Source organism: Caulobacter sp. UC70_42, from assembly GCF_044056025.1.
In the GTDB taxonomy this organism is placed as follows: domain Bacteria; phylum Pseudomonadota; class Alphaproteobacteria; order Caulobacterales; family Caulobacteraceae; genus Caulobacter.
Genome location: NZ_CP171994.1, coordinates 1,738,114 through 1,968,799, shown reverse-complemented (window position 1 = coordinate 1,968,799; position 230,686 = coordinate 1,738,114). Strand labels below are relative to the sequence as shown.

Sequence of the window (230,686 nt, the reverse complement as noted above, 5' to 3'; positions counted from 1 at the left end):
GGTGACCGAGCTCTTGCTGCTCTTGACCGTGGCGTCGCCGTCGTACTCGCCCAGCTGGAAACCTGGCCGGAACAGGCTGGGCCCCTTCTTGCCCGACAGCTTGACCTTCTCGGTCCCAGCCGGCGGCGCGGCCTGGGCCGGGGCGGTCGCGACCAGGGCCACGGCGAACGAAAGGGCGATAGCGAAAGACTTCATGGCAAGCTCCCCGAGCGTCGGCTAGGCGCCACGGCGGAGCCTGCCACAGATCGGCGTTATCTCAATCTCTGGGCGCGGTGGGAATCGGCGCGGGCGGCTTCGCGCCCGGCCGGGCGACGGCGTACATCTCCCAGGCGATCTGCTTCATCAGGGCCTGGCGGTCGTCGCCGACCTGATAGAGGTCGCCGTGCGTCTTGTCCTTCAGGTAGCGGAAGTCGGTCTTGGCCCCGAGGCTCTTCATCACCGCCTCCAGCTTCCGGGCCGAACCGTCCAGATAGAAGGTGTCGGCCGTGCCGACGATCAGGCGGACCTTGCCGTCCAGGTCGGGCTTCAGCGCCGGCCAGTTCGCCTTCAGCCGCGCGGCGATGTCGTAGTGCTGGCTCCAATAGGCGACGACGGCGGGATCGACCGCGCCGGTGGCCCGATCGAACATCGGCACGGGCCGGCCGGCCGGACCGCGCGGCGAGAACACCCAGTCGAACGAGCCGAACTGGCCGCCGTACTCGCCCAGCACTTCCTCCAGCGCGACCATGTCCTTCAGGGTCGCCAGCACCTTGTCGTGGTCGCGGGCGATCGGACGCAAGGAGCCGTCCGGCTTGTAATAGACGTTGGCGTTGGGAGCGTAGAGGTCAACGCCCGTGAAGTCGTGGAAGTCGCTGGGGTCGGGCGAGGTCGACCAGGTTCCGCCGAACACCTTCGGATAGCGGGTCTGCAGCCACAGGGTCGCCCAGCCGCCCGAGGAGTGGCCGTTCAGGAAGCGACCGCCGACCTTGGCGTCCATGCGCCAGCGCTTTTCCAGGTCCGGGATCAGTTCCTCGGTCAGGGCCTTGCCCCACGGGCCGTTGTTGAGGCTGTCGGCGAACTCGTGCGTGCCGGTGGCGCTGCTTTCGTCCAGATAGACCCAGATCATCGGCGGGGCCTCGCCCTTGGCCATCAGGTCGTACATCCGGGTCGCCTGACTGACCAGGTAGTCGTTCGAGCCGCCAAAGCCGTGGGTGTAGTAGGCCGTCGGATAGCGATCCTTGCCGGTCTCGTAGCCGGGCGGGGTCAGGACCCAGCCCTTCATGGCGATCGGCCGGCCAAAGAAGCCGCTGAGCGCGGGGCTGACGAAGTTCACCGGCGCGATATGCGGCTTGGCCGCCGCCAGGCGATCGACGGCCGCCTTGGGCGCCTCGGCCGGCAGCTTGAAGGGGTCGTAGGCCGGCTCGACCTTGTCCAGGACGAGCTTGGTCCCGGCGGCCAGCGGCAGGGTCACCGTCGTCACCGGACTGACCAGGTCGCCGCCGCCCCGGCCGCCGTAGTTGTAGCTGTGGTTCTGATCGAGCACGGCCTGGACCGCGTACTCGCCCGGCGGCAACTTGGAGAACACCTGGGGGGCGGCGACGCCGTCCAGGTCGATCTCGACCGTGGCGCCGGCGCCGACCGTACCGACCTCGCGCGCGGCGACCTGGCCCTGGCCCTCGAACGGATTGGCCTCGACGCTCTCGATCACCCCGTCCTTGGCGCCGGCCTTGGCCGCGGCCAGGGGTTGGGCGAAGACCAGCAGTCGGCCCGACACCGGCCCCGCGATCTGCGAACCCACCTGGACCTGCAGGATCGGATGGCCGTCGGCCGCCCAGGCCGAAGGTCCGCCTACCGCCAGCAGCATGGCCGCCGTGATCATCGCCCGCATGGTCGCTCCCCCGAAAAAACTTGGCCGGGAATTGGCCATGCCGACGCGAGGCTGGCAAGCGGTTCAGGCGGTCATCAGCCGCCCTTGCCGACCAAGGCCGAGCCGCGCCGCTCCAGCTTGCCCCAGCCGACCCGACCGCCGCGAACGGCCATGACTACCGACTTGACCACGACATAGTACATCAGTTGGCGATAGCCGAACCGCTGCACCGGCAGGAACGGTAGGTCGGCCCAAGGCGCGCGCTTCTCCAGGGCCATGCCCAGGGCGCCGGCCGAAAGGTCGACGGCGATGAACACCGCCCAGTAGGCCAGGCCCAGCAGCATGTCGTCGGGCCGCCACTCCACCGGGTGGGCCACCGCCCCGTAGAGACCGGCGATCAGGCTCCAGACCACCGCCAGGTCGACCAGCGGCGCGGCCACCGCCAGGATGATCTGGAACAGCCAGATCTGCGGCAGGGCCACGAAGCCCAGCACCGGTGTCTTGGTGTTGAACATCGCCCTGCGGTGCTTCCACACGCATTGCAGCGTGCCGAACGACCAGCGGAAGCGCTGCTTCAGCAGGCCGCCGACCGTGTCCGGGGCCTCGGTATAGGCCCGCGCCTCGGGGTCGAAGGCGACCTTCCAGCCGGCGCGCTGGCAGGCGATGGTCAGGTCCTGGTCCTCGGCCAGGGTGTCCGACGGATAGCCGCCCAGCGCGTCGAGCACGCTCTTGCGCCACGCCCCGACGGCGCCCGGCACCACGGTGACCGCGCCCAGGGCCGACAGCGCCCGGCGCTCGAGGTTCTGGGCGGTGACATATTCCAGCGCCTGCCAGCGGGTGACGATATTGACCCGGTTGCCGACGATGGCGTTGCCCGCCACCGCGCCGATGTCCGGATCCTGGAACCAGCGGGCCAGGCGGCCGATGGTCTCGGGCGGGAACAGGGTGTCGGCGTCCAGGGCCACGACATATTCGCCCTTGGCCACGGCCAGACCGCGATTGACCGCCCGCGCCTTGCCGCCGTTCTCGAACGACAGCAGCGTCACGCGCGGATCATCGGCGAAATGGTCGCGCACCTCCTGAGCCGTGCGGTCCTTGGAGCCGTCGTCGAGAACCAGCACTTCGAGGTTCTTCCAGTCGCTCTCCAAGATCCGCGCCACCGAGGCGGCGATCACCTTCTCCTCGTTGAAGCAGGGGATCAGCACCGAGACCAGCGGGCCGTTCTCGCTATCGAGATCGGCGGGCTCCTCATGCGTCCAGAAGCGGTGGACCAGGGCGAGGCTGGCCAGGAACACCAGCCGCGCGACGCCCAGGAAGATCGCCGTGATGAACAGCCAGGTCATCGTGGCTTGGGCCCAGCGGAAGAAGTCGAAGCCCAGGCGGTCCAGGAACAGATCGGCCGCCGTGCGCGAGGTTGGCGGCATCACCTGTTGCGCGTTCATGCCGGCCAGTTCGCCGATGGTGACCAGGCGGTAGCCGCGGGCCCGGATCTGGTCGATCAGCCCCGGCAGGGCCGCCACGGTGCGGCTGCGGTCGCCGCCGGCGTCGTGCAGCAGCACCACCTGGCCCGGACGATCGCCCGGGTTGTCGAGGCGCTCCAGCGTGCGGTCGATGATCGTCTGCGGGCTGGGCTTCTGCCAGTCGTCCGGGTCGATGCGCAGGCCCACGGTCATGTAGCCCAGGGTCTGGGCGATCACGAGCGGGGCCACTTCGTGCGGGGTCGAGGGCTCGGCGTCGCCGAAGAACGGCGGGCGGAAGAGACGCATCGAGCGGCCGGTCAGCACCTCGAACAGGCGCTGGGTGGCGTTCAGCTCGACCTGCACCTGCGGCAGCGGCGTCTCGGCGATGTTGGGGTGGGTCCAGCTGTGGCCGCCGACATTGTGTCCCTCGGCCACCTCGCGCTCCACCAGGTCGGGACGGCGCTGCATGTTCTGGCCGATCACGAAGAAGGTCGCGGGCGCGTTCTTCTGCTTGAGGATGTCCAGGATCTTCGGCGTCCAGCGGCCATCGGGGCCGTCGTCGAAGGTCAGGGCCACCAGACCCTTCTTCTGGCCATAGCGCTCGATCACATAGCTGCTGGGAATGACGTCGTAGCTCTCGCCCGAAACCAGGCCGGTGTCGGGATCGAACTCCAGGCTGCGCTTGCCGGGCGTGGGCAGCTGGGCCACGCGCAGCACCTCGCCGCCGCCGTCGAAGTCGACGCCCTGGCCGTTGGCCAGGGTGGTGAGGCCGCTGGTCGAGGCCTGGCCGTAGGGCTTGCCCAGCAGCGACCAGACGCCCGGATCCTCCATGCCCATCCGCCACAGGCCGTAGCCGCGCGGCTTCCAGGCGTCGGAGACCTTGATCTGGTTGAACAGGGTGACCGCGTCCAGGAACCAGACGACGTGCTCGTCGCCGTTGTCGTCTGTGTACTGATAGGTCGGATTCAGGGCGTTGTCGTCCATGCGGATCGTCGCCCCGGCGTCCTGGGCGTTGCGCATGGCCTCGTGGAAGGTGGCCGGCGCGCCGGACGCGCGCGAGCCGTCCTTGTTCAGCGTCCAGTCGTAGCCGTAGGCGCCCAAGGCCAGGACCACGCGGTTCGGATCGAGATGGCCGAAGCGTTTCTCCAGCTCGGTCTCGTACCAGTCCTGGCCTGCGTTGGGGCCGGGATCGCCCAGGGCGTAGTGCTCGTCATAGGCCATCAGCACCAGGGTGTCGGAGGCTTGCTCCAGGCGCTTGAGCGGCCAGCCTTCCCCGTCGAACGGGGCGGTGACCCAGACCTCGCGGCCGGTCGCCGCCAGGGCGGCGCGGGCCTCGTTCAGGAACAGCGGATAGGCGGCCAGGCCCTTGGCCGAAAGGGCCTCGAAGTCGAAGACATAGCCGCCGTAACCGTGCTGGTCGGCCAGAACCTTCAGGTTGTCGATCAGCTTGGCGCGGGCGGCAGGGTTGGTCAGCAGCGCGTCGGCCAGCGGTCCGTTGAAGGCAGCGTTGGCCGAGTTGTGGACCAGCGGCAGGACGGCCGGCTTGTTCGGGGCGTTGGCGATGCGGGCCACGCCCTCGGCGTCATCGACCAGGCTGATGTCGCCCTTGGCGCCGTTGATCGCCACCCACTGCGGCGAGACCACGTCCAGCTTGTCGATGTTGCGGCGCAGAGACTCGCGGCTGTCCTCGTCCCAGGCGACGTAGAAGCCGACCGATAGCGGATGGGCGGCGGCGTTGGGCGCGGCCTGGCCTTTCGCGGTGGGGGGCCGGGGCACGCGGCGCCACGACTTCACGATCTTGGTCTTGCGCGGCGTCTCCTGGTGCAGCGAGGTCAGGACGTGAGGGTCCTTCAGCGGCGCGTCGGGCAGGCGCGGGGCGAAGGCCAGGGTGGCGACGAAGCCCGCCACGATCGCCGCGATCAGCGAGATGATCACGCCGAGCACCAGCTTGGCCCGGCGCTCGCGCTTGCCGGTGGGGTCGTGAAAGATGTGGCGGTCTTCGGGGGTCATTCTGGCGCTCTGGTTTAGCGCCCTTTGATACCCGAAATTGACCGAACAGTGGCGCTATGCCTGCGTGTGTTTGGGGGATGCGGCTAGTCGCCGCGCCCTACTCCACCCAATCCTGGTCGAGACGGCGCGAGGCCAGGAAGAACAGCAGGGCCGCCAGCAAATAGAAGCCCATGCCGGTATAGATCGCCCAGCGCAGAGATTCCGCCCCGAAGGTCGGCTTCAGGAGGTCGGACATCGCGCCGAAATAATAGACTCCGACGGCGATGCCCAAGAGGTTGTTGATCAGCAGGAACAGGGCCGAGGCCGTGGTCCGCATGGGCGCGGGCGCCAGGTGCTGCACGGCGGCGGTGACCGGGCCCAGCCAGGCCAGGTTCAGGCCCGTGGGGACCAGGAAGATCACGAAGGCCAGGGCCAGGGACGCGGTCCCGCCCAGGCCGCCCACCAGCGATCCGCTGTTCATGGCCAGCAGGAAGCAGGGCACCGAGATCAGGAAGGCCACGGCCGGGGTCAGCGGATAGCCGGCCTTGGACTTGGCGCCCAGGCGGTCGGCCATCACGCCGCCCATCCAGATGCCGACTACCCCGCCCAGGAAGGCGATGCCCGAATAGTACCAGGCGGTCTGGGCCAGGGTCAGGCCCAGGCTGCGCATGAAGAACGACGGCAGCCAGGCCGCGACGCCATAGCCGCAGACCGACGAAGAGGCCGCGCCCAGGGCGAGCAGCCAGAAGCTGGGCTTGGCCGCCAGCAGGCGGGCCACCTCGCCCAGCGGCGCGGCCGGAGCCGGCGCGACCGGCGGCGCGTTCGGCGCACGATCGGCGCCGCCGCGCGGCGGGTCGCGGACGACGAGGCGGAAGATCGGGGCCAGGACCACGCCCAGAGCGCCGACGACGATGAAGGCCGTCCGCCAGCCGTAGTGAACGGCCAGCAGCCCCCCCACCAAGGTGCCGGCCGCCGTGCCCAGCGGGATGCCGAACGCGTAGGCCGCCAGGGCCCGGGCGCGCTGATGCTTGGGGAAATAGTCCGAGATCAGCGAATAGGCCGGGGCCACGCCGCCCGCCTCGCCGATGCCCACGCCCATGCGGGCCAGGAACAGATGCGAGAAGCTGCCGACCACGCCGCACAGGGCGGTGAACCCGCTCCACAGGGTCAGGGCCGCCGTCATGATCCAGACGCGGCTGAAGCGATCGGCCAGCCAGGCGATCGGGATGGCCAGGGTCGTGTAGAGCAGGGCGAAGGCCAGGCCGCCCATCAGGCCGAACTGGGCGTCGGTCAGGCCGAACTCGTCCTTGATCGGCTTGGCCAGGATGCCGAGAATCTGCCGGTCCAGGAAGTTGAAGGTGTAGGCGAGGATCAGCATCGCCAGGACCAGGTAGCGATAACCCGACCCTTGCGTCTTCGCTTCCGCCTGCTGCTGCTCGCTCATGCTCGCCCCCTACGCCACTGCCTCTGTCTACATAAAGAAAGGGCGGGACTTGTTGCAGCAAGTCCCGCCCGAGCTAGGTCGCCTAGATAATTAGAACGCCACCTCGATCGAGCCGGCTAAGGTGCGCGGCGGACCGTAGAAGCCGATCACCGAGTTGTTGTAGGTCGGCGCCCCGAAGTTGTAGCCGCCCGTGCGGTACTTCTCGTTGGTCAGGTTCTTGCCGGTGAAGGCCAGCTTGTACTTGCCGCCCGGAGCGGTCCAGATCGCCGTCAGGTCGACCAGGGTGAAGGCCTTCTGGTCGAGGGCCGGCAGCGGCTGTTCGAACTGCTGGTACTTGTCGCGGTAGCTGACCATCGGGGTGATGGCGATGTCGCCGCCGGCCAGATCCGCGCGCCAGGTCAGGCTGACATTGCCCGTCCATTGCGGCGTGTTCTGGAAGCCGTAGAGGTCGGCGACGTTGACCACCTGGCCGGTGGCCAGGGTCGTCGACGGGTTCAGCGGGTTCGGCGCGCCAGCCGGCACGAAGCGGCTGAAGGTGTCGTACTTGGCGTGGATATAGCCGAGCGCGACATTGCCGGTCAGGTGCTGGCTAAACTTGGCGGTGGCTTCGAACTCGGCCCCGTACAGGGTCGAGGCGCCGGCGTTGTCGACCGAGCTGGCGATGCCCGAGGGCACCACGACCTGGGTCGTGACCTGCTGATTGGTATATTTCGACAGGAAGATCGCCGACGAGAACGACACGTGGCGGTCCAGGGCGTAGCCCTTCAGGCCGGCCTCGTAGGTCTTCACGATTTCCGGCAGGTAGCCCTGGGTCGTCTGCGGGGTGATGAACGCGTCGCCGCGCATGTCCCAGCCGCCCGACTTGTAGCCCTTCGAGAACGAGGCGTAGGTGTTCAGGTCGTCGCTGAGCTCGTACGAGACCGAGATGCGCGGCGTGAACTGCTCGAAGGTGCGAGCCGCGTCATAGTTGGTCCGCACCTGCAGGATCGGACGGTTGGCGCCGCCCTGATACGGCGACGGCGTGGCGCCGAGATAGAAGAAGCGGAACACGTTGGCGCGCTTGTGGTCGCGGGTGGCGCGGGCGCCCAGCGAGACCTTCAGGCGATCGGTCAGATTGGCGCTGAAGTCGAAGAACGCCGCGAAGCTCTGGGTGTTGACCTTGCCGCCGTCGGCGATCGAGACGCCCAGGTTGCCGGCGATGGTGTCGAACTCGCCCGAGGCCTGGCTGTTCATGTAGTACAGGCCGAAGACGCCCTGGACGTTCTCGTCCGAATAGACCGCCTGCAGCTCCTGCGAGAACGAGCGGTCGTCATAGGTGGCCGGCACGTCCAGCGTCGGCAGCGGGGTGCCGTCGAAGTCGATCAGGGTCTGGGTGTGACCCTTGCGGTTGGCGGTGATCGACTTGAAGGTCAGGTTCTGGGTGGCGTCCCACTGGCCGGTCAGCGACAGGCCTTCGGTCTGGACACGGTTCTTGTCGCCCAGGCCGGCTTGCGTGTCGTAGATGTCGAGGATCGGATAATTGCCGACGGTCGGCAGGGTCTCGCGGTGACCGTGACGCGGGTTCGACTTGTCCACGACCTTGTCATAGGCCAGGCGGAAGAACAGATCCTGCGTGGGCTTGTACTCGGCGCTCAGGCGATAGGCCTGGACGTCCTTATCGTACTGGTCGGCGCCCGTGGTCAGGTTCTTGCCATAGCCGTCGCGCTTGTAGAGGGCGTAGGCGCCGCCGACCGACAGGCCGCCGCCGACCGGCGTCTGGCCGGAGACCATCAGGTCGGTCTGGTTGTAGCTGCCATAGGTCGCGCGGACCTTGGCGCCGGCCTCGTCGCCCAGGCGCCTGGTCACGTACTTGATGGCGCCGCCGATGGTGTTGCGGCCATACAGCGTGCCCTGCGGGCCGCGCAGCACTTCGATGCGCTCGATGTCGAAGATGTCCAGCACCGCGCCCTGCGGACGGTAGATGTAGACGTCGTCGACATAGAGGCCGACGCCGGGCTCGTAGCCCCACAGCGGATCCTGCTGGCCGACGCCGCGGATGTAGCTGATCAGGGTCGAGTTCGAGCCACGGGCGGTCTGCACCGTGATGTTCGGGGTCGTCTGCGAGAGCACGGTGATGTCCGTGCCGCCCGAGCGTTCCAGCTTCTCGGCCGAGAAGGCCGAGACGGCCACCGGCACGTCCTTGAGATTTTCCTCGCGACGACGGGCGGTGACGACCACCTCGTCGACCGAGACATCATTGCTCGCCGCCGGAGCCTCTTGCGCCGACGCGACGCCCGCGATCGTGCTCCACGCCGCGCCAGCCAACAGCGCAGCCTTCCACATCGAAGTCATGGGGTTCCCTCCCTTGCGTTCCGCCCGTCCGAGCCGGATCCGTCTTGTGCGGACGCGTGCTCGGGGTTCGCCATTTCATCGAACAGCGAATTGAAGGCACCATCACCCGAACCGGCGCTGGACGCCAGCACTTTTTCATCAGGTGATGAAAAAGGATCGGGGACGGATGACGCCTCCCGCACGCGGGGGAGGATCTTGCTATAGGGCCTTGGCGATCACTGCTTCGAAGCCAGCCGCGCAGTATGAGAACAGGCGCCGGCGCACCGCCTCCAGGTCGCTGGAGCGGCACTCGCCTTCCGACAGCGAGTCGATCCGCCCGGTCTCGGACAGCGACAGCATCATCGACCCGGTCAGGAACTGGTAGCACCAGTAGAGGTCGCGATACTCGGCCTGGGGACGGACGATCTTCAGGGTCTCGACCAGCTGATGGACCACCGGATCGAAGAACCGGGCCATGGTCTCGCCGCCCCAGGCCGGGGTGTTGTTCACCTGGGCGACCAGAGCGAAGTAGCTCTTCCAGCCGGGCCCGCCGTCCTGGGAGATGCGCAGCAGCGGATCGATGAAGGCCTCGATCACGCCCTCGACGGTCATGGTGGACGCGTCATGCGCCGCCACGTAGGCGTTCATCGACGCCTCGCGCACCTGGTTCAGGATCTGCGCCCTACGCACGAACACCGCGTCGAACAGCTCCCGCTTGGCGCCGAAATAGTAGTGGATCAGCGCCGTGTCGACGCCGGCCTCGGCCGCCACCTGCCGCGTCGTCACGCCATGGAAACCGTGACGAGCGAACAGCCCCTCCGCGGCGTCGAGGATGGTTTCCTTCAGGTCCAGGCCCTTGGCCTTCGACGGTCGGCCCCGCCCGCTGGCGCGGACCCCGTTACGGGATGGGGGCTTGGCTGCGGTCATGGAGTGGGAGGTCCGCCGTGGTTGCGCTCCGTCCTCGGATAGGCGCATCCCGGCGGACCTGGCAAGGGACCGGCGTTATCTAGGCCTGGGCGAACACGCCGTGGAAGGTCACCGGCAGTGCCACGGGCGCCCGCCAGGAGACCACCGGGCCTTGCCGCACGAGGCGCGCGTCGAAGACGTGCAGCTCTGTGGCCTTGGCGTCGAGATTGACCGTCGTGCCGACCAGCCAGCCGTCCAGTTCCTCGGAAGATCTTGGGCGCGGAACGAACACCATCTCCTCGACGAGGTGGCGCGGACCGAAGTCGAACACCTGGTCGCTGTCCTTCTTCCAGTCGCGGACGGCCACGCTCTGGAACAGCGGACGGTCGGGCCGCTCGTTGGTGACGTGAACGGAGTAGCGACGCGCCAGGCCGGCGAAGCGCGGGTCCGAACGGGGGAATTCGGCGCTCACCGTCTCGCGGGCCAGCTCGGCCCGGCCGTCGGCGCGCAGGGTGATCAGGGCCCGGCTCGGCGGCGCAGCGCGGATGGCCTTGCCCCTCAGAAGCGCCCCGGCGTTGGCGGCCGTGCCGAAGGGGTTCTCGTCCAGGCAGGCGTCGAAGCGGAGGGTCCCGTCGGCGTCTTCCCAGGCGTCGCCCAGGTGGAAGAAGAAGAACGGCGGCAGCTCGAACACCCGGCGCCGGCTCAGGTCGTCCTTGTCCAGCACCAGCACCTGGGTCCCGAGCTCCGGCTTCCAGGCCATGGACGCGTTGAACGGCATGGCGAACCGCTCCCGCACCCAGGGCTGCAGCACCAGGATCAGGTGGCGCGCGGTGGCGGTGAAGTCGTGCATGTAGCTGGCGCGCGGCAAGGCGATCATCTCGGCCTTCTGGAGCGCGCCGTCCGGCGCGAGCTTCCAGACCACCGCGTCCTTGCCGCCCAGGCCGATGTTCCAGATCGTCCCGTCCAGCTGGACGCGCGGATGCGCCAGGAACGGCATTCCCTTCAGATCCGGCCGCAGCGTCTTGACGCCCCGGGTCTCCAGGGTCGCCGGGTCCAGGGCGATCGGCGAGCCGCCTTCCCACAGGGCCCACAGCTCGCCGCCAGCCATCAGCACCGAGGTGTTGGCGGCGTTGGCGTCGTCGGGTCCGGTGATCACCGAACCCTTGCCGGGTGCGGTGCCGTAGCCGGGCGTGATCACGGCGTTCGCGGCCGTGTCGTTGCGGCGCTTCACCGTGTCGACGAAGCGGGCGCTCATCCGCGCCTGGCCGCCGCCGATCTGGAACTTGCGGACCATACCGTCGCCGTCGAACCAGTGCCCGACATCGCCGCCCGGGCGGTGGAACTTGGCCGGCCCGTTGCGGAACAGGGTTCCGGAGAGCTCGGCCGGCGCCTTGCCGTGCAGGCGGGTCAGGCCGGTCGGCGCGACGTCGGCTTCGACATCGGCCAGGCCCAGGATCCAGTCCCCGGCCTTGGCGTTGGCCGCCGCCGCCCAGACAGCTTCTGGGCTCAGCAGGGATGCGCCGCCCAGGGCCGCGCCGCGCAGGATGTCGCGTCGGTTCATCGCTTCGGCTCCCTAGCGCAGATGGAGGACTTGGGTGGTCGCGCCGGCCTTCACCGCGAAGGCGGCGGCGTCGAAGCTGGGCGGGCCCATGTTCGGCTTGGCGTCATTGGAGAAGCCGTAGGGCTCGACCGGCATGCCGAAGGGGTTGGTCCCCATCTTGCCATCGCCGTCGACGTCCTGGAACGCGCGGACGGCATAGGTCCCCGGCGGCAGGGCGACGATCTTGGCGGCGGGCTCGGCGTCCGAAGCCGAGGCCTGGGCGACGCGGGCCGGCTTGCCGGAGCTCCAGCCCTGGGCGCTGTCATAGACGGCGATCATCACCTTGCCGGACTTCGAGGCCAGGGCGGGGAAGGTCAGGGTCAGGTCAGCAAAGCCCGCTTGGGGGGTGGCGTCCTGGGCGTGGGCGGCCGGAGCGATCAGCGCCGCGGCGGCGAGAGCGATAGTCAGGGTCTTGAACATGGCGAGGTCCTTTTTCGATGAAGTGTGAGCGGGTCAGCCCAGGAACACGGTCCAGAGCAGGCGGCCGGGGATGAGGGCGAAGAGGCCGGCGATCAGCAGGCCGCCGACGAACATGGCGGTCATGGCCCTGCGGTGGCCGCGGACATTGCCGCGCTTGATCGCGTAAACGGCGCCGGGCAGACCGACGATCGCCCAGCCCGACAGCAGGTGGATGAAGCTGAAGTGGCCGTGGTTCAGCTGGCGGATGAACAGCGAGCTGACGGCCGTGATCCCCATGGCGATCACCCAGGTCCAGCCCAGGACCTTGTGCAGGTTCGTGCCCTTGACCCGCGCCATCAGCGCAATCCCGATGATCAGGGACGTGACGGCGGCCGTCAGGTGGATCCGCACGGCCGGCGGCGCAGCGGCGATCAGGGCCAGGTTCGGCGCATGGGGGTGGACGCCGCGCTCCGCCAGAAAACCGGCCATGCCGGCGAACATGCCAGGAGCCGCGACGCCGACCACGCCGACCGCCAGCGCGACGCCCACGGCGGCGTTTCTCAGGGTGTCGTTGCGAAGCGCCGCCAGCGCGATTGACTTGCCGTTCGCATCCATCTTCCTTCACTCCCGGTTCGGTCCGGCGGGTTCGTCTCGCCGTCGAAAGCCTTGTTGGAGTGGGCCTTCTCTTGTCTCAATCGCCGTTGCGCCAATCGCCGCCGTCCCTTCGTGAGCGGCTGGAGGACGCCGTTCACGCTTCGCGAATGGCGCTGACCTCGCGCGAGGCGGTGCGCGGTTATCTGGTGTCCGGCGGAGCCGGCGTGTTCCTGGCGCTGATCGGCGCCCTGGGCTCGGGCCAGGCGCCGCTGCTCACGCGGTTGGCCTACTGGGTCGGACTGAGCGTGGCTGGCGCGGTCGTGGGCACGGGCGTCACCCAGGTGATCGGGCGGGACGGCCGCGCCGACGGCCGCCCCTGGCTGTACGGCGCCCTGACGGTCATCGCCATCACCCTGCCGTTCACGGCCTTCGTGTGGTTCGTCAGCGAGAGCGTGTTCCAGCGCGGGATCCGGATGGAGACCCTGCCCCGCTACCTGGCGCCGGTGTTCGTCGTCACGGTGGGCATGACGGCCCTGAACTTCCTGGTCCAGCGCGAACCCGCCCAGACCCATTCGGCCCCGACCGGCGCCCGACCCCGCGCTTCCTGGATCGCCTGCCGGCCAAGCTGCGCGGCGCCGAGCTCTTCGCCGTCGAGGCCGAGGACCATTATCTGCGCCTGCACACCTCGCGCGGCCAGGACCTGATCCTGATGCGCCTGTCCGACGCCGTGGCCGAACTGGAGGGCATCGAGGGCGCCCAGACCCATCGCTCGTGGTGGGTGGCCAAGGCGGCGGTCGAGGGCGCCCGGCGCGGCGACGGCCGGGCGACCCTGCGGCTGAAGGGCGATGTCGAGGCGCCCGTCAGCCGCGCCTACGCCAAGGCGTTGCGCGAGAGCGGCTGGTTCTGATCAGCCGCCATTCGCTCAGCCGAAGTGGATGTCGGCGCTGGCCGCGCCAGTCCCGACGGTCAGGCCGACGACGCCGACCAGCTTGATCAGACCGTCGCCGACATTGACCCCCACCGTGGCGTCCTGGTGGTAGATGTAGGTGTCGCCGTTCCACTCGAAGACCGCCGTGGCGTTGGCCGACACCTGGCTGGAGGCGTTGATCAGCGCCTGTTCCAGCGTGGTGGCGGAGCCGGCGCTGACGCCCGTCGTCACCGCCGAGATCTCGACGCCCAGGTCGACGTGGTCGACGCCCTTGGCGAAGTCGGTGATGGTCGAATAGGTCGTCACCTTGTTGTTCTCGATGCCAAGGTTCGAGAAGCGCGGCGCGGAGACGCCGTTCTCGTACAGCTTGAAGACGTCCGAGCCCGCGCCCAGGGTGAAGGTCGACACGGACGCCCCAAGCAGGTCGGCGGCCACGCTGTCATTGTAGGCCGACAGCACGACGGTGTTTGGGACGCCGCCCGAGCCGCCGATCCCGAGGACGTCGATCCCCGCCGAGCTGGAGGCGTCCAGGTTGTGGGTCGTGAGGTTGTAGCCGCCCTCGCTGCCGATGAAGTTGGCGGTCAGGTGGCCGGTCCCGACAACGACGACCTTGCCGTTGGAGTAAGGCCCGTTGACGGTCTGCGAGTTGATGAGGGCCAGCGTGCTGTCGCTCTGGACGTGCACGACCAGCGCCCCGTCATTGCCGGTGACCACCAGCTGGGTCGGCGCGGCGTTGCTGCTGGTGACGTTGTTCAGATAGGCGTTCACGACAGGGGCCCCGACCTGCGTCGAGGACATGCCGGTGATCACCAGGTCGACGTGGTAATTGACCTTCAGCGTGCCGCCGGTGACCCCGTCCATCTTCAGCGCCACGTTCTGGGCGAGGTTGTCGATCCGCGTCGAGATCGACGACTTCAGGGTGACGTCCTGCAGGCCAGTGTAGTTCGTGGCCACCAGCGGCATGACCGTGGTCGTGCCTAGGGTCGGCGAGGTGAATGACAGCTTGAAGTTCTCGAGCACCAGGTGCTCGACATTGGTGATCTGGGTCTTGTCGAACAGGTCGGTGTCGGCGCCCATCACCAGGGTGTCGTCGCCGGCGCCGCCGTCGACGATGGCGCCGTTGATCATCTTGCCGACCGTGATCAGGTCGTTGCCGGCGCCGCCGCTGATCTTGCCGTTCGGCGCGCCGCCCAGCACGTCCACCGCTGCGTTCAGCTGACCGACGGTGATCGTGTCGTTGCCGTCGCCGCCGTCGATATAGCCGCCGACCGCGCCCGAGAAGGTGACGGAGTCGTGGCCGCCGCTGACGAGGATCGCGCCGCTGTTGGTCGTTCCCGTGACCGTGTCGTTGTTGGTCGTCGAACGCAGGGCCGCGTTGGTCGCGTCGGGCGAGACGCTCTGGGTGTCGGTCACCGCGATGGTCGCGCCGGCGGCGAAGGTCGGCTGTTCGCCATAGGTCCCGACCAGGCTGGTGTTGAAGCTCGCCTGGCCATCGTTGGCGAGGTCGGCGAGGAAGGCGTCATTGGCCTTGGCGTAGACGCCGATGTGCTCGTTCGCGGCCACGGCCAGCAGGAAGCCGACCATGGCGCCCTTGGTCCCCAGGCCGTTCGCGCCGTCGCCGCCGTAATAGGCGAAGTACTCGGCGCGGGTGAAGGTCCCGCCCAGGCCGTTGGGCACCTGGGCGGTCAGGATGGTGTCGATCAGGCCCGCCGCCGGCGCGAAGCCGAAGATCTCGCCATAGGCCTTGGTCGCCGCGGCGGCCAGGTCCAGCGACCCGTAAGCGGCGGTGAAAGCGTCCTTGCCCGCGCCGTTCTTGCCCAGATTGACCGCGAAATTGATGAAGCGGTTCTCGGCCGAGAACGACTGGTAATAGGCCGAGTTCAGGTTGTTGGGGTTCCCGCCGTTCGGCGAGATCAGATAGTCCAGGCCGAACGCCGTCGGTGTCGCCCCGGTGAAGAAGTTGTACGAGAGGTTGGCCACCGTGGTGGACGCGGTCACCAGCTTGGCGATCTCGATGCGCGCGTCGGTCAGACTCAGGGTCGCGGCGTCGACGCGCCCGGCCAGGGTCTGCAGCGCGGTCAGATCCGCCGCCGGGATGTTGGCGAACGGGAGACGCGAGACGTCGCTATAGGCGGATTGCAGAACTTGAAGCGTAGCCATAACTCAACCTCCGGCACATGTTGCGTCGTTGGTATTGAGTTTGCTGTACGGATGCAAGCGGAGCCGTGAAAATAGTTCTCCCCGGCCGTCGAACGACCGGGGAGAACCTTTGGTTTCAGGCTTTCCAGCCGCCGCCGAGCGCCTTGTAGATGGCCACGACGTCGGTGTTGACGCCGGTCTCGGCGACGCTGAGGGCGTCTTCCGCGGCCAGCAGGGTGCGTTCGGCGTCGAGCAGCACCAGGAAGTCGATGCCGCCCTCCTTGTACTGGATGCGGGCCAGTTCGGCCGCGCGGCGCGAGGCCGCCGCCTGGGCGGTCAGGCTGGTCAGCTGAGCCTGCTGTTGGCGATAGGAGACCAGGGCGTTCTCCAGGTCCTCCAGAGCCCGCAGCACGGTCTGATCGTAGTTGGCCAGGGCCGCGTCGTCGCGGGCTCGGGCCGCGCGCAGGCGGGCATGGGCGCTGCCCAGGTCGAGCGCCGGCCAGCTGACGCTGGGGGCCACCGACCAGGCCTTGCTTGCGCCGTTGCCGAAGCCGGCCGAGGTTCCCGACAGGAAGCCGATGAAGCCCGTCACCGAGACGCGCGGGAAGAGGTCGGCCGTGGCCACCCCCACCTGCGCGGTCTGAGCGGCCAGGCGACGCTCGGCCGCCTGCACATCCGGACGACGGCGCAGCAGGTCGCCGGCGTCGCCGATCGGCAGGGCGGTGACCAGCGGCCGCGTGTCGACATCGCGCGGGACCAGCAGGGCGTCCAGCGCGCCGGGGCGCTGCCCCGTCAGGACCGCCAGGCGGTAGTTGGCGCGCTTCTCGGCCGTGATCAGGCCCGGGATCGCCGCCTCCGTGGCGTTCAGGCGCGCCTGGGCCGAGGCCACGTCGATCGGGCTGCCGGCTCCGGCGTCGAACCGCACCTTGGTCAGGCGCAGGGTCTCGCGCTGGGTCTCCAGATTGCGATTGGCGACCTTCAGGCGAGCCTGAGCGCCGCGCAGTTCGAGATAGTTCCGAGCCACCTCGGCCGCGACCGTGACCTGGGCGTCGCGCAGGTCGGCCTGGGCCGCGCCGGCCTCCGCCCCCGCCGCCTCGACGCCGCGACGCACGCGGCCGAAGAGATCGATCTCCCAGCCGGCGTCGAAGCCGGCCTGATAGGTCTGGCTCTCGACGCGCTGGCCGTTCGAGCCGGGCTGCTGCTGGTCGCTCTTCACATAGGTCCCGTCCGCCGTGACGTGCGGCAGCAGGTCGAGCTTCTGTTCGGTGAACAGGGCCCGGGCCTCGGCCACGCGGGCGAGCGCGATCTTCAGGTCGAGATTGGCCGAGAACGCCTGGCCGACCAGCTGGTCCAGCACCGGATCGCCGAACGCCTTCCACCATTCGGCTTCCGGATTGGCGGCGGTGAAGACGGCCGGGTCGGCGTTCTGGAAGGCCGCCGGCGGGGTGGCCGGCGCCTTGTAGTTCGGGCCCACCGCGCAGGCGGCGGCCGTCAGGGAGACGCCGGCGATCAGCGCGGCGCGCAGGGTGTTGGCGAAAACGGACATCAGTGAGCCTCCACGGCCGGGGCCGTCGGATTCACCGCCTTGCTTGCGGCCCGGCGGGCCGTGTTGCGGCGGATGACGTAGTAGAAGATCGGCGTCAGGATCAGACCGAAGACGGTCACGCCCAGCATGCCGGAGAACACCGCCACGCCCATGGCGCGGCGCATCTCCGCCCCGGCCCCGTGCGACACCACCAGGGGGTAGACCCCCATGATGAAGGCGATCGAGGTCATCAGGATCGGACGCAGGCGCAGGCGGCAGGCCTCCAGGACCGCCTGGAGCGGGCTGTCGCCGTGCTCCTCGCGTTCCTTGGCGAACTCCACGATCAGGATGGCGTTCTTGCAGGCCAGCCCCACCAGCACGATCAGGCCGATCTGGGTGAAGATGTTGTTGTCGCCCTTGCTGATCCACACGCCGGCCAGGGCCGACAGCAGGGTCATCGGAACGATCAGGATGACGACCAGCGGCAGGCTCCAGCTTTCGTACTGGGCGACCAGCACCAGGAAGGCCAGCAGCACGCAGAGCGGGAAGATGAAGATCGCCGTGTTGCCCGCCAGGATCTGCTGGTAGGTCAGCTCGGTCCACTCATAGCCCATGCCGTTGGGCAGCTCCTTCTTGGCGAGGTCCTCCAGCGCCTTCTGAGCCTGGCCGGTCGAGAAGCCCGGGGCCGGGCCGCCGTTGATCTCGGCGGTCAGCATGCCGTTGTAGTGGCTCTCGCGGTCGGGACCGGTGGTCTCGTGGAAGTTCACGAAGGCGCCCAGCGGGATCATCTGGCCCTGAGCGTTGCGGGTCTGCAGGCGCAGCATCTGCTCGGGCTGCAGGCGGAAGCGCTGGTCGGCCTGCACGTTGACCTCGTAGGTCCGCCCGAAGCGGTTGAAGTCGTTGACGTACAGCGAGCCCAGATAGACCTGCATCGTCTCGAACAGGTCGGTCAGGGACACGCCCTGGGCCCGGGCCTTCTCACGGTCGATGTCGGCCTGGATCTTCGGAACGCTGACCTGATAGCTGGAGAAGATGCCGGCCAGGGCGGGGTCCTGCCGCGCCTTGTCCATCAGGTTCTGGGTGGCCTTGTTAAGCTCGTCGGGGCCAAGGCCGGCCTTGTCGACGATCTGCATACGGAAGCCGCCGATGGTGCCCAGGCCCTGGACGGACGGGGGCGGGAAGACGGCGATCTGGGCGTCGGGGATGGCGCCGAACTTCTGGTTCAGAGCCGCCACGATGGCGCCGGCCTGCTTGTCCTTGTCGCGACGGTCCTTGAAGTCGGTGAGGGTGTAGAACACCGCGCCGGAGTTGGGGCTGTTGATCAGGCCGTTCACCGACAGGCCGGGGAAGGCCACCGAGCTCTTGACGCCAGGCACGCCCTTGGAAATCTCGCCCATCTGGCGGATCACCGCCTCCGTGCGGTCCAGCGAGGCGGCGTCGGGCAGCTGCACGACGGCGACCACATAGGCCTTGTCCTGCTGCGGCACGAAGCCGGTCGGGGTCTTGGAGAAGGCGAACACCGTCAGGACCAGCAGGACGCCGTAGACGACCAGGCCCGCGGCCGAGCGGCCCAGGGTCCTGGCCACGGTGGCGACATAGCCGTTCGAGGCCTTGGCGAAGAAGCGGTTGAAGGGGTTGAACAGCCAGCCCAGGGCCGCGTCGATCAGCTTCTGGAAGCGGTCCTTCGGCGCGTCGTGGCTGCGCAGCAGGACGGCGGCCAGGGCCGGCGACAGGGTCAGGGAGTTGATCGCCGAGATCACCGTCGAGATGGCGATGGTCAGGGCGAACTGCCGGTAGAACTGGCCCGACAGGCCGCTGATGAAGGCGGTGGGGATGAACACCGCGCACAGCACCAGGGCCGTGGAGATGATCGGTCCGGTCACTTCGCTCATGGCCTTGCGGGTAGCGTCGGCCGGGGCGAGGCCCAGGGATATGTTCCGCTCGACGTTCTCGACCACGACGATGGCGTCGTCGACGACGATGCCGATGGCCAGCACCAGGCCGAACAGGGTCAGGGCGTTGAGGCCGAAGCCCAGCATCAGCATCACGGCGAAGGTGCCGATCAGACTGACGGGCACGGCGATCAGCGGAATCACCGAGGCGCGCCAGCCCTGCAGGAAGACCACCACCACGATGACGACCAGGATGATGGCCTCGATCAGGGTGTGGACCACCGAGTCGATGCTTTCCTGAACGAACGCCGTGGTGTCGTAGATGATCTCGTAGTCGACCCCTTCGGGGAACTCCTTCTTGAGCTCCTTCATGGTCTTCTTGACGTTGGCGGCCATCTCCAGGGCGTTCGAACCCGGACGCTGGAAGATCGGCATGGCCACGGCGGACTTGTTGTCCAGCAAGGAGCGCAGGGCGTAGTTGTTGGCGCCCAGCTCCACGCGGGCCACGTCGCCCAGGCGGGTGATCTGGCCGTCGTCGCCCGAACGGATGATCACGTCGCGGAATTGCTCCTCGTCGGTCAGACGGCCGGGAGCGTTGATCGACAGCTGGAAGTCGGCGCCCGAACCGGCGTTGGGCGGCGCGCCCAGCTGACCGGCGGCCACTTGGACGTTCTGTTCGCGCAGGGCGCGGACGACGTCGCCGGCGGTCATCGACAGGGCCGCCAGCTTCTCGGGATCCAGCCAGACGCGCATCGAGTAAGACCCGGCGCCGAAGATCTGCACGTCGCCGACGCCGTCGATGCGCTTCAGCCGATCACGCACGTTCAGCTGCGCGTAGTTGCTGAGGTACAGCATGTCGTAGCGGTTGTTCGGCGAGATCATGTGCACGACCAGGGTCAGGTCGGGCGAGGCCTTGTCCGTCGTCACGCCGATGCGCTGCACCTCCTGGGGCAGCTTGGGCAGGGCCTGGGCGACGCGGTTCTGGACCTGCACCTGAGCCTTATCCAGGTCGGTGCCGAGCGCGAAGGTGACGGTCAGCACCATCGCCCCGTCGGCGGCCGACTGCGACGACTGGTAGATCATGCCCTCGACGCCGTTGATCGCCTGCTCCAGCGGAGCGGCGACGGTCTGGCCGATGACGGACGGGTTGGCGCCCGGATAGGCGGCGCGCACGACCACGGTCGGCGGCACCACTTCGGGATATTCGCTGATCGGCAGCTGGGGCAGGGACACCAGGCCGGCGATGAAGATGATGATCGAGAGCACCGCCGCGAAACGCGGTCGGTTCACGAAGAACTTTGAGAAGGACATGGTTGTCGTTCCAGAGGGCGTTCCGGGGAGGAGCCGTTGGGGTAAGCGTCGGGCATGCAGGGCCCCTCCCCGCCATCCGGCGGGCGAAAGAAGCCGCGAAAACCCTCGAAAAAGACGCCCGGCTCAGTCACGCGAGCCGGGCGTTACGCTTCAGGTACGAACCTAGTTCTGGCCGGCGGAGCGACCGACCGCGATCTGGCGGCCGCCGACTTCCAGCTGCGAGAGGTCGGCCAGGTCGGTCTTGACCTTGACCGGCGCCACGGTGTCGCCCGGCTTGACCTTCTGCAGGCCGCCGACGATCACCCGGTCGCCGGGCTTCAGGCCCGAGCGGATGATGCGCAGGTTGCCGGCCAGTGGGCCGATCTCGACCGGGCGGTACTCGGCCTTGTTGTTCCCGTTGACCACCACGACGAAGCGCTTGCCCAGGTCCGTGCCGATGGCGCGGTCGGGCGCCAGGGCCACGGTCTGGCTCTCGGCGCTGACCAGGCGGATGCGGGCGAACAGACCGGGGGTGAAGCGGCCATCGGCGTTGGCGAAGATCGCCCGGCCGTTGATGGTGCCGCTCTTGGCGTCCAGGGCGTTGTCGATGAACGACAGCTTGCCCTCGTGCGGATAACCGTCCTCGGTGATCAGACCCATATAGACCGGGCTGCCCTTGCCGCGTTCGGCCGAGGCGTATTTGAGGAAGGTCTGCTCGTCGGCGTTGAACTCGGCGTAGATCGGGGTGTCGGACACCACGGTCGTCATCAGCGAGGACTGGGTGACCAGGTTGCCGCGGGTGATGATGGTCTTGGAGATCCGGCCATCGATCGGCGAGGTCACCTTGGTCCATTCCAGGTTCAGGCGGGCGGTCTGGTAGGCCGCCTGGGCCGCCGAGACATTGGCCTGGGCCGCGCGCTCTTCCGAGGCGAGGCGGTCGAATTCGCTCTGGGCCAGGGCGTTCTGCTCGATCAGGCGACGGCCGCGTTCGCGGTTGATGGTCGCCAGGTCCAACTGGGCCTTGGCGCGCGACACCTCGGCGGCGGCGCGGTCAGCCTCGGCCTTGTAGGGGCGCGGGTCGATCTGGAAGAGCACCTGGCCCTTGCGGACGCGAGCGCCTTCGGAGAACTGCGCGCCGTCGACATAGCCGCTGACGCGCGGACGGATCTCGACGGTGTCGATCGGCTCGAGACGGCCGGTGAAGTCGTCCCACTGGCGGAGCGACTTGAAGGCGACGTCGGCGACGGTGACCTGCACCGGCGGCGGAGCGGCGGCCTCCTGCTTGGCCTGGGCCGAGCAGGCGGCCAGCACGGCCACGGCGGCGAGGCCGGCGAAGGACGTGATGACGGGTTGAATACGCATGGGGGAGGACCCTGTCGGGAGGTGAAGCGGGAAGGCGGAAGGGGGGGTTCTTGTTGTCATTCCCAGACGGGCCGCCGTGCGGAGCGTCGGGTGTTCGAGGACCAGGTGTCACCCAGGGCGCGCACCGTGGATTGTCCGATCCATCGGCGGTTGGGACCGGCCTGAGATTTAAATAGACCCAGCAAACCCTTAGCCGGCTTGGCCTGGGGAGCGTCGGCGTAAACGTTTGTTTGCGAGGGCATTGGCGCGCGCTCCTTTTTTGGGGTTTAAGGGAGGAAATGTCGCAAGGGCTGTTACTTGACCCGGGCGACCGGAAGAACGATTTAGGATGTGACGAGACCGTTCGGTATCATCTACAAGCCGAGAGATACTGACCGGTAACTCGCACGTCAAGGAGAGGTCTGCCAAAATGGCGACGAGAAATTCTGGGGACGTTGTCGGGGGCGACGCGGAAACCGCTGGGGGAGCATCCCCAAGCGTAGCCGCGTCCAAACGCCCCGCGCGGGACCGGATCTTCGAGACCGCCCGCGAGCTGTTCTATCAGCACGGCATCCGCGCTGTCGGGGTCGAGACCATCGCGTCCGAGGCCGACGCCACCAAGATGACGCTCTATCGCAACTTCCCGTCCAAGGACGAACTGGTCGCCGAGGTGCTGCGCGAGCAGGAGCGCGACTATTGGGCCTGGTGGGAAGAGGTGACGTCGTGCTGCTGCACCGAACCCCGCGCCCAGCTGGAGGCGATCTTCGACGCCTTCGAGACCAAGGCCTGCAACGCCGATATCCATGGCTGCCCGCTGTCGAACGCCGCCATCGAACTGCACGAGGAGAACCACCCCGCCCAGGTGGTCTCGGTCAACTACAAGAAAGAGCTGTACCGCCGGATCAACGCCCTGACCCGGGCCGCGGGAGCCAAGGACGACGACCTCGCGGACTCTCTGATGCTGCTGATGGAAGGCGCCTCGGGGGCGCGCGTGACGCTCGGCGCCGGCGGTCCGGTAAAGGCCGTGGCGCGCTCGGCCAAGGCGCTGATCAAGTTCCATCTCGACGGTCGCTGAGCGCAAGGCGCGTCCGATTTCGGTCGCCTGGAGCGCGGCGGCCAAGCCGCGCGCCGTCTATGATCGCGCGCGCAGCAGGATCTTCGAGCGTGCTTCCAGCCCCAGCAGGGTGAACAGCACCAGGAAGGCGAAGGCCAGCAGCATCAGCGACAGCTGGTGCGCCCTCCCCCACTCCATGCCCTCGACCAGGCGATAGATCTCGGTCGAGAGCACCGCGGTCTCACCCGGGATATTGCCGCCCAGCATCATCACCACGCCGAACTCACCCACCGTATGGGCGAAGACCAGGATGGCGGCGGCGACATAGCCGGGGATCGACAGCGGCAAGGCCACTCGCCAGAAGCGCTGCCAAGGCGAGGCGCCGAGGGTGGCGGCGGCCTCCAGCGGCTCGTCGCCGATCGCCAGGAACGCGTTGCGCAGCGGCTGCACCGCGAACGGCAGCGAATAGATCAGCGAGCCGATCACCAGCCCTTCGAAGGTGAAGGCCAGGGTGCGGACTCCGAACGGCTGGAACAGCGCCATCAACGGGCTTTTCGGGCCCAGGGCGATCAGCAGATAGAAACCCAGCACGGTCGGCGGCAGCACGATCGGCAGGGCGACCAGCGCCGTCACGGGCGCGCGCAGGGCCGAGCGGCCGCGCGCCAGCCACCAGGACAGGGGCGTGGCCAAGGCCAGCAGCAGGACCGTGGTGATCCCCGCCAGCTTGCCCGTCAGCCACAGGACCTCGGTCACGATCAGCGGACCTCGTAGCCGTAGCGCTTGATGATCGCCCTGGCCTCGCCGCCCTTCAGGAACTTCAGGAAGGCCTTGGCCGCCTCGCTGTTCGCGCCGGTCTTCAGCAGCACGGCCTGCTGGTCGATCGGCGCATGGTCGGCGGCCGGCACGACCCAGCGCGAGCCGCCCGGCTCGGCGATCACCTGTGAGAGGGCCACGAAGCCCAGCTCGGCCGCGCCGGTCTGGACGTACTGGAAGGCCTGGGTGATCGAGGCCCCCTGCACGATCCTCGGCTTCAGCGCGTCGTAGAGCTTCAGCCTAGTCAGGGTCTCGACCGCCGCCTGACCGTAGGGCGCGGCCTTGGGATCGGCGATCGACAGCTTCTCGAACTTGCCGGTCTTGAGCACGGCCCCGCCCTTGGCATTTGGGCCGTCCACCAGGCCGGGCGTCTTGCTGTAGAGCACCAGACGGCCGGTGGCGTAGGTGAAGCGCGATCCCGGAACGGCGAGCCCCTCGGCCTCGGCCTTCCCCGGCCGCTCGGCGTCGGCCGACAGGAACACCTCGTACGGCGCGCCATTGGCGATCTGGGTGTAGAACTGGCCCGAGGAGCCGAAGCTCAAGATCGCGTCATGGCCGGTCCTGGCCTTGAACCTGGCGGCGATCTCTCGGGCGGCCTCGGTGAAGTTGGCGGCCACGGCGACCTTGGTCTCGCCCGCGAAGGCCGCCCCGCCCAGAACCAGCGACAGAGCCCCGGACAGGGCGGCGATCAGCATCGGACGGCGCGCGATCATCTGTTAGTCCTACCCTCTCAACGGTATCGGGCTGCGGTTATGTAGCTCCTGTACATAACGGTGAAACAGTGGCTCGCGAAGACGATTTCAGCGCCTCCCTGATCCTGAAGCGCGGCGGCCTGACCCGCGTGGGGCTGGAACGCATCGCTCTGCTGGAGGCCGTCGCCGGTCTGGGTTCGATCAGCGCCGCCGCCAAGCACGTGGGGCTCTCCTACAAGGGCGCCTGGGACGGAATCCAGGCGCTGAACAACCTCTTCGACGCGCCCCTGGTCAGCGCGGCGCCCGGCGGCAGAAGCGGCGGGACGACCGAGGTCACGCCGCGCGGGCAAGCGGTGATCCGCGCCTTCCGCGCCGCCGAGCGCGAGGTCGGCGCGGCCTTCGCGCGGCTGGAGGCGGATCTGTCGGGCGACGCCGAACCGCTGTGGAGCCTGGGTCTGCGCACCAGCGCCCGCAACGCGCTGCGCGGCGTGGTGACGGCGATCGAGGGCGACGGCGTCACGGCGGTCGTGACCCTGGCGCTGACCGACAGCCTGTCGCTGCGCGCCTCGATCACCCAGCGCAGCGTTCGAGGACCTGAGCCTCGCGCCCGGCCGGGCGGCCATCGCCCTGATCAAGTCCAGCTTCGTACGGATCGGCGCCGATCCCCTCGGGGGGCGACGGCGACAACCGCCTGCCCGGCGAGATCGTCGACCGCGAGGCCGGCGACGCGTCGGCCGAGGTGACGATCGCGCTCTCGGCGGGGAAGAGCCTGACGGCGACCTTGAAGCCAGGCGACACGGCCTGGGGCCTGGCGGTCGGCGCCAAGGTCCAGGCGCACATCGCGGCGTCGGACGTGATCCTGGCGGTGGATTAGGTCGGCCCGTGGGCGTCATGCTGGCGATGCGGAGCGCGCCGACCGCGCTTCTCGACCAGAACGGCTAGCGGCTACGCATCCGCCACTGATTGACCGTCTGCCCCCAGAGCTCGACCTTGCTGGCGTCGTGCGGCGGCGGCAACCTGCCCGGCCCGCGATTGACCGCGCCAAGGCGCCGGGCGACGTTCTGGGACGGGATGTTCTCCGGATCGATGCAGTGGATGATGTCGGTCCAGCCCAGGTGATCGAAGGCCCAGTCCATCGTCGCCGTCGCCGCTTCGACCGCATAGCCCCGCCCTTGCGCCGACGGCAGCAGGCCCCAGCCAACCTCATCGCCGGGCCAGCCGTCCGGCCGCCAGGGACCGATGCGGCCGATCCAGGCCCCGCTGGCCTTCTCGATCACCGAAAACATGCCAAAGCCGTGCAAGGCCCAGGATCCGGCCATCGCGGCCATACCGCGCCAGACCAAGGCGCGCGGCTGGACGCCGCCGATGAAGCGGGCGGCCTGCGGGTCCGCCATCAGCGTCGCCCAACCGTCGAGATCGGCATCGGCCGGCGGCCGTAGAATCAGGCGTTCGGTCTCGAGCGTGGGTCCAGGCGCGACGGGCATCTTTCCTCCTAGCCCAAGCAGTCAGCCAGGCCGTCGCGGCGCACCGCGCCCGAGGCCTTGCCGATCTTCTGGGTGCGCTTGGCCACGTACTTGCCCGGCTTGATCACCCGCCACTTCAGCGGGCTGGGCAGGATGGCCGCCAGCCGCGAGGCCTGGGCCTGAGTCAGCTTGTCGGCGTCGACGCCGAAATAGCGCTGCGAGGCGGCCTGGGCGCCGTAGATGCCCGAGCCGAACTCGATGGAGTTCAGATAGACCTCCATGATCCGCTCCTTGCCCCACAGCAGCTCGATCAGCACCGTGAACCAGGCCTCCAGGCCCTTGCGGACATAGGAGCGCCCCGGCCACAGGAAGACGTTCTTGGCCGTCTGCTGGCTGATGGTCGAACCGCCGCGGATCTTCTTGCCGGCCTCGTTGTTGGCGTAGGCCTTCTGCAGGGCGTCGAAGTCGAAGCCGTGGTGCTCGCAGAACCGGGCGTCCTCGGCGGCGATCAGGGCGCGCGGCAGCGCCGGCGCGACCTTGTCCAGGGGCCTCCAGCGATGGTCCAGCCCCCGGCCCTCGACGGCGCGGATGACCATCAGCGGCGTCACCGGCGGCGGGATGAAGCGATAGAGAATCACCGTCACCACCGGTCCGGCCACCAGCACGATGAACAGAGCCAGCGCGATATTCCGCAACAGCCGCCGCACGAAACGCCCCCAAGAAACGTAACCGAGAAGTCCACTTGTCTTGACCTTGCGGACGGATGCTAACCAGACGCATCGCCGCTGTCGCGCGACATAGATACACGGGTTTCAGGGAGCCTTCGATGGACGTGATCGACGCCGTCAACCGCCGCATGTCGGTGCGCGCCTTCAAGCCCGATCCCGTGGATGGGGCCCTGGTCCGCGAACTGCTGGAAGCGGCCGCCCGCGCGCCATCCGGCGGCAATCTTCAGCCCTGGCGCGTTCAGGCCATCGCCGGCGAGCCGCTGGAGAGGCTGAAGGCGACCATGCTGGCCCGCGTGGCCGCGCCCGACCCTACCGAATACGACGTCTATCCGGCCAATCTGTGGGAGCCGCTGCGTACGCGCCGCTTCCAGGTCGGCGAGGACATGTACGGCGCGCTGGGCATCCCGCGCGAGGACAAGATCCAGCGCCTGCAATGGTTCTCGACCAACGGCCAGGGGTTCGGCGCGCCGGTGCAGCTGTTCTTCTCGATCGACCGCCGCTGCGGCCCGCCGCAATGGAGCGACGTCGGCATGCTGATGCAGACCTTCATGCTGCTGGCGGTCGAGCGGGGCCTGGACACCTGCCCGCAGGAGTTCTGGTCGCACTACAACAGGATCGTCGACGACCATGTCGGCCTGCCGGAAGGCCACATGCTGTTCTCCGGCATGGCCCTGGGCTATCGCGACGAGGCCGCGCCGGTGAACAACTTCCGCTCGCGGCGCGCGCCGTTCGAGGAGTGGGCGGAGCTGAAGGGGTTCTAACCCGCGAACTCTACCCCGCGAACTGGCGCGGCCCGCTCAGGTCCGGGATCTCCAGCACGCCGGCCTCGCCGCTCTCGTCGCCCCAGGCGAAGAAACGGCCGTCGGCGCTGGTCGAGAGGGCGCTGATCGAAGCGCCCTTCTCGGCCTTCAGGGTCTCGATGCGGCCGTTGCGCATGTGGGCGGCCCAGATCTTGCCGTTGTCCTGGGCGGCCAGGCAGACCGGCTGGGCGTCGATCCCCGCCACCCGGACGACCATCGAATCGCGGGAGAAGCCGATCTCGGCGGCCTCCTTGCCCATGGGGCCGTTGGCGCCGGCGAACGGCCAGATGACCGCGCCCGAGGCGCCGGCCGTGGCCAGCAGGTTGCCCTTGTCGAAGAAGGCCACGCTCTTGATCTTCGAGGGGTAGCCGCCCATCCGCATGTCCTTGCCGTCGGACAGGCGCCAGCCGTGCAGCTGGTTCTCCTGCATCGACGAGATCAGGAACTTGCCGTCCGGGCTGAATTCCACGGCGATATGGCTGCCGGCCCACTTCAAGACGGTCGGCTTCTGGTCGGCGATGCGGGCGTACCACAGCTGGGCCCCGCCGTAGGTGGCGCTGGCCAGGCGGCGGCCTTTTGGCTCGAAGGCCAGCCCCGACACCGTCTTCTCGTGCATGAAGGTCCGGGCGAAGGCCGGGTCGGCGGCGTCGCGGACATGGACCTCCTTGCCGGCCGTGAAGGCGATCAGGCCCGAGGCGGCGCTGGTCGCCACGTGCTCGATCCACTTGTTCTTCACCTCGGCGATCAAGGTGGCGACCACCTCGCCCCCCTCGATTCGGCTCCAGACCACCTTGCCGTCGTCGCCGCCGGTGACGACGCCGACGCCGCTGGGATGGACGGCCGCGGCCAGGACGGCCCCGCCCATCGGACCGCCATGGGCCTCGACCGTGACGAATCCGTCCTCGGTCTGAAGGCGGACGGTGCCGTCGCCCAGGGCGAACACGGCGCGGCCGGAGCGATCGAACAGGGCGTCGGTGACGAAGGCGTCAAAAGAAAAGATCATGCGCGCGAGATAAGACACGGGAGCCTCGACGACCAGACTCTTTCAGAAAGCCCGCCCGCGAGGCGCAATTCGCGCCTCGGGCGAAGCCGTACCCACGAAGCTGCACGTTCGAACGGCGTTCGGTCAAAAAGAGTCGAAAAGGGGGTTGCCATTGCGATGCGTCGTCGGGCTTTACTTCCGCGCCCGTCTACGCCAGACGTGGCGAGGTAACGACATTTCAGGCGCGCCCGTGTCGGCGCGGCCTTCTGGGAGACAGTCAGGCTATGGCGGCTAAACTTGCTGGCGGCGGCGGTGGCCGTTATTCGCTGGGCCAGAATTCCGAAATCAACGTCACGCCCTTCGTGGACATCCTGCTGGTGCTGCTGATCATCTTCATGGTCGCCGTGCCGATGGCCGTGACCTCGATCAAGATCGACCTGCCCCCGGCGGTTCCGCCGCCCCCGAACGCTCCGAAGCCGAAGGAACCGGTCTTCATCTCGATCCAGAAGTCGGGCGCGATCTTCATCGCCGAGAAGCAGACCAGCCTCGACAACCTGGAAAGCGATCTGAACGCCAAGTTCGCCTCGACCGGCCAAACCGGCCCGAAGGACGAGCAACGCGTCATGATCCGCGCCGACGCTGACGTGCTGTACGCCGACTTCATGGGCGTCCTGAACCAACTCCAGACCTCGGGCTGGTTCAAGGTCGGCCTGATCAACGAAGACCTGCACTAAGCAGCTTCGGCGATCGCCAAGAACACGAAAGCCCCGGAGCTCAGGCTCCGGGGCTTTTTTGTTGGCTGTTTTCACGTTGAGTGTGGGCGGGCTGGTTAACCGCTAACTCGACTTGGGTGGTGCTAACCGATTGCGTTCCGTTTCAAGTTGGACGCGAAGCTCCCCGAGAGCCTTATCGGCCTCTTCCAGAGCTTTGATGGTGACTTCCTCGATGGAGTCCGCCACCGCATGAACATCGAAGACATAATCGCGGGGTCTGGTAGTAGTCACCGTGACGGTGAGAACGCCATACCATTTCCGAGAGTGGCTGAATTGGAGGTTGTCTCTGCCAGTGATGGTTACAGACAATATCGCCCTCCGCTCAAATATATCATCGAGCGTGGTTATGTCCGAAGATAAATAGATTTATGGAAACGAGACCTTGCGGCTACACGCCACACGAAATCATTGAAGATACATATTTTCCGGCTAAAGAATCCGGCTCAGCAAATCTCGAAGCTGAGCGGCGACTCGATCTCTCTCGACAGGATCAGAAGTAGTAACTGTGACGACGACTTCGGAATTTCCATCGTCATCGCGCTGTATCACCTCGGCTGCATGGACATTGATACCGTTCCGCTCTCCGGTGCTCGTCTGAACGCTAAATCCTTTAGCCATCACTACCCCACAACGATCTAAACGGCCGCCAAAATCTCACCCAACAGGTCGTTGCCGAACGGCTTGTGCTGGGTAATTCGACGCGCCCAACCAAAGTAGTTCATCAGGTAGCGAGTGCCTACACCCATACACCGCCGGTTGACCAAGTTCTCAACGTCCCTGTGATATGCGTCGATGCGGCCGATGCTCAGATTGCGCGTATTGCCGCCGCCGCTCCCCTTCTTGACGACCATGTGTTCGCAGCCAGTTTGACCAGCAACGCGGGCATAGGTGCCGTTGCCGTCCGAGCAGATCATCGACTCCGCTTCCAACCACGGCTTCATAGCACCGCCAATCGAATCCCATTTCGTGTCGGGAAGCTGCGTCTGGAAAATCGCCCCTGAACGATCCAGAGCCGTCAGGACCGGAACTTGCTGATCGCCAAGGCCACGCTGATCCGCGCCGCCACGGCGACGCACCTTGCGATCCTGCGGACGCGCACCGCGCTTCCAGCCGCGCGAGCCCTTGAACGACGTGCGGAAGAATTTCTCGTCAGCCTCGATGAGGCCAGCCAGTTTCCCGGCCGGATTGGCGACCAGAGCCGTCAGGAAGCGATGCCGCCAGCGATGCAGCGTCGGCAAGCTCAGGTCGATGCCGTGCTGTTCGCGCAGCTTCACCAGCGGAATGTGCGTGGTCATGAGGCCAAGGTATTTCGACCAGAGGTGGCGATTGCGTAGCCGATAGAGCGGCGTGCCCGTCGTCGCGCCGAAAGTTGCCTTGCAGTTCCGGCACTTAAACCGCTGAGTGCCGCTGTTGGCGCGTCCCCATTGGACAAGGCAGGCGAATCCGCAATGGATGCAGTCGGACTTGAGAACGGCTTGGCTGCGCTTGGTCAGAGCGACTTGAACAGCTTGATTCTGGACGTGATTGGCGATGAAGCTGCTGATGTCCAGAATATCGGACACCGGAAGCTTCGCGATCACACCCTTTATCGCACTGATCTTTGACATATCACCTCATCCGTTCGCTACAGATGGGCAATATACATTGCGGTTACGTCAATACTGGACGTATCTATTGGCGAATACGGTTAGCTGGCGATTAACCAGACCACCCACACGCAACGTGAAAACAGCCTTTTTGTTTGTCTAGGAGCGGCGAAGCCCCCTCCGGCCCTTCGCCCCCCCCCGAAGGGGGAGGACGCCTCGTATCCTGCTCCCCCTTCATGGGGGAGCTGTCGGCCGAGCCGACTGAGGGGGCGGTCTGGCCGCCTAGGCCGCCGTCGCCTCGAAGCCCTTGCGCAGTTCGGCCTCGTCCAGGTCGCGGCCGATGAACACCATGCGGCTGTAGCGCTTGTCCTTGTCGGTCCATTCGCGCTGGAAGTCGCCTTCCAGGATCATGTGGACGGCCTGGAACACGAGACGCTTGTTCTCGCCCTTCACGTCGATGATGCCCTTGGCGCGCAGGATGTCCGGGCCGCGCTTGGCCAGCAGGTCGTTGAGCCAGGCGGTGATCTTCTGGCCGTCGACGGGCTTGTCCAGGGTCAGGGAGACGCCCTTGACGCCATCGTCGTGGATGGCGCTGGCGTGCCCATGGCCATGAGCGTGATCATGGCCATGATGGTCGTGACCGCAGTGTTCGTCGTGAACATGGTCGTGGTCATGATGGTGATGGTCATGGCCGCAATGCTCGTCGTGGACGTGGCCGGCCTCGCCGTGGGCCGGGTTCAGGAACGACGGCTCCAGCTCGGTGATCCGCTCCAGGTCGAAGCTGTGCTTGCCCAGGATAGCCTCTAGAGGAACGTTCGAGCGTTGGGCGCGGTGGATCGGGGCCAGCGGGTTGATACGGCGGATGCGGGCCTCGAACGTGACGCAGGTCGTCTTCCGACACCAGGTCGGTCTTGTTCAGCACGATCTGGTCGGCGAAGGCGATCTGCTCGACGGCCTCCTTGCTGTCGCCCAGGCGCAGCATGATGTGCTTGGCGTCGACCACGGCGGTGACCGAATCGAGCGCCGTGCGGGCCTTGACGTCGTCGTCGACGAAGAAGGTCTGGGCCACCGGCCCCGGATCGGCCAGGCCGGTCGTCTCGACGATGATGGCGTCGAAGCCGCCCTTCCTCTTCATCAGGCCCTGGAGGACGCGGATCAGGTCGCCGCGCACCGTGCAGCAGACGCAACCGTTGTTCATCTCGAACACTTCCTCGTCGGCTCCGACCACCAGGTCGTTGTCGATGCCGACCTCGCCGAACTCGTTGACGATCACGGCGTAGCGCTTGCCGTGCTCCTCGGTGAGGATGCGGTTGAGCAGCGTGGTCTTGCCGGCGCCGAGATAGCCGGTCAGCACGGTGACGGGGATCTTGCCACTTCCAGCAAGAGGAGGGGGAGCGGGAGCTTGGGTCATGGCCGCTATTTAGGGGCCTCGAGGCTCCAGCGAAAGCGGCTTGCGGCTTGAAGCCCGTTTAGGTCTTGAAGAATGCGACCGCGAAGCCGACCAGCACCAGGGCCACCCCCAGGATGGTTTCCTCGTAGCGCTCGACCCATTGCAGGCCCAGGCGCTTGAAGCCGGCCAGCGACAGGCTGGTGAAGATCAGCATCCCGGCCGAGGTGGCGGCCAGCAGCACCGCGCTCAGCACCAGGAAGGCCTGCCAACCATGCTGCATCCCGGCCAGATAATAGGGCAGGAACGCCTCGCAGGGCGACAGGGTCAGCAGGGTGACCAGGGCGATGATCGCGGCGCGGTCGGAGGCGTAGCTGCGCCGGCTCGCCTCGGGCAGGGCGTGGTTGTGGCGCCCTCGCGCTATATAGAAGAGGCCCACGGCGACCATCAGCCCGCCGACCACCCAGTGGAACAGGCCGCCCAGCCTGGGTTCAAGCGCCAGGCCCGCGACCACCAGGCCCAGGCCGAGCGCGATCGTCAGGCCCACATGGCCGAGGCCCGCCAGCAGCGTCACGCCCAGGGTGCGGCCGGTGGACCACTTCTGGGCGCGGCCGACCAAGACGAACGGCAGCCAGTGCGTGGGCAGCGCCGCGTGCAGGAAAGCCACGGCGAAACCGGTCACGGCGATGGAGGTAAAGAAGGTCGAGTTCACGTCACGGCATATAGCGCGTTATAAAATAACATCCCAGGGGTCGCATCCGCCTAATCGAACTTAAGCGCCGTGGTCGTCGGATTCCGGCCCAACGGCGTTGACTCCCGGCCTTCTGGCTGTATAAGTCGCGCCCTCTTCGCCCGCCGGGTTTCCGAGCGGGCGTTCCCTATTTTGCGAACGCACGTTTTTAAGGCGCTAACCTATGTACGCGGTGATCAAAACCGGCGGCAAGCAGTACCGGGTTCAAGCCGGCGACCTGCTGGTTGTCGAAAAGCTCGAAGGTGAACCCGGCGCTGCCGTGGCCTTCGGTGAAGTCCTGATGCTTGGCGAAGGCGAGGCCGTGACGGTCGGCGCCCCCACCGTGGACGGCGCTGTCGTCTCCGGCACCCTGCTCGAAACCCGCAAGGGCGAGAAGGTGAAGATCTTCAAGAAGATCCGTCGCCAGGGCTACCGCCGCACCCGCGGCCACCGCCAACTCGAGTCCGTCGTGCGCGTCACGTCGGTCGTCGGCGCTGGCCTGGAAGCCAAGTGGGACGGCGCGATCGACCTGACCCCGAAGGTCATCCTGAACGCCCGCGCCCGCGGCCTCGGCGACGCCGCCGTTCCGGCGACGATCCCGACCGCTTCGGAAGCCGCTCCGGCCGCCCCTAAGAAGGCCGCCAAGGCTCCGAAGGCTGCTGACGCCGCCGTCGAGCCGGCCGCCGAAGCCGCCCCGAAGAAGAAGGCCGCCCCTAAGAAGGCCGCCGCCACCACGGAGGAAGGCGAAGCCTAAGGGCGACGCCTTCTAAAGGTAGGAGAGCAAGATGGCTCACAAGAAATCAGGCGGCTCGTCCAGCAACGGTCGCGACTCAGAGTCGAAGCGCCTTGGCGTGAAGAAGTTCGGCGGCGAGAAGGTTCTCGCCGGCAACATCCTCGTGCGTCAACGCGGCACGAAGTTCTATCCGGGCACGAATGTCGGCATCGGCAAGGACCACACCCTGTTTGCGCTCGTGCAAGGCGCCGTGGGCTTCGTGACCAAGAAGCATAACCGTACGTACGTGACGGTGACTCCGGCCGCTCAACCGGCCGAGTAAGCACGAACCAGAGTTTCTTCGGATCGTGCTTCTCACTCAGAAGACGATCCGGACAGACGATCTCTAGCGGGGAGTCCGGAACGCCGGGCTCCCCGCTTTTGTTTTGTCTTGCCGCCATGAAAATCGAAAGCTTCGCCATGGCGGCGTCACGGTTCCCAAGCAAGAGGAGCCGGAAACTCTGGGAGGCGCCGATGTGCGTCATCGAAGAAAGACCCGTCATCGAGACCCAGCGGCTGACGCTGCGCGCGCCGGCCAAGGCCGATGTCGACCGCGTGGCGGCCTTCTGCGTCGATCATGACGTCGCGCGCATGACCACCCGCATGCCGGCGCCCTATACCCTCGGCCACGCCGAGGACTTCGTGGCCCGTTGCGGAACCCAGGATCGCGCACGCGACAACACCTTCGCCATCGAACTGGCCGACGAGGGCCTGATCGGCGTCATCGGCCTGTTCACCACGCCGGAGGACCGGGTCGAGCTGGGTTATTGGATCGGCCGGCCCTATTGGGGTCGCGGCTACGCCACCGAGGCGACCCGGAGCGCGCTGGAGTGGGCCCGCTCGGCCTGGCGGAAGCGCTATGTCGTGGCCGGCCACTTCGCCGACAACGAGGCCTCGGGCCGCGTGCTGGTCAAGGCCGGCTTCCTCTATACCGGCGTCGTCGAGCACAAGCCCTCGATCGCGCGCGGCGAGCCGGCGGCGACGCGGATGATGGTGTGGCTAGCCTAGACTCCTAAGCCGCCCGGTGCGTGTGGATCACCTTCTGCGGACCTTCGCGGAAACGCTTTTCGGCGGTGGTGATCCGCTCGCACAAGGCGTCCAGGTCCGACAGCAGCGAGTAGGTCGCGTAGATGGGGATCTCCATCAGCGCCACCTGCGCGCGCGGCATGAACTCGGTGTACTTCTTCCACGAGACATGGGCGTCGCGCGCGCTCGTCGCGCGCTGGCCCAGCGGATTCCACAGGTCCAGGTCCATCAGCTCGTCGCGGCACTGCTTCATGACCGGCAGGGCGATGTAGAGGAACAGGAAGGTCGGGGTGGCGGCGCGGCCGAACTGCGGCTGCACCTGCAGGTGCCAGATGCGGTAGGCCTCGAAGAAGCCGGCCTTGCGGACCGGATCCGGCGGCAGCCAGGTGGCCTGCTCGTTGATCAGCTCGTTGGCGGTGCTGGACCGCTTGACCAGCTCGTCGGCGGACGTGCCGGCCGGCATGGCTTTGGACAGGGCCGAGACCGGGATGGCCAGCTTGCGGGCCACATCGGTGAAGGCCACCGGCCTGCCGCCCAGGGGCGTGAATTGGCCGAAGGACGGCGCGCCGGGCATGCTGGCGCGCTTGGTGGCGGCGGTCTTGTGCATCAGCAGCTGTTCTTCACGCTGCTGTTCCGCCCGCAGGCGGTCGAATTCGATCTCGTGGGCGGCCTGCTCCTCGGCGGTCATCCACTTGGCGCGGCCGGGACCATAGGTGCGCTCGTAGCGATTCAGCAGAACGAGGCTGTGCTCCGGCGACGGCCTGAGGCCCACCTCGGACAGGAACGTCTTGAACTCGCGCCACTGCGGCGCGACGCCGGTGCCGCGGGCGATCAAGATGTTGCGGTGGACCGACGCTTCGGCGCTATACTTGCGGTGAAGATCCTGCGTCGACAAATCGCGCAGATCCCCCGCCAGTATGCCGTTGCTGTCTTCTGCCGTAGCCAAGGTCAGCCTCCCACTCCGTCGAGAGAAACGACGGTTACGCTGCCAAGACACTTTGTCGCATTCTGTGGTTTAACATTTCGTCACGATAAGGGCCAGCAGTCACGCTTTTCCGCGCGGCCGAGCGTCACAGTTCGAAGAGCCGGTGCGGCGGACCGGCGTGGAGGCCGTGGGGCCATTTTGGCTCGACGCGCGGGACGCCTTGGGACTAAAGAGCGCCATGAAATTCTTGGACCAATGCAAGATCTACATCCGCTCGGGTAACGGCGGCGGCGGATCGGTGTCGTTCCGCCGCGAGAAGTACATCGAGTACGGCGGCCCGGACGGCGGCGACGGCGGTCGCGGCGGCGACGTGTGGATCGAGGCCGTCGAAGGCCTCAACACCCTGATCGACTATCGTTACCAGCAGCACTTCAAGGCCGGCACGGGCGTGCACGGCATGGGCCGCGCGCGCCACGGCGCCGCCGGGGACGACGTGCTGCTGAAGGTTCCGGTGGGCACCGAGATCCTCGAAGAAGACAAGGAAACCCTGATCGCCGACCTGGACCACGCGGGCGCGCGCCTGCTGCTGGCCAAGGGCGGCAACGGCGGCTGGGGCAACCTGCACTTCAAGGGTCCGGTCAACCAGGCGCCGAAATACGCCAATCCCGGCCAGGAGGGCGAGGAGCGCTGGATCTGGCTGCGGCTGAAGCTGATCGCCGACGTCGGCCTGGTCGGCCTGCCCAACGCCGGCAAGTCGACCTTCCTGGCCGCCGCCAGCGCCGCCAAGCCGAAGATCGCCGACTATCCGTTCACCACCCTGACCCCGAACCTGGGCGTCGTCGACCTGTCGAGCAGCGAGCGCTTCGTGCTGGCCGACATTCCCGGCCTGATCGAGGGGGCGTCGGAAGGCGCGGGCCTGGGCACCCGCTTCCTGGGCCACGTGGAACGCTCGGCGGTGCTGATCCACCTGATCGACGCCACTCAGGACGACATCGCCGGCGCCTGGACCACGATCCGAGGCGAACTGGAAGCCTATGGCGACGAGCTGGCCGACAAGTCCGAGATCCTGGCGCTGAACAAGATCGACGCCCTCGACGAGGAGACCCTCGCCGAGAAGATCGCCGAGCTGGAAGCCGTCGCGGGCGTCAAGCCGCGCCTGGTGTCGGGCGTCTCTGGCCAGGGCGTCACCGAACTGCTGCGCGCCGCCTATCGACAGGTCCGCATCCGTCGCGGCGATCTCGAGGAAGAGATCGACGAGGATGAAGACCACATCGAGGAGACCCCCGGGGGCTGGACTCCGTGAGCCAAGCCGCCGGGGCGTTCGCGAAGGCCCGCAGAATCGTCTTCAAGGTCGGCTCGGCCCTGCTGGTCGAGGCCGAGACGGGCGCGGCCAACCGGGCCTGGCTGGAGGCGTTCTGCGCCGACGCCGCCGCCCTGCGCGACGCCGGCAAGCAGGTGCTGGTGGTCTCGTCGGGCGCGGTCGCCCTGGGTCGCCGTCGCCTGGGCCTGACCGGCCGAAAGACCACCCTGCCCGAGAAGCAGGCCGCCGCCGCCGCCGGCCAGTCCCTGCTGATGCGCGCCTGGGAAGAAGCCTTCGAACCCCACGGCGTCGGCGTCGCCCAGATCCTGCTGACCCGCGACGACACCGAGATGCGCCGACGCTGGCTGAACGCCCGCGCCACCACCGAGACCCTGATGGGCCTGGGCGTCGTGCCGGTGGTCAACGAGAACGACACGGTCGTCACCGAGGAGATCCGCTACGGCGACAACGACCGCCTGGCCGCCCGCGTCGCCCAGATGGCCGGCGCCGACCTGCTGGTGCTGCTGTCGGACATCGACGGCCTCTACACCGCCGACCCGCGCAAGAACCCCGCCGCCGCGCACATCCCACTGGTCAGCGAGATCACGCCCGAGATCGCCGGCATGGCCGAGGGCGCCAACGCCGACGCCGGCGTGGGCACCGGCGGCATGGCCACCAAGATCGCCGCCGCCCGCATCGCCCGCGCCGCTGGCTGCGCCACGCTCATCACGCTGGGCTCGCGCCCGCATCCGCTGGCCGCCATCGCCGACGGCGAGAAGGCCACGCTGATCGAGGCCAACGCCTCGCCCGCCGCCGCCTACAAGGCCTGGATCGCGGGTTCGCTGGCCCCGCAGGGCTGGGTCACGGTCGACGCCGGCGCCGCCAGGGCCCTCGCCTCGGGCAAAAGCCTGCTGTCGGCCGGGGTTCGCGCCATCGAGGGGCCGTTCGAGAAGGGCGACGCCGTCCGCGTCCGCGACGAGACCGGCCGCGAGGTCGCCCGCGGCCTGGTCCGCTACGACAGCGCCGACGCCCACCGCATCGCCGGCCTGCGCTCCGACGCCATCGAGGCCGAACTCGGCTTCACCGAGGGCCCGATGATCCACGCCGACGATCTGGCCGTAGCCAACTAGACCGCACGCACGAGTATCCCCATGGCCTACCGATCCCTCCGCGAATTCATCGACGTCCTGGAGGCCAGGGGCGAGCTGGTGCGCGTCTCCGAACCGGTCTCCAGCGTACTGGAGATGACCGAGATTCAGACCCGGCTGCTGGCGACCGGCGGCCCCGCGGTGCTGTTCGAGAACGTGCTGCTGCCCGACGGCTCGCGCTCGTCCATGCCGGCCCTGGCCAACCTGTTCGGCACGGTCAAGCGCGTGGCCATGGGCGTGACCCTGGGCGGCGAGCCTCGTGAAACGGCGGACGAACTGCGCGAGGTCGGCGAACTGCTGGCCTTCCTGCGCCAGCCCGCGCCGCCCAAGGGGCTGAAGGACGCCCTGGACATGCTGCCCCTGGCCAAGACCGTGATGGCCATGCGCCCCGGCACGGTGAAGAAGGCCCCGGTGCAGGAGGTCGTCCTGACCGGCGACCAGATCGACCTGACCCGGCTGCCGGTCCAGACCTGCTGGCCGGGCGAGCCGGCGCCGCTGATCACCTGGCCGCTGGTCGTCACCAAGGGTCCGGGCAAGGATCGCGAGGATGACTTCAACCTCGGCATCTATCGCATGCAGGTGCTGGGCAAGGACCGCTGCATCATGCGCTGGCTGGCCCATCGCGGCGGGGCGCAGCACTACGCCCGCCACAAGAAGGCGGGCAACAAGGAGCCCCTGCCCGCCTGCGCCGTCCTGGGCGCGGACCCTGGCACCATCCTGGCGGCCGTGACCCCGGTGCCCGACACCCTGTCGGAGTATCAGTTCGCGGGCCTGCTGCGCGGGGCCAAGGTCGACCTCGTCCCCGCCAAGACCGTGCCGCTGATGGTTCCGGCCCACGCCGAGATCGTCATCGAGGGCCACGTCCTGCTCGACGACTACGAGGATGAAGGCCCCTACGGCGACCACACCGGCTACTACAACAGCGTCGAGAAGTTCCCGGTCTTCCAGGTGACGGCGATCACCATGAGGAAGGACCCGATCTACCTGACCACCTTCACCGGCCGGCCGCCGGACGAGCCCTCGGTGCTGGGCGAGGCGCTGAACGAGGTGTTCATCCCGCTGATCCGCCAGCAGTTTCCCGAGATCGTCGACTTCTGGCTGCCGCCCGAGGGCTGCAGCTACCGCATCGCCGTGGTGTCGATGAAGAAGGCCTATCCCGGCCACGCCAAGCGCGTGATGCTGGGCGTCTGGAGCTATCTGCGCCAGTTCATGTACACCAAGTGGGTGATCGTCGTGGACCACGACATCAACGCCCGCGACTGGAAGGACGTGATGTGGGCGATCAGCACCAAGATGGACCCGGCGCGGGACATCACGGTGATCGAGCACACCCCGATCGACTATCTGGACTTCGCGTCGCCCGAGAGCGGCCTGGGCTCCAAGATCGGCCTCGACGCCACCGACAAGTGGCCGCCCGAGACCAAGCGCGAATGGGGCCAGGAAATCCGCATGGATCAGAGCGTGGTCGACGCGGTCACCGAGAAATGGTCGCGGTTGGGCCTACCGGGCGGCGGCGCGCCGATCTGGAAGAAGCCCTGAGCATCAAAAGCCTCCCCCCGGCGGCGCCGGTCGTCGCCCTGACAGCGAGTACGAGCATGGCCCAAGAACGTAAGGCGACGGCGAAAGCCCCGTGGGACGAAGCCTTCCTGCCGCCGGCCCCGCATTGGCAGGGCGCCAGCCAGGCGCTGATCCGCGACAAGTCCGATCCTTGGGTGACGGCGTTCGAGGCCGACGCCGAGCATGACTTCTCGCCCAACTATGTCGACACCCGCGCCTGGTTCGATCGCCTGGACGAGGCCAGCAAGCTGATCCGGGTCGAGGACTTCGGCGTCTCGCCGCAGGGCCGCGATATCTTCGCCGTGATCGCCAGCAAGGACGGAGACACACTGGACCCCAGGAAGCCGCTGCTGCTGGTCCAGTGCGGCATCCACCCCGGCGAGATCGACGGCAAGGACGCCGGCATGATGCTGCTCCGGGACATGGCCTTTCACGGCAAGGACGCGCTTCTGGACAAGGTCAACCTCGTCCTGATCCCGATCCTCTCGGTTGACGGCCATGAGCGGGCCAGCGCCTATTCGCGCCCCAACCAGCGCGGTCCGCGCATCCAGGGCTGGCGCAACACCGCGACCAACCAGAACCTGAACCGCGACTTCATGAAGCTGGACCAGCCGGAGATGCGGGCGCTGAAGCGTCTGCAGGCCAAGTACAAGGCCGATCTCTATGTCGACGTCCACGTCACCGACGGCCTGGACTACCAGTACGACGTCACCTACGGCTTCAACGGCGAGAACGGCGTCTGGAGCCGCTCGCCGGCCATCGCCAAGTGGCTGGACGACGTGCTCAAGCCGACCATGAACGCCAGCCTGGAGGCCGAGGGCCACATCCCGGGCGAGCTGGTGTTCGGCATAGACGACCAGAACCCCAAGGCCGGCTTCAACGACGGCGGCCTGGGCGAGCGGTTCTCGAACGGCTGGGGCGCGGCGGCCCACGTCCCGACCATCCTGATCGAGAACCACAGCCTCAAGCCCCACGCCCAGCGCGTGCTCGGAACCTATGTCTTCATCGAGACGGCTCTGAAGCTGCTGGCCGAAAAGGGGGGCGAGTTGCGCGCAGCCATCGCCGCCGACAGCGCCCTGCGCCCGGCCGAGATCCCGGCCAACTTCGCGTCGGACGACAAGCCGAGCTACACGCGCCACTTCAAGGGCATCAAGTACGAGACCTATGACAGCCCCGCCTCGGGCCGCAAGGAGATCCGCTGGCTGGGCGAGCCCGATCCGGAGATCTGGCCGGCGCCTTTCTACGGCTCGCACCCGACCCTGAGCCTGAAGCGTCCGCTCGCCTACTACGTGCCCAGTTACCGCGCTGATATCATCGAGCGGCTGGAGCTGCATGGCGTGACACTGGAGACCCTGCCGGCCGACAAGGTCGTGACCGTCGAGATGATCCGCCTCGTCGACCCCAAGCTCGCCGACCGCGCCGATGAGGGTCACGTCCAGATCAGCGTCGACACGGTGACGACCGAGACCCGCGACTGGACCTTCCCCAAGGGCTCGGTCCGCGTCCCCACCGACCAGCCGCTGGGCGATCTGGTCGTGCTGCTGCTGGAACCGCAGTCCAGCGAAAGCGTCTTCGCCTGGGGCATGGTCCCCGAGGTGCTGAGCCGGGTCGAGTACATCGAGTCCTACGCCATCGCGCCCCTGGCCGAGAAGATGATGGCCGCCGATCCGGCGCTGAAGGCCGCGTTCGAAGCCAAGCTGGCCGCAGAGCCCGAGTTCGCCGCCGATCCGGACGCGCGCCTGGCCTGGTTCTACAAACGCACGCCCTTCTACGACGATCACTACCTGCTCTATCCGATCGCCCGCGAAATCGCGCGATAGGGAGGTCTGCTTGCCGAGCCCGGGCGGAAGGCCTCATATGGCCCGCCGCTCGGGGGAGCGTAAATACTAGGGTTCGACGTTATGGACACTCTCGCTTCCGGCCACGCCGCCGCGCTTTGGGCCGGCCTGCACCTTTTCCTGCTGCTGATCCTGTCGCTGCTGGTCGTGCGCCTGCGCCAGAAGCACAAGGTAGCCCTGGGCGACGAGGGCATCCCGGAATTGGCCCGCGCCATCCGCGCCTTCGGCAACGCCGCCGAATACGTGCCGACCGGCGTCGCGGCCCTGGCCGTGCTGGCCGTGGCCGGCGCCTCGCCGCTGGCCATCCACGTGGTCGGCGTCATCCTGTTCGCCGGACGCGTGATCCATGCGGTCGGCCTGTCCAACAGCGGCGGCGCCTCGGTCCCGCGCGCCATCGGCATGGTGGCGACCTGGCTGGCCTACATCTTCGCGGGCGTAGCCCTGCTGCTGTCGGCGATCGGGTAGCGCACCGACCCGCCTCCCCCGTTGCACGGGGGCGGCGATAAAGTCCATAAGACCGCATGGACGATAATCTGCTGTATGACGTGGTCGCCGCCGCGCGCAAGGCCGGGGCGGACGCCGCCGAAGCCGTCTTCGCCGAGCGCCAGTCGCTCTCCGTATCGGTGCGCCTGGGCGAGCTGGAAGAGGTCGAGCGCGAAGAGGCCCGCGACCTGGGCCTGCGCGTCTTCATCGGCAGCCGCAGCGCCACCGTATCCGGCTCAGACATCTCGGCCGAGGCCCGCGCCAAACTGGTCGAGCGCGCCGTCGCCATGGCCCGACTGGCTCCGGAAGATCCCTATGCCAGCCTGGCGCCGCACGATCGCCTGGCCAAGGGTCCGTTCCCCGAGCTTGACCTGATCGACCCCTACGAGCCCACCGCCGAGACCCTGGAGACCCAGGCGCGTATCGCCGAGGCGCACGCCCGCGAGGTCAAGGGCGTGACCAATTCCGACGGCGGCTCCGCCACCTGGTCGTCGTCCCGCTGGGGGCTGGTCACCACCGCCGGCTTCCACGGGACCCACGCGGCCACCGGCCACTCGATCTCGGCCTCGGCCATCGCCGGCGAGGGCGCGGGCATGGAGCGCGGCGGCGAGGGCCGATCGACCCGCCACTTCGGCGATCTGCCGCCCGCCGGGGACATCGGCATGGAGGCGGGCCGCCAGGCCGTGGCGCGCCTCAACCCGCGCAAGATCGCCTCGACGGTCGCGCCGGTGATCTTCGAAAACCGACTGGCGATGAGCCTGATCGGCCCGCTGCTGGGCGCGATCTCCGGCCCCTCGGTCGCGCGGGGCGCCTCGTTCCTGAAGGACAAGCTGGGCCAGCGGATCTTCGCCCAGGGCGTCAACCTGCTGGAAGACCCGCACCGCGTGCGCGGCCTGGGCTCGGCCCCGTTCGACGACGAGGGCGTGGCCACGCAGGCCCGCGCCCTGATCGACGACGGCGTGCTGACCACCTGGCTGCTCAACACCAGCTCGGCCAAGCAACTGGGCCTCGTCACCACCGGCCACGCCTCGCGCGGCCTCGCGGGCCCCTCCAGCGTCTCGACCCACAACCTGACGCTCCAGCCCGGCGCGCGGGATCTGGAGGGTCTGATGAAGGACGCCGGGACGGGCCTCCTGGTCACCTCGATGTTCGGCCCCTCGCTGAACGGCAACACCGGCGACTGGTCGGTGGGCTGCTCGGGCGTCTGGTTCGAGAACGGCGAGAGCACCGGCCCGGTCACCGAAATCACCGTGGCCGGCAACCTGATCGACATCTACGGCCGCCTCGTGCCTGGCTCGGACCTGCAGTTCCGCGGCGCCAGCAACAGTCCGTCGCTCCTGGTCGACGCGCTGGCGATCGCGGGCAAATGAACGACCTGGACCTGATCCTCCAGGCCGCCAGGGAGGCCGGCGAGCTGGCGCTCGCCGCGCGCGAGGGCGGCCTGAAGATCTGGTCCAAGGAGGGCGGCTCGCCGGTCACCGACGCCGACCTCGCCGTCGACACCCTTCTGAAGACCGAGCTTGGCGCCGAGCGGCCAGGCTACGGCTGGCTGTCGGAGGAGACGGTCGACGATCCGGCCCGCCTGACCACGGCTCGCCAGTTCGTCGTCGACCCGATCGACGGCACGGCCGCCTTCATGAAGGGCAAGCCGTGGTTCGCGGTGTCGATCGCCGTGGTCGAGAACGGCCAGCCCGTCGCCGGCGTCGTCCACGCGCCGGCCCTGAACGAGACCTACGCCGCCACGGTCGACGGTCCCGCGACCCTGAACGGCGTGATCATCGAGCCCAGCGCCACCCAAAGCCTGGAAGGCTCGGCCATGCTCGGCGACGCCAAGATGTTCGCCCACCCGGCCTGGCGCGAGCCGTGGCCGGACATGCGGATCGAGAGCCGCAATTCGATCGCCTACCGCATGTGCCTGGTCGCGGCCGGGACCTTCGACGCGGCCATAGCCCTGTCGCCCAAGAGCGAATGGGACGTCGCCGCCGCCGACCTGATCTGCCGCCGCGCCGGTGCGTGGCTCAGCGACCACAAGGGTCGGGATTTCGCCTATAATCGGCCCGTTCCGTTGGTTCCGAGCCTGGTTTGCGCCAATCGTGCGCTTGCGCCATTGATCCTGTCACGCGTCGGGCATATCGAGCTGCCATAAAACCAATTCCTCGCAGGAACTTGCTCCAAATGGCTGACAAGCAGCTTCTTCATATCGTCGTCGGTGGTGAACTGAAGGATGTCGCCGGCATCGAATTCCGCGACCTGTCCAAGGTCGAGTTCGTCGGCGCCTATCCCAGCTACGAAGACGCCCACAAGGCCTGGAAGGCCAAGGCCCAGGCGACCGTGGACAACGCCCACGCCCGCTACTTCATCATCCACGCCCACAAGCTGCTGGATCCGAGCAGCGAAGGCTGAGGTGTGCAGGGGGCCGGGTCACTGGCCCCCACCTGACCGCTTCGCGGTCGTCCGCCCCCATAGGGGGCGGAAGGCGCGCGCGCCTCCTTCTTCCCCCCTCGGCGGAGGAGGGCCGAAGGCCTGGAGGGGGCAAGTCGCCGCCCCCCTACTCTCTCCGCAAAATCCTATCCGTCAGCACCTTGCCCAGCATCCCGGCCCGGAAGGTCTTCTTCATCGCGACGGGATCGTAGTCGTCGCTCTCGACCCATTCGCTGAACGTCAGCCCCTTGGGTTCGCCCCGCTCGAGATACTGCTCGAACACGTAATCCAGCACGCCGGTGTTGCCGTGCTTGATGTGCAGGTAGCGCGGCCCAAGCTGCTTCATCGCCTCGCGGATCGGCAGGCCCAGGCGGTAGTGGGCGTAGAACACGCTCATGATCCCCGCCCGGTCCGCGCCCGACTTGCAGTGCATCAGGGCCGGATATTCGATGCTCTCGAACAGTTCCTTGGCGCCGCGCACCCGCTCGCGGATCGGAACCTCGCGCGAGGTGATGGTGAAGTCGACGAAGTTCAGGCCCAGGCGCTCGCAGGCGTCCTTCTCCAGCGCGTAGAAGCTGCCGTCGAAGCCGCCGCGCAGATTGACGATCGTCTTGATCCCCCTGCTTCTTCCACCAGGCCAGCTGGAAGGGCCACGGCTGGTTGGCGCGGACCAGCTCGGGGCTGATCCAGTGGGCGTTCGAGAAGCCCAGACGCAGATAGGCGTGGTCGTTCCATAGATAGTGGAGATAGGTCTTGAACCGGCCCCAGGGCGTGGCGAGGTCGAACTTGGCCAAGGCGGCGCGATCCTTCGGAAATTCCGAGCCTAGGTAAGGGTATCGGCCCCGAAAGGCAAAAGCCGCCCTCATGGCGTCGCTTTTCATGGTCAGTGCGTCCGCCACGTCCTTGACAGCCCCGCCCACAAATCCGACCCCTCCGCCATGACCTCACCGGATGCTCAGCCCTCGAACCGCGCCCTGATGGGCCGGATGTGGCGCGAGTTCCTGAAACCCCGATGGAAGGGCCTGGCGGCTTCGATCGTCAGCGCCGCGATCGTGGCGGCCCTGTCGGTGAAGCTGGCCAAGATCATCGAGCCGGCGATCGACCAGCTGATCACCCATCCGCGCGCCGGCGCGATCTGGACCATTCCGCTGACCATCGCCGGCCTGGCCCTGGCGCGCGGCGTGTTCCAGGTGATCCAGGCCAATGTCATCAACCGCATCGGCAACGGCGTCGTCGGCGACATGCAGGTGCGCCTGTTCGGCCGCCTGATCCGCTCGGACCTGCAGCGCCTGCGCGGGGCCCATTCCGGCTCCTATGTCGCCTCGGTGCTCTATGACGCCGGCCTGATCCGCGAGGCGGCGACCACCGGCGTGGTCAACTATGTGCGCGAAGCCCTGACCGTGGTCGGCGCCCTGCTGGCGATGTTCAGCCTGGAGCCGATCCTGGCCGCCGGCGTCCTCGTCGTCGCGCCGCTGGCCAGCCTGATCATCCGGAGCTTCTCCAAGCGCACCACCAAGGCCGCCAAGGGCGCCATGGGCGAGACCTCCAACCTCTCGACCGCGATCATGGAGAGCCTGGACGGGGTCAAGATCGTCAAGATGGAGAACCGCGAGGCCTATGAGGAGGCGCGCGTCGCCGCCGTGGTCGCGCGTCGCCAGCGCCACCTGATGAAGGGAAGCAACGCCCGCGCCATGGCCGCGCCGGCGACCGAGACCTTCACCACCTTCATCGTGGCCGTGGTCTTCGCCTATGCGGGCTGGCGCGCGACGACCGGCGCGCTGACCCTCGGCCCCTTCGCCCTGGCGCCGCTGACGGCCGGGGTGTTCTTCGCCTTCATGACCAGCCTCTTGATGGCCGCCCAGTCATTGCGCCAGGTCGCCAACCTGCAGACCGTGTTCGCCGAGGGCCTGACCGCCGGCCGCCGCCTTTTCGCCGCTCTCGACGTCGCGCCGGCCATCGTCGATCCCGCCGACGCCAGGGCCTTGCCGGCCGGCGACAGCGCCATCGCCTTCGACCATGTCAGCTTCGCCTATGGCGAGGACGCCCCGGCCCTGTCGGACGTCTCGCTGACCGTGCGGAAGGGCGAGACCGTGGCCCTGGTCGGCCCCTCGGGCGGGGGCAAGAGCTCGATCCTCAACCTGATCCCGCGCTTCCACGACGTGACGGAGGGCGCGGTGACCATAGGCGGCCACGACGTCCGGTCGGTCACCCTGGCCTCCCTGCGCGATCGCATCGCCCTGGTCACCCAGGAGCCGTTCCTGTTCGACGACAGCATCCGCGCCAACATCGCCTATGCCCGCCCCGGCGCCAGCCAGCTGGAGATCGAGGCCGCCGCGCGGCAGGCCGCCGCCCACGACTTCATCCTGGAGCTGCCCGAAGGCTACGACACCGTCGTCGGCGAGGCCGGCGCGCGGCTGTCGGGCGGTCAGCGCCAGCGCATCGCCATCGCCCGCGCCTTCCTGAAGGACGCCCCGATCCTGCTGCTGGACGAGGCCACCAGCGCGCTGGACACCGAGAGCGAGGCCCAGGTCCAGGCGGCGCTGGAGCGGCTGATGGCCGGCCGCGCCACGATCCTGATCGCCCACCGGCTGTCGACCGTGAAGAACGCCGACCGGATCTACGTCATCGACAAGGGCCGTGTCGTCGAGACCGGCGCCCACGCCGAGCTGGTCCGCGCCGGCGGCCTCTACGCCCGCCTCGCCAAGGCCCAGGACCTCGATCATCTTCCGGAGACCCCCGCCGCCCTGGAGAAGGACGCTTGAGGCCCCTGCGCTCGCCGTTCGTGATCTGGCTGCTATCCTCGCTGTTCGCCGGATATTCCAAGCTGGTTTTCGCCACCCTGCGGATGACCGAGGAGGGCCGCGAGCAGGCCGAGGCCGTCTGGGCCCAGGGCCGCGAGACCGGCGTCGGCGCGATCCTGTGCTTCTGGCACTCGCGCATCCCGATGTCGCCGCTCAGCTGGCCGCAGGCGCCCGGTCGGCGCCAGGACATGCGCGCGCTGATCTCGCGCTCCAACGACGGCGAGTTCATCGCCCGTACGGTCGAAAAGCTGGGCTTTCCGTCCATTCGCGGTTCGTCGGCCAAGAAGACCGACCTGGCCAAGAACAAGAACGGCGAGCAGGCCTTCCGCGACATGGTCCAATGGGTGAGAGGGGGAGGCGGCGTTGCCATCACCCCCGACGGCCCGCGCGGCCCGGCCGAGCACATGGAGAAGGGCACGCCCTCCCTGGCCCGGATCACCGGCGCGCCGGTGATCTTCGTCGGCCTGGCCGCCAGGCCCTGCGTCCGCCTGGGCTCGTGGGACCAGACCATGATCCCCCTGCCCTTCGCCAAGGCCGCCATGGTCTGGGACGGGCCGACCGGCGCCGCGCGGGGCGACGACGTCGACCAGCTGGTCGAAAGCTGGGCCGATCGTCTGTCGGCCGTCACCCGCCGCGCCGAACAGCTGGTGCAAGATTGATCCGGCCCGCCCTTGGTGGGATGTAGGACCCATGCCGCACGATCACTCCGGACACGCCCACGACCACGCTCATGATCACCACGATCATGCACACGAGCACGGCCACGGGCATGGGCACGCGCATCACGGCCATAGCCACGCGCCCAAGGACTTCGGCCGGGCCTTCGCGATCGGCACGGCGCTGAATCTCGGCTTCGTGCTGGTCGAGGCCGGGGCGGGCCTAATCACCCACTCGCTGGCCCTGCTGGCCGACGCCGGCCACAACCTGTCGGACGTTCTGGGCCTGCTGCTGGCCTGGGGCGCGGCGGTGCTGGCCAAGCGCGCGCCCAGCGCCCGCCGCACCTACGGCCTGCGCAAGGGCACCATCCTGGCCTCGCTGGGCAACGCCGCCCTGCTGCTGCTGGCTGTCGGCGCCATCGCCTGGGAGGCCGTCCGCCGCTTCGCCTCGCCCGAGCCGATCGAGACCGGCCCGGTGATGATCGTCGCCGCCATCGGCATCGTCATCAACACCGCCACGGCCCTGATGTTCATGAAGGGCGGCAAGGACGATCTGAACGTCCGCGGCGCCTTCCTGCACATGGCCGCCGACGCCGCCGTCTCGGCCGGCGTGGTGGTCGCCGCCCTGGCCATGACCTTGACCGGCTGGCTGTGGCTGGACCCCGTGGTCAGCCTGGCCATCGTCGTGGTCATCGTGCTGGGCACCTGGGGTCTGCTGCGCGACTCGCTGGACATGGCCCTGGACGCCACGCCGCGCGGGATCGACACCGGCAAGGTCCGCGCCTGGCTGGCCTCGCGTCCCGGCGTCAGCGAGGTTCACGATCTGCACATCTGGGCGATGAGCACGACCGAGACGGCCCTCACGGCCCATGTCGTCCGTCCGCTGGACGGGGACCACGACCAGTTCCTGCACGACGCCTGCGCGGAACTGGCCAGCCAGTTCAAGATCGGCCACGTGACCATCCAGGTCGAGTCCAGCGCCGGCGCCCACGGCTGCGCCCTGGCGCCTGAAGGCGTGGTGTGATCCGGCCGTCCGCCCTGGCGCTCTACCGGGCCGCCACGGGCCTTCTCGAACCGCTCGCGCCCTCGCTGCTGGCCAGTCGGGCGCGCAAGGGAAAGGAAGATCCGGCCCGGATCGCCGAGCGCCTGGCCAAGGCCCCGACCCCGCGCCCCGACGGACCGCTGGTCTGGCTGCACGGCGCCAGCGTCGGCGAGAGCCTGTCGATCCTGCCGCTGGTCGAGCGCCTTCGGACCGAGCGGCCCGAGGTCGCTGTGCTCGTCACCTCCGGCACCACCACCTCGGCGGCGCTGCTGGCCAAGCGCCTGCCGCCCGGCGCGATCCACCAGTACGTCCCGGTCGACGCCCCCGGCGCAGCGCGGCGGTTCATCGCCCGCTGGAAGCCCAGCCTCGCCGTGTTCGTCGAGAGCGAGCTGTGGCCCAACCTGCTGCTGGAGGCCAAGGCCGCCGGAACCCGTCTGGCCCTGGTCTCGGCCAAGCTGTCCGACCGCAGTTTCGCGAGCTGGCAAAGACGTCCCGACGCGGCCCGCCTGTTGCTGTCGAACTTCGACCTGATCCTGGCCCAGGACGCCCGCGCCCACGAACGCTTCGAGGCCCTGGGCGGCAAGGTGACCGGCGAGGCCGACCTGAAATTCGGCGCCGCGCCGCTGCCAGCGGACGAGACTACCCTGGTCGCCGAACGCGCCCGCTTCACGCGTCCGCCCCTGCTGATCGCCAGCACCCATCCGGGCGAGGACGAGATCGTGCTGGACGCCATCGCCGGTCTTCCCGACCGGCCGTCCGTCGTCCTGGCGCCGCGCCATGTTGAGCGGGGTCCGGCCATCGTCGCCCTGGCCAAGGCCCGAGGCCTCACCGCCAGCCTGCGCAGCCAGTCGCGGGAGCCCGCCGACATCCTCGTGGCCGACACCCTGGGCGAAATGGGCCTGTGGTTCCGCCTGGCCGGAACCTCGGTCATCGCCGGCAGCCTGGTTCCCGACATCGGCGGCCACAACCCGCTGGAGGCCGCGCGGCTGGACTGTCCGGCCATCAGCGGTCCGTTCGTCGACAACTGGGTCTCGGCCTTCGCCGGCCTGGAAGCCGCCGACGGCGTGGTCATGACCTCGCCCAAAGGTCTGCGCGACGCGATCGCCGCCGACCTCGCCGATCCCGGCGCCGCCAAGGCCCGCGCCGCCCGCGCTCGTAGCTTCGTCGACGCCCGCGACGCCGAGGCCCGCGCCGGCCTCTCCCGCATTCTCGAGCTGGTCCCCAAGATAGCCTCATGAAACTCGGCACGCCTCGCTGGTGGTACGTCAGGAGCGGCGGTCCCGCCCCGCTGACCCGCGCCCTGCTGACCCCGCTGTCGTGGATCTGGGCCGACGCCACGCGGCGCAGGATAGCCCGCACCACGCCCGCCATCGTCGGCGCGCCGGTGATCTGCGTCGGCAACGTCACCATGGGCGGGGCGGGCAAGACGCCGATCGTGCGCGAACTGCTGCTGATCCTGACCCGTCGGGGCGTCGCCGCCCACGGCCTGTCGCGCGGCTATGGCGGCAGGCTAAAGGGGCCGGTCCAGGTGGACACCGCCCGCCACACCGCCAGGGACGTCGGCGACGAACCGCTGATGCTGGCCCAGGACTTCCCGATGTGGGTGGCGGTCGACCGCGTCGCCGGGGCCCGCGCCGCCGCCCGGGCCGGCGCCCAGGCCGTGGTCATGGACGACGGACACCAGAACCCGACGGTGCGCAAGACCCTGTCCCTGGTCGTGGTCGACGGCGAGACGCGCGGCGGCGAGTGGCCGTTCGGCGACGGCCGCGTCTTCCCCGCAGGCCCGATGCGCGAGCCGCTGAAGGTGGGCCTGTCGCGCGCCGACGCGGTGATCGTGCTGCTGCCGCTCGATGTCGCCCAGCCAGACTTCGACCTGCTGGTCCAGTTCGGCGACATGCCGGTGCTGGTCGCCCGCCTGGAGGCCGCCGCCCCCGCGCCCAAGGGCCCGCAGGTCGGCTTCGCCGGGATCGGCAAGCCCTGGAAGGTCGAGAAGGCCCTGACCGCCGCCGGCTGCCAGCTGGTCGACTTCGCCCCGTTCCCAGATCATGGCGAATATGACGAAGCGACCCTGAAAATGCTGGAGAGCCGCGCCCAGGCCTATGGCGCGGGGCTGGTCACCACCGAGAAGGACTGGGTGCGCCTGCCGGCCAAGTGGCGCGAGAAGGTCACGCCCTGGCCGGTCCGCGCCCGCTTCGATGACGAGGCGGCGCTAGAGGACCTGCTGGCGAAGGCGGGGTTGTAGACCCGCTCCCTTCTTGACCCTTTGGGGGAGGAGCGCGAAGCGCGGAGGGGGCAAGTCGGAGCGTCCTCACAAACCTGCCCCCACCTGACCGCGCGACGCGCGGTCGTCCGCCCCCCAGAGGGGGCAGACGGTCTTACCCTACCTGTAGACCACCCCGCCCTTGATCACCGACGTCACGTGCTGCAGCGCCGTCACGTCGCTCAAGGGATCGCCCTTCACCGCGATCAGGTCAGCGGCCTTGCCGGGGGCCAGGCTGCCGATTTCGCTGCTCAGCGAGAAGTGGTCGGCCGCGTTGACCGTCGCCGTCTGGATGGCTTCCAGCGGGGTCAGGCCCGCCTTGACCAGCAGGGCGAACTCGCCGGCGTTGTCGCCGTGGGCGCTGACGCCGGTGTCGGTGCCGAACGCGATCTTGACCCCGCCCTCGTGGGCCCGCTTGGCCATGGCCAGCATCTTCGGGCCGGCCTCAAGCGCCTTGGCCGTCTGGTTGGGGGTCAGGAAGTTGTTCGGGCCCGAGGCGATCCGGTAGACGAAGTCGCCAGCCATCAGGGTGGGGATCAGATAGGCGCCGTTCTTCTTGAACAGGGCGATGCTGTCGTTGTCGAGATAGGTGCCGTGCTCGATCGAGTCGCCGCCGGCCCGCAGGAAGCTGTTGATCCCGTTCGAGGCCATGGGCGTGGGCGGTGACCTTGCGGCCCATGCGGTGGGCGGCGTCGACGATCGCCTTCAGTTCGTCGTCGGAGAACTGCTGGGAAAGACCCGCGGCGGTGTTGGACAGCACGCCGCCGGTGGCGGTGATCTTGATGATGTCGGCGCCCAGCCAGACCTGCTCGCGGGTGGCACGGCGGCAGTCGTCGGCGCCCGAGCACACCGAGGTCGGCCGCAGCACGTGCATGACCTCCTCGCTGTAGCCGTTGACGTCGGCGTGGCCGCCATGGATCGACACGGCCGAGCCGGCCGCGATGATCCGTGGACCGGGCACGTCGCCGCGCTTGATCCCGTCGCGCAGGGCGAAGATCGCCTTGTTGTCGGCCCCGAGGTCCGCGACCGTCGTGAAGCCGGCCATCAGGGTCTTGCGCGCGAAGCCGGCCCCGACCATGGCCTCGTCGGCGGGGCCGCGGGTGACGGCGTTGAGCCGTGAATTGGGGCTCTGCTCATGGGTCAGGTGGACGTGGCTGTCGATCAGGCCCGGCAGGACGAAGCTGTCCTTCAGGTCGACGACCCGTCCGCCCGGTTCGGCGACATAGCCGTCGACGATCTTCGTGACCTTGCCGTTCTCCAGCACCAGGGTCTTGGCGGTCTCGACCTTGCCGGTGGCCGGGTCGGCCAGCAGCTTGCCGGCCTGCACGAACAGCGTCTCGGCGCAGGCGACGCCGGACAGCGCCCCGGCCAACGCCAGGGCGCAGACGCCCGTCAGCAGCTTCTTCATGTAACCCCTAGGCCCCCGCCTTTTGCGCGAACGACCAGGCCCCCTTGGCCAGGATCGGCACGCGCGCCTCCATCAGCTGCGCATGGGCGCTGGCGGCGGTGCCGTCACGGACCCGGCCGACGATGCCCTGGCAGATGCCGGCCAGTCTGAAGAGGTTGTAGCTGAAATACCAGTCCAGCTCGGGCAGGCCGTCGCGACCGGTGGCCTTGCAGTAGCGTTCGACCGCCTCGGGGATGGTCGGGACGCCATAGGCGGTCAGGTCGTCGATGCCGGAGAGGCCGCCGCGCTGGTCGGACGGCATCACCCAGTTCATCAGGAAATAGCTGAAGTCGGCCAGCGGATTGCCCAGGGTCGACAGCTCCCAGTCCAGCACGGCGATGACGCGCGGCTCGGTCGGGTGCAGGATCATGTTGTCGAGGCGGTAGTCGCCGTGGACGATCGAGGTCTTGTCATCGACCGGGCAGCTCTTCGGGCAGCCAGTCGATCAGCTGGTCCATCTCGTCGATCTTGGTCGTCTCGCTGGCCCGGTACTGCTTGGTCCAGCGATCGATCTGGCGGGCGAAATAGTTGCCCGGCTTGCCGTAGTCGCCCAGGCCCACGGCCTCGTAGTCGACATTGTGCAGGGCCGCCAGGGTGTCGATCTGGGCCTCGTAGATCGCGCGGCGCTCGGCGGGCTCATAGTCCGGCAGGGTCCCGTCCCACAGGATCCGGCCCTCGAACGTTCTCCATCACGTAGAAGATCGTGCCGATGACGTCCTCGTCCATGCACAGGGCATAGGCCTTGGCGACCGGGAAATGGGCCTTGTTCAGGCCCGAGATCACCTTGTATTCGCGGTCGACGGCGTGGGCGCTGGGCAGCAGCTTGCCCGGCGGCTTGCGGCGCAGGACGTATTTCTTGCCCGGCGTGACCAGCTGATAGGTCGGGTTCGACTGGCCGCCCTTGAACTGGCGGACCTCCAGCGGACCGGCATAGCCCTCGACATTCGACTCCAGCCAGGCGGCCAGCTTGGCTTCGTCGATCGCATGGCGCGGGTCGACCGGCTTGGTGCCCGAGTTCAGGTCCTGGGCGGACTGTTCGGCGGCTTCGGCCATGGCGGCTCTCCCCAACGCTTGTTTGAACGGGGAGTTTAGAGCGCCATGCCGTCGACGCAACCCACCACTAGCGTGTCTTCAGCGCCCGCCAGCCGATGTCGCGGCGATAGAAGCCGCCCTCCAGGCTGATGGTCCCCAGTGCCGCATAGGCCACGTCGCGGGCCTCGCTCAGGGTCACGCCCAGGGCGCAGACGTTCAGCACCCGACCGCCCGAGGCGCGGAGACTCCCCTCGGCGTCGCGGGTCGTGCCGGCCTGGAAGACGACCGCCTCATCGCCGAAATTCGCCTCGGCGCCCTGGATCAGGCCGCCGGTCTTGGGGGCGTCGGGATAGCCCTCCGCGGCCAGCACCACGCAGATCGCCGCCTCGTCGCGCCACTTCGGCGGCGCGGCGCCAGCCAGCTCGCCCTTGGCCGCCGCCAGCAGGATCGGGACGATGTCGCTGTCCAGGCGCAGCATCAGGGTCTGGCACTCGGGGTCGCCGAAGCGGGCGTTGTATTCCACGAGCTTCGGCCCCGTGGGCGTCAGCATCAGGCCGGCATAGAGCACGCCGACATACGGATTGCCCTCGGCGGCCATGCCCTCGACCGTGGGGACGATCAGTTCGCGCCACGCCTGGTCGATCAGGGCGTCGGTCAGGACGGGCGGCGGCGAATAGGTGCCCATGCCGCCGGTGTTGGGCCCCTCGTCGCCGTCATAGGCGCGCTTGTGGTCCTGGGCCGCGCCGAAGAAGACCGAAGTCTCGCCATCGCAGATCGCGAACAGCGAGGCCTCCTCGCCGTGCATGAACTCCTCGATCACCACCCGTGCGCCGGCCGAGCCGAAGCGGCCGCCCAGCATGTCGACCACGGCGGCGTCCGCCTCGGCCCGCGTCGCGGCGATGACCACGCCCTTGCCGGCCGCCAGGCCATCGGCCTTGATCACGAACGGCGCTTCCAAGGTGTCGAGGAAGGCGCCGGCCGAGGCCGCATCCTCGAACACGCCATAGGCCGCCGTCGGCAGGCCGTGGCGCTGGCAGAAGTCCTTGGTGAAGGCCTTGGAGGTCTCCAGCTGGGCCGCGCGCTGGCTGCCGCCGAAACAGGGAATGCCGACCCCGGCGAGCTTGTCGGCCAGGCCGACCTCCAGCGCCGATTCCGGACCGACCACCACCAGGTCCGCGCTGATCTCCCGGGCTAGGGCCACCAGACCGTCGGCGTCCGTCACCTTTACCGCGCGCAGCTCGGCGACGGCTTCGATGCCGGGGTTGCCCGGGGCGGCGACGAGCCGGCCGCACAGCGGCGACTGGGCGATCTTCCAGGCCAGGGCGTGCTCGCGCCCGCCGGACCCGACGAGGAGGATGGTCAGCTTTTCCATGAGCGCGGGGTGTGGCGTGGGCGAGGGCCTGGGTCAAGCGGTTCGCCCCTCCGCGCCGTCATTCGCCCCTCGCCGATGGCGCGGTCGCCATCGACGCGTCTCCCATGGCCGCCATGGACACGCTTTTCTCCCCCGCCCTCGCCCTGCATGTCGGCTGCGGCTTCGCCCTGGTCGCCATCGGTCTGGTCCCGATCCTGACGCGCAAGGGCTCACGCCTGCACCGCTGGTCGGGCCGGACCTTCGTCGTGCTGATGAGCCTGCTGCTGGCCGCCGCGTGGATCATGACGGCGTTGCGCTTCAACGCCTATTTCGCGGCCCTGTCGGCGACGGCGACGATCACGCTCTTCTCGGGGATCCGGGTGCTGGGACGCAAGCGGCCCGACCTCGATCCTCGCCAGCGCGCCGGGCCGCTGGACTGGGCCGTCACCTTGGGGCTGGTCGGGATCGGCGTCTGGGTGCTGGCGCTGGTCGTCACCGGCCGGACGGGAAACAAGGCGGCCGTCAGCGCGGCCCTGGTCTATGCGGCCTTCACCTATGGCGGCTGGGACCTTTGGCGGTTCGCCCGCCCGACAGCCTGGCCTTTTTCCGCCCATCTCTGGACCTATGAGCATCTGGTGAAGATGCTGAGCGCCTATGGCGCGGTGATCAGCGCCTTTTCGGGTAACTTTCTGACCTTCCTGCCCACGCCCTGGAGTCAGCTCTGGCCGACCTTGCTGTTTCAACCGATGGCCGCGATCTGGATCACGGTCCTGGTCCTGCGCCGACGCCGCCCCCGCCGCGCGCGCGCCTGAGCCGTATCTCGACGGCGGCCTGGATGTGGGCGTTCACCGCCTATGCCTGGGCGATGACCACGCTCTGCGCGGCCTGGTTCGCCCGGCGGTTCGCGTCGGACCGGGGGCATGCGGTCAGCGTGATCGACTCCCTCGTCTGGCAGGGCGGGATCTACGCCGCCTGGCTGCCAGCGGCGGGGGATCGTCTGGTTGCTGATGCGTCGCTATGGCGTCGGCGCGATCGGCCTGCTGGTGCTGTACCAGGCCGGCGTGCTGGTCGTGCCGCTGGAGGCCCTGGTCTCCAGCCTGATCGACGGCGCGTTCTCGCCCGCCACCAACCTGCCCGCGCGCGTCCTGGCGCGGATGCCGATCTGCCTGCTGCTCTACACCGCCATCATCGCCATCGGCCTGGCCGCCGCCAACCACCAGCGGGTCCGCGACGAACAGGCCCGCGCCCGCGCCCTGGAAACCGCGCTGTCGGAAGCCCGGGAAGCCCTGGCCCAGGCCGCCCAGGCCGCGCCCGAGCGCCCGGGCCGGCGGCTGATGGTCATGGCCGGGTCGCGCCGGGTGCCGGTGGCCCTGGACGAAATCGAATGGTTCGGCGCGGCCGACAACTATGTCGTCGTCCACTGGGCCGGCCGCGAGGGTCTGCTGCGCGCCACCCTGCAGAGCCTGGAAGGCTGGCTGGACCCGCGCGTCTTCGCCCGCTGTCACCGCTCGACCCTGGTCAATCTGGCTCGGGTGCGCGAGACGCAGCCGCTGTCTGACGGCTCCTGGCGCCTGACCCTGGACAGCGGCGCCGAGGTGGTGACCAGCCGCACCTACCGCGACGATCTCCTGGCGCGCCTTGGACGCTGAACGCAACGCTTCCGCCCGCGACGTTCGCGGACGGAAACGGGGCGTGGCGCGCGCGGCCCGGCCGGTCAGGGTCGAACGGCGCGCGCCGCTTTAGGCGTACTCGCGAAAGTCGGCGTCGTCGGCGTCCGCCCCGCCCTGGGTCAGATCCAGGGCGAACCCGTTGGCGCGGGCCTGTTGGGCGGCTACCGAACGACCGGGGGCCTTGCGGACGGGCGCGGCCGGGCGCTTGGCGGCGGCGCGGCTCCGCGGCCGGCGCACGCGCTCTTCGTCGCCGGTGCGGAAGAAGGCGATGGAGGTCTGCAGTTCCTCGGCCTGGGCCGCCAATTCTTCCGACGTGGCCGACATCTCCTCGGAAGCCGAGGCGTTCTGCTGGGTGACCCTGTCCAGCTGCTGGATGGCCTCGTTGATCTGGCTGGCGCCGATGTCCTGCTCGCGGCAGGCGGCGCTGATCTCCGAGACCAGTTCGGCGGTGCGACGGATGTTGGGCACCAGGGAGGTCAGCAGATCGCCGGCCGACTGGGCGGCCTTGACCGTTTCCGAAGACACCTCGCCGATCTCGGTGGCGGCGGTCTGAGAGCGCTCGGCCAGCTTGCGCACTTCCGAGGCGACGACGGCGAAGCCGCGACCGTGCTCGCCGGCCCGGGCGGCCTCGACGGCGGCATTGAGCGCCAGCAGGTCGGTCTGACGGGCGATCTCCTGCACGATGGTGATCTTCTCGGCGATCGTCTGCATGGCGCCGACCGCCTTGGCCACGGCCTGACCCGAGATTTCCGCGTCCTGGGCCGACTGGCGCGCGATCTTCTCGGTCTGGGCGGCGTTGTCGGCGTTCTGCTTGATGTTGGCGGCCATCTGTTCCATCGAGGCCGAAGCCTCTTCGGCGGAGGAGGCCTGTTCGGTCGCGCCCTGCGACACCTGCTCCGAGGCGGCCGAGAGCTCCTGGCTTCCGCTTGAAACGTTGTCCGAGGCCGAGATGGCGTCGGAGACCACGCCGCGCAGACGCTCGATCATGCGCTCCAGCGCCAGGCCCATGACGTCCTTGTCCGACAGTGGCTTGACCTGGACGGTGAGATCGCCATCGGCGACCTGGTCGGCGACGCTGGCGCTCTCGCGCAAGTTGGCGACCATGCCGCGCAGGGAATGACCCAGAATGTCCTTGTCCGATAGCGGCTTGACCTCGACCGACAGGTCGCCGGACGCCACCTGATCGGCGAGCGCGGCCGTGGCCCGCAGATTCTCGGTCATGCGGTTGATGGTCTCGACGAGGTCCTTGATCTCGTCATTGGTCTTGACCGTCACGGTCTGGTTGAGATCGCCGAGGGCCACCGCCTTGGCCAGGCCATCGATCTTCCAGAAGCCTTGAGCGATGGTGCGGCCGATCCAGATGGCCGCCGCCGCGCCCAGAAGGGTCGATGCGAGCACCACCGCGATCAAGGTGTTGCGCGAGACCGCATAGGCCTTGTCACTGGCGGCTTCCGCCGCGACCAGACGCGCCGCCTGCGTCTCGACCAGCTCATCGACGGTCCGGGTGATGCTGTTGGTGATCTTGCGTTGAGAGGTGTGCATCTGCTCGATGGCGCGATCACGACGTCCAGCCAGGATCTCGCCGCGCATGCCATCGTCGCTTTCGGCGAACAGCGCCCAGTCCCGCGCCAAGGCCTCCCACTTGGCTTTTCCCTCGATGGTGGCATGGCCAAGCCCCGCTTCCAGAAGGGTCCGGACCTTCTCCTTGTTGGCGTCAGCCTTGGCGTTCTGACTCCGCAGTTCGTCGGCGTCGTCCGTGAGGACCATGTTCTTCTGAGCGCGGACGAGTTGCAGCAGCGCGATGCTTATCGACTGGCTCCGCTGCAGCTGAGCGACTGGCCCTTCGACCATGGCCTTCTGGCCCGCGTTCAGGACCCACAGTTCGCGCATGCCGAACAGGGTCGCGCCCGCCATCATCAGAATGAGCGCCCCGATGGTCAGGGCAAGTTTGAGCTTGATCGTCATGCGCATGGAGAACTCCGGCCCGCGTTCAGGCTTGGGGGACGATTGGACAAATGACGACAAGAGGTCCGCGCACGCCTGAAATCAGACACGATGAAAACCTCCCGAATACTGAAATCGCCCTCTCAAGACACCGAAATTCACGAGACATTTACCCGAAAACATCAGTGAAACTTCAAACCACGAAGGAGCGAAATACGCATTCTCACGTTAATCGCCGCCACAGGGTTTGAAATATCGGCCAACTTTCGGTCAGAGACGGCGATAAATACTTTCGCTAACCTCTTCCGGGCACGCTTAACGAACGGTGAATTCAACAACCCCCAGGATAGCGACATTCCGCCTCACCACCTTCAAGGGAAGGCGCGCACGAGAAACAGACGCGGCAAGGCGCGCGCCGACGAACGGCGCGCGCCCTGGCCCAAAGGCGATGCGATAGGGCAGACCGATCCGCCGGAGCACAGCGGCTCGCGCGCGGAAACGCGATAAGATCGGGGCTTCAGCAGCCCAGACCGCGCACGGACGAAATCAGGCCGCGTCGAGATCCAGCGAGTAGCCGGCTGAACGCACCGTTCTGATCGGGTCGCCGTCCGACGAGCCGTTCAGCGCCTTGCGCAGGCGGCCGATGTGGACGTCGACCGTTCGCGCCTCGACATAGACGTCCGAGCCCCAGACGGCGTCCAGCAGCTGCTCGCGGCTGAACACCCGGCCCGGGTGCTGCATCAGATAGTCCAGCAGGCGGAACTCGGTCGGGCCGAGATGGATCTCCTTGCCGTTCCGCTTCACGCGGTGGGCGACCCGATCGATGATGATGTCGCCGACCGTGATGCGATCGTCGGCCAGACCCGGGCGGATGCGACGCAGCACCGCACGGACGCGGGCGGTCAGCTCGACCATCGAGAACGGCTTGACGACATAGTCGTCGGCGCCGGTGTCGAGGCCGCGGATCCGGTCGCTCTCCTCGCCGCGCGCCGTCAGCATGATGATCGGCACGTTGCGGGTTTCCGACCGGCCGCGCAGGCGGCGGCAGACCTCGATGCCCGAGACCTTCGGCAGCATCCAGTCGAGGATGACCAGGTCCGGAGCCCGCTCGTTGGCCATGATCAGGGCTTCCTCGCCGTCTCCGGCCACGCCGACGCGATAGCCTTCCTTGTCGAGGTTGTAGTGCAGCAGGGTGGCCAGGGCGTCTTCGTCCTCGACCACCAGAACGTACGGAGTCACTTCAGGCCGCCTTTAGGAGTTATTGCGAGAGCACGTCCAGCTTCGGGCGCTGCGAGATCAGCTCGTCGCCCGTCAGCTCGAAGTGGATGATTTCGGCGATGTTGGTGGCGTGGTCGCCGATGCGCTCGAGGTTCTTGGCCACGAACAGCAGGTGGGCGCAGGCGTTGATCGTGCGCGGATCGCCCATCATGTAGGTGAGCAGTTCACGGAAGATCGAATTGTAGTGCTCGTCGACCTCTTCGTCGCGGCTCCACACGCCGATGGCGCGCTGCAGATCCGAGCTCGTATAGGCGTCCAGAACGTCCTTGAGGCGGCTCTGCACCAGACGGCCCATGCGCTCGATCGAGCGGGTCAGGGCTGTCATCGGGTCGGCTTCGGTCAGGATCAGCGCGCGCTTGGCGATGTTCTTGGCCATGTCGCCGCAGCGCTCGAGGCTCATCGAGATCTTGAGGGCGGCGACGGCGTGACGCAGGTCCACGGCCATCGGCTGGCGCAGGGCGATCAGCTTGAAGGCCTTGCGCTCGATCTCGGCCTGGAGGACGTCCAGGCGCTCGTCGCCGGCGACCACGGCCTGGGCCAGGGGCCCGTCGCGGCGAGCGATGGCGGCGATGCAGTCGGCCACCTGGGCCTCGACCAGGCCGCCCATGCGGGTGACCTCGGCCGTGAGGTGGGCCAGCTCTTCGCCGTACGACTTGACGGTATGTTCGGTCATCTGTGTGTCGCTCCCGCGCGCCTGGTCAGCCGAAGCGGCCGGTGATGTAGTCCTGGGTGCGGCTGTCGCGAGGATTGGTGAACATCTCCTCGGTCGGGCCGCTCTCCACCAGCTTGCCGAGGTGGAAGAAGGCCGTGCGCTGCGAGACGCGGGCCGCCTGGGCCATCGAGTGGGTGACGATGACGATGCAGAACTGGCTGCGCAGCTCGTCGATCAGCTCCTCGATCTTGGCGGTGGCGATCGGATCGAGGGCCGAGCAGGGCTCGTCCATCAGGATCACTTCCGGCGACACCGCGATGGCGCGGGCGATGACCAGGCGCTGCTGCTGGCCGCCCGACAGACCCGTGCCCGGTTGATGCAGGCGGTCGGCGACCTCGTTCCAGAGGCCGGCCTTCTTCAGGCTGCTCTCGACAATGGCTTCCAGCTCGGCCTTGCCGGTGGCCAGGCCATGGATCTTCGGGCCGTAGGCGACATTCTCGAAGATGGTTTTCGGGAAAGGGTTCGGCTTCTGGAACACCATGCCGACGCGCGAGCGCAGGACCACCGGGTCGACGCTCTTGGCGTTGACGTCCGAACCATCGATCTCGATCACGCCTTCGACGCGGGCCGAGGGAATGGTGTCGTTCATGCGGTTGATGCAGCGCAGGAAGGTCGACTTGCCGCAGCCCGACGGGCCGATGAAGGCGGTGACCGACTTGGCCGGGATGTCGATGTTGACATCGAACAGGGCCTGCTTCTCGCCGTAGAAGACCCTGACGTCGCGCGCCTTGATCTTGGCCTCGCCGACCGAGGCGGCGGCCTGGGCGTGCGGGACGGTGGTGTGGATCACCGGCGTGTGGGCGTTGTCGTCGGGGCTTTGGACGGTCATGGCGTGTCCGCGGAGAAGGGGCGAGGCGTTGGGGTTCAGGATCTGGGTCATGTGAAACCTACCAGCGGCGTTCGAAGCGGCGGCGCAGGATGACGGCCGCGGCGTTCATGACGATCATGAAGACGAGCAGGACGATGATGGCGGCGGCCGTGCGTTCGTGGAAGGCCCGCTCGGACGCGTTCTCCCAGATGAACACCTGGACCGGCAGCACGGTGGCCGCGCCGGTGAAGCCTTCCGGTACGCCAGGCACGAACGAGACCATGCCGATCATCAGCAGCGGGGCGGTCTCGCCCAGGGCGTGGGCCAGCGACAGGATGGCGCCGGTCATCACGCCGGGCATGGCCAGCGGCAGCACGTGGTGGAAGACCGTCTGGGTCTTCGACGCGCCGACGCCGAGCGCGGCTTCGCGGATCGAGGGCGGCACGGCCTTCAGCGCCGATCGGGTGGCGATGATCACGGTGGGCAGGGCCATCAGGGCCAGCACCAGGCCGCCAACCAGCGGCGAGGAGCGCGGCACGTTCAGCCAGTTGATGAACAGAGCCAGGCCCAGCAGGCCGTAGACGATCGACGGAACGGCGGCCAGGTTGTTGATGTTGACCTCGATGATGTCCGTCCAGCGGTTCTTCGGGGCGAACTCTTCCAGGTAGGTGGCGGCCATCACGCCGACGGGCACGGCGATCAGGGCGGTGATGATCAGCATCATGGCCGAACCAACCACCGCGCCCAGCACGCCAGCCTGCTCGGGCTCGGTCGAGTCGGAGTTGGTGAAGAAGGCGAAGTTGAAGCCCGATTTGACCGAACCGTCCTTCTCGAGCTTGTCCAGCCAGTCCAACTGCTGGTTGTCGAGCTTGCGGTCGCCCTCGGCGGTCGAACGCTTGACCTGGCCCTTGAAGTAGAGGTCGGCGTCGGCCTTCAGCGGGCCCGTGACGGTGATCGTCTTGCCGATCAGCGACTGGTCGGCCTTCAGCTTGTTCAGGAGCTGGAAGCCGAAGTCGCGCGACAGCAGGTCCTGGACCTTGGTCGAGGTGGTGCCCAGGTCGTCGTCCTGCACGCCCAGCTTCTTCATCATCGCCTCGGCGACGATGTAGTCGTAGTTGACGCCCGAGAGGTCCGAGCGGTCGATGCGCTCGGGGTTCAGGTAGACCGGCACGCTCAGCGTATGGGTCTCGAAGGTCGTGTAGCCCTGGGCCACGATACGGCCGACCAGCACCACCAGGAAGACCAGCGCGACGATGATCGCGGCCAGACCCTGGGCCTTGAAGGTGCGTTCGGCGGCATGGCGCTTCTTCAGCCGGGCTTGCATGGCTGTCGAGGCGGCGGAGCGCGAGGCGGTCGCGCCGAGGGTCGCGTCAGTCATATTGTTCCCGGTACTTCTGGACGATGCGCAGGGCGATGATGTTCAGGCAGAGCGTCACCACGAAGAGGGTGAGGCCCAGGCCGAAGGCCGATAGCGTCTTGGGGCTGTCGAATTCCTGGTCGCCGGTGAGCAGGGTGACGATCTGGACGGTGACCGTGGTCACGGTGTCGAGCGGGTTGACCGTCATCTTGGCCTGCAGGCCCGCGGCCATGGTCACGATCATGGTCTCGCCGACGGCGCGGGACACGGCCAGCAGCATGGCGGCCATGATGCCCGGCAGGGCGGCCGGCAGGACGACCTTCTTGACCGTCTCCGACTTGGTGGCGCCCATGGCGTAGCTGCCGTCACGCAGCGACTGCGGCACGGCGTTGATGATGTCGTCCGACAGCGAGGAGACGAACGGGATCAGCATGATCCCCATCACCACCCCGGCCACGAGGGCCATCTGGTTCTGGACTTCCATCAGGTAGGTGGCCAGCGGGCCGGCCGGCAGGGCCGCGCCGATGGCGTTGAAGCCGGCGCGGAACAGAGGGCCCACCGTCAGGGCGGCGAAGAAGCCGTAGACCACGGTCGGGACGCCGGCCAGGATCTCGAGCAGCGGCTTGACCGCGCCGCGGACGGTCCGGCTGGCGTATTCCGAGAGGTAGATCGCCGAGTAGAGGCCGACCGGAGCCGCCACCAGCATGGCGATGAACATGATCAGGAAGGTGCCCGCGAACAGCGGCACGGCCCCGAAGGCGCCCGCCGAGGCGACCTGGTCGGCGCGCATGGCGATCTGCGGGCTCCACTCCGTGCCGAACAGGAACGACAGCGGATTGACGCTCTGGAAGAAGCGCCAGCTTTCCCAGACCAGCGAGAGCACGATGCCCAGGGTGGTGAGGACGGCCGCGACCGAGCAGCCGATCAGCAGGATGCTGGTCCAGCCCTCGACCCGGTTGCGGGCCCGGAAGTCGGGGTTGATGCGCGGGAAGGCTAGCAGGAAACCGGCCAGGGCCAGCACGCCGGCGCCGGCCAGCATGCCGAAGTTCAACATCGTCCCGATGCGCTTGGCTTCGGCGACCTTGGCGTCCAGCGCCACCTTCAAGTCGCCTTCGTAGGCCACTTCCGACGGGGCCTGCTTGGCCGCGATCGCGTGGGCGTCGCTGAAGAAGACGTTCTGGCGGTCCGGGTCCAGGGCGGAGACCGCCGCCGGCCGGGTGGTCTGCAGCATCGCGTCCTCAACGCGGCCGCCGAAGGCGGTCCCCAGCAGCAGCAGGAGCGCGGCGGGAACGCCGGCCCACAGGGCCGCGTAGGTCCCGTAGTAGTCCGGCAAGGAGTGGAGGACGCGGGCGCGGCCTCCGGCGGCGGCCACGGCGCGACGACGCCCGGCGGCGAAAGCCAGGCCGGAGAACAGCGTCAGGACGATGAGCGAGAGCCAGGTCAGCATGCGTGAGGCTAATCTTGCGCGAAGTGTGTCGAAGGCCCCGCAGGATCGCGCGCCTTCCCCCGCCCCGATCTATGCCGGGCGGGCGCTGAGCTTATGCGACGAATATATGACAGTTTGACGACAGTGCGCGAGCCGTCACCGTCCTGGCCGCTAAACAACGGTCTGCGAACTTGGTTGGACGATATGCCGCAGAGCTCCCCGCTCGGCCAGAGCCCAGAATTTCTCCTTCTTATTCAAACCATTACCCCAAGTCATAATGGGCCGGGGCCGACGAGGCTCAAAGTGGGGCTTGGCGGGGTCGCCCATTCAGGAGTTGTTGACCGCGTGATCGTCAGTTGCCCCTCTTCGCAACCAAAAGGAAGCGTGACGGCGTCATGTTCAAGCGTTCGCATGTCCTCGCCCAGGAAACTCTGGCCGCGCTCGACAAGTCACTGGCGACGATCGAATTCGATCCGAACGGTACGATCCTCTCCGCCAACGCCAATTTCTGCGCGGCCATGGGCTATCGGCTCGACGAGATCGTCGGGCGCCATCACAGCCTGTTCGTCGACCCGGCCCAAGTGGCCAGCGAAGACTACGCCGCCTTCTGGCGCAAGCTCGGCCGCGGCGAGTTCGAGTCCCGGGAATATCTGCGCGTGGGCAAGGGCGGGGTCGAGGTCTGGATCCAGGCCACCTACAATCCCATCTGCGACGGCCGCGGCAAGGTCGTGCGCATCCTCAAGGTCGCCTCGGTGATCACCGATCAGAAGCGCAAGGCCGCCGAGGAGCACGGCAAGATGGAAGCCATCAGCCGCGCCCAGGCGGTCATCGAGTTCACGCCAGACGGCGAGATCCTGACCGCCAACGAGAACTTCCTGGCCGCCGTCGGCTATACGCTGAACGAGATCCAGGGCCGTCACCACCGGATATTCGTCGAACCGACCTATGCCGCCTCGCCCGACTACGTCGCGTTCTGGAAGCGCCTGAACAGCGGCGAATTCCTGGCCGACGAGTTCAAACGCATCGGCAAGGGCGGCCGCGAGGTGTGGATCCAGGCTTCGTACAACCCGATCTTCGACCACAAGGGCGGCATCGCCAAGGTCGTGAAATTCGCCACGGTGGTCACCGGCCGCGTCCACGCCGTGCGCGAGATCGCCGCCGGCCTGGAGCATCTGGCCAACAACGACCTGACCTATCGCATCGACGCCCCGGTCGCGCCGCAGTTCGACAAGGTGCGCGGCGACTTCAACAGCGCCATAGCCTCGCTGGACGAGGCCATGGGCGTGGTCGCCCAGGTCACCCAGGGCGTCGGGGCCGGGGCCCGCGAGATCTCTTTGGCCTCCGATGACCTGGCGCGCCGCACCGAGCAGCAGGCCGCCAGCCTGGAAGAGACCGCCGCGGCGCTCGATCAGATCACCGCCACGGTGAAGCGCGCCGCCGAAGGGGCCAGGCAGGCCTCCGGCGCGGCGACCGCGGCCCGCGCCGACGCCGCCCGCTCGGGCGAGATCGTCGGCGACGCCGTGGCCGCCATGGGCGAGATCGAGGCCAGCTCAAGCAGGATCACCAGCATCATCGGGGTGATCGACGAGATCGCCTTCCAGACCAACCTGCTGGCGCTCAACGCCGGGGTCGAGGCCGCGCGCGCGGGCGACGCCGGCAGGGGTTTCGCCGTGGTGGCGTCGGAAGTGCGGGCCCTGGCCCAGCGCTCGGCCGGGGCGGCCAAGGAGATCAAGGCCCTGATCGCCAGCAGCACCGCCCAGGTGGCGCGTGGCGTGCGCCTGGTGGGCGACACCGGCGAGGCCCTGTCGACCATCGTTGGCAAGGTCGGCCAGATCGACAACCTGATCTCGGAGATCGCCCAGTCGGCCCGCGAGCAGGCCGTTGGACTGTCCGAGGTAAACACGGCCGTCAATCAGATGGACCAGGTCACCCAGCAGAACGCGGCCATGGTCGAAGAGGCCAACGCCGCGTCGGCCAATCTGCGGACCGAAGCGGCCGAATTGGCCCGGCTGATCTCGCGGTTCTCGACGAGCGCCGGCGACGCCCGCTCTGAGGCGCGCTCGGAAGCGGTTCGGCGAGCGGGTTAGGCCTCGGCGATCATGGACGGGGGCGGCGCGATCTCGGCCCCGGCCTTGGCCATCGGCAGGTAGACTTCCGAACGTGGCCCCCTCGCCCTGGACGCTCTCGACGGTCAGCCCGCCCCGGTGGCGGTTCATGATGTGCTTGACGATCGCCAGGCCCAGGCCCGTGCCCGAACGATCGCCGCTCTTCTGGCCCTCGACCCTGTAGAAGCGCTCGGTCAGGCGCGGCAGATGCTCGCGCGCCAGGCCCGGGCCCCGGTCGGTGACGCGCAGCGCGGCGTAACGCTCGGTCGTGTCGTGGTCCGGTGTCAGCAGCGACATCCGCGCCGCGGCCGGGTCGCGGGGGGCGGCGGCGGCCTCGGCGGACAGGCCGGGGAAGATCTCGACCCGCACCGTCCCGCCCTTGGGCGTGTACTTGATGGCGTTGTCGACCAGGTTCTGGATCACCTGGATGATCTGGTCGCGATCGCCGTCGACCACCGCGCCGCCGCGCGGCGGAAGGACTGGATCGAACGCGACCTGCTTGTCGCGGGCCTGCGGGGCCAGGGCGTCGATCACGTCGACCGCCGCCATGGCCAGGTCCACCCGGCCCAGCGGCGCGATGTGCTCGTTCAGCTCGATCCGCGACAGGCTCATCAGGTCGTCGATCAGGCGCGACATGCGCTCGGCCTGGGCCAGCATGATCCCCAGGAACTTGTCGCGGGCGCCGGGGTCGTCCTTGGCGTGGCCACGCAGGGTCTCGATGAAGCCCGACAGCGACGCCAGCGGCGTGCGCAGCTCGTGGCTGGCGTTGGCCAGGAAGTCGGCGCGCGTGCGTTCGCTGCGGCGGGCGTCCGTCTCGTCGCGCAGGGCCAGAACGGCCAGGCGCGAGCGGCCGCCGGTCTCGCGCAAGGGCCGGGCGTGGGCCAGCCAGGACCGCCCCTGGGTCCCGCCGGTCTCGAACTCGGCCACGCCCTCGACGCCGCCGAACAGCGCCTCGTCCACGGCCTCCAGCACGCGCGGATTGCGCACGGCCGTGACCAGCAGCCCGCCCTGGGGCTGAATTCTTGAAAAGCTCGCGCGCGGCGGCGTTGGCGAACAGGAAGCGGCGGCCCGTCAGGTCGTCGGCCTCTTCAGCGGCGATGACCATCAAGGGGTCCGGCAGGCGGTCGAGGATGGCGGCGAACGGCGGCGCATCCTCGGCGGCGGCGAGCGACTGCGCCGCGCCGGAGGCCGGCGATTCCAGGGCCCTGCCCAGCCTTCGCAACATCATGAAGCCCGCCACGGCCGTGACCGCCGACGCCAGCACCGCCGGCCCTGGCTCGGCGACGCCGGTGAAGGCCAGGCTCAGTATGGCTAGCGGACCGACAATTACGGGCCAGAAGACGCGTAACGAGCCGCTAGGGTGTCCGTCCGGGGGCGTCTGCGCCAGCGGCATGAGGAAAACTCTTCGAATTCAAGCGAGAGGCGATTCGTCGATCCAGATATGGCGCCCCGCCATGCCATGCGATAGACGGTTGGCGCCTTAGTACGTGTCGCGAGCGGAACTCACCGCAATTTCGCCGCATCATGACATGAATTAGTGGCGCCGGTTTCCATGGGGTGTCGTTCGTAATGCAGCGCAAGGTCCTGGTCGCGACGGTCGCGGCCGCTCCTCTCTTGGCCATGGGTTTCGCCGCGTCGGCCGAGACCACGGTCACCACCGCGCGGACGACGCCGATCGCCACCAGCACGGCTGCGGGCGCTACGACCGCCGACGACGTCCGGATCACCGCCGACGGCTCGATCAAGCCGACCACCGCGGGCGCGATCGTCACCCTGGACAGCAATAACAAGGTGACCAACGCCGGCACCCTGCAGACCACGGGCGTCAACGACAGCGTCGGCGTGCTGATCATCGGCGGCAAGACCGGTTCGCTGACCAACTCGCTGGCGATCACCCTGGACGAGGACTACACGCCGACCGACAGCGATTCGGACGGCGACCTGGACGGGGCCTTCGCCCAGGGGAACAATCGCTTCGGCATCCGGCTGACCAACGCCGGGACCTTCACCGGCGACATCATCAACGACGCCACCGGCACGATCACGATCGAGGGCAACAACTCGGCCGGCATCCTGCTGGAAGGCCCGGTGGTCGGCAACGTCACCCATCTGGGCGCCTTGGGCGTGGTCGGCGACAACAGCTACGGCGTGAGGATCGCCGCGCCGGTCACCGGCAAGGTGACCATCGGCGGCACGTCCAACGTCCAGGGCGCCAATTCCGTCGGCGTGGCGCTGGACTCGAACATCACCGGCGCGGTGAGCCTGCAGGGCAGCGTCTCGGCCACCGGCTATCGCTACACCTCGCGCCCGACGACGACGGACGCGCTGGGCAAGCTGGACGCCGACGACCTGCTGCAGGGCGGCCCGGCCGTCCGGATCGCCGGCGACGTGACCGGCGGCGTGCTGCTGCAAGGCGCCAACTACTCGTCCAAGGTCGGCGCGGACGGCAACACCGTCACGACAACGATCACCTCCAGCAACACCGGCTCTTCCAGCATCAGCGTCTTCGGCGCGGCTCCGGCCCTGCAGATCGGCTCGGCCACGCAGGACGTCACCCTGGGCGCGGTCGGCGCCGGCGACCTGGCCTACGGCCTAGTGGCCAAGGGGGCGATCGCCGCGGGGGGCGTCTATGACAAGGTCACCGCCACCGGCGTTTCGATCGGCGCGGGCGGCGGCAAGACCACCACCCTGACCAACGGCCTGCGCAACGACGGCACCGTCACGGCCACGACCTACGAAGCCGACGCCACCGGCCTGATCCTGAACTCGGGCGCCAGCGTCGGGGAAATCCGGAACCGCGGCTCGATCACGGCCACGGCGGGCTCGTACGCCGGCTCGGGCGTCACCGCCACGGCGCGGGCCGTGGTGCTGGGCGCGGGATCGAACACCACCGCCATCAACAACAGCGGCGCGCTGATCGCCACGCGCACCGGCGAGACCGGGGACGCGGTCGTCATCCTCGACCAGGCCGGCACGCTGAAGACCGTCACCAACACCGGCTCGCTGCGCGCGACCCTGTCGGCCCCGGCCTACAAGGCCGACGGCACGGCCGTGACCGTCACCGCCGGCGGCCAGGCGATCGCCCTGGACCTGCGCGCCAACAATTCGGGCGTGACCTTCACCCAGAAGGGTCCCACCGATTACACTTCGACCTCGACCTTCCCCAGCACCGACACCGTCACCAGCACCGACGCCACCAACACCACCCAGGCGCCGGTGACCATCGGCGACGTGCTGTTCGGCGGCGGCAATGACACCCTGAACCTGTGGAGCGGCACCCTGGTGGGCGCCATGTCGTTCGGGGCTGGCCAGGACCGCCTTTCGATCGACGGCGGCGGCGTGGCCCTCGGCAAGCTGACGGACAGCGACGGCAAGCTCGACATCGCCGTGGCCAACGGCAGCCTGGGCATCGTCAACACCGACACGATCAACGTCAGCAGCCTGACGGTCGGCGACAAGGGCAAGATCCTGTTCTCGGCCGATCCGGCTGCCGGCCTGAACACCAAGCTGGTGGTTTCGGGCGCGACCAACATCGCCACCGGCGCCGAGCTGGGCATCCGCCTGGCCAATCTGGTCAAGCAGCCCACCACCTTCACGGTGATCGAGGGCAGCAACGTCAATGTCGGCACGATCGGCAACGGCCTGCTGGCCCAGTCGCCGTTCATGTACGTGGCCACCAGCCGCGCCGACACCAACAACGTCTATATCGACGTTCGCCAGAAGACGGCCGCCGAGATCGGCCTGAATCGGGCCGAGACCGCGGCCTATGACGCCGTCTACCAGGCGCTGGGCAAGGATTCGGCCCTGGCCGGCACGTTCCTGAACCAGACGACGCGAGACGCCTACCGCGACCTCTACGACCAGATGCTGCCCGACCAGGGCGAGGGCCTGTTCTCGGCCCTGCAGTCGGTCAACCAGCAGATCTCGCAGGCCACCATGTTCCGCCCCGATCCGGGCGACCGCTATGGCCCCGACAGTGTCTGGGTGCAGGAAATCACCTCGCTGACCCGGCGCGACACCAGCCAGACCTTGGGTTCGGACACCCAGGCGTTCGGCTTCGTGGCCGGCTATGAGGCCATGGGCGACGCCGGCGGCGCGCTGGGCCTGACCCTGGCCTATACCAGCGTCGAGGAACACGACACGGTCGCCAAGGTCGGCGAGCAGACCACCGCCTCGTTCGTCCAGACGGGGGCCTACTGGCGTCGTTCGGTCGGCGGCTGGCGCATGAACGCCGGCGGCGGCCTGGGCTACGGCTTCTTCAAGGGCGACCGCCGTTTCATCGCGCCGGACGGCAACGCCGACGGGGTCGCCGACCTGATCCTGAAAAACACCGCCGACTGGAAGGGCCTGACGGCCAACGCGTTCGCTGGCGTCGCCTACGAGCAGAAGTTCGGCCGCTTCTTCGCCCGCCCCGAAGGCCGCCTGGACTATGTCTGGCTGCGCGAGGGCAAACGCGCCGAGGCCGGCGGCGGCGACGGATTCGACCTGACCGTCAACAAGCGCACCTCCAGCAACCTCAGCGGCGAGCTGGGCGTGGTGGTCGGCGCCGACTTCGGCAAGAATGTCTGGTGGCGTCCGGAATTGCGGGTCGGCTACCGCCAGACCCTGGCCGGTTCGGTCGGCGACACGGTCGCGGCCTTCAAGGGCGGCAACCCCTTCACCCTGGCCGCGCTGAACGACAAGGACGGCGCGGTGACCGCCGGCTTCGCCCTGCGGGCCGGCACGCCGATGTCGTACCTGGGCATCGAAGGCGGCGTCGAGGCCACCAAGAAGCAGAAGCGCTACAATCTGCGTCTGGCCGGCCGGGCGATGTTCTAGGGTCCAGCGGCCCCTCGCCATTCTCCGAGAAATGCCGAAAAGCCGTCACGGGAAACCGTGGCGGCTTTTTCCGTGAACGGAACTTTTACGGTTTAAGCGTCTGATAAGGCTGAAGATTCGCAGCGTATTTCGCGACACTTTGCCGCGCCTGCAGAAAAACTCATGGCCGGTTTTCCTAAATCTCTATTCCAGAGCTAGGGATAATAATCTTCCCTGGCTCGGCAGGTCGGCCCGCCCCGCGGCGCCGAGAGGGGACAGACACGATGACCAAGACCTGTATCGCATTTCGCGTGGCGCTGATCGCCGGCGCGTCTCTGCTGGCCACGGCCGGCGCCGCATCCGCTCAGGACGCCGCGCCGCGCTCGCCCGCCGAGGCCGAGGCGCGCATCGCCGCGCTGGAAGCCCAGCTGGCGACCCTGGCGCAGCAAGTCGCCGACCTGAAGGCCGCGACCGCCGCCAGCCTCAAGGACGTTCGCGCCGCCCAGAGCGCCACCACCGTCAGCATCGCCGCCGGCAAGCCGACCATCGCCTCCGGCGACGGCGCCTTCAGCGCCACGATCCACGCGGTGATGCAGCTCGACGCCGCCCAGTACTATCAGGACAAGGGCCTGCCCGCCGTGCTGGGCAACGCCCGCGACCTCAACAGCGGGACCAACTTCCGCCGCGCCCGCATCGGCGTCGACGGCAAGTTCTACAAGAACTTCGAATACAACGCCCTGCTCGACTTCGGCGGCGCCGGCACGGATGGCCAGGGCGCGCTGCAGGAGCTGTGGGTCCAGTACAACTACGCCCCGTTCAAGGTCCGCGTCGGCGCCTTCGCCCCGAACCTTGGCCTCGAGGACGCGGCCTCGACCAACGGCTCGCTGTTCCCCGAACGCCCGTCGGGCTCGGAACTGGCCCGCGGCCTGGCCGGCGCCGACAGGCGCATCGCCCTGCAGGGTCAGGCCCTGGGCGAGCGCTGGCTGCTGTCGGGCGCGATCACCGGCGCCAAGGCCGGCGACGGCCAGACTTTCGACGAGCAGTTGGGCTATCTGGGCCGCGTCGCCTTCGTGCCGTTCAAGGGTCCCGACTGGCTGGTCCATGTCGGCGCCAACGCCAGCAAGGTCGTGACCCCGGCCCAGACCGCCGTCGGCGGCGCCTATAACGTCGCCGTCAGCGACCGTCCGGAACTGCGCGTCGATGGGACGCAGCTGATCACGACCGGCGCGATCGACTCAACCGGCGCCCGCCACTACGGATTCGAGGCCGCCGCCCAGAAGAAGAACCTTCTGATCCAGGGCGAATATTTCGATATCGCCATCGACCGCCGCAACCCGGCGAGCGGGGCCACCGATCCGAAGTTCAAGGCCTGGTACGTCGAAGGCTCGTGGGTGCTGACCGGCGAGGCCCGCCGGTACAACGCCAACAACTTCGCATTCGACGCCCCGGCCATCGCCCACCCGTTCGACCCGAAGAAGCGCCAGTGGGGCGCCTGGGAACTGGCGGCGCGCTACTCGGTCGCCGACCTGAACTATCACGAGCGGGCCACCCTGGCCGCCGACCGCGTCCGCGGCGGCGAGCAGAAGATCACCACCATCGGGATCAACTGGTTCCCCAACCCGGTGACCAAGTTCTCGCTGGGCTACTATGACGTCTCGATCGATCGCCTCGACCCTGCCGGCGGCGCCGTTCCGCTGAGCCAGGACTACCAGGTCGTCAACCTCCGAAGCCAGTACGCGTTCTAACCCGGTCGGCGCGGCCTCTTCGGGGCCGCGCCGGCTCCTCCTATACTTGGAAGACCTCCAGAAAGGATCGTCTCGATGAGCGACTTCACCCAGGCTCCGACTCGCAGAGGTCTTCTGGCCGGCGCCGGCGCGAGCGCCGCCGCGCTGGCGATGGGTGGTGGTTCGGCCTTCGCCCAGGCCAAGCCCGTCACCCTGCTGAACGTCAGCTACGATCCGACGCGCGAGCTCTACAAGGACGTCAACGCGGCCTACGCCAAATACTGGAAAGAGAGAGTCGGCCAGACCCTGGTGATCAACCAGAGCCACGGCGGTTCGGGCAAGCAGGCCCGCTCGGTGATCGACGGCCTGCAGGCCGACGTCGTCACGCTGGCGCTGGCCTACGACATCGACGAGATCGCCGCGAGGGCCAGGCTGCTGCCCGCCAACTGGCAGTCGCGCCTGCCGCAGAACTCCACGCCCTACACCTCGACCATCGTGTTCCTGGTACGCAAGGGCAATCCCTGGAAGATCAAGGACTGGGGCGACCTGGTGAAGCCGGGCATCGACGTGATCACCCCCAACCCGAAGACCTCGGGCGGCGCGCGCTGGAACTACCTCGCCGCCTGGGCCTGGGCCCTGAAGCAGCCGGGCGGCAATCCCGCCAAGGCCGAGGCCTTCGTAAAGACCCTGTTCGAGCACGTGCCCGTCCTGGACACCGGCGCTCGCGGCGCCACCACCAGCTTCACCCAGCGCGGCCTGGGCGACGTGCTGCTGGCCTGGGAAAACGAGGCCTACCTCGCCCAGGACGAACTGCCCGGCAAGTTCGACATCGTCTATCCCAGCCTGTCGATCCTGGCCGAACCCCCGGTCGCCCTGGTCGACAAGAACGTCGATCGCCACAAGACCCGCACTGTCGCCGAAGGCTATCTGAACTTCCTGTACAGCCCGCTGGCGCAGGAGCTGATCGCCAAGAACTACTACCGTCCGCGCAACGCCGACGTGGCGGCCAAGTACGCGGCCCGCTTCAGGAAGATCCCGCTGGTCACGATCGACGACACCTTCGGCGGCTGGAAGAAGGCCCAGGCCACGCATTTCGCCGACGGCGGCGTGTTCGACCGCATCTATCAGCCGAAGTAACGCGCTTCCGACGGCCCCGCCGCTCCGGGAAGCGCGAAGGGGGCGTCGGATCGCGCGGCGACTATCCTCCCCAGCTCGCCGCGCTCGACGGCGGAGATCCAGCCATCGGATCTCCGCCGTTCACGTTTCCGGCCCGACCTATGTTGGGAACTCGACACGATCGGGTACGTTCAGCGTCCACGGGGCGGTGGGAGCTTGGCCTTAGGCATGAACGACATTTCGGAACCGGCGCGCGACACAGGCCAGGGCGCGGCCCGCAGTCCCGAGGACCTCGAAGCGATCATCGAGGCCCGCACCCGCGCGCTGACCGAGGCGCTGGAACAGAAGACCGCCCTGCTCCACGAGGTGGACCATCGGGTCAAGAACAACCTCCAGCTCATCTCCAGCCTGCTGCTTTTGCAGAACCGCCGGGTGACCGACCCCGCGCTGAAGGCTTCGCTGCGCGGCATGCTGGGTCGGGTCAACGCCATAGCCACCGTCCATCGGCGCCTGTTCCAGAGCGAGGATGTCGAGCGGTTCGACGTCTCGGCCTTCATCCGCGACATGGTCGCCGACCTGATGGGTTCGGCCGGCCGCGACGACATCCGCATCGAACTGGATCTGGAGCGCGTCGAGATCCCCGCCGCCAAGGCCGCGCCGTTCGCCCTGGTGGTCAACGAGTTGCTGACAAACGCGCTGCGGCACGGCTTCCCCGAGGGCCGCGGCGGCCGAATCTTCGTCGGCGTTCGCCGCCAGGAGGGCGAATTCCGGATCGAAATCGCCGACGACGGCGTTGGGCTCGATAAGGACACCACGCCATCCGGCTTCGGCCTCACCATCGTCCAGCTGCTTTGCCAGCAGCTCAAGGCCAAGAGTGAGACCACCGACGCCGAACCCGGCGCCCGCATAATCGTTTCGCTGCCGGTTAACGGCGCGCACTAGAAGGACAGTTTCAGTATGACCGGGCGTGCGCTCGACGTGTTGATCGTGGAGGACGAGATGCTCCTCGCGATCGAGCTCGAACATCTTGTCGAGGAGGTGGGTTGCCACTCGCTCGGCTGCGCCATGAGCTCCGAGGAAGCCGTCGATCTCGCCAAGAAACTGAACCCCGACCTCGCCCTCGTCGACGTCCACCTCAGCGACGGCCCGACCGGGGTCGAGGTGGCCCGCAAAATCTCGAGCGACTGCGGCGGCGTGGCTTTGTTCATGACCGCCAACGTCAAGCGCCTGCCCGAAGACTACGCCGGCGCCTGCGGCGTGATCGGCAAGCCCTATTCCGAGCATGGCGTGAGGACGGCGCTGTCTTACCTCACCTACTGCCTGACCGAGGGCCACGCGCCCGGCCCCGTGCCCGTGGGCCTCACCCTGGCCCCGGCCTATGCCGAACTCTGGGGCCTGACCGACCTGACGCCGAAAAGCGCCTGATGGCCGCGCCGCCCGTCGCCGCCGTCGTCGGCACGGCGGCCGCCCTGTTGTCGATCACCAGCTTCGCCCCGCAGATCATCAAGATCTGGAGGGAGAAGGACGCCTCGTCCGTTTCGCTGCGCACCTACGTCGTCACCGTGACCGGCTTCGCCTGCTGGATCGCGTACGGACTCCTGCTCAAGGCCTGGCCGGTGATCGCCTCCAACACCGCCTGCCTGCTGATGTCCGGCGCGGTGCTGGCCATGAAGTGGCGGTTCGACCACAAGACCTGAGGCCCCCCTTTTTGGTGACAGGGGGGGCGGGGTCCGCTATCGAGGCGCGCCTATTTCCGCATCCCAACTTGCTTGAGGGACAGTCGCCTTGACCGAAGCCGCCGAGGAAGCCGGCTGGGCCACCGCCAAGACCCTGGCCGAGGCCCTGCCCTATATCCAGATCTACGACCGCGAGACGGTGGTGATCAAATATGGCGGTCACGCCATGGGCCAAGAAGAGGTGGCCAAGGTCTTCGCCGCCGACGCCGTGCTGCTGAAGCTGCTGGGCGTCCATCCCGTGGTCGTCCACGGCGGCGGCCCGCAGATCAGCCGCATGCTGGACAAGGCCGGCGTCAAGTCGACCTTCGTGGACGGCCTGCGCGTCACTGACGAAGCCACCATGGAAGTGGCCGAGATGGTCCTGTCGGGCGCGATCAACAAGGAAATCGCCAACTGGATCACCCTGGCCGGCGCCGAGGCCGACGTGCGCGGCGTGGGCCTGTCGGGCAAGGACGCCCGGATGATCACCGCCGAGAAGGTGACCCGCACCAAGCGCGATCCCGACAGCAACATCGAGCAGGTCGTCGACCTGGGCTTCGTGGGCGAGCCGACCAAGATCGATCCGCACATCATCCAGGCGCTGCTGACCTCGGAAACGGACTACATCCCGGTCATCGCTCCGATCGGCGTCTCGACCGACGGCCAGACCTACAACATCAACGCCGACACCGTCGCGGGCGCCCTGGCCGGGGCGCTGAAGGCCAAGCGGATGCTGATGCTGACCGACATCGCCGGCGTACTGGACGGTGACGGCCAGCTGATCCGCCAGATGACCATCGACGAGGCGCGCGGCCTGATCGCCAGCGGCGTGGCCAGCGGCGGCATGATCCCCAAGCTGGAGAACGCCATCCACGCCGTGGAATCGGGCGTCGAAGCCGTCGTCATCCTGGACGGTCGCCGGCCGCACGCCATGCTGGTCGAACTGTTCAGCGAACACGGCGCGGGAACGCTGATCTCGCGCTGATGTCGGCTGACCTCTCCCACGTCGACACCTGGCTGTTCGACCTCGACAACACCCTGTACCCGCTGGAAAGCGAGTTCATGGGCCTGATCGAGGCCAGGATGACCGACTTCGTCGCGCGTATGACCGGCCTTCCGCGCGAGGAGGCCCGGGCGCTGCAGAAGCGGTACTTCACCGAACACGGCACCACCCTGTCCGGACTGATGATCAATCACGGCATGGAGCCCAAGGCGTTCCTGGACGAGGTGCACGACGTCTCGATGGATCGCCTGGTCCCGGACGCCGCCCTGCGCCAGGCGATCGCCCGGTTGCCGGGGCGGCGACTGATCTTCACCAACGGCTCGCTGGGCCACGCCGAGCGCGTGCTGCGTCATTTGAACCTGCACGACCTGTTCGACGACCTGTTCGCGATCGAGACCGCCGACTACCTGCCCAAGCCAGCCCTGGCGACGTTCGACAAGATCACCAAGCTGCACGCCGTGCGCCCGCCCCAGGCGGCCTTCTTCGAGGACAGCGAGAAGAATTTGGTCCCGGCCGCCCGGCTGGGCATGTCGACCATCCTGGTCGGGCCGCACGCCAAGGACTCCACCTCCGAACACGTCCATTTCCGCACCAACGACCTCGCCGGGTTCCTGAGCTCGGCGCGCCTGCAAGGAATCCCGCAATGACCGCCGTGAGCCCCCCTTCCATTTCTTTGGCCGACCTCCAGACCGAGATCGAAGCCGCCTGGGAAGCCCGCGCCGACGTCTCGCCCGCCACCACCGGCCCGGTCCGCACCGCCGTCGACGAAGCCCTGCTGCTGCTCGACAGCGGCAAGGCCCGCGTCTCGGAAAAGGTCGACGGCGAGTGGGTGACCCACCAGTGGCTGAAGAAGGCCGTGCTGCTGTCGTTCCGCCTGAACCCCAACACCGTCATGCGCGCCGGCACGCTGGGCGGCGCCGTCGGTCCGTGGTGGGACAAGGTGGCCAACAAGTTCGACGGCTGGGACGCCCCGCAGTTCGAGGCCGGCGGCTTCCGCGCGGTGCCCGGCGCCATCGTCCGCCGCGGCGCCCACATCGGCAAGAACGTCATCCTGATGCCGTCGTTCGTGAACATCGGCGGCTATGTCGACGAGGGCACGATGGTTGACACCTGGGTCACGGTCGGCTCCTGCGCCCAGATCGGCAAGAACGTCCACCTGTCGGGCGGCGTCGGCATCGGCGGCGTGCTGGAGCCCCTGCAGGCCAACCCCACCATCATCGAGGACAACTGCTTCATCGGCGCCCGCTCGGAAGTCGTCGAAGGCGTGGTCGTCGGCGAAGGCTCGGTCCTGTCGATGGGCGTGTTCATCAGCGCCTCGACCAAGATCGTCGATCGCAAGACCGGCCAGATCCACATCGGCAAGGTCCCGCCCTACAGCGTCGTGGTCCCGGGCAACCTGCCCGACCCGAACGGCGGCCCGGGTCTCTACTGCGCGGTGATCGTCAAGACGGTCGACGCCCAGACGCGCTCGAAGACCTCGATCAACGATCTCCTGCGGGATTAAGCGTCCTTGGATCCTCCCCCGGATCGCGGGGGAGGATCCATACAACCCTACTTCGTCGCCTCGTGGACCTCACGCTTGGTGTCCGCGGCGCCTTCCTTGACGTCCTTCTTCAGGTCCGAGCCGGCTTCCTTGGCCTTATCACCGGCCTTTTCGCCCAGTTCCTGGGCCTTGTCGGTGGCCTCGCCGGCGGCTTCCTTGAGCTCCGCGCCGGTCTCCTTGGCGCTTTCCTTGATCGCCGTGCCGGCTTCCTTGACGTCCGGGTCGTTGGCGATGTTGTGAGCGGCGTCCTTGATGTCGGAGGCGGCGGCTTTCGCGCCTTCCTTCACCTCTTGGGCGTGCTGGTCCGAGCAGGCGGAAAGGGCCAGGGCGGCGCCGGCGGCCGCGATCAGCAGCAGTTTCGAACGCATGATCTTGCTCCTCTTGAGTCGGCTGCATAACGAAGGCCCAAGGCCAAGGTTCCGACTCGGCTTTGCGCGAAGCCGCTTAGACCGCTAAACCCCCCGCCATGCGCATCGCCTTCCTCGGCACCCCAGACTTCGCCGTCACGTGCCTCGCCGAACTCGTCGCCGCGGGCCACGAGATCGCCTGTGTCTATTCCCAGCCGCCGGCCCCGCGCGGGCGCGGCCATGAGCTGAAGCCCTCGCCGGTCCACGCCTTCGCCGAGGGCCTGGGCCTGCCGGTCCGCACGCCGGTCTCGATGAAGACCGCCGAGGAGATCGAGGCCTTCCAGGCCCTGGGCCTGGACGCCGCCGTCGTGGTCGCCTTCGGCCAGATCCTGGTCAAGGCCGTGCTCGACGCGCCGACGCATGGCTGCTTCAACCTGCACGCCAGCCTGTTGCCCCGCTGGCGCGGCGCCGCCCCGATCCAGCGGGCGATCATGGCCGGCGATCAGGTCACCGGCGTCCAGGTCATGCGGATGAGCGAGGGCCTCGACGAGGGTCCGATCCTGATGTCCGAGCAGGTGCGGATCGACAAGCTGGAGACCGCCGGCTCGCTGCACGACAAGCTGGCCGCCGTCGGCGCCCGCCTGCTGCCGGTGGCCCTGGCCGCCGTCGAGCGCGGCGGGGAGATCGAGACCCCGCAGGCCGAAGAGGGCGTGACCTACGCCAAGAAGATCAAGTCGGCCGAGGCCCGCATCGACTGGACCCGCCCCGCCGCCGAGGTCGACGCCCACATCCGCGGCCTGTCGCCGTTCCCCGGCGCCTGGTTCGAGGCGCCGTCGGACAAGGGGCCGGTACGCGTCAAGGCTCTGCTGTCGCGCCAGGAAGACCAGGATGGCGCCCGGGCGTGGCCCTGGACGACAGCCTGCTCATCGCCTGCGGCGAAGGGGCCGTCCGCCTGCTCAAGGCCCAGCGCGAGGGCAAGGGCGTCCAGGACGCCGAGACCTTCACGCGCGGTTTCCCGATTCCGGCCGGGACGACGCTGGCCTGATGCCCCGCTATCGCCTCCTCGTCGAGTATGACGGCCGACCCTATAACGGCTTCCAGGCCCAGGCCGTGTTGCCGTCGGTGCAGGGCGCGATCGAGGCGGCGGTGACGGCCTTCAGCGGCGAGACGGTGCGCATCGCCGCCGCCGGCCGCACCGACACGGGCGTCCACGCCACTGGCCAGGTCGTGCATGTCGACCTCGAGAAGGACTGGCCGGCCCAGACCGTGTTCAACGCGCTCAACGCCCACCTGACCCGGGAAGCGGTGTCGATCCTCTCCGCCGAGCTCGCCGAGGAAGGCTGGCACGCCCGCTTCTCGGCCAACGAACGGCGCTACCTCTACCGGATCCTCAACCGCCGCGCGCCGCCGGCGCTCGACAAGGGCAAGGTCTGGCACGTGAAGAAGGACCTGGACGCCGACGCCATGCACGCGGCCGCCCAGCATCTGGTCGGCCTGCACGACTTCACGACCTTCCGCGACATGCACTGCCAGGCCAAGAGCCCGGTGAAGACGCTCGACGTCGCTCGCGTGCGCCAGGTCGGCGAGGAGATCCATCTCGACTTCGAGGCCCGCAGCTTCCTGCATCGACAGGTGCGCTCGATGACCGGGACGCTGGTCGAGGTCGGCGCCGGGCGCTGGACGCCGGACGACGTCAAGGCAGCGCTGGAGGCCAGGGATCGGCGCGAATGCGGGCCCGTGGCCCCGGCGGATGGCCTGTATCTGGTGGGCGTGGGGTACGGCGCCTAGGCAGCCTTCGCGCCCAGCGCCCGCATCCTGGCCAGCCATCGCGCCCGACCGGCCGGTCCGATCGACTCGACCCCGCCGATGATCGAGCTGCGGATGGGGCGCACGCCGGCCAGCATCAGGATGCCTTTCTCGATCGCCTTCACGCCATGGGCGCCGAAGACCAGGCGGAACACCGGGCCAGGCATGCCCATGGTGACGACCAGGCGCGCCGAACGGCCCTTGAGCTTGGAGATCCAGCCTCGCTCGCCGATGGAAAAGCCGAAGCCGCCGCGAAACACCTGCTCGAGGAGCGCCTTCAGCTTGGCCGGAACGCCGCCCAGCCATAGGGGAAACAACAGCACGATGTGCTCGGCCCACTCGATATTCTGTTGCAGCGCGCGAATTTCGGCCGGCGGCTGTCCCTGTTCGAATTCCGACTGGCGCAGCAGGTAGGGGACATCCATCGCCCCCAGGTCGACGCGCTTCACAGTGTGGCCGGCCTTCACCGCGGCGTCGGCATAGGCGCTCGCCAAGGCGCCGCCGAAACGATCGGGGCTGGGGTCGGGGTGCCCGACCAGGATGAGAATACGCCGGCTCATGACGATCAGGGTGGCCCAGGCGCGGCCCGGCGCCCTTGAGCCGCGTCAAAGTCGCTACAGTACCGAGCAGTTGGTGATCTGGCTGAACGCTTCCAACGCCGCCGTGCCGACGACCGAGGTGCCGAACCGATCCAGCTCCGGCGACCACACCGCCACCGTCGCCTTGCCCGGGATCACCGCGACGATGCCGCCGCCCACCCCGCTCTTGGCCGGCAGGCCGACGCGGTAGGCGAAGCTGCCGACGCTGTCATAGATCCCGCAGGTCAGCAGCAGAGCGTTCAGCCGCCGGGTCAGGCGCTCGGGAAACACCGTCTCCTGGGCGATCGGCGAAAACCCGTCGGCCGCCAGTGGCAGGAAGGCCCGGGCCAGCTGGCGGCAGCTCATGGTCAGGGCGCACTGGCGGCAATAGGCGGCGACCACCGCCTCGGGATCGTGGATGATCGTGCCCTTGGCCCGCATCAAGCTGGCGATGGCCCGGTTCTGCCAGGCGTTGGCGAGCTCCGACGCGGCCACGGTCGGATCGATCTCGATCCTTTCGTCGGCCAGAAAGCCGGCGAAGTCGCGGACCAGGGCCGCGGGATCGCGGGTGACCTTCATCAGGACGTCGGTGACCGCCAGGGCGCCGGCGTTGATGAACGGGTTGCGCGGCACGCCCTGCTCGGCCTCCAGCAGCGACAGGTGGTTGAACGGCGTGCCCGAGGGCTCCTTGCCGACGCGCGTCCAGATCTCGTCGCCCAGGCGGTTCAAGGCCAAGCCCAGGGCGAAGACCTTGGTGATGCTCTGGACCGAAAAGCCCTCGTCGGCGTCGCCGATCACATGCTCGCCGCCGTCGACCGTGCGCACGGCCATGCCGAACTTGCCGCCCGGCACGGTGGCCAGCTCCGGGATGTAGTCGGCCGTCCGCCCCCTGCCGAAGTGCGGCTTCACCAGCACCGCGACCTCGGCCAGCACGTCGGGGATCGAGAGCGCCTTCATGGTCGACGCTCCGTCTCTTAAGCGAAGGCCGCGAAGTAGCGGTTGATCAGCGCCTCGTAGGCGCCCGCCAGCTGGCGGATCTCCTCGACAGGGACCCGCTCGTCGACCTGGTGCATGGTCGAGCCGACCAGGCCGAACTCGACCACCGGGCACAGGGCGCGGATGAAGCGGGCGTCGCTGGTGCCGCCGGTGGTCGACAGCTCCGGTACGCGGCCGGTGGCGTCGCCGACGGCGGCCACGATCACGTCGGTGAAGGCGCCCGGCTCGGTCAGGAAGGCCTCGCCGCTGATCTTGCAAAGCGCCTCGACCCGTCCCGAGAATCCCTCGGCGGCCTCGCGGCACTCGGCCTCGATCCACGCCGCCAGGTCCTTGCCCTGGTGGGCCGGGTTGAAGCGGATGTTGATCCGGGCCTTGGCCGAGGCCGGAATGACGTTGGTGGCGGTGTTGCCGACGTCGACCGTGGTCACTTCCAGGTTCGACGGCTGGAAGCCCGTATAGCCCTCGTCCAGCACCCGGCTCTGCAGGCGCGAGAGGATGTCGACCATCACCGGGATCGGGTTGGCGGCCCGGTGCGGATAGGCCACGTGGCCCTGCACGCCGTCCACGGCGATCCAGGCGTTGATGCTGCCGCGCCGGCCGATCTTGACCATGTCGCCCAGCAGGTTCGCCGAGGTCGGCTCCCCGACGATGCAATGGTCGATGACCTCGCCCTCGGCGGCCAGGGCCTCGACGACCTTGACGGTGCCGTCCTCTGCCACGCCCTCCTCGTCGCCGGTGATCAGGAAACTGATCGAGCCGGCGTGCTCGGGGACCTTGCCCACGGCGGCGACGAAGGCGGCGATGGCGGACTTCATGTCGACCGCGCCGCGACCGTACAGCACCCCGTCCTTGATCTCGGCCTCGAACGGTCCCGCTGTCCAGGCCGCGTCGTCGCCGACCGGCACCACGTCGGTGTGGCCGGCGAAGCAGAGGTTCGGCCGCGCCGTTCCGCGCCGGGCGTAGAGGTTCTCGATCTCGCCGAACGTCATCCGCCGGCAGGTAAAGCCCAGCGCCTCCAGCTGACGCTGCAGCGTGTCCATCGCGCCCGCGTCGGCCGGGGTCACCGACGGGCGACGGATCAGGGCCTGGGCGAGTTCGACGGGGTCGATGCTGACGGAAACGGGCGCGGGGCTGGTCATGATCCTGGCTTTAGGCTTCCCTCCGACGGGACGCAAACCCGACAAGCTTCTTCCAAGGTCCTCGATGCCCAAGATCGATATCGCCTCGGCCCCGACCCGCGTCGGCACGGCCTATCCCGCGCCGTTCAACGCGCCCTGCCTTGAGCGCCATCGCACCAAGCTGGGCGACGCGGTCGGGCTCGACCAGTTCGGCGTCAACCTCCTGCGCCTGCCGCCCGGCGCCTGGTCCAGCCAGCGCCACTGGCACACGGCCGAGGACGAGTTCACCTGGGTGGTCGAGGGCGAGGTCGTGCTGGTCGACAACGACGGCGAGACGGTGCTGCGGGCCGGCGACTGCGCGGGCTTCAAGGCCGGAGTCGCGAACGGCCACCACTTCCAGAACCGCTCGGACAGGGACGTGCTGCTGCTGGAGATCGGTTCGCGCAAGCCGGATACGGATGGCTGCGACTACCCTGACATCGACCTGATTTTGCGGGAGGGGGAGGATGTCTACCGCCATCGTGACGGGACACCTTATGAGACGGATCAGGGGCGGAAGCGATGAGCCTGACCCGCGTCACCCCGATCCTGTTCGTCCGCGACGTCGAGGCCGCCGCGCGGTTCTATGCCGGGGTGCTCGGCTTCAAGATCGACTTCCTGCACGGCGATCCGCCGTTCTACGGCGCGGTCAGCCGCGACGGCGTGGTCTTGCACCTGCGCCACGTCGACCAGCCCAACTTCGCCGAACTGGCGGCGCGCGAGCCCTCGCTGATCCTGGCGACCATCGAGGTCACGGACGTCCGGATGCTGTTCGCGCAATTCGAAGCGGCCGGCGCGAATCTGGTCCAGTCGCTGGTCCAGCAGCCGTGGGGCGGTCTCGACTTCCAGATCAGCGATCCCGACGGAAACCGGATTTCGTTCGTGCAGTTCGATGCGAGCGTTTAAGCCGCTCGGCGGGCCTTCTTCACCTTGGTGATGGCGCGGTCGCGGCGCAGGCGCGACAGGTGGTCGATGAACAACACGCCTTCCAGGTGGTCCATCTCGTGCTGGATGCAGACGGCGAACAGGCCCTCGGCCTCCTCGACGACGGTCTCGCCCTGGTAGTTCATATAGCGGATGGTGACCTTGGCCGGACGCTCGACCTCGTCGAAATATTCCGGCACCGACAGGCAGCCTTCCTCGTAGCCGAGGGTCTCCTCCGAGCTCGACAGGATCTCGGGATTGACGAAGTAGCGCGGGGCCGGCTCCTCGCCCTCGCGGGCCAGGTCCATGGTGATGACGCGCACGGGCTCGCCCACCTGCACGGCGGCCAGGCCGATGCCGGGGGCGTCGTACATGGTCTCCAGCATGTCATCCATCAGCGCGCGCAGCTCGTCGGTGACGGCCTCCACCGGGGCGGAGATCTTCTTCAGCGTCGCCAGATCGGCGGCGTTATCGACGGTGAGGATGCGACGGATAGCCATGATGCCACTCAGGTAGTGGGGTCATTTCCGAGCGTCAAGGTGGGAGATTGCCCCACCCCGGCCTGAGCGGCCAGCTTGGTCAGGGGTCGGACGCTCTGCTCCACCAGCGCCGGTTCGGCGATATCCTTGCCCTCGTGGTCGACGGACAGCTCCTCGAAGCGGCGGGCCTGGGTCAGGACCTGGCTCTCCAGCGAGCCCACGAACTGGTTGTACTTGCCGACCGCGCTTTCCAGCGCCTTGCCCACCGCCCCGGCGTGGGCGCCCATGACCGAGACGCGCTTGTACAGCTCGCGGCCGACCTCGACGATGCGGGCGGCGTTCTTCGCCTGGTCCTCGGCGCGCCAGCCATAGGCCACGGCCTTGCAGAGCGCGAACAGGGTCGTCGGGGTGACCAGCACCACCCGGCGGTCCATGGCCTCGGTCATCAACTCGGGCAGACGGTCGAGCGCGGCGGCCAGGAAGCCGTCGCCGGGTACGAACATGGCCACGAAGTCGGGCGAGCCTTCGCCAGCGAACTGGTCCCAATAGGCCTTCGCCGACAGCCCCTGCATGTGGGCGCGGACGCTGGCGGCGTGGCGGGCCAGGGCGCTTTCCGCAGATGCTCCTCGGTCGCCTCCTGGGCCTCGAGGAAGGCGTTCAGCGAGCATTTGGCGTCGATGACGAACACCCCGCCGCCCGGCATCTTGACCTTGACGTCGGGCCGGCGTCGGCCTTCGTCGCTGTCGACGCTGAACTGCTCCTCGAAGTCGAAGCGGTTGGTTAGACCCGCGGCCTCGAGAACGTTGCGGAGAGTCTGCTCGCCCCAGCGGCCCTGGACCCCGGCGCCGCGGCGCAGGGCGGCCGACAGCTTGCGCGCCTCGAACTGAGTGGCGGTCGAGGCCTCCAGCAGCGCGGCGATCTGGGCCTTCAGGCCGCCGGTCTCTTCCGCCCGCGCCTTCTCGACGGCGGTGACCTGGGCCTCGAACTTGGCCAGGGTCTCGGCCACCGGCTTCAGCTGGGCCTCCAGGCGCTGCTGGCTCAGCAGCTCGCAACTCTTGAAATTCTCCTCGGTGCGCTTGATCAGCGCCTCGGCCACCGAGTTGGCGGTCATGGTCGCCTGCTTGTCGGCCTGGGCGCGGATCAGCTCGGCCTGGGTGGCGGCCTGGTCCTCGAGGAGGCGCGCACGCTCGCCGGCCTGGACGAGCTGTTCGTTCAACTGCCAGGCCTTCGCCTCGGCCTTCGCCGCGCGGGTCATGGCCCAGACGGCCACTACGCTGGCGACAACGGCCACGACCAACAAGACGATGGCCAGGATCAGGAACGGGTCTGAAAAGTTCATGCTCCGTTCTTAGCCGGAGTCGACCCGGAACGGAAGGCGGCCGGGCTCTTCGCCCGGCCGCCGCCTGGATCAGTCGTCGCCGTCGGCGAGATCGGCGATCATGCCGCTGATCGGTTCGCCGGCGAAGCCGGTGACGTTGTGGCCGCGGTCCACCACGCCGACCTTGGCCGGGTGCGGCGCTTCGGCTTCGGTTTCCGGAGCCTTGTCCTCGGGCGTGCTCATTTAATCAGTCCCTCCACTGGCGCGCGCCGGCGACCGGCCGAACGCGGCTTGGCGGAGATTGGCGCGGGAAGGTCAAGCTGTCAGCCGGATTCCAGGGCGATCCCCAGGATTTCGCTCAAGCCGGGCGCCGAGCGCGCAGGGCTTGGGCGATGGTGCCGTCATCCAGCCAGTCGAGGTCGCCGCCGACCGGCACGCCGCGCGCCAGCATGGTCACCGGCACGTTCGTCCGAGCCAGGCGGTCGGCGATGTAGTGGGCGGTCGTCTGGCCGTCGACCGTGGCCGGCAGGGCCAGGATCACCTCGGCCACCTCGCCATCCGCGACCCGGGCCGCCAGTTCGCCGATCCGCAGGGCTTCCGGACCGATCCCATCCAGAGCCGACAGCAGGCCGCCCAGCACGTGATAGCGCCCCTTGAACGAGCCGCCGCGCTCCATGGCCCAGACCGAACCGACCTCCTCGAACGACGCACAGCAGGCGCCCGTCGCGGGTGGCGTCGGCGCAGATCGCGCACGGATCGGTGACGTCCAGCGAGCCGCAAACCGAGCAGGCGCGGACCTTGGCCTGGGCCTCGGCCATGGCCTGCGCCAGGGCGCCAGCAGCGTGTCGCGCTTCTTCAGCAAGGCCAACGCCGCGCGCCGGCCCGAGCGCGGACCCAGCCCCGGCAGCTTGGACAGCAGGGCGATCAGGCGCTCGATCTCAGGTCCGGCGGAAGCGGCCAAGTTCCTAGAACTTCATCCCGGGCATGCCGCCCATCAGGCCCGCCATCGGGCCGGCGGCCTCCTGCATCATCTGGGCCTGCTTGGCGTCGAGCTTCTTCTTGGCGTCGGCGTGGGCGGCGACGATCAGGTCGGCGATGACCTCGCCCTCGCCCGGCTCGATCAGGCTCTCGTCCAGCACCACCTTGGCCAGTTCGCCGGTGCCCTTGAGGGTGACGGTGACCATGCCGCCGCCCGAGGTCCCCTCGACGGTGCTCTCGGCCAGACGCGCCTGGGCGTCCGCCAGTTTCTGCTGCATGGCCTGAGCCTGCTTCATCAGGCCGCCAAGGTCTTTCATCTCAGAACTCCAAATTCAAAACAACGGGCCGCTCAGCCCTCTTCCTCGTCCGGCTCCAGAGGCGGGGCCTCGGGGGTGAGGAGCTTGCGGATCTCGACGATCTCGGCGCCGGGGAAGGCCGACAGCACCGAGGCGACGAACGGATCCTTCTTGATCTCCGCCAGCGCCTCGCGCTCCTCGCGCTTCTGGCGCTCCATCAGGCTCTCGGCCCCGCCGCCGCCCTCGGCGGCCACCAGCCAGGGCTGGCCGGTCGCTTCCTTCAGGAAACGGACCAGGCGGCCGGCCAGGTTGCCGGGCGCGCCGGGCGCGGCCTCGAAGGTGATCGCGCCGGGTCGGAAATTGATCGGGCGGACATATTGCTCGACGTCCAGCCGCAGGCCGATGTCGCGCCGCGCGGCGATCAGGGCCATGACGTCGTCGAACGAGGCCACCACAGGCATGGCCAGGGCCCCGGGCGCGGCCATGGTCATGGGCGCATGGGCGGCCGAGGTCGCGCCGCCGGCCGAGCCGCCGCCCATCGAGCCCCCTCCGCTCGGACCGCCGCCAATTCCACCGGGCGGCGCGCCATCGCGCAGGGCCTTCAGCGCTTCCTCCGGACCGGGCAGGTCGGCGGCGTAGCACAGGCGGATCAGCGCCATCTCGGCCGCGGCCATGGCGTCGGGCGCGCGGCGCACCTCCTCGTGGGCCTTCAGCAGCATCTGCCACAGGCGCGACAGCGTGCCGGCCGAGGTATGGGCCCCGATGGCGGCCAGGCGCGCGGCCTGCTCCTTGGGCATCGACAGGGCGTCCGGCCCGAGCGCCTTGGCCACCGCCGCGCCGTGGCAGTGGTCCAGCACATCCAGCATCACCACCGTCGGATCGGCCCCGAAGCCCCAGAGGGCGCGGAAGCCCTCCAGCGCGTCCTTGGTCTTGCCGGCCATGACGTTTTCGAACAGGCGATGGTCTGGCCGCGATCGGCCAGACCCAGCATGTCGCGGACCACCGTGGCGGTGACCGTGGCCCCGCGATCGCTCTGCACGATGGCCTGGTCCAGCAGCGACAGGCCGTCGCGCACCGAGCCCTCGGCCGCGCGGGCGATCAGGGCCAGGGCGTCCATCTCGATCCGCGCGCCTTCCTTGGCCGAGATCTTGTCGAAGTGCTTGACCAGTACGTCCGGCTCGACCCGGCGCAGGTCGAAGCGCTGGGTCCGCGACAGGATCGTCACCGGCACCTTGCGGATCTCGGTGGTGGCGAAGATGAACTTGGCGTGCGGCGGCGGCTCTTCCAGCGTCTTCAGCAGGGCGTTGAACGCCGCCGTCGACAGCATGTGCACTTCGTCGATGATGTAGACCTTGTAGCGCGCCTCGACCGGGGCGTAGCGCACCCCGTCCAGCAGCTCGCGCATCTCGTCGACCTTGGTGCGGCTGGCGGCGTCGAGTTCCAGCACGTCCATGTGCCGGCCCTCGATGATGGCGCGGCAGTGATAGCCCTCGGTGGTCAGGTCGACCGAGGGTCCCTTGACGGTGTCGGTCTCGTAGTTGAGCGCGCGGGCCAGCAGGCGCGCGGTCGTGGTCTTGCCGACGCCCCGCACGCCGGTGAGCATGAAGGCGTGGGCGATGCGGCCCGTGGAGAAGGCGTTGGCCAGGGTGCGGACCATGGCCTCCTGGCCGATCAGGTCCTCGAAGGTGCGCGGGCGGTACTTCCGCGCCAGCACGGTATAGGCATCGCCCTTCTCGTTTTCCGGCGGGGACTCGACGACGGGGCGCGCCTCCGCGAGGGGCGCGGGCGTCGGCGCTTCGCCGAAGATGTCGGCGGTGTTCTCGTCGCGCTCGGCGGGCGCTTCGTCCCACGGCGCGGAATCAGGCGAGAGATCGTCCAGGTCGGCCATGGGCTGAGTGTAGTGGGGCGAAGGGCGCGGCAAAAGGCCCGGCCCGGGCGGACCAGCCATCTGCTGACAGATTTCGCCGATTTGGGGGAAGGTGGAGACCGGACAGCGACCCAGAGGTGATCTCGTTGTGGCTGCTGCCTCTCGGCCCTGACCAGGTTGGCGAGGCTTCCGTCCGCGCCGATCTCCGAGGCCTATATCGCGACTGATCGCGACGGATGCAAGCCACATGACGCATTCGCGACGTCGTGACGAGCGTTCATACTCGCGCTAGAGACGACGCATGGCCCTGTCGATCATCACCAACACCTTCGCCGGCAACCCCCTGAACCGCGACAGCGAGCGGCGGGGAGACGAAGCGTGGCTGGCCGAAAGGCTGGCCGACCCCGAGTCGCTCGCCGTGGCCCTGTGGAACGGCAAGCCGCTGGTCGAGGACGTGCTCGGCGAGGACGGCAAGCCGACCGGGGTTCAGATCGCCTATCTGCGCGCCGACATGGCCCAGGACCTGGCCGGCGGAAACGAGAGACTGCTGTATCTGGGCCTGTGGAAGGACATCGCCGTCTTCGCGGTCGATATCGACACCACCGCCGACCCCGCCGAGGGCCCGCTGCAGGGCCTGGGCCGGTTCGAGGAGCTGCGCGGCGCGGCCGCGACCCTGCCGCCGGCCGACGCCGGCATCCTGGCCACCGCCAAGTCGATGTTCGAATGGCGTCGCCGCCACCGCTGGTGCAGCAACTGCGGCCAGAAGAGCGAGGTCGCCGATGGCGGCTGGAAGCGCGTCTGCCCCGCCTGCGACGCCGAGCACTTCCCCCGCACCGACCCGGTGGCGATCATGCTGGCGGTCCATGACGGCAAGTGCCTTCTGGGCCGCCAGGCGGCCTGGCCCAAGGGCATGTTCTCGGCTCTGGCCGGTTTCCTGGAGCCGGGCGAGACCATCGAGGAGGCCTGCGCCCGCGAGCTGAAGGAGGAGGCCGGCCTGACCGCCACCGCCGTCCGCTACCATTCCAGCCAGCCCTGGCCGTGGCCGGGCTCGCTGATGATCGGCCTGATCGCCGAGGTCGACAGCGCCGAAGCCGCGCCCGACCAGACCGAGCTGGAGGAAGTCCGCTGGTTCAGCAAGGACGAGGCTGTCCGGCTGATCAAGGGCGAGATCGAAGGCGTGTTCTGCCCGCCGTCGCTGGCGATCGCCCATCAACTGATCAAGGCGTGGAGCGAGGCGTGACGCTCCAGATGCTCCCCGGACGACGGGGGAGCATCGTCCAAGATCGCCCCTATCGGAACGGCGGCTCGTCGAAGGCCCGCAGCTTGCGCGAATGCAGGTTGGGGCCTTCGGCGTGCAGCAGCTTGCAGGCCAGGATCCCGATCTGCAGGTGCTGGCTGATCGCCCGCTCGTAGAAGGCGTTGGCCTGGCCGGGCAGCTTGATCTCGCCGTGCAGCGGCTTGTCCGACACGCACAGCAGCGTCCCGTACGGCACCCGGAAGCGATAGCCCTGGGCCGAGATGGTGGCGCTTTCCATGTCGATGGCCACGGCGCGGCTCTGGTTGAAGCGCAGGGCCGAGAGGCTGTGGCGCAGCTCCCAGTTGCGGTCGTCGGTGGTGACGACGGTGCCGGTGCGCAGGCGCTTCTTCAGCTGGTCGCCGCTGTCGCCGCTGATCGCCTTGGCCGCGTCGTAGAGGGCGCGCTGCACCTCGGCGATCGACGGCACCGGGATTTCCGGCGGCAACACCGCGTCCAGCACGTGGTCGTCGCGCAGATAGGCGTGGGCCAGGACGTAGTCGCCGATGGTCTGGGTGTCGCGCAGGCCGCCGCAGTGGCCGATCATCAGCCAGGCCTGCGGGCGCAGCACCGCCAGGTGGTCGCAGATCGTCTTGGCGTTGGACGGACCGACGCCGATATTGACCAGGGTCACGCCCGAACCGCCCGGGGCCATCAGGTGGTAGGCCGGCATCTGGTGCTTGCGCCAGGTCAACTCCGCCACCGCCAGCTCCGGATTGACCGTGTTGGCGGTGATGGTCAGGCCGCCCGAGCACGACAGGCCCGTATAGGGGCTGTCAGGCTGCTGCAGCTGCTCGATGCCCCAGCGGACGAACTCGTCGACATAGCGATGATAGTTCGTGAACAGGATGAACTGCTGCACGTCCTCGGCCGGGCGCCGGTGTAGTGCTTCAGGCGGGCCAGCGAGAAGTCCGTGCGCAGGCCGTCGAACAGCGACAGCGGGTGGGTCTCCTCCAGCGCCGGGTTCCACACGCCGTCGGCGATCTCGTCGCCGATGAAGGCCAGATCCGTGGTCGGGAAGAAACGGGCGATGTCCTCGCTGCGCACGTCGGCCTGGTTCAGGTCGATGGTGGCGTCCAGCACATAGGGATAGGGGATTTCCTGGCTGGAGCGGTCGACCTCGATCTCGACGTCGAAGTCGTCCATCAGCAGGCTGAGCTGTTCGACCAGATAGTCCTTGAACTGGGCCGGCTTGGTGATGGTCGTCGAATAGACGCCGGGGCGGCTGACGCGGGCGTACGAGCGGGCCAGCTTGGGCGGCAGGGCCTCAGGGTCGTAGGTCAGGCGCAGCTCGGGATAGGCGAAAGTGCCGTCGAACCGCGTCTGCGGGTCCGGACGGGTTCCGTTTTCGAGATAGGCGCGCAGGGCGGTCCGCAGGGCGTCGACGGCGCGTTCGTATTCGTCATTCAGCCGTTCGACGACGGCGATTGCTTTTTCTTGGTTTGACATGGGTCCTTATAGCGACGTTTTGCGACGTTGGCGAGACGCCGGCCCGACCAAATGGGAATGATTTATTACTTATCCGGGATGAGGAAGTCGGGCGGACGTCCGTCTTTAGGATGAGCCTGTTTCTTCAGCTTGGCTCGCCGGAAGCCGGGCCCCGCCGTCGCAAGGGCATGGACGAACCGGCGCCGGTCGGCCACAAGGGCTGAAATGCTCAAGGAAGGGGCGAATGGCGGCGCGGGCCTTCTCGCGCGTCGTTTCTTCCGAACACCAGAACAAGGCCGTCGACGTCGATACGGACGCCAGGGGGATTCATGAACAAACGCTTCGCCTATCTGATCATCGCGTCCATGATCCTGGGGGTCACGGTCGGCTGGGCCTGTAATCAGTTCCTCGATCCGGCGCAGACCGAGGAAGCGGTCAAGTGGTTCAAGATGGGAACCGACCTCTTCCTGCGGCTGATCAAGATGATCATCGCCCCTCTGGTGCTGACGACGCTCGTCGCGGGCATCGCCCACATGGAGGACGCCGCCGCCGTCGGCCGGATCGGCGCCAAGACCATGGCCTGGTTCGTCAGCGCCTCGGCCGTATCGCTGCTGCTGGGCCTGCTGATGGTGCACCTGCTGCACCCGGGCTCGGGCCTGAACCTGACCGAGGTCGCCAGCGCGGCCAACGCCCCGGCGGCCTCGACCGAGACCTTCACCCTGCAGGGCTTCCTGACCCATCTGGTGCCGGCCTCGATCTTCGACGCCATGGCCAAGAACGAGATCCTGCAGATCGTGGTCTTCAGCCTGTTCGTCGGCACCGCCGTCGCCTCGCTGGACAACAAGGCCCCGCACATCCTGGAAATGGCCGAGCAAGGCGCCCAGGTGATGCTGAAGGTCACCGGCTTCGTCATGAAGCTGGCCCCGCTGGCGATCTTCTGCGCCCTGGCCTCGACCATCGCCACCCAGGGCCTGTCGATGCTGGCCGTCTATGGCAAGTTCGTGCTGGGCTTCTACGCCACCATGGGCACGCTGTGGCTGCTGCTGTTCGTCGCCGGCTTCCTGGTGCTGGGCAAGCGGGTGATCCCGCTGTTCGGCGTGATCCGCGAGCCGGCCCTGCTGGCCTTCTCGACCGCCTCGTCGGAAGCCGCCTATCCGCGCATCCTCGACAGCCTGCCCAAGATCGGCGTGCGCCGCCGCATCGTCTCGTTCGTGCTGCCGCTGGGCTATTCGTTCAACCTCGACGGCTCGATGCTGTACTGCACCTTCGCCACCATGTTCATCATGCAGGCGCACGGCGTGCACCTGTCGGTCCAGCAGCAGATCTTCATGCTGCTGCTGCTGATGGTGACGTCGAAGGGCATCGCCGGCGTGCCGCGCGCCTCGCTGGTCGTGATCATGGCCACCCTGACCTATTTCGGCCTGCCCGAGGCCTGGATCGCTCTCGTTCTGGGCGTCGACCACCTGCTGGACATGGGCCGCTCGGCCACCAATGTCGTCGGCAACAGCGTCGCCGCCGCCGTGGTCGCCAAGTGGGAAGGCGAGCTGGACGAGATCCAGCCCGACACCGAACCCGCCAAGGCTTAACCCCTCGGCCAGCAAGGCTTCGATCAGAGCCCCGAGCCAGTCAGGTTTCCAGCCTGACTGGCTCTTTCTTTTGGGCCAAGCGCCCTCCCCGGCGCGCTGGGGAGGGGGGCGTTTTCGTGTACAGTTTCAAATGTACAGTAAAAACTTGACAAGCCCCGGACGAGGCCCAATCTCTTGAGACGAGGGGCTTTTGAGGACGACGTCATGAGCAGCATCACCCACATCGCGCGCTCGGCGCTGATCGGGCTCGCTCTGGCCGGCATGGGCGCCTCGGCCGCTTCGGCGGCGCAGGGCGACGCTCCGGTCAAGGCGGCCAAGCCCGCCCGCCAGTGCTTCTATCTCTCGGACTGGCGCGGCTGGACCGCCCCGGACAAGAACACCCTGTACATGAAGGTCCGCGGTCGCGACGTCTATCGCGTCGACCTGGCGTGGGGCTCCAACCAGCTGACCTGGCCGGGCACGCACCTCGTCTCGGTCGTACGCGGCCCCGACAGCGTCTGCGGCCCGCTGGATCTGGACCTGCGCGTCGGCGACGGCCTGGGCATGGCCATCCCGATCCGGGCCAAGACCATCACCAAGCTGACCCCGGAAGAGATCAAGGCGATCCCGAAGAAGTACCAGCCGTAAGGCCGCCGGGCGCGCCTTTCGCCGGCGGTGACCCGGGGTGACAAAACGATCCCTGGGGACAAACGACAAAGGGCGGAGCCTCGCGGCCCCGCCCTCTGCTCACGCCCCTCGTGAAGCGATCACTGCGTCGGCGACAGGTCCGTGCGCTTCTTCATCATCTCATCGAAGCTGGTCCAGACGCCCTCGGCGCCATGCCACTGGCCCTTGGTCGCGGCCTTGGAATATTCCGTGGCGCGGGCCTCGAAGAAGTTGGCGTGCTCGACGCCCGACAGCAGCGACTGCAGCCAGGGCAGCGGATTTTCCTTCACGCCGTAAACTTCCGGCAGCTGCAGCTGGCGCAGGCGCCAGTCGGCGATGAAGCGGATGTACGACTTGATGTCGTCCGGGGTCATGCCCTGGACGTCGCCGGCCTCGAAGGCCAGGTCGATGAACTTGTCTTCCAAGCCGACCACGTGCTTGCAGCAGTCGACGATGTCGTCGGCCACGGCCTTGGTCACCGCGTTCGTTTCCTTGTTGAACGCGTGGTACAGCTTGATGATGCCGTCGCAGTGCAGGCTCTCGTCGCGGATCGACCACGAGACGATCTGGCCCATGCCCTTCATCTTGTTGAAGCGCGGGAAGTTCATCAGCATCGCGAACGAGGCGAACAGCTGCAGGCCTTCGGTGAAGCCGCCGAACATGGCCAGCGTGCGGCAGATGTCGGCGTTGGAGTCGACGCCGAAGGTCTGCATGTAGTCGTGCTTGGCCTTCATGGCCTCGTATTCCATGAACGCCGAGAACTCGGTCTCAGGCATGCCGATGGTCTCGAGCAGCAGGGCGTAGGCCGCGATATGGATCGTCTCCATGTTCGCGAACGAGGCCAGCATCATCTTCACTTCGGTCGGCTTAAAGACCCGACCGTAGCGCTCCATGTAGTTGTCCTGCACCTCGACGTCGGACTGGGTGAAGAAGCGGAAGATCTGGGTCAGCAGATTCCGTTCCTTGTCGTTCAGCTTGACGGCCCAGTCCTTGAGGTCCTCGCCCAGCGGCACCTCTTCGGGCATCCAGTGGACCTGCTGCTGCTTCTTCCAGAAGTCGTAGGCCCACGGATAGCGGAACGGCTTGTAGCCGCCCGAAGGGGTCATCAGGCCGGGCAGGATAAGCGATGACGGAGCGGACATGGCGGGCCTCGGAAGCGAGAATCGAGCGGACGGGGTAGGCTTAGGCTACGGCAGGCCGACGCCCGACGCACCCTGATAGTGACCCACTACATCTAGTGTGACAATGGGTCACGCCCACAACATAGGGGATGATTTGTGGAGAAACCGTTCACGATTTTCAGCGCCCTCGGCTCCGGCGGCGTGCCCGTCGAGGCGGCCATGACCTTGATCGGCTTGCCTTTTGAGGTGATCGAGGCCCCGACCTGGGAGGGCGAGGCGCAAGCCGCCAAGGTCGCCGCGATCAATCCCCTTAAGCAGATTCCGGCCCTCGTCACCCCGGCGGGCGAAACGATCACCGAAAGCGCCGCCATCCTGATCTGGCTGGCCGACCGCTATCCGGAGGCGCGGCTCGCGCCCAAGGTCGACGATCCCGCCCGCGCCCAGTTCCTGCGCTGGATGACGTTCATCCCGGCGTCGATCTATTCGCTGTTCTGGGTGCGGGATGATCCGTCACGCCTGGGCGGACCTGACCCGGAAATCCAGGCGCGGATCAAGGCCGCGACGGCCGAGCGGATCCTGGACTGCTGGCGGATGATGGAGAGCCAGATCACGCCACGGACCTACCTGCTGGGCGACGCGCTGAGCGTGCTCGACCTCTACGTCACGGTGGTCAGCCGCTGGGGCCCGCGCCGCGTGCGCTTCTCCGAGGCCGCGCCGCGCATGAGCGAGGTGGTCAGGCGGGTCGACGCGGATCCGAGGCTGGCGGGGTTCTGGGAGCGGCGGTTCCCGTTCTTCGACGGGTGGGAGCGGTTGGGGCAGCAGGCTGGGTGAGGGGAAACACAGATGAGTTAGAAGGCGGGCCTCAGGAATCCGATCGTCACATCTCGGACTTGCGCTGAGCCATCCCCGTAATGACAGCACGTGTTTCGGCCATGCAGATTTTCGACACCTGCTTCAGCCACGCGGTTCCTCCATCGGCGTAGAGCGCTCGATATGGCTTGAGCCCTCCCACCTTCGCCGGGTGATATAGGCTCGCTTCGTAAGTCAACCGGCCCATCAACCAGATGAGCCGAATCCGAAACGCCGATGCTGGATCGAACACCACATCCAACTCTGGAAAGTCTTTGGCGCGTTCGGCTAACATTAGCTCAACGGCGGCTAACTCCGACACTCTTCCGGTGAGATAAAAATCCTCGATCTTGGACAAGTCCCAATCGTGGGAGATGCGGTTTCGCGCCGATCTAACCCGATCAACAGCGTCCATCAGGTCGCTCGAAAGCAAGTCGAAGGCGTAAGCAAGTCGGATTCGTTTAGAGAGGTCCGAGAGCGGCCCATACCCGCTCAACATCTCGGACCTCCCACCTGGAACGTCGGGTGGGATCACATCCAAAAACACCTGCTTTAGAACGTCATCCGCATAGCCACAGGCGATGACGGGCAGAAATCTGATGTCCTCTGTCGCCAGTAGCCGCGCCAGTTTTTCGAAATTGGCATATTCGCCCGGAGCACTGACAAGAGCCTGCCGAAAGCGCTTGATTCCCTCGTCCTCAAAGGCTCGCGTATAGTTCCGGTAGATTTGCAGCCCGGCCTTCTCGCCGTAGCCGAGTGCCATGGACTGGATATCAGGATCGAACCAATCTTCGTCCGCAGGACGCATGCCCTCTCCAATCGCCCGCTGCGTCTAGCGCATTCCCAGGTTCACAAGTTCGCTGAGTACGTGATCGGGGCGGTTACCCTACCTGATGCATGTATACCGACAAGTCGACGCTGGGTCAGTTCACTAAGGGCTCAAACCCGACACCCCGGTCGGGTGCGATCCTTAAATCTCTTGGAGGCTGCAGCGTGCAGGGCTGATCAGGTCAGTCAAGGACGACGCTCCGCGTCGCCGCGCGGCGGCCGCCCGCAGGGCGGTCCTTGAGTGACCTGATCAGCCCTGCGATCGTCTCGCCGTGAGATTTAGGGAGGCCTCCTTCTCCGGGGGGGAGAAGGACGCTCACGCGCGAACTCCCCAAAGGCCGGGGTATCTGCGGCGCGTCCCTGGCGGAGCGCCACCGGAAAGCTCTAAAAAACCTCTCACCCTCCCGCCGCTTCGCGGCGGGCCCCTCCTCTCTCACGGAGAGAGGGACTTCACGCTTCGGAGCCCCATGGACCTCAGCCAGCTGGACGTGATCACGCGAGTCGCGGGCGCGACCCTGCTGCTGGCGCTGGGCGCTCTGCTGGCGCGGGAGCCGCGCACGCGGCGGCTGGCCGTCTATTTCGCGCCGATGGCCCTGTGCCTGGCGGGCTTCCTGGCCGGCAACACGCCGGACCCGGCGCTGCGCCTCTCCGGGCCGCTAAGCCACGCCGGGGTGCTGGTCGCCGGCTACGCCGCCGTCTTCATGTGGTGGTTCTGCCTGGCCAGTTTCGACGAGACCTTCCGGCCGCGCGGCGCGGTGCTGGCGGCGGGCCTGGCCTGGATCGCGATCGCCAGCGCCGATCGCGGCCTGCTGGGTCCGGCGATCGAGGGCAAGGGCCTGTCCTGGCTGCTGATTGCGCTGGGCCTGTCGATGATCGCCTATCTGGCTTGGCGGCTGGTCCGCGACCGCGAGGGCGATCTGGTCGAGGAGAGCCGCCGCGCCCGGGTGCTGGTCGTCGCGCTGCTGGCCGGACAGCTGCTGGCCGACTTTCTGGTGGATCTGGTCATGGGTCTGGACTGGGGACCGCCGGCCTTCACCATCGCCCAGAACACGGCCTTGCTGGCCTTCAGCGCCTGGCTGGGCCTGCGCCTGCTGCCGGTCTCGCCGCCCCTCGCCGCGCCCAACCCCGTCCTCGTCCCCGCCGCCCCGCCCGCTGCCGGGGAAGAAGCGCGGCTGGCTGAGCGGCTGCGGGTTATGGTCGAGGTCGAGCGGGTCCATCTGGAACCCGACCTGACCTTCGCCGCCTTCGCCCGCCGCATGGGCGCGCCGGAGAAGACGGCGCGGGCCTTCATCAACCACCGCCTGGGCCACGACCACTTCCGCGCCTTCCTCAACGCCTGCCGCGTCGCCGAGGCCCGCCGGCGCCTGGCCGATCCCGCCCACGCCGGCGACAAGCTGATCACCATCGCGCTCGACAGCGGCTTTGCATCCCTGGCCTCGTTCAACCGCGCCTTCCAGGCCGTCGAGGGCCGGCCGCCCAGCGCTTTCCGCGCATCTGGCCGTCTTCCGAGGAACGATCCGCCGCCTTCCGAGAAGCCGGCCTGAGCCGCCGCCGCTAGAGCCCCCTCATCATCTTTGGAGGGGTTTCATGGACGGACTGTTGGGGATCGGCCTGGTGCTGGCGCTGCTGCTGGGCGCCGGCGGCGTGATCGGGCTCTTGAGCGGGCGCGAGGCGTTCTCGCCGCGCTGGCTGCTGGCGGCGGCGGGGCTTGTCCTGCTGAACGACGCGCTGCTGACGCGGCTGTATGGCCGCCTGCCCGATCTGATCCCCGGCCACTGGAACTGGGAAGGCAAGATCCTGGCCCTGCTGGCCACCCTGGCCGTCGCCGCCCTGCCCGCCCTCGGCTGGACCCGCAGCGGCCTGACTCTTCGCCAAGCCGACCTCAAGGCCCCGCTGATCGTCGCCAGCCTGTACGGCCTGCTGTTCGTCGGCCTGGCCCTGGCCTTCCCCAACGAACCCAATACCGCCGAGACCCTGGCCTTCCAGCTGACCATGCCGGGCCTGGAGGAAGAGGCCTTCTATCGCGGCGTCCTGCTGCTGGTCCTGGGCGAGGCCTTCACCGGCCGTGTCCGCTTCCTGGGCGTCGACTGGGGCTGGGGCGCGCTGCTGTCCTGCGCCCTGTTCGGCCTGGCCCACGCGCTGGGCGTCTCGCACGGCAAGGCCTCGTTCGAGCCGATGGTCTTCGCCCTGACCGCCGGGCCGTCGCTGATCGGCGTCTGGGTGAGGCTGCGCACAGGAAGCATTTTATTGCCGGTCCTAATGCACAATGTCGGTAACGCGGCATCATTGTTCCTCTAAAGCCGCTTTACGCGGCGGCGCTTCCTCTCTAGAAGCGCCGCCGATGCAAGTCCGCGCGACCAAAATTATCACCCCGAAAACGACCCGCCGCGGCGGGGCGTGGTCGGGCGTGCGCGCGAACTAGCGAGCATCCCACCAGCCCCGCCGATGCGCGGGGCGGCTCTCATCCAACGAGACCCTAAGCTCCCCGCGCCTCCGCACTTTCAGGAGACGTAGACCCGTGAGCTTCAAGTTTTCCCGAGCCAACCCGCCCCGCGTCGGCGTCGTGGGCGCCACCGGCCTGGTCGGCGGCATGATGCGCGAGCTGCTGGCCCAGCGCGACTTCCCGCTGGCGTCCTTACGCCTGTTCGCCTCGGCCCGCTCGGCCGGGACCAAGGTCGACTTCAAGGGCCAGGAGATCGTGGTCGAGGACGCCGCGACCGCCGACTTCGCCGGCCTGGACATCGTGTTCTTCTCGGCCGGCGGCTCGACCTCGCGCGAACTGGCGCCGAAGGCCGCCGCGGCCGGGGCCGTGGTGATCGACAACAGCTCGGCCTGGCGCTCGGACCCGGACGTGCCTCTGGTGGTGGCCGAAGTCAATCCGCACGCCCTGGCCAATATCCCCAAGGGCATTGTCGCCAATCCCAACTGCACCACCATGGCCGCCATGCCGGCGCTGAAGCCCCTGCATGACAAGGCGGGCTTGAAGCGCCTGACCGTCAGCACCTACCAGGCCGCCTCGGGCGGCGGCATGGAGGGCATCGAGGTGCTGTCCGAGCAGCTGCGCGCCGGCGCGGCCGGGAACCTGGACGGCCTGGCCCAGTCGCCGGACGCCGCCCCCCTGCCCGCCCCGCGCAAGTGGGCGGTTCCGCTGGCCTATAACGTCGTGCCGCTGAACTACGTGCTGAGCGAGGACGGCTACACCGAGGAAGAGCTGAAGCTGCGCGACGAGAGCCGCAAGATCCTCGAGATCCCCGGCCTGCCGGTCAGCGGCACCTGCGTGCGCGTGCCGGTGTTCACCGGCCACTCGCTGTCGATCAACGCCGAGTTCGAGCGTCCGCTGTCGGTGGCCGAGGCCACGGCCCTGCTGGCCGCCGCGCCGGGCGTGGTGCTGGACGACGTGCCGAACCCGCTGGCGGCGACCGGCCAGGATCCGGTGTTCGTCGGCCGCATCCGGCCGGACCCGACCGTCGAGCATGGCCTGGCGCTGTTCGTGGTCGGCGACAACCTCCGCAAGGGCGCGGCCCTGAACGCGGTGCAGATCGCCGAGGTGATGCTGGGGGCGTAGAACGCGCTGAGGGGCGGGCGCTAAATCGCTCGCCCCATCGGCCAGTCCACATCGACCTCCGTCGCCAGGAAGTCGATGAACGCCCGCACGCGGGCCGGCAGCGGACCCGCGTGGCCGACATAGACGGCGCTGACCGTCTCCAGCTCGCCGGAATTGAAGTCGTCCAGCACCGGGACCAGCCGGCCGGCCCGGATCTGGTCGACGATATGGAAGATGCCCAGCTTGGTGATCCCCTGCCCGGCCAGGGCCAGGTGGGTGGCGCTCTCGCCGTCTCCGACCATGGCCCGGCCGTGCGCCGGATAGCACACCCGCTCGCCCGCGATCCGAAACGGCCACTCGTCGCACTGGCGCGAGAAGTTGAAGGTGATCAGGTCGTGATCGGCCAGGTCGTCGGGATGCCGCGGCGTCCCGCGTCGCGCCAGATAGTCGGGCGAGGCGACCAGGACGGTGCGGCTGTCGCCCAGCTTCCTGGCCACCAGCTGCGAGGGCCGCATCGGCCCCACCCGGATCGCCAGCTCGGTCCGCTCGTCCAGCAGGTCGATGATCTGGTCGGTCAGGGTCACATCGACCTGCACCTCGGGGTTCAGGGCCATGAACTTCGGAACCAGGGGCAGCAGGTGGTGCAGGCCGAACGGCACGTTGGCGTTGATCCGCAGCCGGCCCTTGGGGACGGCGCAGGCGGCGACCGAACGCTCGGCCTCGTCCAGGTCGGCCAGCACCCGCAGGGTGCGCTCGTGGAAGGTCAGGCCCTCGGCGGTCAGCTGCAGCTTGCGGGTCGAGCGGTTGATCAGCCGCGAGCCGAGCCGCGCCTCCAGCCGCGCCACCAGCTTGCTGACCGCCGACGGGGTCATCGACATCGCCTTGGCGGCCGCCGTGAAGCCGCCCTCCTCGACGACGCGGGCGAAGACCTCCATCTCCCCCGAGCGATTGATCTCCGAGCGCGCCATTGTGCCCTCATTTCACAAGTAAAGTTCCTTCATCCAATCTAATTCATCGAACATGCCGGCGCTATCTGGGGTCCGAACCCAATACGAGAGCCGTCATGCCCCTCGCCCTCTATGCCCTGACCGTCGGCGCCTTCGGCATCGGCGTCACCGAATTCATCATCATGGGCCTGCTGATGCAGGTCTCCGCCGATCTCGGCGTCTCGATCCCCACCGCCGGCCTCTTGATGACCGGCTACGCCCTGGGCGTCTTCGTCGGCGCGCCGATCCTGACCATCGCCACGCGCCGCCTGCCGAAGAAGACGACGCTGCTGGTGCTGATGGCGATCTTCACCCTGGGCAATATCCTGGCCGCCATCGCCCCGACCTACGGGATCCTGATGGGCGCGCGGCTGGTCACGGCCCTGGCCCATGGCACGTTCTTCGGCGTCGGCGCCCTGGTCGCCGTCTCCCTGGTGGCGCCCGAGCGCAAGGCCTCAGCGATCTCGATCATGTTCACCGGCCTGACCCTCGCCACCCTGCTGGGCGTGCCGTTCGGCGCGTGGCTGGGCCTGGCCTTCGGCTGGCGGATGGCCTTCTGGGCCGTGGCCGGCGTCGGCGCCCTGGCGTTCGTGGTCCTCGCCGCCCTGGTGCCGAGCGCCCAGGAGACGGCCGAGCCCGCGCCGCTGCGCGAGGAGTTCGCCGTGCTGGCCCGACCGCAGGTGCAGCTGGGCCTGGCCATGACCGTGCTGGGCTTTGGCGGGGTGTTCGCGGTCTTCACCTACATCCAGCCGATCCTGACCCAGCTGGCCGGCTTCTCGCAGGCCGCCGTCTCGCCGATCCTGCTGGTGTTCGGCGCGGGCCTGGTGGCCGGCAACCTCGCCGGCGGCCGCTGGGCCGACAAGAGCCTGAACGCGGCCCTGGCCGGCACGCTGATCCTGCTGACGCTCGTGATGAGCGCCTCGGCCTTCGCCTTCCACAGCCAGGTCGGCGCGGTGATCGCCGCCTTCCTGCTGGGCGCGGCCGCCTTCGCCACCGTCGCGCCGTTGCAGATGCGGGTGCTGAGCCAGGCCGGCGGCGCGGGCCAGGGCCTGGCCTCCAGCCTGAACATCGCCGCCTTCAACCTGGGCAACGCCTTCGGGGCCTGGCTGGGCGGAGCGGTGATCGACCATGGCCCGGGCCTCTCGGCCGTCCCCCTGGTCGCCGCTGTGGTGCCGCTGTCGGCCCTGGCCCTGGCCGCCTTCAGCCTCCGCCTGGAGCACCGGACGGGACTGGCCGCAGCCTGAATAGGCACGGGCCGGGCTTGCTGCTAAGCACCGGCCCATGCTGACCGATCCGTTCTTCTACGCGGTGGCGATTCCCGCCGTGATCCTGCTGGGCCTGGCCAAGGGCGGGTTCGCCGGGATCGGCGTGGTGGCGGTGCCGCTGATGGCGCTGGCGGTGTCGCCGGTCATGGCCGCCTCGATCACCCTGCCCATCCTGCTGGTCCAGGACGTGGTCAGCGTCTGGGCCTTCCGGAAGAGCTGGGACAAGGGCCTGCTGATCCTGATGCTGCCCGCCGCGGCCGTGGGGATCTTCCTGGGCTGGGCCCTGGCCGCCTTCGTCAAGGAGGCCGCCGTCGAGCTGGCCGTGGGCCTGATCTCGGTGGCCTTCGCCCTGCAGCGCCTGTGGGCCGAGCGCGCCGTCAAGGCCGCCGCCCAGGTCGAGGCGACCCCAGGCCGGCCATGGCTGGGCGCGATCTGCGGCGCGGCGGCCGGCTTCACCAGCCAGATCGCCCACGCCGGCGGCCCGCCATTCCAGATCTACGTCCTGCCCCGCCGCCTGCCCCGTGACGCCTTCATCGGCACCAGCGCCATCTTCTTCGCGGTCGTGAACTGGATGAAGGTGCCGGCCTACATCGCCCTGGGCCAGTTCACGCCCAAGGTGCTGGCCACCGCCGGGGTGCTGCTGCCCCTGGCCATCGCCTCGACCTGGGGCGGGGTCTGGGTGGTGCGCCGCGTGCCGGCCGAGGGCTTCTACAAGGTCATCTACGTGCTGCTCGTCGCGGTCGGCGGCAAGCTGGTGTTCGACGGCGCCAGAGGCCTGTTCTTTTAGGGGACGGGCGGCCCAGAAGCCGCCTTTTCTTTCCAGCGTGTCGCCCACGCCCTTTCGCCGCCACGATGATCGACGCTTATATGTCACGGAACGAACCTAGCGTTCGGACGTACTGCATTTCGCATCGAGCGGGGCCATGACGACCACCACGACCGACATCGTCGCTTCCGAGGTCGCGACGCACTATCCCACGGCTGGCGCCAAGTGCGCCGACCTTGTGGTGCACCTGGCGGGCCTGGCCTGCGCCCTGCTGGGCGGCGGAATCCTGCTGGGCCTGGCCTTCGGGATCGGCGACCTGCGGCAGGTGGCCGCCGTCAGCGTCTACACCGTCGGACTGATCCTGATGCTGTCGCTGTCGACCGCCTACAACTTCGCCAAGGCCCGCTGGCGGCCGCTGCTGCGCCGCTTCGACCACGCCGGCATCTTCGTGATGATCGCCGCCTCGTACACGCCCTTCACCACCCAGAACCTGCACGGCTGGTGGGCCATCGGCATGACCACGGCGGTGTGGACCGTCGCCGGCGCGGGCGTGCTGGCCAAGCTGTTCCTGCCGGGCCTGGACAAGCGCTTCTGGGTCGGCCTCTACCTCGCCCTTGGCTGGCTGGTGCTGGTCGCCATCAAGCCGATGATCGACGGCCTGTCCTGGGTGGCCCTGCTGCTGCTCGCCATCGGCGGCCTGGTCTATTCCACCGGAACCATCTTCTACCTGATGCGTCGCCTGAAGTTCCGCCGCGCCATCTGGCACGGCCACGTGATCGGCGGCGCCGGCCTGCACTACGCGGCCGTCCTGGTGGGCGTGGTGCTGGCCAGCGCGCGCTAGACACCCCTGGAGAACTTCCTTGGATAAGGATCCCGCCGGCAAGATCAGCCTCCAGGGCTTCTTCAAGGACAGGAAGGCCACCGATCCGCTTCGCGGCAAGCGCCTGTCGGCGCCCACCTCGGAGCGGCATGTGGAAGCCCTGGGCTTCCCGGGCGTGCGCCTCTCGGTCGACCAGGCCGACGACGCCCTGAGAAGCGCGGCCGACCGCCTGGCGCCGGCGCGCTCGCTGATCGGCCGCGACGAGTTCAACATCCTGGCCCTGTCCGGCGGCGCGTCCGGCGGCGCCTATGGCGCGGGCGTGCTGACGGGCCTGACCAAGGCCGGCCGCCGTCCGGACTTCGCCATCGTCACCGGGGTCAGCACCGGGGCCCTGATCGCGCCCCTCGCCTTCCTCGGCCCGGCCTGGGACGAGCGCCTGACCGACGCCTATGTCGGCGGCCACGCGGCCGAGCTGCTCAGCTTCCGCCGCCTGGGGACGGCGCTGGGCCCCAGCATCTTCAAGGGCGAGAGCCTGGACGCCCTGGTCGAGACCTTCGTCGACCAGGAGATGGTCGACGCGGTCGCCGTCGAGCACCTGAAGGGCCGTCGCCTGCTGATCGCCACCACCAATCTCGACAGCCAGAGGGCCGTCGTCTGGGACATGGGCGAGATCGCCAACCATGGCGGCGACGCGGCGCTGAAGCTGTTCCGCACCCTGCTGGTCGCCTCGTCCTCGGTGCCGGGGATCTTTCCGCCCAAGCTGATCGACGTCGAGGTCGACGGCCAGCATTATCAGGAAATGCACGTCGACGGCGGGGTGGCCGCGCCGCTGTTCCTGATGCCCGACGCCCTGCTGCACTGGCGCAACCTGGGGCCCCGCTTCCGACGCGGCCGGGTGCATGTGATCGTCAACACCGTGCTGGATCCGTCGACCCAGTCGACCCCGCCGGGCGTAGCCTCGATCATGGCCCGCAGCTTCGACACCATGCTGCGGTTCTCCTACCGGCAGGCGCTGAGCCTGGCCGCCGGCTTCTGCTCGCGCCATAACCTGCCGCTCAGCGTCGCCTCGATCCCGAGCAGCTTCGAGGGCTTCAACCTGCTGAAGTTCGAGACCGACCTGATGCGCCGCATCTATGACGCCGGCGTCGAGCAGGCGATGCAGGGCACGGTCTGGACCAGCGCGGTCGAGGAACAGAGCCTCTGGCGCGGTCTCTTCAAGAAGCAGGTTCCGTCCCACGCGGCCGGCACGGGCGTCATCATCCGCGACGAACCCGGGCCGGTCGGCATCGAGGCGCCGCTGGAGCCTTGAGGCTCCCTCGCCCTTCCGGAACGCCGGGCGAAAAGCTTCAAGCCGGGCCTAGGCCCTCGCGCGCTCAGCCCGTCGACGGCTCGCCCTCGGTGGGGGTCGGGGCCTCCCCCGCCGTCTCGTCCTCCGGCCCCAGGCTGGGCAACGGCGTCGGATTCTCGATGCGGGCCCGGATCTCGGGATCCTTCAGCAGGGCCACGCGCATCACCTCGCGGGCCCGGGGCGCGGCGGCGCTGGAGCCAAACAGGCCGCCATGCTCGACCAGCACCGACATCGCGTAGCGCGGATTGTCGTAGGGCGCGAAGGCGATGAACAGATTGTGGTCCTTCAGCCGCCAGGGGACGCCCTGGTTGCTGCGCGATCCCGTCTGGGAATACTGGCGCACCTGGGCCGTGCCGGTCTTGCCCGCCATCAGCACGTCGCCAAGACCCAGCTGGCTCTGCTTGTAGGCGCCGCCGGTCGGATCGTTGGCGACCGCCGCCATGCCGTCGCGGACGATGGCCAGGTGCTCGGGCGGAATAGGCAGGTCCGCCACGGCGTCGCCATGCGGCTGGTCGACCCCGCCGATCGACTTGACGAGGCGCGGGTTCAGCGCCCGCTTGCCGTTGGCGAGACGCGCGCACATCACCGCCAGCTGCAGGGCGTTGACGTTGATATAGCCCTGGCCGATCCCGTACGGCACGGAGTCGCCGGGGTGCCAGACCGGGTCCTTCTTGAAGGCTTTCTTCTTCCACTCGCGCGAGCCGACCAGGCCCTTGCGCTGACCGGGTATGCCGAGGTCGAAGGTCTGGCCGAAGCCCATGGCGGTCGCCGTCGTGTGGATCGGATCCGGCCCGATGCGCAGCGCCATCTGATAGAAATAGACGTCGCAGGAGTTCTTGATGGCGTCATGCATGTTCTGCGAACCATGCCCGCCCTTCTTGTGGCAGTGCCAGGTGCGGCCGCCGAAGTACCAGCCGCCGGTGCACACAACCCGCTCGGTCGGATCGATCCCCGCGCTCAACGCCGCCAGCGCCACGGTCGGCTTGAAGGTCGAGCCCGGCGGGTAGACCCCGGTCATGGTCTTGTCGAGCAGCGGCTTGCGCTCGTATTCGGCCAGGGCCCGATACTCGGAGCCTGACAGACCCTTGACCAGCTGGTTGGCGTCGAAACTGGGCGTGGAGGCCATGCACAGCAGGTCGCCGTTGCGGCAATCGACCATCACGATCGCGCCGCTTTCCTCGCCCATCACCTCCAGGGCGCGGTTCTGGATGTCGGCGTCCAGGGTGAGGCGGATCTCCTTGCCGGCCGTCGCGGCGATGTCGCCGGTCGGATCCAGGCGCACGACGCGACCTTGGGCGTCCACCTCGGTCTTGGTGGCGCCGGCGCGGCCGCGCAGGTCCTTGTCGAAGGCCTTCTCCACGCCCTGCTTGCCGATCCGGAAGCCGGGATTGTGCAGCAGCACCTGATCCTGCGTGCTGTCGCCTTCGGCGGCCTTGAGATCCCGGTCCGACGCCTTGGCGACGTAGCCGATCACGTGGGCGAAGGCGCCGCCGAACGGATAGACCCGCACCTCGCCCATGTCGGCGGTGACGCTGGGCAGCTCCGGCTCGCGGATATTGATCCGCGAGAACTCCTCCCACGAGAGGTCTTCCATCACCACGACGGGCGCCTTGCGCGGGGCGCGGGCCAGCTCCTTCAGAACCCGCGCGCGGCGGGCCTCGTCGATCGGCACCAGCTTCTGGAGGTCGGTCATCACCGCCTCGGCGTCCAGGTCCTTGTCCTTGTTGACGATCAGCCGGAAGTTCGGCCGGTTGGACGCCAGCGACACGCCGTTGCGGTCGAGGATCAGGCCGCGCGGCGGCGGCGCCAGACGGTAGTTGAACTGGTTGCCCGCGGAGAGCTTCTGATAGCGCTTGGCCTCGACCAGCTGCAGCTGCGCCAGCCGGCCGCCCAGCGCCAGCAAACCCATGCCCGTCAGGCCGCCCAGCAGGAACGCGCGCCGGTGGAACATCCCCTGGCGTTCGTTGACCTCGAAGAAGAAGATGGAAGGTTCGCTCATTCCCGACTCAACCGTTCCTTGTCGAGACACCATCACGCCGCCAAACGGCGTCGAGGATTTTCCGGCGAGCGGGTCCTAGGCCTTCTTGAGCCAGCGTGCGCGCAGCTTGGCCACGTTCGGCGGGTCGGCGCGGAAGTCCGCGGCAAGGCCCAGACGGGCGTTGCACGACGGGCAGCGGACCGAGTCTTCGTCGGGAATGTCGGTCGGCGGGTCGAAGCGCGTGCCGCACGGCTTGCACTTCCAGTCCCCCGTCGGCGCGGGGGCCGGCGGCGGCGGCGGGGCGGCGTGGGATGTGAACACGGTGGCGCGGGCCGACGGCTTGACCATGCGCTCGAGCGGCGGCGGCCCTCCGGGGGCGGCGACCGGGCTCTTGAGGCTCAGGGTCTTGCGGCGCGGGGGCTCGCTATCGCTCATGATCTCGCTGGACGGCTGGTGGACGGAACGGCGCTAGCTGCATGAAAGCGGCCCGGAACACAAGCTTAATAGGCCTTTGGCCTGCCCGCCAGCGCCTGGCGCCGGCCTACCACTGGGGCTTGAGGCTGAACGACAGGGCCACCACGTCGTCCTTCTGGGTGGCCAGGCCCATGATGCCTTCCTTGGCCCTGATCTCGCGGTGGATATAGCCCAGCGAGGCCTGCATCGGGCCGCGACGCCAGGCGACGCCGGCCTGGCTGTCGCCGATCAGCTTGCTGGTGGCGTCCTGGGTCAGGCCCGCGCGGCTCCAGTCGCCGTTCTGGCCGCGCAGCATGTTCAGGCCCACGGCCCGGCCGCTGGCGGCGGCGAAGATGTACCAGCGCCCGCGTGTCCCGAAGGTCGCGTTGCCGTCCTGGACGCCCAGAGCGTCATTCACCCGCGAGCCCATGTTCTTCTTCTTGCCCATGCGCAGGGTGGCCCCGGCCTCGGCCGAACCGCCGGCCGCGCCATAGCCCAGCCCGGCGTGCGGGGTGACGTCGAGGGTGAATCTGCGGCCGTTCAGCGCCAAGGCCGAGGGCCAGCCGCGCGTCACGGTCACGTCGACCTCGCGCAGGGCGTAGCTGTCCGCGTTTTCGGGACGGGCCAAGGTCAGCGGCGCATAGGCGGCGGTCGGGGCCATGCCGGCCATCGAGACGCGGACCGAGTTGATCGGACCGCCGGCCTGGGCCTGGTGGCTGAAGGCGTTGGAGCGCCAGGTCACGGGACCCGCGCCGCCGTAGAATCGGTCGACGTCGAGAATGCGAGCGTCGCCGGCCAGGGCGGCGGCGGGCGACAGGGCGAACCCGCCCTCGACCTTGCCCTGGGGGGCGTCGAGGTCACGGGCCGCAAAGCCCGTGGCGCTTTCGGGATCGAGCGGACGCAGGCTCTCGGGCTTTACCTGGAAGGAAATCGGCGTCGTGGGCTCGGGCTTGGCCTCGCCAGCCTGAGGGGCCTTGCCGGCCTTCGCGGCCGCGCAGGCGACGCCGGCATGGCCAGTCGCCACGGCGGCGATCATCGCCATCAGGCAGAAAACGGTACGCTCCCCAGCGACCCGCATCACGGATTCCCCAATCCAGTCGGACACCCAGCCTACGCTCGTTTCACAGCGTGTCCATCGCGGCGAAAACGCACAGGGTCTGAACCCGTTGTGACAGATTAGGGTTCCGGGAACGTGAAACGGCGGCGCGATTTCCCGCGCCGCCGTCACTTTTTCGGATCGTCGCCGTCAGAGGCGCGGCAAGCCTTACTGGCAGGCCAGGCACTCGTCGTAGTCGGTCTTGTCCGGCACGTCGAAGCCCGGAGCCGCCGCGACCTTGTCCTCGGCGCCGGCATAGGCCGCGCGCTGCACCGACTTGGAGCGCAGGTAGTACAGCGACTTCACGCCGCGCTCCCAGGCCATCCAGTGCAGCATGTGCAGGTCCCACTTGTCGACGTCGCCCGGCAGGAAGACGTTGACCGACTGGCTCTGGCAGATTTCCGGCGTCCGGTCGGCGGCCAGTTCGATCACCCAGCGCTGGTCCAGCTCGAAGGCGGTCTTGTAGACGTCCTTCTCGTCCTGGCTCAGGAAGTCCAGGTGCTGGACCGAGCCTTCCTCTTCCAGGATCGAACCCCACACCGCGTCGGTGTTCTGGCCCTTTTCCTCGAGCAGCTTCTCCAGATAGGGGTTCTTCACCGCGAACGAACCCGACAGGGTCTTGTGGGTGTAGATATTGGCCGGGATCGGCTCGATGCCCGCCGAGGTGCCGCCGCAGATGATCGAGATCGAGGCGGTCGGGGCGATGGCCAGCTTGTGCGAGAAGCGCTCCTTGGAGCCGCGGTCGGCGGCGTCGGGGCACGGGCCCTTCTCTTCGCCCAGCGCGATCGAGGCCTTGTCGGCCTCGCGGCGCAGGTGCTTGAACATCCGCATGTTCCAGCTCTTGGCCAGGGCGCTTTCGAACGGCACGTTCTGGCTCTGCAGGAAGCTGTGGAAGCCCATCAGGCCCAGGCCCACCGAACGCTCGCGCATGGCGGCGTAGGCGGCGGTCGAGGCCGCGTCCGGGGCGCGGTCGATGAAGTCCTGCAGGACGTTGTCGAGGAAGCGCATGACGTCCTCGATGAACGTCGGGTGATCGCGCCACTCCAGATAGGTCTCGGCGTTGACCGACGACAGGCAGCAGACGGCGGTGCGTTCCTGGCCCAGGTGGTCGGTGCCGGTGTGCAGCATGATCTCGCTGCACAGGTTCGACTGGCGCACCTTCAGGCCCAGCTCGCGCTGGAACGAGGGCATGGCGCGGTTCACCGTGTCGGAGAAGATCAGGTAGGGCTCGCCGGTCTGCAGGCGCAGCTCCAGAACCTTCTGCCACAGGGCGCGGGCGTCGACCTCACGCAGGACTTCGTTGGTCTTGGGCGAGCGCAGGCCGAACTTGGTCCCGTCGCGCACGGCGTGCATGAACTCGTCGGTGATCGACAGGCCGTGGTGCAGGTTCAGCGACTTGCGGTTGAAGTCGCCCGAGGGCTTACGGATCTCAAGGAACTCCTCGATCTCCGGGTGGTGGATGTCGAGATAGACGGCGGCCGAGCCGCGACGCAGCGAGCCTTGGCTGATCGCGAGGGTCAGCGAGTCCATGACGCGGATGAAGGGGATGATGCCCGAGGTCTGGCCCTGGCCCTTGACCTTCTCGCCGATCGAGCGGACGCCGCCCCAGTAGGTGCCGATGCCCCCGCCGTTGGCCGCCAGCCAGACGTTCTCGTTCCAGACGCCCAGGATGCCGTCCAGGCTGTCGTTGACGGCGTTGAGGAAGCAGCTGATCGGCAGGCCGCGATCGGCGCCGCCGTTCGACAGCACCGGGGTGGCCGGCATGAACCACAGGCGGCTCATATAGTCGTAGACGCGCTGGGCGTGGTCGGCGTCGTCGGCGAAGGCCGTCGACACGCGCGCGAACATGTCCTGGTAGGACTCGCCCGGCAGCAGGTAGCGGTCTTCCAGCGTGGTCTTGCCGAAGTCGGTCAGCAGGGCGTCGCGCGAGCGATCGACCTGCACCTTCTGCACCAGCGCCAGCTGCGGGCGCTTGGCGGGCTTGATCGCGGCCAGACGGGCCTCGTTCCGGATGTTCGTCTTCGCCGCTTCACTGCCGTTCATGACCAAATCCATTGCTCAATCAGCGTGTTCCGGAGAAGGGACATGCCCCGGTCAGCCGCTATATCTTGTGGCTGAGGAGCCCCCTCAACCCACATATGGGGCCACAGTGGTGAATGACTCGTCAACGGCTCGGGCCCCAGTTTTTCGTTAACAACCTGTGAACGGCGCGAACTTGCGTAGGCGGGACAAGGGGTTGCCTGGCCGAACTTTTTTCACCCGCGACAGGACGCCGCAAGGCGCCCCAGGACATCCGCCCCCGGACAACGTCGCTCGTTAACAGGAGGGCCACAAGGGATGGTGGTCGGCGGTGGACGGCGCCCTCGGACGAGGGGGCGGAGGGGTCCAGGCGAAAGGCCCGGAAACCGGGGACTTTGGGCCTCCAAGCGTCGGAAGCCCTCCGCCCAAAGAGAAAGGGCCCGGCGTTTCCGCCGGGCCCTCCCGATAGTCAGTTCGATTCGATCTTAGAAGTTGATCGAGATCGTGGAACGGCGGTTCAGCGGTTCCTTCACACCGTCGCCGGTGGCGACGGCCGGAGCGCTTTCGCCCTTCCAGTCGACGCCGAGCACGGCGGCCGGGACGCCTTGCGAGACCAGGGCGTCAGCGACGGCCTTGGCGCGGCGTTCCGAGAGCTTCACGTTGTACTTCGGCGAACCCGACGTGTCGGTGTGGCCGACGACGACGATCTTCGTCGCGTGACCGTCGTTCGAGTACTTCGCGGCTTCCGTGACCACCGATTGCGCTTCCGGCGTCAGGACCGATTGGTCGAACGGGAAGTACACGATGAACTCGCGGGCCTCATACTGCGGCGGCGGCGGAGGCGGCGGCGGCGGGGGAGGCGGCGGAGGCGGGGGCGGAGGGGGCGGCGGCGGCGGGGGCGGCGGCGGCGGGGGCGGCGACGCGAACGAGTAGCGGAGACCCACGGTCACCGACTGGTCCTTGTACTGGCCCTTGAAGGCGCCCGGCTGGATGAAGTTCGAGCCGGTCGACGACCAGGTGTGATCCGCGCCGGTGATGTAGCGGTAGGTGAAGTCGATCTTCAGCTTGTCGGTCGCCTTGATCGAGGCGCCAGCCAGAGCTTGATAGGCGAAGGCGACATCGTCGTCGTCGACCGTCAGGTTCTGGATCGACGGGTTGGTCACGCCGTTGATGGGCGTCAGACCCGGAACGACCGGAACGTCCGAGAATTGGCCCAGGGCCTTGACGTCCAGACGGTTGATGCCGACGCCGAGACCGACGAAGGGGTTCAGCCAGGCGTCCGGAGCGAAGTCATAAATGACGTTCGCCATCAGGGTCCACGAGTCGATCGAGCCGCTCGGGCTGCCGCAGGTCGGGGCGGCCGGGGTGCGGGTCACGCCGGGGGTGCAGAGACCGATCGGGTGACGCACGGCCGGGCCGCGGGCGCTCAGCAGGTCGCCGGGGCGATAGCCGCCTTCGACTTCAGCGCGGACGTGCGGGTTGAATTGGTAGCCAAGGCGCACGAAGCCGGTCCAGTCCTTCTCGGACTTCCACGACCAGTGAGCGAATTCGCCGTCCGGCAGGGTCTGGTTCGATTGCGTCTTGATGGCTTGCGGCCAGTGATAGCCGAGGTCGACCGCGCCGTACCAGCCGGTCTCTTGGGCCGAAACGCCCGACGCGGCGAACACCGCGACCAGAGCAGCTCCTGCCAGGAGGTTGAGTTTCATCGTTGAAGAGCCCTCTATTGCCCTGCCCAGGCCGGAGACCGACCGAGCACTGTTATACCAAGGCGAACGCCACGGGAAAGTGTCAGCAAAGACACACTCGTCAGGTTTCGCCCCCCTGCCCTTTGCTCAGGAAAGCCAAACAAGACCGCCCCTCAGAAATCAACTTCCGAGCGTGCCCGCCGACATCCACTGCAGATAAGCGTCAGCTTCGTTGGGTTCGCACGTGAACCGTCCGCGCGCAAGAGCTTGAAGGCAGGAAACAGTCAAGCATTCGCGGATCGTCGCCTAAAAACCGCACATTCTAACCGCTTCAGTCAGGTCCTCGACGAACCTGCGCCTAGTCCAGAGTGGTCCGGTAACGCGCCATGGCCAGACCGGAGATCGCGACGACAAACAATCCGAGTGCGAAGAGACTTGGCCACAGCTCGGCGGCGTCCAGCCCCTTGAGCAAGGCGCCGCGCACGACTCTGAGAAAGTGCGTCACCGGGATCACGCCGCCCAGGGCCTGGGCCCATTGCGGCATTCCCCGAAAGGGGAACATGAAGCCCGACAGCAGGATCGAGGGCATGATGTAGAAGAACGACATCTGCATCGCCTGCAGCTGGGTCCGGGCCACGGTCGAGATCAGGAACCCCAGGGCCAGCGATCCGATGATGAACAGCAGGACGCCGAGGCTCAGCGCCAGCCAGCCCCCCGCCATCGGCACGGCGAACAAGGCCCTGGCCAGAACCAGGATCACCACCGTCTGGATCACGCCGACGGCGACATAGGGCGTCAGCTTGCCGATCATCACCTCGATCGGCCGGGCCGGCGTGGCCAGCAGGCTCTCCATGGTGCCGCGCTCATATTCCCGCGTGACGCCCAGCGCCGTCATCATCACCAGCGTCATCGACAGGATCACGCCCAGCAGGCCCGGCACGATGTTGTAGGCGGTGATGGCTTCCGGATTGTAGCGGCGGTGGATCACCACCTCGAACGGGTCGCCGCCGGGTTTCGCGGTCGCCCCCACGAGATCGCGCGTCAGGGCCGTCCGGGGCAGGCTGGACAGGGCCGCGATCGCCCCCGCCGGTGGCGGCCGGATCCGAGGCGTCGGCCTCGACCAGGATCTGGGCGCCGTCGCCGCGCACCACGCGACGGGTGAAGTCGGCCGGGATGGTCAGGGCGAACTGCACCTCGCCGCGCGCCACGGCTTGGTCCAGCTCCTGGGGAGACGTCGCCGTGCGGACGATCTCGAAATAGCCGCTGTTGACCAGGGCCGAGAGGGTCGAGCGCGCCATCGGCCCCTGGTCCTGCGTCAGCACCGCGGTCGGCAGGTTCCGCGGGTCGTTGTTGATGGCGTAGCCGAACAGCAGCAACTGCACGATCGGCATGACCAGGATCATGGCGTAGGTGAGCCGGTCCCGCGTGAGCTGGATGAACTCCTTGATCAGCACCGCCAGGATGCGGGCGCCGGACAGGCCTGTCGCGCTCATTGAAAATTGTCCGACGACTGGTCCATCAGCCGGATGAACACGTCCTCCAGGGTCGGCTTCACTTCGGTCCAGACCAGCGGCGGCGCGCGGTGGGGCGCGATGGCGGCCTCCAGCGCCGCGCGGTCCGTCCCGCTGACATGCAGGGCCGCCCCGAACGGGGCGGCCATCAGGACGCCGGGCTGGCCGGCCAGGACGGGCGCCAGGCGGTCAGCCTCCATGCCTTCGGCGGTTTGACCCTCGGCCAGGAAGGTCACCAGACCGCTCTCGGCGATCACCTCATCGGCCGCGCCGCGCGCCATCAGCTTGCCATAGGCGATATAGGCGATGTCGTGGCAGCGCTCGGCCTCGTCCATGTAGTGGGTCGAGACCATGACGGTCAGCCCGCCGGCCGACAGGGCGTGGATCTCGTCCCAGAACTCCCGCCGCGCCTTGGGATCGACGCCGGCGGTCGGCTCGTCGAGCAGCAGCAGCTTGGGCTCGTGCATGACGCTGGCCGCCAGGGCCAGGCGCTGCTTCCAGCCGCCGGACAGACTGCCGGCCAGCTGCTTCCTGCGCGCCGTCAGGCCCAGGCGGTCGAGGCTGTCCTTCACCCGCTCGCGGCGGCGGTCCAGCTCGTGGACGCGCGCCACGAAGTCGAGATTCTCCTCGATCGACAGGTCTTCGTAGAGCGAGAACTTCTGGGTCATGTAGCCGGTCTGGCGCTTGACCGCCTCGGCGTCCTTGCGGAAGTCGAGACCCAGCACCTCCCCCTCGCCGCTGTCGGGGGTCAGCAGGCCGCACAGCATCCGCAGGGTCGTGGTCTTTCCCGAGCCGTTGGGGCCGAGGAAGCCGGTGATCTTGCCCGTTCCAACCTGGATCGCCAGGTCCCGCACCACGTGGCGCGGGCCGAAGCTCTTGTTCAGTCCCCGGACATCGACGGCCAGGCCGCTCACGGCTTCGCGTCCAGGGGAACGATGTCGACCGGCTGACCCGGCGCCAGGGCCGGACCCGGATCGGGCCTGGCCTCGACCAGGAACACCAGCCGCTGCCGGGCCTCGCGGCTGTAGATCACCGGCGGGGTGAACTCCGACCGGGGGCTGACATAGTTGATCCGCGCCGAGCGCTCGGCCCCGCAGCCGTCGCACGAGAAGCGGATGGTCGTTCCCGGCCGATAGCGCGCCACCTCGGCCTCGGGGACGAAGAAGCGCAGCCGCACGCGGTCGTCGGACAGCAGGGCCACGACCGGCTGGTTGGCGGCGGCCCACTCGCCGGGCTGGTAGAAGACGTCCTGCACCCGCGCCGCCGCCGGGGCCTTGGGGCTGATCTGATCCAGCCGCGACTGGGCGGCGGCCAGGGCCTCGCGGGCCGAGGCGACGGCGGACCGCGCCGCGCTCACCGCGTCGGGGCGCGCGCCCAGGGTTCCGACGTCCTTGCGCCGGGCCACGGCGGCGGCGTTGGCGCGGGCGGAGTCCAGGGCGGCCTTCACCTGGTCCAGCTTGGCCGGGGCGTAGATCCCCTTGGCCACCAGCGGCGCGACGCGGTCATAGTCCGACCGGGCCTGCCGGACCTGGGCCTCGGCGGCCGCGCGTTCGGCGTCATAGACGGCCAGCTCCTGCGGGCGCTGGCCCTTTTCGGCGTCGCGCAGCTGGGCCTCCGCGATGGCCGTCTGGGCGGCGGCCTGGTCGCGGGCGGCGGTCAGCTGGGCCGCGTCCAGGGCGAACAGCGGCTGGCCGGCCTCGACCCGATCGCCGCGCTGGACGGCCACCGTGCTGACCAGCCCTGCGTTCGCGGCCCCGACATAGAGCGTCTCGCCCTCGACATAGCCCGACAGCCGGTGCGGCCGATGGGCGTCCGGCCCCAGCAGCCGCCAGCCGAGGAAGCCGGCCAGGCCGACCCCGGCCACGACGGCGGCGATGCGGACGGCGGGCTTCAAGACCTGTCCTCCGGCCGCGGCGCGAGGCCCAGCAGCACCGTGTCGGCGTGCTGCGCGATCAGCGCCTCGAGATCGACGGCCGGCGCGCCGACGGGGGTGAAGGTCTCGCGCCAGATCACGCCCGTCAGGAGAGGACCGACAATGCTGAAGGCGTGCAGGCGCGGGTCGCCCGGCCTGACCTCCCCGCGCTCCTGGCCCCGCCGGATCGCGGCGCTGACCGCCGTCAGGGCGCGGCTGACCACCTCATCATGCCAGACGCGAGCCAGCTCCGGAAAGTTTCGCGACTCGCCGATGACCAGCTTGGCCACCGATCCCAGACGGGAGGTCGTGATCACCTGGCAAATCCGGGCGAACAGCAGGCGCAGCAGGTCGGGGAACGGAAGCGTGGCCTGGGCCAGCGCCGCCTCGACCATGTCCAGGTTTGGCGCCACCGCCTCGCGGACCACCGCGCCGAAGAGGTCCTGCTTGGTCTCGAAATAGAGATAGAGCGCCCCCTTCGAGACGCCCGCCCGGGCGGCGATCTCGTCCAGCTTGGCGGCGGCGAAGCCCTTCTCGGCGAACACCTCGAACGCCGCCTGGACGATCTCGCCCGGCCGCGCCTCGGCGCGTCGACGCCATTTGGGATGTCCGGCCTGCATGACTGTTCGCCTTTAATGACCCGGAAGTCATTAAAGGCGAACAGGCCGAAACTCAAGCCTTCGCGGTCACCCGCCAGCAGGCCGAGTTCATCTCGGCGACGCCATTCGTCACGTAGGGCTCCAGCGCCTTCGTCACCGCTTCGCGAACCTTCTCGCGCACGGTTTCGTCCTGGCCCGCGAGGATGGGGTTCAGCGGGCCGACGCGCAGGCTCATGGTCAGCAGCTCCTCGGCGCTGACCGGCGTCGGATCGTCCAGGGGATCAATGACCACGTCGCGCCAGCCGCTCGCCGCCAGAATGGCGCGCACGCGGTCGGGGTCGGCGAAGCCGAAGCGGCCCGGCGCGTCCTTCTCGAACTTCGGCAGGCTGGGCAGGAACGGGGCGGCGGCGGCCAGCGGAACCGTCGCGATGGCGTTGTCCTCGGGCCCGCGCCAGCAGGCGAAGGCCAGGCGGCCGCCGGGCTTCGCGGCCGTGCGCAGGTTGGCGAAGGCCGCGACGGGATCGGGGAAGAACATCACCCCGAACCGCGAGACGATGGCGTCGAATTCAGCCCTGAAGACGTGAGTCTCGGGCGTCGGCCTGCAGAACTCGACGCCTTCCAGACCCGCCTCGCCCACCCGGCGACGCGCCAGTTCCAGCAGCGCCGGCGAGATGTCGACGCCGACCGCCCGACCTTCCGGCCCAACCCGCCACGCCGCCTCGAAGGTGGTCGCGCCCGCGCCGCAACCGACGTCCAGCACCGCCTCGCCGGCGCGCGGGTCGGCCGCGTCCGCCACCGCCCGGGCGATCGGCTGGTACATCCGGTCCAGCAGCCCCTGCTGCTCGACCCAGACCCTCCCGGCCCGGTCCCAATAGGCCGCCATGTCCTGGTCGCTCACGCGCGTCTCCTTCGTTGCGATGGTCATCGTCCCCGCGCATCCTGCGAGTTGAAGCGCACTTGAGGTCAAGCCGTGTTCGACATTGATATTTCTGAATTGGCCAAACGGACCGGCGTGCGCGCCTCGGCCCTGCGGTTCTACGAGGAAAAGGGTCTGATCGCCTCGACCGGCCGGCGCGGCCTCAAGCGGCTTTTCGCCCCGTCCGAGATCGAGCGGCTGTCGCTGATCGCCCTGGGTCGCGCCTGCGGTTTCTCGCTGGACGAGATCGGCGCGATGCTGGACGACTCGAAGCGAACCGGCCGGGACATCGACCGCGGAGCCCTGCGCGCCAAGGTCGCCGACCTGGACCGCCGCATCGAACAACTGACCCGCCTGCGCGAGGGTCTGGCCCACGCCGCCGACTGCGAGGTCCCGCGACTGATGGACTGCCCGCGCTTCCTGCGCCTCGTAAAGGCGGCGGGCCATCACCGCCGACGGTATCGGGCCGAAGCGGTCTAGCGCCCCGTCACAGCGCGGCGTCGCGCAGTCGGCGGCGGCGTCCGCCCAGGGCGTCGGGGCGGTTCAGCTTCTTGCGGTACTCGTCGCGGCGCTCGTGGATCGAGGCGATGACCAGGCCCATCGGCACGCCGATATCGACCAGCACGGCTTCGGACAGCTGCAGGCTGGCCTCGATCGTCTCGGGCACCGCGTCGGTGGCGCCCAGCTCATAGAGCCGCGCGGCATGGTGGGCGTCGCGGGCGCGGACCACGATCGGCACGTCCGGCCGGGCCCCGCGCGCGGCGGCGACCACGGCCTCGGCCACCTCGAAAGCGTCCATGGTCACCACCACCGCCTTGGCCGTGGCCAGGCCGCAGCGCTCCAGAAGCTCGATCCGCGAGGCGTCGCCATAGTAGATGCGGTCGCCGTTGCGCCGTCCCTGCTCGACCAGACGCGCGTCGCGCTCGACGGCGATCCACGTCAGGGCGTGGCGACCCAGCATGTCGCCGACCAGCTTGCCGACCCGGCCATAGCCGATGACCAGCACCTGGCCGGCCGGCTCGGGACCCACGCGGTCCGGCTCGCGCGGCGTGGACGGCGGGGCCTCGCTGATCGGCAGCGGCGCGCTCTTACGGCCCAGATACCCGCCCAGCGCCGCCAGGGCCGGAATCAGGAACATGGTCAGGGTGGCCGACACCAGCACCGCCTGGCCCAGCGGCCGCGACACCACCTCGGCGTCGATGGCCTTGTCCAGCAGCACGAAGGCGAACTCGCCCCCGGCCGCCAGGATCAGGCCGGCCTCGATCGCGGCGCGCCGGTTCAGGCCCATGGCCAGGCCGCCGACGAACACCACGGCCGTCTTCAGCAGCATCAGGCCGACCGCCGTGGCCAGGATCGCCACGGGCTGGGCGGCCAGCAGGGACAGATCCAGGCGGATGCCCAGCGAGACGAAGAACAGGCTCAGCAACAGGCCCTTGAACGGCTCGATCTTGACCTCGACCTCGTGGCGATACTCGGTCTCGGCCAGCAGTATGCCGGCGACGAAGGCGCCCAGCGCCATCGAGAGGCCCGAGAGCGCGCTGACCAGACCCGCGCCGATGATCACCAGCAGGCAGGCGGCCATGAACATCTCTTCGCTCTTGGCCTTGGCGACGGACTTCAGCATCGGCCGCAGCGCCAGACGCCCGACCAGCACGATCGCGCCCAGGCCCAGGGCCGCGGGCGCCAGGGCCAGCAGGTCCTTGACCTGGAACGATCCATGGCCGCGGCCGAGAATGGCCAGGGTGATCAGGATCGGGGCCACGGCCAGGTCCTGGAACAGCAGCACCGAGAAGGTGGCGCGGCCGGCTTCGGAATGCAGGCGGCGGCGCTCGGCCAGGACGGGCACGGCGATGGCGGTCGACGACAGGGTCAGGGCCGCGCCGATGGTCAGGGCCGCCACCGGCTCCTGCCCGAGCAGCATGGCCCCGCCGCCCAAGGCCAGGGAGCAGCCGATCACCTGCACCGCGCCGAGGCCGAACACCCACTTGCGCATCAGCCTCAGGCGCTCCCACGAGAGCTCCAGCCCGATCATGAACAGCAGGAACACGACCCCGAACTCGGCCAGCTGGGCGATTTCGTCGGGATTGTCGACGGTGACGTAGTCCAGCCACGGGGCGTAAGGGATGAACCGCCCCAGGCCGAACGGCCCCAGAATGACTCCGGCCAGCAGATAGCCCAGGATCGGATTGATTTTCAGGCGCTTGAAGAGCGGCGCGACGATACCGGCGGTCGCCAGGAACAGGACCAGGTCCTTGTAGCTCTCTGGTGAAACCTCGTGCTGCACGCGCCCTCCTCGTTGATCCTAGTCAGCTCTCTTCAGACGCACGCCCGCCCCAGCTTCATCCGCCGCGATCAGCGACACCCCGCCGGCCTCGATCGCGTCGATCAGGAGGCGCTCGGTGCTATGGTGCAACGCATGGCGCTCGGTCTCGAAGTCCTTGACCGTGCTCCGTGACACGCCCGCCTTGTCGGCAAGCTCGCCCTGGGACCAATTAATCAGCCCGCGAGCGGCCCGGCATTGCGCCGGAAGGAGAATTTTTGCGTGCGGCATCTGGCGTACCTGGGTTTTATCACCCATATTGGTTGAGTACGCCCGAAAAAGCTGATCGTCAAGGAGAGCCTTTGCACCACACCTCGCTGATCGCCACCATCGTCGCGGGTCTCGGTCTCGCTTTCATCTTCGGCGCCATCGCCAACCGGCTGAAACTGCCGGTGCTGGTCGGCTACCTGCTGGCCGGCGTGCTGGTCGGCCCGTTCACGCCCGGCTATGTCGCCGACCAGGAGCTGGCTCCGCAGTTGGCCGAGATCGGCGTGATCCTGCTGATGTTCGGCGTCGGCCTGCACTTCTCGCTGAAGGACCTGATGGCGGTGAAGAACATCGCCATCCCCGGCGCGGTCGTGCAGATCGGCGCGGCGACGGCGATGGGCCTTGGCCTGGCGGTCGTTCTGGGCTGGAGCATCGGGGCGGGGATCGTCTTCGGCCTGGCCCTGTCGGTCGCCTCGACCGTCGTGCTGCTGCGCGCGCTGCAGGAGCGACGGCTGATCGAGACCGGACGCGGCAAGATCGCGGTCGGCTGGCTGATCGTCGAGGACCTGGCCATGGTGCTGGCGCTGGTCCTGTTGCCCGCCCTGTCCGGCATGCTGGGCGGCGAGGCCTCGGCCAACCAGGCCGCTTCCGGGTTCCTGGGCGGCGGCGTCCTGGGCGCCTTCGCCATCACCATCGGCAAGGTCGTGGCCTTCGTGGCCCTGATGCTGATCGTCGGTCGCCGCGTGATCCCGTGGATCCTGCACCGCGTCGCCCACACCGGCTCGCGCGAGCTGTTCCGCCTGGGCGTGCTGGCCATCGCCCTGGGCGTCGCCTTCGGCTCGGCCGCGCTGTTCGGCGTGTCGTTCGCCCTGGGGGCCTTCTTCGCCGGCATGATCATGGCCGAGAGCGAGCTCTCCCAGCAGGCCGCCAACGAGACCCTGCCGCTGCGCGACGCCTTCGCCGTGCTGTTCTTCGTCTCGATCGGCATGCTGTTCAACTATCAGGTCCTGCTGGAGCAGCCGCTGGCCGTGCTGGCCACCGTGGCGATCATCATCATCGGCAAGTCGATCTTCGCGCTGGGCATCGTCCTGGCCTTCCGCCGCCCGATGAGCACGGCCCTGACCATCTCGGCCAGCCTGGCCCAGATCGGCGAGTTCTCGTTCATCCTGGCGGGCCTGGGCGTGTCGCTGAAGCTGCTGCCGCCCGAGGGGCGCGACCTGATCCTGGCCGGGGCCATCCTGTCGATCCTGCTCAACCCGCTGCTGTTCGCCATCCTCGATCGCGTGCTGCCCAAGATGATCGCCAAGGAACGCAAGGCCGCCGGCGAACCCCCGATCCTGGCCGCCGCCAAGCCGCACGCCCTGCTGGTCGGCTACGGCCGCGTCGGCAAGCTGGTGGCCGAGGGCCTGAAGGCCAAGACCCCGCTGGTCGTCATCGAGGACGATCCCGAGCGCGCCGAGGAGCTGCGCAAGGCCGGCTACGAGACGATCGGCGGCAACGCGGTCAAGCCCGAGGTGCTGCTGAAGGCCGGTCTCGACAAGGCCACCCACCTGTTCGTCGCCGTGCCCAGCCCGTTCGAGGCCAGCCGCATCATCGAACAGGCCCGCGCCGCCAACCCCAGCTGCGAGATCGTCGCGCGGGCCTATACCGACGCCGACGTCACACTTCTCAAGCAGATGGGCGCCACCCACGCCCTGATCGGCGAGGAAGAGATCGCGCGCGGCATGCTGGCGCGCGCGCCGAAGAAGAAGCCGGCGGTCCAGGCGGGGGGTCATTAGCCCCCTTAAGTAGCGACGGGCGATCATGGCGAGACGCGGTCGCGTTGACCGCGTGACAGCCAGCTTCTAGGTCTGCCCGCATCATGACCACCCGTCCGGGACAGTTCCGAGTCTTGCTCGCCGCGCTCGCGGCGATGCTGGCCGTGTTCGTCCAGGCGCTGACGCCGGCCGCGGCCATGGCCCACGACCTGCGCGAAAGCGGCTCGGTCATGGTCATCTGCTCGGCCGAGGGCTCCAAGGTCGTCATCCTCGAGAAGGACGGCAAGGTCAGCACGGCCCCGGCCAAGGGCTTCATGGGGCTGAAATGCTCCAACTGCGTGGGCCCGACCCTGGCGGTCACCGTCGATGCGCCGGTCCCGGCCATCGCCCCCGTCCAGTACGCGGACTATCTCGAGACGCCGGTCCAGTGCGTCCTCGGCGTTCGCGGTCACGCCCGCGCCCCGCCACGTCCGCCCAGCCAGGGCCCGCCCGCCAACCTGAACGCCTGACCCTTTTGCCGCCGCGCCGCGCTTGAAGACGCCGCGCGCCTCGTCACGCCTTCAGGATACCTCTTGTCATGTCGACCTTCCGTCGCGCCCTGCTGGGCGCCCCGCGCCCGCCTGTCTTTCGCTCGCCTGTCTCTCGCTCGCCGTCCTCGCGCCGGCCGCCGCCCAAGCCCACGGATGGGGCGGCGAAGGCCCCAACGAAGACCTGACCGACGTCTCCTCGGTCATCGTCACCGCCCGCCCCAATCCCGAGGATCCGCCCGTCGTCGCCAACGCCCGCAAGCGGCTGTCGGAGACCCCCGGCGCGGTGTCGGTGATCTCCCAGGAAAGCTATATCAACCGCCAGACCCTGGCCCTGGACGACATGCTGCGCGACGCCCCCGGCGTCTACGCCCAGCGCAAGTGGGGCGGCGACATCCGCATCTCGATCCGGGGCTCGGGCATCGGCAACGCCAATCACAACCGCGGCCTGCTGATCGCCCAGGACGGCGTGCCGCTGAACGAGGCCGACGGCTATGGCGACAGCCAGGTGGCCGATCCGCTGAACACCCGCTATGCCGAGGTCTATCGCGGCGGTAACGCCCTGCGGTTCGGCGGCGCCCTGCTGGGCGGGGCGATCAACATGGTCACGCCGACGGGCGAGGACGCCGGCTTCGCCAATCAGGTCCGCGTCGACGGCGGTTCCTACGGCCTGCTCCGCGAACACGTCGCCATCGCCCGCCAGTCGGGCGACTGGGATGTCTATGCGGCCGCGACCAACCAGACGGGCCAGGGCTGGCGCTCGCAGAGCCAGCAGAACATCCAGTTCGGCAGCCTGAATATCGGCCGGTCGTTCGGCCAGGACCGCGAGGTCCGCTTCATCGTCAACGGCTCGAACATCAACCAGGAGATCCCCGGCTCGCTGACCCTGGCGCAGTTCAACGCCAATCCGCGCCAGTCGGCGGCGGGCAACCTGTCCGGCGATCAGGGCCGCAACCAGCGCGGCGCGCGCGGTTCGCTGCGGACGACCTGGCGGCTGAACGACCAGCTGGTCTTCGAAGGCGCCGTCTATGGCGTATGGAAGGAGCTGGATCACCCGATCTTCCAGGTCATCGACCAGGAAAGCCGCAACTACGGCGCCTTCGGCCGCTTCGACTGGGACGGGCGGATCGGCGGCAAGCGGGCCGACGCCTTCTTCGGCGCGTGGTACCGCCAGGGCGACCTCGACTCGCACTTCTACCTCGACAACCGGGGCGCCCACGGGGCGCTGCAGTCGGTCTCGTACCAGAACGCCAAGGCCATGGACGTGTTCGGCGAGGGCCGGCTGTTCGTCACCGACCGCCTGGCCATTGTCGGCGGCGCGACCTGGGGGCAGGCCGAGCGCGACTATGTCAGCGTCGCGGTTCCGGGCGTGAAGAGCACGTTCAACCTGGCCGCCGCCAAGACCTACAACTGGATCTCGCCGCGCGTCGGCCTGCTGTGGCAGAACGAGCTGGGCGACCAGCTGTTCGCCAACCTGACCCGCTCGGTCGAGCCGCCGAACTTCAGTTCGATGAGCCCGACCAATACCGGCTTCGCCCCCGTGAAGGCCCAGAAGGCCTGGACGGGCGAGGTCGGGGCGCGCGGCCATCGCGGCCCGTTCACCTATGACCTGACCCTCTATCGCGCCGAGCTGAAGGACGAGATGCTGCAGTACGCGGTGACCTCGTCGATCCCGGCCTCGACCTTCAACGCCGACAAGACCGCGCACCAGGGGATCGAGGCGGCGCTGGACTGGGCCGTGGCCCCGCATTGGCGCATCCGCCAGACCTGGACCCTGTCGGACTTCCGCTTCAAGGACGACGTCCAGTTCGGCGACAACCGCCTGCCGATCGTGCCCAAAAGCTTCTACCGCTCGGAGGTCCGCTACGACGATCCGCGCGGCTGGTTCGTGGCCCCGTCGCTGGAGTGGTCGGCGACCGACCAGTGGATCGACTACAAGAACACCCAGAAGGCGCCCGGCTATGCGATCCTGAACCTGAACGCCGGCTGGAAGGTCACGCCCGCCGTGTCGCTGTTCGTCGACGCGCGGAACCTGACCGACAAGGCCTATGTCTCCAACACCCAGGCGGCCGTCGCCTGGACCGCCGCCACCGCCACCCTCTGGCCCGGCGACGGCCGCTCGGTGTTCGGCGGCGTCATGGTGAACTTCTGAGGAGAATGCCGATGAAGACCCCACTGATTGCTCTTCTCGCGCTCGTGGCGACACCGGCCGCCGCCCACGTCGTGGCCGCGCCCGACACCGCCAGGGCCGGCTCCTACGCCGCCATCGCCTTCCGCGTCGGCCACGCCTGCGCGGCCGGCGACACTACCCTGAAGGTCCGCATCGAGATTCCGGACGGCGTCGCCTCCGCCCGGCCGCAGGCGAAGCCGGGCTGGACCTACACGCTCGAGCGCGGCCCCGACCCGAAGGCCGCGCCAACGGCGATCACCTTCGAGGGCCGGCTGCCCGACGAGGCCTTCGACGACTTCGCGGTGCTGATGAAGCTCCCCGTCACCGGCGACCGCCTGGTCTTCCCGGTCGTCCAGACCTGCGAGAAGGGCGAGAGCCAGTGGACGGAGGTGGCCGACCCCGCCCGGCCCGACGAAAAGCTGAGCCGCCCCGCCCCGACCGTCACCCTGACCCCCGCCCCGATTTCCACCGACGCGGCCCCCGCCGCCCATCATCATTGAGAAGGAGCGTCCCATGTCGCGTCCGTTCGCCATCGCCCTGACCGCCATACTGGCCGCCGCCGCCGTCGCCCCGCTGGCGCATGCCGGCGACTACAAGCTCGGCGCCCTGACCATCCGCCAGCCCTGGAGCCGCCCGGCCCAGGCCGGCATGAACGGGGTGGGCTTCATGACCATCGCCAATGCCGGCAAGACCCCGGCGACCCTGCAGCGCGCGGAGACCCCGGCCGCCGCCTCGGTCGAGATCCACCAGTCGGCCATGGCCAATGGCGTCATGACCATGCGCGAGCTGGACAAGGGCGTGGTGATCCCGGCCGGCGGCCAGGTCGCCTTCGCTCCCGGCGGCTATCACTTCATGATCCTGTCGCTGAAAGCGGCCCAGACCGTGGGGCAAAAAGTTCCTGTAACCCTGGTCTTCGACAATGGCCGCAAGGTCCAGGTCGAGCTGGCCGTGCAACTGACCCCGCCGGCCGGCGGGCAGGCTCCGGCCGCGGCCGGACACCAGCACTGACGACCATGAAAATGGGCTACATGAACTTTTTTTAAGGGAGCAAATATTCCGCGTCCGTGCAGATTGCCGGCCAGAGCCTGTCCGTTTCCGATGAAAATCGGAAACGGATAACAGGCTCTGCCTCACACCAACGGATGCGACTTCCATGAAACGAGTTTGGTTCGGCGCCGCGGCGATCGCAGCGCTGTCTCTGTCGGCCTTCGGGGCGCAAGCCCACGAGGAGCACCCCTGCGTCAACGACTCCTGCACGGTGCAATCGCTGCTGCCGGCGCTGGCGGAAGGCGTGGCCTCGGGCGACGTCACCTCGCTGGAGTCGCCGCGCTACGGGACCTGGGGTTTCGACCTCTCGGGCATGGACACCTCGGTGAAGCCCGGCGACGACTTCTACAAGTTCGCCAACGGCGCCTGGGACGCCAGGACCGTGATCCCGTCGGATCGCACCCGCTACGGCAACTTCGACAAGCTGGCGGAACTGTCTGAAGCCCGCACCAAGGCGCTGATCGAAGCCGCGGCCGCCGACAAGGCCGCCACCGGCGACAAGGCCAAGATCGGCGCCGCCTATCGCGCGTTCATGGACGAGGCGACGATCGAGAAGCTCGACGCCGCCCCGATCAAGCCGTGGCTGGCCGGCGTCCAGAAGATCAAGACCAAGGACGAGTTCACCGCCCTGATGGGCAAGAGCTCGACCACGCCCTATTCGGCCCTGATCGGCCTGGGCATCTCGACCGACGCCAAGAGCCCCAACGCCTACGCCGTCTACGCCGCGACCGGCGGCCTCAGCCTGCCCGACCGCGACTATTATCTGGACGCCAAGTTCGCCGACAAGAAGACCGCCTACCTGGCCTATGTCGAAAAGATGCTGACCCTGGGCGGCTGGGAAAAGCCGGCCGAAAACGCCAAGGCCGTGGTCGACTTCGAGACCAAGCTGGCCGAGGCCTCCTGGAGCCGGGTCGAGCGCCGCAACCGCGACAAGACCTACAACCCGGCCACCCTGGCCGAGCTCCAGGCCCAGACGCCGGGCTACGACTGGAACCGCTACCTGGTCGGCACGGAACTGCCGAAGATCGACCGCGTCATCGTGACGACCAACACCTCGTTCCCGAAATACGCCAAGATCTACGCCGACACCCCGATCGAGACCCTGAAGGCCTGGCAGGCGTTCAAGGTGATCGACGGCGCGGCCCCGATGCTGTCCAAGCGCTTCGTCGACGCCAGCTTCGAGTTCCGCAACAAGACCCTGGCCGGCCAGCCCGAGCAGAAGCCCCGCTGGAAGCGCGGCGTGGCCGAGGTCAACGGCCTGCTGGGCGAGGCGGTCGGCAAGGAGTATGTCGCGGCCTATTTCCCGCCGGACTCCAAGGCCAAGATGGTCGCCCTGGTCGGCGACATCCGCACCGTCCTGAAGACCCGCATCGACGCGTCGGACTGGATGGGCGCCGAGACCAAGGCCAAGGCCCAGGACAAGCTGGCCAAATTCACCGTCAAGATCGGCTATCCCGACAAGTGGCGTGACTATTCCAAGCTGGAGATCAAGGAAGGCGACGCCTACGGCAACTCCCTGCGCGAGGCCGCCTGGGACTACCGCCACGACGTCGAGCGCCTGAACCAGCCGGTCGACAAGACCGAGTGGGGCATGACCCCGCAGACGGTCAACGCCTACTACAACTCGGTCAACAACGAGATCGTGTTCCCGGCCGCCATCCTGCAGGCCCCGTTCTTCCATCCGGACGCGGATCCGGCCGTCAACTACGGCGGCATCGGCGGCGTGATCGGCCACGAGATCGGCCACGGCTTCGACGACCAGGGCCGCAAGTCCGACGGCGACGGCGTGCTGCGCGACTGGTGGACGGCCGAGGACGCCGCCAAGTTCGACGTCCAGAAGGTCAAGCTGGGCAAGCAGTACTCGGCGTTCGAGCCCTTCCCGGGCATGCACGTCAACGGCGACCTGACCATGGGCGAGAACATCGGCGACATGTCGGGCCTGGGTTTCGCGCTCGACGCCTACCATGTCTCGCTGCAGGGCAAGCCCTCGCCGGTGCTGGACGGCTTCACCGGCGACCAGCGCGTCTATCTGGGCTGGGCCCAGGTCTGGCGCCAGAAGTCGCGCGACGACGCGCTGAAGCAGCAGATCGCCAGCGATCCGCACTCGCCGGCCGTCTACCGCGTCAACGGCACGGTCCGGAACCAGCCGGGCTGGTACGCCGCCTTCGACGTCAAGCCGGGCGACAAGCTGTACGTCGCCCCGGCGGACCGCGTGAAGATCTGGTAGGTCCCGCGATCCGGCGGAAATCGGAAAGGGCCGGCGAAAACGCCGGCCCTTTTTCGTGAGCGAAACAGACGACCGCCCAAAGCCGGAAAGCTGTCGTTCCAGGTGGCGGCGAAGGGGGGATGGAAGACGCGCCTCACCCAACATTGCGTCGTGCCAATAAGCCCGGCTTGCGGAACCAGGCGTGACCAACTTCTGGCTAGATGAGGCAGGCGATGGCGACGCCAAATTCACAACTTGCATCAGCCCCCAACGAGATCACAATCTTGAATTGATTGCGCGGGAGTCGGCGTGTGGTGACGATGAAGGCGGTGCTAGCTTTGGCGTTGGCCGTGACGGCTGGCCTGGGACCGACCGACTTCCCCTGCAGCGGCTGCTAAAGGATCCGGACGCCGCCCGCACCTTTGACTATTGGCGACTGCGGGAGCGCCGGGGTCCCGAAGCCATCCCGCCGTTGCACACCCTCTCCTATGCGGCCATGGGACTGAAGGAGAACATCCCCGAGACGCGTTGTTTCACGGACGCCGAGACCGAGGTCCAGGCGGGCTTGAAGGGCGTCGAGAGCGCTATCTCCTCCATGCAGTGGCGAGAGGATCGCGACGCCGCCGCCGGCGCGGTCCGCCGGCTGGACCAAGCCCTAGCCGCCCTGATGGCTGGCCACTCCAGTGGCGATGTCGCGCTGGATCGCGCGATCCAGCCCTTTCTCGACCGCGCCAGGACAGACAAGACGGCTCGCGGTCGCGAACTAGCCCTTCGCGTCGCCAAGGATCAGGCCATTCGCCGGGCATACGGAAATCAGGCATTGCTAGGTCCGCTTTCGCCGTTAGCCGCGCGCCTGACGAACCAAAGGATAGCCGTTCGCGCCTGCCGGATCGACGCCGACAATGTCGCCTGGATCAAGCGCGAGGTGCGAAGCCGTGGCTGGTTCGAGATCTCGCGCTACGGACGCGAGGCCGAGAAGGACGCCTGGCTGCTGGCGCAGCACGCAGACGGCGACGTCACCTTCCAGACCGAAATCTTGACCCGGCTCGACGCACTGCAGACAAAGGGCGAGACCGATCCAAAGAACTACGCCTACCTCTATGACCGGGTCGCCACCAATACTGGGCGCCCTCAGCGCTACGGCACCCAGGGCGGATGTCGCGACGGCAGGCGCTTCACGTTTCCACTCGAAGATTCCGCTAAGGTCGATCAACTACGGGCCGAGGTCGGCTTGACCACCCTCGCCGAATACAATGCTCGCTTCACATGCCGCGACTGACTATCGTCTAGCGAAGCTCGTGCGCCTTTTAGAAGGCGGGCGACTATTTAGGGGGAGGGCATCGTCCGGGCCCCGGTCGGCTTCGCCGCGCGGGATGGAATGGGAATGTCCACACAGGGTCGGGAACGCCGCGCCCGGCGCCGGACATTGGGCGCCGTGCTGGCAAGCGGACTTGGCGACGGTCTGTTCGGGGTGGTGAACTGACGCGGGCCCCAAAGACATCCCAGCAGCCAAGTGCGCGGTTCAGGAAAGCTAGGTTCGGATCCGAAGACGAGTGTCCACGGCCCCTAGCCCAAGCTCCGGACGGCAAGGTACCGCTCTTGGACGGCGACGTCCTGGCTGGTGACGAAAAGCTCTGGCCAAGGACCTGGCTCGTACCCTCCCCAACCATGCCACTCGTTGTTGATCTGCCCCGCCTCAATGTCTGATTTGGCGCGAAACGTGTGACGAAGCACGGAATTGGGGGAGACTTTTCTTTCTCAGTTCATCGCCATGTTCGCTGACCGCAGACCACTCGAAGGAGTGGCTGTCAGGATCTTCCCAAATCTCGAAAAGTAGCGTGTAGATCATCCTCCTATCTTGCCCGCCGGCAGCAACGGCAGCAACGGGTCGGAAAATGCTCTAGGTCAGCGTCCCCCAGGCGTGGCCGTCGCCGTAGACGCCCACAAGGTCGACATTGAGCTTGGCGTCGCCGTCGGCGAAGTCGTTGAGGAAGGCGGTGTTGGCCGCGGCGTAGCGGCCGGTGTTCTCCAGCACCGCGGCGGCCAGCAGCCAGCCGATGATCCCGGCCTTGGCGCCTTCCGCCGAGCCCGCCACGAGCTCGAAATAGCGCAGGCGGGTCATGTCCTGACCGACCTGATCGTAGAGCAGGTGCTGGGTCTTGTCGTCCGTCAGGGTGACGCCGAAGATCTCCTTATAGGCCTTGGTCAGGGTCTGTTCGGGGTTCAGCGCGCCATAGTTCGTCTCGAACCAGGCATGGGCCTGGCCCTGGGGCGAGGCCAGGTTGACCGCGAAGTTGATGTAGCGGTTGTCGACGTTGAACGTCTGATAATAGGCGTCGCTCAGGTCGCTGGCGTTGACGGTCTCCGGGGCGTGCAGCAGGTACTCCAGCCCTGCCGCCGTCGGCGTCTTGCCGGTGAAGAACGCGTAGGTCATCACCGCCACCGACGTCGTCCCGGCCACCAGCTTGTTGAGGTCTGTGACCGTCGAGCCGTCGACCATCTTCAGCGTCTCGACGTTGCGGATGGTGTCGTCGCCCTCGAAGCTGGTGGCCAGCAGGCCGGCGCCGTTGTGGGTGAAGATGTAGTCCTTGAGGTCGCCGCCCATCAGCACGGTGTCGGCGCCCACGCCGCCGTCCATCAGGTCGTCGCCCTCGCCGCCGAACAGCGTGTCGTCGCCGGCGTCCCCATAGAGCTTGTCGTTGCCGCCCTTCGATCCGACGGTGTCGTCGCCGCCGCCGCCGTGCAGGACATCGTCGTCGGCGCCCAGCACGATGTACTGGTTTTGGTTGTCGCCGAAGACCACCTGGGATCCCTCGCCGCCGCCGACCTTGGTGGCGCCGACGATGGTCACGAAGTCGATGTTGTTGAGATTGATGATCGTGCCGGACGGCAGCTTGGTGACGTCGAGCACCAGGGCCGTCAAGACACCGTCCGTGGGCGCGCCGCCGTCGAAGGTGAGGGGCGTGTTCGACGGGGCTCCCGGCGATACGGTCGGGGTCACGGACTGCACCAGGATGCGCGCATCGTTGGTCAGGGTGGAAAGGAAATCGCCGCCCGCCCCGGTCTGGCTACTGTTTCCGCCCGCGGCCACGATGGCGGTGACCAGGTTGTCGAGGGAACTTCCCGCCGTTTCCGGCCTGTCGCCGCCGGTGACGGTCATGCTGAAGCCCACCGGCGCCGACACCGACAACAGCGACTGGCCGTTCTCGGTAAACAGCGGAATGTCGGCGGTCTGGTCGGTGGCCGAGGGGGTGACCGGCGCGATGGTCGTCGTCTGGGTGACCGAGCCGTCGGCGTTGGTGGTCTTGGTCACCTCCACCGGCGCGCCGTCGATCACCGTGCCGGTCGTGGTCGATGGCGGCGTGCTGCTGCCGACCGTGACCGTCGTCGAGGCGACGACCTCGGCCGCCCCGCGCCCATCGGTATAGCTGGCCACGACGCTGATCGCCTTGCCGATGTCGGCGCCGGTGAGCGCGAGGGTGGCGTTCGTTGCGCCGACGATGTCGGCCCCGTCCGCCTTCCACTGATAGCTGATCGTCCCCAGGCCATCGGCGTCGGCCAGGGTGTTGCCGGCCGTCAGGGTCTGACCATCGACCGCCGCGCCGGTGATCACAACCGCGCCGGTCGGAAGGTCGTTGACGTTGGCGATCGTCGCGGTGGCGGCGCTGGTCGCCGATTCCGAGAAGCCCTGTCCGTCGGTGTAGCTGACCACCACCCGCACCGTGGCGCCGACATCGGCGTCGCCCAGCGTATAGGTCGCCTGGTCGGTCGCGCCGATGCTGACATAGCCGCCGCCTGTGTCGCGCTGCCAGTCGTAGAGCAGCGTCCCCAGACCGTCGACGTCGGCCAGGGTCGAGACCGCCGTCAGGACCTGGTCCTCGGTCGCCGCACCCGTGATCGACGCCCCGCCGGTGTGCGGATCATTGACCCCGGCGATGTTCGCGGTCGCGACGCCGTTGACCGTCTCGGCCGTTCCCTTGGCGTCGGTGTAGCTGACCACCACGCGGATCGCCTTGCCGACGTCCGCTTCGCCCAGGGTATAGGTCGCCTGGTCGGTCCCGACATTGTCGTAGCCGGCGCCATTGGACCTTTGCCACTGATAGTGCAGCGTCCCCAGGCCATCGCCGTCGACCAGGGCCGTGGTGTTGGCCGTCAGCACCTGGTCCTCGGTCGTCGCGCCGGTGATCGTGACCGCGCCGGTCGGGAGGTCGTTGACGTTGGCGATGTTGACGATCACCGCGCCGCCGGCTTGGGACGTGGAACCCGAGCCCTGACCGCCGCCGGGCGAGCCGTCGTCGAGCAGATAGTTGAGCGTCACGCTGGCAGGCGGGGCGTCGCTGCCGTTGGCGTAGGTGATATGGTTGATGACGTCATTGACCAGCGCCGTCGTGGCGGATGCTCCCGAGCTGGTGAAGCTGATCGTCAGCACGCCGCCGCTACTGGTGAACGTGGCGAACGTCAGCCCGCCGACCTGAAGGTCGCCGCCGGAGACCGTGAACGATCCGCCGCTGGCGAAGGCGAAGCTGTCGGCGGCGTTGGCCGAGGCGCGCTGCACCGTGAAGCTGGCGCCGCCATAGTCGCCATCGCCGCCGTTGCGGGCGTCCAGGTCCAGGTCGGACACCGCCAGCGCGCCCAGCAGCGTCGCGGCCGTCTGCTCGGTCGCGCCGACCGCGGTCGCCGTGGCCGGCGCGACGGGGCTGTCGTTGACCGGCGTGATGGTGGTGGTCAGGGTCAGGCTGGCGTCGCTGAAGCGGGTCTGGGCGCCGTTGACGCTGACGTCCAGGAGCGCGCCGGCCGTCACCGCGCCGCCCGAGCTGTCGATCAGATAGGCGGTCAGGGCGGGCGTCGTCCCGTTGTAGTCGGCGGCGGGCAGGAAGCGGACCAGCGTGCCGGCCGCCAGCGCCAGGGCGGAACTCTCGGTGGGCGCGCCGATCGTGACCCAGGCGCCGTTGAAATATTGCCAGACGCCTTCGCCGGCGGCGGCGTTGCCGGTGATGGCCACGCCGGCCAGGGTGTCGCCGCCGTCGATGTCGGTGAAGTGCGCGGCGAAGATCGTCGCGACGCTCTGGCCGCCGGGGTCTGCGGTGTCCTCGTCGACGGCGGCCAGGGTGGCCGAGCCGGTCGGGATCGGGGCGTCGTTGGTCCCGGTGACCGTGACGCCCAGCGTCATGGCCGAGCCATACGGGCTCGAGCCGCCCGTGATGGTCAGGTCGGCGGTCGCGCCGGTGGTCACCGCGCCCGCCGAGTCCTCGATCATGTGGACGGTCAGGCTGGGCGGCGCGCCCGCATAGTCAGCCGCCGGCGCGAAACGCACCAGGGCGCTGGCGTCGAGGATCAAGGCCGAGGCGGTCGAGACGGCCGGCAGGTCATGCCACACCGCGCCGTCATAGTACTGGTAGACCCCCTGGGCCGCGGACGCCGTGTTGGCCGTCACCGCCACGCCCGCGAAGGCGTTGGCCGAACTGCCGCCCGACACCGTGTCCTTGGCGTCCGAGAAGTGGCCGCTGAACAGCGAGCTCACCGTCTGGCCCGCGCCCGGGGCGGAGTCCTCGACGATACTGGTCAGGGTGACGGCCGCGCCGCCGGTGGTGACCGGCGCATCGTTGACCGCCGCGACCCCATGATCCAGCACCACCGTACCGGCGCTGTAGACCGTCGAGCCGCCGTTGGTGGTGGTGTCGACGGTGGCGCCGTTGGTCAGCGCGCCGCCGCTGGCGTCGACGACCCGCGCCGTCAGGGTCGGGGCCGGACCGTTGAAGTCGACGGCCGGCGCGAAGCGGATCGCCGTCGAGGCGGCCAGCAGCACCGACGCCGAGCTCGAGGCCGCGCCGACGTTCACCCAGGTCGCGCCGTTCCAGTACTGCCATTGGCCCGCGCCGGCGGCGGAGCCGTTGGCGACGATGGCGACGCCGGCGAAGGCGTCCTGATCGGTGTCGCTGTACTGTCCGCCGAACAGGGACGTAACCGTGTTGACCAGGGTCGTGGGCGAGACGTCCTCGTCGGTCGCTCCCAGGGTTTCGCCGCCGTCTCCGCCGACGGTCGGGGCGTCGTTCACGCCGACGACGGTGATCGCGTAGCTGTCGCTGTCGCTCTTCACGCCATCCGCGCCGGAGCCGCCGCCATCGCTGGTGACGACGGACAGGGAATCCGTCCCGCTGAAGCCGTTGTCGCCGAGATAGACGAGGCCGTTCGACGCCGCCAGGGTGGCGTTGATCGCCGCCTGCGTGCCGGTGATCGTAACGCTGGCCGTGCCGTTGCCGGCAATGTCGCCCGCGGTCAGGCCGCTGGCGACATTGGTCCGCAGGGTGAGCACGCCGTCCGACACGCCGAGCGTCATCGTCATCGTCTGCGACGCCGGGGCGTCGACATCGCTGATCTGCAGGCCGGTGATGGCGATGTTCGCGCCTTCGGCGCCCGTGGCGCTGGTGACCGCGCTGTTGACCGGCGCGTCGTTGACGCCGCTGATGTTGAGCGTGGTCGCGCCGGTGTTGACCGTCGAGCCGGCCATGTCGGGCGTGCCGTCGTTCAGCGTCCAGGTGATGGTGCGGCTGGTGTTGGCGCCGTGGTTGGTCGGGTCGTCGCCCGTGGCCCAATAGCTGACGCCGGCCAGGGCCGTCTGGTAGTGCGCCAGGGTGTCGTAGCCCGACAAGGTCAGGGTCTCGGTCGCCGCGTTCCACGACACGGTGATGCTGGTGCCGCTGATCGTGCCGGTGATCTGGCCCGACGATCCGTAGCCCAGGTGGTCGTCGGCGGCGCTGGTCTCGCCGGTCGCGAACGTGCCGCCGGTGATCTGCACCGTGGCGCCGGTCAGGTAGCCCCCGTCGCTGTCGGAGACGGTCGGCGCGCCGGTCAGCAGCGTGGTCTTGGTCGCCGCCTGCTCGACCGCCGCCACGCCCGCGCCGGTCAAGCTGCTCAGCACCGGCAGCTGCGCGAAGGTCAGGCCTTCGATATTGGCGCCGGAATGGGTGAAGCCCGGCGAGAGGCTGTCGATCAGGGTGGCCGTCGTACCCGCGCCGTCCAGCTGGAAGACGTAGATGACGTCGTCCGTGTCCGAACCGTTGGTTTCCTCGCTCTCGATATAGAGCTGGCGCAGGTTCGGATCGAACGTCATGTCGCCGGGATAGAAGGCGCCACCGCCCGGCATGCCGACCAGGGTCACCTGCGTGGCCGTGCCGCTGGAGGCGTTCTCGCTGATGTACCAGAGCGCGTTCTCGGCGGCCGTGTAGTTGCCGCCGCCGGACGGGTTCTGGGAGTGGGTCACGAAGTAGACGAGGTCGGTGCTCTCATCGACCTCGATGTCGCCGAAATAGCTGCCGCCGTCCGGGAACTGCGACTGGGAGACCAGCTGGGTATGGATGTTCGGGTTCGACAGATCGAGACGGAAGACGCCCGCCGCCAGACCGTCGACCCGCTCGGTATAGAACAGGCGGCCGATCGAGGTATCGAGCGCGAAGTCCTGCGGATCGAGGACATAGTAGCCACTCTCATCGGCGCGGTTGTCGCTCACCGCCGTGGTCAGGAAGCCGTTGTCCGTCACCGCGCCGGCCGCGTCATAGCTGTAGACGCGGATGCCGGTAATGGAGCCGTCCGGTATGCCGGCCCCGTCCTGGGAGCCGACATAGATCTTCCGGTTGACCGCATCGACCTCGATCGTGTTGACGATGGCGGCGGTGGGGAAGGTCACGACGACGGTCGGCGCCGCGGCGCTGCCGATCTGGCCGCGCACCAGGACGGCGTTGTCGTTGTTCTGGCTGCCGATTACCGCGAAGTAGTAGCCCGCCGCCGTATCGACGCCGATGTCCGACGTGAACGACGAGCTGAACTGGTCGTCGCCCGCGCCGCCCACGCCATTGCTGGCGACCGTGGTCTGGCTGGTTCCGTCGCTGTTGATCCGGTACAGGCGGGTGTCGGAATCGCCGCCCTCGGTGAACACCCAAAGCTGACCCGTCAGGGCCGCGCCACCCGACCGTTGCGGGCCATTGTCGGTGTTGTCGTCACCGTTGGTGTCTAGCTGCGCCATGGATTCAGCCTCGAATTTGAGCAGGCGCACGGCACGGCGCCTCGAAAACTATCGGGCTGTCCTGGATGGCGAAGATTTCTTGGGGGCAGCCGCTAAACACGCTTGCCCCAAGAACAATGTTCACTTCGTCACGCGAATCTCCGGGCCGATGTACTGTTCAACCTTGGGTTTTCGTTTGCCGCGACTTACGTAACCCAAGATATTCACCACACTTAATTGGCGAATGTTTGATACTGATACCAGATCGGCGCCGTTCTTTCCGTTCGCGATTCCAAAGGTCCTTGGCTCTTCCCACCCATGTGTCGTGATTTCGACACCCGGCTTTCCATTCTCAATCGCAATTTCGCTTTCTTGCGCGCGGAATGTTCTTGCCATAGTCAAAGCACGTCTGAGACTTTTGCCCAGCCACGCGCATTTTGGCTACGAAACTACATCGGCGTCTTTGACTGAACGTGCCACGAATCTTGCACCAGCGTGCCAGACTGCCGGTTGATGATATATTGGATGCAACCATGGCGATATATTCTCCTCCGACGCCGTATCCCGGCCCCGCCGCGCGCCTTGAGACGGACGCGCCGTCCGAGACCTCCGCGCGGCGCGTGGAGTGGATGCTGTCAGGTCATCAGGCCGCGGAGCGCTACCGGACCGGCATCGGCGCCGCTGACCGACGTGGCGCTGCCCGACGACGGGGGCTTCCACGATCATCTGCGGGGCTATCATCTGGGCTCGGCCGTGATCGTCCGCCGTCGGTCGTCGGCGCGCATTCTGACCCGCACGCGCGCGCTGGCCCGGCTGGACGGCGTCGACGCCGTGCACGTCGCCCTGCAGCTGTCCGGGACATTCCAGGGCGATTTCGACGGGCGCGAGATCGGCGGCGGCCCGGGCGCGATCCGGATGCTGGACATGGGCCGGCCCTTCTGCGTGACCGAGAGCGACGGCGAGGTGATCGAGCTGAGCCTGGCCCGCGAGCGGCTGGATGCGGCGACGGGCCGCCGCGACGCCCACGGCCTGATCTTTCCCGACGGCAACGCCATATCCCGGCTGCTGGTCGCCCACCTGGAGGGTCTGGCCCGGGCCGCGCCCGAACTGACTTCGAACGAGGCCGAGGCGGCCGCCGACGCGGCCCGCGCCCTGGTCGCGGGTCTGATCGGCGGCCGGACCGACCTGGATCCAGCCCAACACGGTCCCGTCGAGGGCCGGCTGTTCGCCATCGCCCGCCGCTACATCGACGCCCAGCTGGACAGCCGCGACCTGACCCCGTCCGCGGTCGGCGCCCATCTGGGCGTCTCGCGCCGGACGCTCTATCGCCTGTTCGACGGCAGGCATGGCGTCGCGGGCTACATCCAGCAACGCCGCCTCGATCGCGCCTTCAACGCCATCGCCCAGCACGCGCCGCCCGCGGCGTCGTTGGCCGAGATCGCCTACGCCCACGGCTTCCAGTCCGAGGCCCATTTCAGCCGCGCCTTCCGCGCCCGCTTCGACATGCGGCCGGGGGAGGCCCGCAGCTTCGGACAGGACGGCCGCCGCCCCGTCGAGGTCGCCGGCCTGTCCGAGGTCGACAAGCTGCTGTCCTGGCTGCGCGGGCTCTAGCGGCGACATGACCGGCGCCCCGACGTCCACCCCGGTCGAGCCGCTGCCGGCGGAGCAGGCCGCCGTCCTCGACCGCGACGGCTATCTGCTGCTGCGCGGCGCCGTGCCCGAGGCCTGGCGCCAAGGCCTGCGCGACGCGTTCGACGCCGGGGTCGGTCCCCCGGACCAATGGGGCGCGCCCAAGGGGCCGGGCTGGCGCCACGCCCTGGTCGATCTCGATCCCCGGGTGCGACGGGCGTGCCGCGCGCCGGCCCTGCTGGCGGCGGCCGGGCGGCTGGTGGGCGGTCCCTTCTATTTCAGCCAGGTCGAGGGGCGCGAGCCCCTGCCCGGCTCCGGCCACCAGCCCCTGCACCGCGACGGCCTGGGCCAGCACTGCGTCGCCGCCCTGATCTTCCTGGACGCCTACGGCCCGGACAACGGCGCGACCCGCGTGGTCCCGCGCCCGCTCGACCTCGGCGCGCCGGATGAGTCCCTGGCCCAGATCCTGGCCGGCGAGGCGGGGGACATTCTGGTCTTCGACGCCGACCTGCCGCACGGGGCCACCCGCAACCAGGTCGGCGCGCGACGCCGCTCCCTGCTGCTGAGTTTCCGGCCGGAGGCCGACCGGGCCGCCGACACGGCCACCCGCGTCCTGCGCACCGTGCGGATGGACACCGCCGAAGTGTTCGTTCCGTAGCGGCCGGCGGCGTCAGTCGGTCGCACCCTGGAGACGCCGCCCGCAACCCTCGATTAACCATCGTGGCGCTTACTCGGTCATTCCGGCAACCTTGAGCGATCCGCTTCTCGTGCATTCGTCCGCTCTCCTCTCGGCCCACGTTCCGTCGCCCCTGGACGCTCCGGTTCCGGTGGCGCGGCCGTTCATGCCGGCGGCGGAGGCCATCCTGCCCTACCTGCAAAGGATCGACGCCAAGCGCTGGTATTCCAATTTCGGCCCCTTGCTGATCGAGCTGGAAGCGCGCCTGGCGGCGCGGTTCGCGCGTCCGACCCTGGCCTGCACCGCCGCCAACGGCACCCAGGCCCTGACCCTGGCCCTGCTGGCGCTGAACGCCAAGCCGGGCGGCCTGTGCCTCATGCCGGCCTGGACCTTCGTCGCCACGGCCCATGCCGCGATCCAGGCGGGTCTCGTGCCCTGGTTCGTCGACGTCGATCCCGTCACCGGCGTGCTGGACGCCGACCATGTCCGCGAGCGCCTGGCGCACGCGCCCGGCCCCGTCTCGGCGGTGATCCCGGTGGCGTCGTTCGGCCGGCCGCTGGATCCCGCGCCGTGGGCCAGGCTGCGGGAAGACACCGGCCTGCCGGTGGTCATCGACGCGGCCGCTTCGTTCGACAGCGTCAGCGCCGCCCCGGTCCCAACCATGGTCAGCCTGCACGCCACCAAGTCACTGGGCGTCGGCGAGGGCGGTTTCATCGCTTCCGAAGATCCGGCCTTCATCACCCGCTTCCGGGCCCTGACCAGCTTCGGCTTCATGGGCGACCGCGAGGCGCGGTTCCCGGCCAACAACGCCAAGCTCAGCGAGTACACCTGCGCGGTCGGCCTGGCCGCCCTGGATCAGTGGCCGTCGACCCGCACGGCCTACGCCGCCACCGCCCAGCGCCTGCGCATGGCTCTGCTGCACACGCCCCAGGTCGTCTTCCAGCCGGGCTGGGGCCCGGAGTGGGTGTCCAGCACCTGCGTGGTCGAGCTGCCGGCCGGGTCCGCCGACGCCGTCGAGGCGGCGCTGCGCGCGCAAGGCGTCGACACCCGCCGCTGGTGGGGCGCGGGCTGTCACACCAGCCGGGCCTTCGCGTCCTGCCCGGCCGATCCGCTGCCCGTCACCGCCCGCCTGGCGTCGGCGACCCTGGGCCTGCCCTATTTCGCCGACATGGCGCTGGACCAGGTCAACCGCGTCGGCCTCAGCCTCGCGCAAGCCCTGGCCTGAGCCCGCTCTGCGACGCCGCGCCGCATCGGCGGGATGCTTATGGTTAACCGGTCTTTAGAACTTGGAACCCTAGTCTCAGCCGTCGGTTGAGGAGCGTCCGAGTCAGGTGGGCACCAGCGGAAAAATCGTCGCGATCGCCAGCCACCTGCCCGAGCGGGTGCTGAGCAACGACGACCTGGCCGCGCTGTATCCCAGCTGGCCCGCCGACAAGATCCTCGACAAGACCGGCGTCCAGACCCGCCATATCGCCGCCCCCGACGAGACCGCCGTCGACCTGGCGGAGGCCGCCGCCAAGGCTCTGTTCGCCCAGGGCCGCGTCGCGCCCGGCGACATCGACTACCTGCTGTTCTGCACCCAGGCGCCGGACCACATCCTGCCGACCTCGGCCTGCATCCTGCAGCGACGCCTGGGGCTGCGGACCGATATCGGCGCCCTGGATTTCAACCTCGGCTGTTCGGGCTTCGTCTACGGCCTGTCCATGGCCCAGGCCCTGATCGCCAGCGGCCAGGCCCGGCGCGTGCTGCTGCTGACCGCCGACACCTATTCCAAGCTGATCCACCCGATGGACCGCGGCGTGCGCAGCCTGTTCGGCGACGGCGCGGCCGCGACGCTGATCGAGGCGGTCGAGACCGATGCGCCAGCCCTGGGCCCCTTCGTGTTCGGCACCGACGGATCGGGAGCCGAGAACCTGATCGTGCCGGCCGGAGGGTTCCGCCAGCCGCGCACGGCGGAGACGGCCGCCGTCACCGAGGACGCCTCGGGCAACCTGCGCTCGGCCGACCATCTCTACATGAACGGCGCGGCGATCATGACCTTCACCCTGGGCGCGGTCCCGGCGGCGATCGACAAGCTTCTGGCCCGCGCCGGCGCTGCGCTGGACGACTACGACGCCGTCGTGCTGCACCAGGCCAGCGCCTTCATCCTCGACCGCCTGCGCCGCAAGCTGGCCGTGCCCGAGGACCGCTTCGTGATCGCCCTGCGCGACTGGGGCAACACCGTCTCGTCCACTATTCCCATGGCGCTGGAGCCGCTGGTCAGGGACGGGCGTCCGCGCCGCGTCCTGCTGGTCGGCTTCGGCGTCGGCTATTCCTGGGCCGCCGCCCAGGCCTTTCTCTAGGAGCACCGTGATGCAAGAGCTGTACGCCGGCCTGGCCGAGATCTTCGAGACCGACACCGCCGAGGTGAACGCCGACACCGTCCTGGCCGAGCACAACTGGGACTCGCTGGCCATCGTCTCGACCATCGCCCTGGTCGACGAGATCCGCGGCGAACTGCTGGACGGCGCGGCCCTGGCCGAGTGCGTGACGGTGGCCGACATCGTCGCCCTGATCCCGCAGGCCCAGGCGGCCTGAGCATGACCACGGCCACGTCCGCCGCCGGTGAGCGTCCGCGTCGGGGCGGCTACGCCCTGTCCGGCGTCGCCTTGCGCGGCGTGGTCTGCGCCGTACCCGGCGCGCCGGTGCCCAACGCCGTGATCGCCGAGACCCTGGGCGATCAGGCCGTGGCCGACGTCGTCAAGATGATCGGGGTCGAGACCCGCCACTGGTCCGCCCCGGACCAGACCACCGCCGACCTCTGCTTCGCGGCCGCCCGGCATCTGCTCCAGAAGCTGGACTGGGACCCCGACAGCGTCGACGCCGTGATCTTCGTCACCCAGACCCCGGACCATCCGCTGCCGGCCAGCGCCTGCCTGCTGCACGGACGCCTGGGCCTGGCTGCCGACTGCCAGGCCTTCGACGTCAATCTGGGCTGTTCGGGCTATGTCTACGGCCTGTGGCTGGCGGCCAGCCTGATCCAGTCCGGCTGCCGGCGCGTGCTGTTGCTGGCGGGCGAGACCATGAGCCGCCTGGTCGATCCCAACGATCGCGGCACGGCCGTCCTGTTCGGCGACGCCGGTTCGGCCTCGGCTATCGAGCACGATCCCGCCGCGCCGGTGATGCGCTTCCGCCTGGGCTCCGACGGCTCGGGGGCCGGCGCGCTGATGGTGCCCCAAGGCGGCTTCCGCCCCGTCGATCCCGACCGCGCCTTCACCCTGGACCCGAGCCGCCTGCACATGGACGGCGGCGAGGTCTTCACCTTCACCCTGCGCGAGGTGCCCAAGCTGGTGGCCGACACCCTGGCCGACGCGGGCATGACCGGCGACAGCGTCGACGCCTACCTGCTGCACCAGGCCAACCGCTTCATGCTGCGCCACATCGGCAAGAAGATCGGCGCCGCGGACACCGACCGCCTGCCGATCAACATCGACCGCTACGGCAACACCAGCTCGGCGACCATTCCGCTGCTGCTGGCCGACGACATGGCCCAGCGCCTGACCACGGGGGCGGAGACGCTGATGCTGGTCGGCTTCGGGGTCGGCCTCTCCTGGGGCGCGGTGCTGGCCGAGTTCGGGCCGCTGGCCTGCGCCGAGGTGATCGCCGCATGACCTTCTCGGCTGACGCGCTGAAGGATCGCGCCATCCTGGTCACGGGCGCCTCCTCGGGCCTGGGCCGGGCCACGGCCGCCCTGATCGCCCGGTGCGGCGGCCGGGTGATCGCCACCGGTCGCGACGAGGCCCGCCTGGCCGCCACCCTCGAGGTCCTGCCCGGTGAGGGCCACACCGCCTTCGCCGCCGAGCTCGACGACGCCGACGCGGTCGCCGACCGCATCAGCGCCATCGCCGCGGAGGCCGGCGGACTCGACGGCATGTTCCACTCGGCCGGCAGCGAGCTGGTCCTGCCGGCCCGCCTGACCAAGTCCAAGCAGATCGACGGCGTGTTCGGGGCGGCGGTGCACGGCGCCCTGGGCCTCGGCCGCGCGGCCGGCAAGGCCAATGTGATGAAGGCCGGCGCGTCGATCGTGCTGATGTCCTCGGCCGCCGCCCACCGCGGTCGCGCCGGCATGATGGCCTATTCCGCCGCCAAGGCCGCGATCGAGGGCCTGACCCGCTCCCTGGCCTGCGAGCTGGCCCCCAAGACCATCCGCGTCAACGCCATCGCCGCCGGCGGGGTCGAGACCGAGATGCATACGCGCCTGGCCCGGGGCCTCTCCGACGCCGGCATGAGCGCCTACGAGGCCCAGCACCCGCTCGGCTTCGGCCAGCCCGACGACGTCGCGGGCGCCGCCGTGTTCCTGCTGTCGCCCGCCGCCCGCTGGGTGACCGGCGCGGTGTGGGCCGTCGACGGCGGCTACCTGGCCAGCTGAGGGGAAGGCGCGCGATGACGGACTATGTGCTGGTCGGCGGCGGGGCCTTCGCCCGCGAGATTCACGACTGGTTCGCGCCGGGCCTGCCCGAGGGCGACCGCTTCGTCGGCTATCTGGATGACGGCGACCGGCCGATGGCCGCCTTCGGCCGCGACCTGCCGCAGCTGGGCGACACCAGGGCCTACGCGCTCGCCCCCAACCAGCGCCTGGTGATGGCGGTCGCCGGTCCGGCCGGCAAGGTCGCCCTGGCCGGACGGTTGGGCGGCCCCGACGCCTTCGCCACCCTGCTGCATCCGCGCGCCTGGGTCTCGGCCTCGGCCAGGCTCGGACGCGGCGTGGTCGTGGGTCCGTTCGCGGATGTCTCGGCCGACAGCCGGGCCGGCGACCTCGTCACCATCAACGCCCATTCGGGCCTGGGCCACGACGCCAGCCTCGGCGACTTCGTCACCCTCAGCGGCTATGTCGACCTGACCGGCGGCGTCACGGTCGGCCCGCGCTCGTTCTTCGGCTCGGGCGCGCGGGTGCTGCCGCGCCTGTCGATCGGCGCCGACTGCACGGTCGGCGCGGGCGCGGTCGTGGTGCGCGGCTGCGAGGACGGGGTGACCCTCTACGCGGCGCCGGCGAGGCGGCTTTGAGTCCCCTCGACGCCACCCTTCTGAACGGCTTCTGGCACCTCGTCGCCCACCGCAGCGAGCTGGCCGAGCCGGGCGCCTTCCTGCGGCTGGACTGGGCCCTGGGCGACCTCGTCCTGCACAATGACGAAGGCCAGATCGTCGCCTTCGACAATGTCTGCCCGCATCGCGGCGGGCGGTTCTTCGTCGAGGATCACGGCGTCGGCCGGGCCATCTGCCCCTATCACGGCTGGAGCTATCGCGGCGGCCAGGTGCGCGTCCCGCTGGCCAAGACCTTCCCGCCCGGCGCCCTGGACAAGGTGGCCTTGCGCCGCTTCCAGACCGCCTGGTGCGGCGACTTTCTCTTTGTCGGGATCGCGCCCGCGCAGACCCTGGAAGCCCAGCTGGCCGGCGCCTTCGCGCCGCTGGCCAAGGTCTCGGGCCATATCGCCGGCCGCCGCGACTTCAACGCCTTCGCGTTCCAGGCCGACTGGCGCGTGGCGGTCGAGAACGCCCTGGAGACCGACCACGTCAACGCCGTCCACCCTCACACCCTGGCGCAGCTGGGGCTGAAGGAGGAGGCTACCGTCCATGACGGCCTCAACGTCACCTATACGGGCCACGTCACCGACAGCCGCACGCTGCGCGGCCTCAAGACCCTGAGCCGCTTCTTCGACGTCGACGGCGCCTATCCGGGCTATTGGACGATCTATGTCTTCCCGTTCGCCATGGTCTCCTCGACCTTCGGCTATTCCTATTCGCTGCAGACCTTCCTGCCGTCGGCCACGCCGCGCCGGTCGCACTTCTGCAGCCGCCTGCTGGCCAGCAAGATCAAGCCCGGCTACGAGGCCGCCGTCGCGGCGTTCCTCGACTCCAGCGCCCGGGTCAATCGCCAGATCTTCGACGAGGACCACGCGATCTGCGCCCGCGTCAGCCCCCACTATGACTTGACCTCCGCCGACCGGGTGTTTTCGCCCGGCGAGGCCCGCGTCGCGCGTCTGCACGCGATCTTGACGGCGATGACCCAGCAAGAGGACCTGCCCTGATGGCCTTGTTCGATTTCCTCCAGGAGGGCGCCCAAGAGCGGTACCTGCCCTCGATCAAGATCATCGCCGAGCGTTGGGACATCATGCTGGGCGAGGACGCCCTGGACGGCGTCAACGACTATAACTTCGCCGAGAGGGTGATCAGCCTGCTGGAGAGCGGCAAATACCGGGCCGACTTCATCCTGCAGGTGATCTCCGACCTCGGCTCGATCGCCTGGTGGCGCGGCCCGCATCTGAGCGATGGCCACGCCGGGCGCGTGGCGGCCCTGGCGCGCCGCCTGCACCTGAGCGGGGCCGACGCCCTGACCTTGCCGCCCCGCGACATTCCGCTCAGCGCCGCTCGGCGCGCCCACGTGGTTTTCGCCGGCGACCTGGCCGGTCCGTTTCACTCGCCGTCGCGCGGGGCGATCGACTATGTCGCCGCCCTGGCCATGGACCCGACGGTCGAGCGGATCGACCTGCACCATGGCGGCGAGATCAAGAACAATATGCAGGCCTATATCGACGAGCGCCTGGGCGATGTCCCGCCCGAGCGGGGCCTCAATCTGATCTCCACCCAGGAGAATCCCGACTATCTGGTCGACGCGATCCGCAAGGGGCCTTGCACCTATCACTTCTGGTGCGAGCCGATCATGGCCCCGCAGATCACCATCGCCAGCCGCCTGGGCCCGACGGTGATGTTCACCTGCGGCGACGAGCCGCCGCCCCAGTATGCCGACGTCTTCTGGTACTTCCACGAGCCCCAGCACATGGCGCCGATCTGGAAGCGCCGCGGCGCGCCGGCCAGCTACATCCGCAACTACGTCCAGAGCCTGTCCGGGCCGTTCTACGACGAGGGTCCGCCCGCCCCGCGCGCCCGCGCCGAGGTCCATCTGCCGCAGGACGCCTTCGTCATCGCCACGGTCGGCAACCGCCTGGCGGTGGACCTGGACGAGACCTTCGTCACCGGGATCGAGAAGATCCTGCGCGACCGTCCCAACTGCATCTGGCTGGTGGTCGGCGGCCTGCCCGACAATCTGCTGGACGCCTGCCAGGCGATTCTGGGCGATCAGTTCCGCTACATCTACCAGGACCTGGAGCTGGCCCGGCTGATGACCACGGTCGACGTGTTCGCCAATCCGTTCCGCCAGGGCGGCGGCAACAGCGCCATGATCGCCCTGACGGCGGGCGCGGTGCTGCTGACCACGAAGGACGGCGACGTCGCCTCCATGGCCCCGCCCGAGCATCGGGCCAAGGACCCCGAGGACTACTTCGCGCGCCTGGCGATGCTGATCGACACGCCCGGGGCCTTGGACGCCTGGCGCGAACCGCAGCGGGAACGCTGTCGAGTGATGACCGACCAGACCCACTTCCTCAGCGCGCTGAAGGCCATGGTCGACCTGGCCCACCAGCGCTTCGAGGCCCGCCAGGGCCGCACCCTGACCTCGGTGGTCGAGGAAGACTAAGGGGCTCAGGCCGCGGCGACAGGAACAGCAGCCGCGGCGTCACGGCCGCCGCTCGCCGTGGACGAATCCGTCGACCGCGCGCCGCCCGCCTTGTGTTATATTATATCACCACTAGATAGGAGCCATCGGGCGGGACCCGGCGTCGGCGGAGGTCGCGCCTGATTGTCCCGCGACGCGTAGATTCAGGAGCGCCTTGATGACCCCCACCCTCGCCAGGGCGCTCGACGCCTCCGCCGTCGGGCTGTCGGCCCTGTGCCTGGTCCACTGCCTGGCCCTGCCGGCGCTGGCCCTGCTGCTGCCGGTGCTGGGCCTGTGGGCGCAGGCCGAGTGGGTGCACGTGGCCTTCGTGCTGGTCGCCGCCCCGGTCGCGGCGCTGTCGTTCGTCGACCTGTCCAAGCGTCGGCCGCGCTCCTGGTGCCTGGCGACGGTGGCGATCCTGGGCCTGGCCCTGATGATCGCCGGCGCCCTGGAGTTTCCATCGGCCGCCGACGAGCGCGCGCTGACCGTGGTGGGCGGGATCCTTCTGGCCGGCGCGCACCTGGCCAACTGGCGCCGCCGACACAACGACGCGCGCTGCGCGGCCTGCGACTAGGATCGCCGGCGCCGGGCGAGGTTCGGAGGGTCGACTTGACCTGAAAAGCCAGAGCCGGCCTTGGGTCCCTCGGGGTTCGAGCCGGGGTTTCCACCGATCCTGGCGGGATCGGCGTCAATCCAGACCGGTCTTGCCCGGCGCCCAATAGGCCTTGGTGGCGATACGGCCCGGCGGGACTCCCTCAAGCTTCAAGCCCTGGCGCAGCTTCTGGATCGCGCCGGCCCTTCCCGTCAGAACGAAGGACGCGCCCGCGGCGGCTCGTGACGCGAATCCAGCGGCGATCGCCTCCAGATGCGCGTCATCGGGGGTTCTTTTGAACAGCGCGGCGTCGGGCAGGTCCAGGCGCGTGGCGACCGCCCTGGCGTGATCGACATCGCCGACCTCGAAGACGCATGAAAGCGTTCCGGCGCCGTCCCGCGCGGCCAGCGCGTGAGCCAGGCCCATCGAGGTCTCGTCGCCGAAGACGACAATCGGCCCCGCCAGACCCGCGACATCCAGCGAGGGGCGAGGACCAAAGATGTCGCATTCGGCCCCGGGTTCGAGCGCTTCGAGCCAGGCGCTTCCCGGCCCGTCGCCATGCGCGTAGCCCAGAAACCGGGCGCGCCCCTGCGAGCCGTCCCAGGTCATCGGGGTATAGGTCCGCGCCACGAACGCCGAGCCCATGGCGATCTGGATCTTCTGTCCCGGCGTCCAGGTCACGCCCGCCAGGGCCGGCCCCTCCAGCGTGATCAGCCGGTAGCGAGGGGCCAGCGGCTCGACGGCGCTGACGGTCGCGCGCTTCATCAGAAGGCGGGTCAGCGCCTGGCTCAGCCGTCCGGACGACTTGGGCTTCGGGCGCAGGGACAAGACCATCTTGGCCATCAGCCCACCCTCACGGCGAGCTCGTTGCCGCGACCTTCGTCGAGCGGCAGGGTCTGGGCGAAGTAGCCGTTGGCGGGGTCGCGGATATAGGCGAGATAGTCCGGGTCGAAGGCGTTCTCGCCCAGGACGACGGCGCCGGGCCGCAGGTAAGGCTCGACCAGCCTGAGGACCGGCAGGTAGAGCGAGAACGCGCCGTCCACCAGCAGCAGGTCGACCTCGCCGCCGGCGTCCTTAAGCGTCTCGCGCGCATCGCCTTCGCGGATCTCGACCAGGTCGCCGAGGCCTGCGGCCTCGAGGTTGGCGCGGGCGCGCGCCACCTTGCCGGGTTCGAATTCCGACCCGACGAGCCGTCCGCCGCCGTTGTCGCGCAGGGCGGCGGCCAGATAGATCGTCGAAATCCCCATCGAGGTGCCGAACTCGACGATGCGGGTCGCCTTGCAGACGCGCGCCATCGCGTAGAGAAACCGCCCGTAGGTGGGGGTGACCGCCAGATAGTTGCCGGCATAGCGATGATAGACCGCACGGTAGTCGGAGCGCTCTTCGGCCAGCAGGCCGGCGATCAAGTCCTCCATCGAGGCGCCCGGCGCCCCTAGGGTCGTCATCATGGCTTCGAGATGTTCGCGGTCGGAAGCCTCGGCGTCCCGATGCAGCTGGGTCAACACCCGGGCGACCCGCTCGCTGGCCAGTGTGGTCACGATGACTCCTTGCGATCCGCGAAGCCGACCCGATCTCGACTTCTCCTGGCTGATCGGATAGCCGGGGACGAGGCTGGCGTCATTCCGAAGGATGGACAGAATGTTATCCAATCTCGCCATCGGCCGAACCGGACGCGTGACATGCCGATCCTGAACATCGCGGACGCGGACGCGGACGACGACTGGATCGAGCCTGACGACGTGCCGCGTCCCATCGTGGCCTTTGGCGCGGCGATGGAGCATGTGGGCGAGGTCGAGATCGACCATCATCGCCACAGGAAGGGGCAGATCATCCTCGTGCAGCAGGGCGCGCTCAGCTGCGAGGTCGAGGGCGGCCTGTGGATCGTGCCGCCGCGCAGCGCCATCTGGATCCCCGGCGATGCGCTGCACGCCATCAAGGCCAGCGGCGCCCTCGTCGGCTACAACGCCTTCATCGATCCGGACGTCGGCGCGGCCTTGCCCAAGACATGCTGCACGGTGTCGGTGACGCCCCTGCTGCGCGAACTGCTGACCCGCGCGGCGCATCTGCCGTACCTGTACGAGGAAGGCGGCGCCAATTCGCGACTGGTGGCCGTGCTGCTCGACGAGCTGGCCGAGGCCAGGGTCGAGGACCTACACCTGCCGATGCCGACGGACCCTCGCCTGCGCAAGATCGTCGACGCGATGATGGCCGCGCCGGCGGCGCGCGGAACCCTGGACAGCTGGGCCAAGCGCGCCGGCCTGAGCGGCCGAACCTTGATGCGCCTGATCGCCCGGGAAACCGGCATGAGCTTTGGCCGCTGGCGCCAGCAGCTCGGCGTCGTGCTGGCCGTGAAGTGGCTGGCCGAGGGCGCTTCGATCCAGGCGGTGGCCGCCGACCTTGGCTATGAGAGCACGCCCAGCTTCGTGACCATGTTTCGAAAGGCGCTTGGCGCGTCACCGGGCCGCTACATGGCCGAACGGCATCCGGCGCGCGGTTGACCCCTTGATCCGTGCAAGGCGGGGCTGCTGGGTGGGGCATTGACGCTTCCCGCGTCCGGAGCATCTGGAAGCGCTTTCAGGCTTTCGAATAAGTTTTGACTCTTGCGTCAAAACTTATAACCGGGGCCCAGATACACCAAACCCGCCGCGGGGGATAATCGCGACGGGCTGGCTATTTTCTCGATCATTCGATCTAGGCGGGCGTTTCCTCCCCGAAACGCCGAAGAACGGGAGCTCTCTGTTGGGCTCGTTTCGTCCTTGCATCGTCTAGAAACGTCAAATTCATGACGGTGTCAACGCGGCAAATCCCTTTTTCGCAAAGGTTTCGCCGAATTTTTGACGCGAGCGACGTAGTTTGGACCGGAAAGTCGATTTTACGCCGTGAATCGATGTTCTATTTTTACAGTTTCGTCAAAACTGACTTTTGAGTACGTCAACGAACCGATCCAGCACGGCCGAGCGCGACTCGAACACATAGTCCGGACGCGACACGGTGACCGGCTCGACCCCGGCGGCGGCCAGAGCGGCGGCGGCGTCGAACAGGTCGGCGGTCGCCAGCAGGGCGCCGTTGGCCCGGCGCGAACCGCCCCTGGCGACGAAGTCGGCCACGGCCGCCTGGCCCGCCGCGTCCTGCTCGGCCGGCCAGACCAGCGCGGCCAGCTTGCCGGCCCGGCCCTTGGCCTCGACCACGGCCAGCAGCCGCTTCAGGCTGTCCAGCTGCGACGGCGACCACGCCGCGATCAGCGAGGCGGTCAGCTGGGCCTGGCTCTTGAGGATCACGCCGTCCGACAGGATCTTCAGGCCGTTGGCGGCCAGGGTCGCGCCGGTGGTGGTGATGTCGACCACCAGCTCGGCCGCGCCGGCGGCTGGCGCCCCCTCGGTGGCGCCGCTGCTCTCGACGATGCGGTAGTCGGCGACGCCGTGGCGGGCGAAGAAGGCGCGGGTCTGGGTGACGTACTTGGTCGCCACCCGCAGGCGGCGGCCGGTCTTGGCCAGATGCAGGTGCCCGACCTCGTCGACATCGGCCATGGTGTCGACGTCCAGCCAGTTCTTGGGCGCGGTCACGACGAGGTCGGCGCGGCCGAAGCCCAGGGCCCGCAGCAGCATGACCCGGCTGTCCATGTCGTCGCCGCGCTCGCGCAGCAGGTCCTCGCCCGTGACGCCCAGGTGCAGGTCGCCGCTGTCGAGGCCGGCAGCGATGTCGCCCGCCGACAGCAGACGCACCGAGACGCCCGGCAGGCCGGCCAGCTCGGCCGAATAGCCGCGCGCGCCGCCGGTCATCTCCAGCCGGAAACCGCAGTCGGCCAGCCAGGCCTCGACCTGGTCCTTCAGGCGGCCTTTCGAAGGGATGGCGAAGATCATCGGCTCGTTCTTCTCTTGGGGGGCGCTCATTCGCCGCCTCCCGCATAGGCGCGCGCCGGACGGACCATGCAGCCCACCGCGCCGGTGCTGGTGGAGACGCCTAGCTTGGCCATTCCTAGTTTTAGGGGCAGTCCGTCATAGCGGCCGCCAGCGGCTACGGGCCGCTCGGGGCCCAGCGCGGCCGAATGCACCTCGAACAGATAGCCATCGTAATAGCCGAAGGCCCGGCCGAAGGCGGCGGCCAGGGTGGCCCGTTCCAGCGGGACGCCGCGTTGCGCCATGCCCGACAGGCGCGCGCGCCAGCCGGCGATGGCGGCCTTCAAGCTCCCGTCATGGGGGCCCGCCAGGGACGCGATGGCGTCCAGCGCCGCGTCCGGACGATCCGAGACGGCCAGGAAGGCGCGCACCTTGTCGGCCTGCGCCGCGTCCAGACGACCGGCCTTGGCGGCCTCGGCGCGCTCGACCAGGCGGTGGGCGATCTCCGCCGGACGCCGACCGCCGACGGGCTCGATCCCGGCCAGGGACCACAGCTCCTGCAGCACGGCCGAGGCCTCGGTCTCGGGCAGGCCGGCCAGCAGGGAGGCGATGCGCGACTGCTCGCTGGAGAGGGCCGACGAGTCGCCGTCCAGCTCGGCCTTCAGCTGGCGCGGCTTGGCGAAGGCGCGCTTGAGCCGGGCGGCCAGGGGCGGCGCCAGATCCAGGCTGTCGACGAAGGCGGCGAACAGCGACACGTCGCCGAGGATCAGGGACAGGTCCGACCGGCCGCCAGCGGCGGCGCTCGCCCAAGCAAGAGAAGCGATCTCGGCGTCGGCGGCCACGGGGTCGCCGGTCTCGAAGGCCTCGACGCCGATCTGCAGGAACTCCTCGGCCCGGTCCGAGCCGCGCGGGGCGACGCGGAAGGCCTTGCCCTCGTAGCGGCGCCGCGCGGGTTGCCCCCCGTTCTCGAAATGCTGCCGGGCCACGGCGACGGTGAAGTCCGGGCGCAGGCAGGCCTCCTCGCCGCCGTCGCCGGAGACGACGAACAGCCGCGAGCGCATGGCCTCGCCGGTCAAATCCAGCAGCAGGCCCAGGGGCTGCAGCACCGGGGCGTCGGTCAGGGCCGCGCCGGCGGCCAGCAGCGGCGCGCGGATGGCGTCGAGCGCCTCCGCCGGAATGGAACGCTCGAGCCTCATCACTAGCCCTCGATGATCTTGCGAACAGCGGAGACGAGCTCGCCGCGCGGAATGGTCTGCTGGCCCGGACGCTCGGCCTTCCAGGCGGCGTTGTCGGCCAGGTCCTGGGCGGCCTGGCGGCCGGCGTTCGAGGTCCTTGATGGTCACGGTGCCGGCGGCGATCTCGTCCCCGCCCAGCATGACCACGGCCGGCGCGCCCCGGCGGTCGGCGTATTTCATCTGTGGCTTCATGCCCGAGGTCCCCAGATAGACCTCGGCGGCGATGCCTGCCGCGCGCAACTGTCCGACCACGGAGAAGTACTCGCCCATGTGCGCCTGGTCGAACGCAATCACCACCACCGGCCCGCGCGCCGCGCCCCCCGGCTCGTGTCCGGCCGCCCGCAGCGCCGCCGCCAGGCGGGTGACGCCGAACGAGAAGCCGGTCGCCGGCGTCACGGCACCGGTGAACCGCGCCACCAGGTCGTCATAGCGCCCGCCGCCGCCGATCGAGCCGAACGAGACCTTGTTGCCCTTCTCGTCCGTGGTCTGCAGCAAGAGCTCGGCCTCGAACACCGCGCCGGTATAGTATTCCAGCCCCCGGACGATCGACGGATCGATGAAGGCCTGGTCGTCGGCGATGCCTAAGCTGGTCAGGGCCGCGTCGATCCGCGACAGCTCCAGGAGGCCCTCGTCGCCCTCGGCCGAGCCGCCGATCACCTTGGCGATATTGTCCAGGGTCGCCGAACGACCGACCGCCCCGGCCGACACGAAGTCCAGCACCGAGTCGACCGCCTTGCCCTTCAGGCCCGCGCCCTTGGTGAAGTCGCCGCTCTCGTCCAGCCGCCCCTCGCCCAGCAGCAGGCGCACGCCCTCGACGCCCAGGCGGTCCAGCTTGTCGACCGCGCGCAGCACGGCCAGCTTCTGGCCGGCGCTTTCCGCCCCCGCCGAGGTCAGCAGGCCGTTCAGCAGCTTGCGATTGTTGATCTTCAGCACCGCCGCCCCGCGCGGCAGGCCGGCCGCCTCCAGCCCCTCGACCGCCATGGCGATGATCTCGGCGTCGGCCTCCGGACGGGCCGAGCCCACCGTGTCGGCGTCGCACTGGATGAACTGGCGGAAGCGCCCCGGCCCCGGCTTCTCGTTGCGCCACACCGGCCCGAAGGCGTAGCGGCGGAACGGCTTGGGCAGGGTCTCCCAGTGCTGGGCCGCGAACCGGGCCAGCGGCGCGGTGAGATCATACCGCAGCGCCATCCACTGGTCGTCGTCGTCCTGCAGCGCGAACACGCCCTCGTTGGGCCGGTCGCTGTCGGGCAGGAACTTGCCCAGGGCGTCGGCATATTCGAACGCCCCGGTGTCCAGGGCCTCGAAGCCGTAGCGCTCATAGACCGCCGACACCGCCTCCAGGATCGCCCGCTCGGCCCGCAGGTCGCGGGCGCGCTTGTCGGCGAAGCCGCGCGGCGCGCGGGCCTCGGGGCGGAAGTCTTGCGGGGTGGTCACAGAGTCGTCGGTCATCGTCGGTCCTTAGTCTTCAAGGCTTCGACGGATGGCGCTTGCGCTTAAGCCCCATCCGCTAGGCGGGGCTCTGGCTGGGTCGCTCGGCTTAGAGCGCGCGGACCCGGCCGATCCCGCGAGGCGAGGTCGGATGGTGGTGGCGGCCGTGGTGGTGCGGCGGGCGGGTCATTGCGGTGGGGGTGTAGCGGATGGTGAGGGGGAGGGGAAGGGCTCAGAGCGACAATCCATGCGCCGTATTTGCTGCGCAAAGCGTGACAATAAGCCTTGCGCGACAATATCAACCTATAGCTACACTCGACGAACCGCGACGAACCGGACGCAGGAAAAGCTTGTGAAAAGCCATCTAGAATTTGAGATTGACGGCTTTCGGTCGTTAAGGGGCACGAGGTTCCGGATTGAATCCGGACTTAACATTCTCGTCGGACCAAACGGAAGCGGGAAGACAAATATCATTTCCGCTCTGGATTTTCTTTCCACATTTATTGATGAAGGCGCTTATTCTGCGGTATCAAGACTTGGTGGAGCCTCGAGAGTATTCAGTAATGAGGGATTTAATGACCTAAACTCCAGAATAAATACTATATCATTCCGCGTTTTGGGCACATGCCCCTTTGAATCTCCAATTATGGCGCTTCAAGAAGTCAACACCAAAGAGATCAAAATCTTCCCCGAACTCTATATCCTTCGAGTATCAGGTGAAGATATCTCTATTAAAGTCTGATTTTTCCCTGCAAGTATCAGATGAATCTATATCTTGGGTTACCAAAAATATCGATGATGTAGAATTATATCGTAACCATCTTGAGATCAGCTCTAAAGATAAAGATAAGTGCAAAACAGACTATCATTTTGATCCTGAAAAATTCTTTGGAAGAAGAGAGTTCTTCTCGGAAGAATTTGTGAAGCAGTTACTCAAGGAAATTGGAAAAAATTTCAATGACCCCATGAAAAACGCTTTCAAAATGGCCCGCGAAGGTCATTCTTTATTCAAGTGGGCTACGCCTGCAGTGATTCCCGAGCTTGTCGGCGTTGAAAGAGCCTTCACATTTGGGCGATCCTTCAACATCTCGCCCGACAAGGTACGCGCCCCTGAAGACATAGCCAGCAAAAACGAAATGATGGCGGACGGATCGGGGACCATAAGTCAACTTTATAAGGTAAAGCCGACAGATGGCAGAGGTAAGAGGAAATCTGATTCCAAGACTTCTAAATCTCAATACGAAAAAGTAATAGAAAATTTCAAGCAATTAAATGAGGAAATTTCAGACTTAGAGATAAGGCCTGACATAAGAACCGGGAAACTTGATTGTAAAGCCACAATCGGATCCGGACCAAAATCCATAAAGCTTCCTATGATATCACTTAGCGACGGCAGCGCTAAATGGCTCGCGATACTTACAATCGTGAGGCTATTTAAGCAAAGCTACTGCATTGAAGAGCCTGAAAATTACCTTCACCCCCGTGCGCAGCGGGTATTCATCGAAGTTTTACGCGGGCTAGTCGACGAAAATAACAGCAGATACTTTCTAATAACAACTCACAGCGAAACCGTAGTGGGAGCATCAAAGGTTCCAGAACTGAGAATATGTGACTATGGGCGAGGAACCACTCATATTAGATCCGTTGAAAATCCTAGCGCTGTTGATGAGGCGATCGCTGACACTGGATTTGGGCTCGGATTCTTCTACGCGAATGATCGGCTATAAATATGTCGAAAACAATTTATCTTGTATCTGGAGAAATGGAGCGAGAAGCCCTCCGAAAGACATTTAAAATCAACGCCATGTTGATTGGAAATAGCCACACTGCAAAAGCAAACGTAGTAGCCAAATTTGTATCGTCTGCCGTTATACCAAAGAGGCTGCAAACCTCTCGGGTTGTAATAATTATGGACCGAGAATCCAGGCCAGAAACCTGCACAGATTTTAGGGATAAATTACTCGAAGAATTAAGTGCTAAATTTCCAGAAATAGAATTTCATATCGCTATAGCCGATATGGATACAGAGTGTTGGATATTTTCAGATACAGAAACTTGCTCAAAGTATTTTAAGAAAAGAATATCTCCCAAAGCTATTTTCGAAGGTACATGCGGCTACACCTCTATAAAGAAACATATTGGCCCAGGACGATATGAAAAAATGACGGATGGAGTTCGCCTTATGGGCCTTGTGGACTGGAAGATCATAGAAAAGAAGTCGTTGTCAGCCGCGATGTCTAAAATTTCCACACTGCTAGCCTCTGTTTAGCAGCTCCACCTCTTCCACCCGCGACACGCGGAGGAAGTCGACTTCCCTCCAAGCGCCTGACGGGAACCCTCCCTCATAGAGAGAGGGCGAGGCCCGCCGCGCAGCGGTGCGAGGGTGACCAGGTACGCCGTTGGGCGGCATATTCCCGAACCTCGCCAACCCCGTCGTCCCGGGCCTTGTGCCCAGTATCCCTGGTTCAGCTTTCACTTGAGAGATCGCCTTGGCTCCGCCCTTGCGACGGACAGAGGAGTTCCCGCCACGAGGGCGGGAATGACGGTGGCGAGGTGGTGCGGGGCGCTGGCCCCCTCCACCGGCGTTCGCCGGTCCCCCTCCCCCAAGAGGGGGAGGAGCGCGGAGACTTCCGGCGGCTTTCCGCGCCCGTCGCCAGCCGACCTTGGTCGGGGCGAGCCTTTCATCTCTTGGAGGCTGCAGCGTGCAGGGCTGTAGGGGTTGGTCAAGGACCGCCTCCGGCGGCCGCGCGCGGCGACGCGGAGCGTCGTCCTTGAGCAACCCCTACAGCCCTGCGATCGTCTCGCCGTGAGATGTAAGGATGGCTCCGACCTCGGGGGTCGGGCGGCGGCGAGGGGCGGAAGAGGGCGCGCACACCAGATGCTCCCCCGCGATGCGGGGGAGCTGTCGCAGAGCGACTGAGGGGCTAGCGTGGCATAGGTCCAGCTGGCCCCCCTCCGGCCCTCTGGGCCACCTCCCCCGCAACGCGGGGGAGGATCTACGGGGATTGAGGGCGCTGTATCCCCGGCGTTCGCGGCGCCGAACCCCACGAAATCAAAGACTTGTCGATTTTTCGCGCCGCTGAATGATCCGCGTTGAATCCGCCGCGATAATCAAAGCCATCCCCGTCGCGGGGGAGGGCGTTTGGATCCGGCCCAAAACGGCGGCGGGGGTAGGTTGAGCGGGGCCGCTGGCGGTTCCCGGAGGCTCGAAAGTCGCCCCGTCCGTACTCTTTAGGCGGATCGGCTGGCGAACGGGCGGTCTCCGGGGCCAAACCCTCAGCGGATCGACAGGGCGGTGATCGTACAAGCCGCCTATCGTGGATCGTCGGGGTCGAGACGGATGTAGCCGATCGACTTGGTCCGCGCCCGTCCGGGGGTAAACGGGGACCCGAGCAGACAACGCTCACGCCTCCCGACCTCACGGGCAAGAACAGCCTGGCGGAGCGGTCAGCGAGCCGAAACAAAAACAAACCTCACGGTCTCCGGGTTCGCCCGGCCGCTCCGTCGCCTCCCCACACGCCTTCAGCGGCAACGCCGCGTGAAGCCGATCCCCCCTTGCCCCCACCTGACCGCCGCGCGGTCGTCCGCCACCGGAGGGGGCGGAGCAGCAAGAGACAGGAGAACCCCATGCCCAAGTCCAAGCCCCCGCGTCGCAAGCGCCCCCGTCACGTCGTCTCGCGCACCCGGTCGCTGCTCGACTTCTATGACGACCTGGAGCGGATCACGGCCCAGGCCGAGCGCGAGGCCGAGGCGCTGGCCGCCAAGGTCCCGCCGGCGGAGCTGGCGATCATGCGGGCGACCTGCGCCGAGAACCGGCGGATCTTCGCCGAGGGCCGGGCCGAGCTGCTGGCCCCCAGCCGCACGCCGGTGCTGGATCGCCTGGCGACCGAGGCGCGCAAACGCGCCAAGTAATCGCCGTTCAGTCTCGAGCCGCGCCCGTCCTGTAAATGATTTCTTAAGTGGAACGCGGGGCGCGGCCAGATTTATCCCCACGGGCCGCCGGTATAGAAAGATGAACGCGCTGTAATATAACCGCGAAGTAATGCACCTTTCGGTCTTGTAACTTGAGATGAAGATCCTACGCCGTCACAGCTTCCCGTACTGAGGGGAACGTTGATGACCAAGACCATGCTGATGGCCACCGCGGCCATGCTTTGCCTCGCCAGCGCGGCTCACGCCGGCGACGCCGACAAGGCGACCACCGCGCCCACCGGCCCCACGGCGACACAGGAAGCCGCCCAGAACCCGGTCCCGACGGGCCCGACCGACAAGGCGCCGCTGGACGACGCCAGCCAGCGCGGGGTGCTGGTGTTCCAGCCGGAGTTCTTCGCCGCCCAGCGTCCGAACACCGCCCAGGACATGGTCAACCGGGTGCCGGGCTTCATCATCAACGACGGCGCCGGAACGCGCGGCTTCGAGGGCGCGGTCGGCAATATCCTGATCAACGGCGACCGCCCGGCGTCGAAGAACGACACCAGCTCCAACGTGCTGGGCCGCATCCCGGCCAACCGGGTCGAGCGCATCGAGCTGATCCGCGGCGGCGCCCGGGCGTCGACATGCAGGGCTATTCGGTGATCGTGAACGTGATCCTGAAGAAGGGCGTCAGCCGGCAGTCGATCCTGACCTGGAACGCCATGCTGTTCGACGGCGGCCAGGACATCTACGGCGGCAGCTACCAGTTCACCGCCACCAATGGCGACAAGACCTGGAGCGTGACGCTCAGCGACGGCATGGGCAGCAGCGACAGCAACGGCCCGGGCACGAACGTGCGCCACGACGGGACCGGCAAGCTGATCCGCGACGAGAAATTCCTCAACGACGGCTATGGCGGCGGGCGCTCGGTGCGCGGCAACCTGTCGACCCCGTTCAAGGGCGGCAAGCTGGAGACCACGGCCCGCTTCGGCGTCAACGACTGGCAGCAGTGGCAGCAGCTGAGTTCGCCCGTCGCCCTGCGCCGCAGCGACTATGCCGAGGAGAGCCATTCGGGCGAGCTGGGCCTGACCTACACCCGTCCCCTGGCGCCCCGCTGGATCCTCGAGACCCGGGCGATGTACTCGTTCGAGAACTTCGACAACGCCTCGACCAGCGACGAGACCCTGAACGGCGCGGCCAATCCGCAGCAGCGCTTCACCGCCGACGGCGACGACTCCGAGTCGATCCTGCGCGGCCTGCTGCGCCACGACTACAACAAGGCCATCACGATCGAGGCCGGGGCGGAAGTCGCCTACAACATGCTGGACGTGAAGCAGGCCTATTCGGTCGGCGGAACCCCGGTGCCCCTGCCCAGCGCCTCGGTCAAGGTCGAGGAGCTGCGCGGCGAGGCCTTCACCAAGGCCACCTGGCGGGTGAACCCCAAGCTGACGCTGGAAGGCGGCCTGCGGCTGGAGAAGTCGACGATCAAGCAGTCGGGCGACGCCAGCAACGAGAAGAGCTTCTTCTACGCCAAGCCCCGCTTCCTGGCGACCTGGACGCCGGTGGCCAACAACCAGCTGCGCGTGCGGTTCGAGCGCGAGCTGGGCCAGCTGGACTTCGAGGACTTCGCCGCCTCGTCGGACCTGGAGGACGAGACCGTCTATGGCGGCAATGTCGACCTCAAGCCCGAGCAGCGCTGGATCAGCGAGATCGGCTACGAGCGCCGCTTCTGGGGCGAGGGCGTCGTCTCGATCACCTATCGCCACGACGAGATCATCGGCGTGATCGACCGCCTGCCGCTGCCGGACAACCTGTCGGCCACCGGCAATATCGGCGACGGCACCCTGGACCGCCTGTCGCTGAACATCGTGGTGCCGACCGACAAGCTGGGTATCAAGGGCGGCCGGTTCACGTTCAAGAACGACTGGAACGAGACCCACGTGAAGGATCCGACGACCGGCAAGGATCGTCCGATCACCCAGGTGCGCCCGACCCAGGCCAATATCGGCTTCCAGCAGGACCTGCCCAGGCATCGCATCCAGTGGGGGATCAACTGGCTGCCGCTGCTGGGCCAGGGCACCTACGACGTCGACCAGACCAACGTCTGGCGCGGCGCGAACTACTACGAGCTCTTCACCGAATACAAGCCGACCCCGACCCTGGCGATCCGCGCCCAGCTGAACCTCTGGGACGACTTCACCATCCGCCGCACGGTGTTCGCCAACCGCGCGCCGGAGCGGGCCGTGGCCTATGTCGAGGACCGCGCCATCAACCCGCGGACCTTCGTCAGCCTGCGGGTGAGGAAGACCTTCTAGCGGCGGCTACTTCTTCAGCCGCCGGATCAAGGCCGTGGTCGACGGGTCGTGCTGGCCCGTCGCGCCGCTCTCGAGTTCGGGCAGGATGCGGTTCGCCATCACCTTGCCCAGCTCGACGCCCCACTGGTCGAAGCTGTTGATCCCCCAGATCACGCCTTCGACGAAGGTCTTGTGCTCATAGAGGGCGATCAGGGCGCCGAAGGTCTGGGGCGTCAGGCGCTCCAGCAGCAGCAGGGTCGAGGGCCGGTTGCCGGCGAAGGTCCGCTGCGGGGCCAGGGTGGCGATCTCGGCTTCCGGCACGCCCTTGGCCGTGAGCTCGGCGACGACATCCTCCGTGGTCCGACCGACCATGAAGGCCTCGGCCTGGGCGAGCAGGTTCGACAGCAGCTTCTCGTGCATGCCGGCCGGACCCTCGTCGGACTTGGCGACGCCGATCAGCTCCATCGGCGTGATGTCGGTCCCCTGGTGCATGCACTGGAAATAGGCGTGCTGGACGTTCGTCCCCTCGTCGCCGAACACCACCGTGGCCGTGCCGCGCTTGGCCGGCTGGCCATCGGGACCGACCGACTTGCCGTTCGACTCCATCTCCAGCTGCTGCAGGAACGACGCCAGGCGGCGCAGGCGGTGCGAATAGGGCACGACAGAGCGGGCGCGGCGATCCAGGCCATTGCGATTGAAGATCTGGGCCAGGGCCACCAGCACCGGCGCGTTCTTGTCGAGCGGCGCGTCGCGGAAGTGCGCGTCCATGGCCGCGCCGCCGTCCAGGAAGCCCTGGAACGCGTCCCACCCGGCCGCGACGGCCACCGACAGGCTGACCGACGACCACAGCGAATAGCGGCCGCCGACCCAGTCCCAGAAGCCGAACACCCGCTCGTCGGGAACACCGAAGGCGGCGGTCTTGTCCAGCGCGGTCGAGATGGCGGCCAGGTGCTGGCTCGCGCCGGTCTCGCCCAGGGCCCCGACCAGCCAGGCGCGGGCGGCGCCGGCGTTGGCCAGGGTCTCCTGCGTCGTGAAGGTCTTGGAGACCACGATGACCAGGGTCTCTTCCGGGTCCATGTCGGCCGTGGTCAGGGCGAACTCGGCGCCGTCGACATTGGCGATGAAGCGCAGGTCGATGCTCGGCTTGACGGGCCGCAGGGCGTCCCACAGCAGCCGCGGACCCAGGTCCGACCCGCCGATGCCGATATGCAGGATCGCCTTGAACGGCTTGCCGGTCGCGCCCTTGATCTGACCCGAGCGGACGGCCTCGGCGAAGGCCTTCATCCGCTGGCGGACGGCGTCAACCTCGGCCATCACCGGCTGGCCCAGGGCCTTGAAGTCGGAGTCGGCCGGCGCCCGCAAGGCGGTGTGCAGCACGGCGCGCCCCTCCGACGAATTGATCGCCTCGCCGCCGAACATCCGAGCCCGGGCGCCTTCGACATCGGCCGCGTGGGCCAGATCGAGGGCGGCCTCCAGACCGGCCTCGTCCCAGGCCTGCTTGGACAGATCCAGGTGCAGGCCGGCGACGTCCAGGGTCAGGAGATCCAGGCGGTCCGGCTCGGCCGCGAAGAAGTCGACGATGCGCTGTTCGCCAGCGGCCTTGGCGGCGGTTTCCAGGCGGGTCCAGGCGGCGTCGAGATCGGCCATGAGCAGTCCTTCTTTCGAACGTGGTAAATCGGCGTTTACGAAACCGGGCTTATCAAACGCCTGCCGCCACGTCATGGCAGACCAATGACGTTTTTTGCGGGAGTCCCCATGTCCTGTGACGCCGTCGCCTTTTCCGCCATGCTCTGGATGGCTTCGTTCAATCCGGGGCAGGCCGCTGGACCGACTCCGGCGGTGCTGCAGCAGCCGGCCGTCCCGCAGTCCGTGGCCGGCGAGCCGCTGTTCCTCGACATCGTCAAGCGCGCCAGGCAGCTGAAGGCCGAGACCGAAGCCTATCGCCAGGCGCTGGCCAAGGCCGACCCAGCGGGGAACGCCCCGAAACTGAAGCGCTTCGACGCCTTTTCCACCCGGATCGCCGACCTCTCGGCGCTGGACATGAAGGGCCATGTGACCCTCAAGGAACGCGGCGCGGTCGACGATCTCAAATGCATCCTGCGCGGCATCAGCCAGGATCTGCCCGAGAAGCTCGCCGCCGTCGGCGCGGCCACGACGATCAGGGCCCAGGACCTGGCCCTGCGCGACATGGTCTATCTGCTGAACGACAATGTCGAAGTGATCACCGCCCCGCCCCAACCCGCCGCCTAGGAGCTGGCGGCCCAAGGGCCGAAACTTCGCCACGGTCGCTTGATAGTTGACCGCCGGGCGCTCAGAAGATCGCCCTGATCCTCCCTGCTCTCCCCGGCTCGATGTCCCGCACCAAGATCCTCGCCGCCGTCCTCGGCTCCGGACTGCTCCTCGCCGCCTGCGCCAGCGAGACGAACACCACCGTCTTCGTGCCGGTCGTGGCGCCGGTGCTTCCCAGCTCGCTGACGCCGCAGCCGATCATGCTGTTCAACCAGACCAAGGACGGCCGCAAGCTGTTCACCCTGGACGCCGAGTTCCCCTATTGCGACGTCGAGACCGGCAAGGTGATCGTGGTGCCGCGCTGGTACGTCACAGACTTCGCCAGCGTGCCCTGGTACGGCCAGGGCTTCGTCGATCCGCAGGGCCCGACCGCCCGCGCCGCCATCGTCCACGACTGGCTCTACACGATCGGCGAGCCGGGCAAGCGCGAGGAGGCCGACCAGATCTTCCTGCGGGCGATGCTGAAATACGGCGTCACGCCCTTCCAGGCCAATCTCGCCTATCAGGCCGTGCGGCTGGGCGGCGAGAAGGGCTACGGCCTGCCGACCGACTGGCGCTTCGTCGATCCCAAGCGCCAGGATCTCGTGCAACCGGCGCCGTTCGCCAAGCCGCGCACCGGCATGGTCCGATACCTGCCCAAGTGCCAGGGCTTCGGCGCCCTGATCCAGACCGGCTGGCGCGCCTACCCGATCAAGACCGCCGCGCCGGTGATCCCGCCGCCGGTGGTCGTCACCAAGACCCCGCTGGACAAGGTCAAGGACAGGCTGCCGTTCGGAAACGACAAGAAGAAGTAGGACGCTTCAGGCCCCCGCCTTGTCGATCGCCTCGATCACCAGACCCTCGGTCAGCAACTGGGGCAGGATGACCGGCGCGCCGCCGCCCTTCGGATAGACCACGTAGAGCGGCACGCCGACCCGGTCGAACTCGGCCAGGGCCTTGGCGATGACCGGGTCGCGATTGGTCCAGTCGGCCTTCAGATAGACGGCGTTCCGGGCCTTGAAGGCCTCGGCGACCTTCGAACCGGAGAGGGCGACCTTTTCGTTGACCTGACAGGTCACGCACCAGGCGGCGGTGAAGTCGACCAGGATCGGCCGCCCCTCGGCCTGCAGCGCCTTCACCTTCTCCGGCGACCAGGCTTCCGCGGTCAGGCCAGGCCCCGAGGGCGCGGCCTCACCGGCGGCGGCGGCGCTCGGCGGCTGGGCGGCGAGAGCGCCGGAAGCGGCCAGGGCGATGGCGCCGGCCACGGCGAGCAAGGCGATGATCGTCGAGACCATTCCCCCCTTGCCCGCCGCGCGGCGGTTCTGGGCGACGCCATGGAGCCAGGCTCCGAAGGCGGCCAGAACGCCGGCGGCCAGCAGTTGGCCCAGGGCGATCGGACCCGACTGCTGGGCGAACACCCAGGCCAGCCACAGGGCCGCGCCGTACATCGGGAACGCCAGCCCCTTCTTCAGCACGTCCATCCAGGCGCCGGGACGCGGCAGCAGCTTCAGGAGACTCGGGATGAAGGCCACCGCCACGAACGGGGCGGCGAAGCCTAGGGCCAGGGCCAGGAACACCGCCAGCGCCACGACCGGCGGCTGGGTCAGGGCGTAGCCCAGGGCGCCGGCCATGAACGGCGCGGTGCAGGGCGCGGCCACGACGACGGCCAGGGCGCCGGTGAAGAACGCACCGGTGGCCCCGCCCTGGGCCGAGGCGCTCGAGCCGACGTTCTGCACCGAGGTCCCGATCTCGAAGACGCCCGACATGTTCAGGGCGACCAGCAGCATCAGCAGGCTCAAGCCCGCGATGACCAACGGCGACTGCAGCTGGAAGCCCCAGCCCACCGCCGCGCCGCCGGCCCGCACCACCAGCAGCAGGCCGGCCAGGGCCAGGAAGGTCGAGACGACGCCCAGCAGGAACACCAGCCCCTGCAGGCGGGCCTTGCCGGCGTCGTGGGCATGGCCGGCCAGGCTGGCCGCCTTCATCGACAGCACCGGGAAGACACACGGCATCAGGTTCAGGATCAGCCCGCCGACAAAGGCGAACAGCAGCGCGCCCGCCAGTCCGCCCGAGGCCTTGCCGTCGGCGGCGGCCTTCTCGGCGGGGGGCGGCCCCATCCCCGCGGCGGTCGCCGGCGGCTCGCCCGGCGTCGCGGTGATCTCCCAGGCCCCGGCCTGGGTCGCGATGACCCCGGCCATCTCGGTCGGCGCGGTCCCGCCGCCAACGAAGTCGTAGCCCGGCTTCAGCGACAGGGTCAGGCCCTCCGGACCGCGATCGACGACCTGGTCTGCGGCGTGCTCGATGACCTTGGGCGAATAGGGAAAGAAATAGGCCCCGGCCATGTCGGCGCCCTTCAGCGGGCCGCCGGTGACAGCCAGTTTCAGGGTCTGACCATCCAGCTTGAACACCGCCTTCAGGCCCGCCGGCTTGGGGGCCTTGGCCAGCACCTCGCCGACGACCGGACCCCACTTGGGATCTGCGGCGGGCGCCGCCACCACCGGCAACAACAGGGAGAGCTTGGCCTCCTCCGGGACGCAGACCTGCTCGCAGACCAGATAGAAGACGTCGGCGGTCAGGCTGATCGTCGTCCCGACCTGGGCGTTCGCCGCCGCGGTGATCGGCACGGGTATAAAGACCTCGCCCTCATAGGCGTAGTCCAGCAACGGACCCAGCCTGGCGGTCTTCGGAGTCGGCCAGACCATGTCGCCGGCCTTCCAGCCGGCCGGAAGGGTCCAGGTGATCTTGGTCGCCTCGCCCGCGTCGCCCGGATTGCGCCAATAGGTGTGCCAGCCGGGAATGATCTTCTGACGCAGGGCCACATAGACCGTGCCGCCCGGCGCGACGCCCGTCTCCTGGGAAACCAGTTCGGACTGGATATGCCCGGAATTGACCACCGGCCCGGCCAGGGCGACGCCGGCCAGAAGACTCGCGGCCAGCAAGGCTTGCAGGGCGAGGACGGCTCTCTTGAGGAACATGCGCGGGTCCGGGAGGAAAAGTCTGCGGACGAACACATGGCCCGGCCTAGCCGGCTCGACAATGGCGAAGACGCAGCCGACAGTCGAATACGGAATCACCCGGAGAGACCCATGCCCGCCGCGTTCGACGACATCGAGATCGGCCAGGTCGTGAACCTGGGCTCGCGGGCCGTGGACGGCAAGGCGCTGGACGCCTTCATCGCCGCCTTCACCCCCGGCTGGCCGGTCGAGAACGGCGCGCCGGACGGCATGGTCTTCGCGATCTGGACACGACTCGACACCGAAGCCAGCGCCGCCTGGCCGCAGACCAAGCGCCTGGGCGTCGACGCCCTGCGCTGGATGCGTAACCCGCCGGTCGGCGAGCTGCTGCGCGGTCGCATGACCGTGATGGGCAAGGACCCCGTCGGCGAGGGCAAGGGCATCGTCATCGCCCAGCACGACCTGCTCGACGAGGCCGGCCGCCTCGTCTTTTCCTGCCTGACCCGCAGCATCTTCGCGCGGTAGTTTCAGCCAAGAAAAAGGGCGGCGGAGCCGAAGCCCCGCCGCCCTCTTGTCTTCAGCGTTCGCCGAACCTTAGTTCAGGTTCGCGGCGGCCGCGGCGGCGGTCTCGGCTTCGACCTGACGCATCATGGTCTTGTTGACCAGACGGTCCCAGCCGAGCAGCGACACCAGATGCGCGTAGATCTGGGCCAGCGCGCCGTTTTCCTGCAGCTCCTTCAGCTTTTCAGCCGACAGCTTGTTCAGCTTCTCTTCCGAGACGCCGTAGTATTCGGCGACGGTGACCGGTTCGCCGGCGGCGGCGCCGGTTTCGTCCTGCGGCTGGAAGGTGGCCTTCTTCAGCTCGAACAGGTCCAGCTCCTTCAGCAGGGCGATGAACGAGTCGGTGCGGCGACGCTCCAGCTCGAAGTCATCGCAGAACTTGATGCATTGCTGGGTGTATTCGGTCGGCTCGCCCTTGGCGTCGAACAAGGGGGTCTGGCCTTGCTCGCTCAGCAGCTCCGAACCGCGATCGATGCAGACGATCAGGCGGTCCTGCGTGTCGTCATTGGCCAGGACGAACGGATAGCGGCGGATATAGGCCGGGATATAGACGTTCGGCTCGACCGAACCGTCGGCGCCGATGAACAGGTTCTCGGCGTTGTTCAGGCCCATCACGGCCAGCGGCACGCGGTCCTCGCCGGCGAAGATCACCGGGAAGGTCAGGGCGGCCGGACCGAATTCCGAGACGGTCAGCGGCACGGCGGTGCCGGCGGCGGCGAAGGCGTACGGCTTGTCCTTATGGACCAGGGCCAGCTTGGCGTGCTGTTCGCGGTTCAGCGGCTCCGGCGAATTGTAGAACAGGACGTTGCCGGAGATCTGGCCGGCGGACTGGGTCGTTTCCATGAAGAGCTCTGCGACAAAATAAGAAACGGACGCTCGAACGCTTCAAGACGACCGCAAAGGGTCCGGCGTTCTAGCCGATCCGAGGAGAACCGGCAATCTGGACCGCGGTCATGGCGACACGCGACGACCGTTATTCACCGGGCGCGGGAGCGGTTAAGCTTGATATCCGCCTCGCGGAGCGAGACGCTATCCGGAGCCCGGCGCAAGGCGCCAGGCTCCGGACCACGGCGGAACCTCTCTGGGGGCTGGCTGAGAGGCCCGCTCTTCGGCTGGGCTGGAAGCGCCAGGCGAACGTGTGAGCGGCTTCGCCGCTCGGGACGCTTAGAGGATCAGAAGCGCCAGGCGAAACCGGCGCGAACCGATCGGCCCGGCGAGGGCGCGAAGTCCTTCAGGAACGAGACGTGCTCGCGGATGGTCTCGTTGGTCAGGTTGCGGCCGTCGATGAACACGCGAAGGCCGGAGTCGGCGATCGGCTTGTAGGTCACCATGGCGTTGACCTGGGTGTAGCTGTCGGTCGGCAGCTCGAAGACGGCGACGCGGTTCTGGCTGGCCACGCGGCGGACCTCGCCCTGAACCTCGAGACGCGCGGTGCTCCAGATGGCGCGGCCGGTGACGGCCCACGGCGGCACGCGGGCCGGCACGCCCAGATCGGTCGAGCCGCGCACCCAGTCGTAAGAGCCTTCCAGCTTCAGCGACCGCTCGCCGCTACGCCAGGCGACGTAGGAGGCCTCGGCCTCGGCGCCGTGGAACTTGGCGTCGGTCTGGCTGTACTGGAACACCGGCAGGCCGTCCTCGACGGCGCCCGTGCGGGCTTCCTCGATGAAGCCGTCGTACTGGGCGCCCCACAGGTGGGCTTCGGCGCGCAGGCGATCGCCGGTGTAGCGATAGGTCGCCTCGACCGAGACCACCTTCTCGGACTTCAGGTCGGCGTCGCCGACCTCATAGCCGCCGGTGCCCGGGTGCGGGCCGTCGGCGAACAGCTCGGCCTCGGTCGGCGCGCGGCCGTTGCGCGACACGGTCAGGGCCACGAACTGGTGCTCGGCCGGCTTGTAGAACACGCCCAGCGAGGCCGAGACATTGTCGAAGGTCTTGTCGGCGAAGCTGGTCTTCAGTTGCCGGCTGTCGAAGCGCAGGCCCGCGTCGACGCCCCAGGCGCCCTTGTCCAGGCGCTGCAGGGTGAAGACGCCGTATTCCTTGATGTCGGTCGAGGGCACGAAGGCCTCGTCGCCGATGGCCTCGAAGTGGCGCTTCAGGGCCTGGAAGCCCACCGCGCCCTGCCAGCCGTCGCGCTCCTTCTGCACCAGCTCGACGCGGCCTTCGGTGCCGTCGGACAGGAAGCGGGTGCCGACCTCGCCGCTGTCGACGCCGATCTCGGCGTGCTCGTACTTGGCGTGGCCGACCGACAGCCGGACCTTGTCGAACGGGCCCAGATCGACGTCCTGCTCGCCGCGCACGTCATAGCGGGTCTGCTGCAGGTGGATGGACACCGGGCCTTCGGCGTCCGGATCGATCGGGGCCAGGATCTGCTCGTAGGGCACGCCGTAGGTCGTATCGATCTTCTTGACCGAGACCCCGAAGAAGCCGCTGTCGTGGACGTAGGAGACGCCGGCGCCGTAGGCGTCGACCTGGACGTCGCTGTTCTTGACCGTCTTGTCGGGATCGACGGTCAGGCCTTCGGCCTTGGCCAGACGGGCCGAGACCGGGGCGGTCGGGACGTCGTAGTCGCTGCTCTCCCGGTGATCGGCGTCGATGGCGAACACCAGCGGGCCCTTGCCGAACTTGGCCGAGCCGTTGATCGACTTGCCGTCGTCGACCGAAGAGACCGAGCCGGCCAGGCGGCCTTCGAAACCGTTTGCCGGGGCCGACGACGGCACCCGGTCGTCGATGATATTCACGACGCCGCCGATGCCCGAGCCGCCATAGGCCAGGGTCGAGGGACCGCGCAGCACCTCAACCCGCGAGGCCTCGCCCGGATCGGAGGCCACCGCGTGGTCGGGCGACAGCGACGAGGCGTCGACCTGGCCGACGCCGTTCTGCAGCACCATCACGCGCGGGCCCGACAGGCCGCGGATCACCGGGCGGCTGGCGCCGGGACCGTAGAAGGTCGAGCGCAGGCCCGGCTGGCCGTTCAGCATGTCGCCCAGGCCGGCGGGCGGGGCGACGTCCAGCTGGTCGCGGGTGACGATGTTGACGCTGCTGGTCACCGTGTCCAGCGACACCGCATAGGGCGCGGCGGTGATGACGACCTTGTCGACCTGATTGGCCGCCTGGTCGCTTTCCGAAGGCGGCGTCGCGGCGGCCGGAGCCTCGGCGTGGGCGGAAACGGCGGCGGCGAGCGCGATGAGGCTCGCGGCGGAGAAGGCGACGCGACGGAGCATGGGCGGTCCTGAAACGACTGAAACTTGGCCGGGGGAGCGGCCGCAAGAAGTGTTATGAAATAACATATCTATTCGTCAATCCGCTTTCGCTTGACGCGCGACTTTCCCGCCGCTCTGTGGGCGAATGACCATACGGATGCACCCGATGACCCGTTTTTCGCTCATCGTCGCCGCCGCCTTGGGCCTGGCCCTGGCGGGTTGTTCGGCCATCGACGGCCTGCCCAATCCCTTCCCGCACGGCGCGGCGGCGGCGACGCCAGGGTCGGCGCAAGTCGCCACCACCGCGCCCTCGGCCGGCTGGGTGAAGCCGCCCCCCGGCTACCTGCCCGCCGGCGCGATCGACGCGGCGACCATCATCGGCCCGCCGCCGGCCCCTGACAGCCCGCGCGCCAAGGCCGAGCGCGCCCAGTTCGACGAGACCCGCAAGCTGGCCAATACCGATGCCTGGAGCCAGGCGATCGCCGACGCGGATCTATCGGGCAAGAACGGCATGAAGGCCTTCTCATGCGCGGCCGGCGTCACGCTCAGCGCCGAAGCGACTCCGACCCTGGCCAACATGCTGCTGCGCCTCACCGACGATGCGGCCAAGATCTACCAGCCGGCCAAGTCGATCTATCAGCGTCCCCGCCCGCCGGTCGGCAACACCGCGCCGATCTGCGCGCCGCGCGAGGCCTGGATCAACACGGACGGCTCCTACCCCTCGGGCCATGGCCTGATCGGCTGGGCCTGGGCCTCGGTGATCGCCGAGCTCGTGCCGGAAAAGGCCAGCCCGATCCTGGCGCGCGGCAAGGCGTTCGGCGACAGCCGCATCGTTTGCGGCGTCCACTTCCAGAGCGATGTCGAGGCCGGGCGCTACCTGGGCTCGGCGCTGGTGACGCGCCTGCACGACGATCCGGGCTTCATGGACGATCTGGCCAAGGCGCGGGCGGAAGTGGCGGCGTCGAAGGCCAAGGGCGCGCCGACGGGCTGCGCGGGCTAGGGTCTGGCGACGTAGACGACGTGCGGACGGAGGGGGTGGTCCTCCGCCAGGCTGGGATGATCGAAGTCGCGCGTCGGATCGTGGCTCATGCCGATCCGACGCATGACGCTCTGGGACGCCAGGTTCGCGCGCGCGGTGAAGGCGATGATCTCGGGCAGCCCCAAGGCCTCGAAGCCGTGGGCGAGCGCCCCCTTGGCCGCCTCGGTGGCGTAGCCCTGGCCCCAGGCGTCTGGAAGAAACCGCCAGCCGATCTCGACGATCCGGCCCATGGCCATCTCTTCCGGAACCCACCAGATGCCCGTCATGCCCACGACGCGCGCGTCCGCCTGGCGTTCGACGACCCAAAAGCCGAAGCCGTGCTCGGCCTGATGCGCCTGGACGCGGTCGACGAAGGCGTCGCTCTCGGCGCGGTCGCGCACGCCGCCCAGCCACTCTCCCACCCGAGGATGGGCGTTGAGCGCGGCGATGGCGTCGCGGTCGGCGTCGACCGCCGGGCGCAGGACCAGGCGGTCGGTCGCGATCACGCCGGGCGGCCGGTGGCCAGGGCGGCATAGAACTCCGGGCGACGATCACGGAAGAAGCCCCAGGCGGCGCGGTGGGTCTTCAGGAAGTCCAGGTCGAAGGTGGCGTTGACCAGGCCCTCGTCGGCGCGCCCCAGTTCCGAGACCAGGTCGCCGCGATGGTCGGCGATGAACGACGAGCCGTAGAAGGTCTGGCCGCCGTTCGGATAGCCGTCCCACGGCTCGAAGCCGATGCGGTTGGCGCCGACCACCGGGATCACGTTTGAGACCGCGTGGCCCTGCATGGCCCGCCGCCAAGGCAGGGCGGTGTCCAGGCTCGCGTCATGCGGCTCGCTGCCGATGGCGGTCGGATAGAACAGGGCCTCGGCGCCCATCAGGGCCATGGCCCGGGCGGCCTCCGGATACCACTGGTCCCAGCAGATGCCGACGCCAAGCCGGCCGAAGCGCGTGTCCCAGACCTTGAAGCCGGTGTCGCCGGGCCGGAAGTAGTACTTCTCCATATAGCCCGGACCGTCGGGGATATGGCTCTTGCGATAGACGCCCAGCAGCGAACCGTCAGCGTCGGCCATGACCAGGCTGTTGAAATAGTGCGGCCCCTCGCGCTCGAAGATCGAGATCGGAATCACCACGCCCAGCTCGCCGGCCAGCGGCGCGATGGCCTTCACCACCGGGTGCTCGCGCCACGGATGCGCCTCGGCGAACCAGCGCTCCTCCTGGGCGACGCAGAAGTACGGGCCCTGGAACAGCTCGGACGGCAGGATGACCTGCGCGCCCTTGGCGGCGGCTTCCCGGATGAAGGCTTCCGTCTTCCTGATATTGGCCTGCAGGTCCATGCCATACGCGGTCTGGATCGCGGCGACGCTGAGCGTGCGGGCCATTAGACGGGCTCCTGCTGGCTGATGCAGTGGAACGAACCGCCGCCGGTCAGGATGGCGGTGGACGGCAGGCCGATGACCTGACGCTCCGGGAACACGCCCTTGATCACCTCGACGGCGAAGGCGCCCGACTCCTCGGCGTAGATCGGCACGATGACCGCCTCGTTGGCGATCAGGAAGTTCATGTGCGAGGCCGGGATGGGCTCGCCATCCTCGTCCAGGATCAGGCCGGGCGACGGGATGCGGACGACCTGCAGCGGCGAGCCGCGGCTGTCGGTCATGCCGGCCAGCAGCCTGGCGGTCTCGGCATAGACCTCGGCGTTCGGATCGTTGGCGCCGTACGCCATCGGGCAGGCGACGACGCCCGGCGCGACGAAGCGGGCCAGGTTGTCGACGTGGCCGTCGGTGTGGTCGTTCAGCAGGCCATCGCCCAGCCACAGCACCTTCTTGGCGCCGAGCGCGTCGGCGAGCGCGGTCGTCGCCGCGGCCTCGTTCCAGCCGGTGTTGCGGTTGGCGTTCAGCAGACACTGGCGCGTGGTCAGGATCGTGCCCAGGCCGTCGTGGTCGAGGGCGCCGCCCTCGAGGATGAAGGTGTTGCGGACCAGCGGCGCGCCCGAGGCGGCGGCGATCTGCTCGGCGACAATGTCGTCGCCCTCCAGGCTGTACTTGCCGCCCCAGCCGTTGAACTGGAAGCCGGCCGCGGAAGCCGAGCCGTTGCGGTCGACGAAGATCGGACCGGTGTCGCGCAGCCAGATGTCGCCGAACTGACCGCGGACGATCTCGACCGTGGTGTCGGAGAGCAGGGCGCGGGCGGCGGCCTCGGCCTCGTCGCCGACGACCATCAGGCGCACGCGCTCGCCGCCCGGGCCGGCCAGGGCGCGGGCCAGGTCGGCCACTTCCTGCTGAGCCTGCTCCAGGTCTTCCTGCCACAGCTCGGCGTGGCTGGGAAAACCCACCCACATGGCGCGGTGCGGAGCCCATTCGGCGGGGACGGTGACGGTCATTCGAAGGCCCAATGGAGACGGGGAAAAACGAAAGGGGGCGCAGATGGCCCCTCGGAAGCCCGAGGTCAAGCGCCGCCTAGTTAGCAAACCTACGTGACAAAGAAAAGGGCGGCCCGATCGGGCCGCCCTTCTCCATGGTCTTGCCTGCTGGTCGGCTTAGAAGCCGGCGCGCAGGGTGAGCGTGAAGGACCGCGGCGCGCCGACGTTGGCGTAAGGGCTGCCGTAACCCGGGGCGCCCGGGGTCGCGCTCGTCTGCGTACCCAGGTTGCCGTAGTACTTCTTGTCGAACAGGTTGCTGACGTTCGCTTGAATGAACGAGTGCTCGAAGCCGAGGCCTTTCAGAGAGTACTTCGCGTCGAGGTCGGTCAGGACATAGCCGCCAACCTTCAGGTCGTTGACGTCGGTCACCCAGCGCGAGCTGACGTACTTGGTCTGAACGCCGAAGGTCAGGCCTTCCGTCGGTTCAAACTCCAGACGGTTCGAGAACGTCCAGTGCGGGGTTTCGGCCAGGGACTTGCCCTTCGTCGCGGCGAAGGTCGTGGCGCTGGTCGCGATGTTATCCTGCACTTCGCTGTCGTTGTACGAGACCGAGAAGTACGCCACCAGATATTCGGCCGGGTTGAAGCCAGCCGAGGCGTCGACGCCCCACTGCTTCACCTTACCAACATTGCGGTCGATGCTGATGCCCAGGTCCTGATCATACGAGCTGACGATGCGGTTCTGGAAGTTGGTCGACCAAGCGCTCAGGTTGACCAGCCATTCAGCGGTCTGGAAGCGATAGCCGCCTTCGAACGTCTTGCTGGTCTCCGGCTGCACGGTCGAGTTACCGACCGAGCCGTCGGTGAGGCGCTTGACGGTGTACAGGTTGTCAGTGCGCGGCAGCGAAGTCGACTCGGCGTAGCTGCCGTAAACTTGGCTGCGATCGCCCAGACGATACATCGCGCCGACGTTCGGCAGAACGTCGTCATACTTCAGGGTCTTGGAGTAGGGCGCGATATATTCGGTCGTGCCGGTCGCCGCGAACGTCACGTTGCCGTTGGCCAGCGTGGCATTCGGGGTTTCGGTGGTGCAGCGCACCGAGCTCGAGCCGTTCTGCGAGAAGCAGAACTGGTTCAGTTCGCGCTTGAAGAACGGCGCGCGGACGCCGACGCTGACGTTCAGATTGTCGTCCATGAACTTGCCGCGATATTCGGCGCTGAACTGGTTGAGCGTGGCGATCGAGAAGCGGTCACGCGCGCGCATGAAGCTCTTGCCGTCCACGGTCATGATCTTCTCGCCGTGGCCGTCCTTGCCGCCGAACCACGAGGTGTAGCGCGGGCCGTCCGAACCACCGAAGTCGATGGTGCTGTACTCGCCGGTCTGGCGGTGGCGACCATAGTCCAGCGTGTAGCCGACGCGGAACGCGTTGTTGTCGTTCAGCTTCCAGATCAGCGACGTCAGCACGCCGTAACGGCGGGTGTTGGTGTTGCTGGGCGTCATGACCCGAACGGTGTCGTTCAGATCGCCGTCCTTGTTCAGGTCGACGCCGCCCGTCGTGGCCGCGCCGCGCAGCTGCGGGCTGGTTTCCGACAGCGTGCCATTCTGGGTGCCGCCGTTGGCCAGGGTGTACTGGAATGACGGGTCGAAGGTGAAGGTCAGACCGTGACCCAGCGTGAAGCGCGACTGGCCGCGCAGGTTGCCGGTGTTCGAGGGGTTGATCCGCAGGCCGTAGTAGCTGGAGTTGGTCGCGCCGTTGTCGACATCAACGTCGCCCGTGGCTGTTCCGGTGGCCGGGGTCGAGGTCGGCGCGATGTAGACCTTGGCGAAGTCAACGTCCCAGCCGGCGGTGTCGACTTCGTTAGGGCGCGAGGCGGTCGCCGTCCGCAGGTTCGGGCCGTAGTAGGCGTTGTTGCGGTTGACGTTGTAGTGAGCCGCCAGGCTGACGAAGTCGCCGTTGTCGCCGATCGGCTGATAGACTTTGGCGTTGACCTGACGCTTGTAGATCTCGCCTTCGCCCTTGAACTTGTCGTACTTCTGGTACGAGCCCTCGACCCACATGCGGGTGCCCCACGGACCGAACTCGCCGGTCTCGGCAAAGGCGGCGAAGCGGCGATAGTTGTCGGTGCCGACGCTGGCCTGCGCCCAGACGCTGGCTTCCTTGCTCGGCGTCAGGGTCGAGATGCCGATCGTGCCGCCGGTGCTGGCCGCGGTCGGGCTGTCGACGTCGGTCGAGCCGGTGTTGACCGTGGCGCTGGCGATGATTTCCGAGTCGGGCAGCTGGTTGGTGTAGGTCGCGTAGTTGCCGGTGTCGTTCAGCGGCATGCCGTCGAACGTGAGGGCGACGCGGTTGCCGTCGAAGCCGTGCAGACGAATGTTGCCGCCGCTGCTGCCGTAGGCGTCGTTGTTGGTGAAGTTCAGGCCGGGAACGAGAATGCTCAGCGACTGGATCACCGTCTGGCCCGGAACCTGGGTGGCCAGGAACTCTTGCGACACCGTCGCACGGCTCTTAGCAACGGTTTCGGCGTTCAGCATGCCGCCGACGGTCTTCGGACCAGTCGCCGCGGTCACGACGACCGCGTCCAGTTCCGTCGAGGCCGTGGACTGAGCATAGGCGCCATTGGCGGCCACCAGGCAACCGACCAGGGCGGTCGTCGCCAGGGCGAAATTTCTCATATTCATCTTGAAGATCCCCTCATTATTCGACACGCCTGCCGCGGACGGCATGGATGAGCATCGTTGAGGGCCGTTTAGCGAAAGTTTTAGAAGGTTTGGTGACGGAAAGGCCACGCCCTCTCCCAAACTGTCATAAAGGACGGATATCGCGGAAGAATTGGTCATATTTTTCTTACTTGGCTAATTAGGCGTCATGGCAACCGCACACGAATTCTTCGAGAATTTCGATCGAGTCCCGCGCCTGGCGCCTGACGCTGATGATGGTCGCCGCGCTCACGCTGGCGCGGCTGATCGCCCTGTTTTCGACGCCGCTTGAGCTGTATCCGGACGAAGCTCAGTACTGGCTGTGGTCGCGCGAGCTGGCGTTCGGCTACTTCTCCAAGCCGCCGATGATCGCCTGGCTGATCTGGGCCACGACCCATGTCGGCGGCGACGCCGAAGCCTGGGTGCGGCTGTCCGCGCCGCTCCTGCACGGCGCGACCGCCCTGGTGGTCCACCGCATCGCCCGCAAGCTCTACGGCGGCTGGACGGGTCTGGTCGCGGCGGCGATCTACAGCCTGATGCCGGGCGTGGTGCTGTCGTCGGGCCTGATGGCCACCGACGCGCCGCTGCTGTTCTTCCTGTCGCTGACGATCTGGGCCTATGTCGCCCTGGCCGAGGAGACCGCGCCGCGCCGCTACTTCGTCGCCGCCGGCATGGGCGTGGCTCTGGGCCTGGCCTTCCTGTCGAAGTACGCGGCGGTCTACGCCCTGGGCAGCATCGTGATCCACTTCGCCATCTCGAAGGAGGCCCGCAAGCGCTGGTGCCCGGCCGCGGCGGTGCTGTTCGTCACGGCCTTCGTCCTGACCCTGGCCCCGAACTTCGCCTGGAACGCCAGCCACCATTTCGCGACGGTCAAGCACACGGCCTCGAACGCCAACTGGGGTTCGCACCAGCTGTTCAATTTCCGTGAGCTGATCGAGTTCGTGGCCTCGCAGTTCGGCGTGTTCGGTCCCGTGCCGTTCGCCGTGCTGCTGGGCGGCGCGGTCTGGCTGGGCGTGAAGAAGCGCCTTCAGTCGCCGGATCTTCTGCTGCTGTGCTTCTGCGCCCCGCCGCTGATCATCGTGGCCGGCGAGGCCTTCGTCTCGCGCGCCAACGCCAACTGGGCCGGGGCCGCCTTCGTCTCCGGATCCGTGTTGTCGGCCGGCTGGCTGCTGCGCTGGAACGCCCGCCGCTGGCTGATCGCGGGCCTGGCCTTCGAGGCCCTGTTCGCCGTTTTCTTCATGGTCTGCATGGTCAACCCCAAGGCCGCCGACGCCGTGGGCCTGTCGAACGGCTTCAAGCGCGTGCGCGGCTGGGATCAGACCGTCCAGGCGATCATCGAGCGCTCGCGCGAGGAGCAGGCCCTGCGCGGCCCGCTCAGCGCCGTCGCGATGGACGACCGCTTCGTCTACAACGCCGCCGCCTACTATGGCCGCGACTATTTCGGCCAGCCCGGCGCGCCGCCCTTGCGGATGTGGGTGCACGAGGCCCAACCGCAGAACCAGGCCGAGACCGAGGCGCCGCTCGACGCCGACTACGGCCGCCGCGCCCTGATCGTCAGCCTGGAAGGCGGCTACCGGCCCGAGATCGAGCAGGACTTCAAGGCGACCTCCGGCATGCAGATCAGCCGCGTGCGCCTCGACAAGAAGCGCTCGCGGCGCATCGACCTGTTCATCGCGGAGGGCTTCGCGCCCCTGCCCCGGGATCCCGTGACGGGCCTGCCGCCGGAGCCGAAGAAGCCTCGGTAGCGGCTCCCCCCTTGGCGGGGATGGGGATCTCAGAGCGACTAGACCGCGACCTCGAACGCCGCCTCGGTCTTGGCCTTGACCTCGTCGACGGTGACGCCTGGGGCCAGTTCGATCAGCTTCACCGGCGTCTTGCCGCGGTTGATCTCGAAGACGCCCAGCTCGGTGATCAGCAGATCCACGACACCCGCGCCCGTCAGCGGCAGCGAGCACTGCTTGAGAAGCTTCGGCGCGCCGGACTTCTCGCAGTGGTCCATGACCACCACCACGCGCTTGACGCCGGCGACCAGGTCCATGGCTCCGCCCATGCCCTTGACCATCTTGCCGGGCACCATCCAGTTGGCCAGGTCGCCGGTCTCGGACACCTGCATGCCGCCCAGGATCGACAGGGCGATGTGGCCGCCGCGGATCATGGCGAAGCTGTCGGCCGAGCTGAAATACGAACTCGAGTCCAGCTCGGTGATCGTCTGCTTGCCGGCGTTGATCAGGTCGGCGTCCTCCTCGCCCTCGTAGGGGAAGGGGCCCATGCCCAGCATGCCGTTCTCGCTCTGCAGCGTCACCGACATGCCCTCGGGAATGTAGTTGGCCACCAGGGTCGGGATGCCGATCCCCAGGTTCACGTAGAAGCCGTCCTGCAGCTCCTTGGCGGCGCGGGCCGCCATTTCGTCACGGGTCCAGGCCATCAGACTTCAACTCCAGCGGCGGCGGTTTCCTTGGGGCGGGTGGTCACCCGCTCGATGCGCTTCTCGAACCGGGCGCCCTTGACGATGAAATCGACATAGATGCCGGGGGTATGGATGGCGTCCTTGTCCAGGGCGCCGATCTCGACCAGCTGCTCGACCTCGACAACGGTCTTCCGGCCGGCCGTAGCCATCATCGGATTGAAGTTGCGGGCGGTCTTCCGGTAGATCAGGTTGCCCTCGGCGTCGCCTTTCCAGGCCTTGACGATCGCGAGGTCGGCGGTCAGGCCGCGCTCCATCACGTACATCTCGCCGTCGAACTCGCGCACTTCCTTGCCCTCGGCCACCAGGGTGCCGTAGCCGGTGCGCGTGAAGAAGGCCGGGATGCCCGCCCCGCCCGCACGGATGCGTTCGGCCAGCGTGCCCTGCGGATTGAACTCCAGTTCCAGTTCGCCGCTGAGGTAGAGCTGTTCGAACAGCTTGTTCTCGCCCACATAGGACGAGACCATCTTCTTGATCTGACGGTTTTCGAGGAGAATCCCCAGGCCGAAGCCGTCGACGCCGCAATTATTGGAGATGACCGTGAGGTCCTTCGTCCCCGCCTCGCGGATCGCCGCGATCAGGTTCTCCGGAATGCCGCAGAGGCCAAAGCCCCCGGCCATGATGGTCATGCCGTCGAACAACAGCCCGGCGAGGGCCTCGACGGCGTCCTTCTTCACCTTGTCGACCATGGTGTCTCCCTATTCCCGAGCTCGCGGGCTATCCCGAACGGGGTCGGCCTGTTTATCCGTAGCGGATGAAAAGGCTGCCTCGCCGCACCTGTTTGGCTCTTGGCGAACCGTGTCGCCCGAGCCGCGAAAAAATTCAACCCTTGATGAATTATTTTCCGGAAGGGTCGCCTGATGACCGACGCTAGCACCGGCTCGATGACGCCCGCCACCTCTGGCGTGCTCCTCGTGCTGGCCCACCCGGCGCTTGAACGGTCTCGCGCCAATCGCGCCCTGGCCAAGGCGGCCAAGGGCCTCTCGGGCGTCACCTTCAAGGATCTCTACGAGATCTATCCGGACTTCGCGGTCGACATCGAGGCCGAGCAGGCGGCCCTGCTGGCGCACGACGTCATCGCCCTGCAGTTTCCGCTCTACTGGTACTCGACCCCGGCCCTGATGAAGGAGTGGCTGGACCTGGTCTGGCTGCACGGCTTCGCCTATGGCGAGGACGGCGTCGCGCTGAAGGGCAAGAAGCTGTTCGTGGCCTGCTCCACCGGCGCCAGCGCCAAGGCCTACCACATGCACGGCTACAACCGGTTCAGCATGGACGAGTTCCTGCGACCGCTGGAGCAGACCGCCCACCTGTGCGGCATGGAATGGGAGACACCGTTCGTCGTGCACGGCGCCTCCGTGAAGGACGACGCGGCCCTGAAGGCCGAGGCCGAGCGCTACAAGGCGCGGGTGGCCTCGCTGCTGCCGGCGCCGCGGGTTTCGGGCAAGGCGGAGGCGTAAGGCGCATGGAGAACTTCCTCACCCAGACTCTCGTCTATCTGGGCGCGGCCGTCGTCTCGGTGCCGATCGCCAAGCGGCTGGGGCTGGGCTCGGTGCTGGGCTACCTGATCGCCGGCGTGGTCATCGGCCCGTTCGCGCTGTCCCTGGTCGGCGACCAGGCCGACGTCATGAAGTTCGCCGAGTTCGGCGTCGTCATCCTGCTGTTCCTGATCGGCCTCGAGGTGCAGCCCTCGATGCTGTGGGACATGCGCAAGGCCATCTTCGGGCTGGGCGGGGCGCAGGTGCTGGGCACGGCCCTGGCAATCGCCGCCGCCGCCTACGCCCTGGGCCTGCCCTGGCAGACGGCCCTGGCGGTGGGCCTGGTCCTGGCCATGTCCTCGACCGCGATCGTGCTCCAGACCCTGGACGAGAAGGGGCTCCGGCAAGGCCCCGTCGGGCGCGCCGCCTTCGGGGTGCTGCTGCTGCAGGACCTGGCGGTCATTCCGATGTTCGCCCTGCTGCCGCTGCTGGCCACGGGCGCGGCGAGCCACGCGGCGGGCGGCGGCGGCCATGGCGAGGGCAGCCTGGTGGCTCACCTGCCGATCTGGGCCCAGACCCTGTCGGTGTTCGCCGCCGTGGCCGGGGTGATCGGCGGCGGCCGCTATCTGGTCCAGCCCCTGTTCCGCTTCATCGCCAAGGCCCGCCTGCGCGAGATCTTCGTCGCCGCCGCCCTGCTGATCGTGGTCGCGGTCGCCAGCCTGATGCAGATCGTCGGCCTGTCTCCCGCGCTCGGGGCCTTCCTTGCCGGGGTGGTGCTGGCCGAGAGCGAGTTCCGCCGCGAGCTGGAAAGCGACATCGAGCCGTTCCGGGGGCTGCTGCTGGGCCTCTTCTTCATCACCGTCGGGGCCGGCGTGAACCTGCCGCTGGTGGCCAGTCAGCCCCTGAAGCTGCTGGGCGTCGTCATTGGCCTGATGGTGCTGAAATTCATCGTCATGTACGGCATCGCCCGCCTGTTCGGCGCGCCCAAGCGCGGGGCGATGGCGGTGGCCACAGCCCTGGCCCAGGGCGGCGAGTTCGCCTTCGTGCTGCTCAGCTTCACGGTCGGCGCGGGCGTGATCGGCGTGCAACTGGCGGCCCTGCTGACCGCCGCCGTGGCCGTCTCCATGGCCCTGACGCCGGTCGCCATGATCCTCTACGAGCGCGTGGCCGCCCTGATGGACGCGGCCATTCCCGACATCGCGCCCGACACCGGCGCCTTCGACGAGGGCGAGCCGGACATCATCATCGCCGGCTTCGGCCGCTTCGGGCAGATCACAGGCCGCCTGCTGCAGGCCAGCGGCTTCAAGTCGACGGTTCTCGACAGCGACATCGAGCAGATCGAGCTGCTGCAGCGCTTCGGCCGCCGGGTGCACTATGGGGACGCCACGCGCCTCGATTTGCTGCGCGCCGCCGGCGCCGAGCGGGCCCGGATGCTGATCGTCGCCCTGGATGATCGCGAAAAGACCGTCGAGCTGGTCGAGACGGCTCGCAAGGCCTTCCCGGACCTGGTCATCCTGGCGCGCGCCTGGGACCGCCGACACGCCTATGACCTGCTGGCCAACGGCGCCGACGCGGTCGAGCGCGAGACTTTCGAGTCGGCCCTGGCCCTGGGGACCACCGCCCTGCAGAAGCTGGGCTTCCGCGCGCACCGGGCGCATCGGGCGGCCGCCTTCTTCCGTCGCCACGATCGGCGAGTGTTCGAGGAACTGCGCCCGATGTGGGGCCAGGAAGAGGCCTATATCCTGGCCTCGCGCGACGCGGCCAAGACCATGGACCGCCTGCTGGACGCCGACCTCCACCGCATGCGCCCCGGCGACGCCGGCGGGGCCTGGGACACGGCCAGCCTGGACGAGGAACTGCGCGAGCGCGCGGAACAGGAAGGAGCGGAGTAGGCTCTAGGCCGCGTCCAGCGCCCTCAGCCAGTCGGGCAGCGCGCCGGCCGAAGCTTGCAACGCGCTGGCCCGCGCCGCGGCCATCACGCCCTGTCCACGCGCCTCGCCCGGCGTCATGCCGAAGCGGCTCTTGAACGCCCGGCTGAAGCTGGACCAGACGGTGAAGCCATGGCGCTCGGCCACCTGGGCCATGGCCAGGGGCTGGATCGGATCGGACAGCGCCTCGAACACCCGACGCAGGCGTCGGTTGCGGGATGTGTTCGCTGACCCCGCCCAGCGGCGCGAACAGCCGATAGAGCGAGGCGCGCGAGACGCCGAACTGGCGGCACAGCATCTCGACCCCAAGGTCGGGGTCGTGCAGGTTGGCGTCGATGAACCGGCGCATCCGCGCGCGCTGGGTGTCGGCCGAGGCCCGCCGAGCCGCGTCGCTCCGCTGGCCCAGCGTCAGGCCGGCCAGCAGGTCGGTCGTGGCGCGGCCGACGCCATACGCCTCCTCGGGCCGCAGGTTGGTCGCCACGCGCATCAGGCTCTCGGCGTGCGATTTCAGCAGCTGCGCGCCCGCGCTCTCGCGGCGCAGGACGAGGCCGTGCAGCGGATCCAGGTCGATGTCGCGCGCATCGAAGGCCGCGCGCGGCAAGGCCAGGTTCAGGTTCACGCAGTCGCCCGCCTGGGACTGGAAGGTGCGGGTGAGATCCAGAATGCAGACGTCGCCAGGTCGCGCGGTCGTTTCGCCGCGCCCCGCCTGACGGCTGTCACCGCCCTCGAGGATGATCTGCACCATGATCAGCTCCAGCCCGGTCGCGGCGACCTTCCGCGTATCGCGACCATAGGCGAAAGCGCCGCCCGTCATGTGCGCCGCGCCCAGCAGCATCGGCCCGATATTGAAGGTGTCGACCCAGAGGTCGGGGCCCGCGGCGTCGACGTCGCCCAACCGCATGTCGAAGATCGGCGCGATCGCCTCGGCGTAGGCTTCCACGCCCTGGCGGCCGGGCGTGACGCGGGTGCCCGCCTGATAGTGGGGAAGCATCGAGGCTTGCGACATGAAAAACTCGACCCCGGAAACGCGAACCGACGATAGACGGACAGCCGAGCCAAAGCCAGAAAGCCGTCCGTCGTCAACGGCTGGGCCGGGCGCTCGCGCCGCGTCTCGAATTCATGACCCGCCGTCTCAAACCCCTGGCGCGCCGTTGCCAGGCGACGGGCCCTGGCTCTACGGGAACGGCCGGCGCGAAATCGTCCGATCCATTCCCTTGGTGACGAGCTCGCGCCGAGCGGTTTGGTCCGGTCCGTCCAGGGTGGGGAACTTTTGGAAGGTCCGGACCGCCGCGTGAACAACCCAAACTACCGCGACGCGGACTCCCGCCGAGTCCGCGTCGCTCTTTTCAGGTCGCGGGTTGTTTCTGGCCCACCCGGCGGAAGAGATCGCCCAGAGCCTCGAACAGGCCCTTCTCCGAGGCCTGGTGATAGATCGAGTCCGTCGCGAGGGCCGCCGTCAGGCGAGCGTGGGCCTTGCCCAGATTGTGATACGGCAGGCGCGGCAGCAGGTGATGCAGGGCGTGGTAACGCAGGCCGACCGGGGCCCACAGCTCCGAGGCCAGGTTCGGCGGCGGCACGTTGACCGAGTCGAGGAACTGCTCGTCGAGCGTCATCTTGCCCCCCTCGTTATCCCAGTGGTGGGCGACCAGGGTGCGGGCCTGGTTGAGGAAGGTGGCCAGCGAGAAGATCAGGAGGCCGGTCAGCACGGCGCGGAGCGGCAGCCAGCCGGCGACGGTGGCGGCGATCACCGCCCAGGACCACAGCCAGCAGGCGACGTCCTGAACCACCCAGGCGGCGCGCCAGCGGTTGAGGTCGTCGCGCACGAAGTCGGGATTGATGATCAGGGCCGACAGCTTGGTCTTCAGGTAGCGGCGCAGCGGCGGGACCGCGAACGACAGCGGCACCAGGATCGCCGAGCGAAGGATCACGCCCAGCGGAGCCAGCAACGCCACGAACAGGAAGCCGGCCAGGCCCAGCGGCGTGAAGCGCGACAGCGGCATGTATTCCGGATCCAGCGCCGTGCCGAAGCGGTCCTTGATGTGGTGGATGTTGTGCACGCCCTCGTACATCAGCGAGGGGGTCATCAGCGGCACGCCGACCAGGATGTTCCAGCCGACGCGGAAGCCCGGAGCCTCGTCGTCGCGGATGTGGGTCAGTTCGTGGATGAAGCTCAGGGCGCGATAGAGGGCCAGCACGCTGACCAGGCCCGCGACCAGACCGATCGCCAGGACGCCCGTCGTCGCGGCGACATAGAGACCGCCCCACATCAGGGCGACCGAGACGATCATGTCGACCCAGTAGACCGCCGCGTTCGGCGTCATAAGGTCGTCGGTCAGGGCATAGGCCTGCTTGGTCAGACTGACGCCCTGGCTCGTCAACTTGTTCACTTCGACCTCGCGCCGCCTACAAACCCGTAACAGGCATGACGAATTGGCGACGACGCGAGGGAAAAGCAACCGTTTGGATCAAAGGCGCGACAATTCCGCGCCCTTAGGTGTTCACTGGGTCAGCGGCCGCAGGATGATCTCCACCCGGCGGTTCTGGGCGCGGCCGGCGGCGGTGGCGTTGTCGGCGATCGGCTGGCGCGAGCCCATGCCGGCCACGAAGACGCGGTCCGACAACACCCGGCCCTGGCGCACAAGGTAGTCGGCCACCGCGCTGGCGCGGCGCTCGGAAAGCCCCTGGTTGTAGTCGGCGCCGCCGCTGCTGTCGGCGTGGCCCACCACGTCGATCGTGGTCTGCGGATAGGCGTTCAACGTGCGGGCCACGTCGTCGAGCACGCGGGTGAACTGCGGCTGCACGTCCGACTTGTCGACGGCGAAGGTCACGTCGCTGGGCATGACCAGCACGATCTGATCGCCGTTGCGGCGGATCATCACGCCCGAGGTCTCGAGGCTGCGGCGCAGGTCGGCCTGCTGGCGGTCCATGTAGTTGCCGACCGCGCCGCCGGCCAGCGCGCCGATGCCCGCGCCGATCAGCGCGTTCTTGCGGCCCTGCTCGCCCTTGTTGGTGTTGGTCAGATAGCCCAGCAGGGCGCCGCCCGCCGCGCCGGCCAAAACGCCCGTGCCGGTGTTGTTGCGCACCGGCATGCCGGTATAGGGGTCGGTGGTGGTGCAGGCGACCAGGGCGGTAGCGCCCATCAGTACAGCGACCAAGGCAATCTTGCGCATTCTCGCAACCCTCACGGCTTTGTTGTAGATCAACGTCAGACGGGCAAACGCCCTTCTTATGGTCAAGTTCCAATATCGCACCTGACGCCAGGATGAACGGGTCTTCGTTTCGCCCCTGGCCCGGTGTAGTAAGAAGGAACTTACTCATCTCCCATTCCGCTGTCTCAGGGCTCGAAGAAGTGTCTACCTCCGCCATCGAACCGATCTCGTTCTCCCTCTACAGCAAGGACTTCCCGCGCTTCGCCCAGGAGCTGGGCGCGTCGTTCGAACGCTACGGCTTCGCCGTGCTGTCGGAGTACGACATCCCGCAGGACCGCATCGACGCGGCGATCGCCGACACCAAGGCCTTCTTCGCCCTGCCGGAAGAGACCAAGAAGCAATATGCCGGGGTCAAGGGCGGCGCGCGCGGCTACATCCCGTTCGGGGTCGAGACCGCCAAGGGCGCCACGCACCACGACCTGAAGGAATTCTGGCACATGGGCCGCGACCTGCCGCCCGGCCACCGCTTCCGCGCCACCATGGCCGACAATGTCTGGCCGGCCGAGATCCCGGCCTTCAAGCATGACGTCAGCTGGTTCTACAACGCGCTCGACAGCATGGGCGGCAAGGTGCTGGAGGCGATCGCCACCTACCTGAAGCTGGACCGCGATTTCTTCTATCCGACCATCGAGAACGGCAATTCGGTGCTGCGCCTGCTGCACTATCCGCCGATCCCGCTGGACGCCACCGGCGTGCGCGCCGGCGCCCACGGCGACATCAACACCATCACCCTGCTGATGGGCGCCGAGGAAGGCGGTCTTGAGCTGCTGGACCGCAACGGCGAGTGGCTGCCGATCAACCCGCCCCCGGGCTGCATCGTCATCAATATCGGCGACATGCTGGAGCGGCTGACCAACCACGTCCTGCCCTCGACCATCCACCGCGTGCAGAACCCGCCGCCCGAGCGCCGCCACATCCCGCGCTACTCGACGCCGTTCTTCCTGCACTTCGCGTCGGACTACGAGATCAAGACGCTGCCCAACTGCATCACGCCCGACAACCCGGACCGCTATCCGGAGTCGATCACGGCGGACGAGTTCCTCCAGCAGCGCCTGCGCGAGATCAAGCTGGCCTAGAAGCCGCGCCGTATCCCGGACAGGACAAAGCCCCGCCGGTCGCTCGGCGGGGCTTTTTCGTTGCGCGACAGCCGGGTCGCTACTTGGCGATCCGCAGGTTCTGGATCGAGCCGGCGATGGCGTTGAACACCGTGGTCAACTGCGAGGCGTCGGTGACGTCGTAGTACATGTCGGTCGTCGTCGCACAGCTTTGCAGGATGCTCTTGGAGTGGGACGAGACGCCGACGCCGATCGAATAGACCAGAAATCTTCTTGTCCCGCAGATTGGCGCAGATCTTGGTCTGGCGGCTGTCGATGGCGTCGCGGCGGTTGTCGCCGGTCGAGCCGACGTCGAGCGCCGTCCCGCTCGAATTCTTCAGGCGCTTTTGCCAGATATAGCCGTAGCCCGAATAGACGGAGTCGTTGGGGTTGCTGACCTCGTTGTTGACGTTGTCGCCGTCGGTCAGCAGGACGATGATCTTCGAGACCTTGTCCGTGCCGTAGGCCTTTCCGTCCGCGAACGGCGCGTTGGGCGACACGGTATGCCAGCCCCACATCAGGCCCATGGCCACGTTGGTGTTGCCATTGGCGACCATTTTATCAAGCTTGTCGGTGACGGTGGTCTCGCCGGCGGATGTCTTGACGTTGGTCAGACGCAGCAGGCTCGTTAGGCCGCAGCCGGCGTTGGGGCCGTAATCCGTGCCGTTCTTGGCGTCGCTGATGATGTTGCTCTTGTTGTTACTGGCGTACTTTTGCGGCTCACCCTGTCGGGTCATCCACGCGCTAGAGTTGGACTTGTCGTTGGTAATCCAGTTGTTCTGAATGGTCCCATTCCGCACCGTACGCGCATCGCGGTAGTTGCTCCAGCCCGCGGAAACGGTGTTGTCATCCGGTTCGTCGGGCGCGAAGAACGGGACGAACATGGTGGCACCCGAGCCGGCGGCGGCGTCGGTGATGTCGTAGGGATCGGGCCGGCTCTCGACGCAGCCCGCCCAGGACAGGCCCATGTTGGACAGCAAGGTGAAGCGGTTCTGGGCGCTATTGAATAGGTCCGCGCCGTAGGCGGTCGGCTGTGTGCCCGTGATCCAGCTTGCGCTCTGGTAGGTCGAGCCGACGTTCACGGTCATCGAGAACGGCACGACCGAGATCTTCACGGAATCCGGGTCCGACGACCGCTGGGCGGCGGCGGCCAGCGTCGCCACCAGCGACTTCGAGGCGGTGATCAAGGCGGTGATCTTCTTGCCGCCCGACCCCAGCTTGCTGTCCATCGAGCCGGTGTTGTCGAGCACCAGGGCCACTTCCAGCTTGTTGACCGAACGCACCACGTCCGAGGAGGCGGTGATCGTGATGTCGCTGTTCGTCCACAGATTGGCGATAATCGGCTTCAGCGTACCGCTGGCGGTCGCAACAACCCTGTTGTTGGTCCCGGCCTTGAACGTCGAGTTGGCGCCGGTGAGACCCAGGTTCAGGCCATTGATCTCGGCCAGGAAGGCGGGGTCCCCCACCGCGTCGAGTTGGGCGTCGGTCACCGCCGTCGAGCGCGCGGCGATCAGGGTGGCGGCGTCCAGGGCGTCCTGCATCTGCCGGCGCTGCAGGCTGACGCGGCTGATATCCACCAGGCCGAACACCAGCACCGCCAGCGGCAGGGCCAGCAGGGCGAACTGCACGGCGATCGCGCCGCGTTCGTCGCGCCGCAGACGGCGAGCGAAGGCGGCGAAGCCTTCGGTCAGGCGTCGGAGGAAGCGGCTCTCGGTCGGCATGGTCGGGTCCCGGGCGTGATTTTCCGCGTGACCTTCGCCGATGAGGGTGAACAAGCCGAAAACGCCGTTGATGAACGCCCCTTCGACTCCGCGCCCGCCTGCGGCTAAACAGCGCCCATGCCGTTCACCGCCACCGTCCTGACCATGTTCCCCGAGGCCTTTCCCGGCCCGCTCGGCGTCTCGATGATCGGGACCGCCTGGAAGGAGCAGGACCTGTGGCGTCTGGAAACGCTGGACATTCGGGCCTTTTCCAAGGATAAGCGCGGCTTCCTCGACGACACCCCCGCGGGTGGCGGCGCGGGAGCCGTGCTCAAAGCGGACGTCATCGCCTCTGCGCTCGACAGTGTGGAGCTGAATGGTCGGCCGCTTTTGTACATGAGCGCCCGGGCAGGCCCCTGACCCAGGCGCGCGTTCGAGAGTGGTCCAAGGCGCCCGGCATCGTGGTGCTGTGCGGCCGCTTCGAGGGGGTGGATCAGCGGGTGCTCGACGCCCGCGGGTTCGAGGAGGTCTCGGTCGGAGACGCTGTTCTCGCCGGTGGCGAAGCGGCAGCGATGGTCGTGATCGAGGCGTGCGTTCGACTGGCCCCGGGTGTGCTGGGGAACATCGAGAGCACGCTGGAAGAAAGCTTCGAGGACGGCCTCCTCGAGCATCCGCAGTACACGCGACCGCGGACGTTCGAAGGGCTCGACATCCCCGAGGTGCTGCTGTCGGGCGATCACAAGCGGATCGACCAATGGCGCAAGCGTATGCGTGAAGAAACGACCCGCGAGCGGCGTCCAGATCTCTGGGAAGCGCATCTCGCCAATCAACAGGCAAAAGGCGGCCCGAAAACGGGTAAGCCCAAGGAGAAATGATCATGGCGATCAACATCATCGCTCAGCTCGAGCAAGAAGAATCGGCCCGTCTGCTGGCCGCCCGCGCGATCCCGGAATTCCGTCCCGGCGACACCCTGCGCGTCAACGTGAAGATCAAGGAAGGCGAGCGCGAGCGCGTTCAGGCCTATGAAGGCGTCTGCATCGCTCGTCAGGGCGCGGGCGTCCACGAGAGCTTCACGGTCCGCAAGATCTCGTTCGGCGAAGGCGTGGAGCGTCTGTTCCCGCTGCTGTCGCCGAGCATCGAAAGCATCGAAGTCAAGCGTCGCGGCGTCGTCCGTCGCGCCAAGCTGTACTACCTGCGCGACCGTCGCGGGAAGTCGGCCCGTATCGCCGAGCGCGCCGGTGGCAACACCAAGGCCGCCGCCGCGGCTTCGTCGGAAGACTAAACCTTCGACATTCGGACGTGAACGAGGCCTTGGCGGGAACGCCGGGGCCTTTTTCTTTGCGCGGCGTGACGGCGTCGCTGGCGCGGCCGCTCCGGCCAAGCTTTCGTGCGATCGCACGCGACTTGACAAACCCGCGTTCCGTGACATGGTTAAGGCACCCCCGGCCTCGGTCGGGCTTCCAGACCGTCTCCTTTCTAGTGGACGGCCCTTTCCCGGGCGGAGCCATCGGCCCCCGGAAGCAAAGAATGATGCTAGGGCGCGCCGCAACACAGGCGCGCCCTATGTCGTTCTAGGAAACCTTTCGAGCCCCGCGCCGCCCACCGCGGCGGGTCCTTTCCGCATCGCGTTCGGCCTGGCTCTCCCGCGCCCGGCGCAGCCGCAGCTGCACGCGCGCGTCACGCAGCAGGGCGGCGGGAACGTCGGTCAGCAGCTTCAGACCGGCGATCGGCGACAGGTTGCGCACGTCGCGTCGGGCCTGGGCGATGACCTCGCCGACCATGGCCTTGCTGTCGACCTCTCCGGCCTCCTTGACCAACGCCAAGCGGTGCAAGGCATAGAGGCCCAGAACGAACGCGATCAGGAAGTAGAAGTCCCAGCTCGACACCCGCAGGGGCATCAGGGTCAGCACATCGCCCGGACTGGTCCAGCGCAGCAGGATCTCCAGCCGGCGGGCGGCGAAGAAGTCGGCGAACACCCCGCCCAGCACGGGGGCCAGGCCCGCCGCCGCCGAACTGATCAGGGCGTTGGCGGCGATATAGGCCGTGGCCGAACCGCGCGGCGACAGCTTCATGGCGATATTGCCCGAGGACAGGGTTACGCCCGCGGTGGCCAGGCCCATCAGGGCGTGCAGCCCCACCAGATAGGCCATGACCCAGGGCTTGGACGCGATCTGCGAGGCGCCGACCATGGCGGCGATGCAGAGGATGAACAGCGGCGCGGCCACCGCCAGCACCGACTTGTTGGCGAAACGGTCGGACAGCAGGCCCCAACTGCGCAACGCCAGCACATTGGTCGCCTGGCTGACCACGCCCAGGATGACCACGAAGGTGATGTCGAGACCCAATTGCTTGACGAAGAACACCGTGAAGAACGGCGTGGCCAGGTTCACCGCGAACTGCCAGCTGGCCAGGAACATGATCAGCCGCCGGAAATTCTGGTCCTTCAACGGCGCCTTCAGCAGCGGCAGCAGGCGGATGGTTTCGGTCGCCGGCGGCATCTTCGGCTCCGGCGTCAGGGCCAGCTCGCGGCAGCTGAGCAGGCCTGCCAGGAACCCGAAGGCGTAGAGTCCGGCGAAGGCGATCGGTCGCCAGGTCGAGCCCTCTGGCGCGCGATCCAGGGCGAAGGCGGCGGCGAGGCTGGCGACCAGGGCCACGATGGTGGCGTTGATCGTCCGCTTGGCGAAGATCTGGCCCAGCCGCTGCTCGGGCGCGAGATCGCGCACCCAGGCGTTCCAGGCGCAGCCGCCGAAGGTGGCGATCCCGCAATAGAAGACCTGCAGCACGACCAGCAAGGCCAGGGTCGCGCCCCCCGCGCGCGGCGCGACGGCCAGCACCGCCATGCCGGCCAGGGCGCAGCGGCTGATCAGGCTGGCCAGGATGGCGATGCGCTTGCGGGCGCGGAGCTTCTCGACCAGCAGCACGCCCGGCGCCTGGAGCAGCTGAACCCAGAAGGTGATGGCCGCCAGCAGGCCGATGGTGGTATTCGAAGCCCCCAGGTGCATGGCGAAGGCCGTCAGGATCACACCGCTCGTCACGGCGGTGCAGGCGTTGGAGAAGCCCGCCTCGAGAACCAGGTGGCGCAGGCCGCGCTCGCGGTCGTCATCGCTCAATTGGGACGTCGGTGAAAAAAACATGCGCGACACCAGCCTGAGGCGTGACCGAGGGGGCACGAACGGTCGCCATTGGGCGATCGAACAAAGGATTCTGGGCGTTTCCTCGCTTTACGCGCCCTTCGCGAAGGCCTAGATGCGGGGCGCTATGACCCGCACATCCAAGACGCTCTACGACAAGATCTGGGACGCTCACGTCGTCAACGAACAGGACGGCGAAGCGATCCTCTATATCGACCTGCACCTGATCCACGAGGTGACCACCCCGCAGGCCTTCGCCGGCCTTCGCGCGGCGGGTCGCAAGGTGCGCCGCCCCGACCGCACGCTCGCCGTGGCGGACCACAACATCCCCACCGAGGGTCAGGCGCTCGGCGTCGACGCGGTGGCGGACGAGGAAGCGCGCCTGCAGCTCGAAGACCCTGGCCCGCAACGTCGCCGACAACGGCATCGAGTTCTTCCCGATGGGCGACATCCGCAACGGCATCGTCCACGTGGTCGGGCCTGAGCAGGGCCGCACCCAGCCGGGCATGACCATCGTCTGCGGCGACAGCCACACCTCGACCCACGGCGCCTTCGGGGCCCTGGCCCACGGCATCGGCACGTCCGAGGTCGAGCACGTCCTGGCCACCCAGACCCTGCGCCAGAAGAAGGCCAGGAACATGCTGGTCCGCGTGGACGGCAGCCTCGGCCCCGGCGTCACCGGCAAGGACATCGCCCTGGCCGTGATCGGCGAGATCGGCACGGCCGGCGGCACCGGCTACGTCATCGAGTTCGCCGGCCAGGCCGTGCGCGAGCTGTCGATGGAGGGCCGCATGACCCTCTGCAACCTGACCATCGAGGGCGGCGCCAAGGCCGGCCTGATCGCGCCCGACGACAAGACCTTCGCCTATATCCAGGGCAAGCCCGCCGCGCCCAAGGGCGCGGCCTGGGACATGGCGGTCAGCCACTGGAAGACCTTCTTCACCGACGAGGACGCCGTCTTCGACCGCACCGTGGTCATCGACGGCTCGGCCCTGGTTCCGATGGTCACCTGGGGCACCTCCCCCGAGGACGTCATCCCGGTGACCGGCAACGTCCCGGATCCGGAAAGCTTCGCCACGCCCGACAAGCGCGCGGCCGCCCACCGGGCCTTGGACTATATGGGCCTGACCGCCGGCCAGCCGATCTCGGAAGCCCGCATCGACCGCGTGTTCATCGGGTCGTGCACCAACAGCCGCATCGAGGACATGCGCGCCGCCGCCGCCGTGGTGCAGGAAGCTTTCCTGCACGGCCGCCTCGTCGCGCCGCACGTCAAGGCCATGGTCGTCCCCGGCTCGGGCCTGGTGAAGGAACAGGCCGAGGAAGAAGGCCTGGACGCCATCTTCAAGGCCGCCGGCTTCGACTGGCGCGAGCCGGGCTGCTCGATGTGCCTGGCCATGAACCCCGACAAGCTGCAACCGCACGAGCGCTGCGCCTCGACCAGCAACCGCAACTTCGAAGGCCGCCAGGGCCGCGCCGGCCGCACCCATCTGGTCTCGCCAGCCATGGCGGCGGCGGCGGCCATCGCGGGACATCTGACCGACGTGCGCACCCTGCTCTCGGAGACCGCCCAATGAAGGCCTTCACCCGCCTCGACGGCCGCGCGGCTCCGCTGGAGCTGGCCAATATCGACACCGACCAGATCATCCCCAAGCAGTTCCTCAAGACCGTCGAGCGCGAGGGCCTGGCCAAGGGCCTGTTCTACGACTTCCGGTTCGACGGCGAGGGCGACGAGATCAAGGACTTCGTGCTCAACAAGCCGGAGTACAAACGCGCCTCGGTGCTGATCGCCGGCGACAATTTCGGCTGCGGCAGCTCGCGCGAGCACGCCCCTTGGGCGTTGATGGACTTCGGGATCATGTGCGTGATCTCGACCAGCTTCGCCGACATCTTCTACAACAACTGCTTCAACAACGGCCTGCTGCCGGTGGTGGTGAAGCCCGACGAGCTGGCGCTCCTGATGGACGAGGCCAAGGGCGGCAACCACATGGTCAGCGTCGACCTTGAGGTCCAGACCGTCATCTCGCCGTCGGGCAAGACGATCGGCTTCGACATCGATCCGGTCCGCAAGGAGAAGATGCTCAAGGGCCTCGACGCCATCGGCGAGACCCTGCAGCACGGCGGCGACATCGACGTCTACGAGAGCAAGCGCGCCATCAGCCAGCCCTGGCTGGAAGCCTGAAGCGCCTCCCCTCCCCTTGATGGGGAGGGGTAGGGGTGGGGTGATGCGGCGGTTCGACCGCGCCAGACCCCGACAGGCTGTCACCCCCATCCCCCGACCCTTCCCCCATCGAAGGGGGAAGGGGGAGAACGCTGAGATGACCATCATCCTCGCCGGCACGATCCGCATCGCGCCCGACCGCCTGGCCGAGCTGCGACCCCACCTTCGGGCCCAGGTCGAGAACAGCCGGGCCGAGCCGGGGTGCCTGGACTACGCCCTGACCGAAGACCCGCTCGACCCTGGCCTGATCCGGGTCTACGAGCATTTCGTCGACGAAGAGGCCCTGGCCTTCCACCGCGCCAGCCCGCACATGGCCGCCTGGCGCGCCTGCTGGCCGGAACTCGGCGTCGGCGAGCGCCGCATGTCGTCGTTCGACGTCTCCGCCTACCGCGAAATCTGATCCAAGAGAGAGCCTCCCATGCCCACCCTGCTCCTCCTGCCCGGCGACGGCATCGGCCCGGAAGTCTGCGCGCAGGTGCGCCGCGTGGCGGCCGCCCTCACCCCGGACCTGACGGTCGAGGAAGCCCCCTATGGCGGCTCCAGCTATGACGCCCACGGGACACCGCTGCTGGACGAGGTCCGCGACCAGGCCATCGCCAGCGACGCGGTGCTGATGGGCGCCGTCGGCGGTCCGCAATGGGCCAACGCCCCGCGCCACCTGCGCCCCGAGGCGGGCCTGCTGAACCTGCGCAAGGCCATGGACGTCTACGCCAACCTGCGCCCCGCCTACTGCTTCGAGGCCCTGGCCGACGCCTCTAGCCTGAAGCGCGATCTGGTCTCGGGCCTGGACATCATGTTCGTGCGCGAACTGGTCGGCGGCGTCTATTTCGGCCAGCCGCGCGGCATCGAGGATCTGCCGGACGGCCAGAAGAAGGGCTTCGACACCCAGGTCTACACGACCAGCGAGATCGAGCGGGTCGGCCGCGTGGCCTTCGAACTGGCCCGGGGCCGGACCAACAAGGTCCACTCGGCCGAAAAGTCGAACGTCATGGAGTCGGGCCTGCTGTGGAAGCAGGTGATCACCGAGCTGCACGCCCGCGAATATCCCGATGTTCAGCTGGAGCACATCCTGGCCGACAACTGCGCCATGCAGCTGGTCCGCGCGCCCAAGCAGTTCGACGTCATCGTCACCGACAACCTGTTCGGCGACATCCTGTCGGACGCCGCGGCCATGCTGACCGGCTCGCTGGGCATGCTGCCCTCGGCCGCCCTGGGCGCGCCCGGCAAGCCCGGCCTCTACGAGCCGATCCACGGCTCGGCCCCCGACATCGCCGGCAAGGGCCTGGCCAATCCGCTGGCCGCCATCCTGTCGTTCGAAATGGCCCTGCGCTGGTCGCTGGGTCAGGTCGAGGCGGCCGACGCGTTGCTGGCGGCGGTCAAGAAGGCTCTCGACGCCGGCGCGCGCACCCGGGACCTGGGCGGGTCGCTGACCACCGCCCAGATGGGCGACGCGGTTCTGGCGGCGCTCTAACCCCTTCCCCAACAACCGTTTCAGGCCCTAGGCTCCTCCCAACAAGACATGTTGGGGAGGGACCGATGATCGCGGGCCTGATGCAGACGACGCCGCTGATGATCAGCGGCATTCTGACCTATGCGGCCCAGGCCCACGGGACGCGCGAGGTTGTCTCCAAGCTGATCGACGAGCCGCTGTGGCGGTACGATTATGCGGGTCTGGGTCGTCGCTCGGCCCAGCTGGCCCACGCCCTCCAGCGCCTGGGCGTGAGGGCCGGCGACCGCGTCACCTCCCTGGCCTGGAACACCCACCGGCACCTGGAGCTGTTCTACGCCGTCCCCGGCCTCGGCGCGGTGCTGCACACGGCCAATCCCCGCCTGTTCGACGAGCAGATCGTCTACACGATCAATCACGCGGAAAGCGGCGTGCTGTTCTACGAACGGAGCTTCGCGGCCCTGGTCGAGCGGATCGCCCCCCAGCTGACCACGGTGCGGACCTTCGTCATGCTTTCGGATCCTGAGCGGACGATCCCCGGCGACGTCGGCGCGACCAGCTACGAGGCCCTGATCGCCGGCGAGGCTGAAAGCTTCGACTGGCCGGTCTTCGACGAGAACGCCGGGGCCTTCCTCTGCTACACCTCGGGCACGACGGGCGATCCCAAGGGCGTGCTCTATTCGCACCGCGCCGTGGTGCTGCACGCCATGGCCGGCGGGCTGAACAGCGCGTTCGGCTTCACCGCCTTCGACGTGGTCATGCCCTGTTCCAGCCTCTACCACGCCACCGCCTGGGGCCTGCCGTTCAGCGCCCCGCTGTGCGGCGCCAAGCTGGTCCTGCCGGCCGACAAGATGGACGGCGCCAGCCTGCACGCGCTGATCGAGGGCGAGGGCGTCACCTTCACGGGCGGCGTGCCGACCATCTGGACGATGTATCTGGACTGGCTGGAACGGAACGACGCCTCGCCCACGACGCTGAAGCGCGTCGTCATCGGCGGCAGCGCCGTGCCGCGCGCCATGGCCGAGGCGTTCAAGCGGCTCTACGGCGTCCAGACCCTGCAGATCTGGGGCATGACCGAGACCTGCCCGATCGGGGTCGTCTCCACCCCCACGCCCGCCCTCGCGGCCCTCGGCGAAGAGGCGATGGACGAGGCGATCTGGACCCGCCAGGGCCGCCTTCAGTTCGGCGTCGAGCTACGCGTCGAACTGGAGGACGGGACCGAGGCCCCGCGCGACGGCGAGACTTCCGGCGCCCTGCTGGTGCGCGGCCCCTGGGTGGTGCGTCGCTACTTCCGCAAGGACGAGGACGCCGCGCGGGCGGACGGCTGGTTCGACACTGGCGACATCGCCACGCTGGACGCCCACGGCTTCATGCGGATCACCGACCGCCAGAAGGACGTCATCAAGTCTGGCGGCGAGTGGATCAGCTCGATCGACCTGGAGAACGTCGCTGTCGGCTGCCCCGGCGTGCGGATCGCCGCCGTCGTCGGCGTGCCGCATCCGAAGTGGGAGGAACGCCCGCTGCTGGTCATCGAGGCCCACGAGGGCTCGGTGATCAGCAAGGCGGATGTGCTCGACTACCTGGCGCCCGGATCGTCAAATGGTGGACGCCCGACGATGTGGTCTTCGCCGTCGTGCCGCTGACCGCCACGGGCAAGATCGACAAGAAGGTCCTGCGCGAGGCCTGGAAGGCTCACCTCATCGGCTAGCGCTACGGCGCGCGGGAAGCCGTCACGCCTCGAGCAGCGCCTTCAGCCTGGCCAGGTCCCTGGCCACGGCCGCCGCGTCGCGATCGTAGGCGGCGTCGTCGTACAGGGTGGGCGGCCGGTAAAGGACCATGCCGACCTCGGCCCCCTCGCCGTTGGCCACCACCCGCAGCGGCATGTAGAGCTCGGTCCCGTCCGGCTGGGTCACCCAGTGATCGAGCACGCCATAGGGGTTATCCGGCGAGAACCGCACGCGGACGTCGCCGCCCGGACCGTGGGCGACCCACCGCTCGCCGTCCCGGGTCAGACCCGAGGCCAGACCCGCCGCCCATTTGGGGAAGCTCTCGGGATCCTTGGCGAAGGCGTAGACCGCCTCCGCCGGCTTGTGGATGCGGATGCTGATGTAGCGCGACTCGAACATGGGTCTCTACTCCACGGTCACCTGGGTCTGGGCTGGGGTCACTTTCGCTAAAGCGGAGCGGCTGTCCAGAGTGTCAGCTTGGGGGGGTTATCGGACTTCCGGAATGAAGCCTTAAGTAATGTTGCCCGAAGATGCATCCATGACGAATGAGATGCGAAACCGGGTCCGGGCCGGATTGCTTTCTGTCGGTACGTTTCTCGCGGCTTTCTTTGGCGCGGGTTTGGCAGTTCGCGCCATCAGCACCGGTACCTACCAACAACACGGACACCTATCTCACGACCGCGTAGGCTTGATCCTATATGTCGGGATGATGAGCCTTGGTGCGCTTGTCGCAGCCGGCATTGGTGTTGCGTTCGCTTATTCTGCTTGGTCGGCCCGGGGAGAAAGCGCTCGCATTGACGCCTATCTCAAAAAGCGCCGGCCTCACTAGCCGGCGACCTAGGTCAAACTCGTCCCTATAAGGAACGCAAACGGGCCGGGTGCAGAAACGGGCGCCGCGCCCGAAACCAGAACTTGGGCGTCATTCCGGAAAGCGGGCCGGGCCGAGGTCTGTTCGGGGTGGAAAGCGGCTGTTGATCTACGACCATTCGACCTTCCAACCGGACTCGATGAAGTACCCGACAAGGCCATCGTGATCCGCTACCCAGCCATCGAAGCCTGTCTCGAACGTCGGCACAGGAGAGGTAAAGATTAGGAAGCCGCCGGTGCTGCCGTTGTCGTCGAGAACCTTGACGAACCATCCAGCCTCATCGCCGGCCAAAATCCTGCCAACCCGATCGATCGGAACACTCATGGCCTCATACTAGCTGGTCTGAGTTCGAATGTCCGACTAGGGTCGAAAGCCGACCTTCCTGGTCGGTGCGATCCTTAAATCTCTTGGAGGCTGCAGCGTGCAGGGCTGTAGGGGTTGGTCAAGGACCGCCTCCGGCGGCCGCGCGCGGCGACGCGGAGCGTCGTCCTTGAGCAACCCCTACAGCCCTGCGATCGTCTCGCCGTGAGATGTAAGGATGGTTCCGACCTCGGGGGTCGGATGGCTAAACCCCGTGTTAAAAACATCCCGTCATTCCCGCCCTTGTGGCGGGAACCCCTCTGTCCGCCGCAGGTACGGGAGGGGCGGACTGCTGAGCAGTCCGCTTGCGTCTCACGGGTCAGCTGAACCAGGGGTTCCCGCCACAAGGGCGGGAATGACGGTTGTTTGTGGGGATTGAGGGGGCTCTATCCTCGGCGTTCGCGGAACAGAACCTCACGAAATCAACGACTTGTCGATTTTTCGCGCCGCTGAATGATCCGCGTTGAATCCGCCGCGATAATCAAAGCCATCCCCGTCGCGGGGGAGGGCGTTTGGATCCGGCCCAATACGGCGGCGGGGGTAGGTTGAGCGGGGCCGCTGGCGGTTCCCGGAGGCTCGAAAGTCGCCCCGTCCGTACTCTTTAGGCGGATCGGCAGGCGAACGGGCAGTCTCCGGGGCCAAACCCTCAGCGGATCGACAGGGCGGTGATCGTACAAGCCGCCTATCGTGGATCGTCGGGGTCGAGACGGATGTAGCCGATCGACTTGGTCCGCGCCCGTCCGGGGGTAAACGGGGACCCGAGCAGACAACGCTCACGCCTCCCGACCTCACGGGCAAGAACAGCCTGGCGGAGCGGTCAGCGAGCCGAAACAAAACAAACCTCACGGTCTCCGGGTTCGCCCGGCCGCTCCGTCGCCTCCCCACACGCCTTCAGCGGCCGCGCCGCGTGAAGCGGTTCACGCTTGTCTGAATTAGCACCGGCCCCAACCCGACCTGCTCACGCAGGTCTGTCCGCCCCCAAGCGGGGCGGAGAGCAGGGGAGAGCCTATGAGCGGCTTATGCGCCCGAAGCGCCCTAAACCGGCAGCGGCCTCGGCTTGCGGTCGTCGCCGATGGCCACGAAGGTGAAGACGCCCTCGGTCACCTTGTGGGCCTGCTCGCCGTCGCGGCGGCGGCGCCAGGCCTCGACCTGGACCCTCAGAGAGGTGCGGCCCGTGTGGATCAGGCGTGCGAACAGGCTGACCTCGTCGCCGACGAACACGGGGCTGATGAAGGTCATGCCGTCGATGGCGATGGTGGCGCAGCGGCCGGCGGCGCGATGGAAGGCCACCGAGGCGGCCGCCAGGTCCATCTGCGACAGCAGCCAGCCGCCGAAGATGTCGCCCTCGGGGTTGGTGTCGGACGGCATGGCGATGGCGCGCAGCACCGGCGCCTCATGCGGCCATTCCAGCGCCTCCCAGGCCTTGGCCAGGGTCTCGGCGCGGTTCGAGGCGGATTCGTCGGTCAAGGGGTCAGTGCCCGCCGGCGCCTTCATAGACCCCCGGGGCCAGGATTTCGTCCTCGTCGCCCACGGCCGTCGAGGCCACGAAGCGGCGGTCGCAATAGGAGCAGTCGACGAAGCCCGCCGCGCCCATCTCCAGCCACACGCGCGGATGGCCCAGCGCCCCGCCGACGCCGTCGCAGGCGATGCGGTGCGAGCGGACCATGATCGTCTCCGGCGCGGGTCCGACCTGGGCCAGGGTGTCCATGGCGGTCGGAACCGTCGCCGGCTCGGCCGTCGCCGATCCGGGCAGGGCGTCGAGAGCGGAAGTGGACGGGGTCTTGGCCATATTGGGAAATCCCTGATTTCGAGCGCGACAGACGAAAGTGGCCGCCGGTTTCGGCGTCCGTCGCGCGCCAAACGATAGACAGGAGCCTTTCTCGCGAGAAAGGCTCCGGACGCGGCCTTGGCGCGGCGGCGAACGAGGCATACCTATGCGACGCTCAAAGGCGCCGTCAATCGACGCGCGCCTCAAACGACATTTCCCGGCCTTCCCGCCACCCGATCCGCCCATCTTCTATCTGGACGCTCCATGGACCTGCCCGCCTACGCCATCGAAGCCGAGGGCCTGTACAAGACCTATGCCGCCACCAAGACCTCGCCGGAAAAGCGGGCGCTGAACGGCATCGACCTGAAGATTCCACGCGGCTCGATCTTCGGCCTGCTGGGTCCCAACGGCGCGGGCAAGTCGACCTTCATCAACATCCTGGCCGGCCTGGTGCGCAAGAGCTCGGGCACGGTCCGAATCTGGGGCCGCGACATCGACCAGCGTCCGCGTGACGCCCGCGCCGCGATCGGCGTGGTGCCGCAGGAACTGGCCGCCGACGTCTTCTTCACCCCGCGCGAGTCGATGGAGGTGCAGGCTGGCTTCTATGGCGTGCCCAAGAACGAGCGCCGCACCGACGAGCTGCTCAACGCCCTGGGCCTGGGCGACAAGGCCAACGCCTATGTCCGCCAGCTGTCGGGCGGCATGAAGCGCCGCCTGATGGTGGCCAAGGCCATGGTCCACCAGCCGCCGGTGCTGATCCTCGAACGAGCCGACCGCCGGGGTCGATGTCGAGCTGCGCCGCCAGCTCTGGCACTATGTGAAGGGCCTCAACGAGCTGGGCGTCACCATCGTGCTGACCACCCACTACCTGGAAGAGGCCCAGGAGCTGTGCGACGAGATCGCCATCATCAACCGCGGCGAGGTGGTGGCCTGCGAGCCCACCGCGACCCTGCTCAGCCGGATGGACAGTCGCAACGTCGTGGTCACGCCCGAGGAACCGGTTCTGGCCGCCCCGGCCCTGGCGGGCTTCGACACCAAGCTGCGGGCCAACGGCGCCTTCCAGGTCAGCTATCGCACCGGCCAGTCCAGCGTCGAGCAGGTGCTGGCGGCGGTCCGCGCCAGCGGCCTGAAGATCAAGGACATCGCCACCGAGGACCCGGATCTGGAAGATGTCTTCCTGGCCCTGACCTATGGCGACCCGAACGCGGCCGATCCGACCAAGGACTGACGGTAGACGCTTGCCTTCCCGGGAACACGCCGCCAACACTCCCGCTTCGAATGGGACGGGGGTCGCGGCGATGAGTTTCCTGGAGAAGCGGTTCGGGCTAAAGGCCCACGGCACATCGTTGCGCACCGAGGCGCTGGCCGGCTTCACCACCTTCCTGACCATGGCCTATATCGTGATCGTCAATCCGGCGATCCTGGGCCAGGCCGGCATGCCGATCGCCGCCGTCGCCGCCGCCACCTGCCTCGCCGCCGGCTTCGGCTCGATCCTGATGGGGCTGATCGCCAACTACCCGATCGCCCTGGCCCCCGGCATGGGCCTCAACGCCTATTTCACCTTCACGGTCGTCAAGGGCATGGGCCTGCCGTGGGAGACCGCCCTGGGCTGCGTCTTCCTGTCGGGGATCGCCTTCCTGGTTCTGACCGTGGCCGGCGTTCGCCAGCTGATCGTCGGGGCCATTCCGCGTCCGCTGTTCTCGGCCATCGCGGCGGGCATCGGCCTGTTCATCGCCTTTATCGGCCTGAAGGAGGCCGGCATCATCGTCCCCAATCCGGCCACCACGGTGGCCCTGGGCGACCTGACCCAGCCGACGGCGATCCTGGCCATACTCGGCCTCGCCGTCATGGGCGGGCTGATGGTCTGGCGGGTCAAGGGCGCGATCCTGATCGGCATTCTGGTCGCCGCCGCCGCGGGCTGGGCCCTGGGCCTGGCGAAGGTGACGCCCGGCGAGTACGGTCTGGCGGCCCTGACCGCCACGGCCTTCAAGCTCGACGTGCCGGCCGCCCTGCGCCTGAACGGCGGCGCCGGCATGGCGATCGCCGAGGTGATCTTCGTCTTCCTGTTCGTCGACCTGTTCGACAATGTCGGCACCCTGGTCGCGGTCACCAAGAAGGCGGGTCTGATCCAGCCCGACGGGACCATCCCGCGCCTTAACCGCATCCTCACGGCCGACAGCATCGCCACGATCGGCGGCTCGCTGGCCGGCACTTCGACCGTGGTCAGCTATATCGAGAGCGCCTCGGGCGTCGCGGCCGGCGGCCGAACAGGCCTGACCGCGATCGTCGTGGGCGTCCTGTTCCTATTGACCCTGTTCTTCGCGCCCTGGGTCCAGGCCATCCCGGCCGCCGCCACCGCCCCCGCCCTGATCATCGTCGGCTCGATGATGGTCGGCGCCCTGGCCGACATCGACTGGGACGATCCGGGCGTGGCCATCCCCGCCTTCCTGACGGTGATCGCCATCCCGCTGACCTTCTCGATCGCCAACGGCCTGGCGTTCGGCATCACCGCCTTCGCCATCCTGAAACTGGCGCGCGGCCAGGCCAGGCCCGGCGACTGGCTGCTGTTCGTCCTGGCGGCGCTGTTCGTGGCCCGCTTCATCTACATGGGAGCGGCGTGATCGCGTTGCGTACGCGCCGCCTTTCGGCTAAGACCCGCTTCCCGCAAGGGATGCACCCGTAGCTCAGCTGGATAGAGCGTTGCCCTCCGAAGGCAAAGGTCACACGTTCGAATCGTGTCGGGTGCGCCATTTTCCCGAATTAAACGAGACCGACAAAGCGTCCCACAGGTCCAGCTTGGCTGGAAACACGACACAATCGTCGACTTGGATCTCGTGAGCGAACCGAAATAGCTGGCCGGCGGCGACAGGCACAAGGCCTGCTGTGCGCTCGGGATAGGTCTTGCTGTATTTTTCGCGGTTCGCCTTGAGAGCGCTGAGATCTCCCGCTTCGGGCCATCCGATCGCGATGCAGCTTCGATCAGCGAAAAGAGCCTCGGCGTCGCCGGTCTTCCCGGCGTGAATGCCCCAAACGGCCTGCTCCGCCATAGGTGCGCCCCCTTACACCGCATCCTATAGATGAGCGAATTTGAGGCGCCAGCGGATAAGGCGCGGCCTGCTGCCATGGGCTGGCCTGTTTACCGGGTCCAGATGGCGGAGGTCAGCTTCCACGGCGGCGCTGCGCCAGTTGCAGACATTCAGAACCGCGCGGAACCCAACATAGAGATCCGCGTCGAGGAGCCGGGTCCGAACCGGGTGAACGATCCGGACCGGCATCCCCCTAGAACCGCTTGGCCGCTCCTATCCGGGCGGTCGCGGACGACTGGCGCTTGGCCAGTTCGCCGCCGAGATCGAGATCCAGCGACCAGCCGTTCTCGAAGCCCAGGCCGCTGCCGACGCCCAGGGTCACGCGATCCGTGGCCCACGCATCGCCCACCAGCTGATAGGACGCCCCATCCAGCCAGTCCGCATAGCGGATGCGCTGCGGATCCACCGCGGCGAACTCGTGCGAGTACTCGATCCGCACGCGCGGCGTGACCCTGACCTCGCCCATTTCGCGGTCGAACTGGACGCGGCCGCCGATGACGCCGACCAGCGAGTTCAGGCGACGCTTGTCGTAAGCCAGGGCATAGACATCCGATCCGCGCTCGGCATAGGCGTCCAGCTTGGCGTCCAGCGCCTTGGCCCTCAGATACAGGGACCAGGTCACGTGGCGCGCCGCGCCGTCATAGCCGGCCGTCAACGAACCGAACCGCAGGGAGGCGTCGCGCTCGCCGGTGACCATCGCCTGGCTGGCCGCGGTCGTGCGACGCGTATCAAAGGTCAGCCGGCCGACGCCCGCCACCGCGTCGACGAAGACGCCAGAAGCCGGATGGAGGCTGGCGTAGGTCGCCGCCGTCCAGCCGTCGGCGTCTACCCGGCCCTTGCCGCCCGACAGCTTGGTGACGTCCGAGGCGTAGCCGCCGCCCACGCCGACGGTGATCGCCGGCGACAGTCGCACATCGGCGCCGCCGCTCACGCCCGAGGTCTGGACCGTCAGCTTCGCCAGTCGCGTGTCGGCGTCGCGGCGGCCGACCGTGATCGCCCCGCCCGCCCAGACCTCAACCTGGCCGATGGGGCGCTGAGCCGGCCCCGCGCCTGGCTCGGCGGGACTTGCCGGACGCTCCCGGCAGGCGCGATCTTCTTCCGGCGTATGGGCACGCTGGCGACACGCGTCCGCCTGGCCGACGCCCGAGACCAGGTTCAGGCCAAAGCCATCGCCGGACTGGCCGCCGTGCAGACTTTCAAGACGCCGTCCAAAATTGTCGAGCTGCGTCCCCGCGAAGCGACGAGCGGTCTCGGTCTGGGCGTCGTTGATCGCGCGAACGCTGGCGTCGGTGGTCGGATCGGGCCGCGCCTCGACCGTCAGGATCACGGTCAGCGGGTCCGACACGCCCGAGCTATTGGTCAGGGTGTAGGTGAAGGTGATGTCGCCGGTGAACGCGCCTTTCGACGTGAACTCCAGCGCATAAGTGTGGGCCTCCGCCGAGCCGCCCTCGATCAGGCGGGCCGTACCGATCGCGGCCGCCGGCGTGGCGACCAGCGCCGCAGCCAGGAACGGACCGTCGGTCGCCGAGGCTGTCAGGTCGACGGTGACCTTGCGGCCGCCCATCGCGGTGACCTTCAGGATCGGAGCGGTCGGGGTCGATTTGATCACCTCGATATTGACGGTGGCGGGCGCCGAGACACCGCCAGGCCCGATGGCGATGAAGGTGAAGCTGTCACGGCCCACATAGCCCTTGTCGGCGGTATAGACGGCGGTGACCTCCGGGACGGCGGGCGCCGCCACCGCGCACAGACGCGTTCCGGCGTCACGCGCGGCCACCCGCGCCGCGGTGCGCACCAGCTCGACCTTGCCGTGTCGGGGCTGGGTGGCGATCTGGACGTCGGTGACGATGCCCTTAACCAGGCTGGCCAGGTTGAAATTGACCTTGTCCACGACGATGGCCGCATCGCCGTTGGCGCCGGTTCCGCCCAGGCCACCGGTGACGCCGGTGTCGAGGGTCGCGGTAGGCGGCGGCTCGGCCGTGGGCGGCGGCGGGGGCAGCACGTTGAGCTTGACCGAGGCGGGGCTCGACTCACCCCAGGCGCCGGTGATTTTGAAGCTGAAACCGTCCGCGCCGATATAGCCGGCCTCGGGCGTGTATTCCACGATCGGGCCGATCAGCGACACCGCGCCATGGGCCGGTTCGGACTGCAGCGCCACGGCGTCGCCCGCGTTCAGGCTCGCCAGGGTAATGGTCGTGGCGGTGTTGTACGGCACGTCGATGGACTGATCCCTGGCCGCGACCGCCGAAGCGACCGTGAGGGCGAGCGTCTGGCCGGCCTTGGCGCCGTTGGCGTCGGTCACCTGAACCGTCACGGTGTAGGCGCCCACGGCTGTCGGCTTCCCCTTGATCGCGCCGCTCGCGTCCATCGTAAGGCCGGGCGGAAGCCCGCTGGCGGTGAAGGCATAGGGCGCCTTGCCGCCCTGGGCGGCGACGCTCCCGGCGAAGGTCTGGCCGACTGTCGCCGGACCAAGTTCGGTCGTGGTGATCGTCAGCGTCGCGGCGACATCGCCTTGATAGGACTGGCTAGCCGTCGTGTTTCGCGCGTCTGTCGCTTGAACCGTAAAGGCGTAGGGCCCTGCAGTGGTCGGAGTCCCGCTGATCGCGCCGGTCTGGCCATTGAGGCTGAGACCGGCAGGCAGGGCGCCGCTTGAGATCGAGAAGGTCACGGGCGCAGTCCCGCCCGTGGCGCCCACCGTCGCGGCATAGGGCGCGCCCATCACGGGGGTTGGCAGGCTGCCTGTGGTGATCGCGAGGGACTCGGCGATAGCGCCGCTATAGGCCTGGGTGGCGGTGACGCTATTGGCGTCGCTGACCTGGATCGTGAAGCTGTATGCGCCGGCCGCGGTCGGTGCGCCGGTGATCGCGCCCGTCGAGGTGTTCAGCGACAAGCCCGCTGGCAAGCTCCCGGCCGAGACCGAGAAGGTCACCGGCGCCGTCCCGCCGGTCGAGGCGATTGCCTGGCTGTAGGGCTGGGTGAGGACCGGGGTGACGATCGCCGCAGTGGTGATCGAGATGCTGTTGCCGATCGCGCCGCTGTAGGCCTGGGTGGCGGTGACGCTGGCGCCGTCGCTGGCCTGGATCGTGAAGCTGTAAGCGCCCGCGGCCGTCGGCGTGCCGGTGATCGCGCCCGTCGAGGCATTCAGCAAAAGGCCCGCCGGCAAGCTTCCGGCCGAGACCGAGAAGGTCACCGGCGCCGTCCCGCCCAAGGTCGACACCGTCTGGCTATAGGCGACGCCGAGCAGCGGCGTCGGCAGGGTCGTCGTGGCGATCGACAGGGCGCTGGCGATCGCGCCGCTATAGGCGCGGACATCCGTCGCGCCGTTGTTGTCCGTCGCCTGGACTGTGAAGCTGTAGGCGCCCGCGGCCGTCGGCGCGCCGGTGATCGCGCCCGTCGAGGCATTCAGCGAAAGGCCCGCCGGCAAGCTCCCGGCCGAAACCGAGAAGGTCACCGGCGCGGCCCCGTTGGAGGTCGAGACGGTTTGGCTGTACGCCACGCTCAGCAAAGGCGTGGGCAGGCTGGCCGTCGTGATCACGACGCCGCTGGAGATCGAACCGCTATAGGCTTCGGTGGCGATGATGCTGTTGGCGTCGGTCGCCTGGACCGTGAAGCCGTAGGCGCCGGCCGAGGTGGGCGTGCCCGTGATCGCGCCCGTCGAGGCATTCAGCGACAGGCCCGTCGGCAAGCTGCCGGCCGAGACCGCGAAGGTCACCGGAGCCGTTCCGCCCGAGGTGGCGATCGTCTGGCTATAGGCCGTGCTCAGGGCGGGAGTCGGCAGAGACGTCGTGGTGATCGCCAGCGCCGTCGCGATCGAGCCGCTATAGGCATGAGAGGCGACGAGGCTGTTGGCGTCGGTCGCCTGGATCGAGAAGCTGTAGGCGCCGGCCGCCGTAGGCGTCCCGGTGATCGCGCCTGTCGCGCTGTCCAGCGACAGACCCGCCGGCAGGCTGCCGGCCAAGACCGTGAAGGTCACGGGAGCCGTCCCTCCCGACGTCGAGACCGTCTGGCTGTAGGCCGCGCTCAAGGCCGGCGTCGGAAGGGTCGTCGTGGTGATCGTCAGCGCCGCCGCGACAGTCCCGCTGTAGGCCTGGGTCGCGACGATGCTGTTGGCGTCGGCGGCCTGGACCGTGAAGCTGTAGGAGCCGGCCGCGGTCGGCGTGCCCGTGATCGCGCCCGTCGACGTGTTCAGCGAAAGGCCCGTCGGCAAGCTGCCGGCCGAAACCGCGAAGCTGATCGGAGCCGCGCCGCCCGACGTGGCGACGGTCTGGCTATAGGCCTGGGTCAGAACCGGCGTCGGCAGGGTCGCCGTGATGATCGCCAGGGTCGAGGCGATCGTTCCGCTGTAGGCGCGGGTGGCCGCTACGGCGTTGGCGTCGGTCGCCTGGACCGTGAAGCTGTAGGCGCCGGCCGCGGTCGGCGTGCCCGTGATCGCGCCCGTCGACGTATTCAGCGACAGGCCCGACGGCAAGCTGCCGGCCGAGATCGAGAAGCTCACCGGAGCCGTGCCGTCCGAGGTGGCGATCGTCTGGCTATAGGCCTGGGTCAGAACCGGCGTCGGCAGGGTGGCGGTCGTAATCGACAGGGCCGCGATAATCGTGCCGGAGTAGCTGCGCGAGTTGCTCTGGCTGGCGGAGTCCGTGGCGCGGATCGTGAAGCTGTAAGCGCCCGCTGTGGTCGGCGTACCGCTGATCACGCCGGTCGAAGCGTTGAGGGACAAGCCCGCGGGCAGCGTCCCCGCACTGACGGCGAAGGTGTAGGGCGCCGTGCCGCCGCTGCCCGAAGCGGTCTGGCTGTAGGCCGTGTTCAGGACCGGGGTTGGCAGGCTGGTGGGGCTGACCGCCACCGAGGAGGCCGCCGCCACCGTCATCGTGTATTGCGTGTAGCCCGTATTACCGCCCGAATCTGCTGACTGGATCTGGAAGTCGAAGCTGCCGGCCGTCGTCGGCGTGCCGCTGATCGTGCCCGACGTGCTCAGGCTAAGGCCCGTCGGCAGGGAGCCGGTAGCAACGGTGTAAGTGTAGGGCGCCGCTCCGCCGGAAGCCGAGATGGTGGCGGAATAGTATTCGCCGACCTGCGGGGTAGAGCCGCCGGAGCTGATGGCCCCGCCCGCCAGCGCGCAGCTGTTGGCCGGGCCGGCGGTCATGTTGATAGACACCGACTGGTTGCTGACAAAGTCAGCGTACTGACCATCGGCGCTCGTCACTCGCACCGCCACGTTGTAGCTGCCATTGGTGCTGACGCAGTTGACCCCTGTGACCAGGCCCGAGCTGGACATCGTGAAGGCCGCAGGCAGCGCTCCCGACAGGATCTGGAAGGTGTAGGGCGCGGTCCTCCCGCTGGGCGCCAGTTGGTAGGAATATTGCACGCCGCGCTGGGCCTGCGGCATGTTGATGTCCAGCGAGATGCTATTGACCGTCTTGGTCACCGCCAAAGCCGGCCCTGCGGACAATGTCACCGCCACAAGGATCAGCGCCGCCCAGGCGCGCACGACCCGCCGCCAGATCACCGATGCAGCGGACTGGGTGGTCGGAGAAACAAAAGACGAAACGGTCATCTACGGGCCTGGCTGTGCGCTTTGCGTGCGCGCAGACAGCGGCCTCGACCTTTAATTTAGACGTTACCAAAACCCCGTTCGGCGAGCGACAAAACGCCCCACCATAGGCCGCGCTCGAATTGAGTACTCGCCTGAAAGCTGCATGAAACGAAACGTTTGCAGGCCTAAGCCGCGCGCTGCCCGGACTAGTTCCCCGGCGACGCGCTCGCCGGCTTCAGGAGCCCGTGCATTCCCATCCAGCGGGCGAAGGCGTCGAACCAGCCGGTGCTGGTGGTTGTCTTCTGATACATGCCAAAGCCGTGACCGCCCTGTTCGTAGAGGTGGAACTCGACCGGCCGCTTGGCCGACCGCCAGCTCTCGATCAGGCCAAATCCGCCATTCGCGAAGAAGGGATCGTCGGCCGCCAGCGCGACGAACAGCGGCGGCGCGTCAGCCGGAACGGTGACGGGCGCCAGCGAGCCATAGATCGTCCCGATGAAGGCGGGCTTGGCGTCCTGCCCCGCGAGCGTGGTGGCCATGGTCAGCATCGCGCCCGCCGAGAACCCGACCATCCCGATGCGGTCCGGATCGACATGCCATTCGGCCGCGCGCCCGCGGACCAGGGCGAACGCGGCGCGGGCGTCGGCGATCTGCGGGGCCAGACCCGCGATGGCCTGCTCGGGATTTGGCCGGGGGTTTCGCGCCGTATTGGCGAACATCTCGGTCATGGAGCGCTCGAAGCCGGCCATGTCGGCGGGCGTCTGATTCAGGCGATACTTGAGCACGAAGGCGGCCACGCCCCGGTCGGCCAGGGCCTGGGCGACCTGCCAGCCTTCATTTTCCATGGACAGGGTGCGAAACCCGCCGCCGGGCGCGACGATGACCGCGGCGCCCGTGGCCTTGGCCGGATCGGGAAGGAACGGAGTCAAGGTCGCCACGGTGACATTGCGCGCGAACACGCTGCCGTACTGACTGTGCCAGGATTCAGCGGCGGCGGCGCCCGGCAGCGCGCCGGTACCCAGCACGATCGCCTTGGGCTGCGCCGGGGTCGCGATCGGCGTCATCTTGTCGGCCTGGGCCTGGGCGGGCGCGGCGATCGCGCACGTTACGGCCAGGGCGCCCGCGGCGAGGCCCGCGCGCATCGCCCTCATCCACGCCGAACGGCGATCGTTGTTGATCCACTCCATGGCGCAACCTCCCATTATAACTTTGTGACCGGTATCACTCCGGCTTTTAACTCCTACAAATATGCTGAGGGCTTGTCACGCCCCGATGACGGCCGAGTTTGGCCGGCGCCGCGCGCTAAAGGGATAAAAAAAGCCGCCCGAGCCTGGCGATTTGCGTCGGACTCGGGCGGGCCGCCCAGGAGGGGAGAGCGGGCAGTCGAAAGCTCGCGACCAAGGGGACGAAGCGCTAGGTGGCCTCGACACGCGTCAAAGGCCGCGCCATGCCCCAAATCTGTAAGACAGATTACGGAATGGTTGCGTTAACGTAACCGTATTTACTTGAACCTGTCCAACCAATAACGGTGCAATACCGATAAACGTGACGCCGCCGGCAGGTCAGCGCGTCCCGCGGCGCCAGTTTTGAGTCGAGCCGACAATCGACTAGGTAGGACTGCAACGACAGTGGCGGGGTAGACGATTGGCCAGAAACACCGAGGGCGTCCGCGGCCCAACAATCGTCGATGTCGCGGCCGCGGCCGGTGTTTCCCCCATGACCGTGTCGCGCGTGATCAACGCTCGCCCGGGCGTCGGCCCTGACACACGACTTGTCGTCACCGAAGCGATCCATCGCCTGGGCTATACGCCGAACGTCGCCGCGCGAAGCCTCGTGACCTCGGCCGAGCTGCGGATCGGCGTCATCTATTCCAATCCCAGCGCCGCCTTCATGAGCGAGTTCCTGACCGGGGTCTACGAAGAGGCCTCCACGCGCGGCGCCCGCCTGATCCTGCTCAGGGGCGGGGAGGGCGGACGCCCGCCCCAGGACGCCGAGTTGAAGAACCTGATCGCCGCGGGCGTGCGCGGCGTGATCCTGGCCCCACCCCTGGGCGAATCCTCCACGGTCCTGCGGGTGTTGCGCAAGGCGCGACTGCCGCTGGCGGCGGTCGGCGCCTATGGCGTGGCGGGAGCCATCTGCGTCCGGATCGACGATCGCCGGGCCGCCTACGAGATGACGCGGGATCTGATCGCCGAAGGGCATCGCCGCCTGGGCTTCATCCTGGGCAATCCCGACCAGGCGGCGAGCGCCGAGCGGCTGGCGGGGTTCTACGCGGCGGTTCGGGAGGCCGACGACGTGCAGACGACGATCGCGCAGGGCGATTTCAGCTTCACCTCGGGCCTCGCGGCCGCGGAACTCCTGCTGGATGCGTCACCCGCGCCGACGGCGATCTTCGCCAGCAACGACGACATGGCCGCGGCGGTGGTGTCGGTCGCGCACCGCCGACACCTTGATGTGCCCGGCGCGCTGACGGTCGCCGGGTTCGATGACACCGCCGCGGCGGTCACCCTGTGGCCCCCGCTCACCACAGTGCGCCAGCCCGTTCGCGAGCTGGCCGCCGAAGCGCTTGGCCTGCTGGCGGCCCAGATCTCCGGGGCCGAGACACATCTCGCCGATCGCCGCGACCGGGTGCTCGATCACCAGCTCGTGCGCCGGCTCTCGACCTCGCCGCCGTGAGAAATTCGGGCGTGGAGCTCATCTAGAGAGCCACGCCGATCGTCTTGCCCGCAGGGCTTCACCCGCCGCTCCGAACGCCGGCGCGCCCGATAACGTTATCGCTCCCGATCACCAGAACCGTTCTCAGGCTTGCCCGCGCCCTGGCTGGGTTTGACTGACCAGCGCCAGCCCGGCGCGGCGACGCCGAGCGGTCGCTCGAATGATAATATGTCGGAGTATTGACACGGCGCCGGCGACCATACCAAGATCAACGATAACGTTACCATCGCGATCCGCCGTGGCGACGATCAAGCACGCGGCGCCGGTGAGCCCGCGGATAGGGAGGGATGAGAATGAACGCCAACGGCATGACGTCCGGGGAGGACGGCGGCGCGCCCAGTCACGCCCGGATCAAGGCTCGGAGCAGCGCGGCGCAGCTTCGGAACCGGGTTCTGCGGTCCGCCAGCGCCGGCGCGGTGACCGCGGCCCTGTTCGCCGCCGCGCCGGCTCTGGCTCAGACAGCCTCGACTCCGGCGGCGGCCAATGACTCGGCCACCGTCACCGAGGTCGTCGTCACCGGCACGCGCATCCAGACCACGGGCTTCACGGCCCCGACGCCGACCTCGGTGATCGGCGAAGCTCAGATCCAGAACAACGCGCAGCCGAACATCTTCGCCACCATCGTCCAACTGCCGTCGCTACAGGGCTCGAGCGGTTCGGCGACCAACACCTTCAGCACATCCAGCGGCCAGCAGGGCCTGAGCTCATTCTCGCTGCGCGGCCTGGGCACGATCCGCACCCTGACCCTGCTGGACGGCCAGCGCGTGGTCGGGGCCTATTATACGGGCGTCACCGACGTCAGCCTGTTCCCGCAACTGCTGATCCAGCGCGTCGACGTCGTGAACGGCGGCGCCTCGGCCTCCTATGGCTCGGACGCGGTGGGCGGCGTCGTCAACTTCATCACCGACACGCGCTTCGAGGGCCTGAAAGGCAACGTCCAGGCGGGCATCTCGAAGTACAACGACAACGAGCAAGGCCTGGTGCAGCTGGCCGGCGGCCGCAGCTTCGCGGGCGACCGCGTGCATGTGGTCGGCAGCGTCGAATGGGCCAAGGAGAACGGCGTCGGTCCGGGCGACTTCGGCCTGGACCTGGCGGGTGACCGTCACTGGTTCACCCAGACGACCATGATCGATCGCAACGTCCTCAATGACGGCTCGCCGCGGTACGTGATGCGCGACAACGCCCAGCCGTACGCCTACACCAAGTACGGCTTGATCACGGCCGGTCCGCTGCAAGGCATCGCCTTCGACCAGGCTGGCAACCCGTTCCAGTTCCAATACGGCTCGAACGGCGTTCCGTCCAAGACCGCTGGCGGCGCCGTCACCGGCTGCTTCCCGGGCTTCTGCGTCGGCGGCGACCTGTCCGGTAACGTCGACTCGGGCCGGACGCTGCAGTCGAAGATCGAGCGCAAGGTCGCCTACGGCCGCGTTGGCTACGACTTCGCCGAGGGCAATGAGGCCTACGTCTCGTTCAATCTGGGCCAGGTCAAGACCAGCAACCAGCCCGTCAACGGCATGAATCGGACGGGCCTGACGCTGCAGTGCTCCAACCCTTACCTGCCGACCTCGGTGCGGGACGCCTGCGCGACCGCCGGCATCACCAGCTTCCAGTACGGCGTCAGCAACGCGGTGCTGCCCAATACCAAGGTCCATACAGACCGTCGTCAGTATCGCGTCGTCGCCGGCCTGAAGGGCAAGTTCGCCGCGGTGGGCTCGGATTGGACCTACGACGCCTACTACCAGCACGGTGAAAACAAGACCGCTATCGACGTCGACCACATCATCCTGACGCCGCGCTTCAACCAGGCGATCCAGGCCACCACGTTGAACGGGGCGATCGTCTGCGCCGATCCCGTGGCGCGCGCCAACGGCTGCCAGCCGCTCAACATCTTCGGCGGCAAGCCGCCCTCCGCCGCGGCCCTGGAATATGTCCAACCCGCCGCCGGCCCGTTCCAGCGCCTGCTCATGAAACAGGACGTGGCCAGCCTGAACTTCTCGGGCGCCCCGATCGACCTGTGGGCCGGCCCGCTTTCGGTGGCCTTCGGCGCTGAATATCGCCGGGAATATTACACCGTCCGCGCGGACCCATATGGCGCCGGCGTCGCCGATCGCAGCCCCTACGGCGGCAGCTATCCGGCGGATCCGCTGCTCAACACTCTCGGCAACAACTGGCACGCGGGCAACTACAAGAACGGCGACGGCGTCTACAACGTCAAGGAAGCCTTCCTCGAGGTCGACCTGCCGCTGTTCAACAACGACTCCGCCGGCCGCGCCAACTTCAACGCCGCGGCGCGGGTCACCGACTACAGCACCTCGGGCACCATCTGGACCTGGAAGGCGGGCGGAACCTGGGACACGCCGATCGACGGCCTGCGCTTCCGTGGCGTGACCTCGCGCGACGTCCGCGCGCCCAACCTGTCGGAGCTATTCGCCGCACCGGTCACCACGACCCTGCCGAACTTCTTCGATCGGGCGAACAATCGGAACGTGGTGGCGATCCAGAACGCCGTCGGCAACCCGAACCTGACGCCGGAAATCGCGCGCAATTCGCAGATCGGCGTCGTGCTGGCCAATCCGGCCTGGCTGCCAGGCTTCAGCGCGTCGTTCGACTACTACAAGATCAAGGTCGACGACGTCGTCTCCAGCCTGGGGCGCGGCCCAGATCGTCGACTACTGCATCGACAAGGTCCTGCCCCAGACCTGTAGCGCCTATAACCTCAACAACCCCAACGGCCCGAACTACATCAACGTCCAGTCCTTCAACCTGGCGTCGATCAAGACCAGCGGCTTCGACATCGAGGCCAGCTATCGCTGGCAGCAACCGCTGGGCCTGTCGGGCGCCTTCACCCTGCGCGCCCTGGCCACCCACATCCGCGACTTCTGGACGGACACGGGCCTGCCCGGCACCGTGCCGGTCGACTCCGCGGGCGTGAACCAGGGCAATACGCCCAACTGGAAATGGCTCGCGATCCAGAGCTACGAGACCGACCGCTTCTCCCTGACGTTGCAGGAGCGTTGGTTCACCGACGGCAACTACGGCAACCAGTATGTGGTCTGCGCCCCGGGAACCTGCCCCGCCTCGACGCCCAACGCGCCGACCATCGACAAGAACTTCATGCCCGGCGCGTTCTACATGGACGTCGGCGGGACCTACAACATCCGCAAGGACGTGAGCGCCTACTTCAAGATCGACAACCTGTTCGACCGCGATCCGGCCAAGTCGCCCAACTACGCCAACCCGGCCCTCTACGACATCGTCGGCCGGATGTACCGCGCGGGCGTTCGCTTCCGCTTCTAGATCCCCCCGACTACGGAGGTCAGGCGTCCGCGCCTGACCTCCTTATTTTTGCTTCAGGTCTCGCGCCGCGGCGCTTCGATCAGCTCGAGCCCGTAGAGGACACTCGTCCCCTTGCGACCGATCAGCCTGACCTTCGAGCGCTTCTGGTCGCTGGGCGGCAGGGGATAGTCGACGATGACCCAGTCGTTGCGCTTGGGTCCGGACCGACGCTCCACGGCGACTTGCCGCCCATCGAACTCGATCGCCATCTCGCGGTCGGCGTCGTTGCCCCAATAGGTGGCGCGCAGGAACGCGGCGCCGGGTCGACGGGCCATCGTGAACGACACCTCCGCGCCCTCGGGGATCGACCGGCTGTGACGGCCATAGAAGGTCCCCGGCTGTCCGGCCGTGGCCGTCAGCCCGTGATCGCGCTCGGGCTGCATCTCGCCGATATGGAACACGTCGATCGTGCGCCGCGCCAGGTCGGCCCGGCGAGCCTCGGACGCCAGATAGTCCTGGCGCTGCGCTTTCCAGTCCGTCGGCGTGAAGGTCTGGAAGTAGACCGCCGCGCGCCGGTCATAGAGGGCGTTGAACGGCCGCAGGGTTTGGCTCCGCCCCAGGACATCGACCGTGGCGTAGCGATGCGCGGCGCTGGGAACGAGGGCGTCGGTCGGCGCGGCCTTGGCCAGGAGCGCCGGCGCGGGCCCGTCGAACGCCTTGCTCGCGGGGCCAAGGTCCGCCGCCAGGACCAGGGGGCCGCTGAGAAAGGCGTAGGTCGTCGGCGCGCCCTTCAGCGGCTCGGCGCGCAGGGTCATCGGCAAGGTTACGGAGATCGTGTCCCCTTCCCGCCACGCGCGCGTCACGCGCCAGTAGTTGTCCGAGACCGGCGCGGCGAGCGCCTGACCGTTCAGCGCGATCCGCGCGTCCCGCGCCCAGCCGGGTCGGCGAATGGCCAGGGTGGTGACGGCCTTCGAGGGACGGGCGACCCGAACGGTGACCGTCCCCTGCTCGGGATAGCGGGTCCGCAGCTCGAGCCTGGCGTCGCCCGGCAGATCCAGCGTGGAGGGCGTGAAGAGATTGACGTAAAGCGCCTCCGGCCCGCGCCAGAAGATGCTGTCGGCGTGCTTGGCGTGGCTTTCCATGCCCGAGCCCACGCAACACCAGAAACTGTCCTCCGCCGTGGAGTAGTCGCGCTTGGCGCCCGCCTGAAGCGGCATGAAATAGACGAACTGTCCGGTGTCGGGCCGCTGGTGCGCCAGGATGTGATTGAGCTGCGCCCGCTCGTAGTAGTCGAACAGGGCGCCGTCGGGCTTCCAGGCATAGAGATGCCGCGTCAGCTTCAGCATGTTGTAGGTGTTGCAGGCCTCGCAGGTGCCCGTCGTCAGCGTGCCGCCCAGCTGGTCCGGCGGGCCGAAGTGCTCCCGCTCCGAATTGCCGCCCAGCACATAGCTGTGGTGATCGACGACCGTCTGGTGAAAGAACGCCGCCGCCTCGCCGTGGTCGGCCTGGCCGGTCGTTTCGTAGAAGCGCGCCAGGCCGACGGCCTTGGGAATCTGGGTGTTGGCGTGCAGCCCGGCGAGGGCGTCGCGGCGGACCAGCAGCGGATCGACGAAGGCGCGGTGGCGCAGCCGCTCGGCGGTTCGCAGCCAGCGCGCGTCGCCGGTGATCGCATGGAGCTCGGCGTAGGATTCCAGGATGCCGCCGTGCTCGACCGACAGGACCTTCTGAACCTGCTCCTCCGAGAGGGGCGCCAGAACCCCGGCCAGATAGTCGGCGAGGCCGAGCGCGATGGGCAAGGCCCGGTCATTGCCAGCCAGCAGATGCGCGTCGATCACCCCCGCCAGCACCTTGTGATAGGCGTAGATCGGGACCCAGCCGCCGTTCAGCGTCCAGGTGACCTCGATCTGGCCGCGCCGGACTTCCTCGAAGATGACCTTTCCCGGAACCTCCTTGCCGCCCCGCTCGGCGGTCGTACCGCCGACATAGCCGTCGCCCTCGGCGGCCTGGATTTTCGCCATCTCCGCGAGCGCGCGGTCGAGGACGGCGGCGACGGCGGGATCGCCGGTATTGGCCACCGTCAGGCTGCAGGCCGATAGCCAATGGCCCAGGGAGTGACCGGCGATGCTCTCGCCCTCCCATCCGCCGTAGCGCGGCTTGTTCGCCGGCAGGCCGGCCGACCAGTAGAAGTTGTGAAGCAAGCGCTCTGGGTCCAGCGACAGCAGGTAGCGACGGTTGGCCGCCATGGCGTCGGCGAACGGCGACGGCTCCAGCGTCACGTATCGGGCGGGTATCGGCTCGACCTTGCGCAACGGGTTGCTCGCCTGGGCCGAGGCCCTGGCGGCGAACGTGACGGACAGAGCGGCGCCGGCCAGAAGCACCGACCGCCGGCTGGGGGTGAGAGCCTGGCCGCTCATGCGCGCACCAGGACGCCGTCGCGGGCCGCGAGGCGGACGCTTTGACCTTGCTTCATCTCGATCTCCAGGGTCGATGACCCATGAACTACAGTATGGTGGCCGTCGACCTTGGCGGTCAGCACCGCCTCCGAAAGCTTGCCGCCCGCCCAACGCACATCGACACCGACCGCGCCCCTCGCTCTCAGGCCGGTGATGTGGCCGGTCGGCCAGGCCGATGGCAGGGCCGGCAGCAGATAAAGGCGGTCGTTGCGACTTTGCAGGATCATCTCGGTCATGCCCGAGGTTCCGCCGAAATTGCCGTCGATCTGGAACGGCGGGTGGGCGTCGAACATGTTCGGATAGGTCCGCTCGGGGCCGAGCAACAGCCTGAGCACCTCGTGGGCGTGGTCCCCGTCGCCCAGTCGCGCCCAGAGGTTCAGCCGCCAGGCGATGGCCCAGCCGGTGGTGAGGTCGCCGCGCTTCAGCAGGGAGGTCCTGGCCGCCGCCGCGAGCTTCGGCGTGGTGTCGATCCCGATCTGATCGGACGGAAACAGGCCATAGAGGTGCGAGACGTGCCGGTGCTGGGGCTCCTTGGCGTCGGCGTCCCAATCCTCCTGCCATTCCTGCAACTGGCCGTCCTTGCCGATCCTGTAAGGCGCCAGCTTGTCGCGTGTCGCCGTCAGCTCGGCGACGAAGGCCGGATCCGCGCCAAGGACGCCTTCGGCCTTCAGGCAGTTGTCGAACAGGTCCCGAATGATCGCCTGGTCCATGGTCGGACCGGCGACCAGCGAGGAGCCATGGCCATGATCGTTCTCCGGCGAGATCGACGGACTGGTGACCAGCACGCCGAACTTCGGATCGACGACCAGGGTGTCGAGGAAGAACCGCGCCGAGCCCTTCATCAGCGGATAGACGCGGGCCAGATAGGCCTTGTCGCGGCTGTAGTCGTAGTGGTCGAAGACGTGCTTGCAGAGCCAGGCGCCGCCCGTGGGCCAGACGCCGTAGATCGCGCCGTCGATCGGCGCGGTGGCGCGCCACAGGTCGGTGTTGTGGTGGACGACCCAGCCGCGCGCGCCGTACATGACCTTGGCGGTGCGGGCGCCGGTCACGGCCAGGTCCTGGACCAGGGCGATCAACGGCTCGACGCAGGGCGCGAGATGGGTCGGCTCGGCCGGCCAGTAGTTCATCTCGGTATTGATGTTGATCGTGTACTTGCTCTCCCAGGGGGGCGAGGTCTTGTCGTTCCAGACCCCTTGCAGGTTGGCCGGCTGGCCGCCGGGACGCGAGCAGGCGATCAGCAGGTAGCGGCCGTACTGGTAATACAGCGCCGCCAGCGAGGGATCGTCCGTGCTCGGCGACCGCCGGATTCGCTCGTCCGTGGGCAGCAGGTCGGCGCGGGTGCGGCCGAAGTCGACGCTGACACGACGGAACAACGCCCGGTGATCGGCCTGGTGATCGGCCAGGATCTTCGCCCAGGGCTTGCCGACGAGCCTGGTCAGCGTCGCGTTGTTCAGCGCCTTGGGGTCTCCGGAGACGTCGTCGTACCTGCGATAGCTGGTGGCCGCCGCGATCAGCAGCACGACTTCGTCGGCATTCCGGACCGACAACACGCCGCCCTGTCCCGTCACCGCGCCCCCCTTGGCGCGGACTTCCACGCGGCACTCGAACGTCAGGGCGGCGGAGATACCCTCCCGGCTCTCATTGGCGCCAGTCAGGACCAGGACGCCGCTCTCGACCGTCGCGACGGGTTTGGACTTCAGCGGGCTGGCGAAGGACAGATCGACGCTGATCGCGCCCTTGCGGCCGGCGCTCAGGCGCACGGCGATCACCCCGTCCGGATAACTGCCGATCACCTCTCGGCGATAGCGTACGCCGCCGGTCGTGAAGGTCGTGGCGGCGACCGCCCCCGTCGATGTCGAGGTCGCGCACATAGTCGCTACTCGCCTCGCCCAGCCCCGGGAAGTCGAGCTTCAGGTCGCCGATCGTCTGGTAGGCCATCTGCCGCCTGGGCGTACCCAGGAACCTGGCGTCGGCCAGCTTGGTGGCCTGGGCGTATTCGCCGGCGTCGATCAGGCGGCGGATCTCCGGCAGCGCCGCCAGCGCCTCGGGATTGGCCGGATCGTATGGCCCTCCAGCCCAAAGGGTGTCTTCGTTCAGCTGCAGCCGCTCGGACGCGACGCCGCCGAACACCATCGCGCCCAGCTTGCCGGAGCCGACCGGCAGGGCCTCGAACCCATTCCCTGGCCGGCTGGCGATACCAGAGGCGCGGCGGCGAGGCCTTGGTCCGCGCGGCGCGCGCCGGCGCCGCGGTCAGGGCCGAGGCGGCGCCGAGGACGGCGAGCGTGGAGCGGCGAGTCAGCGTCATAATACTCCGACAAAAGCACACTCGCGCGCCAGCCTACAAGCTGGATCGCGACAACCGACTCACCCCCAAAAGTTAGCGCTACCATTACTTCATTTCGCGCGTTAGGGTTGGCTAGGCCATGACGCATGGCGATCCGGACGGGCGACTTGCCCGACATAATAACGACCGCGCGCCGACGCGGCAGGGAGAGACGAAACGTCATGTCAGCGCACGCTTCGCTAGGTCGTCAATCGCGACAATCGCTCCATGGACGGATGCTGAGCCTGGCCGCCGCCCTGGCCTTGCTCGCCGGAACGGCCCATGCGCAGGCGCTCAATCCGGCCTCGAGGGCCGCGCCGACGGCGGCGTTCGATTGGTTCGAATACGAAGGCGCGGATCCGTCGGACGCGGCTTTCAAGCCGACCGCCGGCCAGTACGCCAATCCTATCCTCAAGGGCACCTATCCCGACCCGGCGGTCATGCGTGTCGGCAAGGACTTCTATTTCGTCAGCTCGACCTTCGCCTGGTTCCCGGGCCTGCCGATCTTCCATTCGACGGATCTCGTGCACTGGAAGCAGATCGGCAACGCCATCGACCGCCCAGGCATGCTCGACTTCGGGCGTCTGGGCCTCTCGCGCGCGGTGTTCGCGCCGACGCTGAGCCACCACGACGGCACGTTCTACCTCCTCAACACCTGTGTCGACTGCAAGGGCAACTTCCTGATCACGGCGAAGGACCCCAAAGGCCCATGGTCGGACCCGGTCTGGCTGCCGAAGGTCGAGGGCATCGATCCGTATCTCTTCTTCGACGACGACGGCGCCGCCCTGATCGTCTTCAATGGCGAGCCCCCGGGGCCGCCTGAATACAGCGGCCACCGCGCCATCTGGGCGATCGCCTACGACATCAAGACCGGAAAGACCGTCGGCGAACGCAAGCTGCTGCTGGACAAGGGCGTCAATCCCGCCGCCAAGCCGATCTGGCCCGAAGGCCCGCACATCCTGAAGAAGGACGGCTGGTACTACCTCATCGCGGCCGAGGGCGGCACGGCCGAAGGCCACAGCCAGGTCGCCCTGCGCTCCAAGAGCGCCTGGGGGCCGTACGTTCCGTACCCGAACAATCCGATCCTGACCCAGCGCGGCCTGCCGAAGGACCGTCCCCTGCCGATCACCTCGGCCGGCCACGCCAACCTGGTCGACACGCCGGACGGAAAGTGGTGGGCGACCTTCCTGGCGGTGCGCCCCTATGGCGACGACCTCTACAACACCGGCCGGGAGACCTTCCTGCTGCCCGTTGAATGGAAGGACGGCTGGCCGATCATTCTCGAGAACGGCAAGACCATTCCCTACGTCCACGCCAAGCCGGATCTGCCGGAGACGACGCCAAAGCCGCCGCCGACGGCCGGCGCCTTCAAGGCTCGCGACGAGTTCGATGGCAAGGCCTTGCCGCTCAACTGGGTGACCATGCGGATCCCTCGGGAGCGCTGGTGGCGACTGGACGGCGGCAAGCTGATCCTGACCGCGCGGCCCGAGACCATCGGCGGCATGACCCAGCCCTCCTTCTGGGGACGCCGCCAGCAGCATCAGAACGCCAGCGCCGCCACCAAAATGCGCTTCCGCCCGACCAAGGTCGGCGACAAGGCGGGCATGGTCGCGGTGCAGAACGACAGCCACTTCTTCTTCCTGGGCCTGGAGCGGAACGCCCAAGGTCGGGACGAGATCGTGCTCGAACGCCGCGCCGGCCCCAACGACCCGGAAAGCGGCGTGAAGATCGCCAGCGCACCGGTCACCCTGAAGGCGGGTGCGCCCGTGTGGCTGAAAATCACCGCCCGGGGCGGCGCCTACGATTTCTCGTACGCCCTGGCCGCCGGACAGTGGAAGACCCTGAAGGCCGACGAGGATGGATCGATCCTCTCGACCAAGAAGGCCGGCGGCTTCGTGGGCGCTCTGCTGGGCGTCTACGCCCACGACGGCGGCGCCCAGGGCCAGTGAACACCGACGCGGACTTTTGACCAACGGAAGACGGCGCCGAGGCGACCGTCAACGATGCGCCCAGAGGCGCCGAGGGGAGACAAGATGACCAGAATGACGTGGCCGATGGCCGCCTGCGCCCTGACGCTCGCCGCGACCGCGCCGGCGCTGGCCCAGACCAAGACGGATGCGCCGATCGCGGTCCGCATCGAGGCCGGCGCGCCCGGCGCCAAGATCGATCGCAACATCTTCGGCCAGTTCGCCGAGCACCTGGGCAGCGGCATCTATGGCGGCGTCTGGGTCGGCAAGGACTCGACCATCCCCAACGTCCGCGGCATCCGCACCGACGTCGTCAAGGCGCTGCGCGACATCAAGGTGCCCAATGTGCGCTGGCCGGGCGGCTGCTTCGCCGACGAATACCATTGGCGCCACGGAATCGGCCCGATCGAGGGCCGCCGCAAGACCATCAACTCCAACTGGGGCGGCGCGGTCGAACCCAACACCTTCGGCACCGACGAGTTCATGGACTTCGTCGGCCAGATCGGGAGCGACGCCTATATCTCCGTCAATGTCGGCTCGGGCACGGTGCAAGAGGCGGCAGAGTGGGTCGAGTACATGACCGCCGATCCGGAGACGACGGCCGGCAAGGAGCGCGCCGCCAACGGCCACCGCGAGCCCTACAAGATCAAGTATCTGGGCCTGGGCAATGAGAGCTGGAGCTGCGGCGGCGCCATGCGGCCGGAGTACTATGCCGACCTGATGAAGCGCTACGCCCGCTTCGTGCGGAACTACAATCCCAAGCAGACCGGCGCCGACGCCATGCAGCGCATCGCCGTGGGCCCCGACCAGGGCAAGCCGGCCTATACCGAGGCGGTGATGGCCGCCCAGAAGGCACACGACTGGGCCTGGAATATCGAAGGCCTGTCGCTGCACTCCTACACGACCGGCGGCTGGCCGCCGTCGTTCTCCAGCACCAAGTTCGACGAGACCGCCTACGCCAAGCTGCTGAAGGAAACGCTCGGCATGGACGGGCTGATCACCAAGCACGCCGCGATCATGGACAAGTATGATCCGGAGAAGAAGGTGCCGCTGGCCGTCGACGAATGGGGCGTGTGGCTGGCGCCGCTGGAGGGCACCAATCCGGGCTTCCTGGTCCAGCAGAACTCGATGCGGGACGCGCTTGTCGCCGCCCTCAACCTGAACATCTTCGCGCGTCACGCCGACCGCGTGCGGATCACCAACATCGCCCAGATGATCAACGTGCTGCAGGCGATGATCCTGACCGACAAGGACAAGATGGTCCTGACGCCGACCTATCACGTCTACAAGATGTACCTGCCCTTCCAGGACGCGACCTTCGTGCCGGTGAAGTTCGACGCGGGCGCCTACACGCAGGGAGACATCACCCTGCCGCGCATCGACGCCATCGCCGCGCGCGACACCCAGGGCAAGCTATGGCTGGCGGTCTCCAACCTCGACCCCGTCAAGTCGGCCAGCGTCCGGGCCGACATCACCGGCGCCCAGGCCGCCACCGCCACGGGCCAGGTCATGACGGCGCCGCGCGTCGACAGCGTCAACACCTTCGACGCGCCCAACGCGGTCGTGCCCAAGCCCTATACGGCGAAGGCTGGCGCTGGCGGCCTGACGCTGGAGGCGCCGCCCAAGTCGATCATGGTCGTCCGCCTGGACTGACGACGTCTGGTGATTTCCCGCATGATGGCGAGGGCTCCCATCGCATCATGCGGGCAGGAACCCTTCGCCGTACGACCCCGGCGATCATGCGCGGCGGCAAACTTGCCTGACAACTTGCCAACGGCCGCGGGCTTGCGCTTATAGAAACGAGCGCATCCCGCAGGAGCCCGAGCCCATGTCCACCGACGAACCAGACGACAAGTCGATCCCCCGATCGGCGAGAGGGTCTGGTCGGCGGCTGCGGGGCGCGGTGGCGCACTATCTGGGCAGCGCCATCGTCTCGGGTCAGATCGCGCCCGGCGAGACGCTGACCGGCGAAATCGCCAACGCCGAGGCCCTGGATGTCTCGCGCAGCGCCTACCGGGAAGCCGTCCAGGTCCTCACAGCCAAGGGCCTGGTCGAGAGTCGCCCCAAGGCGGGCACCCGGGTCCTGCCGCGTAGCCGCTGGAACATCCTGGATCCGCAGGTGTTGGCCTGGGCCTTCTCGGCCGAACCCGACGTCAGCTTCGTGCGCGACCTGTTCGAGCTTCGGGCGATCGTCGAGCCCGCCGCGGCGCGCCTCGCCGCCGAGCGACGCGACAAGGACGACCTCAAGGCCATGAAGGACGCCCTGGCCAAGATGAGGCGTCACACCCTGGCGACCGAGGCCGGCCGCGCCGCCGACCGCGCCTTTCACGACGCCCTCCTGGGCGCCACGCACAACAGCGCGATGATGGCGCTCAGCGCCAGCATCAGCGCCGCTGTCAGCTGGACCACCGAGTTCAAGCAGCGCTCGCGCGCCCTGCCGCGCGATCCGGTGCCCGACCACGCCAAGGTCTTCGACGCCATCGCGGCGGGCGATCCCGACGCGGCGAGCGCGGCCATGCGGGCCCTTGTCGACCTGGCGCTGGATGACACCCGATCGGCGATGTAGAGCGCCGGTCTAGGGTTTGCTCAGCGTGAAGCTGTCGACATCCAGGCGACCCGGGCCGCCAGCGGGATTGTAGCAGAAGAGACCGAACTGCTGACCCTGGAAGGTCCCGGTCCGCCAGTCGAAGGCCAGCGGAAAGTCGCCCGGCATGGCCGTCCAGACCTTGCCGTCCAGGCTATAGGCCAGTGCGGCCTTGTCGGTCGTAAAGTCCATCTCCGCCGAGAGCCAAAGGTCCTTCAACGGGATCGGCCGCGCGTCTGCAGCCGCCGTCGTCTTCGGTCCGTCCTCGGTGCTTTCGATCAGGCGCGCGCTGAGTTCGCCGCGCCCCTGGGGCCGTGCGGGTGACCACCAGCTGGCTCGAGAACTTGCCGAAGGTCCCGAAGCCGCAGGCGTCGCCCTTGGCGATCCCGCGCGCATCCAGCTTGACGACGGCGCGGCCGCGCGGCCCCTGCCCTTTTCTGCCAGCAGCGTGTTGCGAGCCGTCCAGAAGCTGTTGCTGGTCGTCGCCTTCAGCCGCAGAAAGCCGGGCCGTTCGGCGAGCGACCAGCGGCTGTCGTCGGGATTATGGTTCCACTGCCATTGGCGACCCAACGCCTTGCCGCCGAAATCGTCGGAGCTGGGCGGCTCGACGAAGGCCCCGCCGGCGATGGGCTTGGCGGCGACGTCGGGCACGCGGCCGGGCGCCTCGGGCGTGCCCCAGACCGGCCAGTCGTCTTGCCAGAACACGGGGCTGATGTTGGTCACCCGCCCGATAGCGCCGGCGTCGCGCATGACGAAGCCGTACCAGCCGCCGTCCGGCAGATCGACCAGCGCGCCCTGGTGCCCGCCGGTGGTGTCGTCGATCTGGTCGCGGGTCTCCCACGGCCCGGTCAGGCTGCGAGCGCGCGAGACGGTCAGCGCCAGGCGTCTCGGGATGGCGTTGAACAGATAGTACCAGTCGCCGCGCTTGATCAGCTTGGAGCCCTCGGCGCCCCGGTAGTAGTGGATCTTCTGCGCGCTGGTGACGGCGCTCAGGTCGGCGTTGAGGCTGAGGAGGGTGATCGTGCCGTCCGCGCTGCTGGCGGTGGCGATATAGCCTTTGCCGTCGTCGTCGAAGAACAGGGCGGGGTCGAAGGCTTCGCGATCGAGCTCGCGCATGCTCCAGGGCCCGCGGATATCGGCGGCGGAATAGATCCGGGTGTTCCGTCCCACCGGCGTGACGGCGATGTAGAAGCGCCCGCCATGACGGCGCAGGCTGGGGGCGTAGACGCCGTGGCGATAGTCGCCGCCGTCGGCCAGGTCGTATTTGGGATTGCCCGTCAGCTTCGGCATCACGTGGCTGACGATGTCCCAGTTCACCAGGTCTCGGGAGTGCAGGATCGTCAGGCCCGGCGCGTTCACGAAGGTGGTTCGAGGCGAAATAGAAGTCCTCGCCGACCCGGATGATGTCGGGATCGGGGTAATCCGCGTAGAGCGGCGGATTGTGATAGGTTCCCTGCCCGCTATCGGAACGCCAGACCTGGGCCTGGACGCTCGCGGCGGCGCAGGCCAGGCCCAGGGCTAGGGCCGACACGATCAGCTTGGATGGCTTTGACATGAGGCCCTCGCATGGTCGCCGCGGCGACTAGTGGTTGTCGCGCGGCAGGCCCTTGGTCTGGGCGATGCGCTGGTACTTGACGGCCGGCTCGAGGACCGCGCCCGTCTCCATCTGGCCGACCACCGCGCGCTGCATTTCCTGCCACGGCGTCTGGCTTTCCGGATAGGCGAAGCCGCCCGCCGCATCGAGAGCCTTGCGGCGCTCGACGATCTCGGCGGCCGAGACCAGCACGTCGACACGAGACTTGCGCAGATCGAAGCGCACGCGGTCGCCGGTCTTCAGCAGCGCCAGGCCGCCGCCCACCGCCGCTTCCGGCGAGGCGTTGAGGATCGAGGGCGAGCCCGAGGTGCCCGACTGACGCCCGTCGCCCACGCACGGCAACTGGTGGACGCCTTGTTTGATCAGGTAGTCGGGCGCGCGCATGTTCACGACCTCGGCCGCGCCGGGATAGCCGACGGGCCCCGCCCCGCGCATGAACAGGATCGAGTTGGCGGTGATCCCAACCGCCGGGTCGTCGATGCGACGGTGATAGTCCTCGGGTCCGTCGAACACGACCGCGTCGCCCTCGAAGGCGTCCGGGTCATCGGGATTGGACAGATAGCGCTCGCGGAACTCCTGGCTGACCACGCTGGTCTTCATGATCGCCGAGTTGAACAGATTGCCGCGCATGACCACGAAGCCCGCCCGTTCGACCAGCGGCCGCGAGAAGGGACGGATGACGTCCTCGTCCTCGATCACGGCGCCGCGATACTGCTCGCCGATGGTCTGGCCGGAGGCGCACTTGGCGTCCTCTCGAATCAGCCCCTGCTCGATCAGCTGGCCGAACACCGCCGGCACGCCGCCGGCGCGGTAGTAGTCCTCGCCGAGATATTCGCCGGCGGGCTGCAGGTTGACCAGCAACGGCACCTGCTCGCCGGTCTGTTGCCAGTCGTCGATCGACAGCTCGACGCCGATGTGGCGGGCCAGGGCGTTCAGGTGGATCGGGGCGTTGGTCGAGCCGCCGATCGCCGAGTTGACGACCACGGCGTTCAGGAACGCGTCGCGGGTCAGGATGTCGGACGGCTTGAGGTCCTCATGCACCATGTCGACGATACGCAGGCCGGTCCGGTAGGCGTTCTCCTGGCGGTCGCGATAGGGCGCGGGGATCGCCGCCGAGCCCGGCAGCGACATGCCCAGGGCCTCGGTCAGCGAGTTCATGGTCGTGGCCGTGCCCCATGGTGTTGCAGTAGCCGGTCGACGGCGCGGAACTGGCCACCAGCTTGATGAAGCCCGCATTGTCGATCTCGCCGGCCGCCAGCATTTCGCGGGCCTGCCAGACGATAGTGCCCGAGCCGGTCCGCTTGCCCTTGTGCCAGCCGTTCAGCATGGGCCCGACCGACAGGGCGATGGCCGGAATGTTTACCGTCGCCGCCGCCATCAGGCAGGCTGGCGTGGTCTTGTCGCAGCCGATGGTCAGCACCACGCCGTCGATCGGATAGCCGTAGAGCAGCTCGACGAGACCCAGATAGGACAGGTTGCGGTCCAGTCCGGCGGTGGGACGCTTGCCGGTCTCCTGAATCGGGTGGACGGGGAACTCCAGGACAATCCCGCCGGCCGAACGAACGCCTTCGCGCACCCGCTCGGCCAGGACCAGATGATGCCGGTTGCAGGGCGACAGATCCGAGCCGGTCTGGGCGATGCCAATGATCGGCTTGCCCGACTGCCAGCTCTTCCAACGACAGGCCAAAGTTCATGTAGCGCTCGAGATAAAGCGCGGTCATGTCGGTGTTGTCGGGGTTATCGAACCAGGCGCGCGAACGGAGCTTGGGTGCGTCGCTTGTGGAGGAAACCATGAAGAGCCTTGTCGTTGCTTAGTCCGGCTCGGCCGCCGGTCGCTTTGCCAAACTCCATCAGAGTGGCAAATCACCGCGTGTCGCGCTCGTATTTGTCTGACTATAATTTCAACGAAACACGGTCAATCGACCAGGCCGAGCCTTGGCCGCGCGCGCAACCGCATTGCGCGCGCGGCGGAGCCGAATTCAGGCCGTGTCGCCGACCTTGTCCGTGGCCGGCGCGTCCCCGGTCGGCTTGCAGCCCCAGAGCGCGTAGAACAGCACATACAGCTCGCACACCGCCGTCAGCAGGAACGACACCTGCAGGCCATAGGCGTCGGCGATCTGCCCCTGAACCACCACGAGCGCGCCGCCGGCGATGGCCATGACCAGGAGCCCAGAGCCCTCCTCGGTCAGCGGCCCCAGGTTCTTGATGCCCAGCGTGAAGATGGTGGGGAACATGATCGAGTGGAAAAGGCCCACGGCGATCAGGCTCCACATGGCCAGGGGCCCATGGGCCAGGACCGTGACGATCATCACGATGAACGCCAGCAGGCTGGCTATCGCCAGGATCTTCTCCGCGGCGACCTTGCGCATCAGCTGACTGCCGACGAAGCGGCCGACCATCATCCCGCCCCAGAGCAGGAAGAGGTAGCGCGAGGCCTGGGCATGGGTGACGCCGCCGATCTCGGGCGCGGAGATGAAGTTGATGAAGAGGTTGCTGACGCCGATTTCGGCGATCAGGTAGATGAAGATGGCCGGCACGCCGAGCACCAGATTGCGGTGCGCGACAGCGAGTGCTTCTTGCGCTCCTCCGCGCCGGCGCGCTGGGCGGCCAGGCCCAGCTCTGGCAACTTGTAGAAAGCGATCACCACCGCCAGCCCAACCAGCACCAGCGCCACGATCAAATAGGGCAATTGCACCGACTGGGCGTCGGCCAGGCGCTGGGCCGGGGTGAGCACCGCCCCGGCCTGGCTGTTGCCCGAGGCTGAACGCGACAGGATCAGCCAACCGCCGAACAGCGGCGCCAGCGTCGTGCCCATGGAGTTGAAGGCCTGCACGAGATTGAGACGCGAGGACGCCGTCTCGGGCGGTCCGATCACCGCCACATAGGGGTTGGCGGCGACCTGCAGCAGCGTGATCCCCGAGGCGATGATGAACAGCGCCGTCAGCACCACGCCGTAGGACGGGATCCGCGCGGCCGGGATCATCAGCAGCGCGCCCAGCGCCATGATCAGCAGGCCCGTCACCATGGCGCGCTTGTAACCGATCTTCTCGATCAGCTTGGCCGAAGGCAACGAGGCGACGAAATAGGCGATGAACCAGGTCGATTCGATCAGGGTGGTCTGGGTGTAGTTGAGATCGAACACCGAGCGCAGATGCGGCAGCAGGGTGTTGTTGATCACCGTGATGAAGCCCCACATGAAGAACAGGCTGGCCAGCAGGGTCAGGGCCGATTTCTGCGTCACCGCGGAGCCGCCTTCCGACCGCGCGGCCGACGTCGTGGGCGCTGGCGCCATTGGATAGTCTCCCGAATGTGATGCTCGACGCGACGTCGGTTGCGCGCCTTTGTTTTGTCGGAGTATATGACCATCACCATGACCGTCAATCGAGAGCGGTCAAGACGATCGGGGAGAAGGTTCGAATGCGCATCGCAAACCTGTCGGTTGGAGCAGCGGTCCTGCTGACGCTCGCCGGCCCGATCGCCGGTCATGCCGCGACCCTGTCGCGCGCCGCCTTCGGCCAGACGCCTTCGGGCGAAGCGGTGGAAGCCTTCACCCTGACGAACGGCCATGGGATCAGCGCCACCGTGATCACCTACGGCGCCACCCTCCAATCGCTGGTGGCGCCGGGCCGCGATGGAACCAAGGCCGACATCGTGCTCGGTTTCTCCGACGCCGGCGCCTATGCGCGCAACGCCAGCTATTTCGGCGCGACGGTCGGACGCGTGGCCAACCGCATCGGCAAGGGCCGTTTCACGCTCGACGACAAGAGCTACCAGCTGGCCCTGAACAACGATGGCGTCGCCGCCCTGCACGGCGGGGTGAAGGGCTTCGACAAGGTCGTCTGGAAGGTTCTGGACGCCAAGTCGGACGCCGCCGGGGCGTCCGTGACCCTGGGTTATGTCAGCCCGGACGGCGACCAGGGCTATCCGGGAACCCTGACCGCCACGGCGACCTACGCCCTGGACGAGAAGAACCAGCTGACGGTGACCTACGGCGCGACGACGGACAAGCCGACCATCGTCAACATGAGCAATCACGCCCTGTTCAACCTCGCGGGCGAAGGCTCGGCCGACGGCGCGATGGGCAATGTCCTCACGCTGCTCGCCGACGGTTACACGCCCGTCGACGCCGAACTGATCCCGACCGGCGAGATCAAGCCGGTGGCCGGCACGCCCTTCGACTTCCGCAAGCCGACCGCCGTCGGCGATCGGATCCGCGACGCGCGCGATCCGCAGATGGTCATCGGCCGGGGCTACGACCACAACTACGTCCTGAATGGCAAGTCCGGCGCCCTGCGTCTGGCCGCGCGCCTGTCGGATCCCAAGAGCGGCCGCACGCTGGACGTCCTGTCGGACCAGCCCGGCATCCAGTTCTACGCCGGCAATTTCATCGACGGCACGATGGTGGGCAAGAGCGGCAAGATCTATCGCCAGGGCGATGGCATCGCGCTGGAGCCGCAGCACTTCCCCGACGCCCCGAACAAGCCGGCCTTCGCCTCGATCCGCCTGAACCCGGGCGAGCGCTACAGCAACCGCATGGTCTTCAAGCTCTCCATCGCGAAGTAGACCGTAAGGACATTCCCAGATGACGTTTGTACAATTTGTCGACGGCTCCGGTCGGCGCGGCCTGGCGATGCTCGACGACGAGGGAACCGCCCGTCAGGTCGGCGTCGCGGACACCCTGCTGGACCTGGCCCACAAGGCGATGGCCGCGCGATCGACCCTGGTCGAGACCGCGCGATTGGCGCTTGGCGAGACGGTCGACATCGCCGCAGCGCTGGCCGAGGGCCGCGTACTGGCGCCAATCGACCATCCCGATCCCGCCCACCTGTTCCTGACCGGCACCGGCCTGACCCATCTCGGCTCGGCCGAGGGCCGGGACAAGATGCACAAGGCCGCCCAGTCGGGAGAACAGCTGACCGATTCCATGCGGATGTTCCTGATGGGCGTCGAAGGCGGAAAGCCCGCCCCCGGCCAGACCGGCGTACAGCCCGAGTGGTTCTACAAGGGCGACGGCTCCCAGTTGGTCGGCCCCGGCCAGCCGCTGACCTCGCCCAGCTTCGCCCAGGACGGCGGCGAGGAGCCCGAGATCGCCGGCGTCTACCTGATCGGTCCCGACGGCGCGCCGTATCGGCTGGGCTTCTGCCTGGCCAACGAGTTCTCCGACCACGTGATCGAACGCGGCAACTACCTGTGGCTGGCCCACTCCAAGCTGCGCAACGCAGCGCTCGGTCCCGAGCTGCTGCCGGGCGCCCTGCCCGCCGACGTGCGCGGGACCAGCCGCATCGTCCGCGACGGCGAGACCGTCTGGGAAAAGCCCTTCCTGTCGGGGGAGGCGAACATGTCCCACGCCATCGCCAATCTCGAGCATCACCACTTCAAGTACGACCTGTTCCGCCGCCCAGGCGACGTGCACGTCCACTTCTTCGGCACCGCCACCCTGTCCTTCTCCGAGGGCTTCCAGACCCAGGAAGGCGATGTGTTCGAGATCGAGGCCGCGCCGTTCCGCTATCCGGTCAGCAACCCGCTGGCCCGAGCGGTCGACCAGCCCGTGACCGTGAAGGCGCTGTGACCCCGATCCGCCTCGCTCTCGTTGGCCTGGGCAAGATCGCCCACGACCAGCACGCGCCGGCCATCGCCGCCGATCCGCGGTTCGAGCTGACCGCCGTCGTCAGCCGTCACGCCGGTCTCGACGGCGTGGCCCACTTCGCCAGGCTGGAGGACCTTCTGGCCGACGGCCTGGCGATCGACGCCGTGGCCTTGTGCACCCCGCCCCAGCCGCGTCACGCCCTGGCGCATCTGGCGCTGGCCGCCGGCAAGCACGTCATGCTGGAAAAGCCGCCGGGCGCGACGCTGAGCGAGGTCGAGGACCTGCGCCAGGTCGCGGCCGCCCGGGGCCTGACCCTGCAGGCGACCTGGCACTCGCGCCACGCCGCCGCGGTCGAACCCGCGCGCGCCTGGCTGGCCGAACGGACGGTCCAGGCCGTGCGGATCCATTGGAAAGAGGACGTCCGCGTCTGGCATCCGGGCCAGGACTGGATCTGGGAAGCGGGCGGCCTGGGCGTCTTCGACCCCGCCATCAACGCCCTGTCGATCGCCACGCGCGTCCTGCCCCGCCCGTTCTTCCTGTCGCGCGGTCTGCTGCACGTGCCGGCCAATCGTCAGTCGCCGATCCAGGCCGAGCTGGACTTCCGCGACGCGGCCGGCGCGCCGATCCGCGTCGAGCTGGACTTCCTCCAGACCGGGCCGCAAAGCTGGGACATCGAGGTCGACACCGACGACGGCGCGCTGAAGCTGACGAACGGCGGCGCCAAGCTGTGGATCGACGGCAAGCTGCTGCACGAAGGACCCGACCGCGAATATCCAGGCCTCTACGACGCCTTCGCCCAGCTCATCGCCGACGGGGCCAGCGACGTGGACACCTCGCCGCTGCGCCATGTCGCCGACGCGTTTCTGCTCGCCGAGCGCCGCGTCGCGCCGGCCTTCGACTGGTAAGGCCGCGAGGCCTTACCAGCGCAGAGCAGGCTAACGAGCCTCGAAGGCCAGGTTGCGGCTGAAGAACGGCAGCACGTGATCCTGGAAGCGGGTCGGAACGTCGCTGGTATGGTCGCCGGGATAGATCTCGAAGCTGTTGGCCAGGCCGTAGCGATCCATCACCGCGTGAAGCTTGGCCGCGTCTTCCTTCAACCCGTCCCGGTCGCCGACGTCGATGGCGATCCCCTTGTAGCGCTTCAGGGCGCCGACATACTGGTCGATGAAGGCCAGGGGCGCGTTGGCGGCCCACTTGGCCACCACGTCCGGCCGGGTCACGCCGTTCTCGACCGGCAGGTCCAGATAGAGCGGCGGCTTCTGCGGATTGGGCGACCAGGCCGCGGCCGTGGCCAGTTGGGCGCGCAACCCCCAGGGCAGCTTGGTCGCATCCTGCAACGTCTTGACCTCGGCCAGAGCGGCGGCCGCGCCAGGAGGGGCCTGGGCCGGGTCACGCGGCGACAGGCAGCAGGGGCTCATCATGTAGAGTGCGCCGAACACGTCGGCATGGCGCATGCCGATCCGGCTGGCGCCGTATCCGCCCATCGAGTGGCCCACCAGGCCGCGACTCTCGCGCCGGGCCAGGGTGCGATAGTGCTGGTCGACATAGGCGACCAGGTCCCGGGACACGAAGGTCTCGAAGTCGCCCGTGGTCTGGGAGCTGGAATACATCGAGCCGTTGTGCACGGTCTTGCTGTCGGGCAGCACGACGATCACCTCGCCCGCGCCCTTGGCGAAGGCCCCCGCGATCGTCTGGGACGCGTGGATCTCGCCGCTCCATTGCTCGGCGCCAATCGAATAGCCGTGCAGGGCGTAGACGACCGGGTAGCGCCGCTTGGGGTGGCTGGCATAGCCCGGCGGCAGGAACACCAGCACGTCACGGTCGGCGGTCTCGCCCTCGAGGTTGCCCTCGATCGCCGACGAATGGACCTTGATGCGCTGGAGCGTGACCGGCTTGGCGCCGGCGACGACCGGGGCGCCTTGGTGGCCACCTGGGCCTCCGCCACGGGCGCGACCGAAAGCGCGAGCGCCACCGCGCAGGCCACCTTGATCCAGCCCAGGCGACGCCCGGCTTTGATGTTCGACCTCTTCATTCCAACCCTCCCTCTTCACTTTTGCGATCTTGCGTCGCGCGCTTTGTTAGCGTTACCATTTGTCGGTCTAAAATATTTCGACGTCAACCAGCGCCGTCTGGGCTGCAGGCCGTCCCCGGGAAGTCGCCATCCAGCGCCATAACGAACATTTAAACGAGAAAATCGACGAGGACGGATGCCACGAAGATGGCGCTGCGCGTCGCGCTCATAAGTGAAAAAGACTGAGTAGTTAGGGAGAAGACAATGCGATACGGACTGATGCTGGGCGCGTGCTTGGCTGGGGTCGATGGCGGTCGCCACCATGACCTGGGCGGCGACGCCGGTCACCGTGACCATCGACGGCGCCCAGCGCGCCGCGCCGATCACCAAGTACGAATACGGCATGTTCATCGAGCCGATCGG

General features: G+C 68.1%; 175 protein-coding genes, 1 tRNA gene, 1 other RNA gene and 23 pseudogenes (2 of these 200 running past the window's edge). 104 read left to right on the top strand and 96 right to left on the bottom strand.

Going from position 1 to position 230,686, the window contains the following annotated elements; all coding sequences use genetic code 11:
- The 9 genes from ACHMW8_RS09935 to ACHMW8_RS09895 form a co-directional block, all read right to left on the bottom strand.
- Window positions 1-195: the 5' end (the start) of a hypothetical protein gene (locus tag ACHMW8_RS09935; RefSeq protein ID WP_395445443.1), read on the bottom strand. The gene continues 492 nt to the left of window position 1, outside the view; only the first 195 of its 687 coding nucleotides appear in the window; its start codon is at window positions 193-195; its stop codon lies off the left edge, out of view.
- A gap of 61 nt (window positions 196-256) precedes the next feature.
- Entirely contained in the window at window positions 257-1,867 is a 1,611-nt protein-coding gene (locus ACHMW8_RS09930; RefSeq protein ID WP_395445442.1) for an alpha/beta hydrolase, read from the bottom strand.
- A gap of 74 nt (window positions 1,868-1,941) precedes the next feature.
- Entirely contained in the window at window positions 1,942-5,316 is a 3,375-nt protein-coding gene (locus ACHMW8_RS09925; RefSeq protein WP_395445441.1) for a glycosyltransferase, read from the bottom strand.
- Between the two features lie 97 nt (window positions 5,317-5,413).
- Complete coding sequence (locus ACHMW8_RS09920) at window positions 5,414-6,739, bottom strand: MFS transporter (protein WP_125156933.1); 1,326 nt, start codon at window positions 6,737-6,739, stop codon at window positions 5,414-5,416.
- Window positions 6,740-6,829: 90 nt separating this feature from the next.
- Window positions 6,830-9,070 (bottom strand): TonB-dependent receptor, encoded by a 2,241-nt coding sequence (locus ACHMW8_RS09915; protein WP_395445440.1) that lies wholly within the window; start codon window positions 9,068-9,070, stop codon window positions 6,830-6,832.
- Between the two features lie 198 nt (window positions 9,071-9,268).
- Window positions 9,269-9,976, bottom strand: a complete 708-nt coding sequence (locus tag ACHMW8_RS09910; protein ID WP_125156935.1) for a TetR/AcrR family transcriptional regulator — start codon at window positions 9,974-9,976, stop codon at window positions 9,269-9,271.
- Window positions 9,977-10,055: 79 nt separating this feature from the next.
- Complete coding sequence (locus ACHMW8_RS09905; protein WP_395445439.1) at window positions 10,056-11,516, bottom strand: carotenoid oxygenase family protein; 1,461 nt, start codon at window positions 11,514-11,516, stop codon at window positions 10,056-10,058.
- A 12-nt stretch (window positions 11,517-11,528) separates the two neighbouring features.
- Window positions 11,529-11,975 carry a DUF2141 domain-containing protein gene (locus tag ACHMW8_RS09900; RefSeq protein ID WP_395445438.1) on the bottom strand — a complete coding sequence of 149 codons (447 nt, stop codon included), beginning with the start codon at window positions 11,973-11,975 and terminating at the stop codon, window positions 11,529-11,531.
- Between the two features lie 33 nt (window positions 11,976-12,008).
- Window positions 12,009-12,569: a DUF2306 domain-containing protein gene (locus ACHMW8_RS09895; protein WP_395445437.1), complete on the bottom strand. Its 561-nt coding sequence runs from the start codon at window positions 12,567-12,569 to the stop codon at window positions 12,009-12,011.
- On the opposite strand from ACHMW8_RS09895, the pseudogene ACHMW8_RS09890 reads away from it, so the two are divergent.
- A pseudogene (locus ACHMW8_RS09890) lies at window positions 12,548-13,455 on the top strand (LytTR family DNA-binding domain-containing protein). The gene ACHMW8_RS09895 and the pseudogene ACHMW8_RS09890 overlap by 22 nt on opposite strands.
- A 15-nt stretch (window positions 13,456-13,470) precedes the next feature.
- On the opposite strand, the gene ACHMW8_RS09885 reads toward ACHMW8_RS09890, so the two are convergent.
- The 4 genes from ACHMW8_RS09885 to ACHMW8_RS09870 form a co-directional block, all read right to left on the bottom strand.
- Window positions 13,471-15,636, bottom strand: coding sequence for a hypothetical protein (locus ACHMW8_RS09885; RefSeq protein ID WP_395445436.1), 2,166 nt, complete (start codon window positions 15,634-15,636; stop codon window positions 13,471-13,473).
- A gap of 115 nt (window positions 15,637-15,751) precedes the next feature.
- Window positions 15,752-17,161 (bottom strand): efflux transporter outer membrane subunit, encoded by a 1,410-nt coding sequence (locus ACHMW8_RS09880; RefSeq protein WP_395445435.1) that lies wholly within the window; start codon window positions 17,159-17,161, stop codon window positions 15,752-15,754.
- Complete coding sequence (locus tag ACHMW8_RS09875) at window positions 17,161-20,343, bottom strand: efflux RND transporter permease subunit (RefSeq protein WP_395445434.1); 3,183 nt, start codon at window positions 20,341-20,343, stop codon at window positions 17,161-17,163. Before ACHMW8_RS09875 ends, ACHMW8_RS09880 begins: the two co-directional genes overlap by 1 nt.
- Before the next feature lie 162 nt (window positions 20,344-20,505).
- Entirely contained in the window at window positions 20,506-21,684 is a 1,179-nt protein-coding gene (locus ACHMW8_RS09870; protein ID WP_125156943.1) for an efflux RND transporter periplasmic adaptor subunit, read from the bottom strand.
- Window positions 21,685-22,093: 409 nt separating this feature from the next.
- Between ACHMW8_RS09870 and ACHMW8_RS09865 the strand changes: the two genes are divergently transcribed.
- Window positions 22,094-22,738, top strand: coding sequence for a TetR/AcrR family transcriptional regulator (locus ACHMW8_RS09865; protein ID WP_395445433.1), 645 nt, complete (start codon window positions 22,094-22,096; stop codon window positions 22,736-22,738).
- 57 nt (window positions 22,739-22,795) lie between these two features.
- Here ACHMW8_RS09865 and modB read toward each other — a convergent pair whose 3' ends face one another.
- Complete coding sequence (gene modB / locus ACHMW8_RS09860; RefSeq protein ID WP_125156945.1) at window positions 22,796-23,470, bottom strand: molybdate ABC transporter permease subunit; 675 nt, start codon at window positions 23,468-23,470, stop codon at window positions 22,796-22,798.
- Between the two features lie 2 nt (window positions 23,471-23,472).
- The gene (gene modA / locus ACHMW8_RS09855) at window positions 23,473-24,243 is read right to left on the bottom strand and encodes a molybdate ABC transporter substrate-binding protein (RefSeq protein WP_395445432.1); all 771 of its coding nucleotides are present in this window, start codon (window positions 24,241-24,243) and stop codon (window positions 23,473-23,475) included.
- 68 nt (window positions 24,244-24,311) lie between these two features.
- Here modA and ACHMW8_RS09850 point away from each other — a divergent pair, with 68 nt between their 5' ends.
- Window positions 24,312-24,965 (top strand): molybdenum-dependent transcriptional regulator, encoded by a 654-nt coding sequence (locus tag ACHMW8_RS09850; RefSeq protein ID WP_395445431.1) that lies wholly within the window; start codon window positions 24,312-24,314, stop codon window positions 24,963-24,965.
- On the top strand, window positions 24,962-25,096 hold the full coding sequence (locus ACHMW8_RS09845; RefSeq protein WP_395445430.1) for a hypothetical protein: 135 nt from the start codon (window positions 24,962-24,964) through the stop codon (window positions 25,094-25,096). The genes ACHMW8_RS09850 and ACHMW8_RS09845 overlap by 4 nt, the downstream gene beginning before the upstream one ends.
- 64 nt (window positions 25,097-25,160) lie before the next feature.
- Here the strand turns inward: ACHMW8_RS09845 and ACHMW8_RS09840 are convergent, their stop codons facing one another.
- Window positions 25,161-25,706 carry a GNAT family N-acetyltransferase gene (locus ACHMW8_RS09840; protein WP_395445429.1) on the bottom strand — a complete coding sequence of 182 codons (546 nt, stop codon included), beginning with the start codon at window positions 25,704-25,706 and terminating at the stop codon, window positions 25,161-25,163.
- 8 nt (window positions 25,707-25,714) lie between these two features.
- On the bottom strand, window positions 25,715-26,392 hold the full coding sequence (gene mtgA, locus ACHMW8_RS09835) for a monofunctional biosynthetic peptidoglycan transglycosylase (protein WP_395445428.1): 678 nt from the start codon (window positions 26,390-26,392) through the stop codon (window positions 25,715-25,717).
- A gap of 119 nt (window positions 26,393-26,511) precedes the next feature.
- Between mtgA and ACHMW8_RS09830 the strand changes: the two genes are divergently transcribed.
- On the top strand, window positions 26,512-27,174 hold the full coding sequence (locus tag ACHMW8_RS09830) for a nitroreductase (RefSeq protein WP_395445427.1): 663 nt from the start codon (window positions 26,512-26,514) through the stop codon (window positions 27,172-27,174).
- 10 nt (window positions 27,175-27,184) lie between these two features.
- On the opposite strand, the gene ACHMW8_RS09825 is transcribed toward ACHMW8_RS09830, so the two are convergent.
- Window positions 27,185-28,216 (bottom strand): WD40 repeat domain-containing protein, encoded by a 1,032-nt coding sequence (locus tag ACHMW8_RS09825; protein ID WP_395445426.1) that lies wholly within the window; start codon window positions 28,214-28,216, stop codon window positions 27,185-27,187.
- Window positions 28,217-28,479: 263 nt separating this feature from the next.
- Between ACHMW8_RS09825 and ACHMW8_RS09820 the strand changes: the two genes are divergently transcribed.
- Window positions 28,480-28,929 (top strand): biopolymer transporter ExbD, encoded by a 450-nt coding sequence (locus tag ACHMW8_RS09820; RefSeq protein ID WP_395445425.1) that lies wholly within the window; start codon window positions 28,480-28,482, stop codon window positions 28,927-28,929.
- Window positions 28,930-29,603: 674 nt separating this feature from the next.
- Here the strand turns inward: ACHMW8_RS09820 and ACHMW8_RS09815 are convergent.
- The 3 genes and pseudogenes from ACHMW8_RS09815 to ACHMW8_RS09805 form a co-directional block, all read right to left on the bottom strand.
- The gene (locus ACHMW8_RS09815; RefSeq protein ID WP_395445424.1) at window positions 29,604-30,575 is read right to left on the bottom strand and encodes an IS1595 family transposase; all 972 of its coding nucleotides are present in this window, start codon (window positions 30,573-30,575) and stop codon (window positions 29,604-29,606) included.
- A gap of 261 nt (window positions 30,576-30,836) precedes the next feature.
- Window positions 30,837-31,965 (bottom strand): annotated as a pseudogene (locus tag ACHMW8_RS09810) (CobW family GTP-binding protein).
- Window positions 31,966-32,023: 58 nt separating this feature from the next.
- Complete coding sequence (locus ACHMW8_RS09805) at window positions 32,024-32,653, bottom strand: hypothetical protein (protein ID WP_395445423.1); 630 nt, start codon at window positions 32,651-32,653, stop codon at window positions 32,024-32,026.
- 202 nt (window positions 32,654-32,855) lie between these two features.
- Here ACHMW8_RS09805 and rplU point away from each other — a divergent pair, with 202 nt between their 5' ends.
- The 3 genes from rplU to ACHMW8_RS09790 all read left to right on the top strand — a co-directional run bounded on the left by rplU (window position 32,856) and on the right by ACHMW8_RS09790 (window position 34,451).
- Window positions 32,856-33,425 (top strand): 50S ribosomal protein L21, encoded by a 570-nt coding sequence (gene rplU, locus ACHMW8_RS09800; RefSeq protein ID WP_125156956.1) that lies wholly within the window; start codon window positions 32,856-32,858, stop codon window positions 33,423-33,425.
- Between the two features lie 31 nt (window positions 33,426-33,456).
- Window positions 33,457-33,726: a 50S ribosomal protein L27 gene (gene rpmA / locus ACHMW8_RS09795; protein ID WP_096052697.1), complete on the top strand. Its 270-nt coding sequence runs from the start codon at window positions 33,457-33,459 to the stop codon at window positions 33,724-33,726.
- A gap of 191 nt (window positions 33,727-33,917) precedes the next feature.
- Window positions 33,918-34,451 carry a GNAT family N-acetyltransferase gene (locus ACHMW8_RS09790; protein WP_395445422.1) on the top strand — a complete coding sequence of 178 codons (534 nt, stop codon included), beginning with the start codon at window positions 33,918-33,920 and terminating at the stop codon, window positions 34,449-34,451.
- A 4-nt stretch (window positions 34,452-34,455) separates the two neighbouring features.
- On the opposite strand, the gene ACHMW8_RS09785 is transcribed toward ACHMW8_RS09790, so the two are convergent.
- Window positions 34,456-35,415, bottom strand: a complete 960-nt coding sequence (locus ACHMW8_RS09785; RefSeq protein WP_125156958.1) for a hypothetical protein — start codon at window positions 35,413-35,415, stop codon at window positions 34,456-34,458.
- Between the two features lie 217 nt (window positions 35,416-35,632).
- On the opposite strand from ACHMW8_RS09785, the gene obgE reads away from it, so the two are divergent.
- The 8 genes from obgE to ACHMW8_RS09745 all read left to right on the top strand — a co-directional run bounded on the left by obgE (window position 35,633) and on the right by ACHMW8_RS09745 (window position 44,123).
- Window positions 35,633-36,697, top strand: a complete 1,065-nt coding sequence (gene obgE, locus ACHMW8_RS09780) for a GTPase ObgE (RefSeq protein ID WP_125156959.1) — start codon at window positions 35,633-35,635, stop codon at window positions 36,695-36,697.
- Window positions 36,694-37,824: a glutamate 5-kinase gene (proB, locus tag ACHMW8_RS09775; protein ID WP_395445421.1), complete on the top strand. Its 1,131-nt coding sequence runs from the start codon at window positions 36,694-36,696 to the stop codon at window positions 37,822-37,824. The genes obgE and proB overlap by 4 nt, the downstream gene beginning before the upstream one ends.
- 21 nt (window positions 37,825-37,845) lie before the next feature.
- Window positions 37,846-39,381: a UbiD family decarboxylase gene (locus tag ACHMW8_RS09770; protein ID WP_395445420.1), complete on the top strand. Its 1,536-nt coding sequence runs from the start codon at window positions 37,846-37,848 to the stop codon at window positions 39,379-39,381.
- Between the two features lie 56 nt (window positions 39,382-39,437).
- A complete protein-coding gene (locus tag ACHMW8_RS09765; protein WP_395445419.1) occupies window positions 39,438-41,219 on the top strand; it encodes a M14 family metallopeptidase in 1,782 nt (593 codons plus the stop codon).
- An 81-nt stretch (window positions 41,220-41,300) separates the two neighbouring features.
- A complete protein-coding gene (locus tag ACHMW8_RS09760) occupies window positions 41,301-41,702 on the top strand; it encodes an MAPEG family protein (protein ID WP_395445418.1) in 402 nt (133 codons plus the stop codon).
- A gap of 56 nt (window positions 41,703-41,758) precedes the next feature.
- Complete coding sequence (locus ACHMW8_RS09755) at window positions 41,759-43,090, top strand: TldD/PmbA family protein (RefSeq protein ID WP_395445417.1); 1,332 nt, start codon at window positions 41,759-41,761, stop codon at window positions 43,088-43,090.
- Window positions 43,087-43,866, top strand: coding sequence for a 3'(2'),5'-bisphosphate nucleotidase CysQ (locus ACHMW8_RS09750; RefSeq protein ID WP_395445416.1), 780 nt, complete (start codon window positions 43,087-43,089; stop codon window positions 43,864-43,866). The genes ACHMW8_RS09755 and ACHMW8_RS09750 overlap by 4 nt, the downstream gene beginning before the upstream one ends.
- Window positions 43,867-43,886: 20 nt before the next feature.
- Window positions 43,887-44,123, top strand: a complete 237-nt coding sequence (locus ACHMW8_RS09745) for a DUF4170 domain-containing protein (protein WP_395445415.1) — start codon at window positions 43,887-43,889, stop codon at window positions 44,121-44,123.
- A 145-nt stretch (window positions 44,124-44,268) separates the two neighbouring features.
- Here the strand turns inward: ACHMW8_RS09745 and ACHMW8_RS09740 are convergent.
- Window positions 44,269-44,935 (bottom strand): annotated as a pseudogene (locus ACHMW8_RS09740) (protein tyrosine phosphatase).
- A gap of 144 nt (window positions 44,936-45,079) precedes the next feature.
- On the opposite strand from ACHMW8_RS09740, the gene ACHMW8_RS09735 reads away from it, so the two are divergent.
- The 5 genes from ACHMW8_RS09735 to lpxK are packed head-to-tail and all read left to right on the top strand — an operon-like array spanning window position 45,080 to window position 50,882.
- A complete protein-coding gene (locus ACHMW8_RS09735; protein ID WP_395445414.1) occupies window positions 45,080-46,903 on the top strand; it encodes an ABC transporter ATP-binding protein in 1,824 nt (607 codons plus the stop codon).
- Entirely contained in the window at window positions 46,900-47,601 is a 702-nt protein-coding gene (locus ACHMW8_RS09730) for a lysophospholipid acyltransferase family protein (RefSeq protein WP_125156969.1), read from the top strand. The genes ACHMW8_RS09735 and ACHMW8_RS09730 overlap by 4 nt, the downstream gene beginning before the upstream one ends.
- A 31-nt stretch (window positions 47,602-47,632) precedes the next feature.
- Window positions 47,633-48,622 (top strand): cation diffusion facilitator family transporter, encoded by a 990-nt coding sequence (locus ACHMW8_RS09725; protein ID WP_125156970.1) that lies wholly within the window; start codon window positions 47,633-47,635, stop codon window positions 48,620-48,622.
- Entirely contained in the window at window positions 48,619-49,878 is a 1,260-nt protein-coding gene (locus ACHMW8_RS09720; RefSeq protein ID WP_395445413.1) for a 3-deoxy-D-manno-octulosonic acid transferase, read from the top strand. The genes ACHMW8_RS09725 and ACHMW8_RS09720 overlap by 4 nt, the downstream gene beginning before the upstream one ends.
- On the top strand, window positions 49,875-50,882 hold the full coding sequence (lpxK, locus tag ACHMW8_RS09715) for a tetraacyldisaccharide 4'-kinase (protein ID WP_395445412.1): 1,008 nt from the start codon (window positions 49,875-49,877) through the stop codon (window positions 50,880-50,882). Before ACHMW8_RS09720 ends, lpxK begins: the two co-directional genes overlap by 4 nt.
- Before the next feature lie 138 nt (window positions 50,883-51,020).
- Here the strand turns inward: lpxK and ACHMW8_RS09710 are convergent.
- The 3 genes and pseudogenes from ACHMW8_RS09710 to purD form a co-directional block, all read right to left on the bottom strand.
- Window positions 51,021-52,308, bottom strand: a pseudogene (locus ACHMW8_RS09710) (amidohydrolase family protein).
- Window positions 52,309-52,315: 7 nt separating this feature from the next.
- Window positions 52,316-53,400: pseudogene (locus tag ACHMW8_RS09705) on the bottom strand (phosphotransferase family protein).
- A 67-nt stretch (window positions 53,401-53,467) separates the two neighbouring features.
- Window positions 53,468-54,751, bottom strand: coding sequence for a phosphoribosylamine--glycine ligase (gene purD / locus ACHMW8_RS09700; protein WP_395445411.1), 1,284 nt, complete (start codon window positions 54,749-54,751; stop codon window positions 53,468-53,470).
- A 104-nt stretch (window positions 54,752-54,855) separates the two neighbouring features.
- Between purD and ACHMW8_RS09695 the strand changes: the two genes are divergently transcribed.
- Both ACHMW8_RS09695 and ACHMW8_RS09690 read left to right on the top strand, forming a co-directional pair.
- The gene (locus tag ACHMW8_RS09695; RefSeq protein ID WP_395445410.1) at window positions 54,856-55,542 is read left to right on the top strand and encodes a hypothetical protein; all 687 of its coding nucleotides are present in this window, start codon (window positions 54,856-54,858) and stop codon (window positions 55,540-55,542) included.
- A 195-nt stretch (window positions 55,543-55,737) separates the two neighbouring features.
- Window positions 55,738-56,379 (top strand): LytTR family DNA-binding domain-containing protein, encoded by a 642-nt coding sequence (locus ACHMW8_RS09690; RefSeq protein WP_395445935.1) that lies wholly within the window; start codon window positions 55,738-55,740, stop codon window positions 56,377-56,379.
- Window positions 56,380-56,469: 90 nt separating this feature from the next.
- Here ACHMW8_RS09690 and ACHMW8_RS09685 read toward each other — a convergent pair whose 3' ends face one another.
- The 6 genes from ACHMW8_RS09685 to pstC form a co-directional block, all read right to left on the bottom strand.
- Window positions 56,470-58,371, bottom strand: a complete 1,902-nt coding sequence (locus ACHMW8_RS09685; protein WP_395445409.1) for a methyl-accepting chemotaxis protein — start codon at window positions 58,369-58,371, stop codon at window positions 56,470-56,472.
- Window positions 58,372-58,890: 519 nt separating this feature from the next.
- A complete protein-coding gene (phoB, locus tag ACHMW8_RS09680) occupies window positions 58,891-59,583 on the bottom strand; it encodes a phosphate regulon transcriptional regulator PhoB (protein WP_125156978.1) in 693 nt (230 codons plus the stop codon).
- A gap of 19 nt (window positions 59,584-59,602) precedes the next feature.
- On the bottom strand, window positions 59,603-60,295 hold the full coding sequence (gene phoU, locus ACHMW8_RS09675; RefSeq protein ID WP_125156979.1) for a phosphate signaling complex protein PhoU: 693 nt from the start codon (window positions 60,293-60,295) through the stop codon (window positions 59,603-59,605).
- Window positions 60,296-60,320: 25 nt separating this feature from the next.
- Window positions 60,321-61,163 carry a phosphate ABC transporter ATP-binding protein PstB gene (pstB, locus tag ACHMW8_RS09670; protein WP_125157341.1) on the bottom strand — a complete coding sequence of 281 codons (843 nt, stop codon included), beginning with the start codon at window positions 61,161-61,163 and terminating at the stop codon, window positions 60,321-60,323.
- Window positions 61,164-61,221: 58 nt separating this feature from the next.
- Window positions 61,222-62,520 carry a phosphate ABC transporter permease PstA gene (pstA, locus tag ACHMW8_RS09665; protein ID WP_395445408.1) on the bottom strand — a complete coding sequence of 433 codons (1,299 nt, stop codon included), beginning with the start codon at window positions 62,518-62,520 and terminating at the stop codon, window positions 61,222-61,224.
- Window positions 62,513-63,946, bottom strand: a complete 1,434-nt coding sequence (gene pstC, locus ACHMW8_RS09660) for a phosphate ABC transporter permease subunit PstC (protein ID WP_395445407.1) — start codon at window positions 63,944-63,946, stop codon at window positions 62,513-62,515. Before pstC ends, pstA begins: the two co-directional genes overlap by 8 nt.
- A gap of 374 nt (window positions 63,947-64,320) precedes the next feature.
- Here pstC and ACHMW8_RS09655 point away from each other — a divergent pair, with 374 nt between their 5' ends.
- On the top strand, window positions 64,321-66,012 hold the full coding sequence (locus ACHMW8_RS09655) for a PAS domain-containing methyl-accepting chemotaxis protein (RefSeq protein WP_395445406.1): 1,692 nt from the start codon (window positions 64,321-64,323) through the stop codon (window positions 66,010-66,012).
- Here the strand turns inward: ACHMW8_RS09655 and ACHMW8_RS09650 are convergent.
- Window positions 66,009-67,423, bottom strand: a pseudogene (locus tag ACHMW8_RS09650) (sensor histidine kinase). The gene ACHMW8_RS09655 and the pseudogene ACHMW8_RS09650 overlap by 4 nt on opposite strands.
- 164 nt (window positions 67,424-67,587) lie before the next feature.
- Here ACHMW8_RS09650 and ACHMW8_RS09645 point away from each other — a divergent pair.
- From ACHMW8_RS09645 to dapD, 9 genes and pseudogenes are all read left to right on the top strand, one after another.
- Window positions 67,588-70,848, top strand: a complete 3,261-nt coding sequence (locus tag ACHMW8_RS09645) for an autotransporter domain-containing protein (RefSeq protein WP_395445405.1) — start codon at window positions 67,588-67,590, stop codon at window positions 70,846-70,848.
- 263 nt (window positions 70,849-71,111) lie between these two features.
- On the top strand, window positions 71,112-72,572 hold the full coding sequence (locus ACHMW8_RS09640) for an OprO/OprP family phosphate-selective porin (protein ID WP_395445404.1): 1,461 nt from the start codon (window positions 71,112-71,114) through the stop codon (window positions 72,570-72,572).
- A 75-nt stretch (window positions 72,573-72,647) separates the two neighbouring features.
- The gene (locus tag ACHMW8_RS09635; protein ID WP_125156986.1) at window positions 72,648-73,688 is read left to right on the top strand and encodes a sulfate ABC transporter substrate-binding protein; all 1,041 of its coding nucleotides are present in this window, start codon (window positions 72,648-72,650) and stop codon (window positions 73,686-73,688) included.
- A 285-nt stretch (window positions 73,689-73,973) separates the two neighbouring features.
- Window positions 73,974-74,609, top strand: a pseudogene (locus ACHMW8_RS09630) (sensor histidine kinase); the annotation flags it as partial.
- A gap of 15 nt (window positions 74,610-74,624) precedes the next feature.
- On the top strand, window positions 74,625-75,092 hold the full coding sequence (locus ACHMW8_RS09625; protein WP_125156987.1) for a response regulator: 468 nt from the start codon (window positions 74,625-74,627) through the stop codon (window positions 75,090-75,092).
- The gene (locus tag ACHMW8_RS09620; protein WP_125156988.1) at window positions 75,092-75,364 is read left to right on the top strand and encodes a SemiSWEET family sugar transporter; all 273 of its coding nucleotides are present in this window, start codon (window positions 75,092-75,094) and stop codon (window positions 75,362-75,364) included. The genes ACHMW8_RS09625 and ACHMW8_RS09620 overlap by 1 nt, the downstream gene beginning before the upstream one ends.
- Window positions 75,365-75,452: 88 nt before the next feature.
- Window positions 75,453-76,367, top strand: a complete 915-nt coding sequence (argB, locus tag ACHMW8_RS09615) for an acetylglutamate kinase (RefSeq protein WP_395445403.1) — start codon at window positions 75,453-75,455, stop codon at window positions 76,365-76,367.
- Entirely contained in the window at window positions 76,367-77,032 is a 666-nt protein-coding gene (locus ACHMW8_RS09610; protein ID WP_125156990.1) for a pyrimidine 5'-nucleotidase, read from the top strand. Before argB ends, ACHMW8_RS09610 begins: the two co-directional genes overlap by 1 nt.
- Entirely contained in the window at window positions 77,029-77,889 is an 861-nt protein-coding gene (gene dapD, locus ACHMW8_RS09605; RefSeq protein WP_125156991.1) for a 2,3,4,5-tetrahydropyridine-2,6-dicarboxylate N-succinyltransferase, read from the top strand. Before ACHMW8_RS09610 ends, dapD begins: the two co-directional genes overlap by 4 nt.
- A 47-nt stretch (window positions 77,890-77,936) precedes the next feature.
- Here dapD and ACHMW8_RS09600 read toward each other — a convergent pair whose 3' ends face one another.
- Entirely contained in the window at window positions 77,937-78,296 is a 360-nt protein-coding gene (locus ACHMW8_RS09600; protein ID WP_395445402.1) for a cell surface protein, read from the bottom strand.
- A 98-nt stretch (window positions 78,297-78,394) separates the two neighbouring features.
- Here ACHMW8_RS09600 and fmt point away from each other — a divergent pair.
- Both fmt and truA read left to right on the top strand, forming a co-directional pair.
- Window positions 78,395-79,320, top strand: a pseudogene (gene fmt / locus ACHMW8_RS09595) (methionyl-tRNA formyltransferase).
- Window positions 79,320-80,063 carry a tRNA pseudouridine(38-40) synthase TruA gene (gene truA, locus ACHMW8_RS09590; protein WP_395445401.1) on the top strand — a complete coding sequence of 248 codons (744 nt, stop codon included), beginning with the start codon at window positions 79,320-79,322 and terminating at the stop codon, window positions 80,061-80,063. The pseudogene fmt and the gene truA overlap by 1 nt, the downstream one beginning before the upstream one ends.
- Here the strand turns inward: truA and ACHMW8_RS09585 are convergent.
- Genes ACHMW8_RS09585 through dapE form a run of 3 tightly spaced genes read right to left on the bottom strand, consistent with a single transcriptional unit; the run spans window position 80,060 to window position 82,794 of the window.
- Complete coding sequence (locus tag ACHMW8_RS09585) at window positions 80,060-80,641, bottom strand: NAD(P)H-dependent oxidoreductase (RefSeq protein WP_395445400.1); 582 nt, start codon at window positions 80,639-80,641, stop codon at window positions 80,060-80,062. The genes truA and ACHMW8_RS09585 overlap by 4 nt on opposite strands.
- A 54-nt stretch (window positions 80,642-80,695) precedes the next feature.
- A complete protein-coding gene (locus ACHMW8_RS09580; RefSeq protein WP_125156996.1) occupies window positions 80,696-81,616 on the bottom strand; it encodes a glutaminase in 921 nt (306 codons plus the stop codon).
- 17 nt (window positions 81,617-81,633) lie between these two features.
- Window positions 81,634-82,794: a succinyl-diaminopimelate desuccinylase gene (gene dapE, locus ACHMW8_RS09575; protein WP_395445399.1), complete on the bottom strand. Its 1,161-nt coding sequence runs from the start codon at window positions 82,792-82,794 to the stop codon at window positions 81,634-81,636.
- Window positions 82,795-82,858: 64 nt separating this feature from the next.
- On the opposite strand from dapE, the gene ACHMW8_RS09570 reads away from it, so the two are divergent.
- Window positions 82,859-83,338 (top strand): cupin domain-containing protein, encoded by a 480-nt coding sequence (locus tag ACHMW8_RS09570; RefSeq protein ID WP_395445398.1) that lies wholly within the window; start codon window positions 82,859-82,861, stop codon window positions 83,336-83,338.
- Window positions 83,335-83,718 carry a bleomycin resistance protein gene (locus ACHMW8_RS09565; protein WP_395445397.1) on the top strand — a complete coding sequence of 128 codons (384 nt, stop codon included), beginning with the start codon at window positions 83,335-83,337 and terminating at the stop codon, window positions 83,716-83,718. The genes ACHMW8_RS09570 and ACHMW8_RS09565 overlap by 4 nt, the downstream gene beginning before the upstream one ends.
- Here the strand turns inward: ACHMW8_RS09565 and def are convergent.
- From def to ffs, 7 genes and pseudogenes are all read right to left on the bottom strand, one after another.
- A complete protein-coding gene (def, locus tag ACHMW8_RS09560; RefSeq protein ID WP_125157000.1) occupies window positions 83,715-84,236 on the bottom strand; it encodes a peptide deformylase in 522 nt (173 codons plus the stop codon). The two genes, ACHMW8_RS09565 and def, sit on opposite strands and share 4 nt — an antisense overlap.
- A gap of 8 nt (window positions 84,237-84,244) precedes the next feature.
- Window positions 84,245-85,554, bottom strand: a pseudogene (gene rmuC, locus ACHMW8_RS09555) (DNA recombination protein RmuC).
- A 69-nt stretch (window positions 85,555-85,623) separates the two neighbouring features.
- Window positions 85,624-85,776, bottom strand: a complete 153-nt coding sequence (locus ACHMW8_RS09550; protein WP_199743445.1) for a hypothetical protein — start codon at window positions 85,774-85,776, stop codon at window positions 85,624-85,626.
- A gap of 115 nt (window positions 85,777-85,891) precedes the next feature.
- A pseudogene (gene recR, locus ACHMW8_RS09545) lies at window positions 85,892-86,494 on the bottom strand (recombination mediator RecR).
- Window positions 86,495-86,498: 4 nt separating this feature from the next.
- Window positions 86,499-86,828, bottom strand: a complete 330-nt coding sequence (locus tag ACHMW8_RS09540) for a YbaB/EbfC family nucleoid-associated protein (RefSeq protein WP_125157003.1) — start codon at window positions 86,826-86,828, stop codon at window positions 86,499-86,501.
- Between the two features lie 32 nt (window positions 86,829-86,860).
- Window positions 86,861-88,695: pseudogene (locus ACHMW8_RS09535) on the bottom strand (DNA polymerase III subunit gamma/tau).
- A gap of 89 nt (window positions 88,696-88,784) precedes the next feature.
- Window positions 88,785-88,882, bottom strand: an RNA gene (gene ffs, locus ACHMW8_RS09530) — signal recognition particle sRNA small type.
- 93 nt (window positions 88,883-88,975) lie between these two features.
- Between ffs and nudC the strand changes: the two genes are divergently transcribed.
- Window positions 88,976-89,914 (top strand): NAD(+) diphosphatase, encoded by a 939-nt coding sequence (gene nudC / locus ACHMW8_RS09525; protein ID WP_125157005.1) that lies wholly within the window; start codon window positions 88,976-88,978, stop codon window positions 89,912-89,914.
- Window positions 89,915-89,963: 49 nt separating this feature from the next.
- Here nudC and ACHMW8_RS09520 read toward each other — a convergent pair.
- Window positions 89,964-91,417 (bottom strand): annotated as a pseudogene (locus tag ACHMW8_RS09520) (AMP nucleosidase).
- Between the two features lie 308 nt (window positions 91,418-91,725).
- Between ACHMW8_RS09520 and ACHMW8_RS09515 the strand changes: the two are divergent.
- Together ACHMW8_RS09515 and ACHMW8_RS09510 are read left to right on the top strand one after the other, a co-directional pair.
- Window positions 91,726-92,982, top strand: a complete 1,257-nt coding sequence (locus tag ACHMW8_RS09515) for a dicarboxylate/amino acid:cation symporter (protein WP_395445396.1) — start codon at window positions 91,726-91,728, stop codon at window positions 92,980-92,982.
- Between the two features lie 204 nt (window positions 92,983-93,186).
- Complete coding sequence (locus ACHMW8_RS09510) at window positions 93,187-93,609, top strand: DUF6491 family protein (protein ID WP_395445395.1); 423 nt, start codon at window positions 93,187-93,189, stop codon at window positions 93,607-93,609.
- Window positions 93,610-93,728: 119 nt separating this feature from the next.
- Here ACHMW8_RS09510 and ACHMW8_RS09505 read toward each other — a convergent pair whose 3' ends face one another.
- Window positions 93,729-94,769, bottom strand: a complete 1,041-nt coding sequence (locus ACHMW8_RS09505) for a ribonucleotide-diphosphate reductase subunit beta (protein ID WP_395445394.1) — start codon at window positions 94,767-94,769, stop codon at window positions 93,729-93,731.
- Between the two features lie 135 nt (window positions 94,770-94,904).
- Here ACHMW8_RS09505 and ACHMW8_RS09500 point away from each other — a divergent pair, with 135 nt between their 5' ends.
- On the top strand, window positions 94,905-95,579 hold the full coding sequence (locus tag ACHMW8_RS09500) for a glutathione S-transferase family protein (protein WP_395445393.1): 675 nt from the start codon (window positions 94,905-94,907) through the stop codon (window positions 95,577-95,579).
- Between the two features lie 46 nt (window positions 95,580-95,625).
- Here the strand turns inward: ACHMW8_RS09500 and ACHMW8_RS09495 are convergent, their stop codons facing one another.
- The gene (locus ACHMW8_RS09495) at window positions 95,626-96,405 is read right to left on the bottom strand and encodes a hypothetical protein (protein ID WP_395445392.1); all 780 of its coding nucleotides are present in this window, start codon (window positions 96,403-96,405) and stop codon (window positions 95,626-95,628) included.
- A gap of 487 nt (window positions 96,406-96,892) precedes the next feature.
- On the opposite strand from ACHMW8_RS09495, the gene ACHMW8_RS09490 reads away from it, so the two are divergent.
- The 3 genes from ACHMW8_RS09490 to ACHMW8_RS09480 all read left to right on the top strand — a co-directional run bounded on the left by ACHMW8_RS09490 (window position 96,893) and on the right by ACHMW8_RS09480 (window position 99,990).
- Entirely contained in the window at window positions 96,893-97,969 is a 1,077-nt protein-coding gene (locus tag ACHMW8_RS09490; protein WP_395445391.1) for a helix-turn-helix domain-containing protein, read from the top strand.
- 43 nt (window positions 97,970-98,012) lie between these two features.
- Window positions 98,013-98,723 carry a CPBP family intramembrane glutamic endopeptidase, BDIM_20840 family gene (locus ACHMW8_RS09485; protein WP_395445390.1) on the top strand — a complete coding sequence of 237 codons (711 nt, stop codon included), beginning with the start codon at window positions 98,013-98,015 and terminating at the stop codon, window positions 98,721-98,723.
- Window positions 98,724-98,943: 220 nt separating this feature from the next.
- Complete coding sequence (locus ACHMW8_RS09480) at window positions 98,944-99,990, top strand: aspartate-semialdehyde dehydrogenase (RefSeq protein ID WP_395445389.1); 1,047 nt, start codon at window positions 98,944-98,946, stop codon at window positions 99,988-99,990.
- A 20-nt stretch (window positions 99,991-100,010) separates the two neighbouring features.
- Here ACHMW8_RS09480 and ACHMW8_RS09475 read toward each other — a convergent pair whose 3' ends face one another.
- Window positions 100,011-100,937, bottom strand: coding sequence for a LysR family transcriptional regulator (locus tag ACHMW8_RS09475; protein ID WP_395445388.1), 927 nt, complete (start codon window positions 100,935-100,937; stop codon window positions 100,011-100,013).
- Between the two features lie 95 nt (window positions 100,938-101,032).
- Here ACHMW8_RS09475 and ACHMW8_RS09470 point away from each other — a divergent pair, with 95 nt between their 5' ends.
- The 4 genes from ACHMW8_RS09470 to ACHMW8_RS09455 all read left to right on the top strand — a co-directional run bounded on the left by ACHMW8_RS09470 (window position 101,033) and on the right by ACHMW8_RS09455 (window position 105,115).
- On the top strand, window positions 101,033-102,199 hold the full coding sequence (locus ACHMW8_RS09470; RefSeq protein ID WP_395445387.1) for an MFS transporter: 1,167 nt from the start codon (window positions 101,033-101,035) through the stop codon (window positions 102,197-102,199).
- 37 nt (window positions 102,200-102,236) lie between these two features.
- Complete coding sequence (locus ACHMW8_RS09465; protein WP_125157017.1) at window positions 102,237-103,007, top strand: sulfite exporter TauE/SafE family protein; 771 nt, start codon at window positions 102,237-102,239, stop codon at window positions 103,005-103,007.
- A 136-nt stretch (window positions 103,008-103,143) separates the two neighbouring features.
- Window positions 103,144-103,827, top strand: a complete 684-nt coding sequence (locus tag ACHMW8_RS09460; protein WP_125157018.1) for a hemolysin III family protein — start codon at window positions 103,144-103,146, stop codon at window positions 103,825-103,827.
- A 19-nt stretch (window positions 103,828-103,846) separates the two neighbouring features.
- Window positions 103,847-105,115, top strand: a complete 1,269-nt coding sequence (locus ACHMW8_RS09455) for a patatin-like phospholipase family protein (protein ID WP_395445386.1) — start codon at window positions 103,847-103,849, stop codon at window positions 105,113-105,115.
- A gap of 64 nt (window positions 105,116-105,179) precedes the next feature.
- On the opposite strand, the gene mrdA is transcribed toward ACHMW8_RS09455, so the two are convergent.
- The 11 genes from mrdA to ACHMW8_RS09400 form a co-directional block, all read right to left on the bottom strand.
- Window positions 105,180-107,153 (bottom strand): penicillin-binding protein 2, encoded by a 1,974-nt coding sequence (mrdA, locus tag ACHMW8_RS09450; RefSeq protein ID WP_395445385.1) that lies wholly within the window; start codon window positions 107,151-107,153, stop codon window positions 105,180-105,182.
- Window positions 107,154-107,228: 75 nt separating this feature from the next.
- Complete coding sequence (locus ACHMW8_RS09445; RefSeq protein WP_395445384.1) at window positions 107,229-107,567, bottom strand: hypothetical protein; 339 nt, start codon at window positions 107,565-107,567, stop codon at window positions 107,229-107,231.
- A gap of 106 nt (window positions 107,568-107,673) precedes the next feature.
- A complete protein-coding gene (locus ACHMW8_RS09440) occupies window positions 107,674-108,663 on the bottom strand; it encodes a lipid A-modifier LpxR family protein (RefSeq protein ID WP_395445383.1) in 990 nt (329 codons plus the stop codon).
- 186 nt (window positions 108,664-108,849) lie between these two features.
- Entirely contained in the window at window positions 108,850-110,730 is a 1,881-nt protein-coding gene (locus ACHMW8_RS09435; RefSeq protein ID WP_125157343.1) for a ribonucleoside-diphosphate reductase subunit alpha, read from the bottom strand.
- Window positions 110,731-111,185: 455 nt separating this feature from the next.
- Window positions 111,186-112,406 carry an OmpA family protein gene (locus ACHMW8_RS09430; protein WP_395445382.1) on the bottom strand — a complete coding sequence of 407 codons (1,221 nt, stop codon included), beginning with the start codon at window positions 112,404-112,406 and terminating at the stop codon, window positions 111,186-111,188.
- A gap of 337 nt (window positions 112,407-112,743) precedes the next feature.
- Entirely contained in the window at window positions 112,744-113,343 is a 600-nt protein-coding gene (locus ACHMW8_RS09425) for an ABC transporter permease (RefSeq protein WP_395445934.1), read from the bottom strand.
- A complete protein-coding gene (locus ACHMW8_RS09420) occupies window positions 113,249-113,878 on the bottom strand; it encodes an ABC transporter permease (RefSeq protein WP_395445381.1) in 630 nt (209 codons plus the stop codon). Before ACHMW8_RS09420 ends, ACHMW8_RS09425 begins: the two co-directional genes overlap by 95 nt.
- Window positions 113,875-114,810, bottom strand: a complete 936-nt coding sequence (locus ACHMW8_RS09415; protein ID WP_395445380.1) for an ABC transporter ATP-binding protein — start codon at window positions 114,808-114,810, stop codon at window positions 113,875-113,877. Before ACHMW8_RS09415 ends, ACHMW8_RS09420 begins: the two co-directional genes overlap by 4 nt.
- Window positions 114,807-115,790, bottom strand: a complete 984-nt coding sequence (locus ACHMW8_RS09410; protein ID WP_125157026.1) for an HlyD family secretion protein — start codon at window positions 115,788-115,790, stop codon at window positions 114,807-114,809. The genes ACHMW8_RS09415 and ACHMW8_RS09410 overlap by 4 nt, the downstream gene beginning before the upstream one ends.
- Window positions 115,787-116,428: a TetR/AcrR family transcriptional regulator gene (locus tag ACHMW8_RS09405; protein WP_395445379.1), complete on the bottom strand. Its 642-nt coding sequence runs from the start codon at window positions 116,426-116,428 to the stop codon at window positions 115,787-115,789. Before ACHMW8_RS09405 ends, ACHMW8_RS09410 begins: the two co-directional genes overlap by 4 nt.
- 52 nt (window positions 116,429-116,480) lie before the next feature.
- Window positions 116,481-117,305, bottom strand: a complete 825-nt coding sequence (locus tag ACHMW8_RS09400; RefSeq protein ID WP_395445378.1) for a class I SAM-dependent methyltransferase — start codon at window positions 117,303-117,305, stop codon at window positions 116,481-116,483.
- Between the two features lie 96 nt (window positions 117,306-117,401).
- On the opposite strand from ACHMW8_RS09400, the gene ACHMW8_RS09395 reads away from it, so the two are divergent.
- The gene (locus tag ACHMW8_RS09395; RefSeq protein ID WP_233586552.1) at window positions 117,402-117,803 is read left to right on the top strand and encodes a MerR family DNA-binding protein; all 402 of its coding nucleotides are present in this window, start codon (window positions 117,402-117,404) and stop codon (window positions 117,801-117,803) included.
- A 7-nt stretch (window positions 117,804-117,810) separates the two neighbouring features.
- On the opposite strand, the gene ACHMW8_RS09390 is transcribed toward ACHMW8_RS09395, so the two are convergent.
- Window positions 117,811-119,607, bottom strand: a complete 1,797-nt coding sequence (locus ACHMW8_RS09390) for a cation:proton antiporter (protein ID WP_125157030.1) — start codon at window positions 119,605-119,607, stop codon at window positions 117,811-117,813.
- A gap of 18 nt (window positions 119,608-119,625) precedes the next feature.
- Window positions 119,626-119,874, bottom strand: a complete 249-nt coding sequence (locus ACHMW8_RS09385; RefSeq protein WP_125157344.1) for a helix-turn-helix domain-containing protein — start codon at window positions 119,872-119,874, stop codon at window positions 119,626-119,628.
- Between the two features lie 71 nt (window positions 119,875-119,945).
- Here ACHMW8_RS09385 and ybaL point away from each other — a divergent pair, with 71 nt between their 5' ends.
- The 7 genes from ybaL to ACHMW8_RS09350 all read left to right on the top strand — a co-directional run bounded on the left by ybaL (window position 119,946) and on the right by ACHMW8_RS09350 (window position 128,836).
- The gene (gene ybaL / locus ACHMW8_RS09380; RefSeq protein ID WP_395445377.1) at window positions 119,946-121,628 is read left to right on the top strand and encodes a YbaL family putative K(+) efflux transporter; all 1,683 of its coding nucleotides are present in this window, start codon (window positions 119,946-119,948) and stop codon (window positions 121,626-121,628) included.
- An 83-nt stretch (window positions 121,629-121,711) separates the two neighbouring features.
- Complete coding sequence (locus ACHMW8_RS09375) at window positions 121,712-122,116, top strand: DUF2946 family protein (RefSeq protein ID WP_395445376.1); 405 nt, start codon at window positions 121,712-121,714, stop codon at window positions 122,114-122,116.
- 22 nt (window positions 122,117-122,138) lie between these two features.
- Window positions 122,139-124,286 carry a TonB-dependent receptor family protein gene (locus ACHMW8_RS09370; RefSeq protein WP_395445375.1) on the top strand — a complete coding sequence of 716 codons (2,148 nt, stop codon included), beginning with the start codon at window positions 122,139-122,141 and terminating at the stop codon, window positions 124,284-124,286.
- 11 nt (window positions 124,287-124,297) lie between these two features.
- Window positions 124,298-124,804 (top strand): YcnI family protein, encoded by a 507-nt coding sequence (locus ACHMW8_RS09365; protein WP_395445374.1) that lies wholly within the window; start codon window positions 124,298-124,300, stop codon window positions 124,802-124,804.
- A gap of 13 nt (window positions 124,805-124,817) precedes the next feature.
- Window positions 124,818-125,312 (top strand): copper chaperone PCu(A)C, encoded by a 495-nt coding sequence (locus ACHMW8_RS09360; RefSeq protein WP_395445373.1) that lies wholly within the window; start codon window positions 124,818-124,820, stop codon window positions 125,310-125,312.
- A 145-nt stretch (window positions 125,313-125,457) separates the two neighbouring features.
- Window positions 125,458-127,578: a M13 family metallopeptidase gene (locus ACHMW8_RS09355; RefSeq protein ID WP_395445372.1), complete on the top strand. Its 2,121-nt coding sequence runs from the start codon at window positions 125,458-125,460 to the stop codon at window positions 127,576-127,578.
- A gap of 451 nt (window positions 127,579-128,029) precedes the next feature.
- Window positions 128,030-128,836: a DUF6624 domain-containing protein gene (locus tag ACHMW8_RS09350; RefSeq protein WP_395445371.1), complete on the top strand. Its 807-nt coding sequence runs from the start codon at window positions 128,030-128,032 to the stop codon at window positions 128,834-128,836.
- A 621-nt stretch (window positions 128,837-129,457) separates the two neighbouring features.
- Here the strand turns inward: ACHMW8_RS09350 and ACHMW8_RS09345 are convergent.
- Window positions 129,458-135,577 (bottom strand): hemolysin-type calcium-binding protein, encoded by a 6,120-nt coding sequence (locus ACHMW8_RS09345; protein ID WP_395445370.1) that lies wholly within the window; start codon window positions 135,575-135,577, stop codon window positions 129,458-129,460.
- 669 nt (window positions 135,578-136,246) lie between these two features.
- Between ACHMW8_RS09345 and ACHMW8_RS09340 the strand changes: the two genes are divergently transcribed.
- The 11 genes from ACHMW8_RS09340 (at window position 136,247) to ACHMW8_RS09290 (ending at window position 145,963) form a co-directional block, all read left to right on the top strand.
- Window positions 136,247-137,167 (top strand): helix-turn-helix domain-containing protein, encoded by a 921-nt coding sequence (locus ACHMW8_RS09340; protein ID WP_395445369.1) that lies wholly within the window; start codon window positions 136,247-136,249, stop codon window positions 137,165-137,167.
- Between the two features lie 7 nt (window positions 137,168-137,174).
- The gene (locus tag ACHMW8_RS09335; RefSeq protein ID WP_395445368.1) at window positions 137,175-137,843 is read left to right on the top strand and encodes a phytanoyl-CoA dioxygenase family protein; all 669 of its coding nucleotides are present in this window, start codon (window positions 137,175-137,177) and stop codon (window positions 137,841-137,843) included.
- Between the two features lie 109 nt (window positions 137,844-137,952).
- The gene (locus tag ACHMW8_RS09330) at window positions 137,953-139,086 is read left to right on the top strand and encodes a DegT/DnrJ/EryC1/StrS family aminotransferase (protein ID WP_395445367.1); all 1,134 of its coding nucleotides are present in this window, start codon (window positions 137,953-137,955) and stop codon (window positions 139,084-139,086) included.
- A gap of 106 nt (window positions 139,087-139,192) precedes the next feature.
- The gene (locus ACHMW8_RS09325; protein WP_395445366.1) at window positions 139,193-140,203 is read left to right on the top strand and encodes a ketoacyl-ACP synthase III; all 1,011 of its coding nucleotides are present in this window, start codon (window positions 139,193-139,195) and stop codon (window positions 140,201-140,203) included.
- Between the two features lie 10 nt (window positions 140,204-140,213).
- The gene (locus tag ACHMW8_RS09320; RefSeq protein ID WP_395445365.1) at window positions 140,214-140,438 is read left to right on the top strand and encodes a phosphopantetheine-binding protein; all 225 of its coding nucleotides are present in this window, start codon (window positions 140,214-140,216) and stop codon (window positions 140,436-140,438) included.
- 2 nt (window positions 140,439-140,440) lie between these two features.
- Window positions 140,441-141,511 (top strand): 3-oxoacyl-ACP synthase III family protein, encoded by a 1,071-nt coding sequence (locus ACHMW8_RS09315; RefSeq protein ID WP_395445364.1) that lies wholly within the window; start codon window positions 140,441-140,443, stop codon window positions 141,509-141,511.
- The gene (locus ACHMW8_RS09310) at window positions 141,508-142,269 is read left to right on the top strand and encodes an SDR family NAD(P)-dependent oxidoreductase (protein WP_395445363.1); all 762 of its coding nucleotides are present in this window, start codon (window positions 141,508-141,510) and stop codon (window positions 142,267-142,269) included. The genes ACHMW8_RS09315 and ACHMW8_RS09310 overlap by 4 nt, the downstream gene beginning before the upstream one ends.
- Before the next feature lie 14 nt (window positions 142,270-142,283).
- Window positions 142,284-142,904 (top strand): hypothetical protein, encoded by a 621-nt coding sequence (locus tag ACHMW8_RS09305; protein WP_395445362.1) that lies wholly within the window; start codon window positions 142,284-142,286, stop codon window positions 142,902-142,904.
- Window positions 142,901-143,926, top strand: coding sequence for an aromatic ring-hydroxylating dioxygenase subunit alpha (locus ACHMW8_RS09300; RefSeq protein ID WP_395445361.1), 1,026 nt, complete (start codon window positions 142,901-142,903; stop codon window positions 143,924-143,926). Before ACHMW8_RS09305 ends, ACHMW8_RS09300 begins: the two co-directional genes overlap by 4 nt.
- Window positions 143,926-145,371 (top strand): hypothetical protein, encoded by a 1,446-nt coding sequence (locus ACHMW8_RS09295; protein ID WP_395445360.1) that lies wholly within the window; start codon window positions 143,926-143,928, stop codon window positions 145,369-145,371. Before ACHMW8_RS09300 ends, ACHMW8_RS09295 begins: the two co-directional genes overlap by 1 nt.
- A 196-nt stretch (window positions 145,372-145,567) precedes the next feature.
- The gene (locus ACHMW8_RS09290; RefSeq protein ID WP_395445359.1) at window positions 145,568-145,963 is read left to right on the top strand and encodes a MerC domain-containing protein; all 396 of its coding nucleotides are present in this window, start codon (window positions 145,568-145,570) and stop codon (window positions 145,961-145,963) included.
- A 114-nt stretch (window positions 145,964-146,077) separates the two neighbouring features.
- On the opposite strand, the gene ACHMW8_RS09285 is transcribed toward ACHMW8_RS09290, so the two are convergent.
- Window positions 146,078-146,824: a siderophore-interacting protein gene (locus tag ACHMW8_RS09285; RefSeq protein ID WP_395445358.1), complete on the bottom strand. Its 747-nt coding sequence runs from the start codon at window positions 146,822-146,824 to the stop codon at window positions 146,078-146,080.
- On the bottom strand, window positions 146,824-147,519 hold the full coding sequence (locus ACHMW8_RS09280; protein WP_395445357.1) for an O-methyltransferase: 696 nt from the start codon (window positions 147,517-147,519) through the stop codon (window positions 146,824-146,826). Before ACHMW8_RS09280 ends, ACHMW8_RS09285 begins: the two co-directional genes overlap by 1 nt.
- 141 nt (window positions 147,520-147,660) lie before the next feature.
- Between ACHMW8_RS09280 and ACHMW8_RS09275 the strand changes: the two genes are divergently transcribed.
- A complete protein-coding gene (locus tag ACHMW8_RS09275) occupies window positions 147,661-148,479 on the top strand; it encodes an AraC family transcriptional regulator (protein WP_395445356.1) in 819 nt (272 codons plus the stop codon).
- Window positions 148,480-148,890: 411 nt separating this feature from the next.
- Here the strand turns inward: ACHMW8_RS09275 and hisG are convergent, their stop codons facing one another.
- From hisG to hisS, 3 genes and pseudogenes are all read right to left on the bottom strand, one after another.
- Complete coding sequence (gene hisG / locus ACHMW8_RS09270) at window positions 148,891-149,871, bottom strand: ATP phosphoribosyltransferase (protein ID WP_125157051.1); 981 nt, start codon at window positions 149,869-149,871, stop codon at window positions 148,891-148,893.
- Window positions 149,868-151,013 (bottom strand): ATP phosphoribosyltransferase regulatory subunit, encoded by a 1,146-nt coding sequence (locus ACHMW8_RS09265; protein ID WP_395445355.1) that lies wholly within the window; start codon window positions 151,011-151,013, stop codon window positions 149,868-149,870. The genes hisG and ACHMW8_RS09265 overlap by 4 nt, the downstream gene beginning before the upstream one ends.
- 2 nt (window positions 151,014-151,015) lie before the next feature.
- Window positions 151,016-152,501 (bottom strand): annotated as a pseudogene (hisS, locus tag ACHMW8_RS09260) (histidine--tRNA ligase).
- A 130-nt stretch (window positions 152,502-152,631) separates the two neighbouring features.
- Between hisS and ACHMW8_RS09255 the strand changes: the two are divergent.
- The 5 genes and pseudogenes from ACHMW8_RS09255 to ACHMW8_RS09235 all read left to right on the top strand — a co-directional run bounded on the left by ACHMW8_RS09255 (window position 152,632) and on the right by ACHMW8_RS09235 (window position 158,707).
- Window positions 152,632-153,222, top strand: coding sequence for an AAA family ATPase (locus tag ACHMW8_RS09255; RefSeq protein WP_395445354.1), 591 nt, complete (start codon window positions 152,632-152,634; stop codon window positions 153,220-153,222).
- Window positions 153,197-154,207 (top strand): AAA family ATPase, encoded by a 1,011-nt coding sequence (locus tag ACHMW8_RS09250; RefSeq protein WP_395445353.1) that lies wholly within the window; start codon window positions 153,197-153,199, stop codon window positions 154,205-154,207. The genes ACHMW8_RS09255 and ACHMW8_RS09250 overlap by 26 nt, the downstream gene beginning before the upstream one ends.
- Before the next feature lie 2 nt (window positions 154,208-154,209).
- Window positions 154,210-154,749 (top strand): hypothetical protein, encoded by a 540-nt coding sequence (locus ACHMW8_RS09245; protein ID WP_395445352.1) that lies wholly within the window; start codon window positions 154,210-154,212, stop codon window positions 154,747-154,749.
- A gap of 1,358 nt (window positions 154,750-156,107) precedes the next feature.
- Window positions 156,108-156,392 (top strand): hypothetical protein, encoded by a 285-nt coding sequence (locus tag ACHMW8_RS09240; protein WP_395445351.1) that lies wholly within the window; start codon window positions 156,108-156,110, stop codon window positions 156,390-156,392.
- Between the two features lie 201 nt (window positions 156,393-156,593).
- A pseudogene (locus ACHMW8_RS09235) lies at window positions 156,594-158,707 on the top strand (TonB-dependent receptor plug domain-containing protein).
- Window positions 158,708-158,713: 6 nt separating this feature from the next.
- On the opposite strand, the gene pgi reads toward ACHMW8_RS09235, so the two are convergent.
- Complete coding sequence (gene pgi / locus ACHMW8_RS09230; protein ID WP_395445350.1) at window positions 158,714-160,333, bottom strand: glucose-6-phosphate isomerase; 1,620 nt, start codon at window positions 160,331-160,333, stop codon at window positions 158,714-158,716.
- Between the two features lie 108 nt (window positions 160,334-160,441).
- Between pgi and ACHMW8_RS09225 the strand changes: the two genes are divergently transcribed.
- Entirely contained in the window at window positions 160,442-160,936 is a 495-nt protein-coding gene (locus tag ACHMW8_RS09225) for a hypothetical protein (RefSeq protein ID WP_395445349.1), read from the top strand.
- Between the two features lie 101 nt (window positions 160,937-161,037).
- Window positions 161,038-161,769 (top strand): DUF1353 domain-containing protein, encoded by a 732-nt coding sequence (locus tag ACHMW8_RS09220; RefSeq protein ID WP_395445348.1) that lies wholly within the window; start codon window positions 161,038-161,040, stop codon window positions 161,767-161,769.
- Between the two features lie 6 nt (window positions 161,770-161,775).
- Here ACHMW8_RS09220 and ACHMW8_RS09215 read toward each other — a convergent pair whose 3' ends face one another.
- Window positions 161,776-163,929, bottom strand: coding sequence for a protein-disulfide reductase DsbD family protein (locus tag ACHMW8_RS09215; protein ID WP_395445347.1), 2,154 nt, complete (start codon window positions 163,927-163,929; stop codon window positions 161,776-161,778).
- A 111-nt stretch (window positions 163,930-164,040) separates the two neighbouring features.
- Here ACHMW8_RS09215 and ACHMW8_RS09210 point away from each other — a divergent pair, with 111 nt between their 5' ends.
- Complete coding sequence (locus tag ACHMW8_RS09210) at window positions 164,041-164,433, top strand: acyl dehydratase (protein WP_125157060.1); 393 nt, start codon at window positions 164,041-164,043, stop codon at window positions 164,431-164,433.
- Between the two features lie 69 nt (window positions 164,434-164,502).
- Here ACHMW8_RS09210 and ACHMW8_RS09205 read toward each other — a convergent pair whose 3' ends face one another.
- Together ACHMW8_RS09205 and ACHMW8_RS09200 are read right to left on the bottom strand one after the other, a co-directional pair.
- Window positions 164,503-165,312 carry a SapC family protein gene (locus ACHMW8_RS09205; RefSeq protein WP_395445346.1) on the bottom strand — a complete coding sequence of 270 codons (810 nt, stop codon included), beginning with the start codon at window positions 165,310-165,312 and terminating at the stop codon, window positions 164,503-164,505.
- Between the two features lie 329 nt (window positions 165,313-165,641).
- Window positions 165,642-167,690 carry a TonB-dependent receptor gene (locus ACHMW8_RS09200; protein ID WP_395445345.1) on the bottom strand — a complete coding sequence of 683 codons (2,049 nt, stop codon included), beginning with the start codon at window positions 167,688-167,690 and terminating at the stop codon, window positions 165,642-165,644.
- 145 nt (window positions 167,691-167,835) lie between these two features.
- Here ACHMW8_RS09200 and ACHMW8_RS09195 point away from each other — a divergent pair, with 145 nt between their 5' ends.
- A complete protein-coding gene (locus tag ACHMW8_RS09195) occupies window positions 167,836-168,669 on the top strand; it encodes a phosphatase PAP2 family protein (protein WP_395445344.1) in 834 nt (277 codons plus the stop codon).
- Here the strand turns inward: ACHMW8_RS09195 and ACHMW8_RS09190 are convergent.
- The 4 genes from ACHMW8_RS09190 to ACHMW8_RS09175 form a co-directional block, all read right to left on the bottom strand.
- The gene (locus ACHMW8_RS09190) at window positions 168,666-169,193 is read right to left on the bottom strand and encodes a GNAT family N-acetyltransferase (RefSeq protein ID WP_395445343.1); all 528 of its coding nucleotides are present in this window, start codon (window positions 169,191-169,193) and stop codon (window positions 168,666-168,668) included. The two genes, ACHMW8_RS09195 and ACHMW8_RS09190, sit on opposite strands and share 4 nt — an antisense overlap.
- Entirely contained in the window at window positions 169,190-170,068 is an 879-nt protein-coding gene (aguB, locus tag ACHMW8_RS09185) for an N-carbamoylputrescine amidase (protein ID WP_395445342.1), read from the bottom strand. The genes ACHMW8_RS09190 and aguB overlap by 4 nt, the downstream gene beginning before the upstream one ends.
- Window positions 170,068-171,069: an agmatine deiminase family protein gene (locus ACHMW8_RS09180; protein WP_395445341.1), complete on the bottom strand. Its 1,002-nt coding sequence runs from the start codon at window positions 171,067-171,069 to the stop codon at window positions 170,068-170,070. The genes aguB and ACHMW8_RS09180 overlap by 1 nt, the downstream gene beginning before the upstream one ends.
- Window positions 171,070-171,225: 156 nt before the next feature.
- Window positions 171,226-173,727, bottom strand: coding sequence for a TonB-dependent receptor (locus tag ACHMW8_RS09175; RefSeq protein WP_395445340.1), 2,502 nt, complete (start codon window positions 173,725-173,727; stop codon window positions 171,226-171,228).
- Between the two features lie 251 nt (window positions 173,728-173,978).
- Between ACHMW8_RS09175 and ACHMW8_RS09170 the strand changes: the two genes are divergently transcribed.
- Window positions 173,979-175,490 (top strand): ArnT family glycosyltransferase, encoded by a 1,512-nt coding sequence (locus ACHMW8_RS09170; protein WP_395445339.1) that lies wholly within the window; start codon window positions 173,979-173,981, stop codon window positions 175,488-175,490.
- Window positions 175,491-175,528: 38 nt separating this feature from the next.
- On the opposite strand, the gene ACHMW8_RS09165 is transcribed toward ACHMW8_RS09170, so the two are convergent.
- Together ACHMW8_RS09165 and ACHMW8_RS09160 are read right to left on the bottom strand one after the other, a co-directional pair.
- Window positions 175,529-176,170, bottom strand: a complete 642-nt coding sequence (locus ACHMW8_RS09165) for a 3-oxoacid CoA-transferase subunit B (protein WP_125157069.1) — start codon at window positions 176,168-176,170, stop codon at window positions 175,529-175,531.
- Window positions 176,170-176,898, bottom strand: coding sequence for a CoA transferase subunit A (locus tag ACHMW8_RS09160; protein WP_395445338.1), 729 nt, complete (start codon window positions 176,896-176,898; stop codon window positions 176,170-176,172). Before ACHMW8_RS09160 ends, ACHMW8_RS09165 begins: the two co-directional genes overlap by 1 nt.
- Window positions 176,899-177,069: 171 nt before the next feature.
- On the opposite strand from ACHMW8_RS09160, the gene ACHMW8_RS09155 reads away from it, so the two are divergent.
- Together ACHMW8_RS09155 and ACHMW8_RS09150 are read left to right on the top strand one after the other, a co-directional pair.
- A complete protein-coding gene (locus ACHMW8_RS09155; protein ID WP_125157071.1) occupies window positions 177,070-177,666 on the top strand; it encodes an NAD(P)H-dependent oxidoreductase in 597 nt (198 codons plus the stop codon).
- 5 nt (window positions 177,667-177,671) lie between these two features.
- Window positions 177,672-179,576: a monovalent cation:proton antiporter-2 (CPA2) family protein gene (locus tag ACHMW8_RS09150; RefSeq protein ID WP_395445337.1), complete on the top strand. Its 1,905-nt coding sequence runs from the start codon at window positions 177,672-177,674 to the stop codon at window positions 179,574-179,576.
- Between the two features lie 3 nt (window positions 179,577-179,579).
- On the opposite strand, the gene ACHMW8_RS09145 is transcribed toward ACHMW8_RS09150, so the two are convergent.
- On the bottom strand, window positions 179,580-179,807 hold the full coding sequence (locus tag ACHMW8_RS09145; protein WP_395445336.1) for a hypothetical protein: 228 nt from the start codon (window positions 179,805-179,807) through the stop codon (window positions 179,580-179,582).
- 16 nt (window positions 179,808-179,823) lie between these two features.
- Between ACHMW8_RS09145 and ACHMW8_RS09140 the strand changes: the two genes are divergently transcribed.
- Window positions 179,824-180,654, top strand: coding sequence for a hypothetical protein (locus ACHMW8_RS09140; RefSeq protein ID WP_395445335.1), 831 nt, complete (start codon window positions 179,824-179,826; stop codon window positions 180,652-180,654).
- Between the two features lie 304 nt (window positions 180,655-180,958).
- Here the strand turns inward: ACHMW8_RS09140 and ACHMW8_RS09135 are convergent, their stop codons facing one another.
- The gene (locus ACHMW8_RS09135) at window positions 180,959-181,990 is read right to left on the bottom strand and encodes a fatty acid desaturase family protein (protein WP_395445933.1); all 1,032 of its coding nucleotides are present in this window, start codon (window positions 181,988-181,990) and stop codon (window positions 180,959-180,961) included.
- Between the two features lie 120 nt (window positions 181,991-182,110).
- Complete coding sequence (locus ACHMW8_RS09130; protein WP_125157074.1) at window positions 182,111-182,782, bottom strand: OmpA family protein; 672 nt, start codon at window positions 182,780-182,782, stop codon at window positions 182,111-182,113.
- 179 nt (window positions 182,783-182,961) lie between these two features.
- On the opposite strand from ACHMW8_RS09130, the gene ACHMW8_RS09125 reads away from it, so the two are divergent.
- Window positions 182,962-183,897: an isopenicillin N synthase family oxygenase gene (locus ACHMW8_RS09125; protein ID WP_125157075.1), complete on the top strand. Its 936-nt coding sequence runs from the start codon at window positions 182,962-182,964 to the stop codon at window positions 183,895-183,897.
- Here ACHMW8_RS09125 and ACHMW8_RS09120 read toward each other — a convergent pair.
- Complete coding sequence (locus tag ACHMW8_RS09120; protein WP_395445334.1) at window positions 183,894-185,690, bottom strand: pilus assembly protein TadG-related protein; 1,797 nt, start codon at window positions 185,688-185,690, stop codon at window positions 183,894-183,896. The two genes, ACHMW8_RS09125 and ACHMW8_RS09120, sit on opposite strands and share 4 nt — an antisense overlap.
- A gap of 63 nt (window positions 185,691-185,753) precedes the next feature.
- On the opposite strand from ACHMW8_RS09120, the pseudogene trmD reads away from it, so the two are divergent.
- Both trmD and rplS read left to right on the top strand, forming a co-directional pair.
- Window positions 185,754-186,490 (top strand): annotated as a pseudogene (gene trmD / locus ACHMW8_RS09115) (tRNA (guanosine(37)-N1)-methyltransferase TrmD).
- Between the two features lie 2 nt (window positions 186,491-186,492).
- Window positions 186,493-186,897 (top strand): 50S ribosomal protein L19, encoded by a 405-nt coding sequence (gene rplS, locus ACHMW8_RS09110; RefSeq protein ID WP_125157077.1) that lies wholly within the window; start codon window positions 186,493-186,495, stop codon window positions 186,895-186,897.
- A gap of 289 nt (window positions 186,898-187,186) precedes the next feature.
- Here the strand turns inward: rplS and ACHMW8_RS09105 are convergent, their stop codons facing one another.
- Window positions 187,187-188,725: an MFS transporter gene (locus ACHMW8_RS09105; protein WP_395445333.1), complete on the bottom strand. Its 1,539-nt coding sequence runs from the start codon at window positions 188,723-188,725 to the stop codon at window positions 187,187-187,189.
- Between the two features lie 148 nt (window positions 188,726-188,873).
- Between ACHMW8_RS09105 and leuC the strand changes: the two are divergent.
- The 5 genes and pseudogenes from leuC (at window position 188,874) to ACHMW8_RS09080 (ending at window position 194,119) form a co-directional block, all read left to right on the top strand.
- Window positions 188,874-190,320, top strand: a pseudogene (gene leuC, locus ACHMW8_RS09100) (3-isopropylmalate dehydratase large subunit).
- Window positions 190,317-190,925: a 3-isopropylmalate dehydratase small subunit gene (leuD, locus tag ACHMW8_RS09095; RefSeq protein WP_395445332.1), complete on the top strand. Its 609-nt coding sequence runs from the start codon at window positions 190,317-190,319 to the stop codon at window positions 190,923-190,925. Before leuC ends, leuD begins: the two are co-directional and overlap by 4 nt.
- Window positions 190,926-191,061: 136 nt before the next feature.
- Window positions 191,062-191,364: a putative quinol monooxygenase gene (locus ACHMW8_RS09090; protein ID WP_125157351.1), complete on the top strand. Its 303-nt coding sequence runs from the start codon at window positions 191,062-191,064 to the stop codon at window positions 191,362-191,364.
- A gap of 18 nt (window positions 191,365-191,382) precedes the next feature.
- On the top strand, window positions 191,383-192,435 hold the full coding sequence (leuB, locus tag ACHMW8_RS09085; RefSeq protein WP_395445331.1) for a 3-isopropylmalate dehydrogenase: 1,053 nt from the start codon (window positions 191,383-191,385) through the stop codon (window positions 192,433-192,435).
- 65 nt (window positions 192,436-192,500) lie between these two features.
- Window positions 192,501-194,119, top strand: a pseudogene (locus ACHMW8_RS09080) (long-chain fatty acid--CoA ligase).
- Between the two features lie 22 nt (window positions 194,120-194,141).
- On the opposite strand, the gene ACHMW8_RS09075 reads toward ACHMW8_RS09080, so the two are convergent.
- On the bottom strand, window positions 194,142-194,537 hold the full coding sequence (locus ACHMW8_RS09075) for an SRPBCC family protein (RefSeq protein ID WP_125157083.1): 396 nt from the start codon (window positions 194,535-194,537) through the stop codon (window positions 194,142-194,144).
- Window positions 194,538-195,168: 631 nt separating this feature from the next.
- On the opposite strand from ACHMW8_RS09075, the pseudogene ACHMW8_RS09070 reads away from it, so the two are divergent.
- Both ACHMW8_RS09070 and ACHMW8_RS09065 read left to right on the top strand, forming a co-directional pair.
- A pseudogene (locus ACHMW8_RS09070) lies at window positions 195,169-195,436 on the top strand (hypothetical protein); the annotation flags it as partial.
- Between the two features lie 131 nt (window positions 195,437-195,567).
- Window positions 195,568-195,727: pseudogene (locus tag ACHMW8_RS09065) on the top strand (hypothetical protein); the annotation flags it as partial.
- A gap of 674 nt (window positions 195,728-196,401) precedes the next feature.
- Here the strand turns inward: ACHMW8_RS09065 and ACHMW8_RS09060 are convergent.
- Window positions 196,402-196,860: an acyl-CoA thioesterase gene (locus tag ACHMW8_RS09060; RefSeq protein WP_125157085.1), complete on the bottom strand. Its 459-nt coding sequence runs from the start codon at window positions 196,858-196,860 to the stop codon at window positions 196,402-196,404.
- Window positions 196,838-197,155, bottom strand: coding sequence for a zinc-finger domain-containing protein (locus tag ACHMW8_RS09055; RefSeq protein ID WP_395445330.1), 318 nt, complete (start codon window positions 197,153-197,155; stop codon window positions 196,838-196,840). The genes ACHMW8_RS09060 and ACHMW8_RS09055 overlap by 23 nt, the downstream gene beginning before the upstream one ends.
- A gap of 243 nt (window positions 197,156-197,398) precedes the next feature.
- Between ACHMW8_RS09055 and ACHMW8_RS09050 the strand changes: the two are divergent.
- The 3 genes and pseudogenes from ACHMW8_RS09050 to ACHMW8_RS09040 all read left to right on the top strand — a co-directional run bounded on the left by ACHMW8_RS09050 (window position 197,399) and on the right by ACHMW8_RS09040 (window position 199,884).
- Window positions 197,399-198,362, top strand: a pseudogene (locus tag ACHMW8_RS09050) (ABC transporter ATP-binding protein).
- A gap of 70 nt (window positions 198,363-198,432) precedes the next feature.
- A complete protein-coding gene (locus ACHMW8_RS09045; RefSeq protein ID WP_395445329.1) occupies window positions 198,433-199,755 on the top strand; it encodes an NCS2 family permease in 1,323 nt (440 codons plus the stop codon).
- A 52-nt stretch (window positions 199,756-199,807) separates the two neighbouring features.
- Window positions 199,808-199,884: transfer RNA gene (locus tag ACHMW8_RS09040), tRNA-Arg, on the top strand.
- Here the strand turns inward: ACHMW8_RS09040 and ACHMW8_RS09035 are convergent.
- From ACHMW8_RS09035 to ACHMW8_RS09025, 3 genes are all read right to left on the bottom strand, one after another.
- Window positions 199,855-200,181: a hypothetical protein gene (locus ACHMW8_RS09035; protein ID WP_395445328.1), complete on the bottom strand. Its 327-nt coding sequence runs from the start codon at window positions 200,179-200,181 to the stop codon at window positions 199,855-199,857. The genes ACHMW8_RS09040 and ACHMW8_RS09035 overlap by 30 nt on opposite strands.
- Before the next feature lie 232 nt (window positions 200,182-200,413).
- Window positions 200,414-205,774 carry a putative Ig domain-containing protein gene (locus tag ACHMW8_RS09030; RefSeq protein ID WP_395445327.1) on the bottom strand — a complete coding sequence of 1,787 codons (5,361 nt, stop codon included), beginning with the start codon at window positions 205,772-205,774 and terminating at the stop codon, window positions 200,414-200,416.
- Between the two features lie 185 nt (window positions 205,775-205,959).
- Window positions 205,960-206,895 carry an alpha/beta hydrolase gene (locus tag ACHMW8_RS09025; protein WP_395445326.1) on the bottom strand — a complete coding sequence of 312 codons (936 nt, stop codon included), beginning with the start codon at window positions 206,893-206,895 and terminating at the stop codon, window positions 205,960-205,962.
- A 538-nt stretch (window positions 206,896-207,433) separates the two neighbouring features.
- On the opposite strand from ACHMW8_RS09025, the gene ACHMW8_RS09020 reads away from it, so the two are divergent.
- Together ACHMW8_RS09020 and ACHMW8_RS09015 are read left to right on the top strand one after the other, a co-directional pair.
- Window positions 207,434-208,429, top strand: a complete 996-nt coding sequence (locus ACHMW8_RS09020; RefSeq protein WP_395445932.1) for a LacI family DNA-binding transcriptional regulator — start codon at window positions 207,434-207,436, stop codon at window positions 208,427-208,429.
- A gap of 347 nt (window positions 208,430-208,776) precedes the next feature.
- A pseudogene (locus ACHMW8_RS09015) lies at window positions 208,777-211,765 on the top strand (TonB-dependent receptor plug domain-containing protein).
- A 53-nt stretch (window positions 211,766-211,818) separates the two neighbouring features.
- Here ACHMW8_RS09015 and ACHMW8_RS09010 read toward each other — a convergent pair.
- From ACHMW8_RS09010 to ACHMW8_RS09000, 3 genes and pseudogenes are all read right to left on the bottom strand, one after another.
- Entirely contained in the window at window positions 211,819-214,158 is a 2,340-nt protein-coding gene (locus ACHMW8_RS09010; RefSeq protein WP_395445325.1) for a beta-L-arabinofuranosidase domain-containing protein, read from the bottom strand.
- Window positions 214,155-216,068, bottom strand: coding sequence for a glycosyl hydrolase family 95 catalytic domain-containing protein (locus ACHMW8_RS09005; RefSeq protein ID WP_395445324.1), 1,914 nt, complete (start codon window positions 216,066-216,068; stop codon window positions 214,155-214,157). Before ACHMW8_RS09005 ends, ACHMW8_RS09010 begins: the two co-directional genes overlap by 4 nt.
- Window positions 216,069-216,105: 37 nt before the next feature.
- A pseudogene (locus tag ACHMW8_RS09000) lies at window positions 216,106-216,330 on the bottom strand (glycoside hydrolase N-terminal domain-containing protein); the annotation flags it as partial.
- 426 nt (window positions 216,331-216,756) lie between these two features.
- Here ACHMW8_RS09000 and ACHMW8_RS08995 point away from each other — a divergent pair.
- The 3 genes from ACHMW8_RS08995 (at window position 216,757) to ACHMW8_RS08985 (ending at window position 221,053) form a co-directional block, all read left to right on the top strand.
- The gene (locus ACHMW8_RS08995) at window positions 216,757-218,469 is read left to right on the top strand and encodes a glycoside hydrolase family 43 protein (protein ID WP_395445323.1); all 1,713 of its coding nucleotides are present in this window, start codon (window positions 216,757-216,759) and stop codon (window positions 218,467-218,469) included.
- A 93-nt stretch (window positions 218,470-218,562) separates the two neighbouring features.
- Window positions 218,563-220,140 carry an alpha-N-arabinofuranosidase gene (locus ACHMW8_RS08990; protein ID WP_395445931.1) on the top strand — a complete coding sequence of 526 codons (1,578 nt, stop codon included), beginning with the start codon at window positions 218,563-218,565 and terminating at the stop codon, window positions 220,138-220,140.
- A 175-nt stretch (window positions 220,141-220,315) separates the two neighbouring features.
- Complete coding sequence (locus ACHMW8_RS08985; protein WP_125157171.1) at window positions 220,316-221,053, top strand: FadR/GntR family transcriptional regulator; 738 nt, start codon at window positions 220,316-220,318, stop codon at window positions 221,051-221,053.
- A gap of 9 nt (window positions 221,054-221,062) precedes the next feature.
- Here the strand turns inward: ACHMW8_RS08985 and ACHMW8_RS08980 are convergent, their stop codons facing one another.
- The 4 genes and pseudogenes from ACHMW8_RS08980 to ACHMW8_RS08965 all read right to left on the bottom strand — a co-directional run bounded on the left by ACHMW8_RS08980 (window position 221,063) and on the right by ACHMW8_RS08965 (window position 225,906).
- On the bottom strand, window positions 221,063-222,430 hold the full coding sequence (locus tag ACHMW8_RS08980; protein WP_395445322.1) for a family 43 glycosylhydrolase: 1,368 nt from the start codon (window positions 222,428-222,430) through the stop codon (window positions 221,063-221,065).
- A 223-nt stretch (window positions 222,431-222,653) separates the two neighbouring features.
- A pseudogene (locus ACHMW8_RS08975) lies at window positions 222,654-224,458 on the bottom strand (IlvD/Edd family dehydratase).
- A 186-nt stretch (window positions 224,459-224,644) separates the two neighbouring features.
- Window positions 224,645-225,202 carry a hypothetical protein gene (locus ACHMW8_RS08970; RefSeq protein WP_395445321.1) on the bottom strand — a complete coding sequence of 186 codons (558 nt, stop codon included), beginning with the start codon at window positions 225,200-225,202 and terminating at the stop codon, window positions 224,645-224,647.
- Entirely contained in the window at window positions 225,178-225,906 is a 729-nt protein-coding gene (locus ACHMW8_RS08965; protein ID WP_395445320.1) for an MFS transporter, read from the bottom strand. The genes ACHMW8_RS08970 and ACHMW8_RS08965 overlap by 25 nt, the downstream gene beginning before the upstream one ends.
- A gap of 176 nt (window positions 225,907-226,082) precedes the next feature.
- On the opposite strand from ACHMW8_RS08965, the gene ACHMW8_RS08960 reads away from it, so the two are divergent.
- Genes ACHMW8_RS08960 through ACHMW8_RS08950 form a run of 3 tightly spaced genes read left to right on the top strand, consistent with a single transcriptional unit; the run spans window position 226,083 to window position 229,157 of the window.
- On the top strand, window positions 226,083-227,228 hold the full coding sequence (locus ACHMW8_RS08960) for an aldose epimerase family protein (RefSeq protein ID WP_395445319.1): 1,146 nt from the start codon (window positions 226,083-226,085) through the stop codon (window positions 227,226-227,228).
- Window positions 227,229-227,247: 19 nt separating this feature from the next.
- Window positions 227,248-228,234 carry an AraD1 family protein gene (gene araD1 / locus ACHMW8_RS08955; protein WP_395445318.1) on the top strand — a complete coding sequence of 329 codons (987 nt, stop codon included), beginning with the start codon at window positions 227,248-227,250 and terminating at the stop codon, window positions 228,232-228,234.
- The gene (locus ACHMW8_RS08950) at window positions 228,231-229,157 is read left to right on the top strand and encodes a Gfo/Idh/MocA family protein (RefSeq protein WP_395445317.1); all 927 of its coding nucleotides are present in this window, start codon (window positions 228,231-228,233) and stop codon (window positions 229,155-229,157) included. The genes araD1 and ACHMW8_RS08950 overlap by 4 nt, the downstream gene beginning before the upstream one ends.
- 30 nt (window positions 229,158-229,187) lie before the next feature.
- On the opposite strand, the gene ACHMW8_RS08945 is transcribed toward ACHMW8_RS08950, so the two are convergent.
- Window positions 229,188-230,303, bottom strand: coding sequence for an alpha/beta hydrolase (locus ACHMW8_RS08945; RefSeq protein WP_395445316.1), 1,116 nt, complete (start codon window positions 230,301-230,303; stop codon window positions 229,188-229,190).
- A 267-nt stretch (window positions 230,304-230,570) separates the two neighbouring features.
- Here ACHMW8_RS08945 and ACHMW8_RS08940 point away from each other — a divergent pair, with 267 nt between their 5' ends.
- Window positions 230,571-230,686, top strand: partial view of a hypothetical protein gene (locus ACHMW8_RS08940; RefSeq protein ID WP_395445315.1) — the 5' portion only. It continues 328 nt past the right edge of the window; 116 of the gene's 444 nt are visible here — the first part of the coding sequence; the start codon lies at window positions 230,571-230,573; its stop codon lies off the right edge, out of view.

Excerpts from the sequence above, each read along its gene's own strand:
- ACHMW8_RS09505 (WP_395445394.1), bottom strand. The coding sequence starts at position 94,769 with ATGTCCGCTCCGTCATCGCTTATCCTGCCCGGCCTGATGACCCCTTCG.
- ACHMW8_RS09510 (WP_395445395.1), top strand. The coding sequence starts at position 93,187 with ATGAGCAGCATCACCCACATCGCGCGCTCGGCGCTGATCGGGCTCGCT.
- ACHMW8_RS09915 (WP_395445440.1), bottom strand. The coding sequence starts at position 9,070 with ATGACTTCGATGTGGAAGGCTGCGCTGTTGGCTGGCGCGGCGTGGAGC.
- ACHMW8_RS09440 (WP_395445383.1), bottom strand. The coding sequence starts at position 108,663 with ATGCGGGTCGCTGGGGAGCGTACCGTTTTCTGCCTGATGGCGATGATC.
- lpxK (WP_395445412.1), top strand. The coding sequence starts at position 49,875 with ATGAAACTCGGCACGCCTCGCTGGTGGTACGTCAGGAGCGGCGGTCCC.
- ACHMW8_RS09690 (WP_395445935.1), top strand. The coding sequence starts at position 55,738 with ATGCGTCGCTATGGCGTCGGCGCGATCGGCCTGCTGGTGCTGTACCAG.
- rplS (WP_125157077.1), top strand. The coding sequence starts at position 186,493 with ATGGCGATCAACATCATCGCTCAGCTCGAGCAAGAAGAATCGGCCCGT.
- ACHMW8_RS09160 (WP_395445338.1), bottom strand. The coding sequence starts at position 176,898 with ATGGTCGACAAGGTGAAGAAGGACGCCGTCGAGGCCCTCGCCGGGCTG.
- ACHMW8_RS09920 (WP_125156933.1), bottom strand. The coding sequence starts at position 6,739 with ATGAGCGAGCAGCAGCAGGCGGAAGCGAAGACGCAAGGGTCGGGTTAT.
- nudC (WP_125157005.1), top strand. The coding sequence starts at position 88,976 with ATGGCCCTGTCGATCATCACCAACACCTTCGCCGGCAACCCCCTGAAC.
- ACHMW8_RS09900 (WP_395445438.1), bottom strand. The coding sequence starts at position 11,975 with ATGTTCAAGACCCTGACTATCGCTCTCGCCGCCGCGGCGCTGATCGCT.
- ACHMW8_RS09345 (WP_395445370.1), bottom strand. The coding sequence starts at position 135,577 with ATGGCGCAGCTAGACACCAACGGTGACGACAACACCGACAATGGCCCG.
- ACHMW8_RS09880 (WP_395445435.1), bottom strand. The coding sequence starts at position 17,161 with ATGTCCGTTTTCGCCAACACCCTGCGCGCCGCGCTGATCGCCGGCGTC.
- ACHMW8_RS09540 (WP_125157003.1), bottom strand. The coding sequence starts at position 86,828 with ATGAAAGACCTTGGCGGCCTGATGAAGCAGGCTCAGGCCATGCAGCAG.
- ACHMW8_RS08960 (WP_395445319.1), top strand. The coding sequence starts at position 226,083 with ATGCGCATCGCAAACCTGTCGGTTGGAGCAGCGGTCCTGCTGACGCTC.
- ACHMW8_RS09895 (WP_395445437.1), bottom strand. The coding sequence starts at position 12,569 with ATGGATGCGAACGGCAAGTCAATCGCGCTGGCGGCGCTTCGCAACGAC.
- ACHMW8_RS09155 (WP_125157071.1), top strand. The coding sequence starts at position 177,070 with ATGACCGACGCTAGCACCGGCTCGATGACGCCCGCCACCTCTGGCGTG.
- ACHMW8_RS09310 (WP_395445363.1), top strand. The coding sequence starts at position 141,508 with ATGACCTTCTCGGCTGACGCGCTGAAGGATCGCGCCATCCTGGTCACG.
- ACHMW8_RS09515 (WP_395445396.1), top strand. The coding sequence starts at position 91,726 with ATGAACAAACGCTTCGCCTATCTGATCATCGCGTCCATGATCCTGGGG.
- ACHMW8_RS09090 (WP_125157351.1), top strand. The coding sequence starts at position 191,062 with ATGACCATCATCCTCGCCGGCACGATCCGCATCGCGCCCGACCGCCTG.
- ACHMW8_RS09375 (WP_395445376.1), top strand. The coding sequence starts at position 121,712 with ATGACCACCCGTCCGGGACAGTTCCGAGTCTTGCTCGCCGCGCTCGCG.
- ACHMW8_RS09075 (WP_125157083.1), bottom strand. The coding sequence starts at position 194,537 with ATGTTCGAGTCGCGCTACATCAGCATCCGCATCCACAAGCCGGCGGAG.
- ACHMW8_RS09490 (WP_395445391.1), top strand. The coding sequence starts at position 96,893 with ATGGACCTCAGCCAGCTGGACGTGATCACGCGAGTCGCGGGCGCGACC.
- ACHMW8_RS09635 (WP_125156986.1), top strand. The coding sequence starts at position 72,648 with ATGAGCGACTTCACCCAGGCTCCGACTCGCAGAGGTCTTCTGGCCGGC.
- ACHMW8_RS09220 (WP_395445348.1), top strand. The coding sequence starts at position 161,038 with ATGTCCCGCACCAAGATCCTCGCCGCCGTCCTCGGCTCCGGACTGCTC.
- ACHMW8_RS09750 (WP_395445416.1), top strand. The coding sequence starts at position 43,087 with ATGAACGACCTGGACCTGATCCTCCAGGCCGCCAGGGAGGCCGGCGAG.
- ACHMW8_RS09055 (WP_395445330.1), bottom strand. The coding sequence starts at position 197,155 with ATGGCCAAGACCCCGTCCACTTCCGCTCTCGACGCCCTGCCCGGATCG.
- ACHMW8_RS09875 (WP_395445434.1), bottom strand. The coding sequence starts at position 20,343 with ATGTCCTTCTCAAAGTTCTTCGTGAACCGACCGCGTTTCGCGGCGGTG.
- ACHMW8_RS09290 (WP_395445359.1), top strand. The coding sequence starts at position 145,568 with ATGACCCCCACCCTCGCCAGGGCGCTCGACGCCTCCGCCGTCGGGCTG.
- ACHMW8_RS09275 (WP_395445356.1), top strand. The coding sequence starts at position 147,661 with ATGCCGATCCTGAACATCGCGGACGCGGACGCGGACGACGACTGGATC.
- ACHMW8_RS09405 (WP_395445379.1), bottom strand. The coding sequence starts at position 116,428 with ATGCAGGCCGGACATCCCAAATGGCGTCGACGCGCCGAGGCGCGGCCG.
- ACHMW8_RS09150 (WP_395445337.1), top strand. The coding sequence starts at position 177,672 with ATGGAGAACTTCCTCACCCAGACTCTCGTCTATCTGGGCGCGGCCGTC.
- ACHMW8_RS09760 (WP_395445418.1), top strand. The coding sequence starts at position 41,301 with ATGGACACTCTCGCTTCCGGCCACGCCGCCGCGCTTTGGGCCGGCCTG.
- ACHMW8_RS09460 (WP_125157018.1), top strand. The coding sequence starts at position 103,144 with ATGACGACCACCACGACCGACATCGTCGCTTCCGAGGTCGCGACGCAC.
- ACHMW8_RS08985 (WP_125157171.1), top strand. The coding sequence starts at position 220,316 with ATGTCCACCGACGAACCAGACGACAAGTCGATCCCCCGATCGGCGAGA.
- ACHMW8_RS09470 (WP_395445387.1), top strand. The coding sequence starts at position 101,033 with ATGCCCCTCGCCCTCTATGCCCTGACCGTCGGCGCCTTCGGCATCGGC.
- dapE (WP_395445399.1), bottom strand. The coding sequence starts at position 82,794 with ATGACCAGCCCCGCGCCCGTTTCCGTCAGCATCGACCCCGTCGAACTC.
- ACHMW8_RS09725 (WP_125156970.1), top strand. The coding sequence starts at position 47,633 with ATGCCGCACGATCACTCCGGACACGCCCACGACCACGCTCATGATCAC.
- ACHMW8_RS09385 (WP_125157344.1), bottom strand. The coding sequence starts at position 119,874 with ATGCCGCACGCAAAAATTCTCCTTCCGGCGCAATGCCGGGCCGCTCGC.
- ACHMW8_RS09790 (WP_395445422.1), top strand. The coding sequence starts at position 33,918 with ATGTGCGTCATCGAAGAAAGACCCGTCATCGAGACCCAGCGGCTGACG.
- ACHMW8_RS09210 (WP_125157060.1), top strand. The coding sequence starts at position 164,041 with ATGCCCGCCGCGTTCGACGACATCGAGATCGGCCAGGTCGTGAACCTG.
- ACHMW8_RS09565 (WP_395445397.1), top strand. The coding sequence starts at position 83,335 with ATGAGCCTGACCCGCGTCACCCCGATCCTGTTCGTCCGCGACGTCGAG.
- ACHMW8_RS09735 (WP_395445414.1), top strand. The coding sequence starts at position 45,080 with ATGACCTCACCGGATGCTCAGCCCTCGAACCGCGCCCTGATGGGCCGG.
- ACHMW8_RS09475 (WP_395445388.1), bottom strand. The coding sequence starts at position 100,937 with ATGGCGCGCTCGGAGATCAATCGCTCGGGGGAGATGGAGGTCTTCGCC.
- ACHMW8_RS09265 (WP_395445355.1), bottom strand. The coding sequence starts at position 151,013 with ATGAGGCTCGAGCGTTCCATTCCGGCGGAGGCGCTCGACGCCATCCGC.
- pstA (WP_395445408.1), bottom strand. The coding sequence starts at position 62,520 with ATGACTGACGCGACCCTCGGCGCGACCGCCTCGCGCTCCGCCGCCTCG.
- ACHMW8_RS09285 (WP_395445358.1), bottom strand. The coding sequence starts at position 146,824 with ATGGCCAAGATGGTCTTGTCCCTGCGCCCGAAGCCCAAGTCGTCCGGA.
- ACHMW8_RS09485 (WP_395445390.1), top strand. The coding sequence starts at position 98,013 with ATGGACGGACTGTTGGGGATCGGCCTGGTGCTGGCGCTGCTGCTGGGC.
- ACHMW8_RS09865 (WP_395445433.1), top strand. The coding sequence starts at position 22,094 with ATGGCGACGAGAAATTCTGGGGACGTTGTCGGGGGCGACGCGGAAACC.
- ACHMW8_RS08995 (WP_395445323.1), top strand. The coding sequence starts at position 216,757 with ATGCTGAGCCTGGCCGCCGCCCTGGCCTTGCTCGCCGGAACGGCCCAT.
- ACHMW8_RS09825 (WP_395445426.1), bottom strand. The coding sequence starts at position 28,216 with ATGATCTTTTCTTTTGACGCCTTCGTCACCGACGCCCTGTTCGATCGC.
- ACHMW8_RS09025 (WP_395445326.1), bottom strand. The coding sequence starts at position 206,895 with ATGCGCGCGGGCCTCGCCGCGGGCGCCCTGGCCGTAACGTGCGCGATC.
- ACHMW8_RS09885 (WP_395445436.1), bottom strand. The coding sequence starts at position 15,636 with ATGGCTACGCTTCAAGTTCTGCAATCCGCCTATAGCGACGTCTCGCGT.
- ACHMW8_RS09585 (WP_395445400.1), bottom strand. The coding sequence starts at position 80,641 with ATGAGCCGGCGTATTCTCATCCTGGTCGGGCACCCCGACCCCAGCCCC.
- ACHMW8_RS09215 (WP_395445347.1), bottom strand. The coding sequence starts at position 163,929 with ATGTTCCTCAAGAGAGCCGTCCTCGCCCTGCAAGCCTTGCTGGCCGCG.
- ACHMW8_RS09060 (WP_125157085.1), bottom strand. The coding sequence starts at position 196,860 with ATGAAGGCGCCGGCGGGCACTGACCCCTTGACCGACGAATCCGCCTCG.
- ACHMW8_RS09365 (WP_395445374.1), top strand. The coding sequence starts at position 124,298 with ATGAAGACCCCACTGATTGCTCTTCTCGCGCTCGTGGCGACACCGGCC.
- modA (WP_395445432.1), bottom strand. The coding sequence starts at position 24,243 with ATGATCGCGCGCCGTCCGATGCTGATCGCCGCCCTGTCCGGGGCTCTG.
- phoU (WP_125156979.1), bottom strand. The coding sequence starts at position 60,295 with ATGACCGAACATACCGTCAAGTCGTACGGCGAAGAGCTGGCCCACCTC.
- ACHMW8_RS09815 (WP_395445424.1), bottom strand. The coding sequence starts at position 30,575 with ATGTCAAAGATCAGTGCGATAAAGGGTGTGATCGCGAAGCTTCCGGTG.
- ACHMW8_RS09640 (WP_395445404.1), top strand. The coding sequence starts at position 71,112 with ATGACCAAGACCTGTATCGCATTTCGCGTGGCGCTGATCGCCGGCGCG.
- ACHMW8_RS09820 (WP_395445425.1), top strand. The coding sequence starts at position 28,480 with ATGGCGGCTAAACTTGCTGGCGGCGGCGGTGGCCGTTATTCGCTGGGC.
- ACHMW8_RS09255 (WP_395445354.1), top strand. The coding sequence starts at position 152,632 with ATGGTGGTGGCGGCCGTGGTGGTGCGGCGGGCGGGTCATTGCGGTGGG.
- ACHMW8_RS09045 (WP_395445329.1), top strand. The coding sequence starts at position 198,433 with ATGAGTTTCCTGGAGAAGCGGTTCGGGCTAAAGGCCCACGGCACATCG.
- ACHMW8_RS09465 (WP_125157017.1), top strand. The coding sequence starts at position 102,237 with ATGCTGACCGATCCGTTCTTCTACGCGGTGGCGATTCCCGCCGTGATC.
- pstB (WP_125157341.1), bottom strand. The coding sequence starts at position 61,163 with ATGACCGTCCAAAGCCCCGACGACAACGCCCACACGCCGGTGATCCAC.
- leuD (WP_395445332.1), top strand. The coding sequence starts at position 190,317 with ATGAAGGCCTTCACCCGCCTCGACGGCCGCGCGGCTCCGCTGGAGCTG.
- ACHMW8_RS09685 (WP_395445409.1), bottom strand. The coding sequence starts at position 58,371 with ATGCGCATGACGATCAAGCTCAAACTTGCCCTGACCATCGGGGCGCTC.
- ACHMW8_RS09240 (WP_395445351.1), top strand. The coding sequence starts at position 156,108 with ATGCCCAAGTCCAAGCCCCCGCGTCGCAAGCGCCCCCGTCACGTCGTC.
- ACHMW8_RS09695 (WP_395445410.1), top strand. The coding sequence starts at position 54,856 with ATGGCCGCCATGGACACGCTTTTCTCCCCCGCCCTCGCCCTGCATGTC.
- ACHMW8_RS09870 (WP_125156943.1), bottom strand. The coding sequence starts at position 21,684 with ATGCGTATTCAACCCGTCATCACGTCCTTCGCCGGCCTCGCCGCCGTG.
- ACHMW8_RS09905 (WP_395445439.1), bottom strand. The coding sequence starts at position 11,516 with ATGAACCGACGCGACATCCTGCGCGGCGCGGCCCTGGGCGGCGCATCC.
- ACHMW8_RS09200 (WP_395445345.1), bottom strand. The coding sequence starts at position 167,690 with ATGCTCCGTCGCGTCGCCTTCTCCGCCGCGAGCCTCATCGCGCTCGCC.
- truA (WP_395445401.1), top strand. The coding sequence starts at position 79,320 with ATGCCCCGCTATCGCCTCCTCGTCGAGTATGACGGCCGACCCTATAAC.
- ACHMW8_RS09570 (WP_395445398.1), top strand. The coding sequence starts at position 82,859 with ATGCCCAAGATCGATATCGCCTCGGCCCCGACCCGCGTCGGCACGGCC.
- ACHMW8_RS09840 (WP_395445429.1), bottom strand. The coding sequence starts at position 25,706 with ATGCCCGTCGCGCCTGGACCCACGCTCGAGACCGAACGCCTGATTCTA.
- ACHMW8_RS09320 (WP_395445365.1), top strand. The coding sequence starts at position 140,214 with ATGCAAGAGCTGTACGCCGGCCTGGCCGAGATCTTCGAGACCGACACC.
- ACHMW8_RS09550 (WP_199743445.1), bottom strand. The coding sequence starts at position 85,776 with ATGAGCACGCCCGAGGACAAGGCTCCGGAAACCGAAGCCGAAGCGCCG.
- ACHMW8_RS09610 (WP_125156990.1), top strand. The coding sequence starts at position 76,367 with ATGTCGGCTGACCTCTCCCACGTCGACACCTGGCTGTTCGACCTCGAC.
- ACHMW8_RS09295 (WP_395445360.1), top strand. The coding sequence starts at position 143,926 with ATGGCCTTGTTCGATTTCCTCCAGGAGGGCGCCCAAGAGCGGTACCTG.
- ACHMW8_RS09170 (WP_395445339.1), top strand. The coding sequence starts at position 173,979 with ATGATGGTCGCCGCGCTCACGCTGGCGCGGCTGATCGCCCTGTTTTCG.
- ACHMW8_RS09360 (WP_395445373.1), top strand. The coding sequence starts at position 124,818 with ATGTCGCGTCCGTTCGCCATCGCCCTGACCGCCATACTGGCCGCCGCC.
- ACHMW8_RS09430 (WP_395445382.1), bottom strand. The coding sequence starts at position 112,406 with ATGAAACTCAACCTCCTGGCAGGAGCTGCTCTGGTCGCGGTGTTCGCC.
- ACHMW8_RS09035 (WP_395445328.1), bottom strand. The coding sequence starts at position 200,181 with ATGGCGGAGCAGGCCGTTTGGGGCATTCACGCCGGGAAGACCGGCGAC.
- aguB (WP_395445342.1), bottom strand. The coding sequence starts at position 170,068 with ATGGCCCGCACGCTCAGCGTCGCCGCGATCCAGACCGCGTATGGCATG.
- araD1 (WP_395445318.1), top strand. The coding sequence starts at position 227,248 with ATGACGTTTGTACAATTTGTCGACGGCTCCGGTCGGCGCGGCCTGGCG.
- ACHMW8_RS09245 (WP_395445352.1), top strand. The coding sequence starts at position 154,210 with ATGTCGAAAACAATTTATCTTGTATCTGGAGAAATGGAGCGAGAAGCC.
- pstC (WP_395445407.1), bottom strand. The coding sequence starts at position 63,946 with ATGCTGACCTGGCTCTCGCTCATCGTCCTGACGCTGTTCTCCGGCCTG.
- ACHMW8_RS09600 (WP_395445402.1), bottom strand. The coding sequence starts at position 78,296 with ATGCGTTCGAAACTGCTGCTGATCGCGGCCGCCGGCGCCGCCCTGGCC.
- ACHMW8_RS09165 (WP_125157069.1), bottom strand. The coding sequence starts at position 176,170 with ATGGCCTGGACCCGTGACGAAATGGCGGCCCGCGCCGCCAAGGAGCTG.
- dapD (WP_125156991.1), top strand. The coding sequence starts at position 77,029 with ATGACCGCCGTGAGCCCCCCTTCCATTTCTTTGGCCGACCTCCAGACC.
- ACHMW8_RS09180 (WP_395445341.1), bottom strand. The coding sequence starts at position 171,069 with ATGACCGTCACCGTCCCCGCCGAATGGGCTCCGCACCGCGCCATGTGG.
- ACHMW8_RS09130 (WP_125157074.1), bottom strand. The coding sequence starts at position 182,782 with ATGCGCAAGATTGCCTTGGTCGCTGTACTGATGGGCGCTACCGCCCTG.
- hisG (WP_125157051.1), bottom strand. The coding sequence starts at position 149,871 with ATGAGCGCCCCCCAAGAGAAGAACGAGCCGATGATCTTCGCCATCCCT.
- pgi (WP_395445350.1), bottom strand. The coding sequence starts at position 160,333 with ATGGCCGATCTCGACGCCGCCTGGACCCGCCTGGAAACCGCCGCCAAG.
- ACHMW8_RS09315 (WP_395445364.1), top strand. The coding sequence starts at position 140,441 with ATGACCACGGCCACGTCCGCCGCCGGTGAGCGTCCGCGTCGGGGCGGC.
- ACHMW8_RS09030 (WP_395445327.1), bottom strand. The coding sequence starts at position 205,774 with ATGACCGTTTCGTCTTTTGTTTCTCCGACCACCCAGTCCGCTGCATCG.
- ACHMW8_RS09765 (WP_395445419.1), top strand. The coding sequence starts at position 39,438 with ATGGCCCAAGAACGTAAGGCGACGGCGAAAGCCCCGTGGGACGAAGCC.
- ACHMW8_RS09195 (WP_395445344.1), top strand. The coding sequence starts at position 167,836 with ATGACCCGTTTTTCGCTCATCGTCGCCGCCGCCTTGGGCCTGGCCCTG.
- ACHMW8_RS09205 (WP_395445346.1), bottom strand. The coding sequence starts at position 165,312 with ATGGAAACGACCCAGTCCGCCGGCCAGATCTCCGGCAACGTCCTGTTC.
- ACHMW8_RS09495 (WP_395445392.1), bottom strand. The coding sequence starts at position 96,405 with ATGCGTCCTGCGGACGAAGATTGGTTCGATCCTGATATCCAGTCCATG.
- ACHMW8_RS09655 (WP_395445406.1), top strand. The coding sequence starts at position 64,321 with ATGTTCAAGCGTTCGCATGTCCTCGCCCAGGAAACTCTGGCCGCGCTC.
- ACHMW8_RS09755 (WP_395445417.1), top strand. The coding sequence starts at position 41,759 with ATGGACGATAATCTGCTGTATGACGTGGTCGCCGCCGCGCGCAAGGCC.
- purD (WP_395445411.1), bottom strand. The coding sequence starts at position 54,751 with ATGGAAAAGCTGACCATCCTCCTCGTCGGGTCCGGCGGGCGCGAGCAC.
- ACHMW8_RS09420 (WP_395445381.1), bottom strand. The coding sequence starts at position 113,878 with ATGAGCGCGACAGGCCTGTCCGGCGCCCGCATCCTGGCGGTGCTGATC.
- mrdA (WP_395445385.1), bottom strand. The coding sequence starts at position 107,153 with ATGAGCGAACCTTCCATCTTCTTCTTCGAGGTCAACGAACGCCAGGGG.
- ACHMW8_RS09305 (WP_395445362.1), top strand. The coding sequence starts at position 142,284 with ATGACGGACTATGTGCTGGTCGGCGGCGGGGCCTTCGCCCGCGAGATT.
- ACHMW8_RS09625 (WP_125156987.1), top strand. The coding sequence starts at position 74,625 with ATGACCGGGCGTGCGCTCGACGTGTTGATCGTGGAGGACGAGATGCTC.
- leuB (WP_395445331.1), top strand. The coding sequence starts at position 191,383 with ATGCCCACCCTGCTCCTCCTGCCCGGCGACGGCATCGGCCCGGAAGTC.
- ACHMW8_RS09175 (WP_395445340.1), bottom strand. The coding sequence starts at position 173,727 with ATGAATATGAGAAATTTCGCCCTGGCGACGACCGCCCTGGTCGGTTGC.
- ACHMW8_RS08990 (WP_395445931.1), top strand. The coding sequence starts at position 218,563 with ATGACGTGGCCGATGGCCGCCTGCGCCCTGACGCTCGCCGCGACCGCG.
- ACHMW8_RS09225 (WP_395445349.1), top strand. The coding sequence starts at position 160,442 with ATGTCCTGTGACGCCGTCGCCTTTTCCGCCATGCTCTGGATGGCTTCG.
- ACHMW8_RS09005 (WP_395445324.1), bottom strand. The coding sequence starts at position 216,068 with ATGTGCGCGACCTCGACATCGACGGGGGCGGTCGCCGCCACGACCTTC.
- ACHMW8_RS09355 (WP_395445372.1), top strand. The coding sequence starts at position 125,458 with ATGAAACGAGTTTGGTTCGGCGCCGCGGCGATCGCAGCGCTGTCTCTG.
- ACHMW8_RS09445 (WP_395445384.1), bottom strand. The coding sequence starts at position 107,567 with ATGAGCGATAGCGAGCCCCCGCGCCGCAAGACCCTGAGCCTCAAGAGC.
- ACHMW8_RS09925 (WP_395445441.1), bottom strand. The coding sequence starts at position 5,316 with ATGACCCCCGAAGACCGCCACATCTTTCACGACCCCACCGGCAAGCGC.
- obgE (WP_125156959.1), top strand. The coding sequence starts at position 35,633 with ATGAAATTCTTGGACCAATGCAAGATCTACATCCGCTCGGGTAACGGC.
- ACHMW8_RS09930 (WP_395445442.1), bottom strand. The coding sequence starts at position 1,867 with ATGCGGGCGATGATCACGGCGGCCATGCTGCTGGCGGTAGGCGGACCT.
- ACHMW8_RS09335 (WP_395445368.1), top strand. The coding sequence starts at position 137,175 with ATGACCGGCGCCCCGACGTCCACCCCGGTCGAGCCGCTGCCGGCGGAG.
- rplU (WP_125156956.1), top strand. The coding sequence starts at position 32,856 with ATGTACGCGGTGATCAAAACCGGCGGCAAGCAGTACCGGGTTCAAGCC.
- ACHMW8_RS09010 (WP_395445325.1), bottom strand. The coding sequence starts at position 214,158 with ATGAGCGGCCAGGCTCTCACCCCCAGCCGGCGGTCGGTGCTTCTGGCC.
- def (WP_125157000.1), bottom strand. The coding sequence starts at position 84,236 with ATGGCTATCCGTCGCATCCTCACCGTCGATAACGCCGCCGATCTGGCG.
- rpmA (WP_096052697.1), top strand. The coding sequence starts at position 33,457 with ATGGCTCACAAGAAATCAGGCGGCTCGTCCAGCAACGGTCGCGACTCA.
- ACHMW8_RS09830 (WP_395445427.1), top strand. The coding sequence starts at position 26,512 with ATGGACGTGATCGACGCCGTCAACCGCCGCATGTCGGTGCGCGCCTTC.
- ACHMW8_RS09580 (WP_125156996.1), bottom strand. The coding sequence starts at position 81,616 with ATGAAGGCGCTCTCGATCCCCGACGTGCTGGCCGAGGTCGCGGTGCTG.
- ACHMW8_RS09620 (WP_125156988.1), top strand. The coding sequence starts at position 75,092 with ATGGCCGCGCCGCCCGTCGCCGCCGTCGTCGGCACGGCGGCCGCCCTG.
- ACHMW8_RS09910 (WP_125156935.1), bottom strand. The coding sequence starts at position 9,976 with ATGACCGCAGCCAAGCCCCCATCCCGTAACGGGGTCCGCGCCAGCGGG.
- ACHMW8_RS09770 (WP_395445420.1), top strand. The coding sequence starts at position 37,846 with ATGGCCTACCGATCCCTCCGCGAATTCATCGACGTCCTGGAGGCCAGG.